Source organism: Acidovorax sp. 210-6 (assembly GCF_010020825.1).
Classification (GTDB): domain Bacteria; phylum Pseudomonadota; class Gammaproteobacteria; order Burkholderiales; family Burkholderiaceae_C; genus Simplicispira; species Simplicispira sedimenti.
Window position 1 is genome coordinate 1,863,992 of record NZ_JAACJE010000001.1, and the last position, 223,415, is coordinate 2,087,406.

Here is a 223,415-nt window from a genome sequence, read left to right on the forward strand (position 1 = left end):
GCTGGCGGGGTTGGTGCCGTGCGCGCTGCTTGGGATCAGGCAGATGTTGCGGTGCGCGTGGCCCTGGGCCGCGTGGTAGGCCTTGATGGCCAGCAGGCCGGCGTATTCGCCCTGGCTGCCTGCGTTGGGCTGCAGGCTGATGCCCGCGTAGCCCGTGGCCTGGCACAGCCAGGCGCGCAGTTGCTCGTCGAGCAGGCGGTAGCCTTCGAGCTGGTCGGCCGGCGCGAACGGGTGCACGTTGGCGAACTCGGGCCAGGTGATCGGGATCATCTCGCTCGTGGCGTTGAGCTTCATGGTGCACGAGCCCAGCGGGATCATGGTGCGGTCCAGCGCCAGGTCCTTGTCCGAGAGCTGGCGGATGTAGCGCAGCATGCCGGTCTCGGAGTGGTGCGTGTTGAACACCGGGTGCGTGAGATAGGCGCTCGTGCGGCGCAGGCTGGCCGGAATGAGGTCGGGCGCGCTGGCGGCGAGCTGCTCCACGGTCGGTTGCGCGGCCGTGGGTGCGAAGGTGCGCCAGAGCAGGGCCAGGTCGTCGCGCGTGGTGGTTTCGTCGAGCGACAGGGCCACGCACTGGCCGCGCAGCAGGCGCACATTGGCGCCGGCGTCCAGCGCGCGCTGCACCACGGCGCGGGCGGCGTCACTACTCCCCAGGTCCACGGTCAGGGTGTCGAAGGCGGTGGCGTGCAGCGGCGTGAAGCCCAGCTGCTTGAGGCCTGCCGCCAGGATGGCGGTGAAGCGCGCCACGCGCAGGGCGATGCGCTTGAGTCCTTCGGGGCCGTGGTACACGGCGTACATGCTGGCGATGACGGCGGGCAAAACCTGCGCGGTGCAGATGTTGGAGGTGGCCTTCTCGCGGCGGATGTGCTGCTCGCGCGTCTGCAGCGCCAGGCGGTAGGCCGGCTTGCCGTGCACGTCCACGCTCACGCCCACCAGGCGGCCGGGCATGGAGCGCTTGAAGTCGTCGCGGCAGGCCATGTAGGCGGCGTGCGGGCCGCCCGCGCCCATGGGCATGCCAAAGCGCTGCGTGGTGCCGACCACGATGTCGGCGCCCATCTCGCCCGGGGTCTTGAGCAGCGTGAGCGCCAGCAGGTCGGCGGCCAGGATCAGCGCGGCGCCCTTGGCGTGGATGATGTCGGCGCTCATCTGCCAGTCGGCCAGCCAGCCGCTGGAGCCGGGGTACTGGTTGATGGCGGCAAAGTAGTCGTCCTGGCCGATGGCGGCCATCCATTCGTCACCCGAGCGGATCACCTTGACCGACAGGCCCAGCGGTGCGGCGCGCGTCTGGATGACCTCGATGGTCTGCGGGTGGCAGTCGCCGCTCACGATCAGGGTATTGCCCTTGGCCTTGACCGAGCGCTTGGCCAGTGTCATGGCCTCTGCGGCGGCCGTGGCCTCGTCGAGCATGGAGGCGTTGGCGATCGGCATGCCGGTGAGGTCGCACACCATGGTCTGGAAGTTGACCAGCGCCTCCATGCGGCCTTGCGAAATTTCGGCCTGGTAGGGCGTGTAGGCCGTGTACCAGGCGGGGTTCTCCAGGATGTTGCGCAGGATCACGCCGGGCGTGTGCGTGCCGTAGTAGCCCTGGCCGATGAAGCTCTTGAGCAGCTTGTTCTTGGAGGCGATTGCCTTGAGCTCGGCCAGCGCGGCGTTCTCGGTGGCCGGGGCCGGCAGGTCCATGGCCTGGCCGCGCGCGATGGAGCGCGGCACGATGCCGTCGATGAGGGCGCGGCGCGAGGCCTCGCCGATCACCGACAGCATGTGCGCTTCGTCGGCCGCGTCGATGCCGATGTGGCGGGGCAGGAACTCGGTGGTGTTTTCGAGTGCGGACAAGGGCAGGGCGGCGGGCATCTGCATGGCGGAACCAGTCTGGAGTGCTATTGAAATAGGAGCTTCTTGCGCCCGAATTCAGGCGGATTCAAATATTTTTGTATCTGAATGTGCCTGAATGCGTGCGCTGGCTGCTATGGTTTTTGAAGCCGGTGCGCTCAGGCGCTGGCAGAGAAGCTCGAATACGCGGTCTCGTCCATCAGGCCGTCGAGCTGGGCGGGCTCGGACAGCTTGACCTTGAAGAACCAGCCCGCGCCCAGCGGGTCGGAGTTGGCCAGCGACGGGTCGGCGCGCAGTGCCTCGTTCACTTCCACCACCTCTCCCGAAACGGGCATGTACACATCGGCAGCAGCCTTCACGGACTCGACCACGCCGGCCACGTCGCCCTGGGCAAACGTGGTGCCCACGGCGGGCAAGTCCACGAACACCACGTCACCCAGGGCGTCCTGGGCGTGCAGCGTGATGCCGACCACGGCAGCGTTGGCATCAGCGGCGTTGATCCACTCGTGGTCTTTGGAATATTTGATGGTCATGGGAAAAGCTCCTGAAAGATGAAGGGAATCCGGAATGTAGCCTGCGCCAGGGGCGTTAGCCGCGGTAGTAGCGCGTGGGCACGAAGGGGGTGGCGCAGACTTCCATGGGCACGGCCTTGCCGCGCACGATGGCGTTGACGCGCGTGCCGATGGCGGCATGCTGGGCGTCCACATAGGCCAGGGCGATGGGCTTGTCGAAGCTGGGGCCGAGCAGGCCGCTGGTGACTTCGCCGATCTTCTGGCCGCCTTCGCTCTGCAGCTCGGTGTGCTCGCGCACGGGCACGCGCTCCAGGGCCACCAGGCCCACGCGCTTGCGCGCCACGCTGGCCGGGTTGTCGAGCTGGGCCAGCACCTTGTCGGCACCAGGGAAGCCGCCCGCGCGCGCGCCGCCGGTGCGGCGCACCTTCTGCATGGCCCAGTTCAGCGCGGCCTCCACGGGCGTGGTCGTGGTGTCGATGTCGTTGCCGTAGAGGCACAGGCCGGCCTCCAGGCGCAGCGAGTTGCGTGCGCCCAGGCCGATGGGCTTGACCTCGGGTTGTGCCAGCAGCGCGCGCGCCAGGGTGTCGGCCTGCGCGGCGGGCACGGAGATCTCGAAGCCGTCTTCGCCGGTGTAGCCGCTGCGCGTAACGAAGCAGTCGCAGCCCGCAATCTGGAAGTTGCCGCCGGTCATGAACACCAGCTTCTCCACGCCGGGCGCCAGGCGTGCCAGGGCCATGGCCGCCTGCGGGCCCTGCAGGGCGAGCAGGGCATGGTCGGGCAGCGGAACCACCTGGCAGCGCTGGCCGATGCGCGCCTGGATGTGGGCGATGTCGCCCACCTTGCAGGCGCCGTTGACGATGACGAACAGCTCGTCCTGCGCCACGCGGAAGAACATCAGGTCGTCGATGATGCCGCCCTCGTCGTTGAGCAGCAGGCCGTAGCGCTGCTTGCCCACGGGCAGGTCGATCACGTCCACGGGCATCAGGCTCTCGAAGGCGGCAGCAGCATCGGGGCCGACCAGGCGCAACTGGCCCATGTGCGAGACGTCGAACAGGCCGGCTTTCTCCCGCGTGTGCAGGTGCTCGGCCATCAGGCCCGCAGGGTATTGCACGGGCATGGAGTAACCGGCGAACGGCACCATGCGGGCGCCCAGTTCGATGTGCAGCGCGTTGAGGGGCGTGGTGAGCAGGGGTGCGGCGGCAGGTGCGGACATAACAACTCCAGGGCAAATGGGGGCCGTGGCACCAATGCCACGGGATTTGCCCTGCTGTCCGCTTTACCTGAGAGATTCACCGCTGCGCCCTGGCTGGCCCGCGCGGCTTGCTCCTTCGGTGGGTGGCCTGTGCGTTGCGCGCGGCCACCTCTCTCCAGCAAGGGAACGCCCGCATCCCTGCGGGCGGTTGCCAGTCCTTTTGCCTGAGCGTTCGGCGGGTGCCTGCGCCTTCGGCGGTGCTGCTCGCGGGTGGCGGAGCACTCTCTCCTGACGAAGGCGCGATTCTACCTGCAATGCCTGCTGCGCCGCAGGGATTTTTGCCTCCAGCCACCGCGGGGCAGGCTCCAAAAGCAAGCGCCCCGACTGGCGGTAACCAGCCGGGGCCTTGGTATTTCATGCGTTCCGGTAAGAGCGCCTTAATGCAGCAAAGTATGCCAGCAGGTTGGCAGACAAATTTGCTTTGTTTTCAGTCTTTGGTCCGATTTGCAGCAAAATTTGCTTCATGGCAGCGTTGTGCCAAATAATCCACCGCATGGACCGTCTCGACAAAAAAATCCTCGCCGTACTGCAGGCCAACGCCCGCGCCAGCCTGCAAGAGATTGGCCAGGCCGTGGGCCTGAGCCCCTCGCCCTGCTGGAGCCGCATCAAGAAGATGGAGGATTCCGGGGTGATCGAGGGCTACACCGTGCGCCTCAATCCCCAGGCGCTGGACCTGTCCGACACGGTGCTGGTGCAGGTCACACTCGACAGCCATTCCGACAACACGCTGGAGAAATTTGGCGAACTGCTGGCCAGCATTCCCGAGGTGATCGAGGCGCACCTGGTGTCGGGCGACTACGACTACCTGCTGCGCGTGGTGGTGAAGGACACGCGCGACTACGAGCGCCTGCTGCGTGAGAAGCTTTACAAGATCAAGGGCATCCGCCACAGCCGCTCCAGCTTTGTGCTGCGCACGCTGAAGAAGGCCGATCTGCCGCTGTCCGTGGCTTGATATCCAATAAAAAAATAGCTGCTGGCGCTTGCAGGTAAAGCGCGAGCAGCTATCGTTTTGATAGTGTGGTGGCGGGCGATCCGGTGTCAGCCCAGCAACAAGGCGTCGTCGGCCAGCTTCTCGCCGCGCACCTTTTCGAACATGTGCAGCAAGTCGGGCACGTCCAGGCGCCTGCGTTCGTCACCCGACACATCCAGCACCACCTGGCCCTGGTGCAGCATCACGGTGCGCTCGCCCACGTCGAGGGCCTGGCGCATGCTGTGCGTCACCATCATGGTGGTGAGCTTTTGCTCGGCCACGATGCGCTCGGTCAGGCGCAGCACGAAGTCGGCGGTGCGCGGGTCGAGTGCGGCGGTGTGCTCGTCGAGCAACAGGATGCGCGAGGGCTGCAGCGCCGCCATCAGCAGGCTCACGGCCTGGCGCTGGCCGCCCGAGAGCAGGCCAATGCGGTCGGTCAGGCGGTTTTCCAGCCCCAGGCCCAGCGTGGCCAGGCGCTCGCGAAAGCCTTCGCGCATGGACGCCTTGACGGCGCGGCCCAGGTTGCGGAACGTGCCGCGGCGCTGTGCCAGCGCCATGTTCTCTTCGATGGTGAGGTCTTCGCAGGTGCCGGCCATCGGGTCCTGGAAGACGCGGGCCACGCGCTCGGCACGGGCCCACACGGGCATGCGCGTGACGTCCACGCCATCGATGGCGATGCGGCCGCTGTCCACCGTCTGGTCGCCCGAGATGGCGTTGAGAAAGGTGGACTTGCCGGCGCCATTGGAGCCGATGACGGTGACGAATTGCCCGGCCGGAATGTCCAGCGACATGCCGCGCAATGCGCGGGTTTCGATCGGCGTGCCGGGGTTGAAGGTGATTTCGAGGTGTTGGGCGCTCAGCATGGGGCTCTTTCGGTGCGCGGGTTCAGGACGGCTTGCGCTTGGCGAACTTGCGCTTGAGCTGCGGAATCACCAGCGCCACGGCCACCAGCACGGCGGTGACCAGGTTCAGGTCTTGTGCCTTGAGGCCGATGAAGTCGCTGTTGAGCGCCAGGGCAATGAAGAAGCGGTAGGCGATGGCGCCAATGATCACCGCCAGCGTGGCATAAATCAGGCGGCGCGAGGGCAGGATGCTCTCGCCCACGATCACGGCAGCCAGGCCGATGACGATGGTGCCGATGCCCATGGAAATGTCCGAGCCGCCCTGCGTCTGCGCAAACAGCGCACCCGCCAGGCCCACCAGCCCGTTGGAGATGGCCATGCCCAGCAGCAGCATGGCGCCGGTGTTCACGCCCTGCGCGCGGGCCATGCGTGCGTTCGAGCCGGTGGCGCGAATGGCCAGGCCGCGTTCGGTGGCAAAGAACCAGTCCAGCAGCAGCTTGGCGGCCACCACGATGACGGCGAGGATCAGCGGGCGTGCAATGTAGTCCTGCATGCCTTCGGGCTGCAGCAGCACGAACAGCGTGGGGTCGTTGATGAGCGGCACGTTGGGCCCGCCCATGATGCGCAGGTTGATGGAGTACAGCGCAATCATCATCAATATGCTGGCCAGCAGGTCCATGATCTTGAGCTTGACGTTGAGCCAGCCGGTAATCAGCCCGGCCACGGCGCCAGCCGCCGTGGCGGCCAGTGTGGCCACCCAGGCATTGGTGCCAGTGGAAATCAGAATGGCGCAGACGGCGCCCCCCAGCGGAAAGCTGCCATCCACCGTGAGGTCAGGAAAGCGCAGCAGCCGGAACGAAATGAAAACGCCCAGGGCCACCAGGCTGAAGATCAGGCCGATTTCAACGGCGCCGAGCAGGGAAAAGAAGGACATGGGCAGCGGGGCCAGCAAGGGGAAAAACAAAGCAGGAGCCACGCGGGGCATGGCTCCTGCCGGAGGGGGCGGGCATGCGCCCAGCCCTGCAGCTCGGGGTGTTTACTGCACCACTTGCGCGGCCGACTTGACCAGCGCGTCAGACAGCTTCACGCCCTGCTTTTCGGCAGCGCCGGGGTTCACGAACAGCTCCATCTTGGTGCTGATCTCGGGCTTGATGTCGCCGGGCTTTTCACCCTTGAGGATGCGCGCCACCATGCGGCCGGTCTGCTCGCCCAGGTCGCGGTAATTGATGCCGAAGGCGGCGATGGCGCCGCGCTTGACGCTGTCGGTGTCGGATGCCACCAGCGGAATCTTGGCGTCCTGGCCCACCTTCACCAGCGCCTCGTAGGCCGACACCACGTTGTTGTCCGTGCTGGTGTAGATCACATCGACCTTGCCGATCAGGCTGCGTGCGGCGCTGCTCACGTCCACCGAGCGGGGCGCTGCGGCTTCCACCAGCGTCATGCCCAGCTTGGGCAGCAGGGTCTGCAGTTGCTTGACCACGACCACCGAGTTGGCTTCGCCGGGGTTGTAGACCACGCCCACGCGCTTGGCGTTGGGCACCACCTGCTTGACCAGCTCCATCTGCTTGTCCAGTGCCAGCAGGTCGGACACGCCGGTCACGTTGCCGCGCGATGGCTCCCAGTCTTTGACTAGCTTGGCGGCCACGGGGTCGGTCACGGCGGAGAAGACCACGGGCACCGTTTTGGTTGCAGCGATCACGGCCTGGGCCGAAGGCGTGGCAATGGCCACGATGGCGTCAGGATTGTCACCCACGAACTTGCGGGCAATTTGTGCAGCCGTGCCGGTGTTGCCCTGGGCGCTTTGGTACTGCCACTTCAGGTTTTTGCCGGACTCGAAGCCTGCTTCCTTCAGGGCTGCCTGCACGCCGTCGCGCACGGAGTCGAGGGCGGGGTGTTCCACGATGGCGGTCACTGCCACGGATTTTTGCTGGGCGCTGGCGGGGGCGATGGCGGCGACTGCCAGGGCGAGGGCACCCAGGGACATCCAGGGCAATTGCTTCATGTTCATCTTCGGGGACTTTCGGAGGGTTGGAGAAAGGGAACCACGGGCGCGGCAGGTGGCCTAGGGTTTACCCGTGAGTTTACTGCGGTGGGTTGTTACCGATGGATGAGAGCGAATCCCCGGCGCTGGGGGTCGGGTTTTGATGGGGGCCGTGCAGCGCTGCGAGATGAAAAAAGAAAAGGGCCTGCAACGCAGGCCCCTTCAGCGCGAAGCGCTATGGTTTTTGATTACATGCCCGAATAGTTGGGCCCGCCGCCCCCCTCGGGCGTGACCCACACGATGTTCTGCGTCGGGTCCTTGATGTCGCAGGTCTTGCAGTGCACGCAGTTCTGCGCGTTGATCTGCAGCCGCTTGTCGCTGCCGTCGCCCACAAACTCGTACACCCCGGCCGGGCAGTAGCGTGCCTCGGGGCCAGCGTACTTCGCCAGGTTGATCTTCACCGGCACGCTGGCGTCCTTGAGCGTCAGGTGCGCCGGTTGGTTCTCTTCGTGGTTGGTGTTGCTGATGAACACGCTGCTCAAGCGGTCGAAGGTCAGCTTGCCGTCGGGCTTGGGGTACTCGATGGGCTTGCACTCGCTGGCGGGCTTGAGGTACTGGTGGTCGGCCTTGTCACGGTGCAGCGTCCAGGGCATGTGCCCGCGCAGCACGAACTGCTCGAAGCCGTTCATCAGCGTGGCGGTGGTCAGGCCGTACTTGAACCAGTTCTTGAAGTTGCGGTCCTTGTTCAGCTCGGTGTAGAGCCAGCTTTCCTCGAAGGCCTTGGGGTAGGCGCTGAGTTCGTCGTGCTGGCGCCCTGCGGCCACGGCCTCGTAGGCGGCTTCGCCTGCGAGCATGCCGGTCTTGATGGCAGCGTGGCTGCCCTTGATGCGGCTGACATTGAGGTAGCCCGCGTCGCAGCCGATGAGCGCGCCGCCGGGGAACACGGTCTTGGGCAGGGAGTTCAGGCCGCTGGCGTTGATGGCGCGCGCGCCATAGGACAGGCGCTTGGCCGTGACTTCGCCCTGCTCGTTCTCGAAGTAGTAGCGGATGTTGGGGTGGGTCTTCCAGCGCTGGAATTCCTCGAACGGGCTCAGGTAGGGGTTGGTGTAGCCCAGGCCGGTGACGAAGCCCACGGCCACCTTGTTGCCTTCCAGGTGGTACAGGAAGGCGCCGCCGTAGGTGTCGTTCTCCATGGGCCAGCCGGCGGTGTGCATCACAAAGCCGGGCTGGTGTTTCTTGGGGTCGATTTCCCACAGTTCCTTGATGCCGATGCCAAAGCTCTGCGGGTCGCGCCCTGCGTCGAGCTGGTACTTGGCGATGACTTGTTTGCCCAGGTGGCCGCGTGCGCCTTCGGCAAAGATGGTGTATTTGCCCAGCAGTTCCATGCCGAGCTGGAAGTTGTCGGTGGGCTCGCCGTCCTTGCCGATGCCCATATTGCCGGTGGCCACGCCCTTGACGGAACCGTCATCGTTGTAGAGCACTTCGGCGGCGGTGAAGCCGGGGAAGATTTCCACGCCGAGGGCCTCGGCCTGTTCGCCCAGCCACTTGGTGACCGCGCCCAGGCTGACGATGTAGTTGCCGTGGTTGTGCGCAAACGGCGGCAGGAACATGTTGGGCACGCGAAAGGCCGAGCGCTCGCTCAAAAAGCTGTAGGCGTCGTCGGTGACGGGCTGGTTCAGGGGGGCACCCTTTTCTTTCCAGTCGGGGATGAGTTCGGTCAGCGCCTTGGGGTCCATGATGGCGCCCGAGAGAATGTGCGCGCCGGGCTCCGAGCCTTTTTCCAGCACCACGACCGAGACGTCCTGGCCGCGCTCTGCTGCCAGTTGCTTGATGCGGATCGCTGTGGACAGGCCCCCTGGGCCCCCACCAACGACCACCACGTCGTATTCCATGGCCTCGCGCGGGCCAAACTGGGCGAGGATTTCTTCGTTTGTCATGTGCTTCTCGTCGGGCGTTTGATAATGGGGCAGATTGTCTGCAAACAGGGGGCACAGCCACTGTCCGGCGGGTGACTGATTGTATGCAAGGAATACAGACAATCGAACGACCGTTCTATTTTGTTCAGTGGAGGGACTCTAAATGGCCTACAACATCGATCTGTCCGGTCGCATTGCCTTTGTCACCGGCGCGTCCAGCGGCCTGGGTGCGCAGTTTGCCCGAACCCTGGCGCGTGCCGGCGCAGGGGTGGTGCTGGCGAGCCGCCGTATCGAAAAACTCAAGGAGCTGCGCGCACGCATCGAAGGCGAGGGCGGCGACGCCCATGTGGTCGAACTGGACGTGACCGATCACGACTCCATCAAGGCCGCCGTGGCGCACGCCGAGACCGAAATGGGCTCGATCGACATCCTGGTCAACAACTCGGGCGTGAGCACCACGCAGCGCCTGCAGGATGTCGCGCCGGAGGACTACGACTACGTCTTCGACACCAACGTCAAGGGCGCATTCTTCGTCGCGCAAGAGGTGGGCAAGCGCATGCTGGCGCGCTCGCAGGGCGCGGCGCCGGGCAGCTTTACCGGTGGGCGCATCATCAACGTGGCGTCCATGGCGGGGCTCAAGGTGCTGCCGCAGATTGGGGTGTACTGCATGAGCAAGGCCGCCGTGGTGCACATGACGCGCGCCATGGCCATGGAGTGGGGGCGCTTTGGCATCAACACCAACGCCGTCTGCCCCGGCTACATCGACACCGAGATCAACCACCACCACTGGAACACCGAGCAGGGCAAGAAGCTCATGGCCATGCTGCCGCGCAAGCGTGTGGGCCAGCCGCAGGATCTGGATGCGCTCATCGTCATGCTGGCCAGCGACCAGAGCCACTTCATCAACGGCGCCATCATTGCGGCGGACGACGGATTCGCGGTATGAAGATTGCGCTACCCGAGCAGCGCAAGCTGGTGCATGACATGGTGCTGTCCATTCGCTGGGGCGACATGGACGCCATGGGGCACGTGAACAACACGGTGTATTTCCGCTACATGGAGACGGTGCGCATCGAGTGGATGCGTGCCGTGGGATGCGACCCCGACCCGCAAGGACAGGGGCCGGTCATCGTCAACGCTTTCTGCAACTTCTACCGGCAACTTGAGTATCCGGGCGATGTGCGGGTCAAGCTGTATGTCAGCGACCCTGGGCGCACCACCTTCGAGACCTGGTGCACCATGGAGCGCACCGATCAGCCCGGCGTGGTCTGCGCCGAAGGCGGGGCCACCACCATCTGGGTGGACTTTCCGCAGCAAAAAGCCGAGACCCTGCCCGACTGGATGCGGGCACTGGTGACCCCGTGATTTGAAGCATTTTTGGCTACTAGCGCCCTGAAATAGGGCGCTAGTAGCTATCAAATAAATAGCATCACTTCTGCCTGGGCACCCGGCCCATCAGGTAGAACTCGGGGTTGGGCTGCATGCCTGCAAAACTGGCCATGCGGTTGGACAGACCAAAGAAAGCCGTGATGGCGGCGATGTCCCAGATGTCCTCATCGTCCAGGCCGTGGGCGTGCAGGGCGCTGAAGTCGGCGTCCTCGATTTCGTGCGAGCGCAGGCACACCTTCATGGCGAAGTCGAGCATGGCGCGTTGGCGCGGCGTGATGTCGGCCTTGCGGTGGTTCACGGCCACCTGGTCGGCCACCATCGGCTTCTTCTCGTAGATGCGCAGGATGGCGCCATGCGCCACCACGCAGTACAGGCACTGGTTGGCGGCGCTGGTGGCGGTCACGATCATTTCGCGGTCGCCCTTGGTCAGGTGGCCTTCCTCCTTGAGCATCAGGGCATCGTGGTAGGCAAAAAAGGCGCGCCACTCCGCGGGTCGGCGGGCAAATGCCAGAAACACGTTGGGAATGAAACCCGCCTTTTCCTGCACCTCCAGGATGCGGGTGCGGATGTCTTCGGGCAGGTCGTCCAGTGCGGGGAAGGGGTAGCGTGGGCTCATGGTGGTCGTGTGCTTCAAGGTGAGGGGGAAAGAAACCATGATACGTTTCCTGCCGAATCATCCCACCCCAAAACCATAGGAACACAGCACCATGAACGCAGCACAGCAGCAGCAATACGACCAGGGCCTGACCACGCGCAAGCAGGTCATGGGCGAGGACTTTGTGGCCCGCGCCCTGGCCGGGATCACACCGTTCACCGCACCCATCCAGGAGCACATCACGCGCGCGGCTTGGGGCGACGTGTGGCAGCGCGACGGCCTGGACCGCAAGACGCGCAGCCTGGTCACTGTGGCCATGCTCACGGCCCTGGGGCGCCCGAACGAGCTCAAGGGCCATGTGCGCGGTGCGCTGAACAATGGCGCCTCGGTGCAGGAAATCCAGGAAGTGCTGCTGCACGCGGCCATATACTGCGGCGTGCCGTCTGCGGTGGATGCGTTCCGCGCCGCCGCCGAGGTGGTGGAGCCCGCTGCGCCGCGCTGAAGTTCCACAGCACAGGGCCGCAGGCGCTGCGGCGCGGTTTACGCGCCCGCCAGCAGCTTGTGCACCAGGTCGGCCGCGGTGGAGGCGCCGTACTTGCGCATGAGCCGGGCGCGGTAGATCTCCACCGTGCGGTGGCTGATGCCCAGGGCCTTGCCGATCTCCTTGGACGTAAGCCCTTCGAGCACGCGCGCCGCCACTTCGCGCTCGCGCCCCGTCAGCTCTGCCTTGACGGGGCGCTGCGAGCTCAAATCCTCGAAGCTCCAGATGCCCGAGGCGTGCGGCGCTTCACGGTTGAGGGCGCGGCCCGACACATGGCACCAGAACAGCTCGCCGCTCGCGCGTTTCATGATGCGGTTGTCCGCATACCAGCCCTTGGCGTTGAGGATGGGTGCCATGCGTGCACCCAGGCGCTCGTACTCCTCGGCGCTGGGGTAGAGCATCTGGAACGACTGGCCCAGCAGCAGCTCGCGCGAGCAGCCGAACATCTCGCACACATGGGCGTTGCAGTCCACCATGGTGCGGTTGCGCGACAGGATCAGCCCCACAGGAGCCAGTTCGAAGGCAAGGCGGTAATCCACATCCATAGTGCAAATCTTTACGGAAAACTACTTAATCAAATAAGTAGTATCGTAGCGCATCCCTACTGATGAGGAGACTCTCGTGAACAAGGTATTTCCTTCGGCGGCCGCGGCCCTTGAGGGCGTGGTGGCAGACGGCCAGTTGCTGGCCGTGGGTGGTTTCGGGCTGTGCGGCATTCCCGAGGCACTGATCGATGCGCTGCGCGATTCGGGGGTGAAGAACCTCACCGTCATCTCCAACAACGCCGGTGTCGATGGTTTCGGCCTGGGCAAACTGCTGGAGACGCGCCAGATCAAGAAGATGATCTCCAGCTACGTGGGCGAGAACAAGGAGTTCGAGCGCCAATACCTGGCGGGCGAGTTGGAGCTGGAATTCACCCCCCAGGGCACGCTGGCAGAAAAGCTGCGTGCGGGTGGCGCGGGCATCCCGGCCTTCTTCACCAAGACCGGCGTGGGCACCCTGGTGGCCGACGGCAAGGAACTGCGCGAATTCGACGGCGAAACCTATGTGATGGAGCGCGCCCTGGTGCCCGAGGTGGCGCTCATCAAGGCCGACGTGGCCGACATGTCGGGCAACCTGCGCTTTCACCTGACGGCGCGCAACTTCAACCCTGCTGCGGCCATGGCCGGCAAGATCTGCATCGTCGAGGTGGAACGCGTCGTTGCCACGGGCGACATTGCACCCGACGACGTGCACCTGCCCGGCATCTACGTGCACCGCATCGTGCACAACCCCACGCCCGAAAAGCGCATCGAAAAGCGCACCACCCGCGACCGCAAAGTGTGAGGAGAACACCATGCCCTGGACCCAAGACCAAATGGCGGCGCGTGCCGCACAGGAACTGCAGGACGGCTTCTACGTGAACCTGGGGATCGGCATCCCCACGCTGGTGGCCAACCATGTGCCTGACCACATCGAGGTGTGGCTGCAGAGCGAGAACGGCATGCTGGGTATCGGCCCCTTCCCCTACGAGGACGAGGTGGACGCCGACCTGATCAATGCCGGCAAGCAGACGGTGACCACCATCAAGGGCTCGTCGATCTTCGGCAGCCACGAGAGCTTCGCCATGATCCGTGGAGGCAAGATCAACCTGTCCATCCTGGGCGCCATGCAGGTCACCGACAAGGGCGACCTGGCCAACTGGATGATTCCCGGCAAGATGGTCAAGGGCATGGGCGGTGCCATGGATCTGGTGGCCGGCGTCAAGCGCGTGATCGTGCTCATGGAGCATGTGGCCAAGAAGAAGGACGGCACCGAAGACCTCAAGATCCTTCCGAAATGCACGCTGCCCCTCACGGGTCAGGGCGTGGTGGACCGCATCATCACCGACCTGGCGGTTATGGACGTGACCCCGCAAGGCCTCAAGGTGGTGGAGCTGGCACCGGAAGTGAGCCTGGAGTTCCTGCAGTCCAAGACGGGCGTGCCTCTGGTGCAATGAGCGCGACTTCTTGAGGTGCATCAAAAATGGCCCGCTGACGCGGGCATTTTTGTGTCAGCACCCGGCAAGGCCTGAGGCTATATTCCAACGAATGCACCCGGCGCACATCCATGACAGACACTTTGCTTGATATCGGCGACAGCGCGCACAACAGCCCCCACTACCTGCGCATCGTGACGGACATGGCCGAGCGTTGTCCTGTGGTCACCCAGGATGCCATCTACAGCGAAAGCGGCATCAAACTCGTCGACAAGGGAGCGCGAATCGACAGTCGGCTCTACGACCGACTGGTGCAACACAAGCTGCGCGAACCGCTGGACGCCCACCTTTCGGTGGAGAACGCGGTGGGTGTGGAGTATCTTCATCAAACTGCGGTGCAGATGCTGGAGTCGGATCCCCTGCCGATGCTGCTTCGTCAGGCGCTGGGTGATGGGCGCAAGTTGACGGAGCCGCTGCGCCACCTGCCGCTGACCCAACCCGTCGCCTTCAAGCTGACGGTGATGCGCGAGCAGATGCCGAATCTTTTTCTGCACAGCCTGCAGATGGCACTGGTGTCGCTGTATCTGGGGGTGCGCAGCGGTCTTGAGTCGCACCAGCTGACGTCTCTGGCGGCCGCCGCGCTCTTGCATGATCTAGGTGCACTGCACATGGATCCTTCCTGGCGTGATCCGCGCCACAAGGTGACCGGTCCGTCGCGCAAACACCTGATTGCCCATCCGATCACGGCCATGCTGATGGTGCGTGATGCCAAGGTGTACAGCCGCGCCGTGGAGGTGGCAGTGCTGGAACACCACGAACGCATGGATGGCTCTGGCTATCCCCGTGGTCTGGCCGGCAAGGACATTTCCGTCATGGGGCAGATTCTTCTGCTCGCGGAAGTGGTCACCGCCTTCTATGAAAAATACCTCGACAGCCCTGCACAGCAGCTCTCGCTGGTGCTGAGGCTCAATCATCGCAAGTTTCCGGGAGGGCTCGTGGCCCATGTCCTGGCTCTGGGGGATGATGAAAACGACGGACAAGTCCAGTCCGCCTTGCCCCAAGGGAATCAGATCGGTGCCTTGGCCAGCCAGTTGGCCAAGGCGTTTGCCCAGTGGGAGCAGCTCAAGAAGTCGCTCCCGCAGGAATTGGCGCATAGTCCCGGTGGCGGGCCTGTGGGCTATGTGGAGAACAGCCTGCTGATGCTCAAGCGGGCCCTCACTGAAGCGGGAGCACACCCCGACCACCATGGCGCGCTGCTGGAGCAGTTGCAGGGCGACGAGCAAGGCTTGTCTGAACTGGCCTATGTGGTGCGAGAGGCCATGTGGCAGCTGGAGCACATTGTCTATGGCTGCCAGCGCCGCTGGCATGCCGATTTGGAGGAACGATCCAGCCCCGCGGCGCTGGCGGCGGCGCAGTGGTGTGAATGGGTCCGTTCCTTGCAGGGCGAGTGATGCGTGCCGGTTCGCGCGCGCATCCCCCCCCCCATTGCCGCCGTGCACAACCCCCGCCGCCCTGATGTGCTGCCCATGCGGGCAGGCGTCAGCCCCAGCTGCGTGGTGCTGCCCTCCCGCGGCAGCGGCACCATGCTGGACTATCTGGCGCAGCGCATACCGGCAGTCACGCGCGAGGAGTGGGCGCAGCGCATGGAGCAGGGCGATGTTGTCGATGAGCGTGGCACCCACGTCACCCCCACGCGGGCCTTCGAGCGGGGTATCCGCCTGTACTACTACCGCTGGCTCGACCAGGAGCCTTGCATCCCCTTCGAAGAAACGGTGCTCTACCAGGACGCCCACTTGCTGGTGGCCGACAAGCCGCATTTCATGCCCGTCACTCCCACGGGCCGCTATCTGCACCACAGCCTGCTGGTGCGCCTGAAGCACCGGCTGCAGTTGCCTGAACTCTCGCCGCTGCACCGCATCGACCGCGACACCGCGGGGTTGGTGCTTTTTTCGGTGCAACGGGCCACACGGGGGCTGTACCAGGGCCTGTTCCGCGATCGCGCCATCACCAAGCACTACGAGGCGGTGGCGCCCTGGCGTGAAGGTCTGGCGTTGCCGCCCGAATACCGCAGCCGACTGGAGGAAAGCCCGCAGTTCTTCCGTATGCACGAAGTGCCTGGCGAACCCAACAGCCACACCCGCATCCAGGTGCTGGAGGTGGGGCAGGGCTGGGCACGCTACCGCCTGGAGCCCGTCACCGGCAAGCGCCACCAGTTGCGCGTGCACATGGCCGCGCTGGGCCTGCCCCTGCGCAATGATGCCTTCTACCCCGAGGTGAACGACCCGCCAGAGGGCGACTACTCCCGCCCCTTGCAACTGCTGGCCCGGTGGCTGGAATTCTCGGATCCCCTGACGGGCGAACCCCGGCGCTTCCTGAGTCAGCGGCAGTTGGAACCCTTGTGACCCGCAGCAGGCATGCCCACGTCAAGGGAGGCTAGGGCTGGAATTGCTGCGCAGCGGCGCGACCCTCGGTCGACAGGTAGGGCCACAGCTGCTTCCAGCTCAGGGGCACTTCGTCATTGCAGGCACGCATGGCGTGGAAGAAGTCGGTGTTGAACACCAGGCCCTTTGCCGAAGGGTAGGGCGCCTGCACGCTCATCAGGTCGAGCACTTCGCGGCAATCGTCGCCTTCGGCGTTGCGTGGGTGCAGTCGGGTGATCAGGCGCTTCAGGCCCGACGCAATGGGCTGGCCTGACTTGCTTGCGTGGGCAATGAGGGACTTTTCCCCGCCTTGCAGCCAGGCCCAGGTGTCCACCGCACGTCCCTTGTGCCACGACCAGGTGATGGTGGACAAGGACGAGGAGCCATGGGCGCCGCCGCAGAAGATCTCGGGCATGCTGTCTTGCAGCACGAGGTAGGCATCCGTCCACAGCACTGGCGTGAGGGTGCTGCCGATGGGCTCGTCCGAACCCATGAATCCCCGCGAGCCGCGCGCGGCGCTGCAGTCGTAGGACAGCACCGACTGGCGACGAAGCCATTGCATCGCCATGTGATTCAGCGCCTTGGCATGGGGCAGTTCGGCCGGCACCTGGAGCGTGGTGGCTTCCTCGCTGGACACGGTCTGGTAGGGGCGACCGCCGATGTCGGCAGGTTCGCGCTTCAGGCGCATCGCTGCGAGGAGCGGTTCGTAAAAGGCGGGCTCGCAGTCCCCACCCAACGGGGCCGATTCTGTGGCAGGCGTGGGTATCGCCTTGCGCAGGGAGATGGGCTGGGCCTTGCCCTTGTCCTGTGCCGTCCAGGTGCCGGTGATCTGTGTGGGCGAGGTGGCCTGCAGCATCCAGCGGCCGCTGATACGACTTTCTCCATTGGGGCCGGGCACGGTTTCATCCAGCCTGAAATCGCCCGTTTTCCATGCTTGGGCAATGGCCTGGGGGTTGTCTCTGGGATCGACAGCGCCCTGGGGCGGCATCAGTGCGATGTTCCGGCGGTGGCGCAGGTAGTAGTACTGCGCCTGGCTGTCGTCAGTCAAACAAACCATCACCGGGGCCTGGCCGATGGTTCCTTTCCAGGCGCCTGTGGGCTTATCCTGGGCATGTGCGGCGACAGCCAGCCAAGCCGCGCCAAGGACCCAAGCCAGCGCTGCGATACGTTGAGATAGAAGGCATTGGATCATCGCGACACCCAGCCTTCCCCGTCGCACTCGCCGCCAAAGGGGGAAGGGACATAGACCCCCGCAACCCCCGCAAGTTCTTTGGCCGCAGCGGCGCGGGCCAGGTAGAGCTTGGCTTCGCCGACTTCGTCGGCAAAGTCGATCAGGTAGTCGGGCTGGCCATCGCGGTCGAGGTCGCCCGCCCAGACCAGGTAGTTGGTCGATACGGTGTGCGAACACAGCCCCAGTTCGTCGAGCAACTGGCGCTTGCCCTGGGCGCGCAGTTGCAGCAGGAATCGGCCGCCTTCGGCATCGAACAGCGGCACCAGCGTGGCCTGCCCTCCGTGGGGCAAATCCACCGCCAGCTCCAGCGTGCCTTCGCTGGCGGGGCGCTTTTTTCGGAATGTGGCGGCCCCGTAGGTGGGCACCGGCCCGGCCTGCAGCCAGGGCGCAGCGGGGTCTTGTTTGAACCAGGCCAGCACCGTGCCGGGGCCGGCCGTCTGGCGGCGGAACACCAGCCGCTGGCCCTGGGTGGGCTGGTCGTCGTAGTGGCCCTGCCACTTCTCGCGGCGCACCGTGAGCTTGGCGGGCTCCAACTGGCAGTCCGTTTTGCTGCACACCAGCGCCAGCCATTGGCTGCCGCTGCGGTAGCGGTCGCCGGGCTGCCACTGGTCGGCGCCAAGCAGGAACTCGACGAGCTTGCTGCCCAGCGGCGTGGTTGCGTCACCCTGTTCGCCTGCCATGGCCGATGCGCCCATCAGCAGACCCATGGAGCCGTAGAGTACGACCGAAAATAACCGCATCACAGTCCTCCTACCGGGATCAAGAGTGCTTTGGGCTGTCCGTTGGCACCCACGACGGTGCGGCGCACGATGCGCCCCTGGTGCGCTCGCCAGTTCTCGCCCGGCCCTGCCTGCCACAGCAGGTCCCAGGCGCCTGTGGCGGGGTTGAGCCATTCCAGCCCGCTGGGCCCGCCGCCGGTGCTCAGGCCCGCGATCTCACCGCTGGCAAACAGTTCGTCCTCGATGGTGAAAAGGATGTACCGGTCGTTGATCTGCAGGCGCGAACCTTTGTGGGCCAGCGGCGCCCAGGCTGCTCCGGTGGGGTCGGAAGCTTCGAGCACAAAGCGTTGCGGCCCCGAGTCCTGCGCTGGCTGCGGGGCTGGTGCAGCCTTGATGACCCGCCCGCTGCGCATCACGATGGCGCGTCCACCAGCAGCCTTGGCGGGTGCCGAGCGGGCCCAGCGCCGTGTGGTGGGGTCAAACATCTCGTAGCGGCGCCAGGGCAGGAAGTCACCGATGCCCATGTACTCGTCCGGCTGCCCAGGCTCCAGCACCTGGGCCGAATACCGGGCGATGCGTTCGGAACGTACCGACCCGCCTGCCACGACGATGTGGCCATCGTCGAGTTCCTGGATAACCATGGCGTTGGTTGCACCGTCCCCTTCGCCGTTGCGCCGTTCGCGGGTCAGCGCGGGCCAGGCACGGCGCTCGAAGACCGGCTGGGTGCCCCGCAGGGTGAGTGTGAGCTGTTGCAGTTCGCCGCTGGGCTCAATCACCAGCAGGCTGCCGTCGCGCAACTGCGCCACGGCGGCAGACGGTGAGGGGCCTTTGCCGTCCACCTCCTGCCAGCCGGTGCCGCCGCCAGGCGCCAGCCATTCGGCCTTGAGCGGTTTGGGATCGCGCACGCCGCCATAAGGGCTGTCGGGCCCGTTGCCGCCCACCACCAGGATGCCGTTTGCGGCCCGGAAGGCCTTGGCATCCTGGCGCGCTGTCAGCAAGGATGGGAGCGTGCTCACGCGCCCCTCGCGGTCGATGGCTTCCACGGCGCTGCTGATGACGAAAGCGTTCATCCCCGCATGGCGCGATCCGCCGATCACCAGCGCCGGGGCCTTGCCCGCCGCAGGCAGAAAGGCCGCGCCATGCCGGTAGGTGACCAGGGTGCTTTCGGGTGGCGCCAGGGCAGAGGGGGCCGCGCCGCTGGGCGGCCGCAGCAGGCTCAGATCCGCATATTTCTGTTCGCCGCAGGACTTGCTCGAGTAATGCCCCTCGCTGCGGTTGACCAGCCAGGCATAGGCATTGCCATCGACGACAAAGGGGTAGAAGCCGCATCCGCCTTCTTCGCTGCCACTGGCCCATTCGCCTACGGTGCGCCAGCTCCAGTGGCGGGTGTCCAGCGATTGCACCGCGCCCGCAAGCCCTGGCACCACCAACAAGCTGCGGCCCCAGGGGGCGTCCCACCACAGATGCCTGTGCCGGGCTGTGCCGTTGGGCATGGGCGGCAGCGCCTCAAAGCGGTTGGTGGCCGGGTTCCACCGTTCTGCCGTGCGCGAGGCGCCGCTGCCCCATTCAGCCGCCTGGGTCCAGCCGCCGGTGACCAGGACGCTGCCATCGGGCAGGCTGCTGGCCGCCAGCTCCGATCGGGCCTCCAGCATGGGTGGGCCATTGCGCCAGGCCTTGGTCTTCAGGTCGAGCACATGGGTCTCGGCGCGGCAGGGTGAGCAACCGCGGTAGTTGCCGTTGGAGCCACCCAGAATCATCACCTGGTCCTGCCCGGCCACCGCGCTGGCAAAGTCGCGGTTGTACGCGACCGGCAGAACCGGCATGGCCGCGATCTCCAGCCGCCCCTTGCTGCGCTGCACGGTCAGCACCTTGATGTGGCGCGTGTCCTTTTCGCGCGTGACCAGTGCGGCCCGCTCGTCCCCCAGCGCCAGCAGCCCGGTCTGAAAAACGTCGATGGCTTCGCTGGTGTCCGCCTGCAGCACCGGGCCGCCACCGTGGGGCAGGAACACAAAGCGCCAGCGCTCCTTGCCGTCCTGGCAACCGGTTTGCGTCAGGGCCAGCAGCCCGGTGGGCAGCACCAGTTGGCTGTAAACAAATCCGCCGATGCCGGGCTTGAGCGGCACCTGTGCCGTGCGGCCGCTGGCCGGGTGCCAGCGTGCCATCACCAGCTCCCAGGCCCAGCAGCCCGTGGGCAGGCCCTTGGGGGCAGGCTCTATGGGCCGCTGCCCCAGCCAGCCCAGCTCACCGGTGGGCAGGGTGGTGATGGACTGGTTGTCTGGCAGGGGCAGTTCTGCATAGGCCGGAACCGGCGCGATCGCCGTTGCGGCGGTCCCTGGCACGGGTGCCAGGCAAGAAATCGCCAGCCCTGCCAGGGTGCCCAGGGCCGTGCCAGCGTGGCGGAGTCTTTGGAAGATGGAAGGGTGGGGCATGGGACAGGGCCGGTTTGGGGCCCCATGATAGGGGCTGTATGCGTCACCCACCGGACACGGATTTCCGGGCTGCGGCTTCTATCATTTGGCGCATGACCACCTCCCTCCGCTCCACCCTCGACTTTCTGTTGTACGACTGGCTCCAGGCCGAGTCGCTCACCGCGCGCGAGCGCTTTGCCGACCATTCGCGCGAGACCTTCGATGCCGTGATGGACACCTGCGAGCGCATCGCGCGCGAGAAGTACGCACCCTTCAACCGCACGGTGGACGTGCAGGAGCCGCATTTCGATGGCGAGAAGGTCATCCTGCCGCAGTGCACCTACGACGCCCGCCAGGCCTATGCCGACAGCGGCATGCTGAGCGCCGCGCAGGACTACGAGCTGGGCGGCATGCAACTGCCCTATGTGGTGGAGTCGGCGGCGGGCAGCTTCTTTGGCTGCGCGTCCATCAGCATTGGCTCCAACCTGCTGACCACGGGCAACGCCAATGCCATCCTGGTGCATGGCACACCCATGCAGCAGCAGGTGTTTGCCGCCAACGAATTCAACGGCCGCTGGGCGGGCACCATGTGCCTGAGCGAGCCGCAGGCCGGCTCGTCCTTGAGCGACATCACCACCCGCGCCGAGGCCGACGGCGAAGGCTTCGAGGCCGACCCGCTGGGCCCGCGCTACCGCCTGCGCGGCAACAAGATGTGGATCAGCTCGGGCGACCACGAGCTGACCGAGAACATCGTGCACCTGGTGCTGGCCAAGATTCCGGGGCCCGACGGCAAGCTGGTGCCGGGCGTGAAGGGCATCTCGCTGTTCATCGTGCCCAAGAAGCTGGTGGACACCGAAGGCAAGCTCACCGGCGAGCGCAACGATGTGGCCCTGGCTGGCCTGAACCACAAGCTGGGCTGGCGCGGCACCACCAACACGCTGCTGAACTTTGGCGAGGGCAAGTACCCGGTGCGCGCAGAGCAGGGCGGCGGCCTGGACGGCCGGGGGGCTGGCGCCATCGGCTACCTGGTGGGCAAGCCGGGCGAGGGCCTCAAGTGCATGTTCCACATGATGAACGAGGCGCGCATCGCCATCGGCATGGCCGCCACCATGCTGGGCCTGGCGGGCTACTACGCCAGCCTGGACTACGCCAAGACGCGCCTGCAGGGCCGCCCTGTTGGCGAGGGCGGCAAGGACGCCAGCAGCCCCCAGGTGCGCCTGATCGAGCACGCCGACGTCAAGCGCATGCTGCTGGCGCAAAAGAGCTACAGCGAGGGCGCGCTGGCGCTCAACCTGTACTGCGCCAAGCTGGTGGATGAGGGCCGCACGGGCAGCCCCGAGGCCGCCGCCCAGGCCAAGCTGCTGCTGGAGGTGCTCACGCCCATCGCCAAGAGCTGGCCCAGCGAGTTCTGCCTGGAGGCCAATTCGCTGGCCATCCAGATCCACGGCGGCTACGGCTACACGCGCGACTTCCCGGTGGAGCAGTACTGGCGCGACAACCGCCTGAACATGATCCACGAGGGCACGCACGGCATCCAGGCCGCCGACCTGCTGGGCCGCAAGGTCATCATGCAGGGCGGGGCAGGGCTGCAGCTGTTGGCGCGCACCATCGAAGCCACCATTGCCCAGGCCCGCCAAAGGCCCGAACTGGCGCCCTATGCCGACCAGCTCGCCCAGGCCCTGCAGGACGTGAGCGCCGCCACCCAGGCCGCCTGGTCCACCGGCAACCCCAACGAGGCGTTGGCCAATGCCGTGCCTTACATGCAGGCCTTTGGCCACATGGTGCTGGCCTGGATGTGGCTGGACGTGGCGTGCAAGGTGCTGGCGCAGGATGCTACGCTTTCGATAGCTGCTAACGCAGGAAGAATGGGCGCTGCAAGGTATTTTTACCATTACGAACTGCCCAAGATCGGTGCCTGGCTGCGTGTGGTGGGCACGCGTGACGCTACCTGCATGGCAATGGCAGAAGAGGCGTTCTGAACAACGCCCGCCATTACCACGTGCCCCGGCCCCGTGCCCGCGCCCTGGCGTTTTGCCCCGACCAATCGCTCAGGAGACAGGCGCCGCCAGGGCGGACGCGCACAATCATTCGACCAACCGGCCCTGGCAGCGCTGCTGGGCGGTCAGGGCCAATGCAATACCCAAGGAGACCACACCACCATGACCCGTACCATCCAACAACTGTTCGACCTCCAGGGCAAGACTGCGCTGGTCACCGGCGGCTCGCGCGGCCTGGGCCTGCAGATGGCCCACGCGCTGGGCGAGGCGGGCGCGCGCATCATGCTCAGCTCGCGCAAGGCCGCCGACCTGGAAGAGGCCACCGCCGAGCTGCAGGCCGCTGGCATTGATGCCCGCTGGATCGCTGCCGACTGCGCCAAGGAGGCCGACATCGAGCGCCTGGGGCGCGAGACGCTGGAGCGCATGGGCGACATCGACATCCTGGTCAACAACGCGGGTGCCACCTGGGGCGCACCGGCCGAAGACCACCCGCTCGACGCCTGGGACAAGGTCATGAACCTCAACGTGCGCGGCTACTTCCTGCTCAGCCAGTACGTGGCCAAGCACAGCATGATTGCGCGCAAGCGCGGCAGCATCCTGAACGTGGCCTCCATCGCCGGCCTGGGGGGCAACCCGGTGGGCATGCAGACCATTGCGTACAACACCTCCAAGGGCGCGGTCATCAACTTCACGCGCGCGCTGGCGGGCGAGTGGGGGCGCTACGGCATCCGCGTCAACGCCATCTGCCCGGGCTTTTTCCCCAGCAAGATGACCAAGGGCCTGCTGCAGGCGCTGGGCGAAGACAAGCTGCGCGCCCATGCACCGCTCAACCGCCTGGGCGACGACGAAGACCTCAAGGGCCTGAGCGTGCTGCTGGCGTCGGACGCGGGCAAGCACATCACCGGCCAATATGTGGCCGTGGATGGCGGCGTGAGCGCGCTGGTGGGGGGGTGATGGGGTGCACCCCCCTGTGGCGCTGCGCGCCTTCCCCCCGCTCTCGCCTCGCGTTGCGAGGCGGGCAGGGGGACGCCGCCAGTGCGGCGGGGCGGCCCTTGCACGGCGGCCCTGGTCTGGGGCGCGCCCATGTCCTGCGGCAGGGGTGGTGCGACATGTCGCGGAGATGTTGAGATGACAGACGCACTGAGCTTTGGCGTGCACATTCCGTTTGTGGAGCACCTGGGCTTCACCCTGCACCGCATGGAGGCGGGGGAGTCCGAGCTGCGCTACGCGGCGCGGCCGGAGCACCACAACTCGTTTGACGTGACCCACGGCGGTGCGCTGATGACGCTGCTGGACGTGGCCATGGCCACCGCGGCGCGCAGCCATGCGCCGGAGATGGGTGTGGTCACCGTCGAGATGAAGACCAGCTTCATGCAGCCCGCCCAGGGGCCGCTGGTGGCGCGTGGGCGCCTGCTGCACCGCACGGCCACGCTGGCCTTTACCGAGGCCACGGTGCATGACGCACAGGGCCGCCTGTGCTGCCAGGCCACGGGCACCTTCAAGGTGGTGCGCCGCCTGCCGGTGGATGGGCGCCAGGTGCATGCACTCAAGGCCGTGCCCACCGATTGATGGGTTCATAGACAAATCTGGCTGTAGCGCTTATGGATAAAACGCAAGCAGCTATCAAAATAGTAGCAAAAGGAGCCAAACCATGCCCCGCAACCAGCAAATCCTGCTTGCCAGCCGCCCCCAGGGCGAAGCCACGGTGGAGAACTTCCGCCTCGTCGCCACCGACACGCCTGCGCTGCAGGACGGCCAGGTGCTGGTGCGCCACCACTACCTCAGCCTGGACCCCTACATGCGCGGCCGCATGAACGAGAGCAAGAGCTACGCCGCCGCCCAGCCGCTGGACAGCGTGATGATCGGCGGCACGGTGGGCGAGGTGGTCGAGAGCCGCCACCCCAAGTACGCCGCGGGCGACAAGGTGGTGGGCATGGGTGGCTGGCAGGAGTACAGCGTGGTCGATGCCAACACCCCCGGCACCCTGCGCAAGGTGGACACCACCCATGTGCCCCTGTCGCACTACCTGGGCGCAGTGGGCATGCCCGGCGTCACGGCCTGGTACGGGCTGGTCAAGATCATTGCGCCCAAGGCGGGCGACACCGTGGTGGTGAGCGCCGCCACCGGCGCAGTGGGCAGCGCCTTTGCCGCGCTGGCCAAGGCCCGGGGCTGCCGTGCGGTGGGCATTGCGGGCGGCGCCGACAAATGCCGCTACGCCACCGAGGAGCTGGGCTTTGACGCCTGCATCGATTACAAGGCGCACAACGGCGACACGCGCTCGCTGGCCAAGGCGCTCAAGGACGCCTGCCCCGACGGCATCGACGGCTACTTTGAAAACGTCGGCGGCTGGATCATGGACGCCGTGATGCTGCGCATGAATGCGTTTGGCCGCATTGCCGTGTGCGGAATGATCGCGGGCTACGACGGCGCGCCCCTGGCCATGGCCAACCCGGCGCTCATCCTCATCAACCGCATGAAGGTCGAAGGCTTCATCGTGGGTGAGCACATGGAGGTCTGGCCCGAGGCGCTCAAGGAACTGGGTCAGCTCGTGGGCAGCGGCACGCTGCGCCCGCGCGAGAGCGTGGCCCAGGGCCTGGCGGCTGCGCCCGAGGCCTTCCTGGGCATGCTCAAGGGCAAGAACTTCGGCAAGCAGCTCGTCAAGCTGGTCTGAACCCATTGACCACCACCGCCGGAGGCCCCATGGACACCCTGATCCTGCACCACTACCCCGCGTCGCCCTTTGCCGAAAAGATCCGCCGCGTGCTGGCCTTCAAGCAACTGGCCTACCGCTCGGTCATCATCCCCGACGTGATGCCCAAGCCCGATGTGCTGGCCCTGACCGGCGGCTACCGGCGCACGCCCATCCTGCAGATCGGCGCCGACATCTATTGCGACACCGCGCTCATCTGCCAGGTGCTGGAGCAGCGCAGCGCCGAGCCCGCGCTGTACCCGCCGCACCTGCTGGGGGTCTCGCGCATCGTCGCGCAGTGGGCCGACAGCACCTTGTTCTGGGCCGCCATGGCCTACAACCTGCAGCCGCGTGGCGCTGCCGCCCTGTTTGCGCAGCAGCCGCCGGAGGCCGCCAAGGCCTTTGCCGCCGACCGGGGCGCCATGAGCGCTGGCATGCAGCGCCTGCGCCCGCAGGACGCCACCGCCGCCTACCGCTCCTACCTGCGGCGCATTGCCCATATGGTGGAGGAGCATGACTTCCTCTTTGGCGACCAGCCCTGCGTGGCCGACTTTGCCGCCTACCACCCGCTGTGGTTCACCCGCGTGTGTGTGCCCACCATGGCCGACATCTTCGAGCCCGTGCCCGCCGTGCTGGAGTGGATGGACCGCATCGCCGCCCTGGGCCCGGCGCGCATGGAGAAGTTCAAGGCCGAAGACGCCATCACCGTGGCCGCCAACGCCGAGCCCGCGCCGCTGCTGGATGACGTGTTCCAGGACGAGCACGGCATCCCGCTGGGCAGCCAGGTCACCGTGGCGGCAGAGAGCTTCGGCCAGGAGCCCACGCAAGGCACGCTGCTGGCCGCCACCCGCACCCGTTACACGCTGCGCCGCGAAGACCCCCGTGCGGGCGAGGTGCACGTTCATTTCCCACGCATCGGATACGTACTCAGAAAGGCAGAGCAATGATCGACAACTTTGCAGGCAAGACCGCCGTCCTCACCGGCGCGGGCTCGGGTTTTGGGCTGGAATGCGCGCGCATCGGCGCACGCCTGGGCATGAACCTGGTGCTGGTCGATGTGCAGCAGGACGCGCTGGACGCCGCCGCCGCAGAAATGCGCGCTGCGGGCAGCCAGGTGCTGGCCTGCCGCGTGGACGTGTCCAACGCCGCGCAAATGGAGCAACTCGGCGCCGACGTGCTGGCGCGCTTCGGGGCGCCGCACCTGGTGTTCAACAACGCGGGCGTGGGCTCGGGCGGCCTGATCTGGGAAAACTCGGTGCAGGACTGGGAATGGGTGCTGGGCGTCAACCTCATGGGCGTGGTGCACGGCGTGCGCGTGTTCACCCCCATGATGCTCGACGCCGCCCGCAACGACCCCGCCTGGCGCGGCCACATCGTCAACACCGCCAGCATGGCCGGCCTGCTCACGCCGCCCAACATGGGCGTGTACAACGTCAGCAAGCACGCCGTGGTGAGCCTGAGCGAGACGCTGTACCAGGACCTTTCCCTCGTGAGCGACCAGGTCGGCGCCAGCGTGCTGTGCCCGTACTTTGTGTCCACCGGCATCAACGACAGCCACCGCAACCGCCCCGGCGCCCTGGCGGCCGACAAGCCCACGCGCAGCCAGCTCATCGGCCAGGCCATGATCTCCAAGGCGGTCAGCAGCGGCAAGGTGACCGCCGCCGAAGTGGCGCAAAAGGTCTTCGACGCCGTGGCCGCCGGGCAGTTCTACATCTTCAGCCACCCCCAGGCCCTGGGCGCGGTGCGCACGCGCATGGAAGACATCGTGCAGGTGCGTAACCCCACCGACCCCTTTGCCGACAAGCCCGAGCTGGGCGTACAACTGCGCGCGCAGTTGCGCGCCGGGTAAGGCCCTTCACGCAGCGGCTGCGGACTTCATTCGTCTGGCTGGGTGGCCGCAGCCGCCACCACCGCCAGCACAAAGGCCATGCACAGGGCCCATTTCAGGGCCACGGCCGCGAAGGCGGCGCTGTACACCTGCGGCACGCCAAAGCGCGGCACCTCGGTCAGCCACCAGTGCAGCGCGTTTTCGGTGGCGTCGCTGGCGGCGGCCAGTGGCAGCAACCAAGCCACGGCGGTGCGCAGCCATGGGCGCCAATGCGCCAGCAGCCCCTGCCGCATGGCAAACAGGTAGCCAAATACGCCGTAGGCCAGCAGCAGCGCACCGTCGATGAGCAGGTGCAGGCGGTAGCGTTCCAGGTGCTCGGGCGGCCAGGTGTGCACGATGGCGCCAAACGCCTGCGGCGTGGCGGCAAATTGCAGGCTCAGGGCGCTGGGGCGCAGCGGCGCCAGGTACCACAGCAGACCCGCCAGCAGCACAACCACCAGCAGGGCGCTGCCATACAAGGCGGCGCGGGTTGTGGCGCCGTTCACGGGTAGGGGCGCACCAGCCGCACGGGCAGTGCGCTGTCCTTGTGCACCGGGGCAGAGTCGCCGCTGCCCATGTCCACCGCCCAGCCCTGGCGCGTGCCCATGCGGTTGGCCACGCCGCCGGTGCTGCCCTGCATGGCATTGCCATAGTTGTACATGTTGACGCTGCCGGTGTGGATGCGCGAGGTGCTGGACCAATGCCAGGTGCCGGGCGAGGACGGGAACAGCACCGAATCCACCCCTGGCGGCACGGCGCGGCGCTGCACCAGGTGGCGCAGCTCGGTGGCGCGCGGCAGGCGCCAGGGCACGCCCTCGGCCTGGCTGCGCTCGCGCGCCACGGCCTGGGCTTCGCTGCGGGTGAACAGGCGTGGCAGACCGGCACAGGTCTTGCCGTTCCAGCGCGTGCCTTCCAGGCAGCGCGACCAGGCGACCTTGGAGCGCGCATCGATCACCAGGGTGCCGTCCTGCGACACCTCCATGCGCACCGGGGCGGCCGCAGGGGCGGAGGCGGGGGGTTGGGCTCCGCCGTCCTCGTCCTCGTCTTGTTGTGCTTGGGCGGCGCCGCTGGCCAGGGCGGCCAGTGCCAGCACGCACGCCTGGGCCCAGCGCCATGTGCGCCCGATGGGGGCGGCAGGGCAGGGCGCGCAGGTGACGGATGGTGTCGGCCCGGCTGTGGCAAACTCGCGCGCTTCGTGTTTCAGACCTTGGTTCATGCAGAGCATCATCCGGCAATTGGCCGCAGAAATCAAAATTGGGGAATCGCAGGTCCGCGCTGCGGTGGATTTGCTGGACGGCGGGGCCACCGTGCCCTTCATCGCGCGCTACCGCAAGGAGGCGACCGGCGGGCTGGACGACATCCAGCTGCGCGAGCTCGAAGCGCGCCTGTCCTACCTGCGCGAGCTGGACGAGCGCCGCGCCGCCGTGCTCAAGGCGATTGACGAGCAGGGCAAGCTCACCGACGCCTTGCGCGCTGCCATTGCCGCCGCGCCCACCAAGCAGGAACTGGAAGACCTGTACCTGCCCTTCAAGCAAAAACGCCGCACCAAGGGCCAGATTGCACGCGAATTTGGCATCGAGCCGCTGGCCGACAAGCTGTTTGCCGACCCCACGCTGGACCCGGTGGCCGAGGCGCAGGCCTATTGCAAGCCCGCCACGCTGCTGGACGACGGCAAGCCGGGGCCGGACTTCTCCACCCCCCTGGCGGTGCTGGACGGGGTGCGCGACATCCTCTCCGAACGCTGGGCCGAAGACCCGCAGCTCGTGCAGGCACTGCGCGAATGGCTGTGGGCCGAGGGCCTGCTGCGCAGCAAGAAGGTGGAATCCAAGAACGAGGCCGACCCCGAGGTGGCCAAGTTCCGTGATTACTTCGACTACGACGAGCCCATTGGCCGCGTGCCCTCGCACCGGGCGCTGGCGGTGTTCCGGGGCCGGGCGCTGGAGATTCTGGAAGCCAAGCTGGTGCTGCCCGTCGAACCTGAGCCTGGCAAACCCAGCCTGGCCGAAGGCAAGATTGCCCTGCACCTGGGCTGGAGCCACGCAGGTCGCAAGGCCGACGACCTGATCCGCAAATGCGTGGCCTGGACCTGGCGCGTCAAGCTCAGCCTCTCGACCGAGCGCGACCTGTTCTCGCGCCTGCGCGAAGAGGCCGAGAAGGTCGCCATCAAGGTGTTTGCCGACAACCTGCGCGACCTGCTGCTGGCCGCCCCGGCGGGCACCAAGGCGGTGATGGGGCTGGACCCCGGCATCCGCACCGGCGTGAAGGTGGCCGTGGTGGACGCCACCGGCAAGCTCGTCGAAACCGCCACCATCTACCCCCACGAGCCGCGTCGCGACTGGGACGGCAGCCTGCACACGCTGGCACGCCTGGTCGAAAAGCACGGCGTGCAGCTCATCGCCATCGGCAACGGCACCGCCAGCCGCGAGACCGACAAGCTCGCCGCCGAGCTCATCAAGTTATGGCAAAAAGCGGCCCAAGGGCAAGCGGGACAAGCGCAGGCAGCTATCGAAAAGATAGTGGTCAGCGAAGCCGGCGCCTCGGTCTATTCGGCCAGCGAATACGCCAGCCAGGAAATGCCCGACGTGGACGTGAGCCTGCGCGGCGCCGCCAGCATTGCGCGGCGCCTGCAGGACCCGCTGGCCGAGCTGGTCAAGATCGACCCCAAGAGCATTGGCGTAGGCCAGTACCAGCACGACGTGAACCAGAGCGAGCTGGCGCGCACGCTGGATGCGGTGGTCGAAGACTGCGTCAACTCCGTGGGCGTGGACCTGAACACCGCCAGTGCGCCGCTGCTCTCGCGCGTGTCGGGCCTGTCGCCCAGCGTGGCCAAGGCCGTGGTGCGCTGGCGCGAGCAGAACGGCGCGTTCAAAAACCGCAAGCAGCTCATGGACGTGTCGGGCCTGGGCGCCAAGACCTTCGAGCAGGCCGCGGGCTTTCTGCGCATCCGCGGTGGCGACAACCCGCTGGACATGACCGGCGTGCACCCCGAGACCTACCCGGTGGTAGAGCAGATCATTGCCCAGACCGGCAAGCCCGTGGCCGAGCTGATGGGCCGCGCCGACATGCTCAAGACGCTCAAGCCCGAGCTGTTTGCCAACGAGAAGTTCGGCGTCATCACGGTCAAGGACATCCTGGGCGAGCTGGAAAAGCCCGGCCGCGACCCGCGCCCCGACTTCAAGGTGGCGCGCTTCAACGAAGGCGTGGAAGACATTGCCGACCTCAAGGAAGGCATGGTGCTGGAGGGCACGGTGAGCAACGTGGCCCAGTTCGGCGCCTTTGTGGACCTGGGCGTGCACCAGGACGGGCTGGTGCACGTCAGCCAGTTGGCACACAAGTTTGTGCAGGACGCGCGCGAGGTGGTCAAGACCGGCGACATCGTCAAGGTCAAGGTGCTGGAGGTGGATGTTGCACGCAAGCGCATCAGCCTGAGCATGAAGCTGGACGCCGCCCCCGCGCGCCGCGACGGGCCGCGCGACAACCGCTTTGAAAGCGCAGGCCGGGGCCAGGCACAGTCGCGCCGAAGCAACGAACCCGCGCCCCAGAGCGCCATGGCCTCGGCGTTTGCCAAGCTGCAGCAAGGAAAGGGCAGGGCAGGTACATAATCAGGCGAACCGATCCCACCGCCGTGCCCCCATGGAACTGAACGCCCTGCTGGCCACGCCCGCCATCCTGCCCAGCCTGCCCAGGGCGGTGGCCTTGCTCATGAGCGAGCTGGCGCACGAGGAACCCAACCTGCGGCGCGTGAACCAGTTGTTCGGCACCGACCCGGCCCTGGCCGCCCGCCTGCTCGAAAAAGCCAATTCCGACGCCTTCGCCGGCCCGCGCACGGTGGCGGGCATCTCCGAAGCGCTGGCCCTGCTGGGCACGGCAGACCTGCGTGAACTGGTCAGCACCGCGCCGCTGGGCACGGCATCGCGCTCGGTGCCGGGCCTGAACCTGCAACAGTTCTGGCGCTATAGCCTGGCCGCAGCCAAGTTCGCCCGCTCGCTGGCGGGCAGCGTGCACCACAGCCAGGCGGCGGCCTACACCGCAGGCTTGCTGCACGGCATTGGCGAATTGCTCATCCACCAGGCCGACCCCGAGCGCGTGCAGTCGCTCAACACCCTGGTCGCGCCGCTGGACCTGCGCCGGGCCAAGCTGGAAGGGCGCATCTTTGGCTACTGCTACAACCAGGTCAGCGCCGGCCTGGCGGAGCGCTGGCAGCTGCCCGAGGCCGTGGTCGATGCCCTCAAATACCAGCACGCCCCGTTCGAAAACCGCACCTACGAGCCACTGGCCGGTGTGGTGCACCTGGCCGTGTGGCGCGTGCGCGCCCACGAGGCGGGCATGGACGAAAAGGAAATGGTCGTCACCTTCCCCGACCAGGTGGGCCTGCCCCTGGGGCTGGACATCGACATGGTGCTGCGCCAGGACCCCATCGACTGGAACCCCAAACCCGAAGAATCCGCCGATGCCGCAGACCCCGACCTGTACCTGGTCTGACCTGATCTGCGACCCATCGGCATGAAGGCACTGCGCATCCACGCAGGCGCAAAGGCGCTGGCCCACCTGCGCCGCCACGGCCTGCATCCGCAGGACGTATGCACCATCCCCGCCGCCGCTGGCGGCCCCAAGGGCCTGGTGCTGGGCCCGCTGGACCGCTTTCTGTTCGGCACCTGGCTGCCGCGCTCCACCCAGCCCGTGCACCTGGTGGGCGCCTCCATCGGCGCCTGGCGCATGGCCACCGCCTGCCTGCCCGACCCCGTGGCTGCCCTGCAGCGGCTGGAGCACGACTACATCGCCCAGCAGTACGACCCCGAACCCGGCGCCCGCCGCCCTACGCCGCAGCAGGTCAGCGCCCGTTTCGGCCAAACGCTGCAGGCGTTTTACGGCGGGCAGATCGATTCCGTGCTGCAACACCCCCGCTACCGCCTGCACATCGTGGCGGCCCGTGGCCGCCACCTGCTGGCGCGTGAGCACCGCTGGGCCACGCCGCTGGGCTACCTGGGCGCCTTTGTGTCCAATATGGCGCAGCGCAAGGCCCTGGGCGCCTGGCTGGAACGCGTGGTGTTCTCCGCGCCCGATGGCGCACCGGGCGCCGCCTGCGCACCGCTGCCCTTTGCCACGCACGACCTGCGCACGCGCCAACTGCCGCTGACCGAAGCCAACTTCCTGGCCGCCATGCAGGCCAGTTGCTCCATCCCCTTCGTGCTGCAGGCCGTGCCGCGCATTGCAGGCGCCCCCAGCGGCGCCTACTGGGACGGCGGCATCACCGACTACCACATGCACCTGCACTACCGTTGCCCACAAAATGCTATTAAAACAATAGCTGCAAGCGCAATGGATACGGGCGCTGAAGGCCAAAAAGATTCAAACCCTGCCGGGCTCGTGCTGTACCCCCACTTCCAGCAGACCGTGGTGCCCGGCTGGCTGGACAAACACCTGCGCTGGCGCCACCATGCCACCCCCGCGCTGGACCACATGGTGCTGCTGAGCCCCCACCCCGACTGGGTGCGCAGCCTGCCCCACGCCAAGCTGCCCGACCGCAACGACTTCATCCACTACGCCCACGACCCCGCCCAACGCATGCGCCTGTGGCGCACCGCCGTATCGGCCAGCGAGCAACTGGCCCAGGAGTTCAGTGCGTGGGTGGAGCGGCCGGATGTGGGGGAGGTGGGGGCGCTGTAGGTTCTGGGTCAACTGCGGCGACAACAGAGGCCGAGATTTTTTACCGTGCTTTGTGCGACGTCTTTGTGGGGGCGATGGCTACATCGACGCGGCCAGCAGCTCCCGGTACTCCTCTGCAGTGGCCACACGCGGGTTGGTTTTGTGGCAGTGGTCGGCCAGCGCGCCTTTGATCACGTCGTCGAACAGCGCCTCGGTCACGCCCATGGCCGCCAGGCCCGTGGGTAGGCCCAGGCGCGCGTTCATGTCGCGGATGGCCTCGGGGATGTCGCCTGCGCTGCCCAGACCCATGGCATGCGCCATGCGTTCCAGGCGCCGGTCCTTGCGCACCGATTCGCATTCGGCGTTGAAGCGCACCACGGCCGGCAGGAACATGGCATTGAGCGTGCCATGGTGCAGGCGCGGGTTCACGCCGCCCAGGCTGTGGCTCAGGCTGTGCACGGCGCCCAGGCCTTTTTGGAAGGCCATGGCGCCTTGCATGCTGGCGCTCATCATGTTCAGGCGCGCTTCGCGGTCGGAGCCGTCGCGCGTGGCCTTTTCGATGGCGGCCCAGCCGCGCTCCAGGCCGTCGAGCGCGATGCCGTCGGCCGGTGGGTTGAAGGCGGCGGACATGAAGGTCTCCATGCAGTGCGCGATGGCGTCCATGCCGGTGGCAGCGGTCAGCAGCGGGGGCAGGCCCAGCGTGAGTTCGGGGTCGCAGATGGCGGTCTTGGGCACCAGGTTCCAGGAGTGGAAGCCGAGCTTGCGGTGGTCGTCCACGATGATGATGGCGCCGCGCGCCACCTCGCTGCCGGTGCCGCTGGTGGTGGGCACGGCGATCAGCGGTGCGGCGCGCTCGGTGATGCGCGGCGAGCCGCCCTCGATGGTGGCGTAGTGCGTGAGCGGGCCCTCGTGCGTGGCGGCGATGGCGATGCCCTTGGCGCAGTCGATGGCCGAGCCGCCGCCCACGGCGATGAGGCCGTCGCAGCCCTGGGCCTGGTACACCGCCACGGCGGCGCGCACGGCGGCCTCGGTGGGGTTGGAGGGCGTTTGGTCGAACACGGCCACGGGCAGGCCGGGCAGGGCGTCCAGCGCTTTTTGCAGCACGCCGGCAGCCTTCACGCCGGGGTCGGTGACCACCAGCGGGCGTGTGATGCCCACGCGTTCGCACTCCTGCTTCAGCAGCTGGATGGCGCCGTATTCGAACTGGATCTGGGTGACGTAGTAAATGAAGGCCATGGCGTGGGGGTGACAGCAACCGCTGCCCGCTTGCGTTTAGGATGGATGCAAACAACTGTAAACCCGGAGACCTGCATGACCAAGACCCGCACCCTTGTCCCCCTGGCGCTGGCCGTCGCTTTTGCGACAAACGCAAGTGCTGCCTGCCTGAGCGATGCGCAGGCCGCCGAGTTGGCGGCGCATTACCTGTCGCGCCAGCCCGCAGCCAACCCCGAGGGGCTGAGCGATGCCGATGGCGCCTGCACGCGCGCCAAGCTCAACGCGCTGCTGGCGCCGCGCCTGGGCAAGGTGGTGGGCTACAAGGCGGGCCTGACCAATCCGGCGGTGCAAAAGCGCTTCAACACCGACAAGCCGGTGTGGGGCAAGCTCTACGAGGGCATGGTGCTGGCGAACGGCGCCACGGTGGAGGCGGCCTTTGGCGCGCGCCCCTTGTACGAGGCGGACATGCTGGTGCGCGTCAAGAGCGCGGCCATCAACCAGGCGCGCACGCCCATGGAGGTGCTCGAAGCCATCGACCAGGTCATCCCCTTCATCGAGCTGCCCGACCTGGTGGTGCAGGCGCCGCCCAAGCTCAACGGCGCGGCCATCAGCGCCATCAACGTGGGCGCCCGCCTGGGCGTGGCCGGTGCGCCCCTGGCCGTGCCCGTGCTGCGCGCCGAGCGCTACGCGCTGCTCGATGCCCTGCGCGACATGCAGGTGCGCCTGCAGGACGGCAGCGGTGCAGTGCTGGGTGCTGGCAAGGGCAGCGACATTCTGGAGCACCCGCTCAACGCTGTGGTGTGGCTGGCCGGTGCCCTGGCGCAAGAGGGGCTGGCCATGCAGCCGGGCGACCTCATCAGCCTGGGCTCGTTCTCGCCGCTGCTGCCGCCCAAGCCGGGGCTGGCCGTGACGGCCACCTACCACGGCCTGCCCGGTGCTGCGCCGGTGCGTGTGCAGTTCAAGTGAGGGGCTTGCGGCAGTGGATTCCACCTTGCACACCCACGCACACCTGCACATCCACCATGGCCGCCTCACGCCGCAGATGCGCGGCGTGCTGGAGCGCATGCACCGCGCCCGGCGCCCGGCGCTGCACACCCTGACCCCTGCGCAGGCGCGTGCCGCCTACGAGGCGGGTGCGGGCGTGCTCGAAGTGCCGCGTGCCGAGCTGCCCAGGATTGAAGACCTGCGCATTCCAGCGCGCGACGGCCATGCCTTGCCCGCCCGCCTGTACGCCCCGAGCGTGGGGCAGGGCCTGCCCGTGCTGCTGTACCTGCACGGCGGCGGCTTCACGGTGGGCAGCATAGAAACGCACGATGTGTTGTGCCGCGAGCTGGCGCGCCTGTCGGGGGCCATGGTGGTGTCGCTGGACTACCGGCTTGCGCCTGAGCACCGCTTTCCCACCGCCGCGCACGACGCCTGGGACGCCCTGGCCTGGCTGGCCGCGCAGGCCGAGCGCCTGGGCGCAGACCGCACCCGCCTGGCTGTGGGCGGCGACAGTGCGGGGGGCACCCTGGCGGCAGTCTGCGCCATCGAGGCGCGCGATGCGGGCCTGCCGCTGGCGCTGCAACTGCTGATCTACCCCGGCACCACGGCGCACCAGGACACCCCCTCGCACGCCACCTTTGCGCACGGCCTGGTGCTGGAGGCGCAGGCCATTGATTGGTTCTTTGGCCACTATGTGCCCACGCGCAGCCAGCGTGAGGACTGGCGCTTTGCCCCGCTGCGCGCACCCGATGTGGAGGGCGTGGCCCCCGCCTGGGTGGGGCTGGCCGAATGTGACCCGCTGGTGGACGAGGGCATTGACTACGCCGACAAGCTGCGTGCCGCAGGGGTGGCGGTGGACTTGGAAATCTACCGCGGCGTCACGCATGAATTCATCAAGATGGGCCGCGCCATCCCGGAAGCGCGCCAGGCCCATGCCGACGCGGCGGCTGCGCTGCGCCGGGCCTTTGGTTTGGTTTTGGAGTGAACACCATGCAACGCACCGATTTCCGCTGCTTTCACCGCCTGCGCGTGCGCTGGGCCGAGGTGGACATGCAGAAAATCGTCTTCAACGCCCACTACCTGATGTACATCGACACTGCCATGATGGACTACTGGCGCGCGCTGGCCTTGCCCTACGAGGCCAGCATGGTGGCGCTGGGGGGCGACATCTACGTCAAGAAGGCCACGCTGGAATACCACGCCTCGGCGCAGTTGGAAGACCTGCTGGACATTGGCCTGCGCTGTGCGCGCGTGGGCAATTCGTCCTTGCTGTTGCAGGCGGGCATTTTCCGGGGCGAGCAGTTGCTGGTGTCGGGCGAGTTGGTGTACGTGTTTGCCGACCCGGCCACGCAGACCTCGCGCCCCGTGCCGGAAGCCTTGCGCGCCATTTTTGCGGCCTACGAGGCGGGCGATGCCATGGCCCATGCCCACTGCGGCGCCTGGGATGCCCTGGGCCCGGATGCGGCACGGGTGCGCCATGCCGTGTTCATCCAGGAGCAGGGCATTCCCGCAGACATCGAGGTCGATGAACTCGACGCCACCGCCGTGCATGTGGTGCTGCGCAACCGCCTGGGCATGCCCGTGGCCACGGGGCGCTTGCTCCAGCATGCGCCGGGGGAAGGGCGCATTGGCCGCATGGCGGTGGAGCGCGCCCTGCGCGGCGGCGGCTGGGGCCGTCAGGTGCTGCGTGCCCTGGAAGACGCCGCCCGCGCACGCGGCGACCAGCGCGCGCTGCTGCATGCGCAGGTGCAGGCGCGGGCGTTCTACGAGCGTGCGGGCTACCACATCCACGGCGAACCGTGGATGGAGGCGGGCATCCCTCACATCACCATGCAGCGGGCGCTGTGACCCGGTGCGGCTTCGGGCTGTGAGAAGTCAGGCCTTGCAAATTCAGACCTTGAGCGGCTCGAATGCGTATCCTTGCCCTGCCGCCACCATGCGGCCCAGGGCCGGGAAGGGGAAGTGAAAGCCGCCCACCAGCGACTGGCTGGTGACCGTGCGCGCCAGCATTTCGCGGCGCACCTTGCGGGCCGCTTCGGCGTCCATGTCGAAAGTGACGGCCCAGTCGGGGTTGCGGGCAAACAACGCGGGCACGTTGGTCAGGTCGGCCACGTAATGGAAATGCTGGCCCGCCGACTGCAGGTGGAACAGCGTGTGCCCCGGCGTGTGCCCGTAGGCCGCGATGGACTGGATGCCCGGTGCCACCTCGGCCCCCGGCTCGAATGGCACCAGCATGCCCTGGGGCATGGAGGCAAAGGTGCGGCGTACATTCTCGAAAGCGCCTTTCATGCCCTGCGGGGCGGCGGCCATGCGGGCGTCGTCCATCCAGAAGGCGTGCTCGGTGGTGGGCACCATGACCTTGGCCTTGGCAAACACATAGTCGCCCGCCTTGTTGCGCAGGCCGTTGATGTGGTCGCCGTGGTAGTGGCTGATGAGGACGGTGTCGATCTCGGACGGCTGCACACCGGCGGCGTGCAGGTGTTCCAGCAGCTTGCCGGTGGTGGGGCCGCCAAACTCGCCCAGGCCGGTGTCTAGCAGGATCTTGCGTCCGCCCGCCACAATGAGGAAGGGCGTGAACGGCACATCGATGTAGTCCGTGGGCAGGTTCTGGCTGGCCAGCAGGGCGCGTACCTCGGCCAGGGGGGCGTTCTTCACGAACTCCTCGCCCAAAGGGCGCCGCGCAATACCATCGATGAGGGCTATCACCTCGGCATCGCCCACCTTGGTGCGCCGCCAGCCCGGTGAAGGCAGGGTGGGTGTTCCCAAGGACGGTGCGTTTTGTGCCCAGGCGGGCACCATGGAGCCGCCGGCATAGGCGGTCATGGCCAGACTGGCTCCCAGAAAATGGCGGCGTGTCAGCATGCAGACTCCTGAGGGTGTGGTGGGTCTGCGCATGCTAAGTGGGCATGCCTGGGCGGGTGGTGTCGGCATGGCACAACCCTGTGCCTTGCTGGGTTTTGCCCCCCTGGTGGGTGGTCAGAGCTTGCGCAGCCGCGCAATGGCTTCGCGCAGCGTCTCGTCCTTCTTGGCGAAGCAAAAGCGCACCACACGCTGGTCGAACCCGTCGCCGTAGAAGGCCGACAGCGGAATGGCCGCCACGCCGATCTCGCGCGTGAGCCACTGGCAGAAGTCGGCCTCGCTCAGGTCGCTCACGGCCGAGACGTCCACGCACTGGAAGTAGCTGCCCGTGCTGGGCAGCAGGCGCAGGCGCGAGCCCTCCAGCCCCTGGCGGAACAGGTCGCGCTTGGCCTGGTAGAAGGCAGGCAGTTGCTGCCAGGGCGCGGGGTCGCGCAGGTAGGCGGCAATGCCGTGCTGCATGGGCGTGTTTACCGTGAACACGTTGAACTGGTGCACCTTGCGGAATTCGGCCATGAGCGGCGCGGGCGCGGCCACGGTGCCGACCTTCCAGCCCGTGACGTGGAAGGTCTTGCCGAAGCTCGACACGATGAAGGCGCGCGCCGCCAGCCCCGGAAAGCGCGCGGCGCTTTGGTGCGCGGCGCCGTCGAACACCATGTGCTCGTACACCTCGTCGCTGATGAGCAGCACGTCGGTGGGCGCCAGCAACTCCTGCAGGGTCTGCATGTCCTGCGCGCTCCAGACGGTGGCGCTGGGGTTGTGCGGGCTGTTGATGATCAGGGCACGGGTGCGCGGCGTGAGGGCGGCGCTGATCTTGCCAAAGTCGGGCCGGAAGCTCCCCGGCGTGAGGGGCACGCGCACGGCTTTGCCACCGGCCAGCTCGATGTTGGGCACGTAGCTGTCGTAGCAGGGGTCGAGCACGATGACCTCGTCGCCGGGGTGCACGATGGCCAGGATGGCCGTGAGGATGGCCTGGGTGGCACCGGCTGTGATGGTGATTTCGGCATCAGGGCAATACTGGTGTGCGCTGGTAGCTACTAATTTTGTAGCAACCGCCTGGCGCAGGGCAGGCACGCCGGGCATGGGCGGGTACTGGTTGTGGCCGGCGCGCATGGCCTGGTGCACCGCATCGATCAGGGCCGGGTCGCAGTCGAAGTCGGGGAAGCCCTGGCCCAGGTTGACGGCGCCGTGTTCGGCGGCCAGTGCCGACATGACGCTGAAGATGGTGGTGCCCACCTGGGGCAGGCGGCTGGCGAGGACGGGGGTGCGTTCGGTCATAACGTGTGCGCAGATCAAAGCTCGTAATCGTTCACTTGGCCGCTCATGGCGCGGGCCACCAGTTCGCGGCTCAGGCGGTCGCTCAGCAGTTCGGCAAACTTGTACACAAAATTGCGCAGGTAGGCGCCGCGCTTGAAGGCCACGCGCGCCACGCTCTGGCCAAACAAATGACCCATGGGGCGCACGGCCAGGTCGCCCAGCGGGTCGTCACGCACGGCCATTTCGGCCACGATGCCTATGCCCAGCCCCAGGCGCACGTAGGTCTTGATCACGTCGGAGTCAATGGCTTCGAGCACGATGCGCGGCTGCAGGCGGCGTGCAGCAAAGGCGGCGTCGATCTTGCCGCGCCCGGTGAACGAGGGGTGGTAGGTGATCAGCGGCTCGTGCGCAATGTCGTCGATGCCGATGCGCTCCTTTTGCGCCAGCGGGTGCCCGTGGGGCAGCACCAGCACGTGCTGCCATTCGTAGCAGGGCAGGGTGACGAGTTCGGGGTAGTCGGCCAGCGATTCGGTGGCCATGCCGATTTCGGCCACCTCGTCGATCACCATGCGCGCCACCTCGTGCGGCGTGGCCTGGTGCAGGCTGATGTTGACCTTGGGGTAGGCCTCACGCAGCTTGGCCACGGGCACGGGCAGCACGTAGCGCGCCTGCGTGTGGGTGGTAGCGATGGAGAGCGTGCCGCTGTCCTGGGCGCTGAACTGCTCGCCAATGCGCTTGAGGTTGCCCACCTCGCGCATGATGAGCTCGATGCTGCGCAGCACATGCTGGCCGGGTTCGGTGATGCGCCGCAGCCGCTTGCCGTGGCGCGCAAAAATCTCGATGCCCAACTCACCTTCCAGCTCGATGATGGCCTTGGAGACCCCTGGCTGCGAGGTGTGCAGTGCCTTGGCGGCTTCGGTGAGGTTCAGGTTGCGGCGCGCGGCTTCCTGGACGAAGCGGAATTGGTGCAGGTTCATATCCAGATGCGGCTAAAAAGTCGCATCATTATGCTGCAATCGTCTATTGCGCGGGCGGGGTGCAGGCAATGTGGGCCATGAGCGCCGTCATGCGCGGGTCTTCGCCAATGGCCGCCTGTACATGCACTTGCACGTGGGGGTGGCGGGCCCGCAGTTCGGCCACGAGCACGGGCAGATCCTCGCGGGCGTGCTTGCCGGTGCCCAGGAACATCGGAACGATGGTCACCGCCGTGGCGCCCTGGTCCACCAGGTCTTCCACGGCCTGGGGCAGGTCGGGAGTGGTCAGCTCCAGGTAGGCGCAGCGCACGGCAACGCCAGGGTGGTGGGCACGGATGTGGGCCTCGACGGCCTCGATGGGCGCGCGCCAGAGGGGGTCGCGCGAGCCGTGTGCGAACAGAACGATGCCTTGGGTGGGTGTGGTCATGGAGTTGTACAGCGGTCAGCGCCGCAGCACCAGCCAGCCAAAGGCGGCCAGGGATGCCAGCGAATAAATGATGCCCGGTGCCGCAGCCGTGAGCCAGGGCGACCAGTTCTGCAGGTTGCCGGCAAAGCCGAACAGGTTGTTGAGCAGGAAGAAGCTGATGCCTGCCATCACGCCGCCGAACACGTACCCTGCGATCGAACCAGAGCGGAAATGCAGGTAGGCAAAGGGCAGGGCCAGCACCACCATCACCAGGCAGGACAGCGGGTAGAACACCTTGCGCCAGAACTCGATCTCGTAGCGCTGCGCCGACTGGCCGTTGTCCTTGAGGTGGCTGATGTACTGGAACAGGTCGATGGTGGCCATGCGATCGGGCTTGAGCACGGCAGCGGCCACCATGTCGGAGGTGATGGTGGTGGGCCACAGGAGTTGCGCAGATTCTTCCTGGGTGATGTGGGCGTTGGGGGAGTCCTGGCTCGCAAAAACGCTGCGACGGGCTTCCAGCAGCATCCATCCGTCATCCACAAAGCGGGCGCTGGTTGCGTGGATTTGCGCTGCCATGCGTCCTTGATCGTCAAACTCGAACACGCGCACGCCCTGCATGCTGCCGTCGGCGATGATCGCGCGCACGTTGACCGCATAGGAGCGGTCACCCTGGCGCTCCTTGAGCCAGGCGCCAGTGGCACCGGTACTCAGGCGCCCCTGGGCGCGGGCCTTGATGAGCTGCGCTGCCTTGTCGCTCAAGGGGGCGAGGTAGTCGCCGACCGCAAATGTGACCAGCACAAAACCGAGACCCAGGGTCAACAAAGCGCGCAGCGCGCGGCCTGGGCCCAGGCCGCTGGTGCGCATGATGGTGAATTCCGAACTTTGTGCCAGCCGCGCCATGACAAAGATCGTCCCGATCAGCACCGTGATGGGCAGCAGTTCGTACAAATGACTGGGAATACGCAGAGCCACGGACAGCACGGCGAGCGAAATGTCGTTGCCAGGTGTCGGGCTGCGGTTGACCCAGCGCAATTCATCCACCAGGTCGAAAAAGAAGAACAGCGCCAAAAACCCGAAGGTCACGAAGGACACGGCACCGATCACCTCGCGGTGTACCAGTTTGCGGATGGTTCTCATGCCTTGGCACCCCGCTGCCAGAGCTGTGCCGGGCTCCAGTGGTTGTGGCGTACGGCAAGCACCAGCGCCGCCAGCGCGAAGGTACCGCCGTGCAGCAGGGCCATGTAGGTCGGCAGGCCCAGTTTGCCGGCGGCCACCCAGCTTTGGCCCAGTGTCATGAAGTTGTAGTACACGATGAAGGTGAACAGTGCCAGCATCAGGTTGCCGCTGCGGCTGGCCCGGGGATTCACGCTGGCCAGGCCCAGCGCCAGCAGCACCAGGTTGAAGGCTGCCAGCGCCAGTCCCAGGCGCCAGCCCAGTTCCGCCATGTACAAGGGTTGAGGGTCTTCGATCAGGCGCAGTGTGGCGCGCGACTTGGCCTGTGTCTCATCCAGGGCGCTGGGGGGCGCCTGCCCGATGTGCGTGCTGTATTCCTCGAACTGGCTGATGCGCGTGCCGGACTTGTCTGCGGGCGTATCCAGGCGCTGGCCCTGGCTGAGCACCAGCAGGCGCTCGTCGCCACGCACTTCCATGCGGGCGCTGCGCGCAGAGGTCACGGCATCGCCCTTGGCATCCGAAGTGAGGATGAATACATTGTTGGCGGACTGGGGGTCGGGGCTTTCCTTGTCGATGAAGAAGACCCGACGGCCGTTGGCCGATTCCTGGAACTCCCCCGGGGAAATGCGGTCGATATCGCTCCGCTGTTCGTACTGGAAACGCAGCTCCTGAATCTGCCGATTGGCCCATGGCCACACCCCCAGCGAGAGCACGCCCACCGCCAGCATGACCGGCCAGGAAAAGCGCAAGAGCGGGCGCAGCAGGCTGGACAACCCCCGTCCGCTGGCGAACCAGATGACCATCTCGCTCTCGCGGTACATGCGCGAGAGCGTGCCCACAATGGCGATGAAAAGACTCAGGCTCAGAATGGTGGGCAATTGGCCCAGCACCGTGAAGCCCATGACCAGCATCACATCGGAAGGGTTGACGTTGCCGCGTGCTGCCTGGCCCAGGGTGCGGATCAGCATCATGGTCATGACCACGGTGACCAGCACCACCAGGGTGGCGCCAAAGCTGCGCGCCAACTCCTTGCGGATGGATGAATCGAATAACATTGGTTCGACGTAAAAGGGTGATTATGAACTTTGAACTCAAGACCATGGACGTTGCTCAGGCAGCCTCCGAGAAGTGCGATCTGCTGGTGCTGCTGGTGCCCGACGGGTTTGCGCCCGGAAAGGATGCGCTGGGAGACCTGGTGGCACAGGCGATCAAAGCCAAGGACCTGGATACCAAGCCGGGCAAGAGCCTGCATTCGTACCAAGTCGCTGGTGTAGCCGCGCGGCGCGTGGTGCTGGCCGGCATCGGTGCGGGCGATGCGCGCGCAGTGCGCCAGGCGGTGGCTGCAGTGGCACCGGCCCTCAAGCAGGGGGCGCCCAAGCGCGCTGTGGTCTGCGTTGCAGGCGCGGCAAGTGCTGCAGCGGTCGAGGCGGTGGTGCGCGGCGTGGCGCAGGCCAGCTATGTGTACACGGCCACCAAGTCCAAGGCCGAGGCACGCAGCCTGGCCCGGGTGCTCGTGGGGGTGCACGATGCGCGCGCCATGTCGGCGCCCTTTGAGCGTGCGGTGGCCGTGTCGGTGGGGGTGGAGCTGGCCCGTGAGTGGGGCAACCGCCCGGCCAACCATGCCACGCCCAACCTTCTGGCGCAGGCCGCCAAGGGGTTGGCCAAGCACCCAGGCATCCAGTGCAAGGTGCTGGGGCCTGCCGAGGTGGCGCATCTGGGTATGGGGGCATTCATGGCCGTGGCGCGCGGGGCCGAGGAACCCCTGCGCTTCATCGAACTGCGCTACCAGGGCGCAGCCAAGACCCAGGCGCCGGTGGTGCTGGTGGGCAAGGGCATCACCTTCGATACGGGGGGTATATCCATCAAGCCCGCGCCAGAGATGGACGAAATGAAGTTCGACATGTGCGGCGCCGCCAGTGTGCTGGGCGTGTTCCGTGCACTGGCAGAGCTGCAACCAGCCATCAACGTGGTGGGTTTGATTCCCGCCTGCGAGAACATGCCCGATGGCCGTGCGGTCAAACCGGGCGATGTGGTCACCAGCATGAGCGGACAGACCATCGAGATTCTCAACACCGATGCCGAAGGGCGCCTGGTGTTGTGCGATGCGCTGACCTATGCACAGCGCTTCAAGCCCGCAGCCATGATCGATATTGCCACGCTCACGGGCGCCTGCGTGATTGCGCTGGGTGGTGTGCGCAGTGGTCTGTTTGCCAGCGATGACACGCTGGCGTCGGCCTTGCAGGCCGCTGGGGAAGCCAGCGACGACCTCTGCTGGCGCATGCCGCTGGACGACGACTACGCCGAAGGGCTCAAGACGAACTTTGCCGACGTGGCCAACGTGGCGGGGCGGCCAGCGGGTTCGGTCACTGCGGCCAAGTTCCTGCAGCGCTTTGCCGGGGAGCAGCCCTGGGCGCACTTGGACATTGCAGGCACCGCCTGGAAGGGTGGAGCCGCCAAGGGGGCCACGGGGCGCCCGGTGGGTTTGCTCGTGCATTACCTGCTGGAGCGCGCCGCGACCGCTGTACCCAGTACCGGCACATCGTCCCCGGCGCGCCGCAGAAAGGGCTCGGCAGCGCCAGCTGCCTGAATCCGGCGATGCCTGAAATTGCTTTCCATACCCAGGTGCCAGACCGGCTGGCGCATGCCTGTCGGGTGGCTCGCAAAGCCCTGCGGGCGCAACGCCATCTGGCCATTGTGGGATCTGCGGAGGTACTGGAGCGTGTGGACACCATGCTCTGGAACATGGCGCCTCAGGACTTTGTTGCGCATTGCCGGGCAGACAGCCCAGAGCATGTGCTGCAGGCATCACACATCGTCTTGGCGCTGCCGGGGCAGGCTGTTGCCAGCCGCGACATGTTGCTCAACCTGGGGGACGACGTGCCCGAGGCTTGGGGCGAATATGCCCAGGTGGTGGAGGTGGTCAGCGCCGACGATGAACACGACAAGCAACTGGCACGCCAGCGTTGGCGACGTTACCGCGAATGCGGGCACGAGCCCGTGAAACACGACCTGGGTCAGAAAACTGTCTGAAATGAAACGCCCCCATTCAAGCCGGCACGGCGCTGACCTGGTAGCCGATCTGTTGCAAGCGTCGGATGAGGCGGTTGGCGGTCTTGGAGGCGTCTTGGCGGTCGAAGTGGGCCGCGCCCAGATCGTGCCATTCGGTGCCGTCCTTGAGCATGTGCCATGCGGCTGTGAGCATGGAGGCGGCCACGGCGATGATGGCCTTCTTGGCACCTCGTCTCGCTCGGATGCGATGGAACTGCGCTTGCAGGTAGCCTCCCTTGACTCGTACGGCCGCCCAGGCGGCCTGCACCAGCGTGGCCTTGAGCCACTTGCCGCCGCGGCGCAACCGGGTGCTGCGGCGCTTGCCGGCGCTCTCGTCGTTGCGCGGGCACAGGCAGGCCCAGGACAGCAGGTGGCCAGGCGTGGCAAAGCGGCCCATGTCGATGCCGACCTCGGCGATCAGTGCGTCGGCGGCCACGGTACTGATGCCCGGCATCGTGGTCAGCAGCTTGGCCGCTGCGCGAAAGGGCTCGAGCCCTTGGCCCACCTCCTTCTCGATGTCGCCAATGGCCTTGTCCAGCGCGTCGATGTGGCCCAGGTGCAGCTTGAGCATGAAGCGGTGGTGCCTTCGGATGCGCCCACGCAAGGCTTCGAGCAGTTCCTCGGGGCTGGCCTTCACGCGGGTGGTCACGCAAGCGGCCAATTCCTCGGGCTTGCTGTGTCCATCGATGATGGCCTGCAGCACGGCGCGCCCGGCCTTGCCCAGGATGTCGCTGAGCACCACCGACAGCTTCAGGTTGGCGTCCTCCAGCACCTTCTCGATGCGCTGCACGTGCGAGGCGCGCTCGCGCACGAACTGCTTGCGCGTGCGGGTGAGCGTGCGCAGTTCCTGCACCGCAGTGGGCGGCACGAAGCTGGCGCGGATCAGGCCGTGGGCCAGCAGGTCGGCCAGCCACATGGCGTCGTTCACATCGGTCTTGCGCCCTGGCACGTTCTTGACATGAGCGGCGTTGGCCAGCATCAGCTCGAAGTGGCCCTCCAGGATGTGCCACACCGGCTTCCAGTACACGCCGGTGGCCTCCATCGCCACGTGCTCGATACCCAGCGACTCCAGCCAGTCGGCCAGGGCCAGCAGGCCCGAAGTGGTGGTCTCAAACGTTCGCACTCCCTGACTCGCCGGTCCATCACCGGCAATGCGGGCACAGGCCACCACCGTCTGCTTGTGCACGTCCAGTCCCGCGCAGCGCGGATGAATCACGTCCATGACAGCCTCCTGTTCACGGTGGCATCGGCGTGCAGTCCACGTCGTCGGAGTCTGAAATGCGTGCTCGAGGGTCAAGAACCCAGGGCCACAGTATGGGGTGCTCGTGGGACTGCGGGTCCAACTGAGATTCGGGTTCGAAGCACCAAGTACAAACCGACCTCTGTGCCAGCCACCGCGTCCAACATTGGACACCCGTTTCATGCGATGCGGGTGGCGCACAGCGCTATGGATAACTGAGATGAATACGCCTCCCTCCCGTCCGCCTGCGCGCACGCCGCCCCGTTTTGTTCCTACCCTCACCGAAGTGGTGCCCGAGGGAGCTGCGCCCCAAGCCGTGCGCCCGGCAGTGCCAGGTTCGGCGCGTGAACCTGTGGCGCACTCGTCTGCGCCGCCGGCGCCTCCTGTGGTGCAGCGCCCGCCGATCGAGCGCCCTCCTGTGGCACCGGCGGTCGCACCGCGTGCGCCTGCGGCGGCCCCAGTGCTTGCGGCGCATGCGCCAGCCGCAGCAGTGGCGCCAAGGCCCTCAACGGTTGTCGTGACGCCCGCGCAGTTGCCAGCGAAGACGACCGCAGTGGTGCACGCATCCGAGTCCATGACCACCACGCCGGGCAAGCCTTCGCAGCCGACCCTGCCGGAGGGTTTTGAAGAGATGATGGTGCACCGCGTGATGCAGCGGGTCGATGTGCTTCTGGAGAAGCGCCTGCGTGAGGCCATCGCCCATGTGGTGCAGGAACAGACCCGTTCCATCCTGCCCAGACTGCGCGAAGAAGTGGAATCCGTGGTGCGTCAATCGGTCTATGAGGCGGTTGCAGATGAGCTCGCCAGCCACCCTGGCACCGCTTGATTTGCTTGCCATGCCCAATTTTTTCTAATGGCTATCGTGTTCCCTAGTATTTGGGCTTGAAAAAATGATGTACCTTCACGCCCGTTGAGAAAAAAACAAGCATCTCAGCGTCCATTCTTTACTGGAGAATCCTATGCAATTGAAGTTGAAACTGACCGTAGTTGCCGCTATCGCGGCTGTCGCTGGTATGGCCTCTGCACAAGAGCAGGTGGTCAAGATCGGTCACGTGGCCCCGATTTCCGGTGCCCAGGCCCACTACGGCAAGGACAACGAAAACGGCGCTCGCATGGCCATTGAAGACCTCAATGCACAGGGCGTGACGATCGGTGGCAAGAAGATCAAGTTCGAACTGCAGGGCGAAGACGATGCAGCCGATCCCAAGCAAGGCACCGCTGCCGCACAGAAGCTGTGCGACTCCAAGGTCGCTGGCGTGGTGGGTCACCTGAACTCGGGCACGACCATCCCCGCGTCCAAGGTGTACAACGATTGCGGCATTCCCATGGTCACGGGCGCCGCCACCAACCCCAACCTGACCAAGCCTGGCTACAAGACCACGCACCGCATCATCGCTACCGACAACTCTCTGGGTGCGGGTCTGGCTGCCTACGCGGCTGAAACCCTGAAGCTCAAGACCGTTGCTGTGGTGGACGACCGTACCGCCTATGGCCAGGGCGTGGCTGACGTGTTCAAGAAAGTGGCTCTGGCCAAGGGCATGAAGGTGGTGGACGAGCAGTTCACGCACGACAAGGCCACCGACTTCATGGCTATCCTGACGGCCATCAAGGCCAAGAAGCCTGACGCAATCTTCTTTGGCGGCATGGACCCCCAAGCCGGCCCCATGCTGCGCCAGATGGAGCAACTGGGCATGGCCGACGTCAAGTACTTCGGTGGCGACGGCGTCTGCACCTCTGAAATCGCCAAGCTGGCTGCGGGTGCCAAGACCCTGACCAACGTGGTCTGCGCCGAAGGTGGTGCATCGCTGGCCAAGATGCCTGGCGGCGTGGAGTGGAAGAAGCGCTACGATGCCAAGTACCCCGGTCAGTTCCAGGTGTACAGCCCCTACACCTACGACGCGACCATGCTGCTCGTGGACGCCATGAAGCGCGCCAACTCGGTGGACCCCAAGGTCTATACGCCTGAAATCCGCAAGTCCAACTTCAAGGGCGTGACCGCTGCCATCGCCTTCGAAGACAACGGCGAAATGAAGAACCCCGCCATCACCCTGTACAAGTACGTGGATGGCAAGAAGACGCCTCTGAACTGATCTTCAGGCGCCTCCCGCACACCTCTTTGGGTGTGCTTCGCAGAACGGCCTCCCGTGTGGAGGCCGCTTTCTTTGGGGGGGTGGCGAGCTACTGCTCGGTGTTCAGCGGCGTACCTGTAGGGCTCCAGGGTTGACGATATTGGTCGGTGTTCCCTTGATGAAGTTCGCCACGTTGTCGAATGCCGCACCAAAGTACAACTCGTAGTTGTCCTGCTCCACATAGCCGATGTGGGGCGTGCAAATGCAGTTCTCCAGCCGCAGCAGGGCGTGGCCTTGCAGGATGGGCTCGCTCTCGAACACATCCACGGCGGCCATTCCGGGGCGGCCTCGGTTGAGAGCGGCGATCAATGCGTCAGGCTCGATGAGTTCGGCGCGCGAGGTGTTGACCAGCAAGGCTGTGGGCTTCATGGACGAAAGCCTTTCCAGGGTGACAATGCCGCGCGTGGCATCACACAGGCGCAAATGCAGTGACACCACGTCGCATTGAGCCAGGAATTCCTCACATTGGGATGCCACCTGGTAACCATCGGTCAGTGCTTTGGCACGCGAAGCCTCGCTGCCCCAGACACGCACGTTCATGCCGAATGCTTTGCCATAGCCCGCAACGATTTGGCCAATCTGGCCATAGCCCCAAATGCCCAAAGTCTTGCCACGCAGTACGTTGCCAATGCCGAAGTTGGGAGGCATGCCTGCGGCCTTGAGGCCTGATTGTTGCCAGGCCCCATGCTTGAGGTTGGAGATGTACTGCGGCAGGCGCCGCATGGAGGCCATGATGAGCGCCCATGTCAGCTCGGCAGGTGCGACCGGCGAGCCCACACCCTCGGCTACGGCGATGCCACGTTCGGTGCATGCGGCTACATCGATGTGTGAGCCCACGCGTCCGGTTTGGGCGATCAACTTGAGTCGGGGGAGCTTTTCTACCAATTGGCGGGTGATCTGGGTCCGTTCGCGGATCAGCACAATGACATCGGCATCTTTGAGGCGCACCGAAAGCTGCCCCAGTCCCTTGACAGTGTTGGTATAGACCTTGGCCGAGAAGGCGTCGAGACGGGTCGCGCAGTGCAGTTTGCGCACCGCATCCTGATAGTCGTCGAGGATCACGATGTTCATCCCGCCATTGTGCCTTGGGCGCGCCCCTGGCCTATGCAACCAGGGGTAAATGCGGCCCGCTGCAAGCAGTTCAGTTCCACCGGGCCGCGCAGTGCTAATGGCGCTGTTCGCAAGCGGCCATGCGCTCCAGCTCTGCACAGACATCGGCCATGCGCCCGGCAATGACCATCCGGCCATTGGCGCTGGTGTGGCAGCGCAGGGGCCGAGAAGGGGGCAGGGCTGCGCCATGACCCGGCATCTGCACCGGCCCCTGCCAGACGCGGGGTGCGCGGGAGGCTACGGGGTTGCGCGGAAGGGGTGGCATCGCACAAGGCCGGGCGTGCGGTGGTGGCAGGGCTGATGCGCGGTTGGGGCGATGAGCATGGCCTTTCCACCAGCGATACAGGCCGAGAAAAGGGCGGGGCAGGACGGACGTTGCCAAGAGAACAATTCCCATGTGAATACTCCAGAGGTCAGGGTTGAACACTGGCAGGATTGCAGGGACAGCACCACCTCAGGGCCGTGGGTCATCAGGGGCCACACGCGCGCCCGCCACCTGGGGCGGTGCAGGATGCAGGCTCACATGAGCATGGTGTTGCGGATCAGGCCGACGGCCAGGCCTTCGATGGCGAAGGGCTCGCCGGGGTGCACCACGATCACGGGGTAGTCGGGGTTTTCGGGCAGCAGTTCGACGCCTTGGGCGGTGCGCCGCAGGCGCTTGACGGTGACGTCATCGCCCAGGCGTGCCACGATGATCTGGCCGTTGCGCGCCTCATGGCAGGTTTTCACGGCGAGCAGGTCGCCATCCATGATGCCAACGTCGCGCATGGACATGCCGCGCACCTTGAGCAGGTAATCCGGCTTGTGCTGGAACAGGCTTTCTTCCACGCAATAGGACTGCTCCACATGTTCCTGGGCGAGAATCGGGGACCCCGCCGCCACACGCCCGACCAGGGGCAGCACCAGTTGGCTGAGGCCCGGGATGGGCAGGTTGTACTGGGTGCCACGTGCCGCGTTGAGGGAGCGAATGGCTTCACCGCGCAGACGGATGCCACGCGAGGTGCCGCTGACCAGCTCGATGACACCTTTGCGGGCCAGGGCCTGCAGGTGCTCTTCGGCTGCATTGGCAGACTTGAAGCCGAGTTCAGTGGCAATTTCGGCGCGGGTGGGCGGGGCACCGGTGCGTGCAATGGCGTTCTGGATCAGGTCCAGGATCTGTTGCTGACGGGCTGTGAGCTTGGGGCTGCTTTGCATGACGGGCTCCCGGTGGGCAAATGGCTGTTGTTTAATACAGTAACTGTATTCTTAACCAGTTTTTCGAGGGATGCAAGTGGAAACAAAAAAAATCGTGGTGCTGGGCACGGGGGGCACGATTGCCGGAAAGGCCGCTGCAGCGGGTGACAACATTGGATATGTGGCCGGGCAGGTAAGGGTGCAGGATCTGCTTGCGGGCGTGCCGGGCCTGGCGCAGGCTGCGCAGGGGCCGCTGGATTTCGAGCAGGTGGCGCAGATCGACAGCAAGAACATGGAGTTTGGCGTGTGGGCTGCGTTGGCGCAGCGCTGCCATGAACACCTGCAGGACGACAGCGTGCGAGCCGTGGTGATCACGCATGGCACGGACACGTTGGAAGAGACAGCCTGGTTTCTCCACAGCGTGCTCGATGCGCGCAAGCCTGTGCTGCTGACCTGTGCCATGCGGCCCGCGACGGCGATCGCCCCCGATGGGCCGCAGAACCTGCTGGACGCGATGGCTGTGGCGCATGCGCCGGGGGCCAGGGGGGTGCTGGTGGTGTGTGCCGGTGCCGTGCATGGTGCGCGGCAGGTTCAGAAGGTGCATCCGTACCGCGTGGATGCGTTCAGCTCGGGCGAAGGCGGGCCGTTGGGCTGGGTGGAGGAAGGGCGCGTGCGCTTGGCGCAGGATTGGCCTCAAGCGCAGGCGGGATGGGCGCAGGGCGCTCTTGAAAAAGTAGCGTCCGGTGCGTCCTGGCCGCGTGTCGAGATCGTCATGAACTACGCTGGGGCGTGTGGGGCCACGGTCGATGCGCTGGTGCGCGACGGCGTTCAGGGCCTGGTGGTGGCAGCCACGGGCAACGGTACGCTGCACCATGCGCTGCAAGCCGCGCTGGAGCGCGCGCAGCAAGCCGGCGTGGCTGTGCGCGTGACCACGCGCTGCCCCTTGGGTCAGGTGCTGTCCTTGCCCTGGGCCCACGCTGCGCTGCCACTGTCGCCGGGCCTCATTCCGGTCAAGGCCAGGGTGTCCTTGTTGCTGGAACTGCTGGGCGCATCGGCTCCCACGCTCTGAAAACGACAACGCCCCGCATGCGGGGCGTTGCAGAGGCTGCAGGCCGTGGCCCGCAAGCTTGATCTCTCAGTCTGCCAGGGCAGCGAGGGCGCGCGCGGTGATTTCCTCCACGCTGCCGGTGCCGCTGATCGCGCGGTATTTGGGTGCAGCGGCGGGGTCTTGCTTTGCCCAGCCGGAGTAGTAATCCACCAGGGGGCGCGTCTGGGCGCTGTACACCTCCAGGCGTGTCTTGACGGTTTCTTCCTTGTCGTCGTCGCGCTGGATCAGGGGTTCACCGGTCACGTCATCCTTGTCTGCCACCTTGGGCGGATTGAACTTGACGTGGTAGGTGCGGCCGCTGCCGGGGTGCGAGCGCCGACCACTCATGCGTTCGATGATGGCGTCGAAAGGCACGTCGATTTCCAGCACGTAGTCGAGCTTGACACCCGCTTCCTTCATCGCGTCCGCCTGGGGAATGGTGCGCGGGAAGCCGTCGAACAGAAAGCCATTGGCGCAGTCGGGTTCGGTGATGCGTTCCTTGACCAGGCCGATGATGATGTCGTCGCTCACCAGCGCGCCCGATTCCATGACGGCCTTGGCCTTGAGCCCCAGGGGGGTTCCGGCCTTGACGGCGGCGCGCAGCATGTCTCCGGTGGAGATTTGCGGAATGCCGTATTTCTTGCAGATGAAAGCGGCTTGCGTGCCCTTGCCGGCGCCGGGGGCGCCCAACAGAATCAGTCTCATGGGAATAGTCCTCGAAGTGTGGAAAATCTGTCGGCACTGCGGGCCACGGGACCGCTGCCCCCCGGATGCGGTGCTCTTATTAGGGGGGCAAGGATAGCATGGGCCGCTTGTACCCTCACTTACAAACCAGGGCCTGCACCGATCAGGTGCACAGGGCGCGCACGCGGGCCAGGTCTTCGGGCGTGTCCACGCCGGGGCCGGGTGCGGTAGCCGATACATGCACTGCGATGCGGTGGCCGTGCCACAGTGCGCGCAGTTGTTCCAGCGCCTCGATCACCTCGGTGGGGGCCTGCGGCAGTTCGGGAAAACGGCGCAAAAAGCCTGCGCGGTAGCTGTAGATGCCGATATGGCGCAGTGGCGCAAAGCCTGCCAGCGCCGGGTGCTTGGCGTCGCTGCTGCGCCACCAGGGCTGGCCCGCGTGGTCCCGTGCAAACGGAATGGGCGCGCGGCTGAAGTACTGGGCCATGCCGCCGGCATCGCATACCACCTTGACGACGTTCGGATTGGCCAGTTCGTCCACTGCAGCCAGCGGATGTGCGGCCGTTCCCATGCTGGCGTGCGGGTGCGTGCGCAGCAGTTGGGCCACGGCGCCGATGAGCGCCGGGTCGATCAGCGGCTCGTCCCCCTGCACGTTAACGACCACATCGTCGCCGTCCAGGCCCAGCAGGGTGCAGGCTTCGGCCAGGCGGTCGCTGCCGCTGGCGTGGTCGGTGCGGGTGAGGATGGCCTCCACCCCGTGCTGGCGGCAAGCGTCAAGGATGCGCGCATCGTCTGCCGCCACCACGGTGCGCTGGGCACCACTGGCTGCGGCGCGCTGGGCCACGCGCACCACCATGGGCAGGCCTGCAATGTCCGCCAGCGGCTTGTCGGGCAGGCGGCTGGACGCCATGCGTGCCGGAATCAGTACGGCAAAGCCGCGGGTGCTCATCGCTCCAGCTCTTCGTCGGTCAGCGGACGGGCCTCGTTTTCCAGCAGGACGGGAATGCCGTCGCGCACCGGGTAGGCCAGGCGGGCGCTGCGCGAGATGAGTTCCTGGCGCTCCCGGTCGTAGGTGAGGGGGCCTTTGGTGACGGGGCAGACCAGCAGTTCGAGCAGTTTGGTGTCCATGGCGGTGCAGTGGGGAAAGACGGGAAATCAGGAGCGCGATGATAGCGAGCCCAGCGCAGCCAACTTCGCATCCAGGGCCTCGAAAAAGCCGGGAGCAATTTCCAACCGCAGTGGCACTGCCAGTGCGTCCGGATGAAGGCGCCAGAGCTTGGCGGCATCTTTTTCAGTGCAAATCAGTGTGTAGGGCTTATCTGATGGGCGCTGCCAGCTATCATAATCATAGTGATCCGGCAGTGCCAGAGTGCGTTGGGGTTCCAGGCCGGATTGCTGCAGCAGGGCAAAAAAGTCTCTGGGCCGGGCAATGCCCGCCAGTGCGAGCAGTGGCTGAGCTTGCAATTGGTGCAGTGGCACCTGGCTGCCATCGGCACGTACTGCGGTGGGTGCCAGGCTGCGCTGCATGGCGAAGCAGGGTGCGCTGCCGCCTTTCGGGGCGGTGCCTGCGTGCACCACCAGATCCACAGGCCGAGGCCAAGGCTCGCGCAGCGGGCCTGCGGGCAGCAGCCAGCCGTTGCCTACGCCATCGTTGTTGAACACGCAGACCTCGATGTTGCGCGCCAGCGCCAGGTGCTGCAGCCCATCGTCGCACACGATGATGTCGATGTCGGGATGGCTTTGGCGCAGTGCCTGTGCGGCCTCCAGGCGCTGGCTCGCCACGAAGACCGGTACTTTGCATTGGCGGGCAATCAGCAGGGGCTCGTCGCCCGCGGCGCTGGGGGGGCTGTCGGGCAGCACTGCGCGGCAGTCGGTGCTGCTGCGACCGTAGCCGCGCGATACAACCCCAGGCCGCCAGCCACGGACCTGCAGGTGGCGCACCACAGCCATCACCACGGGTGTTTTGCCCGCGCCGCCCGCCACCACATTGCCCACCACAATGACCGGAACGCCCGGATGACCCGATGGAAGAATGCGCGCCGCATACAAGCCCCGGCGCAGGCGCACAAGCAGCCCCATGAGCAGTGACAGGGGCCAGAGCAGGCAGGCCAGCGCGCCGCGTTGCCGCCACGCGCGTTGCAGCGCGGGGCTGGCGTCGCTGACCTGGTGCATGTGAGGCTGCGGGCTGGCAGCAGTGATGGACGGCGCCTACTTGCCTGCGCCCGCGCGGGCGGAGGACTGGGTGGCAAAGGTGATTTGCGTGAGGCCCACGCGGCGCGCGGCCTCCATCACCGAGATGACCGATTGGTGCGGCGCCAGTGCGTCTGCACTGATGATGACCACCGTACCCTGGCCCGCCTTGGCGGCATCGCGCAGTGCCGCGGCGAGGTGATCCACGCTCTTGCCGTCGATGCCGCTCTTGTTGATGGCATAGCGGCCATCGGCAGCCACGGCCACCACCACTTCCTTGGGGTGGTCGCGTTGTTGCTCGGCGTCGGCCACGGGCAGGGTGAGCTGCAGCTCGGTGAACTTGCTGTAGGTGGTGGTCAGCATCAGAAAGATGAGGATCACCAGCAGCACGTCGATGAAGGGGATCAGGTTGATCTCCGGCTCTTCCTTGGCGCGGGGGCGGAAGTTCATGGGGCAGCCTTTGCCGGTACGTTCACTTCTTGTGGCGCAACAGGTGGCGCACGAACTGCTCGGACGACAGCTCCAGCGTCAGCAGGTAGGCATCCACGCGGCTGCGGAAGTAGCGCCAGAAAATCAGTGCCGGAATGGCCACCATCAGGCCAAATGCGGTGTTGTAGAGCGCCACCGATATGCCGTGCGCCAGCTGCGCCGGATTGCCGCTGCCCATGCCGCCTGTGGCACCGCCCTGGGAGCCGAAGATCTCGATCATGCCCACCACGGTGCCCAGCAGGCCCAGCAGCGGCGCCGCCGATGCGATGGTTGCCAGTGCACTGAGGTACTTTTCAAGCCGGTGCGCAACCACGCGGCCAGCGCCTTCCATGGCAGCGCGCAGATCGGCCTCGGACGTGCGGGGGTTGCTGTTGAGCGTGCGCAGGCCTGTGGCCAGCACTTCGCCCAGCGCCGAATTCTGTGCCAGCTTGCCCACCACGTCGGGGCCGGGGAGGGATTGCGAGGACACGGAAATCGCTTCATCCAGCAACTTGGGCGGGATGATGCGGTTGGATTTGAGGGAGATGAAACGCTCGAAAATCAGCGCAAGGGCCAGAACCGAGCAGGCGATCAGGGGCCAGATGGGCCAGCCTGCGGCTTGTATGATGGACAGCAATTGTCTTGTCTCCGCACGGGGTGGGCAAAAAGCGATTATGGCCCAGCTTTGTGGCCATCCCTGTGCAACAGGGGGGGCTGTGATTGCATCCGTTTGTATGTGCGTCTCACCCACAGTTTCTGTGGATAACTTTGTGGAGAAGGCTGGTGTCGATGGCCGCACAACGGCGCCACACCGTGGCTGGAACAAAATGCTGGTTTTTTGAGCAGCGAAAAAATCAATAAAATCAATAAGATGCACGAATTTCTGTGTGTTGAGGCACATGGCAATGAGCAAATGCTTACAACCATGACACTTTTGCGCTCTGTGGAATACTGCGGCGCAACAAGCCCGGAAAAGCGCATGGATGCAGGCCATGGGCATTGAAAACCCACTCACGGCGCCGCGTGTCTGGGAGGTTGGGGCGCTGTGCCGCGCCGTGGCGGACACGCTGCAGGCACGCTTCAACCCTGTGGCCGTGCGCGGCGAGATCACAGGCTTTTCACGCGCTGCCAGCGGGCATTGCTACTTTGCCCTCAAGGATGGCCAGGGCCAGATCCGCTGTGCGATGTTCCGTCGGGCTGCCGAGGCGCTGGATTTCGTGCCGCGTGACGGCGAACTCGTCGAGGTCCAGGGCCGTCTGGGCGTGTACGAGGCGCGCGGTGACCTGCAACTCGTCGTCGAGCAACTGCGCCGCGCAGGGCAGGGCGCCTTGTTCGAGCAGTTTCTGCGGCTCAAGGCCCGGCTGGACGCCGAGGGCCTGTTCGACCCGTCCCGCAAGCGTGCGCTGCCGACCCTGCCCAGGGGGATCGGGCTGGTGACGTCCACCGGTGCGGCGGCACTGCACGATGTGGTGACCGCCTTGCGCCGTCGTGCCCCGCACCTGCCCGTGGTGCTGGTGCCGGCCCAGGTGCAGGGTGCGCAGGCACCGGCCAGCCTGTGTGCGGCGCTGTCGCGCCTGTACCGCCTGGCGTTGGCGGGCGATGTGGCTATCGATGCCATCCTGCTGGTGCGGGGCGGTGGCTCCATCGAAGACCTCTGGGCTTTCAACGACGAGCAACTGGCGCGCACCATCGTGCAAAGCCCGGTGCCCGTGGTCTGCGGGGTGGGGCACGAAACGGATTTCACCATCGCCGACTTCTGCGCCGACCTGCGCGCGCCCACGCCCACCGCTGCCGCCGAGTTGGTCGCCCAGCCGCGCGCGGTGTGGCTGGGGGCGCTCGATTTACTGGGCGAGCGGCTCCAGGACGGCGTGCAGCGCCAGATCGATCTGCGCGGCCAGCGCCTGGATCACCTGACCCTGCGCCTGGGGCGCCCTTCGGGTCTGGCGGCGCGCGAGCAGCAGCGACTGTCCGTCCTGCATGGCCGTCTGCGCCACGCGGTGCTATTCAAAATGCAGCGTCTGACCCAATCCCAGCAAGCGGTGGAGGCCCGGTTGCCGCAAGCCATGCAGCGACACCTTGCGGCGCAAGAAGAGCGCCTGGCGCGCTGTGCGCTGCGCTTGGATTTGCTGGCCCCGCAGCGTGTGCTGGAGCGCGGCTACGCCATCCTTTGCGACGCGCAAGGCCACACGGTGACCAGCGTTCAACAAGCCCACACCGACGACACATTGCAGGCCCAGCTTGCCGATGGACGGCTGGAACTGCGGGTGCAGGCGCCGCACCCATCGTCGTGATCCCCACCGCCGACGCGGACAAAGCCCCAGGCCAGCAAAGATCAGGGCTTGTTCCTACAATGGCTTGTTGACCCGAACGCCACCGGCTGGTGCCGGTGCCGCATTCCCCACCACAGAAGAAAGGATCGCTCCATGGAACACACTTTGCCCGCGCTGCCCTACGCCATTGACGCCCTGGCCCCGCACTACAGCAAGGAAACGCTGGAATACCACCACGGCAAGCACCACAACGCCTACGTGGTGAACCTGAACAACCTGCAGAAGGGCACCGAGTTCGAATCGATGTCCCTCGAAGACATCGTCAAGAAGTCCAGCGGCGGCATCTATAACAACGCTGCGCAGATCTGGAATCACACCTTCTTCTGGAACTGCATGACCCCCAACGGTGGCGGTGAACCTACGGGCGCCCTGGCAGCCGCGATCAACGCCAAGTGGGGCAGCTACGCCGCTTTCAAGGAAGCCTTCGTCAAGAGCGCTGTGGGCAACTTCGGCTCCGGCTGGACCTGGCTGGTGAAGAAGGCCGACGGCAGCGTGGACATCGTCAATACCGGTGCCGCTGGCACGCCCCTGACCACCGCCGACAAGGCCCTGCTGACCGTGGACGTGTGGGAGCATGCCTACTACATCGACTACCGCAACCTGCGCCAGAAGTTCGTCGAAACCTTCCTGTCCAACCTGGTGAACTGGAAGTTTGCCGAGGCCAATTTCGCCTGAACGGACGCGGGTTCCGCCCAACATAGAAATGGCCCCGATGGGGCCATTTTTTTTTGGTCAACTATTGACTTGACGCTTATCAATAAAGCGCCAATAGCTATCGAATATATAGCATTTCAGGGTTTGCGAAACGGCCCGCCCTGCAGCTTGAACCCCGCCTGGATGCCCCGCTGCTTGAACCACCCCTGGTTCATCTCCAGCACATAGCGCACTGGTTTTGCTGAGCAGTGCGAATCCAGTGTCTGCGGCTTCATGTCGGCCAGGTTCACCACGGTGCCGTCATCAGCCACAAAAGCCGCGGTCAGGGGAAGCAGGGTGTTCTTCATCCAGAAGCACTGCTGCGCTGGCTGCTCGAACACAAACAGCATGCCCTCGTGCGTCGGCATGTCCTGGCGGTGCATCAGGCCGATGGCGCGTTGCCGGTCGGTTTGCGCCACCTGGGCGTCGATGCGGTGCATGCCTGCGGTCAGCTCCACGCGGGGCAAGTCGCGCTGGGGGCCTTCCTGCGCAAGAACGCCCGTGGCAAGTGCCAGCAGAGCGGTGCCCAGTGCGCCGGACACAAGAGAGAACAAAGGTTTCAGTGCCATGGTTGAGTGCAGACAAAACGCGCCAGGGGGGGGACGGGTTCGCCCTGGCACCACCGGCACGCGCGCTCTGCGGCATGCCACCCAGGGGGCGATTGTGCGGCAAGCGAGCGCGGTCAGGCAGCCGAGCAGGCCGAACCGTCGCTGATTGCAACATGCGAAAACGCCGTGCGCCTTGTGGTGCCGTAAGGCTTGAGTCGGGCTTTTCTCGTTAGAATCTTCGCGCAATACTCTGCTTTGCCCAACCCGCTGAATACCCTTCAGCATTCCACCGGAGACCTCCCGTCCATGACCAGCTACCAGCACATCAAGGTGCCCGCCGAAGGCCAGAAAATCACCGTCAACGCCGACATGTCCCTGAACGTGCCGGACCAGCCCATCGTTCCCTACATCGAAGGAGACGGCACGGGCTTCGACATCACGCCCGTGATGCTCAAGGTGGTCGATGCCGCCGTGGCCAAGGCCTATGGTGGCAAGCGCAAGATCCACTGGATGGAGGTCTATGCGGGCGAGAAGTCCACCAAGGTCTATGGCCCTGATGTGTGGCTGCCCGAAGAAACGCTGCAGGTGCTCAAGGACTACGTGGTTTCCATCAAGGGCCCGCTGACCACGCCCGTGGGTGGCGGCATCCGTTCGCTGAACGTGGCCTTGCGCCAGGAACTGGATCTGTACGTCTGCCTGCGCCCCGTGCAGTACTTCGACGGCGTGCCCTCGCCCGTCAAGGAACCCCACAAGACCGACATGGTGATCTTCCGCGAGAACTCCGAAGACATCTATGCCGGCATCGAATTCGAGGCCGAGTCCGACAAGGCCAAGAAGCTCATCAAGATCCTGCAGGAAGAATTCGGCGTCAAGAAGATCCGCTTCCCCGAAACCTCTGGTATCGGCGTCAAGCCTGTCTCGCGTGAGGGCACCGAGCGCCTGGTGCGCAAGGCCATCCAGTACGCCATCGACAACGACAAGCCCAGCGTGACCATCGTGCACAAGGGCAACATCATGAAGTACACCGAAGGCGGCTTCCGCGACTGGGCCTACGCCCTGGCGCAGAAGGAATTCGGCGCCGAGCTGATCGACGGCGGCCCATGGTGCAAGTTCAAGAACCCCAAGACGGGCAAAGACATTGTCATCAAGGACAGCATTGCCGACGCCTTCCTGCAGCAGATCCTGCTGCGTCCCGCAGAGTACTCCGTGATCGCCACGCTGAACCTCAACGGCGACTACATCTCCGACGCCCTGGCAGCCCAGGTGGGCGGCATCGGCATCGCCCCTGGCGCCAACCTGAGCGACTCCGTCGCCATGTTCGAAGCCACCCACGGCACGGCCCCCAAGTACGCTGGCAAGGACTATGTGAACCCCGGTTCCGAAATCCTCTCCGCCGAAATGATGCTGCGCCACATGGGCTGGAAGGAAGCCGCCGACCTCATCATCAGCTCCATGGAAAAATCCATCAAGTCCAAGAAAGTCACCTACGACTTCGCCCGCCTGATGGACGGTGCCACGCAGGTGAGCTGCTCGGGTTTCGGTCAGGTCATGATCGACAACATGTGAAGTAGTCCGCATGCATCCGCATGCGTCCAAACCAAAACCCCAGTGCCTTGAAATCACTGGGGTTTTTTGTCTTTGTGCGTCCCCATGTGTGTCCACTACCATCCGGGCCGATTTGAGCCATGATTTGAGCAACGGCACCTTCCATGGCCCGATGCGCTGGCACCGTCGGTTGTCGTTTCAGCAGTAAAGTCGCTAGGGCCTGTTCACACTATTTTTACCAGATGGCAAAAATAGTGTGAACAGGCCCTAGCCAATACTCCCCACTCTTTGACGGACGTGATCTCCAAACTTTCCCACACATCGAACTTGGCCCGCACGGATGCGAGGTACGACACGGTGGATGCCCTGCGTGGGTTTGCCATGGTCTGGATGACTGTGTTCCATTTTTGTTTCGATCTGAGCCATTTTGGTTATTGGCCTCAGGATTTCCGTCATGACGCGTTCTGGACGGTGCAGCGGACCGCGATAGTGAGTCTGTTTCTTTTTTGTGCAGGTCTGGGACAAGCCCTTGCATGGCACCAAGGGCAGGGTTGGGGCCGTTTTGGCAGGCGCTGGGGCCAGATTGCCGGGTGTGCGTTGTTGGTGTCTGTGGGCTCGTGGCTCATGTTTCCACGCAGCTACATCCACTTTGGTGTGCTGCATGGCATGGCGGTGATGTTGCTGCTCGCACGTCTCACAGCGCCCTGGGGGCGATGGTTGTGGTTGACGGGGGCGGTGGCGCTGGTGTTGCCTTGGGTCGCGCGGTGGGCGCTGTCCGAACCCTTGGCAAGCTGGGCACCCTGGTTCAATGGAAAGGGGCTGAACTGGCTGGGGTTGGTAGCACGCAAGCCCTATACCGAGGACTATGTACCGGTATTTCCCTGGCTGGGGGTGATGTGGTGGGGACTGGCCAGCGGCCAGTGGCTGTTGCGGCATCGCCGCAGCGCTTTGCAGCAGCCTTTGGGTGTTGTGCTGAGCAGGCTTGCGCTGCTGGGGCGCTGGAGCCTGAGTTATTACATGCTGCACCAACCCGTGATGATCGGTAGCCTGCTGTTTGTGGGCTGGGTGCTGGGCCGCTGAAGCCGCCAAAGCACAACGCGGCCCTGGGGGCCGCGTTGTGCTGGTGTCAAGGCAATGGATTATTCCACTTTGGCCTTGGCGCGCATTTCGTCCTGGAACTTCGTCACCTTCATTTGCTGCAGTTGCTGCGAAATCTGCGGTTTGACTTCTTCCAGCTTGGGCAACTGCGCTTCACGCACGTCGTCCAGGCGAATGATGTGCCAGCCGAATTGGCTCTTGATCGGGGCCTGGGTGGTCTTGCCCTTTTCGAGCTTGACCATGGCTTCGGTGAACTCAGGCACGTAGCTGCCAGGGTTGGCCCAATCTAGGCTGCCACCTTGGGCGCCAGATCCAGGGTCCTTGGATTGCTTCTTGGCGATGTCCTCGAACTTTCCGCCCTTCTTCAGCGAGGCGAGGATGGCCTTGGCTTCTTCTTCCTTCTCGACCAGGATGTGGCTGGCCTTGTATTCCTTGCCGCTGTTGGCGGCCACGAACTTGTCGTACTCGGCCTTGATTTCGGCGTCGGTCACCGGATCCTTCTTCTGCTGGTCGAGGAACAGTTCACGGATCAGGATGGTCTGGCGGGCCAGTTCCATCTGTGCCTTGAAGTCGGGCGAGGCTTCCAGGCCGCGCTTTTGCGCTTCCTGCATGAAGATTTCGCGGGCGATGACTTCTTCCTTGATCTGACCTTCCATCTCGGGGGTGAGCGGACGGCCGGAGCGTTGTACCTGCTGCTTGAGCTGTTCGACGCGCTCGGAAGGAACGGGTTTTCCGTTCACGATAGCAAGGTTCTGGGCATGCACGGGCAGGGCCACGGCGCCCGTCAGGGCTGCGGCCACGAGGCCGGACAGGAGCTGTTTCTTCATTCGAGTTCCGTAAAAGAAAAGGTTTTCAGGCGAGAAATGGGGCCTGTCTAGACGATTTCGATGGCAATGGCGTGTGCGCCACGGTCAATGAAATCTTGCAGCGCATCATACACAAGGCGATGCTGGCGTACCCGGGTCAAACCGGTAAACAAAGGTGACGCGATACGCACACGGAAATGGGTGCCAAAACCCGTTCCGTTGGCGCCGGGATGGCCCTCGTGCTGCCAGCTTTCGTCCAGCACCTGCACGGTGGTGGGCTGGAGTTTCTCGCGCAATGCGAGTTCCATGTCGGGAGCGGTGATGGCGTGGGTATTCATGCCAGGGGGTCCTTTGCGTTGTCGGTTTCCTTGATGTAGCGCCCCAGGAACAGGGCTTGAACCACGATGAATACCAGCATCAGCCCAAGCCCGCCGAACAATTTGAAGTTGACCCAGGTTTCAGTATCGAACTCATACGCCACCCAGAGGTTGAGTGCACCCATGGCAGCGAAGAAACCTATCCAGCTCCAGTTCATTGCGTTCCAAGCCGCCTCGGGCAGTTCCATCTGGCTGCCCATCAGGCTCTTGATCAGGTTCTTGCGCAGCACCAGTTGACCCACGAGCAGCGCGCCACCCATCAGCCAGTACAGCACGGTGGGCTTCCATTTGATGAAGGTCTCGTTCTGCGCCAACAGCGTGGCGCCACCGAAGACGACGATGACGCCCAGGCTCAGCCATTGCATGGGCTCGATCTTGCCTTGGCGCAGCCGCAGGTACGCAATCTGAGCCACCGTTGCGGCGATGGCCACGCCCGTGGCCACATAGATGCCCCAGATCTTGAAGGCGACGAAGAACAGGATGATGGGGAAAAAGTCGATCAGCAGTTTCATGGTGGGGCCTGGTGAGCCGGGTCAGGGAGCGTCGGGGGTGAAGTCCAGCGACGCCGAGTTCATGCAGTAGCGCAGGCCCGTGGGGGCCGGGCCGTCGGGAAAGACATGGCCCAGGTGCGCACCGCATTGTGCACAAACGGTTTCGGTGCGCAGCATGCCGTGGCTGCGGTCGGTGATTTCGCGGATCGCACCCGGTACGGCCTGGCTGAAGCTGGGCCAGCCGCAACCGGCGTCAAACTTGGTCGCGGCGTTGAACAGCGTCTGGCCGCAGCAGATGCAATGGTAGCTGCCATCCTGCCAGTGCGCTTCGTATTTGCCGGTGAAGGGTCGCTCGGTGGCGGCTTGGCGGGTGACCTGGAAGGCGCCGGGCTCTGCGCCCTTGTCACGCAGCAGGGCCAGCCATTCGGCGTCGGATTTCTGGATGGGGTAGGTCATGATGAGCAACTGATGGCGATGTGCCGGGCCCAGTCCGGCGGGAATCCGGCATGCGCTTCGAAGCCGGGGTGTGCGTCAAAGGGGCGTTCCAGCAGGGCTTGGAGGGTCTGTATCTCGGAAAAATTCCCTTCCTGCGCGGCGCGGATCGCCTGCTCGCCCAGGTGGTTGCGCAACACCATATGGGGATTGGATTGGAGCATCAAATCTGGCTCTGGCGCTCTACCATCAAGCGCATCAAGCTCCGAATAGGATAGCAACCAGCGATCGAAGCCCGCCCGGTCGGCGAACAGGTCGCGCACCGGTTCGAAGGCGCCGCTCGCCACCGCATGCGAAAGACGGCGCCAGAAGATGGGGTAGTCCACCGCATTGTCGGCCAGCAGGTGCAGGATGCCGTCGATGAGGGCGCTGTCGTTCTCTCGTGCGCAGCGCATGCCCAGCTTGGCACGCATGCGATCCATGAAGTGCTGGGGATACAGCGTGCGATAGGATTCCAGGGCGCCCATGGCGATCGCCGGATCGCCAATCAGCGGCTGCAACGCCTGGCCCAGGCGGTACAGGTTCCAGAGCACCACGCCCGGCTGCTGACCGAAGGCATAGCGCCCCTGGTGGTCGCTGTGGTTGCAGATGTGGCCTGGGTCGAAATGGTCGAGAAACTGGAACGGCCCGTAATCGATGGTCAGGCCCAGGATGCTCATGTTGTCGGTATTGAGCACGCCGTGGCAGAAGCCCACGGCCTGCCACTGCGCCACCAGGGCGGCGCTGCGCTCGCTCACCGCCTGCAGGAGCGCCGCGTAGCGATTGCCTGCCGGGCCGCCGCAGTCGGCGCCGTCCTGGCACTCTGGATAGAAGCGCTCGATCACGTAGTCGGCCAGTTGCCGCAGTTCATCAAACTGCCCGCGCGCCGCGAAATGCTCGAAATGCCCGAAGCGGATGAAACTGGGCGCCACGCGGGCCACCACTGCCGCCGTCTCCACCGCCTCGCGTTGCACGGGTTCGGGGGAGCCGCACAGGTACAAGGCCCGCGTGCTGGGAATGCCCAGCGCATGCATGGCCTCGCTGCACAGGTATTCGCGGATGCTCGAGCGCAGCACGGCACGCCCGTCGCCCATGCGCGAGTAGGGTGTGAGCCCGCTGCCCTTGAGCTGGATTTCCTGCGGTCCTTGCGGCGTTTGCACTTCGCCCAGCAGCAGCGCCCGGCCATCGCCCAGCTGCCCGGCCCACACGCCGAACTGGTGCCCGCTATAGACGCTGGCCAATGGGTCGCCTCCCTGGGGCAGGGCATTGCCGCTGAAGACTTGCAGGGCGTCTTCGGACTGCAGCCATGTGCTGTCCAGCCCCAGCAGGAGGGCGGTGCCGGGGCTCTGGGCGACAGGGTAGGGCGCGGGCAAGGGCCGGGGTGGCTGGCGCGTGAAAAAAGCCGGGCCCAGTGCGGCGAAGCTGTTGTTCCAGGTGAGGCCGGTGTCCACGAAGGTCTGCGCGGTGGTGGCGTGCGGGGTCATCGGGGCATTGTCCCGCAGGGCCCCAAGGCATGTGTGTGGCAGGGCTATCCGCTCACGGCAGGCGCCATGGGGGCCTGGAGGGTGGTCAGCAACTGGCTGCGGTACTGGCCTGGGGGCATGCCGAACCAGCGCTTGCAGGCTCGGAACAGGTTGCTGGTGTCGGCAAAGCCGAGCAGATCGGCAATATCGGCCAGGCTGTGGCGTTCGTTGGCGAGGTACTGGCGTGCCAGTTCGCAGCGTGTGTCGTCCAGCAGTTGCTGGTAGCACACCGATTCGGCTTGCAGGCGGCGCTGCAGTGTGCGATCGGTCAGGTGCAGTCGCGCGGCCACGTCTTCACGGCGCGGCTCACCCAGGTGCAGGATGCGTGCAATCTCGGTGCGTACCCGGGTACTGGTGAGCGTCTGGCCGAGCTGATCCAGTTCGGTTTCGACCAGGCGCTCGTGCAAGGCCCACAGGCTGGGGTTGTGGGTGGGGATGGGTGAGCGCAAATCGACATCGGCCAGCAGGAATCGGTTGGCGGGCTGGCCAAAACGTGGCAGCAGGCCGAAGGCGGCGCGGTGGGGCGTGTCGTCTGCCGGGGGCGGGGTGATGAGCTCGACGGCCAGCGGTGTCAATTCCCGGCGCGTGAGCCAGTGGCACAGCGTGAGCAGGGTGAGCACCGCGTATTCCACGCGTTGGCGCGGTATGGGCCGGGTGGCGCCTATGTGGCTGAGCACCAGCCAGTAGCCGCGCGGATCGCTCTGCAGGGCGAAGGTGGTGGCATCCGAGATGACGGCCATGTGCCGTTCCAGGTGCCGAAAGCCGGTCAGCAGATCGGGGCCAGAGGCGAGCGCATAGCCCACCAGATCCACATTGCCGTAGCGGGCCGTCAGGTTTCGATCAAGGCCCAATGCGGGATTGCCGTGGCGGGCAACAGCCAGTTCCCATAAGTGACTTACCCGGTCCACATCCACCCGGGTGTGCGGCTGCTGCAAGGCTTGCAGGTCGATGCCGGCTTGCGTGCACAGATCGGCGGCAGGCAGCCCCTGGGCCGTCAGCATGTCGGTGATGCCGCGCACCCATGCCGCAGAGCTGGTGCGCGGCGTCATGCGCGGTCTCCGGGGTTAGGGAGAACACTGGGGTGGCACTCTGAAGTCACTGTTTTGGCGCGGTTGCGATAGTGGCAAATGGGGCAGGGTTCGCACAATCGGCGGCGAGGCCGGATGCACAGCGCATGCGGTTCCTCGGCAGGGGGGCCGAGCATTCCACAAAACCCCCGAGGAGACAAACATGGCCGATTATCTTTGCAGTTGGCTCATCCGGGCTGCCATGCTGGTGGGGGTGCTGCTCGCAGGGTGCGCAGGCGTTGGTCGGCAGCCCGCCGCGCCTGAGTTGCGTGAAACCCGCTATGGGCTGGTGCGCGGGGTGAACGACAGCGCTGCCAGCGGCACCTATGTATGGAAAGGGATTCCCTTTGCCCGACCGCCCGTCGGTGATCTGCGTTGGCAACCACCCGTGGCGCCCGAGGCGTGGCAAGGTGAGCGCGATGCCACCCGCTTTGGTCAGGCCTGCCTGCAGATAGGGCGTATCTATGGGCCGGGAGCGAACAACCGTTTCGATGAAACCATTGGCCAGACGCTGAACACCCCCGTGGGCAGCGAGGACTGTCTGACGCTCAACATCTGGCGTCCGGCGAACGAACAGGGGCAACTGCCGGTGCTGCTGTTCCTGCATGGGGGCAGTGCCATCTCGGGGTACACGGCTGACCCGGTGTACGACGGTGCGGCGCTGGCCCGTGCCGCGGGTGCCGTGGTCGTCACGGCGAACTACCGGCTGGACGTGCTTGGTTTTCTGCACCTGCCCGATCTGCAGGCTGGCCACCAGCCTGCCACTGGCAACTATGCGCTGCTGGACCACCTCCAGGCGCTGCGCTTCATCCAGGACAATATCGCCCACTTTGGTGGTGATCCGCGCAATGTGACGCTGATGGGGCAGTCCGCGGGCGCCATCAACGCTCTGGCGCTGCTCACGGTGCCCGAAGCGCAGGGGCTGTTCCACAAGCTCGTGGCCGTGAGCGGTGGTATTTCACTCCCGGCCAATCTGCCGCCCGGCAGCATCCCTACGCTGAGTCCGTCTGCCAAATACGCGGCCCAGGCGGCGGGATTGCTGGCCCATCTGGCGCTGGCCGACGCTCTGGCAGGCGACCTGGGGCAAGCCAAAGCCCTGGTCGCGGGCTGGACCCCCATGCAGAAAGCCCGCTACCTGCGCGGCAAGGACGGGCGTGTGCTTTTGCAGACGGTGCTGGCGAACCGGTTGACCGGCTCGGGCCCCATCCCTGATGGCGTGCTGCTACCGGCTGACCCCATGGCCGCCATCGCCGCCGGCCGCTACCACAAGGTGCCGGTGCTGACGGGCTATACCGCCGAAGAGGGCAAGCTGTTCGCGCCTTTCCTGGCACTGCTGGGCGGTAAACCGGGCATGAAGATCGGTGACGCCGAGCGCTTTGCCATGATGCAGCGCTTCGATCCCGATGCGCCGCCGACGCTCACCGCGGGCGACATCCTCGATGCTTCTTACCTGCCGGTGTCTGCGCCGGGCACGGGTTACAACGCTCGCACCCGGCTGCTGGCCAGCCGCTTCTTCGACGTCAGCCGCGACAACCTGCTGGACACGCTGCGCGGCCAGCAGAAGGAGGTGTGGAACTACCGCTTTGACTGGGCCCAGCAGCCGGCGCCCTGGAATGAGGTGTACGGCGCGGCCCATGCCTTTGATCTGCCTTTTTTGTTTGGCAACTTCGGTCCCTCGGTTTTCTCCCGCGCCAGCAACAGCAGCGCCAACAGGGCGGGGCGCATGGCGCTCTCCCAGGCCATGGTGGACAGCGTGGCTGCGTTCATGCGCACCGGACAGCCCAACAACGCCACCGTGGCCATCGATTGGCAGCCGTGGCCGCGCAAGCTGGTGTTCGACGCCGATGCACAGGCCGTGCACCTGCGACAGGAGTAAGGCAATGGCCGTGGCCCGCAGTCAGACCAATGCAGTGGCGGCCAGGTGGGCGTTCAGCGCCTCATCGTCCACGATGGCCACACGGCCGAAATCCAGCGTCACGATGCCTGCGGCCTCCAGAGCCTGCAGCACGCGGTTGACGGTCTGGCGTGAGAGCCCGGCCAGCTGTCCCAGCTCCTCTTGGGTGAGATTCAGCCTGCGCGTGCTGCGCCAGAACAGGCGACTGAGGTACAGCGCCACACGGTGTTCGGGCGAGCGTATGCGGCCGGCCTCGATGATGGCCATGGCCTGGCCCAGGCGCAGGTTCATGTGCTGCACCAGGAACTGGTTGAACGCCAGGCTGGTGTCGCGCAGCGTGTGGAACAGCGGCAGGGGCAGGCACAGCAAGGACGTGGGGCGCAGTGCCACCACCTCGTACTTGCGTGCTTCGGCCTTGAGCGCAGAGCCCTCGCCAAACCATTCGCCGTCCGGAATACCGATGAAGGCCGAAGTGCGTGCCTTGCATGCGGGGCTGCGCAGCGTCACCAGCCCCTGGAGCACAGCGTGCCAGCCCTCGACCTGCGAGCCGACCGGCAGCATGACCTCGCCTTTGGCGCCTTCTGTTTGGTACACGCCACTGCGCACCGCTTCCTGCAGCGTTGCGGGCAGGCTGGCATACCAGGGCTGGCTGCAAATGAAGCGCTCGGCAGGGTGGGCAACGCAGAACATGCAGCCATTCTCGCAGTTTTGCGGGGGGGCGATCGGGAAAACCCTGGGCAGTTGTCTGCGTGGCGACAGGTGTTGGCAGCGCAGGGAGCGGGCGCGACACTGCGCCCCGTTGGGCCTAGCAAGGCCTGGGTGTGACTCAGGGAGACCGATGTGAACAAACGAGAGTTTCTGGGGGCGCTGGGTGTGGCCGCTGTGGCGCCCTGGGGCGCAGCGCATGCTGCTGTGGGGGTGACGGACGGCGAGATCTTGCTGGGCCAGTCTCTGGATCTGTCGGGGCCGCTGGCCGAGATGGCGCCCGACATTGTCAACGCCAGCAAGGCCTGCTTCGATGCGGTCAATGCCCAGGGTGGCATCCACGGGCGGCGCATTCGCATGCTGACCGAGGACGACGGCTACAAGCCCGAAAACACGGTCAACAACCTGCGCAAAATGCTGGGCCAGGACGGGGTGTTTGCCTTGTTCAACCTCACCGGCACGGCCAACGTGGCTGCGGCCTTGCCCCTGCTGGCCCAGGAAAGCCCTGCGGTGCCTTTGATCACGCCATTCACGGGCGCCGACCTGGTGCGCGCCCCCGGCCTGGACCATGTGTTCAACCTGCGCGCCAGCTACGGGGACGAGGTGGACAAGCTTGTGCAGCACCTGACCACCATCGGTGTGTCGCGCATTGCCGTGCTGTGGGTGAACAACGCGTTTGGCAAGGATGGCCTGGCGGGCGTGCGCAAGGCCATGGACAAGCGCGGGCAGAAGCTCCATGCCGACGCGCCCGTCCAGGCCGATTCATCCGATGTGGCCCAGGCCGTTGCCGCGCTGGTGGCTGCCGATCCCACGGCCATCATCCTGATCACTGCCGGAGCGCCCACGGTCAGCTTCATCAAGGCCTACCGCAAGCACAGCCGGGGGGCGCGGTTCTATACGCTCTCGGTCATGGGTACGCAGGCAACCCTGCGTGCGCTGGGGGATGACGGTGTGGGGGTGGTGGTCACCTCGGTGGTGCCGTTCCCGTGGAGCCAGAGCCTGCCCCTGGCGCGCGAGTACCGCACGGCACTGCAGGCGGCAGGGTTCGGTCAGCATGTGTCCTTCATCGGGCTGGAGGCCTACATGAATGCGCGCCTGGTGGTCGAGGGGCTCAAGCGCGCGGGCCGCGATCTGACCAGGCCGCGATTCCTCCAGGCGCTGGAGTCCCTGCGCCACTACGACCTGGGCGGCTTCGAACTGGACTATGGCAAAGGCGTGCGCCAGGGATCAAGGTTTGTGGATTTGACCATCATCGGCAAGGGCGAGCGGTTCACCCGTTAGGATGGTGCGTGGGTTATTGGATTGCTATACAAAGGAGTACACATGTTGGGTTTGATGCAGAGCCAGCCGTTGCTGATTTCGTCGCTGATCGAGTTTGCCGAGCGGCACCATGGCGACGGGCAGATCGTCTCGCGCCGGGTGGAGGGTGACATCCACCGCTACACCTACAAAGAGCTTGCGGCGCGCTCGCGCCAGTTGGCCAATGCCCTGGATGCGCAGGGCCTGCAGTTCAGTGACCGCGTGGCCAGCCTGGCCTGGAACGGCTACCGCCACATGGAGATGTATTTCGGCGTGAGCGGCTCGGGTCGCGTGCTGCATACCATCAACCCGCGCTTGCACCCCGAGCAGATTGCCTGGATCGTGAACCACGCCGAAGACCAGGTGCTGTGCTTTGACCTCACCTTCCTGCCGCTGGTGCAGGCGGTGCACGCCAAGTGCCCCACGGTCAAGAAATGGGTGGCGCTGTGCGATGCCGACAAGCTCCCGCAGGACAGCGGCGTTCCCGGCCTGGTCAGCTACGAGAGCTGGATCAGCGCCTATGCCAGCAGCTATGACTGGCCGTCGTTCGACGAAAACAGTGCTTCCAGCATGTGCTACACCAGCGGCACCACGGGCAACCCCAAGGCTGCGCTGTACAGCCACCGTTCTACCGTGCTGCACGCCTACGCGGCAGCGCTGCCCGATGTGATGTGCCTCTCCGCACGCGACGCCGTGCTGCCGGTGGTGCCCATGTTCCACGTCAACGCCTGGGGCATTCCCTACTCGGCAGCACTCACGGGCTGCAAGCTGGTGTTCCCTGGGCCGGCGCTGGACGGCAAGTCGGTGTACGAGCTGATGGAGGCCGAACAGGTCAGCTACGCTGCGGGCGTGCCCACTGTCTGGCAGATGCTGCTGGGTCACATCAAGCCTGCAGGGCTGAAGTTCTCGTCGCTCAAGCGCACCGTCATTGGCGGCTCGGCCTGCCCACCCGCCATGATCACGGCCTTCCAGGAAGAGTACGGTGTGGAGGTGCTGCACGCCTGGGGCATGACCGAGATGAGCCCGCTGGGCACGCTGTGCACGCTCAAGAACAAGCAGCTGGGCCTGTCCAAGGACGAGCAAATGAAGGTGCGCCAGAAGCAGGGCCGCGCCATCTTTGGCGTGGACATGAAGATCATCGACGGCGACGGCAACGAGCTGCCCTGGGATGGCAAGACCTACGGCGACCTGTTGGTGCGTGGCCCCTGGATTCTGGACACCTACTACAAGGGCGAGAGCCCGCTCGTCAAGGACGCCCAGGGCCGGGGCTGGTTCCCCACCGGGGACGTGGCCACCATCGATGCCGACGGCTTCATGCAGATCACCGACCGCAGCAAGGACGTGATCAAGTCCGGCGGCGAGTGGATCAGCTCCATCGACATCGAGAACATTGCCATGGCCCACCCGGCCATTGCCATGTCGGCCTGCGTGGGCATGCCCCATCCCAAGTGGGACGAGCGCCCCATTGTGGTGGTGGTGAAGAAGCCTGGCGCTGAAGTCACGCGCGAGGAGCTGCTGAAGTTCTACGAAGGCAAGACCGCCAAGTGGCAGATCCCGGACGACGTGGTGTTTGTCGATGCCATTCCGCTGGGCGCCACCGGCAAGATGCTCAAGACCCGGCTGCGCGAGCAGCTCAAGGATTACAGGCTCCCCGGCCTGTGATTCAGGACTGGCGCGGCCACGGGGGGCGGCCGTGCCAGTCACATGTGCGATAGGGGCTAGGGGCAATCCCTGAGCAATGCCGCAGCGCAACACTGTACGCTGCATCCATCGATTCAACCGGAGACTGAAAACATGAAATTTGCTATTAAAACCGTAGCTGCTTCCGTAATGCTGGTAAGCGCTGGCGCTGCATTTGCTCAAAAGGGCGAAACCGTCAAGATCGCCTGGATGGACCCGCTGTCGGGCCTGATGGCTGCGGTCGGCACCAACCAGCTCAAGAGTTTTCAGTTTCTCGCCGAAGAGTTCAACAAGAAGAACGCTGCGGGCGTGAAGTTCGAGATCATCGGTATCGACAACAAGCTCAGCCCGCAGGAGACCAGCAGCGCCCTGCGCTCGGCCATCGACCAGGGCGTGCGCTACGTGGTGCAGGGCAACGGCTCCGGCCCGGCCCTGGCCATCATCGACGCGCTGGAAAAGCACAACGCCCGCAACCCCGGCAAGGAGGTGCTGTACCTCAACTACGCCGCCGTGGACCCTGACCTGACCAACAGCAAGTGCAGCTACTGGCACTTCCGCCTGGATGCCGACACCTCCATGAAGATGGAAGCCCTGACGACCTACATGAAGGACATTCCTGAGGTCAAGAAGGTCTATCTGATCAACCAGAACTATGCGCACGGTCACCAGGTGTCCAAGTTCGCCAAGGAAATGCTCAAGCGCAAGCGTCCTGATGTGCAGGTGGTGGGCGACGACCTGCACCCCCTGGCGCAGGTGCGTGACTTTGCGCCCTACATCGCCAAGATCAAGGCCTCGGGCGCCGATACGGTGATCACCGGCAACTGGGGTTCCGACCTGGCGCTGCTGGTCAAGGCCGCCAACGATGCGGGTCTGAACAACGTCAACTTCTTCACCTACTACGGCTCGGTCACAGGCACGCCCACGGCCATGGGTTCTGCAGCCGCAGGCCGTGTGTACATGGTGGCCTACGCCCACATGAACCTGCCCGGCCCGCTGAACCAGATCGTGGTGGACTACAAGAAGAAGTTCAACGACGACATGTACACCGGCGCCGTGTACCACGCCTACTCCATGCTGTCGGAAGCCTTTGTCAAGGCCAAGACCACCGATCCGGTCAAGGTGGCCGCGGTGTTGGAAGGCATGAAGTTCAAGAGCTTCAACGGTGAAGTCGAGATGCGCAAGACCGACCACCAGCTCCAGCAGGGCCTGTTCATCTCCAAGTGGGAAAAGGCCGGCGGCAAGAACCCGCTCGATTCCGAAAGCACGGGCTACACCTTTGTCCCGGTCAAGTACTACGAGCCCTATGTGGCCAGCACGCCCACTTCGTGCCAGATGAAGCGTCCTTCCTGATCGCGCCCTGGGGCGGCGCTGGTCGCGTCCACGCCATCTGCGTGGAGCTTGTTCAGCGTTGCCTTGGCAAGAGGCCCGACGCCCCTCGGGCCTCTTTTTTTGACTCGGTGTAGCGGTAACTGCGATGAATCTTGAATTTTTTGTCATCTCCATGCTCAACGGCATGAGCTACGGCCTGCTGCTGTTCATGCTCAGCTCGGGCCTCACGCTGATCTTCAGCATGATGGGTGTGCTCAACTTTGCGCACACCAGCTTCTACATGCTGGGGGCCTACTTTGCCTACACGCTGTCGGGCTTGGTGGGCTTCTGGCCTGCGTTGGTGCTGGCGCCACTGGCGGTGGGTGCGCTGGGGGCACTGTTCGAGCGCTACAGCCTGCGCCGGGTGCACAAGTTCGGCCATGTGCCCGAGCTGTTGGTCACGTTCGGGCTGTCGTACCTGATTCTGGAACTGGTGCAGCTTGTCTGGGGCCGCTCGACGGTGCCTTATGGCCTGCCCGAGCAACTGCAGGGGCCGTTGTTCACGCTGTTCAACACGCAGTTTCCCAAATCGCGTTCCTTCGTCATGCTGGTGGCCTTGCTGATGCTGCTGTCCGTATGGCTGCTGCTCACGCGCACCCGCATCGGCCTGGTGATCCAGGCGGCACTCAAGCACCCCGAGATGGTGCAGGCCCTGGGCCACAACGTGCCGCGCGTTTTCATGCTGGTGTTCGGCGGTGGCTGTGCGCTGGCCGGGCTGGCCGGCGTGATCGGCGGCAACACCTACGTGACCGAGCCTGCCATGGCGGCTTCGGTGGGTTCCATCATCTTCGTGGTGGTCGTGGTCGGCGGCATGGGGTCGCTGGCAGGCGCTTTTCTGGCCTCGCTGCTCATCGGCGTGGTGCAAACCTTTGCCGTGGCCATTGACCAGTCGCTGGCCACCGGCCTGCAGGCCTTGGGCATGACGGTGACCGAAGAAACCTTTGGCTGGCCGGTGCTCAAGCTCACCGTATCGCAGGTGGCACCGATCCTGCCCTACCTGTTCCTGGTATTGATATTGATCTTCCGCCCCAAGGGCCTGCTGGGCACGCGGGAGGACTGACGCCATGACTTCCAACACTGCAACCACCACGCCCACGGCGTACTACCGCTTCAAGCCCTGGAATGTGGGCCGCATCGTCATCTGGGGGATGTTTGCGCTGCTGCTCATCGTGGCACCGCACCTGTTCACCAGCAGCCTGGCGCTGACCATGCTCTCGCAGATCGGCTACCTCATCATCATCTGCCTGAGCTACAACATGCTGCTGGGGCAGGGCGGCATGCTGAGTTTCGGCCATGCGGTCTATACCGGCCTGGGCTCGTTCATCGCCATCCACGCCATGAACCTGGCCAGCAAGGGCAGTCTGCCCATTCCGCTGGTCCTGATTCCCTTGGTCGGCGGGCTGGCAGGCATGTTCTTTGCCATCTTGCTGGGTTACGTCACCACCAAAAAGGCCAGCACCACCTTCGCCATGATCACCTTGGGCGTGGGAGAACTGGTGGCCGCCATGGCGCTGATGTTCCCCGAGTTCTTTGGCGGAGAGGGCGGCATCACCACCGACCGGGTGTACGGCCAGTCCTTCTTCGGCATCACCTTTGGTCCGGGCATCCAGGTGTACTACCTGATCGCGGTGTACTGCTTTGTATGCACGGCGGCCATGTTTGCCTTCACCGGCACGCCGCTGGGCCGCATGCTCAATGCCGTGCGCGACAACCCCGAGCGCGCTGAGTTCATCGGCTACAACACGCAAAAGGTGCGCTACCTCGCCTTCATCATCGCCGGGTTCTTTGCCGGCATTGGCGGGGGGCTTACGGCCATCAACTTCGAGATCATCACCGCCGCCGACAGCGTGAGCGTGATCCGCTCGGGTGGCTATCTGCTGTTCACCTTCCTGGGTGGGGCCACGTTCTTCTTCGGCCCCATCATCGGCGCGGTGCTGCTGGTGCTGGCCTCGGTGCTGCTGTCCGAGCTGACCAAGGCCTGGCTGTTGTACCTGGGCCTGGTGTTCCTGTTCATGGTGATGTACGCCCCTGGTGGCGTGGCCAGCCTCATCATGATGAACCTGCGCGTGGCCAAGTACGGCAAGCTGGGTCGCCTGTGGCCGTCGTACCTGGGCCTGGGCGGCACCGCCCTGGTGGCCTTGCTGGGCGCGGCCTGCATGGTCGAGATGACCTACCACCTGCAACTCAACGCGGCTTTGGGGTCAGAGATGACCTTCATGGGGGCCACCATCAATGCCAAGGGGCTGACCAGCTGGTTTGGCGCCGCCTTTGTGATGCTGACCGGGCTGGGCATGTTCGAACTGTGCCGACGCCAGTTCCGGCACCAGTGGGGGCAAATTCAGGAGCAGATTGAATATGAAATCAAGCGTGGGGAGGCGCTGTGACCATGGCGCATGACACCACTTATGCACTGGAGCTGCGCGACCTGCGCAAGTGCTTCGGCAAGACAGAAATCATCCGCGGCGCCAACCTGGCCGTGAAGGCGGGCGAGCGCGTGGCCATCATCGGCCCCAACGGTGCGGGCAAGTCCACGCTGTTCAACCTCATCAGCGGGCGCTTCGCGCCCACCAGCGGCGAGGTGCTGCTGGGCGGCCAGCGCATCGACGGCAAGAAGCCCTTCGAGATCAACCGCATGGGCCTCTCGCGCAGCTTCCAGATCACCAACATCTTCCCCAACCTCAGCGTGTTCGAGAACCTGCGCTGCGGTGTGCTCTGGAGCATGGGCTACAAGTACACCTTCCTGCGCTTCCTCTCGGGGCTGGATGACGCCAACGAGCGTGCCAAGCAGCTCATGGAGATGATCAAGCTGGAGAAAAAGCGCGACACGCTGGCGGTCAACCTCACCTACGCCGAGCAGCGCGCGCTGGAGATCGGCATCACCATCGCCGGTGGCGCCAGGGTCATCCTGCTCGACGAACCCACTGCCGGCATGAGCCGCAGCGAGACCACGCGCTTCATCCACCTCATCAAGGAGGTGACCGAAGGCCGCACGCTGCTGACCGTGGAGCACGACATGGGCGTGGTGTTTGGCCTGGCCGACAAGATCGCCGTGGTGGTGTATGGCGAGGTGATTGCCTTTGACACCCCCGAGAAGGTGCGCGCCAACCAGCGCGTGCAAGAGGCCTACCTGGGCTCCGCCGTGGCCGATGCGCAGGCGGGAGGACACTGACATGCTGCATATTGAGAATCTTCACGCCTACTATGGCAAAAGTCATGTGCTGCATGGCGTTACCTTCGATGTGCAGCCGGGCGAGATCGTTGCCCTGCTGGGCCGCAACGGCTCGGGCCGCTCCACTACTGCCAAGGCCATCATGGGCCTGGTGGACTGGGAGGGCACCCTGCAATGGAAGGGCCAGAACCTCAACGGCAAAAAAGCCTACGAAATTGCCCACCTGGGCCTGGGCTACGTGCCCGAGAGCCGCGACGTGTTTCCCAACCTCACGGTGCACCAGAACCTGCTGCTGGGCCAGAAGGGCAGCGGCAAGGGCAGCCGCTGGTCGTTCGACGACATGTACGACATGTTCCCGCGCCTCAAGGAGCGTCGCAACATCGAGGCAGGAGTCATGTCGGGCGGTGAGCAGCAGATGCTCACCCTGTGCCGCACGCTCATGGGCGACCCGGACTTCATCATCATCGACGAACCCACCGAGGGCTTGGCGCCCAAGATCGTCGAGCTGGTAGGCCAGTACCTGAAAAAAATCAAGGACCGCGGCGTGTCGGTGTTGCTGATCGAGCAGAAGCTCACCATCGCCATGGACATCTCCGACCGCACCCTGGTCATGGGCCATGGCAGCATTGTGTTCCAGGGTACCCCCGATGAACTGCGCGCCAACAGCTACGTGCGCAAGGAGTGGCTGGAGGTCTGACGAGGCCGTACAACGTCAGAAATAGCGCCGCACGCTGAGCTCCCACCGCCGTGCGGTCGGCCAGAGACCAAACTGGCTCAGAGGGGCGCCATGGTTGCGCTGCCACTGCAGCGCCACATCGAACGCCTTGCCCCGGTACCGGGCTTCCAGCCAGAAGCGGCGGCTGGCGTCCACCCGGTCCAGGTGCCACAGGCTGCTGAGGTCCAGGCCGGGCATGAGCGCGTCTTTCCAGGTGGCATGGAAGAACAGCGCCCAGCGTGTGGGGGGCTCCAGGGCCTGCAAGCTCCAGGCACGGTACTGCAGGTAGGTGGGCAGCGGCTCGCCGCGCAGGGCCTGCCAGGCGCTGCGCCCTGGGGCCGTGCCGTTGTAGTGCAGTTCTGCCGTCAGCGTGAGTTTGTGGCGGGTGGTGTGTGTGGCACCGGCTGCCAGCCGGTGGCGCCAGCGCTGGGGGCCGGGCAGGTCCAGTGCCTCGTGCCACTGCGTGCGGGCCTGGCCGGCAGCCCATTCCAGATGGGCCACGGTGGCCTGATCCACCAGTCCGGAAAGGTTCAGTCCCCATTGCGCACGGTACCCCTGGCGCAGGTGCAGCAGTCCTTGGGCGATGAGGGATTCGCCCCAGCGGGGCGCAAAGGCCAGCAGCGCGCGGTGCTGGTGGTTGGTGGCGCCCCAGTCCGGGTGCCAACCGCTCGGGGCTGGCTTGCGCTGCGCGATGCGAGGCGAATAGGCGAACTGCCATGCGCCGTCGGCCTCCAGTTGCTGCACGCGCACCATGCCGCTGCCTTGGCGGTTTTCGCGCAGGCTGGCGGGATCCATGGACACTTCCGAGCGCACCGATCCATCACGGAAAAAATCTGTCGGGTTGTAGCCCAGCGCCACCCCCTGGCGCAGCCGGATGCGCCCCGCCTCCACCAGCACCTGCGGGCTCGCTGTGTAGCCCAACACGGCGTCCTTCAGGGTGTGCACGGTGTGTTCTTGCATGGGTGCAGGGCGCGAGCGCACATCCAGCCGACCCGCAGCCCGCAGTTGCCAGGGGCCGCTGGCTGTGGGCTCCAGCCGCCAGTCCAGGCTGATGCGGGTGTCCTGCTGTGCAGCAGCACCGGTCTGCGGCCAGGCGGCCCCGGCAGCAAGTTCGGCATGGGCCTGCCAGGGGCGTGCTTCGGTGGCGGCGGCCGGGGTGTCGTCGGCCAGCTGCAGTGCGTCGGACTCTGCGTCGTCTGCCAGCGCGGGCAAGCCGCAGAGCATCGGTAGAACAATGGCGATCCAGCGCATCATTCGGGCCGGAAGCGGGGCAGGTAGTCGCGTTGCAGCCAGGCTTGCGGCACCTCGCGGCGTTCCCATTGTGAGTAACGCATCACCGTGACCCAACTGGGGTCCAGGCCGTCGATGATCACGGTTTCCGTGGGGCGCTCGGTGCCAAAGGCGTTTTCGTAGCGTCGGTAGTACGCCGTCTTGAGCAAGGCGCCCGTGTCGGCATAGAAGCGTGCCTTGACGGGCCGGTGGTTGCTGGCATCGACCCACATCTCGACGCGCGGATAGTGGGCGTCGGGGCCCTGGGCTTGCAGCTCGAGTTTCAGGCACAGGCGTGGCTTGCGGTCACCGTCCTGTGTGGTGTCTTCCACCGCATTGGTGGCACGGTAGTCGCGTGCGAAGTTGGTGGTCACCACATCGCCGTTGGACGCCTGGCCCAACAGGCGCTGCTGGGGTGACAGGCGAATGCTGCCCTGGCTGGCAGGGTCATAGAACCACAGGTCCTTGCCGTTGTAGAGAATGAGCTTGCCCACATCGCGTGCCGGGGCCAGGTAGCGCACCAGACTGCGGAATTGCCCGCCCACCGCGTCGGGCCGGGAGTACACGGCGAGCTGGCTGCTGTCGGTCTGCCGACCCTGGCGGTATTCGACCAGGGTATTGACCAACCCAAAGGAAAAATCCGGGTTGCGGATCGCATCACTGGCCGCCAGAACGGCCTGGGGATCGGGTCCGGCCCAGGCATGGGGGTGCCATGCGGTCAGTGCGGCCAGGGGGAGGGCCAAAAGTGAACGTCGTTGCATGGTATGCCTTGATTTGACGGTTTCAGGCGTGGCGTAGCGCGTCCACGATGTCCATGCGCGCTGCGCGCCGTGCGGGCCACCAGGCCGAGGTCAGGGTGACCGCCAGCATGCCCACGATGCTGCCTGCCAGCAAGGGCAGGTCTTGCCACACCCGCACCAGCACCAGATAGGCATACGAATAGCCCGGAGGCGTCCAGGTCCAGCCGCTGTGGTTGATGGCCCAGGCCACCACGGCCGTGGCCAGCAGGCCCAGCACCGTGCCCGCCGCACCCAGCAGCAGGGCTTCGCACAGGAACAGGCGGCGGATGCCGCTGCAGCGCTGGCCCATGGCTCGCAGGGTGCCAATCTCCACGGTGCGCTCCACCACCGCCGTGCCCATGGTGTTTGCAATGGTGAACAGCACGATCACCGCAATCAGCAGCGCGATGAAGCCGAACATGGAGGCCATGAACTCATCGGTCTGCCCAAACATCGGGTTCAGCATGCGAAAGTCCAGCACCTCCAGGTCTTGCGCGGCAAAGTCCTGCGCCAGCAAGGCGTGCAGCCGTGCGCGGGCCGCAGGCATCTGCGCGGTGTGCTGCAGTTGCACCACGATGGACGTGACCTCGGGTGCTTGCGTGCCGTACAGCAGGCGCTGGGCTTGCGGCAGGTGCATGGCCAGGTACATGTCGTCAATCGCCTTGATACCCAGGTTCACGGCCTTGATGGCCTGCAGGCTGGCCACATTGGGGGCACCCTTGGCGGTGGCAACCAGCATTTCGATGCGGGTGGGCGGGCGCTCGGCATCTGGGCTGCGTTCCAGGGCCGAGAGCGCGGCCACATCGTCGGGCACGGCGGGGGCTTCGGGCGCCTGCACTGCTGCAGAAGTGCGGGCGCTGGTGTAGGCATTGGTGCTGGCATTGGTGCTGGCATTGGTGCAGTGTGGCACTTGCAGCGCTGCGCACAGTTGCAGCTTGCGCGCCACGCCGGTGCCTATGACGGCGGCATGGGGCGCCGTGCCCTCCAGCGCCAGGGGCTGGGCGTAGCTGAACATGCCGTAGTCGTTCCATTGCATCAGGCGGTTGATGTCTGGTGCCACCAGCCCCTGGGCCAGCACCGAGCGCGTGTGCCCCGACTCCATGTGCCCCGCAATGCCGCCCAGTTGCAGTGTGGGCGTCACCACGCGCAGCAGGGGCGCCAGTTCGGTGTCGCCGCTGATGGCATCGATGACGCGCTGGTAGCCCGCAATGCCGTAGGCCGTGGGGTTGTCGCCCCCATCCACAAAATAGCCGCGCCGCTGCACCTGCAGGTGGCCGCTGAACTGGACAAAGCCGGTCTCCATGCCATACAGGATGTTGGAACGGTAGCCGCCAAACAGCAGGATGGCGGTAAGCCCCACCACCATGGCCAGCAGGGTGGCCAGGGAGCGGCGGCGGTTGCGCAGCAGGTTGCGCAGGGCGAGCATCCAGAGGTTCATGCGGCCACCTCCGCGCAGGTGTCCCGGTGCTCGATGGCGTCGATGCGGCCATCGCGGATGCGCACCACGTCGTCGGCCTGGGCCAGCACCATGGGGTCGTGCGACGAGAACACAAAGCTCGCCCCGCGCTCGCGCTGCAGGCGGCGCATCAGGGCAATGATCTCGGCGCCGGTCTGGCTGTCGAGGTTGGCGGTGGGCTCGTCGGCCAGCACCAAGGCCGGTTCGGTGGCCAGGGCCCGGGCAATGGCCACGCGCTGGCGCTGCCCGCCCGACAGTTGGCCGGGGCGGTTGCCTGCGCGGTCTGCCAGGCCCACGGCGTCCAGGAGCGTGCGCACTCGCTCTTTGCGTTGGGCAGCCGGTACTGCGGCCAGCACCAGCGGGTATTCCACATTCTCAAAGGCGGTCAGTACCGGCAGCAGGTTGAAGTTCTGGAACACGAACCCGATGCGCCGTGCGCGAAAGTCCGACAGCGCATCATCCGTCATGGCCTGCACGGCCTGGCCATCGACCTGGATTTCGCCTGCATCGGGCCGGTCGATGCAGCCCATCATGTTGAGCAGCGTGGTCTTGCCACTGCCCGAGGGGCCGCACAGCACGGTGAAGCGGCCCGGCCGGATATCGATGCTCACTGCGCTCAGGGCGGGAACCGTCACGGTGTCCAGCCGGTATGTTTTGCCCACGTTGCGTAAACTCACTGGATACATGAACACTCCCTTTTCAATGCATGGCGCCTATCGTAAAAACCAAGCCCCTGGGGTGTATTGAATGATTGCGACACCGCCGCACACGGCGCGCGCCCCCTATCACCACTTTCACAAAATCCCGCCCTGGCCCCGTGAGCCCGCCATGACCTACAGCGATGCGCGCTCCGAGCTGTGGCTGCCGCGCAGCGCCCTGGCGTCCTGCGTGCGCGGGGTGATGGCGCGCGATACGCTGTCGGTGGCGCTGGATGAGCCGCAGCGCTACAACCATATGCCGGTGGCCCCTACGTGCGCGCTGCTGTGGTACCTGCGGGGCGAATGCCAGGTGCTGGAACCCGGCGCGCCGCCACTGCCCCACAGCCCGCGTGCGCCCATTGCTGCGGCCACGCTGTGCGGCCCCTTCACCCGACCCACCGTCAGTTGGAACCCCGGCCCCATGCATGCCTTCATGGTGCTGCTCATGCCCGATGCGCTGGCGCACATGACGGGCCTGGACACGGCCGCGCTGCTGGACCGCATCGTCCCGGCCGAAGAAGTCTTTGATGCCGACTGGCAGGCCCTGTTTGCCCAGGTGGCGCGGGCCGACAACGACGATCAGCGCGTGGCCCTGGTCGAAGCCTTCTTGCTGCCCCGCTGGCAGCAGTCGCGGCCCGCATCGGCGCTGCACAGCCACCGGCTCACCGACTGGTCGCGCAGCGTGGCCCTGCGCGCCGCCAGCTCGGGCCTGGGCCGCAGCCTGCGCCAGGCAGAACGCCGCATCAAGCAATGGACCGGGCAAACGCAGCGCAACCTGCACGGCCTGGGCCGCTCGGAGCGCGCCTTCTTCGAAGGCGCCCAGGCGCACCAGGACGGCGCCGTGCATTGGGGCGACATCGCCCAGGCCAGCGGCTACGCCGACCAGGCCCACATGTGCCGCGAGTCCCGGCGCATCACCGGCTACGCACCGGGCGAGTTGTACCGCCTGATGCAGAGCGAGGAGAGCTTCTGGGCGTACCGGCTGTGGGCTTTTGGGGTTGGGGCCTCCTTGGAATAGGCCGTTTGCCCCTGGGCGTGTGGGCGTCGCCAGGTGGCATTTGTCCCAATAGAGACATGGCCCTCTGGTCAAAGTGCGGTCTGCCCCTACAATAAAAATCGCACGACCGTTCTTTTTCCACTTTCCAAGGAACAACAGCATGACCGCTGAATACAAAGTCCACGGCAGCGTCGCCGTGATCACGCTGGCCAATCCGCCTGTCAACGGCCTGGGTCTTTCCACCCGCCAGGGCATTGTGGACGGCCTGGACAAGGCGCAGCAGGATGCCGCCGTCAAGGCCATCGTTATCACCGGCGCCGGGGGGGCGTTCTCTGGCGGGGCGGACATCAAGGAGTTCGGCACCGACAAGGCGATGCAGGAGCCCAATCTCAATTCCGTGATTGCAGCCATTGAAAATGCCAGCAAGCCTGTGGTGGCGGCCATCCACAGCGTGGCCATGGGCGGCGGCCTGGAACTGGCCCTGGGTTGCCATTACCGTGTGGCGGCACCGGGTTGCAGCATTGCGCTGCCCGAGGTCAAGCTGGGCATCCTGCCCGGCGCGGGCGGCACGCAGCGTCTGCCCCGCGTCATTGGCGTGGAAGCGGCCCTGAACATGATCGTCAGCGGCGAAGCCATCAAGAGCGAAATGCTGGCCATGCTGCCGGGCCAAAAGCTGTTCGACAAGCTGGTGGATTCGCCCGAAGCGCTGGCCGCCGAGGCCCTGGCCTTCGCGCAGAGCGTGGCCGACGTGCGCCCGCTGCCGCTGGTGCGCAACCTGCCTTGCAAGCACCCCGAGGGTGATGCGTACTTCCAGTTCGCGCGCAACATGGTCAAGGGCATGAGCAAGAACTTCCCTGCGCCCGCCAAGTGCGTGGACGCCGTGGAGGCCGCGACCAAGAAGAAGTTTGCCGATGGCATGGCCGTTGAGCGCGAGATCTTCATCAACCTGATGTGGACGGCCGAGTCGCGCTCGCTGCGCCACCTGTTCCTGGCCGAGCGCGCCGCGAGCAAGATCCCTGACGTGCCCTCCGACACCCCCAAGCGCGACATCAAGGCCGTGGCAGTGATCGGCGCTGGCACCATGGGCGGCGGCATTGCCATGAACTTCCTGAACGCCGGCATTCCCGTCAAGATGCTGGAGATGAAGCAGGAGGCGCTGGACCGTGGCATCGCCACCATCCGCAAGAATTACGAAGCCCAGGTGGCCAAGAAGAAGCTCAAGCAGGACAAGTACGAACAGCGCATGGCCTTGCTGTCCACCACGCTGGACTACGCCGATCTGAAGGACGCCGACCTCGTCATCGAGGCCGTGTTCGAGGAACTGGGCGTGAAGGAAGCGGTGTTCAAGCAGCTCGACGCCGTGATGAAGCCCGGTGCCATCCTGGCCTCCAACACCTCCACGCTGGACGTGAACAAGATCGCCAACTTCACCCAGCGTCCGCAGGACGTGGTGGGCCTGCACTTCTTCAGCCCCGCCAACGTGATGAAGCTGCTCGAAGTGGTGCGTGGCGAAGCCACCGCCAAGGACGTGATGGCCACCGTGATGGCTGTGGCCAAGAAGATCAAGAAGGTTGCCGTGGTTTCGGGCGTGTGCGATGGCTTCATCGGCAACCGCATGATCGAGCAGTATGGGCGCCAGGGCGGTTTCCTGCTGGACGAAGGCTGCACGCCCCAGCAGGTGGACAAGGCCATGGAAAAGTTCGGCATGGCCATGGGCCCGTTCCGCATGGGTGACCTGGCGGGCAACGACATCGGCTGGGCCATCCGCAAGCGCCGCTATACCGAGAAGCCCGACATGAAGTACAGCAAGACCGCCGACCTGCTGTGCGAAAAAGGCCGCTTTGGCCAGAAGGTGGGCAAGGGCTGGTACGACTACGTGCCCGGCAAGCGCGACGCCATCCCCAACGCCGAAGTGGAGCAGATGATTGCCGACCACCGCGCAGCGCTGGGCATCACCCCGCGCAAGATTTCGGACGAAGAAATCGTGCAGCGCCTGGTGTTCGCTCTGGTCAACGAGGCCGCCCACATCCTGGAAGAGGGCATTGCCAACAAGGCCAGCGACATCGACATTGTGTACATCTACGGCTACGGCTTCCCGGTGCACCGTGGCGGCCCGCTGAACTACGCCAACGAGATCGGTCTGTTCAACGTCGTGCAAGCCATGAAGCGCTTTGCGCAGAACCCGCTGGACGATGCCGCGTTCTGGAAACCCGCTCCGCTGCTGGCCAAGCTGGCCGCCGAGGGCAAGACCTTCCAATAAGCGCGCAGCCACACCACCGAACAAGGAAACCACATGACTTCCGCAGTAATCGTATCGACCGCACGCACCCCCCTGACCAAGAGCTGGAAGGGCGCCTTCAACATGACCCACGGCGCCACCCTGGGTGGCCACGTGGTCCAGCACGCCATCCAGCGCGCAGGCATCGAGGCCGCCGAGGTGGACGACGTCATCATGGGCTGCGGCACCCCTGAGGGTGCCAGCGGCGCCAACATCGCCCGCCAGGCCGCGCTGCGCGCCGGCTGCCCCGTCACCGTGTCGGGCATGACCATCAACCGCTTCTGCTCGTCCGGCCTGCAGACCATCGCCACCGCCGCCCAGCGCATCATCGCCAATGAAGGCGACATCTACGTGGCCGGCGGCCTGGAAGTCATCTCCTGCACCGCGCAGGAAATGAACCAGCACATGCTGCAGGAAACTTGGCTCATGAAGAACAAGCCCGAGGTCTACTGGCCCATGCTGCAGACGGCCGAGCAGGTCGCCAAACGCTACAGCATCAGCCGCGAGGCCATGGACGAGTACGGCGCCGCCAGCCAGCAAAAGGCCACCGCCGCGCTGGAAAAGGGCCTGTTCACCGACGAAATCGCCCCCATCACCGTGACCATGGGCGTGGCCGACAAGGTCATGGGCCTGACCACCAAAGAGGTGACCGTGAGCGTGGACGAAGGCATCCGCGCCGGCACCACCTATGACGGCATCAAGGGCCTGCGCTCGGCACTGCCCGGCGGCCTGGTGTCGGCCGGCAACGCCAGCCAGCTGTCCGACGGCGCGGGCGCCGTGGTCGTCATGCACGAAGACCTGGCCGCCAAGAAGGGCCTCAAGCCCCTGGGCCGTTTCCTCGGCTTCGCCGTGGCCGGCTGCGAGCCTGACGAAATGGGCATCGGCCCCGTGTTCGCCATCCCCAAGGTGCTCAAGCGCCTGGGCCTGACGATGAACGACATCGACCTGTGGGAGCTGAACGAAGCCTTTGCCGTGCAGGTGATCTACTGCCGCGACAAGCTGGGCATTCCCGCTGACAAGCTCAACGTCAACGGCGGCGCCATCGCCGTGGGCCACCCCTTCGGCATGAGCGGCCAGCGCCTCACCGGCCACGCCCTCATCGAAGGCAAGCGCCGCGGCGCCAAGCGCGTGTGCGTGACTATGTGCATCGGCGGTGGCATGGGCGCTGCGGGCGTGTTTGAAGTGCTGTAAGCACCGATTCCCTGCCCGAGTGCATCAACAGAACGCCCCGTGCAGACCGATGGGTCTGCACGGGGCGTTTCATTGGGTGATCAGAAAGCAGATGGAGCGGATGGAGGGAATCGAACCCTTCAGTGTGGTGTTTCACTCTGATTGGCACTTTCAGCCAGTGGCCAAGGGGTCAGCTGCTAGGCGCAGGCATAACGGGTTACGTCAAGCCACTGCAACAACGCAGATGGGCCCTTGGCCACTGGCCCCAAGGGAGCCCCGAAAAAGCCGCCCAGCGTCGTTGCAGCCCTTGGCAAGGGCACCACCATTGCCTGCGCGCTGCGCCTAGCCAGGCAGCTTTTTCGGGGCTCTGAAAGAGCCAATCAGAGTGAAACACTACACTGGCAAGCTTGGGAAGCTGCCGCTCTACCCGTGCGCCGTGCTCCTGCTTACTTGAGTATGTCCCCCAAACACAAATACTTGATCTCGACATAGTCATCCATGCCATGGTGCGAACCCTCGCGCCCCAGGCCGGACTGCTTGACACCGCCAAAGGGCACATGCTCGGTGGCCAGAATGCCCACATTGATGCCCACCATGCCGTACTCCAGCGCCTCGCTGACGCGGAAGATGCGGCCCACATCGCGGCTGTAGAAATAGCTGGCCAGCCCGAACTCGGTGTTGTTGGCCGCAGCAATGGCCTCCTGCTCGGTCTTGAACTTGAACACCGGAGCAAACGGCCCGAAGGTCTCCTCGCGCGCGCACAGCATGTCGGGCGTGGCGTTGGCCACCACCGTGGGCTCGTAGAACTGACCCGAACCCAGACTTTGGAGGCGCTTGCCACCGGTCAGCACCTGGCCACCCTTGGCCACAGCATCGTCCACATGGCGCTGCACCTTCTCCAGCGCGGCTTCCTCGATCAGCGGCCCCTGGTTCACCCCCTCCTCAAAGCCATTGCCCACCTTGGCCGTCCGGACCTTGGCGGCGAACTTCTGCACGAACTCCTCGTACACACCCTCCTGCACATAGAAGCGGTTGGAGCACACGCAGGTCTGGCCGGCATTGCGGTACTTGCTGGCGAAGGCCCCTTCCACAGCGCTGTCGATATCGGCATCGTCAAACACGATGAAAGGCGCATTGCCGCCGAGCTCCAGCGACATCTTCTTGACCGTGGGCGCGCTCTGCGCCATGAGGATGCGGCCCACCTCCGTGCTGCCGGTGAAGCTGATGTGGCGCACCGTATCGCTGGCGCACAGCACCTTGCCGATGGCAATCGAATTGGCGCTGTCGGCCGAGAGGATGTTGAGCACGCCGGCGGGAATACCCGCGCGCACCGCCAACTCGGCAGCGGCCAGGGCCGTGAGCGGCGTCAGCTCGGCCGGCTTGATGACCACCGGGCAACCCGCGGCCAGGGCCGGGGCCACCTTGCGGGTGATCATGGCCAGCGGGAAATTCCAGGGCGTGATCGCCGCGCACACGCCGATGGGCTGCTTGAGCACCAAGAGGCGCCGGTTGTTGTCGAACTGGGGCAGGGTCTCGCCATTGACGCGCTTGGCTTCCTCGGCAAACCACTCGACGAAGCTGGCGCCATAGGCCACCTCGCCCTTGGCCTCGGGCAGGGGCTTGCCCTGCTCGGCGGTCATGATGCGGCCCAGGTCGTCCTGGTTTGCCATGAGCAGGTCATACCACTTGCGCAGCAGGATGGAGCGCTCCTTGGCGGTCTTGGCGCGCCAGGCAGGCCAGGCCGCGTTGGCGGCGGCGATGGCGGCCTGGGCATCCTGGGGGCCGAGGTTGGCCACGTCGGCCAGCAGGGCGCCGGTGGCCGGGTCGTGCACGGCGAAGCGGCTGGGGCCTGCGATCCATTGGCCGTCAATCAGCGCATCGGTCTTGAGCAGGCTGGGGTCGTTGAGCAGCGAAAGCGGGGAGCTTGGGGTGTTCATGGCAAGGCTCGGTCGTGTCGGAAAGGTGAAAAGGGTAGCGCCAAATTCAGGGTGCGGGTGTCGCAAAGGATTACTTGCGCCGCCCGCGCAGCCATTCGAGGGTCATCATCAGCGCGGTGGTGAACAGCGTCAGCAGCGTGGCCACGGCGGCGATCACGGGAGAGATGTTCTCGCGGATGCCGGTGAACATCTGGCGCGGCAGCGTGACCTGCTCGGGACCGGCGAGGAACAGCGTGACCACCACTTCGTCGAACGAGGCGGCGAAGGCGAACAGTGCGCCCGAGATCACGCCCGGCGCAATCACGGGCAGCGTGACCTTGAAGAAAGTGCGCACCGGGCCGGCGCCCAGGCTCAGGCTGGCCTTGACCAGGTTCTGGTTGAAGCCCTGCAGCGTGGCCAGCACCGTGGTCACCACGAAGGGCGCGCCCAGCGCAGCATGCACCAGCACCAGGCCGAGGTAGGTTTCGGACAAGCCGATGCGCGCGAAGAACAGGTAGGTGCTGACGGCCACCACGACGATGGGCACCACCATGGGCGAGATCAGCAGGCCGCTGATGAGCCCCTTGCCCACGAAGCGCGTGCGCGCCAGCCCCATGGCCGCGAGCGTGCCCAGGGCCGTGGCCAGCAACGTGGCCAGCGGCGCGACGATGAAGCTGTTGCGCGCGGCGCGCGCCCATTCGGCCGAGGCGAACAGTTCCAGGTACCACTGCAGCGACCAGCCCGGCAGAGGGTACGACAGGAAGGAGCCACTGGAGAACGACAGCGGCACGATGACGATGATGGGCAGCAGCAGGAACAGCAGCACGCCAACGCAGAAGGCGCGCAGCGCCAGCCAGCCGAGCTTGTCGGCCAGGCGGTAGTGCGCGGGGAAGTAGGCGGTTTTCATGGTGGGTAGTCCGCGCAGGGGTTAGCCGAGGTTGAGTTCAGCCTTGCCGAACTTGCGGTACACGGCATAGAGCACCAGGGTGGTCACCAGCAGCACCGAGCCGAGCGCGGCCGCCATGCCCCAGTTGACCTCGACGTTGGTGTACTGCGCCACGTAGTAGCTCAGCATCTGGTCCGTGGGGCCGCCCAGCAGCGCCGGGGTGACGTAGTAGCCGATGGCGGTGATGAACACCAGCAGGCCGCCCGCGGCCACGCCGGGGTAGGTTTGCGGTACATAGACGCGGAAGAACGCGGCCAGCGGCGTGCTGCCCAGCGAGATGGCGGCGCGCAGGTAGTTCGGCGGGATGGACTTCATCACGCTGTAGAGCGGCAGCACGAGGAAGGGCAGCAGGATGTGCACCATGGCGATGACCACGCCAAGCCGGTTGAACAGCAGCGGCACGGGGGTGTCGGTCAGGCCGATGGAGATCAGGAAGCGGTTGACCAGGCCGTTGCTTTGCAGCAGCACGATCCAGGCGGCGATGCGCACCAGCACCGAGGTCCAGAACGGCACCAGCACCAGGATCATCATCAGGTTGGCGCGGCGCTCGCTCAAGGTGCTGAGCCAGTAGGAGAGCGGGTAGCCGATGAGGATGGCCAGCAGCGTCACCGTGGCGCTCATCTCGAAGGTGCGCACCAGGATGTCGCGGAACGCGGCGGCTTCTGCGGGCACCTGGGTGATGCGTCCCTCGGACGTGCGCTGCAGGTCCACGGCGGCGAGCAGGTAGTCGGGCGTCCAGCGCGAGGCGTTCTTGGCAATCGCCAGCCAGTAGGGCAGTTCGGCCCAGCGCGGGTCGAGCGCCAGCATGCGCTCGCGCACTTCGGCATCTGACAGGCCCGTACCCAACGGCAGCGCGCGGTAGGTGCCCATGATGAGCGAGCGCGCGCCGCTGATTTCGCTGTTCAGGCGCCGCGCCAGGGCCCCAGCCTGCGCGGTCTCCTGCAGCGCCGAGAGGTCGCGCACCAGCGCGGCATAGGCCGCGTCGGGCGGGGCGCTCTGGCGGTCCCAATGTTGCAGCGCCGCGCCGGTGTGGCCCAGCGTATCGGCCACCTCGGGGTTTTCGATGGCGCGCACCAGCAGGCCCGCCAGCGGCACCACGAACACCACCAGCAAGAAGGCCAGCAAGGGCAGGGTAAGCGCCATGGAGCGCAGGCGGCGCCTGCGCTCGGCGGTGCGCAATTGGCGCCCCAGATCGGGGGGCGCGTCCTGGTCCTGGGGAATGGCCATGGTGGCGGTGCTCATGCGGGTGCCTTCATGCGGGTGGATGTTTGGCGGTGCATATTCCGTGTCCGAATCACGCGTGTCTAGGCGCGAAGCCGCATGCAGTGCCGAGGCACGACAAGGCTGAGCAACAACGACACGCGTGATTCAGACATGGAATCATTGGGCGGCCCAGGCGGCGAAGCGCTTTTCCAGGGCCTCGCCCTGGTCGGCCCAGAAGGCCACGTCAAAGCGCAGCGCATCCTTGCTGTTGGCGGGCGAGGTGGGCAGCAGTGCCTGCACCTTGGGATCGATCTTGGCCATGGCCTTGGTGTGGGTCGGGCCGTAGGAAATGTGGCGTGCGTATTCGGCCTGGGCATCGGGCGAGCTGGCCAGGGCGATGAACTTCATGGCCGCTTCCTTGTTGGCACCGCCCTTGGGCATGACCCAGAAGTCCAGGTCGTAGATGCCGCCGGTCCAGGTGATCTTGAGGTTCTGGCCCTCGCGCTGGGCGGCGTCGATGCGGCCGCTGAAGGCGGTGGTCATGGCCACGTCACCCGCCACGAGGAACTGCGGGGGCAGGGCGCCGGCTTCCCACCACTGGATGTGGGGCTTGAGTTCGCCCAGCTTCTTGAAGGCGCGGTCGGCGCCGTCCTTGGTGCCCAGCACCTTGTACACGTCGGCGGCCTTCACGCCGTCGGCCATGAGCGCGAATTCGAGGTTGTAGCGCGCGCCCTTGCGCATGCCGCGCTTGCCGGGGAATTTCTTCACGTCCCAGAAATCGGCCCAGCCGGTGGGGGCGTTCTTGAGCTTGTCGCCGTGGTAGGCCAATACGGTGGACCAAACGAAGGCGCCCACGCCGCATTCATGCACGGCGGCGGGCAGGTAGTCGGACTTGCTGCCCAGCTTGCTCCAGTCCAGGCGTTCGAACAGGCCTTCATCGCAGCCGCGGCTGATGTCCGGGCCCTCGACCTCGACCACGTCCCAGGTCACCTTCTTGGCCTCGACCATGGCCTTGATGCGGGCTTGTTCACCGTTGTATTCCACGGTGGTGATCTTGGTGCCAGTGGATTTTTCGTAGGCCTCGACAAAGGCCTTCTTCTGCGCCGCGCCGTTGGCGCCGCCGAAGTTCACCACGGTGATGCCCTGCTGGGCCAGGGCCGGGCCAGCCAGCACGGCGGCTGCGGCCAGCACCAGGGTGCGAAGGGGGAAATTTTGCATGGTTGTCTCCTTGGTTGGTTGTGAATGCAAAAAGGGAAATCAGAGGTACACGCGCATGTGCTGCGGGGGTGCATGCAGGTGGACGCGGTGGCCGGGGGTGGGCACGGCGCTGTGGCCCAGCGCGAGCTTGACCATGACCTCGGCCTCGCTGGGCAGCTTGCAGCGCAGGCGCAGGTGGTCGCCGAAGTAGATGATGTCCATCACCGTGCCGCTCACGGTGTTGGGCCGCGCGGCCTCGGCCAGTTCGATGCGCTCGGGACGCACGCTGCACTGCACGGCATCGCCCACGCCGGCGCGGTTGACGTTGATGCCTTGCAGCCGCTCGCCGCTGGGCAGCACCACGTCGCAGGTGTCGCCGTTGGTGGCGTGCACCTTGGCCTGCAGCACGGCGTTGTCGCCCACAAAATTGGCCACAAAGCGGTTGACCGGGGTTTCGTAAAGCCGGTCCACGCGGTCGATCTGCTGGATGCGTCCGTCGTTGAACACGGCCACGCGGTCGGACATGGTCAGCGCCTCGGCCTGGTCGTGCGTGACATAGACAAAGGTCACGCCCAGGCGGCGGTGCAGGGCCTTGAGCTCGATTTGCATGTGCTCGCGCAGTTGCTTGTCGAGCGCGCCCAGCGGCTCGTCCATCAGCACGAGCTGGGGGTCGAACACCAGTGCACGCGCCAAGGCCACGCGCTGCTGCTGCCCGCCCGACATCTGCGCCGGGTAGCGCATGCCCATGGTGTCCATCTGCACCATCTCCAGCGCCCGCTTGACCTTGGCTTCCAGTTCGGCGCGGGGGAGCTTGCGCACATGCAATGGGTAGGCGATGTTCTCGGCCACCGTCATGTGCGGGAACAGGGCGTAGTTCTGGAACACCATGCCGAAGTTGCGCTTGTGCGGTGGCGTGCGCGTGATGGGCTGGCCATTCAGGCAGATCTCGCCTGCGGTCGGGGACTCGAAACCGGCGAGCATCATCAGCGTGGTGGTCTTGCCCGAGCCCGAGGGCCCCAGCAGCGACAGGAACTCGCCGCGCTGGATGTCCAGGTTCAGGTCACGCACCACCAGGCTGGTGCCGTCGTAGGTTTTTTGCACCCCTCGAAAGGTCACGAGGGCTTCGCTAGCGGTCATGGGCAGAGGTAGGTTCGTGAAAGGGGATGGTTGCCACTGTAGGCGGACTGTCATCGCACCGACATATACAGACGCCGGTGCGGCGGTGGGGCACTGTGCAGCAAGCGAGGCCGCTACACAGAAACCCTTGGTGCCATCGCAGGCAAGAAGCCACCGGTCGATATGCTATTGATTTAATAGCTGCAAGCGCTTATGGATATTGCGCTGGAAACCATTTTTATGCCTAATTATTTAGGCCCTTGCCTGTGCCTGGCATTGCTCAGCCCGCCAGTGCCGCCTGCAGCGAGGCACCGATGATGGCCAGGCCTTCATCGATCACCGCGTCGCTGGCGGTCAGCGGCACCAGGATGCGCACCACGTTGCCGTAGGTGCCACAGGTCAGCAAAATCAGGCCGCGCTGGGCGGCATGCGCGGCCAGGGCCTTGGCCAGGGCGGCGTCGGGGCGGTGGGGGTTGCCGTCCTGGCACAGCTCCATGGCCACCATGGCGCCCAGGCCGCGCACCTGGGCCACGCAGCGGTGCTGCTGGGCCAGGGCCTGCAGGCCTTCCGTCAGGCGCTGGCCCACGTCTTCGGCGCGCTGCAGCAGGTTTTCTTTCTCGAACACGTCCATCACGGCCAGCGCGGCAGCGCAGGCCAGCGGGCTGCCCGCATAGGTGCCGCCCAGGCCGCCGGGGTTGGGGGCGTCCATCACGTCGGCGCGGCCGATGACGGCAGAGATCGGGAAGCCGCCCGCCATCGACTTGGCCAGGGTGATCATGTCGGGCGCCACGCCGCTGTGTTCCATGGCAAACCACTTGCCTGTGCGTCCCGCACCGGTCTGCACTTCATCGGCGATGAGCAGGATGCCGTGCTGGTCGCACACGGCGCGCAGGTGCTGCAGCAGGGCCGTGGGCGCCACGTTGAAGCCGCCTTCGCCCTGTACCGGCTCGATGATGATGGCGGCCACACGGCTCGGTTCCACGTCGTTCTTGAACAGCGCTTCGAGCGAGTCGATGGCGTCCTGCACGCTCACGCCATGCAGTTCGTTGGGGAAGCGTGCATGGAAGATCTCGGCCGGGAAGGGGCCAAAACCCGTCTTGTACGGAGCCACCTTGCCGGTCAGGCCCAACGTCATCATCGTGCGCCCGTGGTAACCGCCGGTAAAGGCAATCACCCCCGAGCGGCCGGTGTAGGCGCGTGCGATCTTCACGGCGTTTTCCACGGCCTCGGCGCCGGTGGTCAGGAACAGCGTCTTCTTGGCGAAGTTGCCCGGCGCCTTGGCGTTCAGGCGTTCGGCCAGTTCCACGTAGGGCTCGTACGCCAGCACCTGGAAGCAGGTGTGCGTGTAGCGGTCGAGCTGATCCTTCACGGCCTGCACCACGGCGGGGTGGCGGTGGCCGGTGTTCAGGACGGCAATGCCGCCGGCGAAATCGATGTAGCGCTGGCCTTGAACGTCCCAGATCTCGCCGTTCTCGGCGCGGTCGATGAAGATCTGGTGCGAATGGCCCACGCCGCGCGGAACAGCGGCTTCACGGCGCGCGTAGAGGGAGGCATTGCTGGGCAGGGGGTCGCGGTGCATGGATATCCTTTGGTCTGCAAATCGTGTTGCCACTGTAGGAGCCGCCCCGCGCCGCTAACATATACAGATAGCCCGCGCTCCCCTCTGCACTGTGCTGTTCAGCTTGCCTGTACAGACAAACCCTTGGTAGTACCCGTCCTGCCCGCGATCCCATGTTCTCTTTGAATCCCCAGTCCTCCACGCCGCTGGTTCTCCAGGTGGTCGAGGGTTTCCGGCAGTTGGTCGAAGACGGCAGTTTGCGCGCCGGGGCCAAGCTGCCTTCGATCCGGCAGTTTGCCCACGCCCACGGCGTGAGCGTCTATACGGTGGTGGACGCCTACGATCGACTGGTGGCCCAGGGCTACTTCGTGTCGCGCCCGCACTCGGGCTTTTTTGTGCGCCGCCGTGCCGACGCGGCCCAGGCGCCCGCGGCACAGGGCGCGCAGTTCAGCTTCGATTCCATGTGGTACATGCAGCGCATTTTCGAGAACCGCGCGCTGCGCCTCAAGCCCGGTTGCGGCTGGTTGCCGGGGGACTGGCTGTTTTCCGAAGGCGTGCGGCGCAGCCTGCGCGCGCTGGCCGCCGAGGACACCGACCTGGGCGGCTACGGCGAGCCCAAGGGCTACCTGCCGCTGCGCCAACTGGTGCGCGACCTGCTGGCCGAGCACGAGGTGGTGGCCAATGCCGAGCAGGTGCTGCTGACCCTGGGTTCCAGCCAGGCCATGGACCTGGTGGCGCGCCATCTGGTGCGCCCTGGCGACCCGGTGCTGGTGGATGAGCCGGGCTATGCCAACCTGCTGTCGTCACTGCGATTCCTGGGCGCACGTCTGGTCGGTGCGCCGCGCACGCCCCAGGGCTACGACCTCGATGCTTTGGAGGCGCGGGTGCAGGAGCACCGCCCCAAGGTCTTTTTCACCCAGCCCCGGCTGCAAAGCCCCACGGGCTCGACCGCGCAGGTAGCCCACCTGTACCGCCTGCTGCAACTGGCCGAGAAGTACGATTTCGTGGTGGTCGAGAACGACATCTACGCCGACCTGGACCCCGAGCCCCGGCCCACGCTGGCCAGCCTGGACCAGTTGCGCCGCGTGGTCTATATCAGCAGCTTTTCCAAGACCATCTCGCCCAACATCCGCGTGGGCTACCTGGCCGCGCAGCCGGATCTGCTGGAGGAGCTGGGGCGGCTGAAGATGATTTCCGGCCTCACCTCGTCCGAGTTCACCGAGCGCCTGGCCTACGGTGCCTTGCTGGATGGGCGCTGGCGCAAACACACCAAGTCGCTGCGCGACCGCCTGGCCGTGGCCCAGCAGCGCGTGGCCTCGCAGTTGCTGGACCTGGGCTTTGTCCTGTTTGCCGAGCCCAAGGCCGGCATGCTGCTGTGGGCCCGCCATCCGGCCATCGCCAATGCCACCGAACTGGCCTACAAGGCCGCCGAGCAGGACATCCTTCTGGGCCCTGGGCATTTGTTCAACGTAGAGCTCGAACCCAGCCCATGGATGCGCTTCAACGTGGCGCATTGCCAGGACGAGGCCTTGTTCGTCTTTTTACGCAGCCAGACCCTCTAAAATGCAAGGTTCGCCTGGGGTTTTGCACCCCAGGCCAGAGCGCCGCCGTTCCCCACCCAAGACCACGCCATGACAACACCGTTCACCGTTGCCGACATCCGCAAGACCTTTCTGGACTTCTTTGCCTCCAAGGGCCATACCGTGGTGGCATCCAGCCCGCTGGTGCCGGGCAACGATCCCACGCTGATGTTCACCAATTCAGGCATGGTGCAGTTCAAGGACGTGTTCCTGGGCACCGACAAGCGCAGCTATGTGCGCGCTGCCTCGGTGCAGGCCTGCCTGCGCGCAGGGGGCAAGCACAACGACTTGGAGAACGTGGGCTACACCGCACGCCACCACACCTTCTTCGAGATGTTGGGCAATTGGTCGTTTGGCGACTACTTCAAGCGCGAGTCGCTGAAGTGGGCCTGGGAACTGCTGACCGAGGTCTATAAGCTGCCGCCCGAGCGCCTGCTGGCCACTGTGTACGAAGAGGACGACGAGGCCTTCGACATCTGGACCAAGGAAATCGGCCTGCCGCCCGAGCGTGTGATCCGCATCGGCGACAACAAGGGCGGCCGCTACAAGTCCGACAACTTCTGGATGATGGCCGACACCGGCCCCTGCGGCCCGTGCTCGGAAATCTTCTACGACCACGGCGACCACATTCCCGGCGGCCCTCCGGGCAGCCCCGACGAAGACGGCGACCGCTTCATCGAGATCTGGAACAACGTGTTCATGCAGTTCGACATGAAGGAAGACGGCTCCGTGGTGCCGCTGCCCGCGCCCTGCGTGGACACCGGCATGGGCCTGGAGCGCCTCGCGGCCATCCTGCAGCATGTGCACAGCAACTACGAGATCGACATCTTCGACGCGCTGATCAAGGCCGCCGCACGCGAGACCGGTACCGCCGACCTGGCCAACCCTTCGCTCAAGGTGATTGCAGACCACATCCGCGCCACCTCGTTCCTGATCAGCGACGGCGTGATCCCCAGCAACGAAGGCCGCGGCTACGTGCAGCGCCGCATCGTGCGCCGTGCCATCCGCCATGGCTACAAGCTGGGCCAGAAGACGCCGTTCTTCCACAAGCTGGTGGCCGATCTGGCGCGCCTGATGGGCGATGCCTACCCCGCCATTCGCGAACAACAGCAGCGCATCACCGAGGTACTCAAGACCGAGGAAGAGCGCTTCTACGAGACCCTGGCCAATGGCATGGAGATTCTGGACGCAGCGCTGGACGGCGGCGCCAAGGTGCTGCCGGGCGAAGTGGCCTTCAAGCTGCACGACACCTATGGCTTCCCGCTCGACCTGACCAACGACGTGTGCCGCGAGCGTGCCGTGGCGGTGGACGAGGCCGGCTTTGCCGCCGCCATGGACAAGCAGAAGGCCCAGGCCCGCGCCGCAGGCAAGTTCAAGATGGACAAGGCGCTGGACTATGCGGGTGACGCCAACCGCTTCACCGGCTACGAGCACCTGGCTGAGACTGCAAAAATCGTAGCGCTCTACGTAGATGGGGTAAGCGTTGCGGCCCTGAAAGCCGGTCAAAACGGTGTGGTCGTGCTGGACACGACCCCGTTCTACGCCGAAAGCGGCGGCCAGGTGGGTGACGAGGGCGTCATTACCAGTGGCTCGGCCCGGTTTGCGGTGGGCGACACGCTCAAGATCAAGGCCGACGTGTTTGGCCACCACGGCACGCTCGAAGAAGGCACGCTCAACGTGGGTGACACGGTGCAGGCACAGGTCAACACGGCGGTGCGCGCCGCCACCATGCGCAACCACTCGGTCACCCACCTGATGCACAAGGCCCTGCGCGAAGTGCTGGGCAGCCACGTGCAGCAAAAGGGCAGCCTGGTCAATGCCGAGCGCACGCGCTTCGACTTTGCGCACAACGCACCCGTCACCGATGCCGAGATCCGCGAGATCGAGCGTCGCGTGAACGAGGAAATTCTGGCCAACGCGGCCACCCAGGCGCGTGTGATGGACATCGAATCGGCCCAGAGAACCGGCGCCATGATGCTGTTCGGCGAGAAGTACGGCGAGACCGTGCGCGTGCTGGACATCGGCAGCAGCCGTGAGCTGTGTGGCGGCACGCACGTGCAGCGCACGGGCGACATCGGCCTGTTCAAGGTGGTGGCCGAAGGTGGCGTGGCCGCTGGCGTGCGCCGCATCGAGGCGGTGACGGGCGCGAATGCGCTGGCCTACCTGCAAGGCCTGGAAGACACGGTGAACCAGGCCGCTGGCGCGCTCAAGGCGCCCGTGGCCGAGCTGAACGCCCGTATCACACAGGCACTGGACAACGCCCGCGCTCTCGAAAAGGAAGTCGCCGCCCTCAAGGGCAAGCTGGCCTCGGCCCAGGGCGACGAATTGCTGGCCCAGGCCGTGGACGTCAAGGGCCTGAAGGTGCTGGCCGCAGCCCTGCCCGGCGCCGATGCCAAGACCTTGCGCGAGACCATGGACAAGCTCAAGGACAAGCTGAAGACCGCCGCCATCGTGCTGGCCGCTGTGGATGGCGACAAGGTGCAACTAGCCGCTGGCGTGACCCAGGATTCCATTGCCAAGGTCAAGGCTGGGGAGCTGGTCAACTTTGTGGCCAGCCAGGTGGGCGGCAAGGGCGGTGGCAAGCCCGACATGGCCATGGCCGGCGGCACCGATGCGGCCAAGTTGCCTGCGGCGCTGGCATCCGTGGCGGGCTGGGTGGGCGAGCGGCTCTGAAGCTGGGCGGGGGGGGGCTGGCCTCAGCCCCTGACCGCACGCTTCAGAAAAGTTCCACGTCGTCGTTGCTGACCTGCTTGGTCTGCAACAGCCCAGCGGCCACCAGGTCGTCGTAGTAGCGCACCTGGTTGCGGCCGTTTTCCTTGGCAAAGTACAGGGCCTGGTCGGCGCGGCCCAGCACTTCCACGGGAGAGCCATTTTCCGCAGAGACAAAGCCCACGCTCACGGTCACCTGGCCGACCTGAGGGAAGTAGTAGTCCTCGACGTTCTTGCGGAAGCGGTTGAACACCTTGTGCGCCGTGGCCAAACTGGTGGAGCGCAGCAGCACCACGAACTCCTCGCCACCAAAGCGGAAGATGCGATCGTGGCTGCGAAACGACGAGCGCAGGATGTTGGCGACCAGGATGAGCACCTCGTCGCCATAGAGGTGACCGAAGCGGTCGTTCACCATCTTGAAGTGGTCGATGTCCACCACGGCCAGCCATTGCCTTTCTGCGCCTTCGGCCCCTGGCTCCGCGCTGTCGCGGGGCAGTTCCAGGGCCATGGGCTCGGAGGTGTCGTGCGCTGTGGCGCGCGTAAACTGCTCGTCGAAGGTCTTGCGGTTGAACAGCCCGGTCAGCGCATCGCGCTCGCTGTAGTCCAGCAGGCTTTGGTAGTTCTGGAACACCTGGAAGACGCTGTTGATCGTATCGATCTTCTGCGCAGAAAAGGGCCGCGCCTGGATCACTTCCAGGCAGGTGTGCACCTTGTCGTTCATCCAGACGGGCAGCCACAGGGCGTGGCGCCCCTTGCCCAACTTAGCCACGGCCTGCGAGGCATGGGCTTGCAGGCATTCATGCAGCGCGGGCATGTCGGCCACGCGAACACGCTGGGGGTCGGACTGGGCCTCCGTGCCCGCGCTGAGCCATTGGCCCCTGCCATCCATCCAGGTGCGCGGCCTGCAGTACTGTTCACCGTCCAGCATAAACACTTCCAGTGAACGCACCTGCACCATGCCGCTGAAGGCTTGCAGCGTGGTAAGCACCGACACTTCCAACCGTAGGTGGTCGCGGTGACCGGTCATTTCGACCAGGTTCTGCAGAATGGGTTTCATGGGAGCGGGCTCCTGCGGTTCATGCGCGGCGCTGGAATACCAGGTCCCAGACGCCGTGGCCCAGACGCAGTCCGCGGTTTTCGAACTTGGTCAGCGGGCGGTAGTCGGGCTTGTCGGCATAGCCCGCAGCGGTGTTGGTCAACAAAGGCTCGGCGCTCAGCACCTGCAGCATCTGCTCGGCGTAGGGCTGCCAGTCGGTGGCGCAGTGGATGTAGCCGCCAGGGCGCAGGCGCGCGGCGAGCTTGGCCACCAGCGCTGGCTGGATCAGGCGGCGCTTGTTGTGCTTGGTTTTGTGCCAGGGGTCGGGGAAGAACACATGCACGCCTGACAGGCTTGCGGGTGCCAGCATGTGGTCTATGACCTCGACAGCGTCGTGCTGCAGGATGCGAATGTTCTGCAGCCCTTGTTCGCCAATGCGCTTGAGCAGGGCGCCCACGCCGGGTTCGTGCACTTCGCAGCACAGGAAGTTGTCCTCTGGGCGCACGCGGGCGATATGGGCCGTGGCCTCGCCCATGCCGAAGCCGATTTCGAGGATCAGCGGTGCCTCGCGCCCAAAGGCGGCCGGCGCGTCGAGCGGCGCGGCGGCGTAGGGCAGGATGAAGCGCGGCCCGAAGTCGGCAAAGGCCTTGGCCTGGCCGGTGGTGGTGCGGCCTGCACGGCGCACAAAGCTCTTGATGGTTTTGGGGTGGAGCACGCCCTCGGGCGCGCTGCCGGGCGCTGTGGTGCCGGCCGGCGGTGGTGCGGATACGTCAGGCGCGAGCAGGGTGGGGGCGGGATGCATGGTTTCGATCACGATGCCCGATTGTAGAGAGCTGCCCAGGCCTTGACCCACTGCGCAAGCGCCTGGGCGGGCGTGGTGTTGTGGGGATGCACCAGTGGCGGCAGCCCCAGCACGGCAGCAGCCTGTCCCAGAGCGGCCACTGGGTCGTCCAGCTCCAGCGGTGCCGCGCCGTGTTGCTTGGAGAGCTTCTCGCCGTCGTAGCCGCGCACCAGGGGGGTGTGCAGGTACTGCGGCGTGGGCAGGCCCAGTGCGTGTTGCAGCAGCATCTGGCGCGGGGTGTTGTCGGCCAGGTCTTCTCCACGCACCACGTGCGTGATGGCCTGTGCGCCATCGTCCACCACCACGGCCAGTTGGTAGGCCCACAGGCCGTCGGCCCGCAGGAGCACGAAGTCACCCACGCTCTGGGCCACATCCTGTTGTTGGGCTCCCAGGCGCCGGTCCTGCCAGTGCAGTACACCATTTGCTATCAAAAAAGGAGCTGCTTGCGCTTTATCAACGGGCGCTGGAGGCCATTTTTGTATGTAGTCCGTGGTGGCAAAGCGCCAGGCACGGGGGCTGCGGCCCCGCAGGCCCTGGCGGCAGGTGCCGGGGTAGGGCAGCCCTGCGTGCCGCTCGCGCTGGTGTCCTGCGGCCAGCAATGCAGCTTCGATGTCCTTGCGGCTGCAGGCGCAGGGGTAGGCCAGCTCGGCTTGTACCAGGCGGTGCAGCGCCTGTTGATAGCTGCTGCCGCGGGTGGACTGCCAGACTGGCGCCGCGTCAGGCACCAGACCGCAGGCGGCCAGTTGTGCCAGGATGTGCTCTCCCGCGCCGGGCTGGCAGCGTGGTGTGTCCACGTCTTCGATGCGCACCAGCCAGCGGCCGCCGGGGTGGGCGCGCGCATCCAGCCAACTGGCCAGGGCGGCCACGAGCGAGCCCGCATGCAAGGGGCCGGTGGGAGAAGGAGCAAACCGGCCGGTGTAAGGTCCTCGCTCTGCCAGGCTCATGCCACGGCCAAGGCCAGTTCCAGCCCAGAGACGAAGGCGTCTTCCACGCGGTGGCCCAGGCACCAGTCACCGCACACGCCCAGTCCTGCGGGGGCATCCCACAGGTGGCTTTGGCCCAGGGGTTGCAAGGTGCGTGCGTGGCGCCAGCGTTGCAGTTCGGCATGGGCGGGCTCGGTGCGGATGCCGGTGATCTCGGCAAAGGCCTTGCGCAGCTTGGCCAGCACGCGGGCAGGGTCGTCCTCCAGGTGCTCGGCAGACCATTCGGGGCTGGCCTGCACGGTCCAGCGCTCGATCAGGCTGCGCCCCGGCTTGGACGATTCGCGCGCCACCCAGGCGATGCGGTGGTGTGTGCTGCGCGCTGCGTTCCATTGCGGGCCAAGGGTGGTGAGGCCGGGCTGCATGGCCTGGGGGTAGGCCAGCATCAAGGTCCAGCAGGGGGCCATGGCAACGCCCGAGAGGTTTTTGGCCAGCGGGCTGGCGACATCGGCCAGCAGGGTTTGTGCGGGGATCGCGGGCATGGCCAGCAGCACGGCGTCGAATCCTGCGTGCACATGGCGCGCGCCATCCTTGCTCGCGGTGGTCAGTTGCCAGGCGCCAGGGCGCAGGCGGTCAGGTTCCATGCGCACCACCTGTGCGTCGGTGTGCAGATGGCCCGCGTCCTGCAGCGGAGTCGCCCAGGCTTGCACCAGGGCATCCATGCGGGGTGCCGCCACCCAGTGCGGGTCTTTGGGCACGGGGCTTGCCGCGACAACACGGCCCGCGGCGTCGAGCACGCGCACCGTGCTGGCGCTCCAGGGGCGGCACAGGCCGGGCTGGGTTTGCAGCACGCGCTCCAGGCGCGGGTCGCGCACGGTGAAATACTGCGCCCCAGCGTCAAAGCTGCCAAAGGGGCTGTCCACGCTGCGGGTGCGCCCACCGGGCTCGGGGTGCTGCTCAAACACACTGACCTGGTGCCCGGCCTGCACCAGGGTGCGTGCGCAGGCAATGCCCGCAACCCCCGCACCCACAATGGCGATGTGGCGCGGTGCCTTGGCAGAGCCTTTGCGGCGGACGGTGGAGGGCGATGTGTGGGGGGCTTTGGGCATGGCAGGGGCTTTCTGGCAGAGGTTGCTATGGCTTGTACACCACTCTACACGCCCGGCAGCCGACGCTGCACCGTTCTGGATCAGAAATGGTGGTGATTTTCCAGGAGTGCCCGGCGTGTGGTGGGGCTGTGCAGCTGTTCCAGCCACCATTGCAAAGCCCTCCCCGGTACCGTGAAACCGGGTCCACCCCAGGCGTAATGCAGTGATACCAGCCGTTCGGGTCGGGCCACCTTGCGCTCGACCAGGCGGCCCGCCTCCAGGTAGGGGCGCACCATGGATTCGGGCAAAAAACCACCGCCCAGGCCGCGCAACTGGGCCTGTATCTTGGCCTGCATGCTGTCCACCGTGAACACGTCCTGCCCGCCGAGCAAGCCCATGGTCAGCCCGCCGCGCAGCGCCGAATCGGCAACGGCGATCGCCCGGTGCCCGCGCAGCACGGCGTCGGCGATGGGTTCGGTGGCCTGGGCCAGGGGATGGTGGGGCGCCACCACGTAGATGAAGCGCTGGCTGCCCAGCGGCATTTGCTGCAGCCCTGCCACCGCAGGCCCCAGGGCGCCCACGCCAATGGCCAGGTCGGCCCGCCCCGAGGTGAGCGCCTCGAGCGTGCCGGACATGATGCCGTCGCACAGCTTGAGGCGCGTGGGCGGGCTCATGGCATAGAACGCCTCGACGAGCTCCAGCATGGTGTGCGGAGAGATCACGCCATCGACCGAGATGGTGAGCTGCGGCTCCCAGCCCGTGGCCACGCGCCGCACACGGTGGGCCACCGCGTCGATGTCCTGCAGCAGGCGCCTGCCTTCGCGCAGCAGCTCGGCACCGGCCTCGGTGGGGCGTGCCTGGCGCGCGCTGCGGTCGAACAGCAGCACGTCCAGCGCATCCTCGATCTGTCGCACCCGGTAGGTCAGCGCGCTGGGAACCAGGCCCAGCTTGCGCGCTGCAGCGGCAAAGCTGCCTTCCTCGGCAATCACCTCCAGCATGGCGAGGTTTTCGGGGGTCAGGGCGTCGCGAATGTCTTGCATGGTCGGACTGGTTTGTTTCAACCTAGAAACCGCAGTTGGATGCGCCCGACAGTGCCGTGATCGGTGTGCCAGGCAAGGCGTGACGACGCAGCGCACTCCTGTGCGCAAGGAGGAACAACGGCGCATGGCGCGCCGAGCGCGGTGCTGGCGGGTGCATAGCGCTCTGACCCTGATGGTGAGCGCTCCCAAGTAGCACATAGTCAGATTTCATGCGGTCTTTCCAAAGGTTGCGAGCGGTCAACTGCGGTTTCTGGGTTTAAGGATTTTGAATCATCCCATCAAAGCGCTCGTCCCTATCGCTGGCGATGGCGCCCTACAGTCCTTTCAGAAGGAGCACACCATGCTGACACTGCGCAAATCCCAGGATCGAGGCTATGCCGACCACGGCTGGCTGCGGTCGTTTCACAGCTTTTCGTTTGCGGGCTACCACGACCCGCGCTTCATGGGCTATGGCAACCTGCGCGTCATCAACGAAGACCGCATTGCGCCGGGCACTGGCTTTGCCACCCATGCCCACCGGGACATGGAAATCATCAGCGTGGTGCTGTCGGGCGCATTGGCCCACCGGGACAGCATGGGCAACACGACGGTGATTCCGGCGGGTGACGTGCAGGTGATGAGCGCCGGCAGCGGCGTCACGCACAGCGAATACAACTACGCCAGCGGCGAGGAAACGCATTTCCTGCAGATCTGGATCGAGCCCTCACAGCGGGGGCTGCAACCCAGCTACGATCAGATGCCCTTTGGCTGGCAGGCCGGGCGGGGACTGCGGCGGCTGGCTTCCGGGCAAGACCAGATGGGCACCCTGCGCATCCACGCCGATGCCGCCCTGTGGGCAGGTCACCTGGCGGCAGGTGAAACGGCGGATCTGGCACTGGATGGGGCACGCAAAGCCTATGTGCACCTGGTGCGTGGCAGCCTGCGCGTCAATGGCCAAGCCCTGCAAACGGGTGATGCCGCCATGCTCGAAGGAGAGGCGCTACTGCAATTGGAGGCAGCGTCGGAGGGCGCGCTGGTGCTGGTGTTCGACCTGCGGGCGTAGGGCGTGTCGTCATTCAATTCCCCCACGCGAATTGAATGACCACACGCCCTGGCAAGCCTGCCGCACGGGTCCTCAGGCCTGTCGCACGAGCAGCGCTTCCTCGATCTTGCCAGCCAGCTGCGCGATCGCCAGCGCCGCTGGGCAGCCCGGAAGCTGCAGCAGCAGCAACTGGCGCCGCATCACGGCATCGCGCACGGCGGGGTCGGCCGGAATGTCGCCCATGTGGATGAGCCTTAGTGCGCGACCGGTGGCGGTGGTCACAAACCGTTCCAACACCTGTTGCAGCTGGCCGGTAATGGCCCGGCCGTCGCCGGGGCGGGCCGTCTGGTTGATGACCATGCGCACATGCTGGCGCTTCTGCTGCATGGCCAGCACCTTGATGGCGGCGTAGGCGTCGGTCAGTGACGTGGGTTCGGGCGTGGCCACGATCAGCACCTCGGAAGCCAGTGAGACGGAGAACAGCACCACGTCGGAGATGCCGGCGCCGGTATCGAGCAGGATCACATCGAAACGGGGCGCCAAGGTCTGGATCACGTTCAGAAACTGCGTACGGACCTCGGGCGTGAGGCGCGAGTACTCGACCATGCCCGAACCCGCCAGCAGCACGGAAAAGCCCCCTGGCGCTTCGATCACAGCGTCGTCGAGGGTGGATTTACCCGTGAACACGTCGTGCAGCGTGGTCTTGGGATACAGGTTCAGCACCACGTCCAGGTTGGCCAGGCCCAGGTCGGCATCCAGAACGAGCACGCGCTGGCCGCGGCGGGTGAGTGCGGCGGCCAGGTTGGCCGACACGAAGGTTTTGCCCACGCCCCCCTTGCCGCTGGTGATGGCAATGATGCGGGCACCCGTGGGCGCACCGGTGGGGGGGACGGTGGGGGAGGGAATGGAATTGGACGACGCTGGGCTCATGGTCTTGCCTTCAGGGGGCGTTGTCTTTGGGGATCATGGCGGCCAGGTCGCCCCAACCGGAGGGGGTGTAAAGCGGGCCGATGAGCATGCCTTTTTCATCCGCGCTGACCGTGCTGTCGGGCTGGGGTTCAATGCACACGCGGTTGCGGCCCTCGGCCTTGGCCAGGTACAGCTGGTGGTCGGCACGGTCGGTCCAGAGAATGGGAGAGGAGCGGATCCACTGCATGGCATAGGCACCGCCAATGCTGATCGTCACCTCCAACTGGGTCGATGGGTCGATCTGCACGGGTGTGGCCGCCACGGCGCGCCGGATGCGCTCGGCCACTGCCATGCCAAAAGCCGCCTGGCAGGCGGGCATGACGATCGCGAATTCCTCGCCGCCGTAGCGCGCCAGCGTGTCCATGGGCCGCACGCATTGCGCCAGGGTGCGCGCCACGGCCTGCAGCACCCGGTCGCCCGCACTGTGGCCGTAGGTGTCATTGACCTGCTTGAAACGGTCGATGTCCAGCATCAACAGCAGTGCGGCTTCACCTGAACGCGCCACGCGGTCGATCTCGCGGTCCAGCACGGCCTGGAAATGCCTGCGGTTGGCCAGGCCCGTCAGAGGGTCTTTGAGCGACAGAGTGCACAGACCGTCGATGATTTCCTGCAGCTGGCGCGCGGGCGTCTGCCCCGGCGCGGGCAGGCAGCCCGCGTCCATGCCGACGAGCGCACAGGCTGTCTCCAGGCGCAATTCGCGCAGATCGACAAGGGAATGGTCAGGTTTGGGCAGCACAGGCGTGAACAGAGCAGACGCCAAAGTGTACCTTTGCCCCGAGGCGCCATGAGTGCACAAATAGCGGGTAAAGAACCTGCTCATGCCCGCTACGATGGCGGCATGCAAGACACAAACCCATTCCCGGACCCGGCCACTGCACTGATCCACCACGCGTACCAGCCCCCGGCAGGCTTCGAGGCGCCGCAGCCTGGTGTTTTCAAGGCCTCTACCGTCATCTTCCCCAACGTGGCCGCAATGCGCGAGCGCGAGTGGAAGGACAAAAGCGGCTACACCTACGGCCTGCACGGCACGCCCACCACCTTCATTCTGGAAGAGCGCATCTGCGCGCTTGAAGGAGGCCTGCAGTGTGTGCTGGTGCCCAGCGGCCTGGCGGCGTTGGCCAATGTGGCGCTGGCCTTGCTGCGCCAGGGCGACGAGGTGCTGGTTCCCGACAACGCCTATGGGCCCAACAAGGCCATGACGGCCTCGCTGCTGGCGCAGTTTGGCGTACGCCATGCGCTGTACGACCCGCTGGACCCTGCCGACCTGGCGCAGCGCATCACCCCCGCCACGCGGCTGGTGTGGCTGGAGGCACCGGGCTCGGTGACGCTGGAGTTTCCCGACCTGCGTGCCCTGGTGGCCCTGTGCCGTGAGCGCGGTGTGACCACCGCGCTGGACAACACCTGGGGCGCGGGCCTGGCGTTTCGTCCGTTCGACCTGATGGGCGATGGCAGTGGCAGCCTGGCGGTGGATGTGTCTGCCCATGCCCTGACCAAGTACCCCAGCGGCGGGGGCGATGTGCTGATGGGCAGCATCACCACGCGTGACCCGGCACTGCACCTGCGCATCAAGCTGGCCCACATGCACCTGGGCCTGGGCGTAGGTGCCAACGATGCCGAAGCCGTGCTGCGGGCCTTGCCCAGCGTGGCGCTGCGCTACCACACCCACGACCGGGTGGCGCGGAACCTGGCCCGGTGGATGCAGCATCAGGCCCCCGTGGTGCAGGTGCTGCACCCGGCGTTGGAAGGCGCTCCGGGCCATGCGCACTGGCATGCCTTGTGTGGCCAGGCTCAGGACGGGCAGGGCGCTGCGGCAGGTTTGTTCAGCGTGGTGTTCGACCCCGCGATCCCGCAGGCGCAGGTGGACCACTTTTGCGACAGCCTGCACTTGTTCCGCCTGGGCTACAGCTGGGGTGGACCCATGAGCCTGGTGGTGCCCTACGACCTCGCCAGCATGCGGCAACGACCCAGCACCCATGTGCGACCGGGGCATGTGGTGCGGTTTTCCATCGGCCTGGAGGCGCAGGCCGACCTGCGCGCCGACCTGGCGCAGGCACTACGCAGCGCCTTTGTGCAGAGGTAGCGCTTGTCATAGCCGATCAAATCAGTCGGATTTGGTTTGATTGGCATCAAGAAGGCAGGTGGCGGCATACAGTGCATTGGACTTCATCGCGCATGCCATGACCACCACCAGCCAAACCGAATCCAGCCCATTCACGGTCAGTTTGCAGCCATTGAACTGGGGCGATCCGCTGCGTTGGCTGGCCCTGGGCTGGGCGGACCTGCGCGCGGCGCCAGGGGTGGCCGTGTTCTATGGCTGCTGCTTTTGGGGCATGGCGCTGATGCTGGGCTGGGTGTTTCGCCGTCAGCCTGAGTATGTGATGTCGCTGGCCAGCGGCTGTCTGCTCGTGGGGCCTTTTCTGGCCATGGGTCTGTATGACACCAGCCGCCGCCGCCAGGTCGGCCTGGCACCGGAACTGGGCAGTTCACTGACCTGCTGGGACCGCCATCTGGGCAGCATGGGGCTGCTGGTGCTGGTGCTGGTCATTGTTGAGTTGCTGTGGGGGCGGGCTTCTCTGGTGGTGTTCGCGGTGTTCTTCAACACCGGGCTTCCATCCACCACCGGTGTGGTGGACGCCCTGCTGAGCCCGCAGAACTGGAGCTTTGTGGGGGTGTACCTGTTGGTGGGTGGCGTTTTTGCTGCGCTGGTTTTTTCCACCACAGTGGTGTCCATTCCCATGATCCTGGACAGAGACACCGATGCGCTGACCGCCGCCATCACCAGCATGCGTGTGGTGCTGGACAACCCAGGCGTGATGGTGCTGTGGGGCAGCCTGATCACGCTGATGGTGGCGCTTTCCCTGTGGGCCTGGGGTGCGGGCCTGTTGGTGGTGGGGCCGCTTCTGGGGCATGCGAGCTGGCATGCCTACCGCACCGCTGTGCGTTCGGCAGGGCAAACCGGGCTGGCGGGGGCTTGAAGCTGCTACAGTGGCTTACCACTGCAGAAAGTACACCTTGGCAACACCCAACTACGGCTACGAAAAGCGCCAGCGCGAGCTGGCCAAAAAACAGAAAAAAGAAGACAAATTGCGTGCCCGTGCCGCCACTGCGCGCCGAGGCGCAGGGGACAACGGGGCCGAGCCGTCTCCGAGCCCGCCCGCACCGCAGGACGGGCAGACACCTAACGCAGCAAACCCTTGAGCGCGGGCCACACGTTGTCCAGCATGCGCGGATGGGCCTGCTCGTTGGGGTGAATCCGGTCCGTCTGGAACCAGCGCATGGCATCCGGCGCATTGGCCACCCCCTCCAGCAAAAAGGGCACCAGTGCGGTCTTGTACTGCTGGGACACGGTGACAAAGGTCTGGGCAAAGCGGCGCGTGTAGTCGCCGCCATAGTTGGGCGGCACCTGCATGCCCACCAGCAGCACCTGGGCACCGGCTTTTTGCGCCGCCTGCACCATGGTGGCCAGGTTGTCCTCGGTGTTCTTCAGCGGCAGTCCGCGCAGCGCATCATTCCCCCCCAGTTCGATCACCACCACAGTGGGCTGGTGCTGCGTCAGCAGCGCGGGCAGGCGGGCGCGGCCCCCAGCGGTGGTGTCGCCGCTCACGCTGGCGTTCACCACCTTGGCATTCACCTTCTGTTCTTGCAGGCGCTGCTGAAGCAGGGCCACCCAGCCCGAGCCACGCTGGATGCCGTATTCGGCGCTCATCGAATCGCCCACCACCACAATCGTGTGCGCACGCCCCTTGCCTGCCGCCAGGCCTGGCGCAGCGTAAAGCCCCACCAGAGCGCCGCTCGCGGCGCTCAGGATAAAGTGGCGACGATTCCCTTTGGTATTCACTTGCGGACACCTTTCTACGTTCATGTCTGATTCTTCCACGCCCCCCGTGACCCCGGTCATTGCCGTCGAGCATGTGTTCAAGTCGGTCAGCGACTCCACGGGCACGCTCGACATTCTGCGCGACATCGATTTCCGCCTGGCGCCCAGGGAAACCGTGGCCATTGTGGGCGCCTCGGGCTCGGGCAAGAGCACGCTGCTGTCCATCATTGCCGGGCTGGACACCCCCACGCGCGGCACGGTGCGCCTGGACGGGCAAGACCTGTTCGCGCTGGACGAGGATGCCCGCGCCGCACTGCGGGCGCAGAAAGTGGGCTTTGTGTTCCAGAGCTTTCAGCTCATGGGCAACCTGACGGCGCTGGAGAACGTCATGCTGCCGCTGGAGCTGGCGGGCCAGCGCGATGCGCGCCAGCGTGCCGCCGATATGCTGGCCCACGTGGGCCTGGGCCAGCGCCTGGGGCATTACCCCAAGCTGCTGTCGGGTGGCGAACAGCAGCGCGTGGCCTTGGCGCGGGCGTTTGTTGTGCAGCCGGCCGTGCTGCTGGCCGACGAGCCCACCGGCAGCCTGGACTACGCCACCGGCGAGACCATCATGGAGCTGATGTTCCAGCTCAACCGCGAGCAGGGCACGACCCTGGTGCTCGTCACGCACGACCGGGGCATTGCCCAGCGCTGCGAGCGGCGCATCACCATCGAGGCCGGGCGCATTGCAGATATGTAGTGTTTTTTGGCTCTAACGCAATAAATACAAGTGCAAGCAGCTATTAAAACAATAGCAAATGGCGCAGCGGATAATCATCCCCCATGTCCAGTCCCAAAGTCCTGTTCGGCTTCCATGCCGTGGGGGTGCGCCTCAAGACCGCACCGCAATCCATCATCGAGATCTATTACGAGCCCACGCGCCGTGACCAGCGCATGCGCCAATTCCTGGAGCGTGCGCGCGAAGCCGGGGTGCGCCTGATCGAGGCCGACGGCCTGCGCCTGGCCAAGCTCTCGGGCAGCCACGGCCACCAGGGCGTGGCCGCGCGGGTCAACCCCATGGCCCAGGCCAGCTCGCTGGACGACCTGCTCGACCAGCTCGAAGCCGACGGCGGGGTGCCGCTGCTGCTGGTGCTCGACGGCATCACCGACCCGCACAACCTGGGCGCCTGCCTGCGCGTGGCCGATGGGGCGGGTGCCCATGCCGTGATTGCACCCAAGGACCACGCCTGCGGTATCAACGCCACCGTGGCCAAGGTGGCCAGCGGCGCGGCCGAGACCATTCCGTATTTCATGGTGACCAACCTGGCGCGCACACTCAACGAGCTGAAGGAGCGCAACATCTGGATCATCGGCACCAGCGACGATGCGCCCCAAACCATTTACCAGGCGGATTTCAAGGGCCCCGTGGCGCTGGTGCTGGGCGCCGAAGGCGATGGCATGCGCCAGCTCACGCGCAAGACCTGCGATGCGCTGATCAGCATCCCCATGCAGGGTGCGGTCGAAAGTCTGAACGTGTCCGTGGCCAGCGGGGTGTGCCTCTACGAGGCCCTGCGCCAGCGCAGCTGAGCAAGGCATGGACAGCGCCGCGCTCGAAACGGTGCAGGCCTGGCTGCGCGAGGCGCCGCAAATTGCGGTGCTGACCGGGGCCGGTGTCAGCGCCGAATCGGGCGTGCCCACCTTCCGCGATGCGCAAACCGGCTATTGGGCGCAGTTTCGCCCCGAGGACATGGCCACCGAGGAAGGTTTTCGGGCGCAGCCCGCCCTGGTGTGGCGCTGGTACCAGCATCGGCGGCAGCTGCTGCAGGGCGTGCAACCCAACGCGGCGCACCTGGCCTTGGCGGCCTTTGCACAGCAGCACCCTGGGCGGCTGACGCTCATCACCCAGAACGTCGATGGCCTGCACCAGCGTGCGGGCAGCGCAGACGTGCTGTGCCTGCACGGCGACCTGATGGAAGATCGCTTTCTCGATCTGCCCCGGCCCTGTTGCCACCCTGATACCGTGGAAGCGGGCGACCCACCCCATTGCCCGCGCTGCGGTAACCTGCTGCGCCCTGGCGTGGTGTGGTTTGGAGAAGCCTTGCCCCTGGCCACGCTGGAGGCCGCCCAGTACGCCGCCCGCCGCTGTGCGCTGATGCTGGTGGTGGGTACCGCTGGTGCCGTGTACCCGGCGGCAGGCCTGGCCCACCTGGCGCGCGATGCCGGTGCCAGGGTGGTCATCGTCAACCCCCATGCCAGCGAGCTGGACCCCGTGGCCCATGCCGTGCTGCGGGGCACGGCGGCGCAATTGCTGCCGCTGTTGTTGGCGCCTGAGTCAATGCTCCCGCAGTCGGTAGGGGGCCCCAGCGGCGCGTGATCGCCATGGATCGCTGGGCTCGGTGGTGGCGCGCATGCCACCGGGACGGTGGTCACAGTCCTGTGGGGTGATGAGGTGCTGGTGGGGCCAAGCACCATGCAGCTGCACGTTGCGCGTGCACCCCAGCCAAGGGTTTTCACTGTGTCCGCACAGCCGCAGGCTGTCGCTGAACTGACAGGCGGGGCAGGGGGCCGGAACGTAATCTTCGGCCACCTTTTCTTGCATGGAGCCCCGCACCACCATGAGCCGCCGCGATTTTCTTCTGCATTCCACCCAGGCCCTGGCCGTCGGCACCATGCCCGCCTGGATGCGCCACAGCCACGCCGCCGAGACCGAGGGCGTCGGGCGCGTGGTCACCCTGGGCTGTTCCATGGCGCTCTCCGGCCCCCTGGGCGCGGCGGGCCTGGAACAGGTGGCCGGCATGAAAGCAGCGTTCCACGAGATCAATCGCTCCGGTGGCATCCATGGACGCGAGATCGCATTGCAGGTCATGGACGATGCCTATGTCCCCGCGCGCACCCTGAAGAACGTGACGGAGCTGATCGATGGCCAGTCGGTCTTTGCCCTCATCTCGCCCATGGGCACGGCCAACACAGCGGCCTTGTTGCCACTCATCGAGGGCAAGGGCATTCCAACGGTGGGGCCGATTACGGGCGCGCCCTCCGTCCGCAGCCCCGAGCAGCGCAACCTGTTCTTTGTGCGCCCCAGCTATGCCGATGAGGCGCGCCGCCTGGTGCGGCAGATGGTGGACATGGGTTTGCGCCGCATTGCCGTGGTGTACCTGGACAACCCCTTCGGAAAGGAGGTGCTGGGCTACCTGTCCGCCGCACTGGACGAGGCGCAGGTCGAGCGTGCCGGCGCTTTTGCCCTGGCTGTGGACGGCAAGAACGGCGAGGAGGTGGCCGAGAAGGTCTATGCCGATCGACCGGGGGCGGTGGTGCTGGCCACCACGGGCACAGCCAATACGGCTTTTGTGCTGCCATTCCGCGCGCGCGCCAAGACCGTGCCGCTGGCAGGCCTTTCGGTGACGCTCTTTGTCTCCGAGTTGCCCAAGCTCGGGGACGCTACGCGGGGAATGGCTGCGGTGCAGGTGTTTCCGGATGCCACCTCCGCCAAGTCGGTGGTGGTGCGCAAGTTCCAGACTTCGATGAAGAGCGCGGGAGCGAAGCCGGAGTACCTCACCAGCGGCAGCAGCCTGGAGGGCTGGATCAACGCCCAGGTCATGATCGAAGGTCTGCGCAACGCAGGCAAGGACCTCAGTCGCGAGCGCCTGCGCGCCGGGCTGGCGGGCATTCGCTCGCTGTCCTTTGGTGATTTCCATGTGGGCTTTGGCAACAAGGCCCCTTATGTCGGGTCGAACACGCTGTATCTGGCCATTTATGCGGAAAACGGACGCCGGGTGAGTTGAGAACCGGGGTTTCGGTTGCGTTCTACAGGGGAGTGTCAGCGCGGCGTGTGGGACCAGCAGCATCCGTCTTACCAAAATGGACTCCGTGGGGCGGCGTCACTGCAGTCCTTGTGCAATCATTTGACAGTACGCCATGGATTCCAGGTTCTCCACCGTTGTCCTGACTCCCGCTGCGCGCCCTTGGCAAACTGCCCGGGCGTGGTGGCAGCGCCATGCCCGCCATCTGGCGAGTTGGATGGTGCTGTCGCTGCTGGCCTTTGTTCCGCTGGCGGCTGGGGTGCTGTGGCTGGCGGCCAGCGAGCGGGTGCTGGTGGGTGTGGAACTGGGCTGGAGCCAGGAATCCCAGGCCGTCTGCCTGCACCCTGGGGCTGATTGCAAACGGCCGGTGGTGAGCATTCGCAGCCCTAATGGGGCGCTGGAGCTTGACGCCTGGCTTTTGAGCGACGCGGGGCATTTCCTGCCCAGCCATGAGCTGCGCGAAGCCTACAACGACCGCCACAAGGCCCTGCACGCCTTGTTGGCGAGCGACTCCGCGCGCCTGGTCATGGCCGATGGCAGCGAGCATCCGGTGACGGTGCGCGACCGGGGATTGGGCGGCATCGGCGCCATGCTCTGGTGGCATTTGTTGCTGGCTGCGCTGGCATGGACCAGTGGATGGGCCCATTATCTGCGTCAGCGCAGCCTCGGAAACGGGTTTCTGGCGTTGGCCTGCAGCGGATACGCCGTTGGCATGGCGTTGGGCGGGCTCGAGCTGGTGCATGGCCTGGCCTGGCCCCTGGGGGCTGCGGGCAGCATCAACGGCGCGGCGCGGGCTGCGGTGCAACTGGCGTTTGCGGGCTACCTGGGCTATGTGTTGACCCTTCCGCGCCGGTATGTGCCTGCGCGATGGTTGGGCGTCCTGCCCTGTTTGGCACTGGCTGTGATCGTGGTGGACTTGGCCGCCCTGGCACCCGCACCCATGTGGGGACACCAGGCCTTCATGGTGGTGTGGACGCTGGCCCTGCCGCTGGCCATGGGCTGGCAATGGCGGCGCTCGCACAGCCCCTTGCTGCGGGCCCTGATGCAGTGGTTTGCCCTGGGTGGCTTGATATTGCTTGCGCGTTTGGCGCTGATCCATGCCCTGCCGGTGCAAGACCTCGAAACACGGGCCTTTTTCGTCAGCGCCAGCTTCCTGGCGGTCAAGACTTACTCCATCGTCGTGCTCCTGGTCAGCCCGGTGCTGGGTTGGGCGCAGGGGGGGCTGCGCCGCATTCTGCTGTGGGTGCTGGCCAGCCTGCTGTTGGTGGTGTGCGACCTGATGCTGGTACTGGCCCTGAGCGTGCAGGCCGAGACCGCCCTGCTCATCAGCCTGTTGGTGGTGGGTGCGGCCTATTTGCCTTTGCGTGGCTGGATTGCACAGACCTTGCTGGGAACCCGGCCGCTGCGACTGGAGCAGCACATCGCTCCGCTGTATGACGTGGCACGTGCAGCCCAGCAATCCGACATGGCCGCATTGCAGGCTTGGCAGCAGTTTCTGCAGCAGGTGTACGAGCCCGAGAGCAGTGTGCTGGCGCAACAGGCGGGTTCGCACAGCCGCATGCAGGAAGCGGGTGGCGCCCTGTGGGCTCCACTGGCATGGACGGGGCAGGGTGTGGTACTGGTGCATGCCCATGGCGGCAGGCGCCTGTTTGGCCCGCAGGACGAACGCTTTGCCGACCACTGCGCCCACCTGGTACAGACCATGGTGGAGAAAGACCGTGCCGCCACGCAGGCGCGCCAGAGCGAGCGTGAACGCATTGCGCACGACCTGCACGATGACCTGGGGGCACGTCTCCTGCACATGGCCCATGCGGCGCCCCCTGGCGACTGGGGGCGTTATGCCCAGGACACGCTGCAGGAGATGCGTCTGATCACCCACGGCATGGCGGGCGAGGCGGTGGCATTGACCGATCTGCTCGCCGACCTGCGCGCCGAACTGGCCGCCCGCATCCGTGCAGCAGGTCTGCAACTGCAATGGCAGAGCGCGCTGCCCGGCCAGGCAGGTTCGCACAGAGTGCGCCCGCAGGCCGCACTGGCCTTGGCGCGCATCCTGTCCGAGGCCGTGCGCAACGCCATCAGCCACGGCGGAGCCAGCCGCATCGAGGTGCTGGTGCAGGTACTGGAGGAGTGCTTGCTGGTGCAGGTGCGCAACGATGGCCCTGCGACCGATCCGGCGACCTGGGGCGCAGGGCTGGGCATGCAGTCCCTGCTGCGCCGGGTGCAGCGCCTGGGTGGGCACTTGCAATGGCAGGCGCTGGGTTCCGGTGGCACGGTCATGGAAGCACGCCTGCCCCTGAACGCCCTGCAGGATCCGGGCTGAGCCATGACAATCAGGCACATGAACATTCTGCTTGTGGAAGACCAGCCCGAAGCCTGCGCACTGCTGCAGGACATCGCCCAGCAGGTGTACCCCGCAGCGCATACCACGCACTGCCCGACGGTGGCACATGCGCTCATGCGGGTGGACGAAGCATGGGATCTGGCCTTGATCGACCTGCGCCTGCTTGATGGCTCGGGGCTGGAGGTGTTGCGCCGTTTCAAGCAGTGCCACCCTGAGGTGCCCGCCGTGGTGACCACACTGTTTTCTGATGACGCCTCGGTGTTTGGCGCCCTGCAGGCAGGGGCCGATGGCTATCTGCTCAAGTCCGAACCGGTCTGCGACCTGGTGGCCGCACTGCAGCGCATCGCCCGGGGAGAGCTGCCGCTGTCTCCTGCGGTGGCCCGCAGGGTGCTGGGTTACTTTCGCAGCACCCCAGGCGCCGATCTGAGGCCCAGCGCTGACCTTGCCGAAGCGCTCACCCCCAGAGAAAGCGACGTGCTTGCCGCCATTGGTGAGGGCCTGAGCATCCACGAGACCGGAGAGCGCCTGGGCATCACCTACCACACGGCCAACGGCTACATCAAATCCATCTACCGCAAACTGGGCATCAAGAGCCGCGCCCAGGCAGCGGTTGAGGCACAGCGGCGCGGATTGCTGCAATAAGTCACGGTGTCCCCCAAGTTCTGGGGGTGGGCATGCTCTGCAACGGTTTCCACAATGGCGCCCATGTTGCATAGTCCCTGTCGCATGGACCGGGCTGCAATTTTTGGAGCCGAGGAAATCGACACATGACACGAACCAGACACATTGGGAGCACGCTGCTGTGGGGCTTGGCCTGCGGGTGGCCCCTGGGTGCCAGTGCAGCACCCTTGCCCGAACTGGCCTGTGCCGCTGGCGTGCACTGCACGGGCACTGCCAGTGCCATCGGGGCGCGTGCCCGCCTGGGTATGGATAGGAACCAGGCCGAGCTTGCCTTTGTCGAGGCCAGCAGAGACTGGCCCGACACGGTGTGGGCCTGTGCTGCCACTGCGTCGCAGTGTGGGCACCTGAGCCGCGATGAGGCGCGCATATTGATCGGGCTGCATGACGATGCCTACGGACCAGCGCAGCGTTTGCGTGGGGCTCCGCCAGCAGCGCAGTCGGCAGCCATGCAGGCGCCCCTGGTTGTCGCCGCAACAAATCCCTCCGCAAGTGGGCGAGGGCAGCGACCGGCCGGGATCGATGTCGAAGTGCCTCGTCCGGGGGCTTCGGAGGTCGTGCTTGTACCACCATCGACACCTGGGACGGATTTCCAGCCCCGGGACGGGCACTGGGTATTCCGGTTCGAAGGACAGCCCCGTGCCAGTGGTGGTTGCCTTGCGGGTGTAGCCCAGGCGGTCGCAGGGCAGATGCCGGCGCCCCAATCGGGGCAGGTCGTGTTTGCGCGGCCCTTCAGCGGTGGCCAGCTCATTCCCAGCCCGCAGGTGCAGTGGAGCCGCGTGGCGGCCAACCACTGGAAGGCCAGGCTCAAGACAGCCAGCGCTGCCATGTCCATGGAGTACGACCTGCGGGTGCTCAGCCCCGAGCGCATGGAGGGTGCCAGCATCGTGCGCGTCACCGTGCCGCAGGCCTGCACCATCCAGTCACCTTTTGTTTTCACGCGCCAGTCATGAGACAGGCGTTCACTGCAACTTTTTGGAGAGGGAACACCATGAACCATTCGCGCATGGGCCGGGCCGCCTGGTGGCTGGCCGCCGGTATGTTGCTGTCGATGGGCGCCCAGGCACAGCAAGCCCAGCGCGCCCCCAGCCCACCGCAAGGGCCGGGGCAGAGCATGCTGGTGCTCGATGCCTCGGGGTCCATGTGGGGAAAGATGGGGGGGCGGGCCAAGATCGAGATCGCACGCGATGCTGTGGCACAAATGCTCGATGGCTGGCCCGCAGGCCAGCAACTGGGCTTGATGGCCTATGGCCACCGCAGCAAAGGCGACTGCAGCGACATCGAGCTGTTGCGTGCCCCAGGTGCGCTGGACCGCAGCGCCATGGTGCAGACCGTCAATGCGCTGCAACCCAAAGGGATGACGCCCATTTCGGCATCGGTGCGCATGGCAGCAGAACAACTCAAGTTCAGCGAACGAAAGGCCACGGTCATTCTGGTCTCTGACGGCGAGGAAACCTGCCATGCCGATCCCTGTGCCGTGGGCAAGGAACTGGAGAAGCTGGGCGTGGATTTCACGGCCCACGTGATTGGCTTTGACATTTCCAAGGGCAGCAAGGCCGAGCAACAGCTCCAATGCCTGGCTTCCAGCACGGGCGGCCGGTATCTGGACGCCCGTGATGCTGGCAGCCTGAGCGATGCCCTGCGCAGCGTGGCCAAGGCTGCGCCCCCCGCGCCCAAAGTCAATGCCACCCAGGGCCGCGAATGGATGCCCAACACCATGCTGTGGTGGGAGGCGGGCACACAGATTGAGGGTGGCGGGAGCGAGCGCGATGGGGAGCTTGGCGTGAAGGACTTTGCCAAGGGCCAGACCGCCCGCGACTGCCAGGCACTGTGCATGCAGCACACGGCCTGCGGTGCCTGGGTGTACAACCCACCGGGCAGTTATTTCATCGAGCACCCACGGTGTGATCTCAAAGGCACGGGTGGTGCGCTGAGCGAAGAAAAGACCAATCCAGGTGAAGGTTGGGTCTCTGGCGTGAAACCCGGCGCCAAGGTCATGTTCCAGCCTGCTGCTGCGAATTGATGCGCAGCGCAAACCATTCTGATCACTTCAAGGACATTGCACCATGAACACTTCCCGCCTGGCTTCGACAGACCGCGCAGCGCTGTTGCAGCGTGTGCTTGATATCTTGATGCGCCCACGCGAAACCTGGCTGCAGATCAACGCAGAGGACGGCAACCCAGGCCGCATTTACCTGGGCTACCTGGTCTTTCTGGCGGCCATTCCGGCGGTGGCGGGGTTCATTGGGTACAGCCTGGTGGGGGTAGGTGCCTTTGGCATCTCGGTGCGCGTGCCCGTGGTGCAAGGTCTGGTCAGCATGGTGGTGGGCTATGTGCTGTCGCTGGCCATGGTGTACGTGCTGGCGCTGATCGCCAACATGCTGGCGCCGCGTTTTCAGGCGCAGCAAGACATGGGCAGCGCCTTCAAGCTGGTGGCCTATGCCTCCACGGCTGGCATGCTGGGTGGGGTGTTCAGCATCCTGCCGTCATTGGCCATGCTGGGCTTGTTGGCGGCCCTGTATTCGGTGTACCTGATCTACAGCGGCATCCCCGTGCTGATGAAGGCTCCCCAAGAGAAAGCGGTGGGCTACACGGCAGCCTTGGTGGTCTGCGGCATTCTGGCAGGCATTGTGGTCGGGTTGGCCACATCACTTGTGACTCCGGGGGCACGGGGTCTGGGTGCAGGCATGGCGGGCATGGGCGACACGGGCTCGGTCGCGATGAAGGTTCCCGGCACCGACATCAAGATCGACACAGGACGCCTGGAGGAAGCCAGCCGCAAAATGGAAGAGGCCCAGGCCAAGGGAGACACCCAGGCCGCAGCCAAGGCCGCCACCGAAATGATGGGGGCTGCACTGGGTGGCAAGGGTGGTGAGCCCTTTGCGCCAAAACTTCTGCGGGACACCCTGCCCGAGCGTGTGGGCGATTTGCCGCGCACAGCGATCGAGGCGCGCTCCGAAAGCGCCATGGGCATGCAGTTCACCCATGTCAGTGCGCAGTACACGCACGAGGACAAGGAGTTGGAGATCCAGATCCAGGACTTGGGCGCTGTCCCTGCGCTGCGCATGGCCATGGCGGGCTGGGCGACGACCACCGCCGAGAGCGAGAATGCCGATGAAGTGGAGCGCATCTACCGTCAGGGCGACACGACCATCAAGGAAAGCTACCGCAAGGACGGCAGCAGTTCGGATGTGGCGCTGATGCTGCCCAACGGGGTGATGGTGCAGGCCTACGGCAGGCTGCCGGTGGAGGACCTCAAGCGCCATCTGTTGCCCTTGGGCCAAAAGCTGGGGGCGCTGCGCAGGGCCTCTTGATGTGGGCCGAGGGGGCAGGGCTCTTGCGCTAGCTCAAACACCCCATGCATCGTGTGCGCAATTGCCGCGCCGTGTGTTGACGTGCAGGTCAACCGCTGCCGATACTCCCCTACAGTTCGACGCCTTCCTCCGCCGCCCGCCATGGGTGTGTGCGGCGGACGGTTCAACTGGGAGGGGCCATGGAGCGATCGCACACCACAAAGGCTGCGCTGGAGCAGGAACTGGCGCAATGGCAGCAGCGCTGCGCTGCCTTGGAGGCCGAACTGGCCGCCAAGGACAGCGCCATGCGCGAAGCCCAGGACACACTGGAGCGCAGCGCGGCCTACAACAAGCGGGTGTACCAGGATTCGCCGGTGCCCATCGTCATCATCGACCCAGCGATCGGCATCGTGGACTGCAACACCGCAGCGGTGCGTATCTACGGCTTCCAGTCTCGGGACGAGGTGCTAGGCCGCATGCCGCTGGACTTTTCTGCGCCCACGCAATACGACGGCACCGACACCCAGACCGCGGGGGAGGAAATCACCCGTTCCATCGTGGAGCACGGCATTGCCAATTTTCTGTGGCGCGCGCGTCGTGCGAATGGCGAAATCTTCGACGCCGAAGTCAATCTCATGGCCTTCGACTGCGGGGGGCGCATCCTGTTGCGCTTCACTGTGGACGATGTGTCAGAAAAGCGCCGCGCCCGCCTGGAGATCGAGCGCCAGCAGGCCGAGATCCGCAAGCTGCTGGAGGAGCAGCAGGTCATCTTCGAGAACGCTCCCAACGGTATGTGCTTCACGGCGGACGGCATCATCCTGCGGGTCAACCGCAGGTTGTGTCAGAGCCTGGGCCTGGAGCCGCCCGACCTGGTGGGCCATTCGGTGGCGCAGCGGTTGTTTCGGGACGAGGCCAGCTATCAGGCGTTCTCGGCCGTGGCGGCTCCGCTGCTCGCGTCGGGGCAGGAAGTGCACGTGGAGTGGGATTTCCGGCGCAACGATGGGGCGGTGTTCGAGGCCATGGTGTCGGGCCAGGGCATCAACATCCCTGGGTTCGAGCGCTCGGCCGTCTGGGTGTACGAGGACATTGCCGAACGCAAGCGCCTGGAGCGGGAGCGCCAGGAGAACGAGGCCCGGCTGCTCCGCATTCTCGAAAACAGCCCCGTGGGTGTGATCATCGGCACCGAGGCTGGGCAGATCGTTTTTGCCAACCGCCAGCACGCGGAAATGCTGGGTGTGCGCCCCGAGGAACTGGCCACACACCCTGCCAGCAAATCGTGGCGCAACCCGGCGGATCGCCAGACCTTTATGGAGCGCTTGCGCCGTGAAGGCGCTGTCAAAGGCTACCAGGCCGACTTCGTGCGCTCCGACGGCACGCCCGTCACGGTACTGCTCTCGTCCATCCTGCTCGACTTTTCGGATGGGCGTTACCTGGTTTCCTGGATCTACGACATCACCGAACGCCAAAAGGCCGAGCAACTGGTAGCGCGCAGCGAGGAGCGCCTGGCCCTGGCCTTGCGGGGAGCCAACCTGGGGCTGTACGACTGCACCATCAACGACCAGCATGAGATCGTCGAAGTGGCGGTCAACGACATTTGGGCGGGGATGCTCGGCTACGACAAGCAAAGCCTGTTGGCCCAGCATCCCAACCACATGGCCTGCTGGGTATCGCTGATTCACCCCGAAGACGTCCAGCGCGTGCAGGATCACTTGCGCCGCTTCCTGCTCAACGAGATACCCGACTACACCGAGGTCTTTCGCATGCGCAGCTCATCGGGCGAGTGGCGCTGGATTCTGGACATAGGCCATGCCGCGTTGCGTGGAAGCGATGGAACCCCACGCAGGTTGGTGGGCATCAACCAGGACATCACCGAGCAAAAGGTGGCCGAAGCCAGCCTGCGTGACAGCGAGGCCTACAACAAGATGTTGTTCCAGGAGTCTTCGCGCCCCATCATCATCCTGGATCCGGACTTTGGCTACATCGACTGCAACCCGGCGGCGGTGCGGATCTTTGGCGTCAACGCCAAGAGCCAGTTGCTGGGCAAAGGTCTGTTGTTCCTGTTGGCGCCCGAGCAATACGGCGACCAGGACAGTGCCAGCCTCATGCAGGACATCTTGCAGCGCGCTCTGACCCAGGGGCATGCCCGCTGCGAGTGGCGCTACCAGCGCCCGGATGGGGACACCTGGGACGCCGAAGTGCACCTGGCGGCCTTCGAGTACCGGGGGCGCCGCCTGGTGCAGTGCATGCCCGAGGACGTGACCGAAAAGCGCCGTGCGCGCCTGGAGATCGAGCTGCAGCAACGCGAGTTGCAGAACCTGCTGGACGAGCAGCAGATGATTTTCGACAACGCCCCCAACGGCATCATCTACACCGCCGATGGTGTGATCCTGCGCGTGAACCAGCGCCTGGTTGAGTACCTGGGCTACCGGGCAGACGAGCTGGTGGGCCAACCTGGCAGCATCATCCAGCAGTCTCCCGAACACTACGCACGCTTTGGTGCGCTGGTCGGGCCGGTGCTGGCTGCGGGCAAGGACGTCAACGTGGAATGGGACTTTGCCCGCAAGGACGGCGGTACCTTTGTGGCGCAGGTATCGGGGCGGGGCATCCGATCGGCTCGCCACCACCATGTGACGATCTGGGTGTTCGAGGACATCGCCGAACGCAAGGCCGCCGAGCGTGCCATGGAGCAGGCGCGCCGTGTGGCCGAGGACGCTGCCAAGGCCAAGAGCGATTTCCTGGCCAACATGAGCCACGAGATCCGCACGCCCATGAACGCCATCATCGGCATGTCCCACCTGGCGCTGCAGACATCGCTGGATGCGCGCCAGCGCAACTATGTGGAGAAGGCGCACCGCTCGGCCGTGGGGTTGCTGGGCATCATCAACGACATCCTCGATTTTTCGAAGATCGAGGCGGGCAAGATGGTGATCGAGGACACCGAGTTCTGCCTGGACGATGTCATGGAGAGCCTGTCCAACCTCATTGGCCTGCGCACCGAGGAAAAAGGCCTGGAGTTGCTGTTCTGCGTGCCGGGGCAACTGCCCACGGCGCTGGTGGGCGACCCGCTGCGCCTGGGCCAGATCCTGGTGAACCTGGGCAACAACGCCGTCAAGTTCACCGAACAGGGCGAAGTGGTCATAGGCATCGAGGAAATCGACCGCGATGCCGAGCACATCGAACTGCACTTCTGGGTGCGCGACACCGGCATCGGCATGACGCAGGCGCAATGCGCCAAGCTGTTCCAGCCCTTCAGCCAGGCCGACAGCTCCACCACACGCCGCTACGGCGGCACGGGCCTGGGGCTGGCCATCTCGCGGGCGCTGGTGGAGCAGATGGGGGGGCGCATTTGGGTTCAGAGCGAACCGGGTGTGGGTTCGGAATTCCACTTCACAGCGCGCCTGGGACGCAATGCACAGGGCAGTGCCTCGCGCCGCATGTCGCGCGAGGTGCTCCAGCACATGCGCGTGCTGGTGGTGGATGACAACAGCAGCGCCCGCGAGATCACGGCCAGCATTGCCCGTGGCCTGGGCCTGCGGGTGGACACGGCGGCCAACGGGCAGGCCGCGCTGGCCTGCGTGGCACAGGCCGAGCAGCAGGGCCAAGCTTACGACCTGGTGCTGATCGACTGGAAAATGCCCGAAATGGATGGCATTGAAACCCTGCGCCTCATGCATGCGCGCCGGCTGCCCAACGTGCCCGCCAGCATCATGGTCACCGCCTTTGGCCGCGAAGAGGCGCTGGACGAGGCGGAACGCCAGGGCGTGGCGCTCAAGTCCGTACTGACCAAGCCGGTGATGCCCAGCCAGTTGCTCGACGCCATTGGCGCCGCCATCGACCGCAAGGGCCTGGTGGAGAACCGCACCGGCATCATGGCGCACGAAAGCCGCAATGCCATGCGCCAGCTCGAAGGCGCACGGGTGCTGCTGGTGGAAGACAACGAACTCAACCAGGAGCTGGCCATGGAGCTCTTGCGCCATGCCGGGGTGCAGGTCACCCTGGCCACCAATGGGCTGGAGGCGCTGGAAACGCTTCAGGCGCGTGGTGCAGACTTTGACGGCGTCCTCATGGATTGCCAAATGCCTGTGATGGACGGCTACGAGGCCACGCGCCGCATCCGTGATAACGCTGCCTTGCGAGCGTTGCCCATCATCGCCATGACTGCCAACGCCATGGCCGGTGACCGTGAGCGCGCATTGGCCATGGGCATGAACGATTACATCGCCAAACCACTGGATGTGGGCAGCATGTTCAGTACCTTGGCGCGTTGGCTGGGCAAGTCCGCAGCGCCCGCCGCAGAGGTGCGCAAGCCCCATGCATCAGACGCCTTGTCGCCAGCTTTTGCCATGCCAACGCACAATCTGCCGCCCTTGCCGGGCATTGACGTGCATGTGGGCCTGGTGACCTCCATGCACGACGAAAGCTTGTACCGCTCGCTGTTGGGTCGCTTCCTCGCGGGGCAACGGGCGTTTGGTGCTGATTTCCGGGCGGCGCAACAGGCATCAGACCCGAGTGCCCCCGAGCGGCTGGCGCACACGCTCAAGTCGGTGGCGGGCAGTATTGGTGCGCGTGGCGTGCAGGCCGCAGCTGCCGACCTGGAGCGTGTCTGTCGTGCGCTGGCACCCCTGCCCGCGGTGGAGCAGGCATTGTCTCGGGTCGAGGCGGAGCTGGCGCCGGTCATCGAAGGCCTGGCGACTTGCCTGACTGGCGAGCACAGTCCCGCACCGACCTCCGCTGCCCCCGCCAAGGCGGCTGAAGGCAAGGCCATTGCCTTGTTCTGCGCCCAGCTCCAAGCCTTGCTGGCAGAAGGCGACAGCGCGTGCATGGAATGGGTGGGACGGCAGCCGGGGTTGCTCGCCCAGGCCTACCCGGAACACCACACTGCCATTGCGCAGGCCATCGAGGGGTTTGACTTCGAACAGGCGCTCCAACTCATCCGCTGCGGGTAGCGCGCGCTGGCCTCAGTGTCGGCGCGCGCTAGCGCGCCTTGAGCACGTGGCGGTTGCGCCCCGCGCTCTTGGCTTCGTAGAGCGCAGCGTCGGCCAGATCCACCAGCGCCTGGTGCGACTCGTCGGCTTGTGGCACCACGGTGGCCACGCCCAGGCTGATGGTGACATGCGTGTGTGTGCCGGACTGCGCGTGTTCCAGCGCCCGGGCCAGGATGCCCAGGCGGATCTGCTCGGCCAGGTTGGCTGCGCCAGCGCTGTCGGTGCTGGGCAGCACACAGGCAAACTCTTCTCCGCCACAGCGGGCGACCAGGTCGCAGGGGCGTGTCACGCAGGTGGCCAGCGTGCGTGCCACCTCGATCAGGCATTGGTCGCCACCAGGGTGTCCGTAGTGGTCGTTGTAGGCCTTGAAGTGATCGATGTCGATGGCGATCAACGAGATGGGGGCCTGCTCGCGCGCTGCGCGGCGCCATTCCATGTCCAGAAAATCATCGAACCGGCGCCGGTTGCTGATGCCGGTGAGGTGGTCCTGCGTGGTCAGGCGTTGCAGCAGGTCGCGGCTGCGTTTGAGATCCAGGTGATTGCGCACGCGTGCCTGCACGATGGAGGGCCGGATCGGCTTGACGATGTAATCGATGGCGCCCAGTGACAGGCCGCGGGCCTCGTCTTCCTCCTCGTCGCGCGAGGAGACAAACAGTACCGGAATGTTGGCTGTGGCTGCATGGCTCTTGAGATGCTTGCAGACTTCATATCCGTCCATGCCGGGCATCATCACATCCAGCAGGATGAGGTCCGGGGTTGGCTCGGCCTGTGCCAGCGCCAGGGCGCGTTCCCCATTCAGGGCGACCTTGACCTTGTACTGTCCCTTCAGAACGGCAGAGAGAACCTGTAGGTTTTCGGGCGAGTCATCCACCACCAGGATCGTTGCCTGTGCATCCATCAGCCTGTCTCCATCATTCGCCTGGGGCGCTATTTGTTGCTGAATGTGTATGCGCGCCAGCATAGAGGCGCCAAGACGCCTTGTGCACAAAAAAACGGCGTTATCTGTGCTGGATCAATACCGCAGTGCAGCAAACCTGCGTCAGCCACCAAGGCAGCAACAGACCGACAGCAGGGGAGAAAGAATGGGCCTGGAACGGCCCTCAGACCCAGCCCAACGCACCCAGCAAGGCCCCAGCAGCCAGCAGCCACAGCAGGTGCAGGCGCGTGCGCCACACCAGCACGGCCACCACCGCAGCCAGCAGCCAGAGCAGGGCATCGGTGGCTGGCTGGCCCTGGCCACGGCCCAGCACCCAGGTGGCAGCCATCAGCAGCCCGATGACCACGGGCGCCATGCCTTGCTTGAAGGCCCGCACCGAACGCCGCTGCCGGTTGCGGTGGGCCCAGCGCGTGGCCAGCCAGGTCAGTGTGGTGCTGGGCAGCATGATGCCCACCATGCAGACCAGCGACCCCCACAGCCCCAGGGCCCAAGCCCAGGGGCTGGCGCCTGCCGCGTTGAGGCCCACATGCCAACCGATGAGCGCAACAAACAGCACGTTGGGTCCTGGCGCTGCCTGGGCAATGGCAATGCTGGCGTTGAACTGCACATCGGTGAGCCACGCTTGTTGGTTGACCAGATAGCGGTGCATGTCGGGCGCTGTGGCAATGGCGCCGCCCACCGCCAGCAGCGAGATCGACAGGTAGTAGAGAAACAGGTTTAGCCAGTCTATGGCCTGCAGTGCAAAGACCTGGGTCATGGTGCCAGCCTTCGCCAGGCAAGGACGCAGGCCACACCGCCCAGCACCAGCAGCACGCCGTACAGCGGGATGTGCCACCACACCACCGCCACAAAGGTGGCCAGCGCCAGGGCGGCGCACACCCAGGGTCCCAGCACATGCGTGCGCAGCGACGCTGCCAGCTTGAGTGCCATGCCACCGATCAGACCCGCCGCCACTGCGCCCATGCCGCGTAGTGCTCCCGCCATGGCCGGGTGGGTGGCCCACTGGGCATAGAGCAGCGCGGCCGCCAGTGCCAGCACCATGGGCAGCGTGAGCATGCCTGCCAACGCCGCCAGGCCGCCGCGCAGGCCAAAGTGGCGGTCACCGATCATCAGCGACAGATTCACCACATTGGGCCCCGGCATGACCTGGGCCACGGCCCAGTCTTCCAGGAACTCCTCATTGGTCATCCAGCGCTTTTTCTCGACCAGTTCGCGCTGCACCACTGCCACCACGCCGCCAAAGCCCTGCAGCGCCAGCCAGGTGAAGGACCAGAACAGATCCGCGGGACTTTGCGGCCGGGGGCGATCCTGAGTGTGGGCACCAGGCGGGGAGGGGTTCAGCGACATTTTCAAGAAAAATTGGCCTTCAGCGCTCTATCTATAAGCGCCATCAGCTATCAATAGTATAGCAAAATGGTCGTGAAAGCATGCCGCCGTTGATGCCGGGCTATGCTTGCGGTTCAGGCCATTGGCTACAAACTCAAGAGTACTCCCATGCGACTGATCCGTTACGGCCTGCCCGGCGCCGAGCGCCCAGGCATGTTGGATGCCCAGGGCATCCTGCGCGACCTTTCCATGCTGCTGCCCGACATCGGGCCAGCGCAACTGGCGCCGCGCACCCTGGCGGCACTGGCTGCCATCGACGCCACCCGCCTGCCTGCGGTGCAAGAGCCGGTGCGCCTGGCGTGCCCCGTGGCGGGCGTGGGCAAGATCGTGTGCGTGGGCCTGAACTACCGCGACCATGCCCTGGAGGCCGGCCTGCAGCCGCCCACCGAGCCCGTGCTGTTCATGAAAGCGGTGACCGCACTCAGCGGCCCGAACGACCCTCTGCTCATTCCACACGGTGCCACCAAGACCGACTGGGAGGTGGAACTGGGCGTGGTCATTGGCACACGGGCGCAGCGCATTGCCGAGGCGCAGGCCTTGCAGCATGTGGCAGGCTATGTGCTGGCCAACGATGTGTCCGAGCGCGCCTGGCAAATGGAGCGCGGCGGCCAGTGGGACAAAGGCAAGGGCCACGACAGCTTTGCCCCCATCGGGCCCTGGCTGGTGACCACGGACGAACTGCCCGATCCGCACGCCATCGGCCTGTGGCTGGAAGTCAACGGCCAGCGCATGCAAGACGGCCACACCTCGCAGTTCATCTTTGGCGTGCCGCAGGTGCTGGCCTACATCAGCCAGTTCATGCGTCTGGAGCCTGGCGACGTTGTGTTGACCGGCACCCCGGCCGGCGTGGGCCTGGGCCGCAAGCCCCAGCCGGTGTTCCTGAAGCCCGGCGATGTGGTGCGCCTGGGAGCCGGCGGGCTGGGTGAACAGTGCCAGACCTGCGTGCAGGTCTGACGGTGGGGCGCCTCAGCCCAGCTTGCCGCGCAGCTTGTGGTTGGGGGTGCGCCAGCCCGCCTGCTCGGCGTACTTGACCTTGTGGACCTTGAGGTCGGCCTGGGTTTCGTACTTGACCCAGAGGATCTTGAAGCTGGCCTGCTGCTCGTAATCCACAAAGCACCACACCGCATCTCCCTGCGCTTGGGTGGCGTGGTTCACCTCGAACCAGCACAGGTCGGCCTGGCTTTCGTAGGCCACTTCACAGACCTTTGCATCGGCCTGGCTATCGTATTTGGTCTCCAGAATCTTGGCCATGGTCGCTTTCGATGGGAGGAGGGGCGCCTTGTAGGCCACCCGGATGGGATCTGCCTTGCGCACCGGGCAAAGGGGCGGCAGGTTTCGTGGGTAAACACCTGGAGGCCATCGACTGGCTCCAAGAGCCGCCGTCAGGCCTGCAAATGTGGCGAGTGTATTGCAGTTGGGAGCTGTGCTTGCCTTGGAGCAGGGGTAGGCAGAACAGCCGCGCACCCAGGCCCGCCATGGGCGCCCGAAGGGCCAATCGCAGCGCATCTTGTGGCTAAGATAACCGTGCCCCACGGCAGAACTCTTGCTGTTCGGTACAGTCTGCCTTCATGCCAACTCCTTTGCGGAGTTGAACGTGACCTTCCCCATCTGACATTCACACGATTCGACCAGGCCACGACCTCGATGCTGCTTACCACCCTCGTACTTGCTCCCTTTGTCGGCAGCCTTTTGGCGGCGTTGATGCCCCAGGATGCGCGAAACCGCGAGTCCTGGCTGGCGATCGGGGTCACGGTGTGCGGATTGCTCATCGGCGGCCTGCTGTTTCCCCAGGTGGCCAGTGGCGCGGTAGTGCGCACCGAGTTCGCCTGGTTGCCTGCGATGGGGCTGAACTTCGCACTGCGGGTCGATGGACTGGCGTGGATATTCAGCATGCTGGTGCTGGCGATCGGCCTGTTGGTGGTGCTGTACGCGCGCTACTACATGTCGGCAGAGGACCCGGTTCCACGCTTTTTCTCTTTTTTGCTGGCCTTCATGGGCTCCATGCTTGGTGTGGTGTTGTCGGGCAACCTGGTGCAACTGGTGGTGTTTTGGGAGCTCACCAGCCTCACGTCCTTCTTGCTGATCGGGTATTGGCATCATCGCGCCGACGCCCGGCGGGGCGCACGCATGGCTTTCACCGTGACCGCTACCGGGGGGCTGTGCCTGCTGGTGGGTGTATTGCTGGTGGGGCATATCGTTGGCAGCTATGACCTGGACGCTGTTCTTGCTGCCGGCGACACCATCCGCGCCCATGCCTTGTACCTGCCGGCACTGGTCTTGGTCGCGCTCGGCGCCCTGACCAAGAGCGCACAGTTCCCTTTCCACTTCTGGCTGCCGCACGCGATGGCGGCGCCCACGCCCGTGTCTTCGTACCTGCATTCCGCCACCATGGTCAAGGCGGGTGTGTTTTTGCTCGTGCGCCTGTGGCCCGCGTTGGCAGGCACCCCGGAGTGGACTTGGCTGATCGGTGGAGCCGGCGTGTGCACCCTGTTGATCGGTGCGTTCATCGCCATCTTTCAGCACGACCTCAAGGGCTTGCTGGCGTATTCGACCATCAGTCACCTCGGTCTGATCACGGTGCTGATTGGTATTGGCACCCCCATGGCCATCGTGGCCGCCATCTTCCACATCCTCAATCACGCCGTGTTCAAGGCCTCGCTGTTCATGGCGGTCGGCATCATCGACCACGAGTGCGGAACGCGTGACATGCGCCAGTTGCGGGGCCTGCGCCATTCCTTGCCGATCACGGCCACGCTGGCCATTGTGGCGAGTGCGGCAATGGCGGGCGTGCCCCTGCTCAACGGATTCCTGTCCAAGGAGATGTTCTTTGCCGAAACAGCCTTGGTTGGCGGGGATACGGACTGGTCCATGTCCGTGGCAGCGTTGGCCATGGGCATCTTTGGCGTCGCGTACTCGCTTCGTTTCATCTCGGTGTTCTTTGGTGCTCCGGCGCAGAATCTTCCGAAAGAACCGCACGAACCACCGCACTGGATGAGGCTGCCGGTCGAACTGCTGGTATTCACCTGTCTGGTCGTGGGTGTCATTCCAGGGCTCAGCATCGAGCCGCTGTTGAACCTTGCGGTGGTCGCAACGCTTGGGGATGCCGCACCGACCTATGACCTGGCCCTTTGGCATGGGTTCAATCTGCCCTTGGTGATGAGCGTGGCAGCACTGAGCGGCGGCGTGCTGTTGTATGCGGTGCTCCGCCGACATTTCAACCTCCAGCAACGCGAGCATGTGCCTCTGATTTATCGGTTCAACGGCGCCCAGGCGTATGAAAGCGTGATGCTGCAGATGACCCGCGGGGCGGACCGCTTGCTGCGCTATGTCGGCACTGAACGGTTGCAGGCACAGTTGCTGCTCATGATGCTCGGATTGTTGGTGGTGCCACTGTGGCTGGCGGGCCCGCCGCCCGCATGGATCGTGCTGCCCCTGCAAGATTTCGATCCGCTGTTTGCGGGCCTGTGGGTGGTGGGGGCCGGCTGCGCAGTGGCCGGGGCCTGGATGGCCAAATACCACCGCCTGGCCGCACTGGCCCTGATTGGCGGCACCGGCATCGTGACCGCAGCGACCTTCCTGTGGCTGTCTGCGCCCGATCTGGCATTGACCCAATTGATGGTGGAAACCGTGACCACGGTTCTTATCCTGCTTGGCTTGCGTTGGTTGCCCCCCAGGTTGGAGTCCGTCGCCGGTTCGGCCCAACGCTCTTGGAGCGACTGGGGGCGCCGAGCGCGTGACCTCGCTATCGCCATCAGCGGCGGGGCTGCGCTGGCAGCGTTGACTTATGCGGTGCTGGTGCATCCAGCGCCGGACACCATGGCGGACTTCTTTCTCCTGAACGCGCTGAGCGGTGGCGGCGGCAGCAACGTGGTCAATGTGCTGCTGGTGGATTTCCGCAGCTTCGACACACTCGGTGAAATCACCGTGCTGACCATCGTCGCCTTGACGGTGTACGCACTGTTGCGCCGCTTCCGTCCCGCTCCCGAAAGCGTGGCCCTGCCGCCGCAGCAAACCTTTGAGGGCGATCCGGCGAGTCGGCAAAGCCCGGCCGAGCAAGCCAATAGCGGCTACCTGCTGGTGCCTGGCATCTACATGCGTTTGCTCTTGCCAGTGATGGGCGTGATGGCGGTCTATTTCTTCATGCGTGGCCATAACCTGCCCGGCGGGGGTTTTGTTGCAGGTCTGATTTTTGCGGTCGCGCTTCTGGTTCAGTACATGCTGGCTGGTACCACCTGGGTCGAAAGCCATGTCAATCTTCGCCCCCATCGCTGGCTGGGCGCGGGCTTGTTGATCGCTTGCACCACGGGCCTGGGGGCCTGGTGGTTTGGTCACCCCTTCCTCACCACCCATACGGCGCATGTGGACTGGCCTCTGGTGGGCGAGTTGCATCTGCCCAGCGCGTTCGTGTTCGATCTGGGTGTGTTCGCTGTGGTGGTGGGCACCACCATGTTGATGCTGGTCGCGCTGGCGCACCAATCGGTGCGGAGCCATCGCCAGACGAGTGAGCTGGCCGAGGCGCATGATGAACAGACGGACGTGGGGAGGGCCTCCTGATGGAAATCACCCTTGCCATCTCCATCGGTATCGTCTTCGGCTCGGGCATCTGGCTCATCCTGCGCCCGCGCACCTTTCAGTTCATCACCGGGCTGCTTTTGATGTCCTATGCCGTGAACCTGTTCATCTTTGCGATGGGCAGGCTCTCGGTGGACAAGCCGCCCATCACACCGAGCCTCCCCATCGATCCCACCCAATTTGCCGACCCGCTGCCACAGGGGCTGGTGCTGACCGCGATCGTGATTGGCTTTGCCACCACGGCGCTGTTTCTGGTGATGATGATCGGTGCCAGGGGCCTGTCTGGCAGTGACCATGTGGACGGTGAGGAGCCTCGCCCATGAGTACGCTGCCCTGGATCCAACACCTGGTCATCGTGCCGGTTCTGCTGCCACTGATCGTCGGTGCGCTGCTGATTCCCATCAACCAGACCCGCTACGGACTGAAATTTGCTTTGGGCATCGGCAGCGGCCTGCTGTTGTGGATGGTGTCCGTGGCGCTGCTGCTGATGGCCGACGGGGAGCATTGGCCGGCAGGCATCGGTGTCTATCTGGCGTCAAACTGGGCTGCCCCCGTGGGCATTGCCCTGGTGGTGGACAGGTTGACTGCCATGATGCTGGTGCTGACCTCCACCATTGCGCTGGCCGTGCTGGTGTTTTCGGCACGTCGTTGGGATCGGGTCGGCGTCAGCTTTCATTCCCTGTTCCAGTTCATGCTGATGGGGCTGAACGGCGCATTTCTCACCCATGACCTGTTCAACCTCTTCGTGTTCTTCGAGGTGATGCTGGCGGCCTCCTATGGGCTGGTGCTGCACGGCTACAACCTGCGCCGTATCCAGGCAGGCATGCAGTACATCGCGGTCAATTTGGTGGCATCTCTGCTGTTTCTCATCGGTGTCTCGCTGATCTATGCCGCGTCGGGAACACTCAACATCGCAGATTTGGCGGGTCGCGCCCCGGCGCTTGGGGCGCAGGACACCTGGCTGTTGCAGATCGGTGCCACGGTGATGGCGCTGGCTTTCCTGACCAAGGGCGCCATGTGGCCGCTTGGGTTCTGGCTGCCCACCACCTACGCCTCGGCCTCCGCGCCCGTGGGTGCCATGCTGGTGCTGATGACCAAGGTGGGCGTATATGCCGTGTTGCGCGTCTGGCTTGCCGTGTTTGGAGCCGAGGCCGGGGGGATGAGCCACTTTGGTCTGGCCGCTCTCACTGCGGGCGGAATGGCCACCTTGCTGTTCGGAGCGATTGGCATGCTGTCGAGCCAGGACGGCGGGCGCATGGCCGGTTTTGGCGCCATCGTCTCCTCGGGCACGCTGATGGCGGTCATTGGCCATTCGGGCACCGCAGTGCTGGCAGCGGGACTGTATTACCTGCTGGGCTCCACGCTCGCGATGGCCGCGTTCATGTTGCTGATCGAGCTCACCGAGCGCATCCGGCCACCGGGATCCGCCATGCTGGCGTTGACCATGGAAGCTTTTGCCGTGGAGGACAAACCGGAAGACCCCGTCGGCGTGGGCATTCCTGGCACATTCACGTTCCTGGGCCTGAGTTTTGTCGTATGCGCACTGGTCATCTCGGGCATGCCACCGTTGGCGGGTTTTGTGGCCAAGTTCAGCCTGTTCCATGCCCTGCTTGCGGCCAGCCCAGAAGCCGTCCCATGGACCACCTGGCTGCTGATCGCGTTGATGGTCGTTGGCGGGCTGGCCGCCATCATTGCGTTGATGCGCCTGGGGGTGCGTATATTTTGGGCATCGGGAGTGGTCAAATCGCCGCCGCTGCAAGTCACTGAGGCAGCATCCATCGGCGGATTGGTGGCCCTCTGCATGGCTCTGACGGTGCAGTCCGGTGCCGTTTTTGATTTCCTGGGGCGCACCACTGAGGGGTTGTTGCGCAGCCAGGACTACCCCCAGCGCGTATTGGGTGAGCAGCCCGTGCAGCGAGTACCACAGACCGAGGTGCCACGATGAAGCGCTGGTTGCCATCCCCATTGCTGTCGGTGGGTTTGCTGCTCATGTGGCTGCTGCTGAACCAGACCCTGGAACCTGGCCACTGGCTTCTGGGCGGCTTGCTGGGGATCGTGGCACCCCTTTTGGCAAGGCCTTTGCAGCCCCATGGCTACGCCCAGCTCCGCCGCCCACTGGCGCTGCTGCGCTTGATGGGTTTTTCGATTGTCGAGATCGTGCGGTCTTGCTTCAACGTCTCCCAAATCATCATGCTGCGGCGCTCGGCCAATGTGAATTCACAGTTCATCCGCGTGCCGCTCGACCTGCGCAGTCCGCATGGTCTGGCTTTGCTCTCGTGCCTGATCAATACCACCCCCGGAACCGTGTGGGTGGATCATCTCCCAGACAAACACGAACTGCTGTTGCACGTCTTCGACCTGCACGACGAGGCATGGTGGGTGGACACGATCAAGAGCCGGTACGAGCGCCCCATCATGGAGGTTTTTGAGTCGTCCGCTACCGAAAAAGGCCACACATGACGACAGCCGCACTGCTTTCGGCAGCCTCTTTTTTCGCGATGGCCTGCGTAGTCCTGTCGATGCTGTTGTGCACATGGCGCCTGATGATCGGCCCGTCTGCCCAGGACCGTGTCCTCGCGCTCGATACCTTGTGGATGTGCACCATGTTGCTCGCGCTCCTGCTCGGTATCAGGTATGGCAGCCAGATCTATTTTGAGGCAGCGCTGATGATTGCCTTGGTCGGTTTTGTTTCAACGGTTGCGCTGGCAAAGTTCCTGATGCGCGGGGAGGTGATTGAATGAGCAGTGTGGAAGCCTTGCCTTGGTGGGCAGCCATTCCGGTTGCGCTGTTGCTGGTACTGGGGGGCTTGATCACCTTGATTGGCGCAACCGGCCTGGCGCGGTTGCAGAGTTTTTATCAGCGAATCCATGGCCCGGCGATCGCCGTCACACTTGGCGCCGGCTGCATCCTCATCGCGTCGATGGTGTATTTCACGGTAACCCAGTCGCGGCTGGTCATTCACGAGTTACTCATCAGTGTGTTTGTGCTGATGACGGCGCCCGTGGTGGCAATGTTGATCATGCGCGCCGCGTACTACAGAGATCAGCGCGAATCCAGGAATGAACCAGGAGATCAAACGATTCCATAAAGCAGCCATTTCAGCCCAACGCGCCTGAAACGTGCGGGTTTTGAGAGGTTTTTAGACGGTCTGGAGCGCTGATTTGGCCTGCCCGGAGGGACTCGAACCCCCGACCTATAGCTTAGAAGGCTATTGCTCTATCCGGTTGAGCTACGGGCAGGTGTGGCCTTTGCAAGGCCCCGGATCATAACCGGATGCTGTGCTGCCTTGATGCCTGATCAGGCCTATTCCATGTCTTCAAATACCAAGCTGGGTGTCACCATCACGCGCAACACTTCTTCGGGCAGACCGACGAGGCGCTGGCTTGCGAAGCCAAAGGGGGTGTCGGCTTCCAGCGCGGCGATGGCTACGTTGGCCATGGGCTGGTTCAGAGGGACGTAATAGCTGCCTGCCGGCACATCGATGGCGGTGCGCGCCAACGGGCTTGCCGCTGTGGTGCCGGGTGGTTGGGGTGCTTCGGCCAGTACCGCTCCCGCTTCTGCAACCCGCAGTACCTGCAAGCCATGCAGGCGCAAGCGCTCGATGGCCGGCTGTGCCGTGGGTGCGACCCAATAGCCGCAGGGGCGTGCGCGTTCCAGTGTGGGGCTCAGGCGCAGTGCGCTGTCCCATTCCACGGTGGTCGGCATGTCTGCGCCAGTGTCCGGGTTCAGCAGGGTGAGTTCGCGGCTTTCGGTGGTGTGCGCGGCCTGCACCACCACCTTGTTGCGGCAGGCCAGCGCCACGGTGTCACGTATGACGAAGGAGCGCACTTGTTCCAGGCGCGCTGCGCGCTCGGAGGCCATGCGCAGTGCGGCAGCCATGGCATTGACCTGGGTGTGTACGCGTCGCTGGATGTGGGTACGGCCCAGACCCACGCCACGGCTGGCTACGCGCAGGCTGACTGCGTGCTTGAGGCCCCACAGGTTGCGGCCACTGTCGGGCTGCACGCTGTCCATGACCATGCGGCGCTCGCCAGGCACGGCAGACGGGCTGTGCGCCCATTCCACGGCCAGGCCCAAGCCCTGCAATGCCTGTTCCAGCGGCTGTTGCATCCATTCGCGTGCGGCCTTGGTCACGAACTCGTGGACGTTGCCAGTGGTGGCGTAGCTCAGGTGGGCGTCATGCCGGTTCAGGCCGCCAAACTGCGTCAGCACGGCGCCTGCGGCAGGGAATTCGCCGCTGTCGAGCACCACCATGGGCCGGTAATCGCGCACGAGTTGGTTCAGTGCGCGGGCTTCGGGGCTGTGCAGCAGCAGATGGTCGCGTTGGAGGTCGGTGCCGTCCGCTGTTGCGGCAGTGCCTGCTTCGGCACCGTCGGGGTTGGCGCGCGGCACGATGATGACGTTGATCCGCTCCAGCAAAGGTGCCAACAAGCCCTGCGCCAGTTCCTGGGCCACCACCAAGAGGGCCTCGCTGGAGGCTGGTGCATCGCCGTGCTGCTGTCCGATGAGCAGCACCGTGGGGCGTTTGCTCTCGGCCAAGGCTTGCGGTTGCTCGTCGCGTTCCTGGGTCAGGACCAGGGCGTGTATCGGGGCTCCCCGTTGCGATGGGCCCAGTTGCAACACGGTGGCCCGGGTGGTCGGCGGTGTGGTTTGCTGGGCCAGGGCATGGAGCCACTGGCCAATTTCGGCATTGGTGGTGAAGGCGCGGCGATCGGGGTGCAGACCTGGGGTGTGGTAGAGGATGGGCGGGTCGGGGAAGCGCGCTGCCACTTCAGGCCGGTAGGGCAGGTCGGGCAGGGTGCCTGTCAGTGGAGCCAGCGAGGGACGGACCACGGGCGCCGTCGTCGCCCCATCGGCGGTGCGTGGCACCGGCGCGGGCAGCACCACACCAGGGCGGGCCATGGGCGCCGGGGCCTGTTCCTGGCGGCTGGGCGGCGGAATCTGGCGCACCGGAGGAGGGGGACGGCTGGCATTGCGATCGGGCCAGGGGGGGAGCGGGGTGCTGGCACAGCCTGCCAGCAGTGCGCTGGTCAGGGCTGCAGCCATGAGCGCGCAGGGCCGGGCGCCCGCGCGGCTGGGGGTTGGAGAGCTGGAAATTTGCGAGAGGCTCATGCGTGGACCACGGTGCCCTGGCGCCGCCACATGGGGCCGGGGTAGGGCGGCATATTACCTGCGAAGCCGCTGGGCGGTCACAGGCGCACAAGGTCTGGTGTGGTGGATGGCACGCGTCATCGGAGAGGCCCGGCTGTCGATGCTCCAATAACAAAAGCGCCAGTAGCTATCAAAACAATAGCTGCTGGCGCTGGACGGACGGGCGGTGGCTGCAAATTTTTACAAATATGCAGCTTCCAGGGCTGCGCGCTGACAGGAAGGCAGGGCGCAGCGACTGGGTTTCAGCGGCTGAAGCCGCGGGGGCCGCCGCGACGACGGCCACGGTCGGCCATGCTGTCGATGCTGGTGCGCATGGGGTCGGGTTGGCCGGAGCCTCCCATGCCACGGCGGGCCTGCAGGTTCAGGCCGCTGTGGGTACCCAGGTGTGCGTCGGGGCGTGGCGGCTGGTCTTCGAAGCGCTGCGAACTGCCCGCGCCAGGCGCCGAGCCACTGCGGTTGCGGCCACCACCGGCTTGCTGTGGTCCCTGGCGATTGCCACGGGGTGCCGGTTGCCCTTGGCGCGCCGCATGGCCCTGGCTGTGCCCCCCACCCGCGTTGCCTTGGCCGGCAGGCTTTTTGCGTTGGCCGTTGCCACCCGCTTTACCTGCACCGGCGTTGGCACCCTGGCGGTTTCCGCGCTCGCCCTGGGGGGCCTTGTTGGTGCGGATGCGCTCCATCATCTCGCTGCGGGCGGCCTTCGCGGCGGCCAGCATCACGTCGCGGCTCGGTGGCTTGCCAGCGCCGCCCCAGAGGGTCTGGCGACCCATCGCAATGGGCTCGGCCTTTTCGCCTTCGTCCGGGCCGAAGCCTTCGAGGATTTGCACGGGGATTTCCTGCTTGGTGAAGCGCTCGATCTCCATCATGAAGCCTTCTTCGTCCATGCAGACCAGGCTCACAGCCTGGCCTTCACGCCCGGCGCGGCCCGTGCGGCCAATACGGTGCACGTAGTCCTCGGGGACGTTCGGGATCTCGTAGTTGACGACATGCGGCAGGTCGTCGATGTCGATGCCGCGGGCGGCAATGTCGGTGGCCACCAGGGCGCGGATCTGACCGGTCTTGAAACCCTCCAGCGCCTGCGTGCGAGCGCTCTGGCTCTTGTTGCCGTGCAGTGCCATGGCCGTGACGCCGTTTTTCTGCAGAAAGTCGGCCACGTTGTTGGCGCCAAACTTGGTGCGCGTGAACACCAGCACCTGGCTCCAATCGTTCTCTTGGATGATGTGCAACAGCACTTGCTTTTTCTTGGCGCGGCCCACGGGGTGAATGACCTGGCTGATGCGCTGCACCGTGGTGTTGCGCGGCGTGACCTGGATGCTTTGCGGGTTGCGCAGCAAGGTGTTGGCCAGTTCGCGGATTTCGTCGCTGAAGGTGGCCGAGAACAGCAGGCTCTGCTTTTCGCGCGGCACCAGGGCAAGAATCTTCTTCACATCATGGATGAAGCCCATGTCCAGCATGCGGTCGGCTTCATCAAGCACCAGCACTTCGACGGTGGACAGGTCCAGGTGGCCCTGTTGTTGCAGGTCCAGCAGGCGGCCGGGCGTGGCCACGAGGAAATCCACACCGCGCTGGATGCGGTCGATCTGCGGGTTCATGCCGACGCCGCCGAAGATCACCGTGGAGTCCAGATCGAGGTACTTGCCGTAGGTGCGGATGGATTCTTCGACCTGGGCGGCCAGCTCGCGCGTGGGCGTCAGGATCAGCGCGCGCAAGCCTTTGCCACCGCGCTTGCCTTGCGGGGCGGGCTGCTGTGAAAGGCGGTGCAGCAAGGGCAGCGTGAAGGCGGCCGTCTTGCCCGTGCCGGTCTGTGCGCCGGCCAGCAGATCCTGGCCCTGCAGCACGGCAGGAATGGCTTGCGCCTGGATCGGGGTGGGGTTTTCATAGCCCTGCTCGCGCACGGCCTTCAGGATGGCCGGGGCCAGGTTCAGTTCGTCAAATGTCATGTAGGGAGATGCGCCTTCCGGGCGCCGGGGATCAGCCTGTCGGTACAACCGCTGTGGGCTGCCGAGCCAGTGTCAAGCCGATGGTTCTTTCGGATGGGACGGTGCAAATCGGGATTGCTGTCCCCAGCACATGTTGCTGATGCCGTGTCCACTGGAGGGCACGGCGCATGGCTATTGTCGCATGAGTCGATAATCACGGTTTGCCCACGGCACAATTGCCGCACTTTTGACAGAAACAACTCCATGGCCCAATACGTCTATTCCATGAACCGTGTCAGCAAGATCGTGCCGCCGAAGCGGCAGATCCTGAAGGACATTTCGCTCTCTTTCTTCCCTGGCGCCAAGATCGGTGTGCTCGGTCTCAACGGCTCGGGCAAGTCCACGCTGCTCAAGATCATGGCGGGCGTGGACAAGGAGATCGAGGGCGAGGCCATTCCCATGCCGGGCCTGAAGATCGGTTATCTGCCGCAGGAGCCCCAACTCAACCCCGAGCACACGGTGCGCGAGAGCGTGGAAGAGGCCATGGGTGAAGTGTTCGCCGCCAAGGCCAAGCTGGAAGAGGTGTACGCCGCCTACGCCGAAGAGGATGCCGACTTTGACGCGCTGGCCGCCGAGCAGGCGCGCCTGGAGGCCATCATCGCTACGGCCGGCACCGACTCCGAGCACCAGCTCGAAATCGCCGCCGACGCGCTGCGCCTGCCGCCCTGGGACGCCAAGGTCGGCGTGCTCTCGGGCGGTGAAAAGCGCCGCATCGCGCTGTGCCGCCTTCTGCTGTCCAAGCCCGACATGCTGCTGCTCGACGAACCCACCAACCACCTGGACGCTGAATCGGTGGACTGGCTGGAGCAGTTCCTGCAGCGTTTCCCTGGCACCGTGGTGGCCATCACCCACGACCGCTACTTCCTCGACAACGCGGCCGAGTGGATTCTCGAACTGGACCGCGGCCACGGTATTCCGTACAAGGGCAACTATTCCGACTGGCTGCTGCAGAAGCAGAACCGCCTGGAGGCCGAGCAGAAGGGTGAGGAAGCCCGCGCCAAGGCCCTGAAGAAGGAACTGGAGTGGGTGCGGCAGAACGCCAAGGGCCGCCAGGCCAAGAGCAAGGCACGTATTGCCCGCTTCGAGGAGCTGAGCGATTACGAATACCAAAAGCGCAACGAGACGCAGGAAATCTTCATTCCTGTGGCCGACCGCCTGGGCAGCCAGGTCATCGAGTTCAAGAACGTCAGCAAGTCCTTCGGCGACCGCTTGCTGATCGACAACCTGAGCTTCAACATCCCGGCGGGCGCCATCGTCGGCATCATCGGCCCGAACGGCGCTGGTAAATCGACGCTGTTCAAGCTGATCGCCGGCAAGGAGCAGCCGGACAGCGGTGAAGTGGTGATCGGCCAGACCGTGAAGATGGCATTCGTGGACCAGCACCGCGACGTGCTGGCCAATGAAAAAACCGTCTGGGAAGACGTCTCTGGCGGTCTGGACATGCTCAACATCGGCAAGTTCCAGATGGCCAGCCGCGCCTATTGCGGCCGCTTCAACTTCAACGGCGGCGACCAGCAGAAGAAGGTGGGCATGCTCTCGGGCGGCGAGCGCGGACGCCTGCACCTGGCCAAGACCCTGATCCAGGGCGGCAACGTCCTGCTGCTCGACGAACCCTCGAACGACCTCGACGTGGAAACCCTCCGCGCGCTGGAAGACGCACTGCTTGAATACGCAGGCACGGTGTTGGTCATCAGCCACGATCGCTGGTTCCTCGACCGTATCGCCACGCACATCCTGGCCGCCGAAGGTGACAGCCAATGGACCTTCTTTGACGGCAACTATCAGGAGTACGAAGCCGACAAGAAAAAACGCCTGGGTGAAGAGGGCGCTCGCCCGCACCGCATGCGCTTCAAAGCACTCAAGTAGAAGTACGATAGGAGACCCGCGAACAATCCACCCGCCTGCAACAAAATGCAACAACCAGCTCCCGGTTCACGGACGGTGTTTCGTGCCTGCGTCGTCAACGCGGTGCGCGAGGGCGAGTCGCTGATGCAGCAGTTGGTGACGGTGACGCGGGGGGCGCTGGCCACTCAGGAAAGCGAGTTGCGCGACATTGCGCGGCGCAACCTGGCCAGCGATGCGCTGCGCCTGCTCAACCAGCACGAGGCAGCGCTGCTCAAAGGCTACCCAATGGCGCTGCTGGAGGTGTTTGCGGACGGCCCGGAGCCAGCGCGCACCACCAAGGCCGATGCCACCGGGCTGGATTTTGGCGAGCTCTCCCTGGTGGATGACGACGAAGTGCAGGCGCAGGTGGAGCTTTCACGCGCCCAGCAACTGGCCGTGCATGCGACCGAGGCGGTGCTTTCCGAGCTCAACGGCCTGGTCAGTGCGGCCCAGGGGCTGCGCCGCGTGCACCCTGAACGCAATCCGCTGCGTCCAGAAAACTACATTCGCGCCCTGCAGCAGGTCATTGCCGATACCGGCGTGGCCTCACCCATTCGCGAAGCCTGGATGCAGCCCATGCGCACACAGTTGGGCAGCCTGCTGGTGGATGTTTACAAGCGCGCGGCGCAAAGCCTGCGCGACCAGGGCGTGCAGCCTGTGGGGTTTGGAGCTGCGCCGGGGGCTTCAACGGGCTACGGCCCAGCGGGACGCAGCGCCTATGGCAATGCCTACGCCGCCCCGGGCAGCCAGTGGGGAGGCGCTCCCAGTGGCCATGGCGGCAGCTATGGCGGCGGTACAGGCTATGGCCCGCCCACCGGATACGGCCGCACGGGGTGGGCCGCGGCCGATCCCGGCATGGGGGGGCTGGCTTCCGAGGCGGAGGAGGCCTTGCTTACCGTCGGCATCTTGCGCCAGATGTTGGCCGGAGGGGGCGATCCCTTTGAGTCGGTGCGCGCGCCGATGCCGATGGCTCCAGCCGGCATGACAGGGCGGCGCGGAGGTGAGGCGGCACCCTATTCCACGCAGGGCGCGCCCATCAGCGGCCATTACGCGCCCATGAATGTGTCCGCCGCCGAGGCCATGGAAGACATCGCCCAGCTGGAACGTCTGGTGGGGCGCTTGGCTGGCAGCAGCCAGCCTGGCTATGTCCCCAGCGGGCACAGTGCCCCGCGCAGTCTGTATGGGGTGAGCTATGGCGCGGCAGAAGAGGCATCTCCAGCACAGGCGGCTGAAGTCGTTGCGCGCATGGTGGAGAACATCGCTCAGGATTCTCGCCTGCTGCCGCCGGTGCAGCAGGCCGTGCAACGCATGGAGCCAGCCATTCGCCAGCTGGTGCGTTATGACGTGCGCTTTTTCAGCGACGCCAACCACCCCGCGCGCAGACTGCTGGACGAAGTGACCCAGCGCAGCCTGGCCTACACCGACGTCAACGCCTCCGGGTTTCGCAGCTACATGCGCCTAGTGCAGCAGGCAGTGGATCATCTGGCCCAAAAGGAAATTACCAGCGCCGCCCCCTTTGAGGCCGTGCTCAAGGCCCTGGAGTCGGCTTGGGCGCAGCAGGAGAAGAAGCTGCAGGCCCGACGGGAAGCCGAGCAGCAGGCACTGCTGCAGGCCGAGCAAAGGGAAATGCTGGCAGAGAAGATTGCTGCCAACATCCTGAAGCTCTCGGGTGTCGGCCACGTGCCTGCGGACATCATGGACTTTGCCACCGGCCCCTGGGCCCGCGTGGCGGCTCAGGCCCAGGTGCAGCAACCCGGTGCGGCAGATGGCGACCCTGGCGGTTACCTGGCCTTGATCCCGGAGCTGTTCTGGAGCGTGCAGCCCGCCTTGGTGGGCACCGACAAGGATCGCCTGATCGATGTCATTCCCTCCATGTTGGCCAAGCTGCGCCAGGGGCTGCAGTCCATTGACCACCCGGTGGAAGAGACCAACGCCTTGATCGAGCGGCTGGTGCTGTTGCACCAGCAGGTGCTTGATGCCGCCGAGCTGGCGTCCCAGCAGGCAGCGCTGGATGTGGATCCTTCGTCGGACACTGCCGAGGCCATTCTGGAACAGGAAGCCACATCGAGCGTGGCAGGTCTTGACGTCAACCTCGAAGACTCGGCGCCAGAGGCGAGCCCGGAGCAAGAGGTCGATGAAGACCCTTTCTACATCGGTGCCTGGGTCGATCTGGTGACCAATGGCAAGGTGGTGCGCACCCAGCTTACCTGGGCCAGCCCGCACAACACCTTGTTCCTTTTTACCGGTGCAGACGGCAGCACCCAGTCCATGACCCGACGCATGCGCGACAAGCTGGCGGCCGAAGGGTTGTTGCGCGTGCTGCCGCGCCAGCATGTGGTGGATCGTGCCATCGGCGCCATGGCCAGCGCCCGTCGCAGCAAGCGCCCAAGCAACACCCGAAAATAATCAGGCGTCGGGAACTTTCTTGCGCACCAGCTGAATGTGGTTGCGCAAGGCATACAACTCATCGGCATAGGCCAGCGGAACGCTCACCTTGAGTACCTGCGCATCCAGTGCGTCCAGTGCCTCGATGGCCGCGCTGGCAGGCATGCGCCCGGCGGCCATGTCGTCTTCCACACTGCGCAGCCGTCCATACCAGCGGAACACCCGCGAACGCACGCGGAACTGGTACAGCGGCGGCACGACGCGCGAGAGCGGCAGCATGACGGCGATCAGGATGCCCAGCACCAGCCACATGCGCTCGATCAGATTGGCCAGCCAGAATGGCAAGTAGCGCTGCAACAGCGGCACCGGCTCGTTGATGGCGCGGTCGGCCTCGGGTGCGATGGGCAGCTCGTTATTGCGTGTGCCCGGAAACTCGCGTGCCCGGTTGAACCAGCCCGCGCCCCCATGCAGACCCTGGGCGCTCTGGGCAAAGAGCTGCAATAGGGCGGGGTGGGTGCCCTCGCGCGCCAGCAGGGCGGTGGTGGACGCCACCAAGCGTACATCGGCAGGGGGCACGTTGGTCGCCAGATCCACCACGCCCCGGGGCAGGGTGACGGGCGTGAGAAACGGAAAGCGCCGTCCATAGGCCTCGTTTTGCGGAAAGTCCATCAGACGCACGCCTGGGGTCTGCAACAGCATCTGCACCATGGGCGATTCGGGGGCCGAGGCAAACACCAGCACGTCGATGTCGCCCGCCAGAAAAGCCACCGTGGCCGGTGTCTGCTCCAATCGCGACACGTTCAGCGCCTGGGTGTCAAGGTGGTTGGCTTCGAGCAGCTTGTCGATCAGCGTAGGCACGCCACTGCCTGCACTGCCCACATTCACGCGCAGGCCCTGCAATTGGGGCAAGGCGTCGAGCCGTCCGGAAGGCGACACGCGGCGCGCGGCTTTTTCACGATAGAACAGCCACAAAGGCTCGACAAACAGGCTGCCCAGCGAACGCAACTGTTCACGGTCTTCAGGCTGCAGCACGGCGGTGCCACCCTGCACAAAGGCCAGGTCGGCGTGGCCCTCGCGCAGAAGTTGCAGATTGGTCAGCGAGCCCTCGCTGGGCAGCAACTGCACCGTGATGCCTTCCACAGCCAGCGCCTGCTGGTAGCGCTTGCCAAATTCCTCGTAGGCACTCTGCGCCGGGCCGGTGGCCAACACCACGGTCTTGGGCGGTGTGGGTTGAAGCCACCAGTAGGCCAGTGCCAGCAACAGCACCGGCAGCAAAGCCAGCGGCCCGGCGGACACGATCATGTCGCGCAGCGAGAGCAACGAGTTTCGGAAGGCCTGGGACATGAGGTTGGAACGCGCTCTCAGCCAAGATCTGCCATGCACGGAAGAAGCAGCCCCTCGGGCGTGGTGATGCCGCGCGCAGCCTGCACCGCACGCAGCGTGGCGCGGGCCGTGGCCTCGGCGGCCAGCGCGCACAGCAGCAGCATGCCGGGGTTCCTGCCCGCCAGGCCCGTGCCCAGGGTGAACAGCGTGTCGCCATCGAGCTGGGTGTGGACCGGGTTGATGCTGCGCGCCAGGCCATCGTGCGCGGCAACGGCCAGACGGTGCGCCTGCGCCTTGGTGATGACCGCATCGGTCGCCACCACGCCAATGGTGGTGTTGGTGCCCGCCAGCAGCGACTGTGCCAACTCGCCGCGCAACAGCGCACGCCGGGTATCGGCCAGGCGCAATCCATCGGCGGTGCGGGCGCCCGCCACAGGTTGCGCGGTGTCGGGGTCGATCACATCGCCCACCGCGTTGCAGGCAATGAGCGCGCCCACGGTCACACCATCGACCGTGACCGAAGCGCTGCCAATGCCGCCCTTCATGGCCCGCGCCATGCCGAACATCTTGCCCACGCTGGCCCCCGTGCCCGCACCGACATTGCCCTCGGCCGGGTCGGCGCGCGAGGCGGCGGCGCAAGCGGCGTGGCCAGCCGCCGCATCGGGCCGGATGCGCATGTCGCCCACCATCAGATCGAACAGCACGGCCGAAGGCACGAGCGGAAGCCGGCCTACGCCAATGTCCAGCCCCACGCCTTGCTCTTCTAGCCAGCGCACGGCGCCCGTGGCGGCCTCCAGGCCCCAGGCGCTACCGCCCGAGAGCATCACGGCATGCACTTTTTCGACCAGGTTGCAGGGGTCGAGCAGATCGGTTTCACGGGTTCCAGGCGCTGCGCCGCGCACGTCCACCCCGGCCACGGCACCCTCACGGGCGATCACCACGCTGCAGCCCGTGGGGCGGCGCGTGTCGGTGAAATGTCCCACCTCGATCCCAGCCACGCGGGTGATGCTGCCAGGATCGGTGGCGCTGCTCATGCCTTGGCGCCCTGGTGGTAGCTGCTGAACACGCGCGTGCTGCCGTCGCGTGCCACCAGCAGCACATCGTAGGGGTCGCGCCGGTTGCCGTACACCGGGCCGTCCATGCCGGGTGATCCCACCGGCATGCCCGGCACCGCCAGGCCCAGTGCGTTGGGCTTTTGCTGCAACAGGCGGCGCACGTCTGTGGCGGGGACATGGCCCTCGATCACATAACCGCCGACCAGGGCAGTGTGGCAGGAGCCCAGCTTTTGTGGCAAGCCCAGGCGCGCGCGGGCGCCGGTGTTGCCGATGTCGTGCACCTTGAACTGGAAGCCGGCGGCTTCCATGTGGGTCACCCAGTCATGGCAGCAGCCGCAGCTGGGGTCCTTCCAAAGTTCCACAGGCGTGCCTTGGGGGGCGGCGGCCTGGCTCCAGCGGGGCAAAGTGATGGCCGCCACACCCGCCCCCAACAGGGGCAGGGCGGTGGTCAGCCACTGGCGGCGGGGCTGGGAGCGCAGGGAAGGGCGAGGTTGGGATGGCATGGCGATCCTTGGGGCGTTCAATGGAGAGGAAATCCGAAATGGCGCGCTACAGACATTGTGCGGCATCTCCCTCGATCGGAGCCGCTGCGGCGCGCAAAGGTTCCGTCCGGTGGCTCAAGTGCCGGTGTAGCGCCCAGGCCGGTGGTTCAAGGCCAGCACCAGGTTGAGCGCCACGGCGCCCACCACCGACCAGGCCACGCGCAGGGGCTCTACCGTCCACAGGGCCAGCAGCACAATGCAGCAGTCCACCGCCATTTGTACCTTGCCTGCACGCCAACCGTAGCGGTCTTGCACGTACAGCGCAGCGATGCCCACCCCGCCCAGGCTGCAACGGTGGCGAAACAGCGCCAGAAAGCCGGTGCCGGTGATCAATCCCCCGGCAATGGCGGCGTACAGCGGTTCGATGCGTGCCATCTGCAGCCACTGGTGCTGCCACTCGGTCATCAGCGACAGCAGCAGCACCGCCACAAAGGTCTTGAGCGTGAATTCGCGCCCCAGCTTGCGCAGCGCGAGCCAGTAGAACGGCAGGTTGAGCACGAAGAAGATCTTGCCGAAGCCCACGCCAGTGGCGTAGTGCAACAAAAAGGCCAGGCCCGCCGTGCCGCCGGTCAGCAAGCCTGCACTGGTGAAGAACGCCACGCCCACGGAAATCATCAGCACGCCGGTAAAGATGGCTACCACGTCTTCGGTGGCGCTGTGGGGCTCGGCGGCGGGAGGGGTGGGCGCGGTCATTGGCGGCGTGCAATAGAAAAGCGGGGGGAGAGGAATTGGAACACGGTTGCACTACCGCCCCACCGATGTCGGCAGCCTACCCCGCGTGCAATTCCCCCAGCGCCTGCCGGATCACGCTGATGCCGCCACTGATGGCCAGGCTCGCCATGATGGCTGCCACCGCCAGGTCGGGCCAGGCGGCGCCGGTGCCAAACACACCCAGCGCGGCCGCCAGCACGGCCAGGTTGCCCAGGGCGTCGTTGCGCGTACACAGCCAGACGCTGCGCATGTTGGCGTCACCCTCGCGCCAGGCGTACAGCAGCACGGCCACGCCCAGGTTGGCCGCCAGGGCCAGCAGGCCGATGGCACCCATGGTGATGGGCTCGGGCGGCACGCCCTGCAGCGCACCCCAGGTCACGCGCGCAATCACGAACACGCCAAAGGCCAGCATGCTCGCGCCCTTGAGCAATGCTGCGCGCGCGCGCCAGGCGGTGGCCATGGCCAGTACCCACAGCGACACGCCGTAGTTGGCCGCATCGCCCGCAAAGTCGATGGCGTCAGCCAACAGCGCCGCCGAGCCCGACTGCACGCCAGCCCCCAGCTCCACAACAAACATAGCAGCGTTGACGAGCAGCGCAATCCACAGAATCCGGCGGTAGCGCGGATCGGCGCTGGGGGGTGGGCTGCTGCAGCAGCCGCCATGGCAATGGGCGGACATAGGGGTTTCTCCAGAACAAGCGATCGATGGCATGATTGGAAACCCTCAAGCCACTTCAAGGTCAAGCATGTCTGCGCCAACCCCCCACCATCGTATCGGCGACGCAGCCCGCCGCTCGGGCGTGACGGCGGCCAACATCCGCTACTACGAGAAGGAAGGCCTGCTGCCCGCCGGTGTGCGCGCCGACAACAGCTACCGGCTCTACAGCGATGCCGATGTGCACCGTCTGCGCTTCATCCGCCTGTGCCGGGCCATGGACATGTCGCTGGACGAAGTGCGCTCGCTGCTGTCGCTGGACCTGCGCTCCAAGGCCGACTGCGATGCCGCCTGCACCACCATCGACGCCCACCTACAGCATGTGCGCGAACGCCTGCAGGAGCTGCAGGCGCTGGAGCGCAGTCTGCTGGATCTGCGCAACGGCTGCGACGGCACAGGCGCGCACTGCCGCATCATCGAAGCGCTGCATGCCCAGGCAGATGCCCAACCCGGTGGCGAGTCTCCACGGCCTGGTGGCCCCTTGCGGCATGTTTGATTTGCTACTATATTGATAGCTGATTGCGCTTGTTGAATAAGCGCTAGAGCCATATTTCATTCAGATATTCTGTCGCCCGCTATCATCCTCCCCATGCTGCACCGCCTTGCACCGCCAGCCCTGCATGCCCGCCTGTGGATGGCTCTGCAGCGCCGTGTGCTGGCCTGGGGGCGCATGGTGTATTTGGGAGCGGTGGTGCTGGTGCTGGCACTGTCGCCATCGACCTACGCCCACCCAGCACGGCGCAGCCTGATGCAGCGCATCTATCTGGAAACAGCCCCCATCCTGCCGGGCTTTACGGTGCTGGCCGCGCTGCTGAGCCTGGTGCTCACACGCATTGTGGTGGTCACGGCGCTGAGCTATGGGCTCACCGCCTATGCGCTGGAGATGGTCATCCGCGTGCTGGTGCTGGAGCTCATCCCGCTGACGGCGGCGCTGTTTGTTGCCTTGCGCTGCACCATTCCAAGCGGCGCGGCGCTGGCCCAATTGCGCCATGCGGGCCATCTGGACGCTCTGCGCCGCGCCGGTGCCGACCCGGTGCGCGCCGAACTGTTGCCGCGCGTGGCTGCTGGGGTGTTTGCCTGCATCACGCTGGCGGCACTGTCCTGCGTGGTGGCCCTGGTCATGGCCTACCTGGGGGTGTACGGTTTCAATCTGGCGGGCTTGCCCAGCTATACACGCATGTTCGGCCAGGTGTTTTCGCCTGCGGTGACACTGGTTTTTGGCATCAAGACGCTGCTGTCCAGCCTGGCCGTGGCGGTGATCCCTCTGGCCTCTGCCCTGTACGATGAAGGCGAAGCCCTGTCGCAGCAAAGCGAGTTGGGCGGCCTGGCGCGCATGTTTGCGGTGCTGCTGCTGATCGAAGTGGCCTCGCTCGTGGGCAACTACTACTGAGAAGGTATGAACGCCACCCCACCGACTGAGAAGGTATGAACGCCACCCCACCGTCCCCACCCCCGCCTGCGCCCGAAGCGCTGCGCCCGGTCGCACACCTCGAACTCAAGGCCGCCGCGCTGCTGCTGTTCACGCTGGCACTCATCGTCGGCTCGGTGATGTACCTGCTGTATGCGCGCGGCGCCTTTGAGCCCACCCAGACCCTGGTGCTGGTTGCCGACGACTCCGAGGGCGTGGTGGTGGGCATGGACATGACGTTTTCTGGCTTTCCCATCGGCCGGGTGCGCCGCATTGAATTGGCCGACGAAGGCAATGCACGCATCGTTATCGATGTGGCGCGCAAGGACGCGCACTGGCTGCGTGTCTCCAGCGTGTTCACCCTGGTGCGCGGCATGGTGGGGGGCACGGCCATTCGCGCGTATTCGGGCCTGCTCAACGACGACCCACTGCCCGATGGGGCCGTGCGCCCGGTGCTGCGCGGCGATGCCACGTCGGAGATCCCGCAGCTCATGGCCAGTGCACGTGAACTGCTGGGCAACCTCAATGCGCTGACCGCACAGGACGCCGCCCTGGCCAGCAGCCTGGCCCAGGTGCGCACGCTGACCGAGCGGCTCAATGCCCCTGGCGGCGCATTGCAGGTGCTCATGGGCAATGCGCAGGATGCAGGCAAGGTGCTGGCGGCGCTCGACCGCACCAACGCCTTGCTCACCCGCATCGACGGCCTGGCCGCCAAGACCGACACCCAGCTGTACGGTCCTGGGGGCCTGATGCCCCAGGTGCAGGCCAGCGTCGCGCAGCTGGGTGGCTTGCTGGCCGACACCCGCGCCACGCTGAAGAAGGTGGACGCCGTGCTGGCCGAGGCCCAGGCCGTCGGCGCCAATGTGCGCGAGGGCACGGCCGATCTGGGGGCGCTGCGTGCCGAGGTGGAGTCCAACCTGCGCAAGATCGACCAACTGGTGGGCGACATCCAGCGCAAATGGCCGTTTGCCCGCGATACGGAAATCACGCTGCCATGACTGCGAACGCCATCCCCTGGACGAGGCGCACAGCCGCCGCTGCCACCCTGTGTCTGCTGCTGGCAGCATGCTCCAGCCAGCCCCCAGCACCCGCGTGGCAAATGGATTCGCATGGCGCATCGCAGCGTGCGCTGGAGGCCTACCTCAGCGGGAACCAACGGGTGGCGACACTGGAATGGCAGCACGCCCGCCAAGCCATTGCCCGCACTGGCCAACCCTCACGCATGGCACGGTTGGAGCTGCTGCAATGTGCCGCACAAACTGCCAGCGCCATGCCCTGGGACTGCCCTCGCTTCGAGGCCCTGCGCACCGATGCTGCCGGGCCAGAGCTGGCCTACGCCGCCTATCTGGCTGGCCAGACGCTGGACCCCATGCAGGCCGCGTTGTTGCCACCCGCACAGCAGGCCCTGGCCCTTGCCACCACGGACGCTGCGGCCGCTGCCCACGTCCTGCAGCTTTCTGACCCGCTGGCGCGCCTGGTGGCGGCCGGGGTGTTGCTGCGCCGGTCCCAGGCATCGCCAGCGGTGGTGCAGGCAGCCGTGGACACCGCGTCGCAGCAGGGCTGGCGCAGGCCCTTGCTGGCCTGGCTGGGGGTGCAGCGGCAGTGGGCAGAGCAGGGCGGTCAACCCGATGTCACCGCCCGCATTCGGCGCCGCATGGATTTGGTGGAGCAGGGCGCTGCGCCCTGAAGACGGCCCTCCACACCACGCCCACACTTGCCATGGTCAGCCCTGAGCCAGCGAACGGCGCCCGCGCATCGACAGGGGCTTTTGCGCGGGCAGGGTGGTTGCGTCTGCGCTTTGCCGATGCGGCGCTGGAAGCCGACTTTCGCCGCTACCACCTGGCAGAGTTTCTGCCCCGCATGCGAAAGTCGCTGCCGGTGGCTCTGGCGCTGTTCCTGGCCTTCGCAATGCTGGATGCCTTGAGCCTGCCGCCGTTGGTGCGCGACGGCGTGCTTGGCTTGCGGCTGGGCGGCATCGTGCCGGTGCTCGCGCTGACCTGGGTTGCCTTGTACGTGCGCAGCCTGCGTGAATGGCTGCAATGGCTGGTCAGTGCTTCGGCGCTGGCGAGCGGACTGGGGATCGTGGGCATCATCTGGGTCGCTCGGGTGCACGCCTTCGGCTTGCCTTATGAAGGCATCATCCTGGCCACCTTCTTTTCCTATTTTTTGACCGGGCTGCGCTTTGTGGCTGCCTCCCTCTGCGGGTGGCTGGTGTTCCTGGCCTATGTGGCCATGGAGCTTCACGTCGGCCTGAATGGCGACACACTGTTGTACAACGCGTTTTTTCTGGCCACTGCCAACCTGATTGGATGCTTTGGAAACCATTTTCTGGAGCAAGCAGTACGTCAGAATTTTTGCTCCATGGTGCAAATGCACAAGCTCGCCGAGCGTGATTTCGTCACCGGACTGCTCAACCGCCGCGCCTTCAGTACCAGGGCAACAGGCATATGGCGCGAGGCCCTGCGGGATGGGCGCAGCATCGGCATCGCCATGGTGGATGTGGACCACTTCAAGCACTACAACGACCATTACGGCCATGCGGCCGGTGACGTGGCCTTGCAGTCGGTGGCCCATGTGATTGCCGAGCATGCCCGCAGACCGCTGGACGCTTGCGCCCGCTATGGCGGCGAGGAGTTTGTGGTGCTGTGGTACGACGTGGACGCCGACCATGCCATGGCCCTGGCCCAGCGCATGTGCCAAGCCGTGCAGGCGCTGGGTTTGCCGCATGTGGCCTCGCCCACCGCAGGGGTCGTGAGCATCAGCGTGGGTCTGGTATGCACTGCGGTGCACAACGCAGCCCAGTGGGACGCGGCCCTGCGCGCTGCGGACCAGGCCTTGTACCAGGCCAAACAGCAAGGGCGCAACCGCGTTTGCGCGGCCGACCCCCGCACCGCGGCGGGCGGATGACCGCCAGCCCTGGCTGTGGGCTGCGTCGGACAGCAGGGTTAATGCCAATGCGCAAGCGCTCGCAATATCTGGATACTTTTTCGCGCACGACCGTTCGTTTTTGACCTGCATCACCATCCCCAGGGCGCGGTTGTGCATCCCAGTGGCAGGGATGGCAGACCAATCACCACGACGAGAGGGAATCCTGATGCGTACTTTGGGCCTGAACATTTCTCGAATCCGTCCGCGCCGCTGGGCGATGGGCGCTGTGGCACTGCTGGGGGCGCTGGCCACAGGGGTATATGCCACCAACTATTCGCTCTGGATCAATGGCCGCACCGGAGGCGGCCAGCCGGGCAACCATGCCGACTTCACGTACTGGGGCCCTGCCAGCACCGAGGCGGGAGTCAACAAAAAGTCGGTCAACTGGGACGGCTACAACCGCATTGCCGACCAGAACTACCGCATCCGCGACGCCCTGGACTGCTACTGCACCGGGCAGAACTGGTGCTACATCGCCGCGCACAGTGCAGGCAACCTGCAGATCGGCTATGCGCTGTCGCTCTACGGGGGATCGGCCCGTTACAAGAAGAACGCCACGCCCAATGCCTCGGGCGTGTGCGGCAACACCGATGGCAGCACCCAAACGGGCTGGAACATCAAGTGGGTCAACGTGGCTGCCGGGGCCGCCGGGGGCAGCGAGCTGGCCAACGTAGGCAGTTGGGCGGTGTCGGACCCGCTCACGTCCGACCTCAAGACGGCCACCGCACGCGCCATGTACGACCACAACCAGACCCGCGCCAAGTGGTTCTACATGTATGCGGGCGCCAAGGGCACGCTCTACTCGGGCATCCTGCCGGGACAGGACGATGAGGCCGTGGCCTACCACTCGGCCGGCGGTGTGTCGGGCAGCGGTGGCGCTGGCTTCTGCAACCCCTCGGACTGGTTTTGCAACGATCTGACCCTGGGCACAGCGGCGAACGAGGGTGGGCGCGCGAAATGGGCTTACCACAGCGTCCAGTTCCGGGACGACAGCGAGTCCCTCGACCACTACACCCGGGGCAACTGGGGCGGGGTGGTCTCCAAGGTGCGCGCCGACATGGCCGCCAACGCCCGCTGACCCTGCGGACACCCGGTGGCATCGCGGGCATGGATTGCGGCGGGCCTGGCCGCCGCTGCCGTAGGTGGGGCATGGTGGTGGTTGGCGGCCGACGGGGCCTCGGCGGGCGGGGCAGGGGCTGCCGCCAGCGCAGCGCCCTCGTCCGCCATGGCTTCAACCCTCGCCACGCCGGGACAGGCTGATGCGTCGGGCCCGCCCACGCCCGGCGCGCAGGCTCCCCTGAGTGCTGCAGGGCAACAGGCCCAGGCCGAAAAACTGCGCTTGTGGCAAGCCCGCTACGAGCGCGCGGAGCAGGTGTATGCCAGCTACCGCGACGCCACACGCTACCCGCACGAGTCGCGTCCCCTGGCGGATCACCCCGACCAGGTGCGCCCTTTCGATCCGGTGACGGAAGAAACCCCTTTGCGCGATGCCAAGGGCGATGTCGTCAAGGGCGTGCGGCTACGCACCACCCAGGATCGGGTCTTCCTCAGCGGTACCGACGTGGCCCGTTTTTCCATCGAGGCCCTGAACGAAGAAGGCCAGCGCCTGCCGCTGATCGTGCGCGGCGCAGCAGCCCAGTCGGTCCCGGACACGCGCACGCCGGTGCCGCTGATCCAAACCGACCTGGCCTTTGCTGACAACGGCACCGGTGCCGATGCGCTGGCAGGCGACGGCGTGCATAGCGCCTTGCTCAGCCCTGCACAGCAAGGCTTTGGTCAGTACGACGGCACCATCCGCATCCTGGCCCAGGTGGCTGCGCAGGGGCGACAAGGGGTGGCGCATTTCGACGTGGTGTACGCACCCGCTGTGCCCGCCACTTGGCTCGGGGTGCGGGAGGCGGTGGAGGGCGGTTCGCTCCACTTTTACCTCAAGGCGCAGGTGCGCACGGCAGGTCGATATGTGGTCAGCGGCCGCGTGGACGATGCGCAAGGCAAGCCATTTGCCCTGGTGCAGTTCAACCAGGAGTTGGGCTCTGGTGAGCAGGAAATGCGTTTGCAGGTGTTTGGCGCACTGATACGTGACAAGGCACCCGCCTTTCCGCTGCGCTTGCGCGACGTGGAGGGCTTTCTGCTGATCCCCGACCGTTTTCCCGACCGCGCGCTGATGCCGCGCTGGGCCGGTTTGGTGCACCAGAGTGTCAGCTATCCGCTCGCGCGCTTTTCGTCCGATGAATGGAGCAGCGAAGAGCGCGATCGCTACCTGGCCGAATATGCCCGCGACGCCGAAGCGGCCCGCCGCGAGGTGGATGCGCTCACACGCCGGTCAATTGAAGCCAAATAGTGCTCTGGCGCCCGCAAATCAAGCGTCAGATGCTATTAAATAGATAGCAAATGTTTGGCTTGGCACCATGGTCAGCGCAAGCCTGCACCGGTTTCACTGTGCTGCCGCTGGATCAACTCGATCTTGTAGCCGTCCGGGTCGGTCACAAAGGCGATCACCGTGCTGCCGCCCTTGACCGGCCCCGGTTCGCGCGTGATGTTGCCCCCGGCAGCACGGATGCGCTCGCAGGCGGCATAGGCGTCGGGTACCCCAATGGCGATGTGGCCATACGCGGAGCCCATGTCATAGCTCTCTACGCCCCAGTTGTAGGTCAGCTCGATCTCTGCCTGGCCGGGGTTGCCGCCGTCAAAACCCAGGAACGCAAGCGAATATTTGTATTCAGGGTTCTCGGACTGGCGCAACAACTGCATGCCGAGCACCTGGGTGTAGAAGTCGATGGAGCGCTGGAGATTGCCAACGCGCAACATGGTGTGCAGGATTCTCATAGGCCCATTGTGCCGTGGGATGCAATGTATGGTTGGGCGCTGTGGTGATCCACGACGCAGCCTGTGCCGTTGGTCCTGGATCACTTCAATGACTAGATACGATGTATATTATGTTAAATAGTAAAAACAAGGAGATCTGGGTTTTCCGTCGTCGCCAGGCCTGATCCAACCACGCTGCCCCTCATTCCCTCGAAAAGATGGCGTGCTGCGTCTTGGTGGCACGCTCGTACTGGCGCGCAATGCTCCCACAGACCAAATCGCACAACGCGTAGACCGATTCATCAGCAATGCTGTAGTACACGCTGGTGCCACGGCTCTCACGGCGTACCAGGCCTTGCTGGGTCATCAGGGACAAATGTCGGGAGATGTTGGCTGCCGTGTAGCCGCAGAGTTGGGCCAGTTCACCGACATTGCGTTCGCCTTCACGCAAAAGGTTGAGGATGCGCAGGCGCGTGGGCTCTGCCAACGTCTGGAAGTAAGCGGCGACCTGCTGCAGGGCTTCTGGCGGGAGGTTTTTCATCGGAATATTCCTAGTGCGGGCGCTGAAAGGCACCCGCAGACATCGCTGTCACAGGGTTGCCATGATACATCGTTTGACTAATTAGCTGTTTGGCTAAATAATTCAGTCAACAAATGTTCTGCAACGCATCGCGAAGGAGATTGCAATGACTTCCTGGCAAGTGGTCCGCCTGTTGGCGGGTACCTTCATCCTGCTGTCCCTGGCCCTGGGTATTCCAGGCAGTCCGCTGTTCATGAGCCAATGGTGGCTGGCGTTCACCGCCTTTGTAGGCGCCAACCTGCTGCAAAGCGGGTTCACCAAGTGGTGCATGCTGGAAAACATCTTGCGCAAGCTGGGCATCCAGCCGGGCTGCTGATTGCCGATGGCTTCGGACATGGGTTCCGAGACCGGCACTGACGCCGCCCCCATCCTGGTGGACGTTCGTTCACCCGGAGAGTTTGCTTCTGGCCATGTCGAAGGAGCATTGAACTTGCCCCTGGATCGACTGCAGATTGACGCACCCAAGGCTTTGCCAGACCCGACTGCCGAGGTGCTGCTGTACTGCCTGTCCGGAGCCCGCTCGCAGATGGCCATGGTGTGGCTACAGCAAATGGGCTACACCGGCGCACGCAACGGAGGCTCCGTGGGCATGGTGGCCATGCAGATGGGGCGTGCCATTCAACGCAACTGATACCTCCAAAGGATAGCCATGAGCGAGAGCAACGTCCGCATCACCCTGCGTCAACAGCAGGACTACCAGTTCCAGGTCGATTTTGGTGAGGGGATTCCACCCCTGCTGGCCGACGAGCCCACGCCACTGGGCTCGGGGCAGGGCCCCTCCCCCGTGCAGCTGCTGGCGGCTGCCGTGGGCAACTGCCTGTCCGATTCGCTGCTGTTTGCCCTGCGCAAGTTCAAGCAGACGCCCGAACCATTGCACTGCACCGTGGACGCCGAGATCGGCCGCAACGAGCAAAAGCGCCTGCGCGTGCTCAAGATGACCGCCGCCCTGCACCTGGGCGTACCCGCCTCTAGCCTGGAGCACCTGGACCGCGTGCTTGACCAGTTTGAGGCCTATTGCACGGTGACCCAGAGCGTGGGCCAGGGCGTTTCCATTGAAATGCAAGTGTTTGACAGTACCGGCAAGCGCCTCAAGTGACCCTGCCAGGCAATCTCCATACTTCAACCAGAAAGGAAAACCATATGAAACACAATGCTGGATCTCTGGACCGCATCCTGCGCATCGTCGCCGGTTTGGTGCTGATCGGCCTGGCCGCCACAGGCACGGTGGGCGTTTGGGGCTGGATCGGTGTGGTGCCGCTGGCCACGGGCCTGTTCGGCTTTTGCCCGGCCTATACGTTGCTGGGCATCAACACCTGTCCGATGAAAAAGTAAAACACGTACTTCTCTTGGTAAAAATGGCTTGTAGCGCTCTATCCACGGGCGCTACAAGCTATTTTTTTTATAGCAATTCTCAGCCGCAAGTACAACCGCAGCCGCATCCCTGCGCTGCATTGGCGGCAGGCGCAGCGCCCTCCTCCTGCGTCTGGCGGCTGCGCAGGCCCAGCTTGCGCAGCAGTTGCAGGTCGGCGTTGGCGTCCGGGTTGCCGGTGACGAGCAGCTTGTCGCCGTAAAAAATCGAGTTGGCCCCGGCCAGAAAGCACAGCGCCTGCACCGCCTCGCCCAGTTGCTGGCGCCCGGCCGACAGGCGCACGCGTGCTTTGGGCATGGTGATGCGGGCCACGGCAATCATGCGCACAAAGTCCAGCGGGTCGATCGGCTCGCTCTCGGCCAGCGGTGTGCCGGGCACGCGCACCAGGTTGTTGATGGGCACCGAATCCGGGTAGGGGTTCAGGTTGGCCAGTTGCGCAATCAGCCCGGCGCGGTGCACCGGCGCCTCACCCATGCCCACAATGCCGCCGCAGCACACGCGCAGGCCGGCGTCGCGTACGTTCTGCAAGGTGTCCAGCCGCTCCTGGTATTGGCGCGTGCTGACCACGTCCTGGTAGTACTCTGGCGCGGTGTCCAGGTTGTGGTTGTAGTAGTCCAGCCCGGCGGCCTTGAGGGCCAGGGCCTGGTCCGGCTGCAACATGCCCAGCGTGGCGCAGGTTTCCAGCCCCAGACCTTTGACGGCAGAAATCAGGCCGGCCACTTTGTCGATGTCCCGGTCCTTGGGGGCGCGCCAGGCGGCGCCCATGCAAAAACGGGTGGCGCCCGCCTGCTTGGCGGCCTGCGCGGCCTGCAGCACCTCGTCCACCTCCAGCATTTTTTGGGCTTTGACGCCGGTGTCGAACTCGGCGGACTGCGGGCAATAGCCACAGTTTTCGGGGCAGCCGCCGGTCTTGACGGACAACAGCGTGGCCAGTTCGATGTCGCCCTCGGGGGGGTGATCTCACTTTCCGTGCAGCGAGCCTGGTTAGGCGCCTAGGGTTAACCCGCATTTCCTCTTCCCGTCTGGAACTTTTAGGGGCGATTCCGTAGACTTCGGCAGGCTCGCCGCTGCGCTGGCCATGGGAGGACCAGCTTGCCTAGCCATTACCTGCGTTTCGTTGGGTCCGGGACCCTACCAAGATCGCTGTCCAAGCGGGAAGTCGAGGAGTGCTTTGGGCTGAGTGCTGAGGACATTGAGGAATTGCGTCCACCCCGCTTCAGAGGGACCGCTCGCCTTGGTGCGGCGGTTCAACTCGTGATGCTCCGTGCTACGGGGCGGCATCCCGATGCTTTCTCTGGTCTCCCGCCTGTCCTGCTGCGGTGCCTGACCTCCGCGCTTGGCATGCACGCGACGGATATCGCATCAGTGACCTCCCTGTACAAGGACAGGGACACGCGCTACGCGCACCAACTCTGGGCTCGGGAACGGGTCGGCTTTGCGGTTGTAGATGACACTACCAAATCGCTTCTAGCCGATGCTCTCGGAGAGCTTTCTGCATCAGCGGTATCGGTGGATGACTTGGTTCACCAAGCAGAACATTGGCTCTTTGATCGTCGAATTGTGCTGCCTGGAGACAGGACGCTGCGCGACATGGCACGCGCAGCCTTTGCCGACCAAGAGCGCTCCGCCATCACAGCAATTCGTACTGGTGTGCCACCCAGGCAAGTGCAGTCGGCGCTTTCTCACGCGTTTTCAAAGCGATCTGGACCTGGCGGCCACACCGTGCTGGAGTGGCTGCGTATGCCTGCGGGAAAGCATGGGCAACTCACGCTGAGCGAGGTTACCAAGAAGATCGAGTGCCTCAAGTCACTGCAGGTCCACAAGTGGAAGTTGTCGGCGATCCCATTGAATCGTCTCAGAGCGTACAGCCAGGAGGTGATCAACCGCCCTCCGTCCGCGACGAAGGTGCTTTCTGAGGATGAACGCGATCTGCGCATGGTTGCCTTTTTGCATGTCGCCCTGTTGGACTACACGGACATGGCTGCGGATATGGGTGCGCGATGCCTCACAGATCTCTATCGCAAGGCATCAGGCAAGGTGCTGAAGAAGCAGGCCGAAAGTTCTGTGGATCTGCGTGCTGAGCGCGTCAGGCTAAAGGACATTCTTTACGACACGAAGTTGACCGACACGCAGATCGTTGAGGCGATGCGCGACCTAGTTCCTCAATCCGAGGACAACTTTGCCGGGACTCGGGCTCAATTCGTTCGAGAAACGCTGGTGAAAGAACAGGCGCCGCGTGTCTCGGCCCTACTCAATTCCCTCGGGATTCTGGAGGTCAAAGGTGAGGAAACGGACAAGGCGCTCAAGCAGCTGAAGACGCTGCGCGATTTGGCCAGGCGCGGCATCACCAGCCTTCCCGAAGGATTTGACGTGTCGGTTGCGGATCCGGGGTGGCATTCACTGCTGGAGGCCCCTGATCGCAAGATCGCTCTTGCAGCGCTCAAAGCTAGTGCAGCGACTTCCTTGCGCAAGGCGATCAAAGGCGGGAAGCTGTGGCTGGAACACAGCAGCCGCCATCGCAGCCGCGCCGACCAACTGATACCCAAGGAGCAATGGGCGGACAAGCACAAGTCCTTGATTCGTGCGCTGAGCCTTACCGACAATCCTGAGAAGTTCTTGAAACGCGTGTTGGAACGGGTCAACGCAGGCATCTGTCAACTTGCACAAGCCGTTGAAGAGGGCAATTTGACCATCGACAGCCAGGGGCACATTCACATTGCCCCGATCCAGGCCTTGGAAGTCGAGCCTCAGGTCACGAAGACACGCGAAAGCATGTTCAACATGATCGGCAATGCCCAGTTTGGCAACATGCTGGTCGAGATCGATGCCAAGACTGGTTTCAGCCAAGCCCTGCTCGGCCGCATGGCCAAAGATGTCGGTGAGCTGAAGGCCGTCTACGGCGCCCTATACGCACATGGAACGGAAAACAATGCGAAAGGCGTGTGCGCGATGATCCCTGGCTTGCAGGTGTCTCATATCACTATGGCGATGCGTGCGACAGAAGCCAGCGGTCGCCTGAGGGATGAACCGCCCCGGGTTTTGAGGAGGCTCCAACACTTGAGAAGATGGAGCTATGAACAAGTCACCGAAGTTCTCCCCGGAAGTGCGCGAGCGCGCCGTGCGCATGGTGCAGGAGCACCGAGCCGACTACCCGTCGCTGTGGGCAGCGATTGAATCGATTGCCCCCAAGATTGGCTGCGTGCCACAGACCTTGAACGACTGGGTCAAGAAGGCCGAGGTCGACAGCGGCCAGCGCCCCGGCACCACCACCTCGGATGCGCAGCGCATCAAGGAACTGGAGCGTGAGGTCAAAGAATTGCGCCGGGCCAACGACATCCTGAAGACGGCCAGCGCGTTTTTCGCGCAGGCGGAGCTCGACCGCCGACTCAAGTCGTGAAGGCCTACATCGACCGCCACCGTGATGACTACGGGGTCGAGCCCATCTGCCGGGCGCTGCAGATGGCCCCGTCGTGTTACTGGCGCCACGCAGCCCGGCAACGCAACGCGCAACTGCGCAGTGCACGCGCCCAGCGTGACGAGGGTTTGAAGGCCGACATTCAGCGCGTGTGGCACGCCAACTGGCAGGTCTACGGAGCCGACAAGGTCTGGCTGCAGATGAACCGCGAGGGCATCGTGGTGGCGCGCTGCACGGTCGAGCGTCTGATGCGTGCCATGGGCTTGCAAGGGGCACGCCGTGGCAGGGCGGTGCGCACCACCACGCCGGATACCTCGGCCCCGTGCCCGCTGGACCACGTCAACCGGCACTTCCATGCCAGCCGTCCCAACGAGCTATGGGTGTCGGACTTCACCTATGTCTCCACCTGGCAAGGCTGGTTGTATGTGGCCTTTGTGGTGGATGTGTACGCTCGGCGCATCGTGGGCTGGCGCGTCAGTCGCAGCATGCAGACGGACTTCGTGCTCGATGCCCTGGAGCAGGCTCTGTACGAACGCCAGCCAGCGGCCCATGTCTTGACGCACCATTCCGACAGGGGCAGTCAGTACGTCAGCATCCGCTACACCGAACGCTTGGACCAGGCGGGCATACAACCTTCGGTGGGCAGCAGGGGAGACAGCTATGACAACGCGCTGGCCGAGACCATCAACGGTCTGTACAAGGCCGAGTTGATTCACCGCCGGGGACCTTGGAAGACCAGGGAATCCGTGGAACTGGCCACCCTGCAATGGGTGCACTGGTTCAACCACGTCCGACTGCTCACGCCGATTGGGGGCATCCCTCCGGCAGAAGCTGAGGCAAACTACTGGAGGCAACTCGCCGCCAGCGACACCTCGACAAAGGTGTCAACTTAAACCAACCGGCCTCCTCGATACCCGGGGCGGTTCACAGGTGCCTCGGCAGCCAACTCATCAACCTGCTTTCGCACCGTCTGAACATTGGCTCGACGCTCCGCGCGCTCGCGACTGGAGGTCTGCGCGGCGCTTTCGCGTCGTACCCGCACCAAAGGTGGAGCATCCCGCTCGATCCGTTGGAATTTCTCGGGATTGATTCTCGTGAGCACGTCGTCATAAACGAGGCCATGCTGGATCCTTTGGATCAGGCTTCGCCCACGGGTCTTGGTCCGGTTGAAGGCGCGGCGCAGGCTGTCCAGTTCACTTTGGTCGATAAACACCGTGCGCCCATCCAGGCGCATTTCTGTTTTTTTCCCAATGGCAAGAATGTCTGCCTGCTGTACTAGTGACAGGGCCCGCCAAACCGTGTCGAGATCTTTGATAAGGCCAAGCCCGTCACCAGGCAGATCAAAGATGCTCGATGCCAGTCTCAATGCGACGTGAGCGGCCGCGTCCTGCGGGTCGCTTGGCAAATCGCTACGGGCGCCGTCTTCGTAGATAACGGTCGTGAAGCGACCATGCTTTGGCTTCAGGTAGCGCTTTGTGTGTGGATTCGCATGTATTGGATACATGATGATCCTGTTTGCCAGGATGGTCGCCAGCAAGGGCCACTCCGATTCGGGTCTTGCTTGCCATAGCTGCATGTCCCGGTCGATGGGTTGGAACGTCTTCAAATACAGCTTCTGCGCGGGCTCGCCGTTCTCGGTCGCTGCTTGCAACTTGAACTGCGCCTCCATCACGTCATTGCCACTGAGAATCTGCTGCCCCTCGGCTATCGCTCCCACCTCGGTTTCCATAGCTGTGCCCCTCCATGAATCGCTACCCAATGGTAGGCCATGAACTTCATGGTGAAATCACTCGCACCATGATTGACTCTTTGCACCTTCCAGCCCTGCGCGGCGGCCTGTTTGCACTGCTGGCAGCAGCCCTGTTCGGCATCAGCACGCCTTTGGTGCAAAAGTTGGGCGCCGGATTGGGCGCCTTCAGCACGGCGGCGCTCCTGTACGCAGGAGCGGCCCTGATCGGGGCACTGTCGCTGCGGACTGCTGCGCATGAAGCGCGCGTGCAAAGGTCCGACATTCCGCGCCTTCTGGCGATGGCTGGCTTTGGCGCGGCGCTGGGGCCGGTAGCCCTGGCCTGGGGCCTGCAGCACACGAGCGGGGCCAGCGCATCGCTCATGCTCACGTTGGAGGCGTTGTTCACCGCGACGCTGGCATGGTGGCTGTACAGCGAAACCATGGGCCGCAGCGTGTGGGTCGCCATGCTCTTGCTTCTCGCAGGAGGAATGGCTCTCGTTCTGGACCAGGGCCTGCAAGGAGGCGTGCAGCTGCTGGGGCTGCTGGCCGTGCTGCTGGCCACCGTCGCCTGGGGGGTGGACAACACCTTGTCCCGTGGGCTGGCTGAGCGCGACCCCAGCCAGGTGGTGATGGCCAAGGCCACCTTGGGAGCCACAGCGACGGCAGCATTGGCTGCTTCGACTGGGGAGCCTTTGCCTTCGTTATCCGCAGCACTTGGACTTCTCGCTGTTGGAGCCACGGGCTACGGCCTGAGCCTGCGCTTTTACCTTCTGGCCCAGCGGGCGTTTGGTGCGGCGCGCACGGGCTCGGTGTTCGCCTTCGCGCCCTTCATTGGCGCTGCCGCGGCCTTCGGCTTCGGGGAACGCTCCTCCGGATGGCTGATGCTGCTGGGTGGGACGCTCATGCTGGTCGGCGTGGCGCTGCACCTGGCGGAGAGCCATGGGCACGAGCACACGCACGAAATGCTGGAACATGAACACGCCCACCGCCACGATGACGGACACCATTTGCACACCCACGACGCGATGCCACAGGGCAGCCACAGCCATTCACACGTGCATGAGGCGATGACGCATGCCCACGCGCATGCACCCGATGTGCATCATCAGCACGTCCACTGAACCCTCTATGGCAGCGATGGCGATACGGGGTCCGATGGGCGGATTCACTTGTCAGCACCCGCGCCAAGGCTCGCATGTAGGCACCGCCACCTCAACCATACCGTCCATCTTTGTTAACAGACGGAATTCGATTGCTGGGCCGCGTCAGCGCGTGCACCGCGCAGCAGCCTCAATCCATTACCGACCACTAGGAGGCTGGCACCCATGTCGGCGAAAACCGCCATCCACATGGACGCGTTGCCGAGGATCGCGAGGACCAGGAACACGGCCTTGATGCCCAACGCCAAAGCGATGTTCTGAAGAAGAATGCTACGGGTGCGTTTGGAGAGCCGTATCACCTCCGGGATGCGGCGCAAATCGTCGTTCATGATGACGATGTCGGCGGCCTCCATGGCAGTGTCCGTCCCCGCAGCACCCATCGCAATTCCAATGTTGGCTCGGGCCAGTGCGGGAGCGTCATTGATGCCGTCGCCTGTCATAGCGGTGGGGCCGTACTGCGCTTGCATCTGCTCGATGGCTGCCAGTTTGTCCTCTGGCAGCAAATTCCCTTGGGCCTTGTCGATGCCAGCTTGGCTGGCGATGGCCTCGGCAGTGGACTTATTGTCCCCCGTCAGCATGACCGAGGCGACACCTAGCGCGTGCATCTGAGTGATGGCTTCACGGGAACTGTCCTTGATGGTGTCGGCGACGGCAAAGATGGCGAGCACTTCGCTGGTGTTGGCCAGCAGCGTGACGGTGCGGCCCTGGGCTTCTTGTGCCTTCAACTGGCCCTCAACGGCCGGAGTGCAGAGTCCCCGCTCTTCAATGAGCCGGTGGTTACCCAAAATGAGGCGTTGGCCCTCCAATTGGGCCTCCACTCCTCGGCCAGCGAGTGCCTTGAAGTCGCTTACGCTGCCTCGACCAGCCTGCAGTCCTAGCGCGATAGCTTTGGAAACAGGGTGATCAGACTGTCCCGCCAGATCTGCCGCCCAGCCCAATATCTGGGCCTCGGAAAGTGACGTGGACAGCACGTGCTGGGCCACCAGCTTGGGTTTACCCTCTGTGACCGTTCCGGTCTTGTCGAGTGCGATGGCCTTGAGCTTGTGCGCATCCTCCAGGTACACGCCGCCTTTGATAAGAATGCCACGTCGAGCCGCAGACGCCAAGCCACTGACCACGGTGACGGGCGTTGCGATCACCAATGCGCACGGGCAAGCGATGACCAGCAACACCAGTGCTTTGTAGAGCGCTTCCATCCAGGTCAAACCCATGAAAGCCGGGGTGAGCATCGCCACGAGGACGGCCATCGCGAACACGGCCGGAGTGTAGATGGCGGCAAACCGGTCCACGAACTGCTGCGTGGGTGCGCGTGAGCCCTGCGCCTGCTCCACTGAGTGGACAATACGGGCCAACGTGGTGTTGCTGGCCTCCGCCGTTACATTCACCTCCAGGGTCCCTGTTTCGTTGATGGTGCCTGCGAACACCGGGTCTCCCGGGGCCTTGTCCACTGGAATGCTCTCTCCTGTGACAGGTGCCTGGTTGACTGCGCTGGTGCCACTGGTCACGGTGCCGTCTAGCGGCATACGTTCACCGGGCTTTACTCTGACGATGGCGTTGAGCGGAACCTGTACGGCAGCCACCGTTTTCCAGCTACCGTCAGGCTGACGCACATCCGCCATCTCTGGCGTGAGATCTAACAGGCTTTTAATAGCATTGCGTGCGCGGTCTACTGCACGGCTTTCAATCAACTCTGCGATGGCATAGAGGGCCATCACCATTGCGGCCTCAGGCCACTGGCCAATGAGGAAAGCGCCGGTAACGGCCACAGTCATCAACGCATTGATGTTCAAGCGCCCCTGCAGCAATGCCGCGAATCCCTTGCGATAGGTGGAGAAACCCGCCAGCCATATGGCGGAAGCCGCCAGGGCCATCCCCAAGCCCTTGAAGACAAGCGTATTCGCAGAAAAGAACGCCACGGCCTCAGCCGTGATGGCGAAGCCCAAAGCCAACCCCATACGTCCGAGCCCTTCGGCGACGTGTTCCTGCCCAGGGACATCATTCGAGGCAGCAGTTGCCACCGACTGTGGATCAAACCCTGCTTTGCGAATGGCAGCCACGGCTTGAGGAATCACCTCATCGGGTGCGTCAATGGTCAATGTGCGAGCTCCGAGCTGAAATCCTAAGCCGCGTATGCCAGAAACGGGTTCCAGTGCGCGGCGAATCTCGCTCTCTTCGGAAGCGCAGTCCATTGCAGCAATCCGAAACATGGTGCCTTTTGAACCACGTTCAGCCGCTGGCGAAGGCACAACGGCTTCTACCGACGTTGAGGTGCAGCAAGTATCCGAGGGATGTGCATCCTCGCTGGCGCAGCAGGAACCTAGTTGGATTGCGGTGGACGCAGCTGGGCCGCAGCATTGGTCCTGGGACGCTGGGTTCGATGCGTCGTCGTAGCAGCGTTTCATAAACAATTCTCCTTGGTGAGCCGATTGGAAACCTTGAAGTTGCTTCAAAGTCAAGCCGGACTAACAGTACGGGCGGTAAGGTTTCGGGCATTTAGGGCTTCACCGCTATCTAAGGCCGCATTGACCGCTCTACTTGGGTGTGCGATTCAATTCCAGACCAATCCTCGTAACGCCCTCGCTGCTGCTGGCGGTGGGGTGGCCGCCATGCATGCGCGCGATCGCCGCCGTGATGGCCAAACCCAACCCGTGGTTCTTCTGGCTGTGGGATCGGGAAGCAGAAGCGCGAAAAAAACGATCGAAGATGCGATCCAAGACCTCAGGAGGGATGGTCTGACCGACATTGGAAACCACGACCCTCGCCCGCTCGGCAGAAACAGTCTCGACGCTGACGAGCACTACGGTATCCCGCCGCGCATACTGGGTGGCGTTGCCAATCAGGTTTGATAGAGCGCGTCTCAACAATGGCTCATCAAAGTCCCCCGATGCATCCCCTGAGATTCTGAGTTCCAACCCCGCCTCCGATAGCGCGGCTTCATGGTATTCCGCCACCTTCTGCACGACGAGAGCCAGGCTGGGCGTGTGCGTGCGCCGCGCCACAGCGCCTCGATCAGCCTGGGACAGGAACAACATGTCGTTCACAATCCCTGTCAGGCGGTGCAGTTCTTCCAAATTGGAGGACAACACTTCATGCAGATCGAAACTGGCTGGACGGCGCAGTGCCAGTTCATTGCTGGCGAGCAGTGTGGCCAGTGGCGTACAAAGCTCATGGGCCACATCTGCATTGAATCCCTCCAGTTGGGTGTAGGACTGATCGAGCCTGCCCAGCAGTCCATTGAACTGCTCCACCAGAGGAGCCAACTCAGTAGGCTGGCCCGAACTGTCCAGTCGCTGGTGAAGGTTGTTCGCCGACAGGGATTTCACTTGACTGGCCAGTCGGCGCACGGGCGCAAGCCCGATGTGGACGATAGACAGACCGCCTAAGGAAACGACAATGGCCCCCACGATTGCGGCCACCGCCAAGGTCAGCGCGAGGCGCCGAAGATGCTGGAGATCATCGGTCACATCCATCGACAACGTGACTTGCAGTGCATCGTCTCCCTCGGCCTGAGGAGCCACTTCAAACACCCTTGAAACCAGCCTAGCGGATTCCGTGGCTGGCCCGGCCACAGGGAACACTTGTTGTCCGTTCTTGATGCGAACGATCAGCCGAAAGTTCTCGTGGCCAATAAGGAAGTCGCTCAGCGAATGCTCTTCGGACGCATCTTGCTTGTGCTGCCCGCTGCCCAGCATGTGCCGGACGATAGTTTCCTTCTGCGCCAGTGTCTCGTGTTGGCGCTCGGACAGATTCATGGCTGTCACCATATAGACCACCAGACAAACGGCTCCGAGGCCGGCAAGGCTTTGCGCAGCCAGCCACCACGAAAGGCGCTGTCGCAACGACCAGGGCCGTTGGGCGCTCATTCGCTTCGCGCTTCCAGGATGTAGCCCATACCCCTGACGGTATGCAACAATGTTCGTTCAAAGGGGGCATCCATCTTGCTTCGCAAGCGCCGGACTGCGACTTCCACGACGTTGGTCTCGCCATCGAAGTTCATGTCCCAGACCTGCTCGGCGATCTCTGTGCGCGAAAGCACTTCGCCCTTTCTTCGCAGAAACAATGTCAGGAGCAGAAACTCCTTGGCCGTGAGATCAATCCTCTGTTCCGCCCGCGTCGCCGTGCGCCGCACCAAGTCCAATTCGAGGTCTGCAATCCCCAGCAAGGTCGGCTCTCCGGCATCTTTGGCGCCGTGCGTTCGTCGCAGCAGCACCTGGATGCGGGCAAGGAGTTCAGAGAACGCGAACGGTTTGACCAGGTAATCGTCGGCCCCTGTCTGCAGCCCGAGCACCCGGTCTTCCACGCTAACCCGGGCCGTCAGCATCAACACCGGCGTTTGCTTGGTCTTTCGCAATGCCGTCAGCACAGTGAAACCATCGATTCCGGGAAGCATGGCGTCTAGGATCACCAGATCGTGCGATCCTTCAAGCGCCATGTGCAGGCCATCGACACCGTTGTGAACAACATCAACGCTGTAGCCTGCTTCACCCAGGCCCTTGCGCAGGTACGCCGAGAGCTTGACCTCGTCCTCAATGAGCAGGATCTTCACAAAGGTGCTTTCGAAGGCTCAGACGGGTTGATGGATTGCAAATTCTGCATTTCCTTGCCTATGGATATCGAGAAAGGGTGGATCGGCGAGCGACTTAAGGTTCGCCCTCTCAGGCTTGAGATAGCGAGCCAGCGGCCCCGGCTTCAATCACGACCACGCGTCTCCGAACTGCGCGGGGGCTTGGATTTCAAGCGCGCTGCCTGCCGCTCGCGTAACCGCCTGCTCAGACGCCGTGTGTACTTCGTCCCCTTGTCCAGAGGTTGGTGGTGCCTGAGCCAAACCTGCCGCAGCTTCCAAAAAACGAAGATGCACAACAGCAAACCGACCCATATCCAGGTCAGCTTTGCAGACAGATCTCCTGCAGGGATGCGCTGAGACATGGGCCGTTCCTGTAGCTATGGCTCCCAATCACGTCGGGAAGCTGGCAAGTGCCCAGCCATCACCGCTGCCTGACAACCGCCAAGCGACCATGGTTAATGACTAGGGACACTGGCGCTTGGTGTTACTTCAATACGAAACGCACGGAAGCTACGGCTTTGCCGGCCTTGGACACCGCAACAACAGCTTTGGTCCCTGTGCCGACCTTGAAGCTGCCTGTTGCCTCCAGCTTTCCATCGACCGGTTGAAGCTGAACATCCTGCTTGTCGCCACCCGACAGCAGCGTCACCTTGGCGGACATGCCGGCGAGATCCAGCGGTTTGCCGTGATCGCGCATGTAAAGCTGCAGCTTGTCGGGCTTAGTCACCAGTTCGTAGTCGATGTCCTTGGCTTCGGTGACGGCACCACCGTGCATTGGCTTGATTTCGTGGCCATCGGCGTGCTTGTCTGCAGCGAAGGCGGCGCCCGAAACAGAAAGCGCCAGGGCAATCAAGAGCTGAGAGATTTTCATGAGACGTCCTTGGTTAAGAGGTTGATGCAGGAGATTCGCAGGTCCATGGTCGTACGCCAGGACCTGCGGCGTTCACACCGATGAGGGCGCATTCGGGTGAGAGGGCTCGGCGGAGACATCCTCGGCTTGCTCGTCCGGCTTGTGTGCCAAACGATAGAGGATGGGCAACACCAGCAGGGTGAGCAGTGTTGAAGAAAGAATCCCGCCAATCACCACCGTGGCCAGAGGGCGCTGCACTTCAGCACCAGTACCTGTGGCGATGGCCATTGGAATAAAGCCCAAAGAGGCCACCAGCGCGGTCATGAGCACGGGGCGCAGGCGCGTCAAGGCACCTTCCCGAATGGCCGTGTCCAAAGAAACACCGTCTTCCCGCAGGGTGCGGATGTAGGAGATCATCACCAGCCCATTGAGTACCGCGACACCAGAAAGCGCAATGAAACCGACGGCTGCCGAGATGGACATGGGAATGTCACGCAACCACAGCGCCAAGATGCCGCCAGTCAGCGCAAACGGAATGCCGGTGAAGACCAACAGGCCATCTTTGACATTGCCGAACATGGCAAACAGCAGCACGAAAACCAGCAGAAGAGACGCGGGAACGACGACCTGCAGACGCTGGGTTGCAGACTGCAGGTTCTCGAACGTACCACCCCAACTGGTCCAGTACCCGGTGGGGATCTTGATCTGGGCCAGTCCTTGCTCAGCATCCGAGACAAAAGAGCCGACATCGCGTCCTCGTACGTTGGCGCTCACCACAATGCGGCGTTTTCCGTTCTCGCGGCTCACCTGGTTCGGGCCTGGAGCCAGTTCGAAGCTCGCAACTTCGCCCAAGGGGATGAAGTGCGTCCTGGCTTCCGTGCCACCCGCAGAACGTGGCAGAGGGATGGGCAAACGCTTCATTCCCTCCAGGTCATTGCGCAGGGACTCCGGAAGGCGGACCAGGATGTCGAAGCGACGATCGCCCTCGAACAAGGTGCCAGCCTCCCGCCCACCAATGGCCGTGGCCACTGTATCCTGGACATCCGCCACATTCAGTCCATACCGCGCCGCCTTTTGCCGATCGATGTTCACAGTGAGCATAGGCAATCCCGTCGTCTGCTCGACTTTTACCTCCGAGGCGCCCTGGATCTTTTGCAGCATGGCCGAAATCTCCTCAGCCGTTTTGTTTAGCACGTCCATGTCGTCGCCAAAGATCTTGACCGCTACATCACTGCGCACGCCCGAGATCAACTCATTGAAGCGCAGCTGAATGGGCTGAGAAAACTCGTAGTTGTTGCCCGGAATCTTCCCGATCACGCCCTGAATAGCTGCCAGCAACTCATCCCGAGTCTTACGAGGCGCGGGCCATTCGCTCATGGGCTTGAGCATGATGTAGCCGTCAGAGATGTTCGGTGGCATGGGGTCCGAAGCAATTTCCGCCGTACCTGTCCGTGCAAAGATCCGCTCGATCTCAGGGAAATTGGCCTTAAGTGTGGTTTCGATCTGCCGTTGCATCGCCACGGATTGCGACAAGCTGGTGCCCGGAATCCGAAGCGCCTGGATCGCAAAGTCCCCCTCGTTCAGATTGGGGACGAACTCGCTGCCCATGCGCGTGGCGATCAGGCCGCACAAGATGACGGCGACAGCGGCTGCGCTCAGCACCACGGCCTTGGCGTTCATCACCCGATCAAGCAGCGGGGCATATAGTCGCTTTGCCTGGCCCAGCAGAAAGTTCTCTTTCTCGCTGACCTTGTTTCCGATGAACAGGGCTACGGCCGCAGGGATGAAGGTCACCGACAAGATCATGGCCCCCACCAGGGCTGCGACCACCGTGAACGCCATAGGATGGAACATCTTGCCTTCGACGCCCGTGAGCGCAAAGATGGGCAAGTAAACCACCATGATGATGAGTTGCCCGAACAGCAATGCGCGACGCGACTCCTTGGATGCCAGGAACACCTCATGGAAGCGTTCAGCACGTGTCAGCGGGCGGCCATAGTGTGCCTGGGCGTGGGCTAGGCGACGGACACAGTTCTCGACGATCACCACGGCTCCATCGATGATGATCCCGAAATCGAGTGCCCCGAGGCTCATCAGGTTGGCACTGACCTTGTAGGAAACCATGCCCGTGAAGGTGAACAGCATCGACAAGGGGATGACCGTGGCCGTGATCACTGCCGCCCGAATGTTGCCCAGGAACAAGAACAGGATCACGATCACCAGGATCGCTCCCTCCAGAAGATTCTTCTTGACCGTGCTGATGGCCTTGTCCACCAAAACCGTGCGGTCGTAGACTGTGACCGCGCGCACGCCGTCCGGCAGGCTGCGGTTGACCTCCACCATTTGCTTGTCCACGGCTTGTGACACGGTGCGGCTGTTCTGGCCGATCAGCATGAACACCGTGCCCAATACGACCTCCCGGCCGTTGTCGGTGGCAGCACCGGTACGCAGTTCGCGGCCCAGGCCCACATCGGCGACATCACGGACACGCACCGGCACGCCGTTGGCGCTGCTCAGAATGACGTTGCCAATATCCTCCAGCGTCTTGACTTGGCCAGGCGCGCGGATAAGGTACTGCTCGCCACGCTTTTCAATATACCCGGCACCTACGTTGCCGTTGTTGCGATCGATGGCCGTGACGATGTCCTGCAGCGTCACCCCCAGCGAAGCCAGACGCTCAGGGCTCGGAGCAATCTGATACTCCTTGGCAAAGCCTCCGATCGAGTTGATTTCGGTCACTCCAGGCACGTTGCGCAATTGCGGCTTGATGATCCAGTCCTGGATCTCGCGCAGATCGGTGGCGGTGTAAGGTGTGCCATCGGGCTTCTTGGCGCCGTCCTCGGTCTCCACCGTCCAGAGGTAGATTTCGCCCAGCCCCGTAGAAATCGGCCCCATGGCTGGCGTGATGCCCGCTGGAAGCTTGTCCCTTGCCTCCTGGATGCGTTCGTTGACAAGTTGACGGGCAAAGTAGATGTCGGTGCCATCCTTGAAGATCACCGTCACTTGCGACAAACCGTAGCGCGACAAGGAGCGGGTCTGCTCCAGGTTGGGTAAGCCCGCCATGACTGTCTCGATGGGATAGGTTACCCGTTGCTCTGTCTCCAACGGAGAGTAGCCTGGCGCCTGCGTATTGATCTGGACCTGGACATTCGTGATGTCCGGCACGGCATCGATCGGCAGTTTTTGATAGTTGAGCACGCCCAGCGCCGCCATGGCCAGCACGGCAAGGAGCACCAGCCATCGTTGCTCGATCGAGAATCGAATCAGCTTTTCAAACATGTAGGAGCTCCAGCATCAGTGCGTGTGTTCGGCGGAACCCTTGCCGAGTTCTGACTTCACAACAAAACTGCCGGAGGCCGCGTAGGGCATGCCGGCCTTGAGACCCTGGAGAACCTCGATCCGCTTTCCATCGCTCCGACCCAGCCGCACTGGCTGCGCGATGAAGCCACCGTTGACCTTGAGGAATACCACGGGCTTTTCTCCAACGCTTTGAACTGCATCGGCGGAAATCGTCACAGGCACGGAGGCCTCATCAGACACGACTTCCACATTCACGAACAGACCGGGGCGCCATGCACCCTTGGGGTTCTCCAGGACCACACGGGCTTTGGCGGTGCGCGTCTGCTCGCCGATGAGCGTGCCGACGAAGGCCACCGTACCGGTGGCGGAAGCATCAAATGCGGTGGCCTTGATAGTCACCTTTTCACCAACTCGCACCTGTGGCAGGTCCTTGGCTGGAACATTGATCTCAGCCCACACCTTGGAGAGGTCCGAGATGGTGAAGACCGCAGCGTCTTCCTTGACGGCTTCACCGAGGCTGATGTGCTTTTCGATGACCACGCCATCAAAGGGTGCTCGCAGCTCCAGTCGATTGAGCCCGGACGCAGACGATCCCGACAGGCCGAGTGCGCTCAGTTTCTGCTGGGCATTGGTGACAGCGACTTCCGCTTCGCTCAGGGCCTGCTTGGCCTGAAGATAGTCCTGCTCTGCAGATACCTTTTGTTCCCAGAGCTTCTTTTCCCGTTCATAGGTGGTCTTAGCCAGCGCCAAGCGCTTTTGCGCAGTGTGCATATCGCTGCGCTGCTCGGAGGCGGTGGGACTGGCAATCGTGGCCAGAACCTGTCCCTTTTTGACGACCTGACCTAGGTTTGCGCTGACACTCTCAACGACCCCACCCAAGCGCGGCACCACGTGGGAGGTGCGATCTTCATTGAGTCGGATTTCGCCTGGCAATTGAAGTGCCGTGTTGATGCTGGCTGGAGACGCAGTGTCCACGCTGATCGAAGCTGCTTTGATCTGAGCATCCGTCAGCTCTACCTTACCTTCCTCCTTGCTCATGACGAACATGAAGGGCTCGGTGGCCGTCTGCGCGATGATCTCAATCTCGAAAGAGTGAGGTTCGGCGACGACCTCACGGCTCACCCAGCTTTCCTTCTCTGGGATGAAGGTGAGTTTCTGCATCTCGTTCGTCAGCCGTGTGATGGTTGCGGTCACCGTGGCGGCACTCATGGACAGCGGCTTATCCTTGTCGGACAGCCACACACGCAGCCGAGGCTCGCCCCCGTCTTCTACAAGCAAGGCCTCCAGGCTGAAATCACCTTCTTTGAAAAGGCTTCCGCCATGAGTACCCTTGGCCTCGGTTTGCTCGTGGTGCTCGCCATCCGCATGGTCCTTGTCATGGCCGTGACCGTCGCCTCCGCCTTTTCCGTGATGCTCGCCGTCGCCATGGGCCTTTGCCTCGGTGTGTGCTCCGTGTCCATGGCCATCATCGCCCGCGCTCTTAGGCTTGCCGCCTTGCAGGATGAATGCTCCCGCGCCAACACCCAAGGCGATGATGACGGCAATGGTGGCGAGATGCTTTTTACTGATAGTGTTTTTGCTGTTGCTCATGATGTTTCTTCGTACTGGATCACGCTCTAGTCGGAAGAGATGGGGCCGCCTAGCAGACGCTCCATCTCGGCTCCTGCACGGAGGGCCTCGGCGATTGCTTTGAGATACTGGGACTTGGCGGAGAAGTAGGTGCGCTGGGCATCCAACACCTCCAGAAAGTTGAACTTCCCGTTCTCGAAGCCGATGGAAGCTGCGTCATAGGCCGACTTGGCGCCTGGAAGCACCTCTTGCTCCAGCGACTGGATCTCGGCTGCGATGGAGACAAATCGCTCCTGGGTCTGCGCTACTTCGCTGTGAAGACGGACTGTGGCGGCCTGCAGATCTTCACGGGCCTTGTCCTCCAGCTTCAAAGCTTCGAGCAAATTGCCCTGGTTTCGATCAAATACAGGGAGCGGTATCGACAGTCCGATGAGGGCAACATTGCGCTGTGTCTCGCTGGCGCGCTTTACGCCAAAGCTCACCGTGACATCTGGCACTCTTTTGCTTTGCTCCACCTCGGTCAAAGCGCGTCGGCGATCCACTTCCAAGCGGGCCCGCGCAATGGAAGGGGACGAAGAGACCAGCGATTGCAAATCTGCCCTACTGGGAAGCACTGGGAGAACGTCTGCCTTGCGATCCAGTGAAGGGGATGCCATCTCGGTCTTTCCGAGCAAAGCCGACAAACGGGTCATGGCGTTGCGTTCCTCGCTCATGGCCTGTGCCAGTTCGACCCTCACGCCCGCTTCAGCCACCTTGGCCTTGGTTTCCTCGACGGGGGACACTTTGCCTGCCGCGACCCGCTTGCCAACGGTATCTGTGGATGACCGGGCAAGCGCAACGCTGTCCTTGGCAAGGTTCAGCCGTTCCTGTGCCGTCAGTGCGTCAAAGTAGGCAGAGATGACATTGGCTCGTACCGTGGCCTTCAGCTCGGCGAGTTCCGCCTGCGCTTGTTCGCGGGCTTTCTCTGCGGCTTTCGTTCGTGCAGCCCGCTTACCACCCAGTTCGATGGGCAGGTTAATCTGCCAGCTCTGCGTGCGTGTCTGAGAGCGAGTGTCTTCCAACGAATAAGCCAATTCGGGGTTGGGGCGTGCCCGCCCCTGCAGTACCTGTCCTTCAGTCGCCTCGTACTGCCTCATGGCTGCTGCCACCTCGGGGTTACCCTCCAAGGCCAAGGCAATTGCCTTGGACAACGATAGTGATGCCGAAGGCGCTATGGCAGCGTTTTGTGGCGAGACTGTCTGGCCAGTACCGGGCATATGTACTGTGGCTTGGGCAAATACCCCACTGCATGCGGTCAGCAGCACGAGGGCCGCACAGGCCGCACGGCCTGTTTTCTCTGGGCCGCACCAAGCGCCCGGCCTTGTTTGATCGTAGATACCCTTGAACATCCAATTCTCCAGTGATTTCAAACACGAGGGAATCGGCGGGGCGGAGCCTGGAGGGCCAGGCTACCGGTCAATCATTGGTGGCAAACGCAACCGAGCCTGCTCTTTGCGAGCGGGCATGAGTGACTGAAGCTAGATAAGAAGCCCCCGCCGATCAGGCGAGGGAGCGCCACTGAGGGCGTTCGGGCGGACTTTGTGCGATACCCGAAAGAGGCAAGGCAGACTGAATCACCACGCTGGCGGGGGCCGTAGGGGCCTTCATGGAAACGAAAAAATGGGTCACGCCAATACCCAAGCCATGGCAAAGGCAGCAGTCCACATCAAAAGCATCTGACGCCTGCAGACCGTGCCCGTCTTTATCAGGCAAGCTGGACGCCTCATGCTTGTGCTCATGGTGCCCCACATGCTGCACCTGGGCCGAGGCGCGCTCATGCATGCAATAGCTCGCTACCGCAGCCCAGCTGAACTGGAACGGTAGCAAAACAAGCATCAATACAGCCAACAAGCGGTGCATTTTGTTAGTCTAGCATGTGGGCACAAATCTTCCGTGGGAGGCATGGCTCTAGTTGCAAACCATAAAGCACAAACCTAGTTGCCTACGCCGTACAACTCCGTCACTCGCTGTTTTTCAGCGGCAGACATGGTCAAGTATTCCTGCTGAACCTGCTCGCGGGTCTTGGAGGGGCTGACTGCCTTTGAAGGAAGAACCCCACCTCGTTGGAGGATTGCCAGAGTCCCGTTTTTGCGGGCTTCGAGTACCGATCCATTGACGTCTGCACGCGACAAGGAACTGTTGATGTGGTCGGGATGCATGGTCGCTCCTATCTCGCCCCCCACATCATGGAAAAAGGACGAGGCAGAAGCCATTCCAGGAGCGGCAATCACCAGCGCGATCAGTGAGAGAAGAAGGGTTTTGCGAGTGGTCATGGTTTTCCTTAAGTTGCGGTGAGCCTTTGGCGGCCTGCCTCGGCTATGCCTTGCGACATGGAATGAACTGTAAAAAGCAGCCCGCGACATTGCACCAACAGCCAAATGACAAATTCGTAATTTGCTGCGTATCCCGGTCCACTTGAATACTCCGTCTGGCTACGCGAGCAGCTTGACTGTTGATCATGAATGGCCGTGAGTGGCCATCTGTGGCTATGTGATCCAGTCAGTCGAGTGATCCCGCGCCAGGCGACGAAAACCTCTGAAAGGACCGTTCCGGTTCCGTGTCGAGGGCATTCTGAAATCAATCGCGCCAAGTCTTTTATCGGGAATTTTCCAGAACCCGATAATTCGTGCCCAGGTGCGAACGTCCCATCAGGGTCCAGAAGATGGGGGACCTAGCTTGAGCTGTATGTACCTCGACCCCTGACCGAATCCGTTTATTGTTTCGACAACTAAATGAGACTAGTTGGTCGTGGTCTTTTTGGTCTCTCTGGGCGGAAATCGGGGCAATGTCTCGAAAGAATGTTCCGCCCCAAGCCGACTTTGGACGTGCGCTGCAGACGCTGCGCGCAGCCCGGGGTGCGACCCAGGAGGACATGCTCTTGGCGACCAGCCGGCGGCACATGAGCCGCATCGAGCAAGGCCATCAAATGCCGAGCATTCGCACCATTGAGAGCCTGGCAGCGGGCTTGCAGATACATCCTCTGACCCTCATCGTGGCGGCGTATTGCCCGGGCTTAGATACAGCCTCGGTCAATGAGCTCCTCACGGCGGTGACAGCCGACTTCGAGGAACTGAACGCCGACTAGGCTTTTCATGGCCGTCGCTTGGCCAGCAGAACCAGCTCCTTGAGGCCTTGCATCAGCTCTGGACCAATGGCGTCATCCGGGCGCACAAGCATCCGATTCACGATCTCGCGATCCACGGTGACGCTGAGCAGGGTCATGGCTTCATGCAAGGTCACCATCTCAATTTCCAAGCCCTTGGCTTGGCGCGTAAAGCCGGCCTTGCACAGTAACAACAAGCTCATGGGCAATGCCGCACTTCCTGGCCCCTGCGTGGTATCCCATCCCTGACCAGACAGCAGATCCCGGAGTTGACCAGACACCAACAGGAGCTGCTGGTCATCCAAGGCATCGGGAAGAACCGATCGCCACCCCAGCGAGTTGATCAGATCCGCCAGTTCTGGCTCTCCGAATTTTCCGAGAGTCGCTTTGTCCACACGCAGCATGATTTGCCATCCAAGTTAATATGAGACCAGTTGGTCCCGTTGGCCATGGGTGCAAAGATAGCTGAACATGGCAGGCGATTACGTGCCTTATGTCTCCCAGCCCACCAATGGAAAGCTTCAGGTTGCCCAAAGCTCTTGGCATGGGCAACCGAGCCGTTGCCCTCTCTGATTCGTCTGACGTCATTTGAAGAACCGACTAGACCTCACCCGCTTGGCCGAGCTTGATCGGCAGTTTTGCGAGTTCGCAAAACTGCAGCATGACGCTACGCCCAGATGTGGCTGGACAAAGACCGTCCGACTGGCTTTAGGCATGAGTTCCAAGGCCCTTGGCGGTCGTCTGGGTATGACTGCACAAGGAGTGCGCAAGTTGGAGCAAGGTGAGGCGGATGGAACTATTTCGCTCAACACCCTTACCCGGCTGGCACATGGTTTGGATTGCGAGGTGCAATACATGTTCGTGCCTCGGACCAGCTTGGTGGAACAGGTACTTCGGCGAACGCACGAGTTGACTGGCAACCCGGTTCCGATGCCCCCCAAGGTCAGGGAGCTTCTCAGCGAAACGGAAGCGCTGGGGGCACTGTCCACTCTGCTTGCCCAGGTGAATAAGCGGGGACTCTGGTAACGGACGCACATACTCGCCGACAAACTAAGGACGGGACTTCACCTGCGAGAGGGTTCATGCGCCGGAATGTCGCTCCGAAAATATCCAAGGGTTAACCCTTGGTTCTTGGCAGGGTGATTTGCACCAAAAGTGAGATCACCCCTCGGGCCAGTGCTGGCGGTGCACAGATTGGGCTTCGAACACCAGATCGAGCAAGGGGCGATCGAGCAGTGCCTGCACAGCGGCCACTGGCCAGCGCTGATGCACAGCGGCCTGCGCTGGTGGGACTGGAACATGCAACTGCACCGGTTGGGTGCCAAGGTTCTGGGTCATGCAATACCTCCTACGTGCGTGATCCTGCCTGGTGCAGCCCAGGGCAGTTCAGGTAACAAATTGCGCCATGCTTTTCATCATGGCCAAGCGCAGCGGAGGATTTTGTCCCATAAATTCATGGGTATTGCGGCTACATGGCTCACATATTGCGCCATTTTTTTGACACAAGAAAACACCCTATCTGAACGTATTTTTGTGTGCAGATAGGGCGTTTTGGCAGCCACAGGGCGCTGTTTGCTGCAACGGCATTCATTGGCGCCGATCTGGTGCCCCAATGCATGTTTCAGGCATGAACCAGGCGTCCCGCCATCGGGCTGCGGCGAATGACAAACTTCTCCAGCTCGGCCACGATAAACACCAGCAACCCGGCCCCCAGCACCTTGGCCCATTCCAGCACGCTCAGGTCCGCCGACCCAAAAATTTCTTGCATGAGCGGTGTGTGCGTGAACGCCCATTGCAGCGGAATGCAGGCGGCCAGCGCCCACAGCACCATGCGGTTGCCAGTGAGTCCCTGGCGGCTGAGCACCGGGGCCAGGATGAAGCGGCTGTTGACGAGGTAGAACATTTCGGCCACCACCACGGCGTTGACGGCCATGGTGCGTGCCACCTCGATGCTGCTGCCTGCCTGCAGCTCCCACAGGAACAGGCCCAGCGCGCCCGTCATCATCAGGGCCGACACCATCAGCACCCGCCAGACAAAAAAGCCCGACAGCAAGGCCTCGCCGGGAGGCCGGGGCGCCCGCGACATCAGGCCACGCTCGGCAGGCTCGAAAGCCAGGGCCAGGCCCAGCGTGCTGGAGGTGACCATGTTGATCCACAGCACCTGCGCGGGCGTGAGCGGCAGCGTCAGTTCAAACAGGATGGCGGCAATGACCACCATCGCTTCACCACCGTTGGTAGGCAGCATGAACAGTACGAACTTCTTGAGGTTGTCGTACACCGCCCTGCCCTCGCGCACCGCTGCGGCAATGGTGGCAAAGTTGTCGTCGGCCAGCACCATGTCGGACGCCTCCTTGGCCGCCTCGGTGCCTTTCTTGCCCATGGCCACGCCCACATCTGCACGCTTGAGGGCCGGGGCGTCGTTCACACCGTCACCGGTCATGGCCACCACCTGCTGGTTTTCCTGCAGGGCCTGCACCAGGCGCAGCTTGTGCTCAGGGCTGGCGCGGGCGAAAACGTCCACCTCCATGGCCACGCTGCGCAGTGCGGCGTCGTCCATCAGCGCCACCTCGGCGCCCGTGATGGCGGGCTTGCCTGCACCTATGCCCAGTTGCGCACCGATGGCGCGGGCGGTTTCGGCATGGTCGCCTGTGATCATCTTCACGCGGATGCCCGCGTGGTGGCACTCGCGCACGGCCTGCATGGCTTCTTCGCGCGGCGGGTCGATGATGCCCACCAGGGCCAGCAGCATGAAGCCATGCTCCATGTCGGCCATGTCCAACTGCGCCTTGCCAGCGTCGGCGCGCTTGCACGCCAGGGCCAGCAGGCGCAGGCCCTGCGCGGCGGTGTCGGTGGCCATGCGGCGCCAGTGGTCCACGTCCAGGGGCTTTTCGCCGTCATGTGCCAGTTGCGAGCCACACATGTCCAGAATCCGCTCGGGCGCGCCCTTGGCAAAAATCCAGGCGTCGCCATCGCCGTCCTGGTGCAGCGTGGCCATAAAGCGGTGCTGCGACTCGAACGGGATGGAGTCACGCCGGGGCCAGGCCTGCGCGCCCTGCTCCTGGGTGAAGCCCGTCTTGCCACCCAGCACCAGCAAGGCCCCCTCGGTCGGGTCGCCCACCACGCTCCAGACGCCTGTGTCCTCGTTCAGGCGGGCATCGTTGCACAGCACACCGGCGCGCACCGCCATGCCCAGTGCGGGGTAGCGGGCCACGTCGATGGTGCGACCGTCAATGCTGCAATCACCCACCGGGGCATACCCCACGCCACCCACGTCGAACACATGGCCGGCGCAGACCACGCGTTGCACAGTCATCTCGTTGCGCGTGAGCGTGCCGGTCTTGTCCGAGCAGATGACGGTGACCGAACCCAGGGCCTCCACCGCAGGCAGGCGGCGGATGATGGCGTGGCGCCTGGCCATGCGCTGCACGCCCAGCGCCAGGGTCACGGTCATGATTGCGGGCAGCCCCTCGGGGATGGCCGATGCGGCCAGTGCGACGACCATCATGAACATCTCGGACGCATCGTGCCCGCGCAGCCAGGTACCCAAGGCAAAGGTCAGCGCCGAGATGCCGAGGATGACCACCGCCAGCACGCGCCCAAAATGGTCCACCTGGCGCAGCAGCGGTGTGGTCAGGCTCTGGATGCCCGCGAGCATCTGGTTGACCTTGCCCAACTCGGTGGCAATGCCCGTGGCCACGACCACGCCCTTGGCCTGGCCGTACACCACCAGCGTGCCGGAATAGGCCATGCACCGACGGTCACCCACCGGCGCATCGGGCGACACGGTGGAAATGTCTTTTTCGGCCGGCAGAGATTCTCCCGTCAGCGCTGATTCGTCCACGCGCAACTCCTTGTGCGTGACCAGGCGCAGATCGGCGGGCACCCGATCGCCGGAGGCCAGCAACACCAGGTCGCCGGGCACCAGCGCTGCGGCGTCGATTTCACGCTGAACCCCGTCGCGCAGCACCATGGCGTGGGGCGAGAGCATGGCCCGGATGGCGTTGAGCGCCGACTCGGCCTTGCCCTCCTGCACAAAGCCAATGAATGCGTTGACCACTACCGCCATGAGCAGAACCCCAGTGTCCACCCAATGACCCAGCAGCGCCGTGATGAGCGCCGATCCCAGCATCACGTACAGCAGGATGTTGTGGAACTGGAGCACAAAGCGCAGCAGCGGCCCACGCTGGCGCGGTGGCGCCAGGCGGTTGGGGCCGTGGGTGGCCAAACGCTCCCTGGCCTCGGTCTCGCTCAGCCCCTGGGGGCCGGTGCGCAGGGCTTCTTCGGTCTGATCGGTACCCAAGGTGTGCCAGAGTGGTTTGGCAGGGACCTTGGCGTGCTTGCTCGAACGGTTGGGCGGTGTCATGGGCAATGCAACGGTGATAGGCGGGATGGTTTGGCAAGCTGTGCTCCACTGATGGGAGACAATGCCAGGGCAATGGTTCAGCCTGCGCTGCCAGTATGGCCCAACCCCCAACGAGGACCGCGATGACAGCCTTCCAACGCATTCTGGTTGCTACCGACCTTTCCGCCCCTGCCCGGCGCGCAGCGGAGCGCGGCGCCATGCTCAGCCGCCAGACCCAGGCTGCGCTGGACCTGCTGCATGTGGCCGATCTATCGCCGCTGGACCATCTGCGCCAGTGGCTGCCCGGTCAGGCGCAAGACATGCCCCAGCGCGTGCTGGAGGCTGTCCAGGCCCAGGTGCAGGCCCTGGCCGACCTGCTGCGGCAACGCCATGGCGTGGCAGCGAACACCCATGTCCGCACCGGGGCAGTGACGAACGAACTGGTGCGCATCGTGAAGGAGCTGCAGGCGGACCTGCTGGTCTGCGGTGCACGGGGGGAAAGTGTGGTGCGCCACCTGCTGCTGGGCACCACGGCGCAGCGCATTCTCAGGACCACGCCCTGCCCGGTGCTGGTGGTCAAGCAGTCGCCGCACGAAGGCTACCGGCGCGTGCTGGTGCCCGTGGATTTTTCTGACGCCTCACTGGGCACGCTGGCACTGGCGCGCCGCATCGCACCTGGTGCCGAGCTGGTGCTGCTGCACGCTTTCGAGGTGCCGTTTGAAGGCCACCTGCGCTATGCCCGCGTCGAGGAAGACATCCTCACCCAATACCGCACCGTGGCGCGCCAGGTGGCCACCGAAAAACTGGAGGCCCTGCGTGTGCAAGCGGGCCTGGCCAGTGAGGAATGCCACTGCATCGTTCAGTACGGCGACCCGGCCCTGCGCACCGTGGAGCAGGAGCAAGACCAGGACTGCGACCTGATCGTCATGGGCAAGCACGGCGAAGGCCCCGTGGCCGACCTGCTGCTGGGCAGCGTCACCAAGCACGTGCTGGCCGAGTCGCAGTGCGACGTGCTGGTGTCCGTGTAGGCGGGTCAGCCCAGCGCGGCGATCACCTCGGGCGGTGCCTGCACCAGTTCGATCAGCACGCCCTCACCGGCCACGGGAAACTCCTCGTTGCTCTTGGGGTGCAAAAAGCAGATGTCATAGCCCGCAGCCCCCTTGCGGATGCCGCCGGGCGCAAAACGCACGCCCTGGGCCGTGAGCCACTCCATGGCCGCGGCCAGGTCGTCGATCCACAGGCCGATGTGGTTGAGCGGCGTGGTGTGCACGGCGGGCTTTTTGTCGATATCGAGCGGCTGCATGATGTCCACCTCGACCTTGAAGGCGCCCCGCCCCATGGCCAGGATGTCCTCGTCAACGTTCTCGCGCTCGCTCTGGAAGGTACCGGTCTGCTCCAGGCCCAGCATGTCCACCCACAGCTTTTTCATGCGGCCCTTGTCGGTACCGCCAATGGCGACCTGCTGGATGCCCAGCACTTTGAAGGGGCGGATTGCGTTGCTCATTGATGTACTCCTGATTTGATAGCTGCTCGCGCAATAAATACGGGCGCTAAAGCTTAAAAACACTATGAAAAAGGGGCGCGAGGCCCCTTTTCACGGAATGGCGCTGGATCACTGGAATTCCAGAATCACCTGGTCCACCGCGAGCGACTCGCCCTTGCCCGCGACGATCTTGCCCACCACGCCGTCCTGCGCGGCAAAGAGGATGTTTTCCATCTTCATGGCCTCGATCACGGCCAGCTTTTCGCCCGCCTGCACCTTCTGGCCGGGCTGAACCGCCACATCGACCAGCAGGCCGGGCATGGGCGAGAGCAGGAACTTGGACAGATCCGGCGGCGCCTTGAAGGGCATGAGCTGATGCAGCCGCGCCCCCAGGGGCGAGAACACCATGGCCTCGACCTGCGTGCCGTTGTGTGCGATGCGCAGCGCCAGCGGGTTCTTGCCTACACCGCGCTCGACCTGGGCGGTAAAGCCTTGGCCGTTGCAACTGCCCTGCACACGGATCTGGCCCAGCGTTGCAGTGCTACTGATTTGATAGCTATTTCCGCCCACCAGCACAGCGCTGGAGCCCGATTTGTCTTCAAAGTCGGACACCGTGACCTCGTGGTGCTGGTTCTTGCCCTCGGCCCCCAAGGTGACGACGACAAACTGCTCGCCTACCCGCACCTCATGCCCGGCCAACTGGCCGCTGATGCCCGAGGCACGCGCACGGTAGCGGCGGTGCATGAAGGCGGCCAGCGCCACCAGGAACTGCGGGTCGTCGTGCGGCACGTCCTCGGCCGCAAAGCCCTTGCCGTAGTGCTCGGCAATGAAGCCGGTGTTGAAGTGCCCCGACACAAACTTGGGGTGTGCCAGCAGCGCGGCCTGGAACGGGATGTTGCTGCTGATGCCGCGGATGACAAAGCCGTTGAGCGCGGCACGCATCTTGGCGATGGCGTCGTTGCGGTCCGTGCCGTGCACGATGAGCTTGGCGATCATCGAGTCGTAGTACATCGGGATCTCGCCGCCCTCGTACACGCCCGTGTCCACCCGCACGCCCAGCTTCTTGCTGGTGTCGGACTGGAACATGCTCTCCTCGGGCGGCTGGAAGCGCACCAGGCGGCCGGTGGAGGGCAAAAAATTGCGGAACGGATCTTCAGCGTTGATGCGGCACTCGATGGCCCAGCCGTCGCGCTTCACATCGGCCTGCGTCAGCGGCAGCTTTTCGCCCGCCGCCACGCGGATCATGAGTTCCACCAGGTCCAGGCCGGTGATGCACTCCGTCACCGGGTGCTCCACCTGCAGGCGGGTGTTCATTTCGAGGAAGTAGAAGTCCTGGTCCTTGCCGACCACGAACTCCACCGTGCCCGCGCTCTGGTACTTCACCGCCTTGGCCAGCGCCACGGCTTGCTCGCCCATGGCCTTGCGTGTGGCATCGCTGATGAAGGGCGATGGAGCCTCTTCGATCACCTTCTGGTGGCGGCGCTGAATGGAGCATTCGCGCTCGTTCAGATAGATCACGTTGCCAAAGCTGTCGCCCAGCACCTGGATCTCGATGTGGCGCGGCTCCTGCACGTATTTTTCGATGAACACGCGGTCGTCGCCAAAGCTGTTGCGAGCCTCGTTCTGGCACGACGCAAAGCCTTCAAACGCCTCCTTGTCGTTGAAAGCCACGCGCAGGCCCTTGCCACCGCCGCCCGCGCTGGCTTTGATCATCACGGGGTAGCCAATGCCCTTGGCAATCTCCACCGCCTGCTCGGGGCCGGAAATGGCGTCGTTGTAGCCGGGGATGGTGTTGACCTTGGCCTCATTGGCCAGCTTCTTGGACGCGATCTTGTCGCCCATGGCGGCAATCGAATGCGCCTTGGGACCGATGAAGGCAATGCCTTCGTCCTCGCAGCGCTTGGCAAAGGCCTCGTTCTCGCTCAGGAAGCCGTAGCCGGGGTGCACGGCCTGCGCGCCGGTCTGCTTGCAGGCCTCGATGATCTTGTCGGCCAGCAGGTAGGACTCGCGCGAGGGCGCTGCGCCAATGCGCACAGCCTCGTCGGCCAGCTTGACGTGGCGGGCTTCCTTGTCGGCGTCGGAATAGACGGCCACGGTTTGGATGCCCATCTTCTTGGCCGTTGCAATCACTCGGCACGCAATTTCGCCACGGTTGGCGATCAGGATTTTGGTGAACATGTTTGATCTCCTGGTTTCTTGTTCTTCTTACAGCGGAATGTTCCCGTGCTTGCGCCAGGGGTTCTCAAGCTTCTTGTCGCGCAACATGACCAGCGAGCGGCAGATGCGCTTGCGCGTCTCGTGCGGCAGGATCACATCGTCGATGAAGCCACGCGCACCGGCCACGAAGGGGTTGGCGAAGCGGGCCTTGTATTCGGCTTCCTTGGCGGCGAGCTTTTCGGGGTCGCCCTTGTCTTCGCGGAAGATGATTTCCACCGCGCCCTTGGCACCCATCACGGCGATTTCGGCGTTGGGCCAGGCAAAGTTCACGTCGCCGCGCAGGTGCTTGGAAGCCATCACGTCGTACGCGCCGCCGTAGGCCTTGCGGGTGATGACGGTGATCTTGGGCACGGTGCACTCGGCATAGGCGTACAGCAGCTTGGCGCCGTGCTTGATGATGCCGCCGTATTCTTGAGAAGTGCCGGGCATGAAGCCGGGCACATCGACAAAGGTGACCACGGGGATGTTGAACGCATCGCAGAAGCGCACAAAGCGCGCGGCCTTGATGGAGCTCTTGATGTCCAGGCAGCCCGCCAGCACCAGCGGCTGGTTGGCCACGATGCCCACCACCTGGCCTTCCATGCGGGCAAAGCCGATGAGGATGTTCTTGGCGTATTCGGGCTGCAGCTCGAAGAAGTCGCCGTCGTCCACCGTCTTGACGATCAGCTCCTTCATGTCGTAGGGCTTGTTGGGGTTGTCGGGCACCAGGGTGTCCAGGCTGCGGTCTGCGCGGTCGGCCGGGTCGTTGCTGGGGCGCACGGGCGGCTTTTCGCGGTTGTTCAGCGGCAGGTAGTTGTACAGGCGGCGCAGCATCATCAGCGCCTCCACGTCGTTCTCGAAGGCCATGTCGGCCACGCCGCTCTTGGTGGTGTGCGTCACGGCGCCGCCCAGTTCCTCGGCGGTCACTTCCTCGTGCGTCACGGTCTTGACCACTTCGGGGCCGGTCACGAACATGTAGCTGCTGTCCTTGACCATGAAGATGAAGTCCGTCATGGCGGGCGAATAGACCGCGCCACCCGCGCAGGGGCCCATGATCATGCTGATCTGCGGAATCACGCCGCTGGCCATCACGTTCTTCTGGAACACGTCGGCATAACCACCGAGCGAAGCCACGCCTTCCTGGATGCGCGCGCCGCCCGAGTCGTTGAGGCCGATCACGGGGGCGCCCACCTTCATCGCCTGGTCCATGATCTTGCAGATTTTCTCGGCATGCGCCTCAGACAATGCGCCGCCGAAGACGGTGAAGTCCTGGCTGAACACGAACACCAGGCGGCCGTTGATCATGCCGTAGCCCGTCACCACGCCGTCGCCAGGGATCTTGTTGCCTTCCATGCCAAAGTCGGTGCAGCGGTGCTCGACGAACATGTCCCATTCCTCGAACGTGCCGTCGTCCAGCAGCAGCTCGATGCGCTCGCGCGCGGTGAGCTTGCCTTTCTTGTGCTGGGCGTCGATGCGCTTTTGACCGCCGCCAAGGCGGGCCAGCTCGCGCTTTTTCTCCAGTTGGTCCAGGATGTCTTGCATGGTTCGTCCTTTTGAGTGAACTTGGGTGGTGTTGTTTATGCTACTGAATTGATAGCTGCTTGCGCTTGTCCGTATTGCGCTGCAAGCAGATTTCTTGCCGCAGTGGAGGGTGCGATGCGCCCCGCCGTCACGTCCTGCTGCATGCGGGGCAGCAGCGCGCGCACCTGCGGGTGCTGGTGGAATGCGTGCTTGAGCCCGGCCTCGATGCGCTCCCACATCCAGGCCAAGGCCTGCTTTTCGCGGCGCGCGGCCAGGCGGCCGTTGGCGGTCTGCAGGTCGCGGTACTGCTGCACGGCAACCCAGAAGGCGGCTATGCCCTGCCCTTGCAGCGCGCTGATCTGCACCACCTGGGGGTGCCACTGCGTCTGGTCATGGTGGGCGTGCTCGGGGTTGCCGTGCTGGCTCAGCAGGCGCAGGCTGGAGGTGATCTGGGCCTGGGCACGCATGGCGGCGTTGGCGTCGATGTCGGCCTTGTTGATGGCCACCAGGTCGGCGATTTCCATCACGCCCTTCTTGATGGCCTGCAGATCGTCGCCCGCATTGGGCAGCTGCAGCAGCACGAACATGTCGGTCATGTTGGCCACGGCGGTTTCGCTCTGGCCCACGCCCACGGTTTCGACGATGACCACGTCATAGCCTGCCGCTTCGCACACCAGCATGGACTCGCGGGTTTTTTCGGCCACGCCGCCCAGCGTGCCGCCGCTGGGGCTGGGGCGGATGTAGGCGCTCTCGTTCATCGAGAGGTGCTCCATGCGCGTCTTGTCGCCCAGGATGGAGCCGCCCGAGACGCTGCTGGACGGATCCACCGCCAGCACCGCCACGCGCAGGCCCTGGGCGATCAGGTACAGCCCCAGCGCCTCGATGAAAGTCGATTTGCCCACGCCCGGCACGCCGCTGATGCCCAGCCGGAACGCCTTGCCCGTGTGCGGCAGCAGCTGCGTGAGCAGCGCGTCACCCTGCGCGCGGTGGTCGGCGCGGGTCGATTCCAGCAGCGTGATGGCCTTGGCCATGGCGCGGCGCTGCACGGCGGCGCTGCCACGGACGATGCCATCAAACAGGGCGTCAGGCGTCACACGCGGGCCTTGCGGATTTGCTCCAGCACATCCTTGGCGCTGGCGGGAATCGGCGTGCCGGGGCCGTAGATGCCCTTGACGCCCGCTTCGTACAGGTGGTCATAGTCCTGCACCGGGATCACACCGCCCACAAAGACCACGATGTCGTCAGCGCCCTGGTCCTTGAGCGCCTGGATGATGGCGGGCACCAGCGTCTTGTGGCCTGCGGCCAGGGTGGAAACGCCCACGGCGTGCACATCGTTCTCGATGGCCTGGCGCGCGCATTCTTCGGGGGTCTGGAACAGTGGGCCGATGTCCACGTCAAAGCCCAGATCGGCAAACGCGGTGGACACCACCTTGGCGCCACGGTCGTGGCCGTCCTGGCCCAATTTTGCAATCATCACACGCGGGCGTCGGCCCTCTTGCTCGGCGAAAGCGGAGATCTCGGCCTTGAGCTTGTCCCAGCCCTCGGCGGAATCGTAGGCAGCAGCGTACACACCAGTCACCTTTTGCGTTTCGGCGCGGTGGCGCCCATAGACCTTTTCCAGCGCATCGGACACCTCGCCCACCGTGGCGCGCAGACGCACGGCCTGGATCGACAGATCCAGCAGGTTGCCCTGGCCCGATTCGGCCGCCGCCGTGAGCGCATCCAGCGCGGCCTGCACCTTGGCGGTATCGCGCGTGGCGCGGATCTGCTGCAGGCGGGCGATCTGGCCGTCACGCACCTTCATGTTGTCGATCTGGAGGATATCGACCGGGTCTTCCTTGGCCAGCTTGTATTTGTTGACGCCCACGATCACGTCCTTGCCCGAGTCGATGCGCGCCTGCTTCTGCGCTGCGGCCGCCTCGATCTTGAGCTTGGCCCAGCCGCTGTCCACGGCCTGGGTCATGCCACCCATGGCCTCGACCTCTTCGATGATCGTCCAGGCGGCGTCGGCCATGTCCTGGGTGAGCTTTTCCATCATGTAGGAGCCCGCCCAGGGGTCGATCACGTTGGTGATGTGGGTCTCTTCCTGGATGATGAGCTGCGTATTGCGCGCAATGCGGGCCGAGAACTCGGTGGGCAGCGCGATGGCTTCATCGAGCGCGTTGGTGTGCAGGCTCTGCGTGCCGCCAAACACGGCCGCCATGGCCTCGATGGTGGTGCGCACCACGTTGTTGTACGGGTCCTGCTCGGTCAGGCTCCAGCCCGAGGTCTGGCAGTGCGTGCGCAGCATCAGGCTCTTGGGGTTCTTGGCGTTGAAGCCCTTCATGATGCGGCACCACAAGAGGCGCGCGGCACGCATCTTGGCCACTTCGAGGTAGAAGTTCATGCCGATGGCCCAGAAGAAGGAGAGGCGCCCGGCGAACTCGTCCACGTCCATGCCTTTGGCGATGGCGGTCTTCACATACTCCTTGCCGTCGGCCAGGGTGAAGGCCAGCTCCAGCGCCTGATTGGCGCCAGCCTCCTGCATGTGGTAGCCCGAAATCGAGATCGAGTTGAACTTCGGCATGTTCTTGGCCGTGTACTCGATGATGTCGCCGATGATCTTCATCGACGGCTTGGGCGGGTAGATGTAGGTGTTGCGCACCATGAACTCTTTCAGAATATCGTTCTGAATGGTTCCCGAGAGCTTGTCCTGGCTCACGCCCTGCTCTTCCGCCGCCACCACGTAGCCGGCCAGCACGGGCAGCACGGCGCCGTTCATGGTCATGGAGACGCTGACCTTGTCCAGCGGGATCTGGTCGAACAGGATTTTCATGTCCTCGACCGAGTCGATGGCCACGCCGGCCTTGCCCACGTCGCCGGTCACGCGGGGGTGGTCGCTGTCGTAGCCGCGGTGCGTGGCCAGGTCGAAGGCCACCGAAACGCCCTGCCCGCCCGCAGCCAGCGCCTTGCGGTAGAAGGCGTTGGATTCCTCGGCGGTAGAGAAGCCCGCGTACTGGCGGATGGTCCAGGGGCGCACCGCGTACATGGTGGCCTGCGGGCCGCGCAGGTAGGGCTCAAAGCCCGGCAGCGTGTTGGCGTGCGGCAGGCTGGCCGTATCTTCGGCGGTGTAGAGGGGTTTCACCGTGATGCCGTCGGGCGTCACCCAATTCAACGCCTGGATATCGCCGCCTGGTGCCGACTTGGCGGCTGCCTTGGCCCAGTCGGCCAGTGAGGCGGTCGCAAAACTGGGCGCGGTGGTGGGTTTGGATTCACTCATGGCGGGCATTCTCCGGCGGTTGCGTTGCTCTGTGTCAGGGCTTCAGGGGATTCCCTGTGTAACGACGAGTTTACATCATTCATAATTATTCATTCAAAATATTGTTTGCAGCTTACAATCGCACCCATGTCTGCCGTCACCCTCACCCCCCGCGCCCTATATGAAGATGTGGCCGAACTGCTGCGCCAACGCATCTTTCGGCGCGAGCTGGAGCCCGGCAGCTGGATTGACGAGCTGAAAATTGCCGAGGAGCTGGGCATCAGCCGCACCCCACTGCGCGAAGCCCTCAAGGTGCTGGCCGCCGAGGGCCTGGTCACCATGAAGGTGCGCCGAGGGGCCTACGTCACGGAGATGTCGGAAAAAGACCTGCGCGACGTGTACCACCTGCTCAGCTTGCTGGAGAGTGACGCCGCCGCCGTGGTGGCAGCCAAGGGCAATACGGCAGACCTCCAATCCCTGCAAGCCCTGCATGAAGAACTGGAAGCCGCCGCAGGTGAGCGCGATCGGTTCTTTGCCATCAACGAGCGCTTCCACATGCGCCTGCTGGAACTGGCCGACAACCGCTGGCGCAGCCAGATGGTGGCCGACCTGCGCAAGGTCATGAAGCTCAACCGCCACAACTCCTTGCTCAAGCAGGGGCGCATTGAGGATTCGCTGCAGGAGCACCGCCGGCTGATGCAGGCCTTGTGCACGCACGACGCCCAGGCCACACGCCAGGCCATGCAGGATCACTTCCACCAAGGGCTGGAAGCGGCCACCTAGCGCGTCGAAAGGCCTTCCGAGGCTGGGCCATGGCGGCTGAGGCGCTATAGTTTCAGGGTTTACCCTGAATTGCGGTGCACCTGTTCGCCCCGCCCCTTCGCCCCATGACCACCCTTCCCCAAGACCTCGCAGCGGTGCAGACACTGCCCGAGTTGCTGGCCTATCGCGCCGCCCGCACCCCGAACGCTCCGGCCTACCAGGCTTTTGATCCTTCACTTCAGAGTTGGCAGACCCTGAGCTGGGCCCAGGCCGCGCAGCGCGTGCAGCAGTGGAGCCAGGCGCTGGCCGCCATGGCACTGCCCCCCGGCGCGCGCGTTGCCATCCTGCAGCCCAATGGGCTGGACGCCATGAGCATCGACCAGGCCACGCTGGCCTGCGGCCATGTGCCAGTGCCGCTGCACGCCATCGACAACCCCGGCAGCATTGCCTACATCCTGTCGGACTGCGAGGCTTCGGTGCTGGTGCTGGAGCGCGAGGAGCAGTGGGAGCGCATCCGTGCCGTGGGCACCGATCTGCCCCAATTGCGCTGCGTGCTCGTCACCCAGCCCACACAGTCCAGCGACCTGCAGGCCCCGGTACCGCGCTGGACGCTTGCCGACTGGCTGGCGCAAGGCGCCACCCGCCAGCACCAGATCATGCCCCCGCAGGCTGACGACCTGGCTGCCATCGTCTATACCTCGGGCACCACCGGCAAACCCAAGGGGGTGATGCTGACGCACGGCAACGTCATGGCCGACGTCAAGGCGGTGCTGCAGCGCGTGACCCCCACGGTGGACGATGTGTTTCTGTCGTTTCTGCCGCTGTCGCACACCTTCGAGCGCACGGCGGGCTACTACCTGCCCATGGCGGCAGGTTGCTGCGTGGCCTACGCGCGCTCGGTGGCGCAGTTGTCCGAAGATCTGCGCACGGTGCGCCCCACGGTGCTGGTGTCGGTGCCGCGCATTTACGAGCGGGTGCACGCCAAAGTGCTGGAGTCGCTGGCCCCCTCGCGCCTGCGCACCCAGTTGTTCGAGGCCGCCGTGGCCGTCGGCTGGCGGCGCTTTTGTGCTGCCCAAGGGCTCCCTACCCCTGGCGCCGATGACGCCCGGGCCGCAGGCCTGTGGGCCGCCCTGCCCTGGCCGCTCTTGCAGCGTCTGGTGGCCAGGCCGCTGCTGGAACAGTTCGGCGGGCGTGTGCGCGTGGCCATCAGTGGCGGCGCGCCGCTGTCGGCCAGCATTGCGCGCTGTTTTCTGGGCCTGGGCCTGCCCGTGTTGCAGGGTTACGGCATGACCGAAACGGCGCCCGTGGTGGCCGTCAATGGGCTGGACGACAACCACCCGGCCAGCGTGGGTCGGGCGCTGCCGGGCATCGAGGTGCGCATTGGCGACAACCGCGAGCTGCAGGTGCGCGGCCCCATCGTGATGCAAGGCTACTGGAAACGGCCCGAGGACACGGCCCGCATCCTCTCGCCCGAGGGCTGGCTGGGCACGGGCGATCAGGCCGAGATTGTGGATGGGCGCATCTACATCCGCGGCCGCATCAAGGAAATCATCGTCACCTCTACCGGCGAGAAAGTGCCCCCGGCCGACCTGGAACTGGCCGTGACCTCCGACCCGCTGTTTGAACAGGCCTTTGTGGTGGGCGAGAACCTGCCCTTCATTGCCTGCGTGGCGGTCGTCCACCCTGAAGAGTGGCAGCGTGTGGCGCGGGGCCTGGGGCTGGACCCGAAGGATGCCGCCAGCCTGGCCCACCCTGCCGTACTGCAGGAGGCATTGGCACGCATTGCCCGCCAAACAGCCGGTTTTGCGCGCTATGCCGTGCCCCGAGCGGTGCACCTGGTCACCGAGCCCTGGAGCATCGAGAACGGCATGATGACCCCCACCCTCAAGCTCAAGCGCGCCAACCTCTTGGCGCGCCATGCCGCCGCCATCGAGGCCATGTACCAACGCCCAGGGGCACGTTGACAGCCTGTTGCGTTGCGTGCAGCACGCTGCGGGCCTGAAAACAATCGGAAACATCTGGCCGGATGGCTGTACCTGCCCTATGCTACGGACAGGTCAGCCATCCAACGCAGCAGCATGAAAACCGCAGAAAACCCCGTCGTGTACGGCATCGAAGACATTCTCACCAGCCTGTGCAACTCGGTCACCCGGGTGCTCAACAAGGCCACGCAGAGCGAAATCCACTACTCCGGCATGGTGCAGCGCATCACGCGCACCTGCCTCAAGCCGGACATCGGCTGCTTTGTGCTGTTCGACGGCGGGTTCTCGGGTTTGGTCATCATCAACTTCTCGGCCCAGGCAGCCATGGAGCTGTATTCCAAGTACATGCTGCACATGGGCATGGCGCGTGAAGACCTGGCGGGCTCGTTCACCGCCGACGAGGTGGGCAACGTCATGGGCGAACTGATGAACCAGGTCCTGGGCGACTTCACCAGCAAGGTGCACCGCGAGCTGCAAACCCACATCACCCAAAGCCAGCCCAAGATGATGGCGCTGAACAAGCAGGTGTTGCTGAGCGTGGATGCCAACCTGGACCAGCCCGAAGCCCGGCGTGTGACGTTCTACACCGCGTCCAACCACCTTTTCTACCTGGAAATGGCGATTGACCGCACCGAGTTCATCAAGCTCTACGACTTTGCCCCCCAGGAAGCGCCCGATCCCGATGCCCTGATTGCGCAGGCGCACGAATTGGGTGCCCAAGCCGCGCCTGCCGCGCCTGCTTCACCAGCAGCGCCCAGCGACACGGACGACCTGCTCAGGTCACTGGGCATGTAGCTCACACCGCGCAGGCCTCTGCGCAGGTTTCGGGCTGCGTGGCGTACACGCTGCCAAAACGGTTGGCCAGAAAATCGGTCAGCGCCACCTGTTCCTGCCCCACAAAGCCCTGCTGCGGCAGCTTGCCCTGGGCCACCAGATCCAGTGCGGCGCAAATGCCCGCAGCCGTGGTGCGCTGGATCGCGCTGAGGCGGTGCCCATCGACCTCGCAGCCCAGAATGCGCGAGGAATGCGATTCCTGCACCAGGCGGCCACCCTGCACTCCGGTGCTGCTGGCAAACACCACGATCACGTCCTGCTCGGTGGTGGGAATGGCGGCCTCGAAAATCTCTTTCAGCAGATCGCGCCGCTCGCGCAGGCGCAGGTCGTTGAGCAGGAGCTTCAGGATGGCGCAATGCCCTGGGTAGCGAATGGACTTGTAGTCCACCTGGCGCGCACGGCCCGCCAGGGTTTCGGTCAGCGTGCCCAGGCCGCCCGAGGTGTTGAAGGCCTCGTACTCCACGCCGTCCAGCGCAAAGGTTTCCAGCCCGTCGAGCGCGGCCACCGTGGTCTTCGCGCCGTCCACAATCGCCTCGCAAGGGTTGCAGTATTCGTTGATCAGACCCTCGGTGCTCCACGTCAGGTTGTAGCGCAGCGCACCCTGGGGGTAGCGTGGCAGCGCGCCCACGCGCATGCGCAGGCTGTGCAGCTCGTCGAAACGGCGCGCCAGGTCATTGCCCACAATGCCGATGAAGCCCGGCGCCAGGCCGCACTGCGGCATCAGCACGCTGCGTGCACCTTGGGCCAGGGCGCGAATGGCCTGGGTGCTGGGCACATCCTCGGTCAGGTCAAAGTAATGCACCCCGGCGCGCGCGCACAGGGTGGCCACACCCACGGCGCAGTGGAATGGCAATGCGTTGAGCACGGCAAAGCGCCCTTCGATGGCGCGCTGCAGTTCGGCATCGTCGCCCGTGGTGCAGGTGGCTACGCCCAGCGCCGCCACAGCGTGCAAGCGCAGCGGATCGCGATCGGCGACCAGTACCTCGTAGTCGCCGCTGCGCGACAGCAGCAGGGCCATGGCAAAGCCGATATGGCCTGCGCCCAGGATGGTGATGGAACGGCGGGGGGTGGTCATGGTGTGTCTCCTCGTTTTGTTGGATGGCGGCCGTCGTGCGGCCTTGGGAGATGCTAGACCCTGGCACTGTCAATGTGTAGCGTGCAATTCAGCGAATACGGATTTATTATTCGTCATTCCGACGAAATTGCCCGACACACCATGCACCCTACCCTGGATGAGACCGATCGCCAGCTTCTGAGCCTGCTGCAGACCAACGCCCGTGAGAGCACCGCCACCCTGGCAAGGCAATTGGGGCTGGCGCGCACCACCGTGGTGTCGCGCATCGCGCGGCTGGAGCGCGAAGGCGTGGTGGCGGGCTACGGTGTGCGCCTGGGCACGCGCATGGACCAGGCCACCGTGCGCGCCTGGTGCAGCCTCAGCGTACTGCCGCAATCGGCCCCCCAGGTGCTGCGCGCCCTGGCCGCCATGCCCGAGGTGGAGGAGGTGTCGGCCGTGAGCGGGCCGTTTGACTACCTGGCCTTTTTGCGCTGCCCCAGCCACGAGCGACTCGACGCCCTGCTCGATCAGATCGGTCAAACCGATGGCGTGCACCGCACACAAACCAGCATCGTGCTCAGCCGCAAGATTGACCGCCGCGGGATTGGGTAACACCCCCCTGTGGCGCCGCGCGCCTTCTCCCTGCTCTCGCAGCGCTGCGCGCTGCGGGCAGGGGGACGCCCCCAGCGTGGCGGGGCGGCCCTGGCGCGGGGGCTGTTGCGCAGGCAAGCGCCTATGCAGACGTTGTGTAACGCCCGGTAAACGCTCTATTTTTTATAGCTACTGACGCTTACTCAATAAGCGCTGGAGGCCAATTTCATTCAACATCAAATTGGTCTGCATTCTTGCCCTGGATGGGGGCATAGAACGCTTTGATGCGGGCCATGTCGGCCTCTACGTCGCCCGTGGGCTCAAACAACGGCCCCAGGCCGCCCACCTTGCGGCCATAGTCCACAAATGCCAGCACGATGGGAACGCCTGCCTGCTGGGCGATGAAGTAAAAGCCCGTTTTCCAATGGCGCGTCTTCCCGCGCGTGCCTTCGGGCGGAATGATGAGCTGCATGGGCCCTTCGGCCTCGCGCATGGCCTGGGCCGAGCTGGCAACCAGGTTGCTGTTCTGGCTGCGGTTGACCGGAATGCCCCCCAGCCAGCGCATCAGCCCCCCGAACGGCGCGCGAAAGATGCTCTGCTTGCCCATCCAGTACACACGCAGATTCAGCACAAAGGCCAGCATCAGGGTGTAGGGCAGGTCCCAGTTGCTGGTGTGTGGTGCGGCAATCAGCACGCTCTTGGCCGCCTGCGGGGGCAGGCTGCCCTCCACCTTCCAGCCGCCGAGCCGTAGCAAGGCCATCGACAGGCTGCGCAGCAAGGTGTTGACAACAGGGGTATCAAAAATGGTGCGGTGGCGCATGGAAACAAGGGCTGTGCATGCACCAAGGGCGATCTTGATACTTCTTGCAACAAACGGGCGCGAGTGTATCAGTGCCACCCCGCCTCGCCCTGACATAGGCCAACAATGCCGCCCCCGTGCGTCTCAGCGTTAACCCTTACGAAGATATTTTAAATATTCTGCTAATATATTTAACAACGATCGACGATCCACCGTTTCACCCACCCACAGGAGTTCCATCCATGAGCACGACCCGCTGGCAAGGCATCTTCCCCGCCGTCACCACCAAGTTCCACCCCGATGAGCGCATCGACGCCGAAGGCACGGCCCGCCACATCGACTTCCAGATCCGCAACGGCATCCATGGTGTCGTCACCTGCGGCTCGCTGGGCGAGGCCAGCACGTTGACGCTGGAAGAGAAACTCGAAGTGGCCCGCATCGCCATCGAAGCCAGCGGCGGCCGCATCCCGGTGCTGGCCAACGTGTCGGAAACCAGCACCCGCGAAGCGCTGCGTTACATCGATGGCGCCAACAAGCTCGGCGTGGATGGCTACATGGTCATGCCCTCGGTCATCTACGTGGCCGACGCACGTGAAGCCATGGCCAACGTGCGCGCCATGGCCAAGGCCGCGCAGAAGCCGCTGATGGTCTACAACAACCCCGTCGCCTACCGCGTGGACCTCAAGCCAGAGCACATGCTGGAGCTGGCCGACTGCGAGCAGGTGGTTGCCGTCAAGGAGAGCACGGGCGACATCCGCCGCGTGACCGACCTGCGCAACACCGTGGGCGACCGCTACCAGATCTTCTGCGGCGTGGATGACCTGGCCTATGAAGCCCTGGCCCTGGGCTGCGACGGCCTGGTGGCCGGCGTGGGCTGCGCCTTCCCGCGCGAAACCGTGGCGCTGTACGAGCTGATGAAGGCCGGCAAGTTCGCCGAGGCCCTGGCGCTGTACCAGTGGATGACGCCCATGCTGCACCTCGACGTGTCGAACAAGCTGGTGCAGAACCTCAAGCTCATCGACGCGCTGGTCGGCGTGGGCACCGAGCATGTGCGCCTGCCGCGCATGCCGCTGGTGGGTGCCGAACGCGAGTTCGTCACCGCCGTGGTGCAGAAGGCCCTGGCCAACCGCCCCGCCCAGTACCGTTCGGTCGCCTGACACCGCCACGGAGCCCAGCCATGCCCTCCTCCAGCCCCACCCCGGACAGCACGCCCGGCCATGGCTGGGCCCGCGGGATCCAGCGCGCCTCGGCCGCGATCCTGCGGGCCGAGCGCCTGGCCCTGATGGCACTCATGGGCCTGCTCGCGCTGATGATCCTGCTCAACGTCGCCACGCGCTATTCCGGCGTACCGATCTACTGGGTGGACGAAGCAGCGGTCTACCTCGTGGTGTGGCTGTGCTTCGTCGGCGCCTCCACGATGACGCGGCTGCGGCTGGATTTCGCCGTCACGCTGCTGACCGACGCCGTGGGCGAGCGCCATGCGCGCCGCCTCAAGGCGCTGTCCACCGCCTGCGTGTTCCTCTTTGGCTGCGCGCTGATCGCCATGTGCTGGGTGTGGATGGACCCCGTGGGCATCGCGCGCCACGGCTTCGACGCCCGCGAGTACGCGGCCGAAAGCTTCAACTTCCTCTACACCGAACGCACCCAGACCCTGAACTGGCCCACCTGGGTGGTGCAGCTCGTGCTGCCGCTGTTCGCGCTGTGCTTCACCCTCCATGCGGCGGCCAACCTCGTCGAGGACCTGGGCCTGCGGCCCCGCGCCGCCATCGCCGGCTTCGACCTCGGCAACGCCGAGGAAACCGTCAACTGAACCCGCACGGACCGACACCATGACCACTGGCCTGTTCTTCCTCGCCGTCATGCTGCTGGGCGTGCCCATCGGCGTGTGCCTGTGCCTCGCGGGCATCGTCTATATCTTCGCCACCGACGCCACGGTGTTGTTCCAGTCCTTTCCCTCGCAGATGTTCGGCGGCGTGGACAGCTACGGCCTGATCGCCATCCCGCTCTTCATCCTGATCGGCGAGATCATGGGCAGCGGCGGCATCACGCGCCGCCTGGTCGATCTGGCCATGGGCTTCGTCGGCGCCGTGCGCGGCGGCCTGGCCTATGTGAACGTGCTGGCCAACATGATGCTGGCCTCCATCATCGGATCGGCCACGGCACAGGTGGCCATCATGTCCAAGATCATGGTGCCCGAGATGGAGAAGCAGGGCTACGACAAGACCTTCGCCGCCGGCGTCACGGTCTACGGGGGCATGCTCGGCCCCATCATCCCGCCCTCGGTGATGTTCGTGGTCTACAGCGTGCTGGCCCAGGTGGCCGTGGGCGACATGCTCATGGCGGGCATCCTGCCCGGCATCCTGCTGACGCTGCTGTTCTTCATCGTCATCGCCTGCATGGGGCTCGTCTACAACTACCCGCGCAGCGAGAAGAAGACACTGCGCGAACGCGCCCGCACCATCGCGCTGGCCTCGCCCACGCTGCTCATTCCCATCGTCATCGTCGGCTCCATCCTCGCGGGCATCGCCAACCCGACCGAATCGGCCGCCGTGGGCGCCGTGGTCTCGGCGCTGGTGGGCCGGTTCGTGACGCGCGAACTGCGCTTTTCCATGCTGCCGCAGATCCTGCTGCGCTCCGCCGTGTACTCGGCCATCGTGCTGTTCCTGGTCGCGGCGGCCGCCGTGTTCTCCTGGCTGCTGATCTACGGCAAGGTGCCGCAGGCCGCCGCCGCCTGGATCCAGACCGTGGCCAAGGACCCGGTGAGCTTCCTGCTCATCACCAACGTGATCCTGCTGGTGATCGGCACCGTGATCGACGGCATCCCGGGCCTGATCATGACCGTGCCCATCCTGCTGCCCATCGCCACCGACATCTACCACATCGACCCGCGCCACTTCGGCGTGGTGGTGGTGGTGAACCTGGTGCTGGGCCTGATGTCGCCCCCCGTCGGCCTGAGCTTCTTCGTGGCGGCCGCCGTGACGGGCGCCAAGCCCGGGAAGATGTTCCTCGTCACCCTGCCCTTCTTCCTGATCTGCTGCGCCGCGCTGGTGCTGCTGTCGCTGTTCCCCAGTCTCTCCCTCGGCCTCCTTGATTGATCCTCCCACCCACGAAAGGCATTGCACCATGAACCTGTCCCGCCGCCACTTCGTCCAGGCCAGCGCCGCGCTGGCTGCCCCCGCCTTCATCGGCCAGGCCCGCGCCCAGGCCAAGGAATTCCGCCTCGGGCTCATCACGCCCGCGGGCCATTCGTGGAACCGCGCCGCGCTGGCCTTCGGCGAGTCGCTCAAGAAGGAAACCGGCGGCCGCCTCTCGGCCACGGTGTTCCACTCGGGTCAGCTTGGCAACGAGGCCGCGATGATGCAGCAGCTGCAGACCGGTGCGCTGGACATGGGCTGGATCCAGGCCGCCGAGCTGGGCTCGCGCGTGGCCAGCATCGCCTCGATCAACGCGCCCTACCTGGTGCGCTCTACCACCGACGTGGCCCGGCTGGTGCGCCACGAGGCCTCGCTCAAGCTGCTCGACGTGCTGCCGCGCGAGACCGGCACCATCGGCCTGGGCTGGGGCATCACCGGCATGCGCGTGGTGTTCTCCACCCGCGAGATCGGCGGCACCAAGGACATCAAGGGCATGAAGCTGCGCATCAACCCCACGCCGGTGTACCGCGACTTCTACCAGCAGCTGGGCGCCGCGCCCACGCCCATCCCCACGCCGCAGGTGTTCGACGCCATGGCCAATGGCCAGGTGGACGGACTGGAGGCCGACATCGAGTTTTCGTGGAACCAGCGCTTCGACAAGGTGGCCAAGTCCATGCTGCAGATGAACGCGCTGTTCATGCTCTTCGCGCCGCTGGTCTCGGGCCGCGTCTGGCAGGGCCTGAGCGCCCCGGACCGCGAACTGATCCGGGGCCTGGTGCGCCAGTCGCTCGACGCGCAGATCCGCGACATCGTGACCACCGAGCTGGGCCTGATCGAGAAATTCAAGGCAGTTCCCTTCCCGATCAAGACCGAGCCCACCCTGGACGTGGCCGAGCTGGCGCGCGAGTTCGACAAGATCTGGTTGCCCAAGGCGCCGCAGATCGCCGAGTTGCGCAAGGTCGGCGCCGCCCTGTAACCACGCTCCCGTGGTCCGGGCACCGCCCGGGCCACGCCCCACCTTCCTACCGCATCGCCATGGACACCCGTACCTCTCCGCTCTCGCTGCTCAACGACCCTTCGCTCCTGAAAACCGATGGCCTCATCAACGGCCAGTGGATCAGCGGAGCCAGCCGCTTCGCCGTGCACGACCCGGCCACCGGCTTGAAGCTGGCCGACGTGGCCAACCTCGGCCCCCAGGATGCCCAGGCCGCCATCGCCGCCGCCAACGCGGCCTGGCCCGCCTGGCGCTCCAAGACCGCCAAGGAGCGCTCCATCCTGCTACGCAAGTGGTATGACCTGCTCATGCAGCACCAGGACGACATCGGCCGCATCATGACCGCCGAGCAGGGCAAGCCCCTGCCCGAGGCCAAGGGTGAGGTCGCCTATGGCGCCAGCTTTGTCGAGTGGTTTGCCGAAGAGGCCAAGCGCGTCAATGGCGAGACCCTGCCGCAGTTCGACAACAACCGGCGCCTCTTGGTGCTCAAGCAGCCCATCGGCGTGTGCGCGGCGATCACGCCCTGGAATTTCCCCCTGGCCATGATCACCCGCAAGGTGGCCCCGGCCCTGGCCGCGGGTTGCCCGGTGGTCATCAAGCCGGCCGAGCTGACGCCGCTCACGGCCCTGGCCGCTGCCGAGTTGGCGGTGCGCGCGGGTATTCCCGCCGGCGTGCTCAACATCCTCTCGGCCGACAGCGCCAATTCGATTGCCATCGGCAAGGTGCTGTGCGCCAGCGATACGGTGCGCCACATCAGCTTCACCGGCAGCACGGAGGTGGGCCGCATCCTCATGGCGCAGAGCGCGCCCACGGTCAAGAAGATGTCGCTCGAACTCGGCGGCAACGCGCCCTTCATCGTGTTTGACGATGCCGATATCGACAGCGCTGTGGAAGGGGCTTTTGCCAGCAAGTACCGCAATGCCGGCCAGACCTGCGTGTGCTCCAACCGCTTCTATGTGCAGGAGGGTGTGTACGAGGAGTTCGTGCAGAAGTTCGCCGCCAAGGTCCGGACGGCCAAGGTGGGCAATGGCTTTGAGGAGGGGGTGAACCAGGGGCCGCTGATCGAGGAAGCCGCGCTGGAGAAGGTGCAGCGCCATGTGGACGATGCGGTGGCCAAGGGTGGCCAGGTGCTCACCGGCGGCCAGCGCCTGTCCTCCCTGGGCTCGGGCCAGTTCTACGAGCCCACGGTGGTGGCCAATGCCACGCCCGACATGCTCTGCGCGCGCGAGGAGACCTTCGGGCCGTTTGCCCCGGTGTTCAAGTTCAAGACCGAGCAGGAGGCCATTGCTGCGGCCAACAACACCGAGTTCGGGTTGGCCAGCTATTTCTACAGCCGCGATGTGGGCCGCATCTTCCGGGTCAGCGAGGCGCTGGAGTACGGCATGGTGGGCATCAACGTGGGCATCCTGGCCACCGAGCATGTGCCCTTTGGCGGTGTCAAGCAGTCCGGCCTGGGGCGCGAGGGTTCGCACCATGGCATGGATGACTATGTCGAGATCAAGTATTTGTGTTTGGGGGACATACTCAAGTGAGCCATCGGGGAGCCAGGATTGCTATGAATTAAGGAGCTACAGACGCGTTCCATGAAAGGGCTAGAGGCTTATTTAGCCTTGTGCCCACTTGGCAGGCCTCAGTGGAAACCCTGGTGCGTGTTTTCAGATATTTTATTAATATATTTAACTGGTTCATGACAGTGCTGAACTCTTGCAGACTCTCGGCCGCGGTGCGAACCGCATCCGTCTGTATCCAGACACTGTCGCCCATGGGACCAGGACCATCCGCCTGAGCCCCAGGGCATCCTTTCCGCAACCCTTACCGGAATTCACCATGCAATTTCCCTCCCTGAAAAACACCCTCGTGGCCGCCGCCGCCATTGCCTGCGCGGCCTCGGCGTTCGCGCAGGAGCAGATCGTCAAGATCGGCCACAGCGGCCCCTTGTCCGGCCCCAACACCTTCGCCGGCCGTGACAACGACAACGGCGTGCGCCTGGCGGTCGAAGAGCTCAATGCCCGCAAGATCAACGTGGGCGGCAAGACCCTGAAGTTCGAGGTCATCTCCGAGGACGACCAGTGCGACGCCAAGACCGGCGTGGCCGTGGCGCAAAAGCTCGTGGACTCCGGCGTGAAGTACGTCATGGGCCCCTACTGCTCGGGCGTGGCCATCCCCGCTTCGCGCGTGTACGACGGCGGCGGCGCCATGGTCTCGACCGTGGGCACCAACCCCAAGGTCACCCAAGGCGGCTACAAGAACCTGTTCCGCATCATCGCCAGCGACTCGCAGATCGGTGGCAACATGGCCGCCTACGCCGCCAATGTCATGAAGGTGAAGAAGGTCGGCGTGGTCGATGACCGCACCGCCTTCGGTCAGGGCGTGGCCGAGGAGTTCGCCAAGGAAGCGCAGAAGCTGGGCCTGACCATCGTCGGCCGCGAGTTCACCAACGACAAGGCCACCGACTTCATGGCCATCCTGACCAGCCTCAAGGGCAAGCAGCCTGAGGCCATCTTCTACGGCGGCTACGCGCCCCAGGCCGCCCCCATGGCACGCCAGATGAAGCAGCTGGGCATCAGCGCCAAGCTGCTGGGTGGCGACACGCTGTGCAGCCCCGAGGTGGCCAAGCTTGCGGGCGACGCGGTCAACGACTTTGTGTACTGCGCCTACGCCGGCATGCTGATGGACGCCAACGACACCACCAAGGCCTTCCAGGACAAGTTCAAGAAGCGCTTTGGCCAAAACCCGGACGTGTATGGCCCGGCCTACTACGACCAGGTCATGTTCATCGGCGAAGCCATGCAAAAGAGCGGCTCCATCGATCCCGCCAAGGTCGGCGACTGGATGCGCAAGAACCCCTACAAGGGCGTGCTGGGTGAATACGGCTACGACGACAAGGGTAACCGCCTGAAGGCCCCCACGGTGGTCAACACCTTCAAGGGCGGCAAGCCCACCCCGGTGGCCAGCCACTAAACGATTCGCCCATGGCCCACGGCGGGGCCATGGGCACGCCACCGATATCGGGCACCCATCTCTGAGGGACTCCCCATGAAACGCATCCAGATCCTCGACTCCCACACCGGCGGCGAACCCACGCGGCTGGTGATTGACGGCTTTCCCGACCTCGGCACGGGCAGCATGATGGAACGCCGCGCCCTGCTGGCGCAGCAGCACGACGCCTGGCGCGCCGCCACGGTGCTGGAGCCGCGCGGCAACGACGTGATCGTCGGCGCCCTGCTCTGCGCGCCGCAGGACCCGGCGAACACCGCCGGCGTGATCTTCTTCAACAACACCGGGTATCTCGGCATGTGCGGCCACGGCACCATCGGCCTGGTGGCCTCGCTGGCCTACCTGGGCCGCATCCAGCCCGGCACGCACGGCATCGAAACCCCCGTGGGCACCGTCACCACCACCCTGCACGAGGACGGCTCGGTCAGCGTGCGCAACGTGCCCGCCTACCGCCTGCACCACCGCCTGCAGGTGCAGGTGCCCGGACATGGCACCGTGACCGGTGACGTCGCCTGGGGCGGCAACTGGTTCTTCCTCGTCACCGAACACCAGCAGCGCGTGGAGAGCTGCAACATCGAGGCCCTGACCGACTTCGCCTGGGCCATCCGCCAGGCGCTTGAAGCCCAGGGCGTGCGCGGCGACGACGGCGGCATCATCGACCATGTGGAGCTCTTCGCCGACGACGCGCACTTCGACAGCCGCAACTTCGTGCTCTGCCCCGGCCGCGCCTACGACCGCTCGCCCTGCGGCACCGGCACCAGCGCCAAGCTCGCCTGCCTTGCCGCCGACGGCAAGCTGCAGCCCGGCCAGGTGTGGCGCCAGGCCAGCATCATCGGCAGCCATTTCGACGCCAGCTACCAACTCGTGGACGGAAAGGTCATCCCCACGCTGCGCGGCCGCGCCCACATGAGCGCCGAGGCCACGCTGCTGATCGAAGCGGACGACCCGTTCGGATGGGGCATTCGTCTGTGACCCCTGCCGACGTCATCGTCATCGGCGCCGGCATCGTGGGCGCCGCCTGCGCCCACGAGCTGGCCGCCGCCGGCCTCTCGGTGCATGTGATCGACGCGCGCAAGGGCGGCGCCACCAACGCGGGCATGGGCCACCTCGTGGTGATGGACGACAACCCCGCCGAACTGGCGCTGAGCCAGTCGTCCCTGGACCTCTGGCACCAGTGGGGCCCGCGCATGACGGCCGACCAGCCCGCCTGCCAGTTCACGAACTGCGGCACGCTGTGGGTGGCAGCCAACGCCGAGGAAATGGCCGCCGCCGAGGAAAAGCAGCAGCGCCTGCGCGCGCACGGCATTGCCTGCGAGCTGCTCGGCCCCGCCGCACTGGCCGCCGCCGAGCCGCTGCTGCGCCCCGGCCTGGCGGGCGCGCTCAAGGTCACGGGCGACAGCGTGGTCTACGCTCCCAACGCCGCCGAATGGCTGCTGGCGCACGCGCCGCGCCCCATCCGCGTCGAGCAGGCCGAGGTCACGCGCATCGCGGGCCGCACCGTGCACCTGGCCGATGGCGGCACCCGCAGCGCGGGCGCCGTACTGCTGGCCGCCGGCATCGAGGCCCCGCGCCTGTGCCCCGGCCTGCCCATCCGCCCCAAGAAGGGGCATCTGGCCATCACCGAACGCCACCCCGGCCTGCTGCGCCACCAGCTCGTGGAGCTGGGCTACATCACCAGCGCGCACCACAGCGACGGCACCTCGGTGGCCTTCAACCTGCAGCCCCGGCCCACGGGGCAACTGCTGCTCGGCTCGTCGCGCCAGTTCGACACCACCGACCCGGCCGTGGAGAACGCCATCCTCGCGCGCATGCTGCGCCGCGCGCTCGACTATGCGCCCGGCCTGGCCGATCATTCCATCATCCGCACCTGGACGGGCTTTCGCGCCGCCACGCCCGACAGCCTGCCGCTCATCGGCGCGCACCCCGGCCAGGAGGGTCTGTGGCTGGCCGTGGGCCACGAAGGCTTGGGCGTGACCACCGCCCCGGCCACGGCCCGGCTCATCGCCGCGCAGATCACGGGCGCCACGCCGCCCTTCAACCCCGCACCCTACGCCGCCACGCGCTTCGGCCTGTGACCATGACTTCCTCCGTGCACATCCACATCGACGGCCTGGCGCTGGCCGTGCCCACGGGCAGCAGCGTGGCCGCCGCGCTGGCCGCCACGCCCACGGGCTGCTCACGCCTGTCCGTCAGCGGCGAGCCGCGCGCGCCGTTCTGCGGCATGGGCATCTGCCATGAATGCCGCGTCACCATCGACGGCCGCCGCCAACTCGCCTGCCAGACGGTCTGCCGCGAAGGCATGCGCATCGACACCGCCACGCAACGCCCATGAACAGCGCACCGCAATCCCCCGCCGCGCCCATCCAGCGCTGCGACATCCTCATCATCGGCGCCGGTCCAGCCGGCATGGCGGCGGCGCTGGCCGCCGCGCCCAGCGGCGCCGCCATCGTGCTGGTGGACGACAACCCCGCCCCCGGCGGCCAGATCTGGCGCGACGGCCCCGGCGCCCACCTGCCGCCGCTGGCGCGCACGCACCGCGAGCGCCTCGCCGCAGCCCCCAACGTGCGCGTGCTCACCGGCACGCGCGTGGTGGGCCTGGGCGGCGGCGCACAGCCGGGCGACGCGCCCGCGCTGCTGCTGGAAGACGGCGAGCGGGGCTGGACCCAGCACTGCGGCCGCCTCATCCTGTGCACCGGCGCGCGCGAGCTGCTGCTGCCCTTCCCCGGCTGGACGCTGCCCGGCGTCACCGGCGCGGGCGGCCTGCAGGCGCTCATCAAGGCCGGGCTACCCGTGCGCGGCCAGCGCATCGTCATCGCGGGCACCGGCCCGCTGCTGCTGGCCGCCGCGCACACGGCGCGCGAAGCCGGCGCCCAGGTGCTGCGCATCGCCGAGCAAGCGCCGTGGAGCCAGCTTGTGGGCTTTGGCCTGCAGCTGCCGCGCTGGCCCGCCAAGGCCGTGCAGGCCCTGCCGCTGCTGCACCCGGCCCTGCGCGCCGCCAGCCATGTGCTGGAGGCCACGGGCACGCAGCAGGTGCAGTCGGTGCGGCTGCAACGCGGCGCGGGCGAGGAGGTGCTGGCATGCGACCGCCTGGCCTGTGGCTTTGGCCTGGTGCCCCACACCCACCTGGGCCAGATGCTGGGCTGCGAACTCAATGACCGGCTGGGCCTGGCCGTGGACGCAGTGCAGGCCACCGCCGTGCCCGGCGTATTCGCCGCTGGCGAATGCACGGGCTTTGGCGGCAGCGAGAAGGCGCTCGTCGAAGGCGCCATGGCGGGCCACGCCGCCGTGGGCGACACCACCGCCGCGCTGGCCCTGGCCCCACAGCGGGCACGCTGGCAGGGCTTTGCCGATGCGCTGCACCACCACTTCGCCCTCTCGCCCCGGCTGCGCAGCCTGCCCCGCCCCGACACTCTGGTCTGCCGCTGCGAGGATGTGCGCCACGCCGACCTGAGCGAACGCGGCAGCTGGATCGACGCCAAGCTCCACACGCGCTGCGGCATGGGCCCCTGCCAGGGCCGCGTGTGCGGCGCTGCCACACAATTCCTTTTCGGCTGGACGCCCGCACCCGCGCGCCACCTGCTGGCCCCCGCGCGCGTCGCCACATTGGCCAGCTGCAGCAACGACGAAAGCACCCCATGAGCAACGCCCCCGCCACCGACACGGTTCGTATTCCCCTGCCAGAGCTGCACGACCTCGCCTGCCGCGTGCTGCGGCGCCAGGGCCTGTCGCAACCGCATGCCGAGGCCATGGCCCGCACCATCGTGGCCGGGCAGCGCGACGACTGCCAGTCGCACGGCGTCTACCGCCTCGTCACCTGCGCGCACACCATCCGCGCGGGCAAGGTGGACCTGCAGGCCGAGCCCGTGCTCGCGCCCGCCAGCGGCGCCGTGGTGCGCGTGGACGCGCGCTACGCCTTCTCGCCGCTGGCCTTCGAGCGCGGGCTGCCCGCCCTGGTGGAAGCCGCGCGCACGCACGGCCTGGGGGCACTGGTCATCCAGCACTGCTTCCATTTCTCGGCGCTGTGGCCCGAGATCGAGGCCATCACCGCGCACGGCCTGGCCGCGCTGGCGCTCACGCCCAGCCACGCCTGGGTGGCGCCCGCAGGCGGCCACCAGCCGGTGTTTGGCACCAACCCCATCGCCTTCGGCTGGCCGCGCCCGGGGCCCACGCCCTTCGTCTTCGACTTTGCCACCAGCGCCATCGCGCGTGGCGACCTGGAGCTGCACCGGCGCGCCGGCAAGCCGCTGCCGCCGGGCTGCGGCGTCGATGCCCAGGGCAAGCCCAGCACCGACCCCGTGGCCATCGCCCAGGGCGCCATGCTGGCCTTTGGCGGCCACAAGGGCTCTGCCCTGTCGGCCATGGTGGAGCTGATGGCCGGCGCCCTGATCGGCGACTGGATGAGCCGCGAGTCGCTGGCCTTCGACGCGGGCGACGGCGCCGCGCCCTGCCATGGCGAGCTGATCCTGGCCTTCGACCCGGCCCGCCTGAGCGGCGGCGACCCGGCTGAACACCAGCAGCGCGCCGAGGAAATGTTCGCCGCCATCACCGGCCAGGGCGCGCGCCTGCCCTCGCAGCGCCGCTACGAGGCCCGCGCACGCAGCCTGGCCGAAGGCGTGGCCGTGCCGCGCGCGCTGTACGCCGAAATCCTGGCCTTGGCCGAATGAGCCATGGTGTGCATTCCAGGGTGCCAATGCACCAGGCACTAAGATGCGCGTCACCACAAGGCCCCACGCCATGCCCCCCGATCTGACCACCGAAACGCCCCGCCCCGCCGCCGCGCCCAAGCGGCGCGCGGCCGACATCGCCTACGACGCCATCGAGACGCTGATCTCCACGCTGGAGATGCGCCCCGGCAGCCCCGTGGTCGAGGCCGAGATTGTGGAGCGCACCGGCCTGGGCCGCACGCCCGTGCGCGAGGCGCTCTTGCGCATGGTCTCCATCGGCCTGATCGTGCAGCAGCCGCGCCGGGGCCTGCTGGTCTCCACCATCGACCTGGCCGACCACCTCGACGTGATCCAGACCCGGCGCGTGCTCGAATGCCTGATCGCCGCCTGCTCGGCCCGCCGCGCCACCGCACCCCAGCGCGCCGACATCCTGCGCTGTGCCGAGCACATGGTGGAGACCGCGCACAGCGGCGACCTCGACGCATACATGCGCGCCGACCACGAGCTAGACCTTGTGAACCACCTGGCCAGCCAGAACCATTCCGCCGTCAAGTGCGTGGTGCCGCTCATCGTGCAATGCCGCCGCTTCTGGTACGCCTACCAGCACGAGGGCGAGATTGCCGAGGGCGCGCGCGCCCACATGGCACTGGCCCAGGGCATCGCCACGGGCAACGAGGCCGCCGCCGTAGCGGGCGCGAACCAGCTCATGGATTATCTGGAGCGCTTTGCCCGGCGCGTGATTGACAGGTAGCCCCGCCATACGCGCAAAACAAAGCGCCGCAGGGCCAATCCATGCGGCGCTGGAGCGGCAATTGCCGCCGCTGTGGCGCCCAGAGCGCCTGGGGACTCAAGCCCCTGCGAGCACCACTTCGACGCGGCGGGCTTCGGCGTTGCTGCCGGTGCCTTGGGTGGCTTCGGGCTTCTTGAGTTCGATGCGGTCTTCGGCCACGCCCAGGGCCTGCAAGGCGTCGCGCACGGCCAGGGCGCGGTTCTTGGCCAGCTCGGCGTTCTGCGCGGCGTCGCCCGTGGCGTCATGGAAGCCCGATACCACGGCCTTCTGGCCTGCGGCCACGCCCTTGACGATGTCGGCCAGGGCCTCGTTGGCGCCCGCCGCCAGATCGGCCTTGCCGGTGGCGAAGTAGAACTTGACCACACCGTTTTCCACGCGCACGCTGGCGCCGTCGTCTGCCACAGCAGCGGCAGGGGCTGCCGCCACGGCGGGCGCCTTGGCGCCGCCCAGGCCGCGCTTGACCACCACCGTGCCCACCACGCCGGCCACGACCAGGGCGATCAAGGCAAACAAAAAGCCCAGGGCAAAGCGCTGCTGGCTGTCATCGTCGGAACTGCTGAACGACATCTTGGATACTCCATGGAAAAATGAGGTCACCGCGCATTGTAGAACCGCACTATGACCGCCTTCTCCCCCTCCACCCGCGACCCCGCGCCCTTGCTGGAGCACACCCTGCGCACCTGGAGGGGGCGGGGCGACCTGTGGGTGTTTGGCTATGCCTCGCTCATCTGGCGGCCCGACTTTGACTACGCCGAACGCCGCCCGGCCAGGGTGCATGGCTGGCACCGCGCACTCAAGATGTGGAGCCACGTCAACCGGGGCACGCCGCAATGCCCCGGCCTGGTGTTCGGCATGCTGCCCGGCGGCAGCTGCCACGGGGTGGTGTTTCGCGTGCGCGAAGCCCAGGGTGAACCGGTGCTGCGCACCCTGTGGCAGCGCGAAATGCCCGTGGCCGTGTACGACCCGCGCTGGCTCCCCTGCCACACCCCGCAGGGGCCGGTACAGGCGCTGGCGTTCACGCTCTCGCGCCGCAGCCCACACTACACGGGCACGCTGCCGATGGAACAGTACCGCCGCATCTTCGCCCAGGCCCAGGGCCGCTACGGCAGCACGCAGGACTACGCCTTGGACACCTACGAAGGCCTGCGCGCCGTAGGCATCCACGACCGCGCGCTCCGGCGCCTGATCGAAAGCGCCCAAGACTCCCAGGGCGACACACCCACGGCACAATCGGGGGCATGAGCAGCCCCACCCCCTCCATCGCCGACCTGCGCAAAAGCTACGAGCGCGCCGAACTCAACGAAGACGCCTCGCACGCCGACCCCATGCAGCAGTTCGACCAGTGGCTCAAGGAAGCCCTGGCCGCCCAGATCCCCGAACCCAACGCCATGACCCTGGCCACTGTGGGCAGCGACCTGCGGCCCAGCACGCGCGTCGTGCTCATCAAGGGCTTTGATGCGCGCGGCATCGTCTGGTACACCAACTACGACAGCCGCAAGGGCCGCCAGTTGGCGGGCAACCCGTATGCGGCGTTGCAGTTCCATTGGGTGGAGTTGGAGCGCGTGGTGCGCATCGAAGGCACCGTCGAGAAAGTGAGCGACGCCGAGAGCGACGAATACTTCCACAGCCGCCCGCTGGACTCGCGCATCGGCGCCTGGGCCAGCCCGCAAAGCCAGGTCATTTCGGGCCGCAGCGTGCTGGTGGCCAATGCCGCCAAATACGGCGCCCAGTTCATGCTCAAGCCGCCGCGCCCGCCGCACTGGGGGGGCTACCGCCTGGTGCCCGATCAGTGGGAGTTCTGGCAAGGTCGCAAGAGCCGCCTGCACGACCGCCTGCACTACCGCCAGGAAGCCGGCGCCTGGGTGCGCGAGCGGCTGGCACCCTGAGGCACGGCATTGCCCATGATGGCACTGCTGATTCTTGCTGCGCTGATCGTTCTGGTGAATGTGCTGACCTACAGGCGTTTGCCGGGGCGCAACGCCATGGCCGTTTCTGTGCTGCTACCGCCTATGCTGTTCCAGGTCGGCAACTGGCTGCATTTGGGCTATCTCGATCCGTTCTGGCCCATCGCGGCACTGGTCAGCCTGGTGGCATCGGCCCTGGGAACCATCGTACTGAGACTGCTCTTGGACAGTTTGGTGGATCGGCATCGCGATGGACGTATGCGCTGAAGGCCTGCCAGGCCCTGCGCATCACACCGCCCAGCGCGTCACCACCCACAGCACCACCGGTACGGTGGCCATGCCCAGTGCGGTGGACACGGTGACGCCAGCGGTCATTTCGTCCTGTCCCACCTCGTAGCGCTGGGCAAACAGGAACACGTTGGCGCCCACCGGCAGTGCAGCAGCCGTCACCATCACCGCCAGCGGCAGGCCCGACAGCCCCAGCGCCCATCCCAGCGTGCCCACGGCCAGGGGCAGTGCGGCGTTCTTGACCAGGGCAATGCGCAGCGCCGCGCGGAAATGCGGCCCCACGGTGGAGAACGCCAAGGTCACCCCCACCAACAGCAGCGCCAATGGTCCCAGGGCCTGACCCAGCAGTTGCAGGGGCTTGTCGATGAGGGGAGGAATGGGCCAGCCGGTTTGCGCGTACAGCAGGCCCGCGATGATGGGCAACGGCACCGGGTGCACCAGGCCACTCCACAAGGCCTGCAGCACCATGCGCCACAGGGCCGGTGGCACATGGGCCTGGCCATCGGCGCCGCCGGGCTGGTTGCGCGCCAGGGCCAGTTCCAGCACCACCGTCGCCACGGTGAGCAAGATGAGCGCGTGCACCGAGATCAGCGTGAACAGCGTGACCAGCCCCGCCTGCCCAAACACCAGCCCCACCAGAGGTACCCCCACCATCACGTTGTTGCTGAAGGTGTGGCCCAGCGCGCGCACCGCGCCCAGGGTGCTGAACCCCGCCCAGGCCAGCGTGGCGCCAAACACCAGCGCCACCCCGCCAAAGTACACCGCAATCGGCCCGAAATCCAGCTCCTGCACATGCACCCCGGCCATGGTACGAAACAGCAGTGCGGGCGCCAGCACCATGAACACGAGGTTGGACAAATCCTTGACGGCCTGTGCTCGAATCCAGCCCTGGCGGCCCGAGAGGTAGCCCAGCGCAATGAACAGCACCACGGGCACGAACGAAGAAAGAACAGGGGAGTTCAAGAGACAGGCCGTACAGGGAAATGCGCATGCCCGGCTTTGGCGCAGTGGCCTCAGACCTCATGCGCTATCAAAATAATAGCTGGTAGCGCTTGCTGCAAAAGCGCCAGGGTCGTATTTTGCTTGTAAAACCAATTCCCCGGCATGCCCGGGGTCTGCGCTGCATCAAGGCTGTGGCGGAAGCGGAAAGCGTACCCTGCCACGCCGTGGGTCAAAGGTGCCGCCCTCTGGCAGTATGTGCATGCGGATGTCGCTGGCCTTGGCCAGGAGGTCGTTGGTGTCATCGATGATGCGGGCCTGCCGCGCATCGAACAGCTTGACGTAGTGCGTGCCCAGCACCTCCCAGACGCCGTCCGGCCGCACCAGCAAAGCGGTTTCCTCATCGATGCCCACACCGATGAGCTGCGGATGGTCGAGCACCGCACTGAGCAGGCGGTTGTAGCGGGCCCGGTGCATGAAGTGCTGGTCCACGATGGCGCCCTTGAAGAAGCCAAACCCCGGAGCCAGCTCCTTCATGCCGCGTGCAATGTTGATCTGCTCCTGCTCTTCGGCATTGTTCGGGGTGCGCCAGTTGCCGGTGAGCATGAGGCTGCTCATCACCGACGCACCGGCCGACGTGCCGCCCACCACAGCACCGTTCTGGTAGCGCGTTTCAATCACCTGCAGCGCCCGGCTGCCCACCAGCAGCGACGACAGGCGCGTCTGGTCGCCGCCCGAGAACCAGTAGCCGGTGAAGGCCTCCAGCCTTGCCACGGTGCTGTCCGCATCGGCGTCCTGCGGCCCGATGTCCACCACCTGCGCACTGACGCCCAGCCGCTGGAAGTCGGCCACCATCTCCTGGGCTTCTTCGTCCCCCTGGGCGCTGGCCATGGGCAGCACGGCGATGCGGGCCTTCTCCGCGCCACCGGCCAGCGCCACAAAGCGCTGCACCACCTGCAGCGGCGTATCGCCGCCCCCCACAATGAGCAGGCTTCCCTTGGGTTGTCTGAAAAAGCTCGGCATCTGCCCCCACGCTGGCAAGGCCCACAGCGCCACCAGGCACACCAGCCAACCCACAACCACCGAGACCCGCCGCACATGCAGCAACGGGCGCACACTGCGCACGACCACCATGAATGACACCGTGAACTGGTTTAAAGCGTCAGGGCCGCTCGCAGGAGCCGTCCAGCCCCACCGTGCCCGCCAGCTTTTGCAGGCGCGAGCGGTTTTCCAGGCAAGCCTTGTGCTCGGCCTCGGCCGCCTTCTGCTGCGCCTGGCGCACCGCCTGGGCGCGCTCGGCCTGTAGTTTGGCCACGCGCTCGCGCAGTTGCGGCATCACAGCCAGGGCGGCTTTTTCGCCCTCAACAATCGCGCTGGCGCGCTGGGTGAAGTCTGCCGGGCCCATGTCCAGCACCTGCGGGCGGATGGTGATGTCGGCCCGCGCCAGCTCGGCCTGCCCCAGCTTCTGGCCCATGATGGCGATGGACTGGTTCAGCGCCCCCAGCAGGTGGCTGGGCGTCTGGCCGCGCGCCTTGTTGGAAATATCCACCGCCACCACCACGTCGGCGCCCAGTTGGCGTGCCGCGTCCACCGGCACCGGGCTCACGATGCCGCCATCCACATAGTGGTACTTGCCAATGGTGACCGGCTGGAACACGCCCGGCACGCTGCTTGAAGCCCGCACCGCCTGCCCCGTGTTGCCGCGCGCAAACACGGTGCGCTCGCCATCCTCCAGCCTTGTCGCCACCGCCACAAAGGGCTTGGCCAACTGCTCCAGCGGCTTGCGGCGCACCTGCTCGTTGACGTAGTCCTCCAGCTTCTGGCCCAGCACGAGCCCGCCGGACGATAGCTGCAGGTCGCGGATCCTGGCCTCGTCCAGCGCCACGGCCTTTTCCTGCAGCTCAAACGCATTCATGCCGCTGGCATACAAGGCCCCCACCACGCTGCCCGCGCTGGTGCCCGCCACCACGGAGGGTGCAAAGCCATTGGCCTCCAGCATCTTGATGACGCCAATGTGCGCAAACCCCTTGGCCGCACCGCCGCCCAGGGCGATGCCGATCCTGATCGGGGGAGCGGAAGTCATGGTGCCCGTGGCGTCGGGGACGACCGGGGCCGGGCTGGGCGGCCTGCTGCCGCAGGCGGCCAGGGTGGCAAGCAGAAGGCACGCCAGGGCGCGCGGAAAGGAGCCGGGGCGCATGCCGAAGGATGGAACTGTCATGGGGGCCTGAAGTGTAGCGGCGGGTGGCGGCCGGTGGGTGTAGGCGGATGGCGCAAGGTTCTACCGCCTGCGGCCGCTGCCGCAGCTCACACCGCGCTCGGCCCCAGCCACACGCCGCTGCGCAGGCCCTCGGGGCGCTCGCGCGACCACACCTGCGCGCTGGCCTCCCAGGTTTCCTGCTGCACATGCAGCCCGGCAAACACGCCATAACCTGGGCCTGCGCAGATCTCGCCGCCCGCGCACAGGCTTTCGCCCGCCTTGATGGCGCCCTGGGCATGGATGCACTCACCCGCCTTGATGCCCCAGCCCGCCTCCAGGTGCGCCCCGCCGGTGATGGCACCGCCCACCACGATGCCCTGCCCCGCCCGCAGGCCCGCTTCGCCGGTCAGATGGCCGCCCACGCGCAGGCCCTTGCCACACTCCACCGGGCCGTGGGCGATGAGGTCCTGCCCCACAAAGGCGCCGCCCTGGAGCTGCAGCTTGCCATGGCACACCACATCCCAGGCGGCCCGCAGGTCGCCCGCGCAGACGATGTCGCCCCCCGCTTCCACGCCCCAATCGGCGCGCACATCGCCACCCGCCTGCAGCAAGCCCTGGCTGACGATGCCACCCGCCGCGCGAATGTCCTCCCCCGCCACGATGGACTGCCCGGCCCGCACCCCGCCACCCGCCCGGATGGAGCGGCCCGCCTGGATGACGGTGGTCACATCGATGCTGCCGCGCACTACCACCGTGCCCGCAAACACGATGGCATCGGCCTCCAGCCGGTCCACCGACAGCACGGCGGAGGTGGGACCAAACTGCGACAACAGCCAGCAGGCGTCGCCCACCCGCCCGGCGCTGACCAGCGTGTCCAGCGCCTCCTGATAGCCGCTGCCGTCCTCCACATGGCGGCTGAACCACCGAAAACCGTCGGCACAAGGGCTCTTGGCCCGCAGAAACTTTTTGGTGAACTCCATCGCGCTCACCCCCGGCGCAGCTGCGTGGATGGAGGATGAACGGGGTGTGACCAGATGGGCGTGGGCCCACACGCAAGAACGGTGTGCATGAAACATCTCCTGAGGAAGCGGCCCGGGCCGATGAACCGATCAAGGTGTCAACAACGCAGCAGGCCGCCATCGCGCTGAGCGGGTGCCCGGCGATGGATGTGTTGCGCAAAAGGGGAAAGGGTTATCGCCGGGCGGAGGAATGTGCGACCGGCTTGTAAGGCCAGATCTCACGCACCACGGCGCCGCCCCCGCCCACGCACAGGCAGCCGCGCAGCGGGGCTGGGTGGGGCAAAGCCGGGGGCTGGAAACGCATGGACGCTATGGTAGCAGCGCAGCGGTATCGCACTCCAGCGGGTGGACTTGCGCCGCACAAGGCCTGCACCACATGCATTTTTAAAACTTTCAATAATATTAAATTCAAATCAAATAAATTTTGAGTTATAATTTGCTCCGTTGCACCCAACGCAACGCCTGCCCAGCGGCGCAAGCCCCTCCCCGCAGGCTGCCTTTTGCGACCTTTGTCGCCCCGTGGGTCTGTAGAGCTGCAGCCCACCGCGTCCCTTGATGCTCACGCCGGCCATTTCGAGCCTGCGATCCTGAATGTTCCCCATTTCACAAACCGCCATTTCCATGGGCAAGTACGTCGTTTCGCCCACGACCCACCCGACCGCCTGCGGGCGCTTTCGCGCCTCTTTCTCGGTCCATCGCTCCCAGGGCAACGGCAGCTACTGCCGCGTGTTCCGTTTTGACAAAGCCTTTGCCTCGCGCGAAGCCGCCCGGCTCTTTGCCGTTACCCAGGGCTGGCTGCAAACGAGCATGCAGCACCCGCCCGTGTGCTGACCCGGTCAGCCAGGCCCGTATTCAACCCATACCCTTGCTGCGGACTCCCCACCCGCGCATCCCAACCCCAACGGTGCGCCCTTCATTGCGCACCATCTTTCAGAAAGGCTCTTGCATGAGCAGCAAAATCTACGTGGGCAACCTGCCCTACTCCGTGACCAACGCCAGCCTGGAAAGCAACTTCGCCGAGTTTGGTGGCGTTGCCTCCGCCAAGGTCATGATGGACCGCGACACCGGCCGCTCCAAAGGCTTCGGCTTTGTGGAAATGGCCAGCGCTGAAGAAGCCCAGGCCGCCATCTCTGCCCTGAACGGCGTGTCGGTCGATGGCCGCGCCATTGTGGTCAACCTCGCCCGCCCCCGTGAAGACAACCGTGGTTCGGGTGGCTACAGCGCCAACGGCTACGGCGGCAACAAACGCTCCGACGTGGGCTACGGCTCCGGCGGCTTCGGCGGCGGCCGTTACTGATTCCAGTAAGCCCCCATGAAGAACCGGCTCTGAGGAGCCGGTTTTTTTTCGCCCCGCATCCATGGGGTGGCAAAGCCCAATTGCTATCAATACGATAGCTGGTTGCGCTTGATGGCAAAGCGCTGGAGGCCAAAAATAGTCTCAAAATCCACCTGTGAGGGCGCCACCAACGTCCGCAGCCCGTGCCGCATGCTTGCCCGCATCACCAGCACAATGTGCATGCAAATATTGAGCATTTGTGATATATTCTTTCCGAGGAAACACAGGAGCCCTTCATGCAACCCCATGTGGCCACCGCCCCGGACAAAGCCATGGTGCTGGGCAAGGCAACCATCCGTGCCGCCCAGGAACTGCACCTCTCCAACGCCGCCCTGGCGCGCGTGATTGGACTGAGCGAGCCCACCATCAGCCGCATTGCCGGCGGTGCGCGCGGCATCGCGCCAGAATCCAAGGAAGGCCAACTGGCCCTGCTCGTGGTGCGCCTGTTTCGCTCGCTCGACCCGCTGGTCGGCTCCGACGCGCAAAAGCGCCACGACTGGCTGCGCAGCCACAACAAGGCGCTCAACGGCACACCCGCCGCGCTCATCGAAAACCCCACCGGCCTGGTCAACGCCCTGGCCTACCTGGACGGCATGCGGGCTGCCGCCTGATGGCCGCCACGGTGTGGAACCCCGGCTGGGTGCAAGAGCACACCCAGCCTCTGGCCATGCACGCATTTCGCATGGTCGAAACACAGCACATCGCGGCCACCATGCGCCTGGTGGACACCGCCGCCGAGCAAGACCTGCTGGAGCAAATGCTGGACGCCAGCAAGCCGCCCCTGCCGCTCGAGGCGCAGGGTATCCACTACCTGCTGGCGGCGCCCTTCCGCTACCTGCCGCCCACGGGCTCGCGCTTTCGCAGCGCGCACATGCCCGGCATCTGGTACGGCGCGGACGGCCCCTACTGCGCCTGCGCCGAAATCGCCTACTGGCGCCAGCGCTTTCTGCTTGACAGCGCGGGCCTCATCACCCAGCACCTGCTCACCGACCACTCCCTGTACGAAGCCGCCGTGCAGGGCCGTGCCATCGACCTGCAATCACCCCCCTGGTCCCAGGCCGAAACGCACTGGAAGCACCCCAGCGACTACACCGAAACCCAGAAGCTCGGCGCCCTGGTGCGCGAAGCGGGTAACGTGGCGTGGATCCACTACGCCTCGGTCCGCGCCCCAGGGCATGCGTGCGCCGCCGTGTTCAACCCACACAGCCTGACCATGCGGACCCCCGAGGGCCGGTACGAGCGCTGGCACTGCCACACCACGCGCGACCGGGTCACGCTGTCGAACGGGCGGGAGCGGTTCGATTTTTGATGGGTGAGATTCAGACAACCGCCCTTTGGGCACGCGCGGAGCCAGCAAACGGGGCCTGACCATGCCGACCCCAAGGGCCGGTAGCAACAACCAAGACTCAACGATCCTTGTCAGAGTCGAGGACGAACACCATGCCCAAAAAACCGACCGAGACGGTCTTGTCTTGGACTCTGGTGTAGGACGCCACCCCCAGCGAGTGGTAGTTGCTGACAAACGCAGTCAATGCCCCAACCCCCAAAAGGCCCGCCAATGGACTGCGCTCCGCAATGGATTCCTTGATTTGGCTGCGATGCCGTTCTGCAGAGGGATTGAGGGCGATGGCTGCGACAAAGATGGCGCTCGTAATCACGGCCGCTTTTACTGCTGGTGTCATGAAAGCTCCCAAAGCCTGGGTTTCAAAAAGGCCTGGCGAACCGGCGATGGCGATGGAGCCACCCCGGGAACCGTGCAGGCCGGTGGGTCGGGGCTGCGCTGCTTACTGAAACACGCACACCCCCAATGACTGGCTTTTGGCCCGGTACATGGCGTTGTCTGCCTCGCGCAGGTAGTCGTCCACCGTTGCCAGCCTGGATGCGCTGCTGACCAATCCGATACTCGCGCCACTGCGCACGGTATGTTCGCCGATCACGTAAGGCGCGGCGAGGGCGGCGGCAATCTGCTGGGCGCGCTGGATGGCTTCAGCGGGGTCAATGGACTCCAGCAGCACATTGAACTCGTCGCCACTCATGCGGGCGACCAGATCCACCGCCCGCACGCAGGATTCGAGCCGCCGCGCCACCTGCTGCAACAGCTGGTCGCCCACATGGTGCCCGTAGGTGTCATTGACGGCCTTGAAACGGTTGAGATCCAGCAGCAGCACCGCGAACATCGTGGCGCCATCGCGTGCCGGCACGCCATCGTCGCTCGCCGCCTCGTTCTGCTGCAACGCGATGAGATGCGCGAGGCGATCGCGGAACAAGGGCCGGCCGGGCAAGTTGGTCAGCGCATCGTAGGAACTGCCACGCTCGGCCAGATCGCTGAGCGACCCCGCCATGCGCACCGCAACGCCGTCTTCAAACTCGGCGAGCCCGCGCCAGTTGACCCACACCAGCCGCCCAGACCCGTGGTACGCGCGGAAATCCACCGAAAAGTTCGGGCTGTTCCCCGCTAGGTGCCTGCGGCAGGCCGCCTGCACGCGAGCGCGATCCTCGGGGTCGATGAGCTGCTCCAGAAAGCGCCAGCCACCATCGTGCACATGATCGCCGCCAGCCAGCCCGACGATCTGGTGAAAGCGCCCGGACACATGCAGGGCGTCCGTGCGCAAGTCCCAATACCAGATGCCGTCATTGGACCCGCGGGTCGCCAGCGAATAGCGGTTTTCGGAGCGCACCAACTCCAGTTCGGTGTTCTTCTGCTGGGTCACGTCGATCATCAGGCCGATCATGCGGTTCGGCCGCCCCTGCTCGACCACCGCGCGGCACAGGTCACGCACCCACACCACCTTGCCGGACTTGGCAATCAGCCGGTAACTCATCTCGTAGGCATAGCTGTGCGTGGCGTTGTAGGCGGCATCGTCGATAACCAGGGCCTGCTCCAGATCATCGGGATGCACATGCGCCCGCCAAAAGCCCGGGTCAGCCCGCCATTCCTCCACGGAGTAACCGAACAAGCGCTCCACCTGCGGGCTCAGGAAGGTGTTGCCCACGCCGATTTCAGCCTCCCACACCACGCCATCAATGGTTTCCAGCAAGCGCAGAAAGCGCTGGCGAATCTCCACCAGCACCTGCTCGGTGACCTCGGTGATCTCGATCAGGACCCCCTGGCGGCTGATCACCCGCTCCGCCGCATCCGTCTCCGGGTGGAGCTGCAGACGCACCCAGCGGTAATCCGCGCCGGCGAATCGCATCCGGAACACCGGCATGCCCGAGCGCATGGTGCCGATGTCGTCGGGATGCACGAATTCCAGCAGAGACCTGCCGAGCGCCGCCTCCACCGAATGGCCGGTGAGCTTGTGCCACGCCGGATTCAGATAAGTGATCTCCCACAGCGCATCGGTTTGCACCACCGCCTCGGGCAGCAGTTGCAGCAGCTTTGCGGACGGCGCGGGAGTGGTGGGCATGCAGGGCTGTCGCGAAAAGGGGGGCGAATACATCCAACGGATAGAAAAATCAACCGCGTTGGATCAAGTATGGCATGGGTTTATGGCACCGGTGCCCCCTTGGTTTCGGTGGTTTGGGGCAGCGAAAGTGTGCAAGCCAGCAACGCCGTCCCCGGCCGCTGTGAATTGTCCCAGTCCCCTTCTCCACTTGCGACGGGTTTGATCGACCCTCATGGCCCATCGGGTTCCTCCCATACCGCACTATGCCGATAACTCTTCCGGCAGCTTGCCTGCCGCTTGCAACGTGTGGCGACGTGGTAACGCAGATTCCATGTCGGCACGGACCACCACAGAGTTCACAACAGATGCCGGATATGCGACTGCAGGTTCTTTACCCCTTGATCCCCAATCGGTCAGGCTCTTGCTGTTGTGGGGGAGGCCATATAGAAGAGTTAGGCTGGCAGCTACGCAGCGCGGTGGTGGAACCGCGGACAGCCGATGCCGAAGGCATGGGCGCTGGTGGTGAATTTGAGCCTTGCATGGCGGCGTGGTGGCCTTTCCTACTTGGCGGGCCGAGTCGTTAGGCTTTGCGCCTATCTGTCTTGGCGGCGTAGCCATAGGCCCATAACGCCACAAGAACGCTGATGACAAAGCAAGCCGCAGCCGCTGATGAAGCACCCCAAAGACAGATCGCAATGCCAAGGAATAAGGTTGCTTGGCCTGGCCAAAACGACCAAGTACTTACGATGGAATTTCGGGGGTTGTTCTCAACCGCGCTGTTTAGCTGAATTAGCGCGAAAAGCAAATGTGCTGGAACCGAGACCGAGAAAAGGCAGAGCGCAATGAGCTGTGACGTTGAGGTTTTTTCCACCACCGACAGGGCAAATAGACCGCCGATCGCGATAGCAGCGGCTCCGGCGCCGATTGCTGCTCTTTGTTCGCAGGTGTTCATGAATTGTTCCAAGAAGCCTAACGAGGTAACCGGCGCTGCGCGGCTTTATCGCGCAGCGTCCGTGTTGACCGAAAGGTTATGCATCGATGCCACCGCTGCTCTATCAATCACCCGTTGGCGAAATGCGGAAGGCACGAACGGTCTCCAGTTGGCGCAGAGAAACAGCAAGCGCCGAGAGGTTTTCCGGGTTGATGGTGCGAATGACCATTCGGTACTCAAACGAAAGTCGATCATCTGAAACCCGGTAGCTCATGTTGGCAACCGTGAAGCCGTTTTGCTCCAAGAACGCTCTTAGCTCGGGTTCTGGCATGACGTTACTTCGATCAAAGCGAACGAAGTGATGGGCATAGTAATGGGATGGTAGTTTCGCTTCGATCCAGCGGAAGAACGAAAGAGTTCCGATGGTAAAAGCTGTAGCAAGGACGGCTGGTGCATAGAACCCAATGCCAAGCAAAATTCCGATGGCTGCGGTAATCCAAATCGAGGCAGCCGTTGTTAAGCCGCGAACCGAAAGCCCTTCCTTGAAAATCACGCCCGCGCCCAGAAAGCCGATACCGGTCATGATCCCCTGGGCCATGCGCGTTGGGTCCGTTCGTACAGTGTCGAGTGGAACGCCCGGCAGCCACTGCCACTGATAGAGCGTGACCAGCATTAGCAGGCTGGAAGCAAGACACACAAGCGTATGAGTGCGAAAACCAGCCGGCCGACCGTGAAAGCTTCTCTCAAGCCCAATAATTCCTCCAGCCAGGAGTGCTGCTGTGAGGTGGACAAAGATTTTGAGAAAGTCGGTATCCATCGCTTGCCTCCGAGTTTAGCTGAGCACCGTCTTCGATGCATAATAGCCAAGGTAAGCCGCCCGCCGTAGGCGGGTCGGCTTGAACGCAGAGTTAGCAAAAAAATGACGCTCAGAAAACATCACTAAATTTTGCCATAATATCATTATGGAATCTGGAGTCTTCGGCGTATTTTATTATCCATGGAACGTACGGATGTTTACATCCGGCATATTTAGAGAGCAATTTTGTAGCTGGCTCTCCCAAGTTAATTAGCAATGCACTTATGAAATCGATGTAGAGGAAAAAGCCTGTGACAGTTTTATCATCATAGTCGTCTTGGCAATACTCACTTGGATCATCTAGTCGCGAAACCGCCTCAACAAGTATATCGACATCACGCTCGTCAACCTTTGCAACGATACTGCGCAAAAAGTCCTTCGATATTTGTGATGAAACAAACTGATCGAAAGCGTCTTTCAACTCTTCAGAAAGATTCACCAATATTCTCCTTTTTTGCTAACGCTCGCGTCAGGGGCAAAACGGAGTGGAGGTAAATTGTGGTAATTCTTGCGCAGCAAACCACAATTTTCCGGAGCGTAGTTTTGTCCCTTGCACGCGCTTGTTATACCCATTTACTCGCAACTTTAAGTATAAAGCCAACAAGCTCATTCAAACTATCAAACTGCTCTGAATATGATTCCTTGGTGCCATCTAGGCCTTCAAAAACCAGCCCTGTAATTGTCAATCTTTTGAATTTTGATTCAGTATCAATATTATCGTCAATCTCAGATATATCTCTTAGACCGAGGAGAGCCTCCAAATTCAGTTGCATGCTGCGAGGAACTTCAATATTCGATTTTAAAATATTGGTTTCGAGCTTTTTCCTACCCAGTCTCACTACCAACTCGCAGACGAGATAATCTTTTGGAAGAGGAGAGAACTCTTCAAGCATCTCAAATACATTCTCGTGCAAAGCTGATCCCTGCTTTTCGTCGATCATGTACGCGACATGAAAAAGTATATCGGATAGGAGCGAATCTTGTTTTTCAGTGCTCACTTCATGCAATTCGATAGTAGACTTTAGGCTGTCTACTAGTCCTAATAGATCATTCTTTTCAAATTTCATTGCACACTTGTTCCCACTGGAAAAGGTATAACGCCCTGAGTTCAGCCGCCGCCGTAGGCGGTCGGCTGCGACGAATAGTTAGAATCTTAATCTTGAATTGTTACGAGAATGCCGTTATTAAAATAGAGATACCAAAGTGGCATTCCATTGACGTTTGTAAAAACCCATTGCTCCCTTGTGCCTCCAACTGTTTTGGTGGCATTTATTTTGTAATAGCCGCACCATTTGAATGCTCTTGTGGAACGACATTCTTCAGATTTGATAACACGCCGTATTTCATCTGCCGACATCCCGATTTTTGGCTCCCAATTTCTTAACGCAGTTTGCTGCGCAGCCTTCTGAGCCTCTAGCTGCATTCTTTGTTCATAGTCAGGGCATGCTTGCTCTGTCCAATTGCCTGATTTGTCTTTGCACTTGTATGTATGGGCATTCGAGGAAGCAACAAAAAATACCAAAAATAAGCAAAAAATTAGCCGCATGGGTTTCCTACTTTTCTAACTTATGGTTTATCTGACCAAACACCGGATACCCACAGCCGTGGTCGTTAAACAAAGTCGCACGGCACCCCCAAAAAGTGTTTGAAATCAATCCTTTAAAGCATCATACTGGATGTATGAACAGGTATAACAGATCTGACAAACCTGACTGGGTCCCTCCCCGATCCATCAAGCTGCTCGATCAGGTGCGCGAACGGGTTCGCTACCTGCATTACAGCCTATAGACCGAGAAGGCTTATGTCTACTGTGCCAATGCGTTTGTGTTGTGGACGGCCCGCAGCCATGGTGGGTTTCGACATCCGCGCGAAATGGGGCAAGCTGAAGTCGAGGGTTTTCTGACCATTCGGATTCCGGTGGTGCTGACGGTGCAGGAGGTTCAGACGCTGCTTTCGCACATGGCGGTCACCGAGGCGCTGTTGCGAAGCCAGCAGCACCCTCCCCCGCCGCTGGCTCGTTCACATCACGACGGCATCCCCCGTCAGAACGCCACCCTCACCCCCACCGTCACATTGCGCCCCATCAAAGGCGCGGCGTTCTTGATGAAGGAGGTGTGGGCGTAGGCCAGCCGGTCCGTCAGGTTGTTTCCCTTCAGGTACACCTGCCAGGGCGTGCCATTCGTCTGGCCGCTATAGCTCACGCCCAGGTTCAGCATGCCGTAGCCGGGCGTGGGCTGCTCGAAGGCGGCCACGCGGTTTTGGCGGGCCACTTGCAGCCATTCCACCTGGCCTTGCCAGGCGTTCCAGGTGGCGTCCAGGCGCAGGCCGGCGCGGGCCGGGGGGATGCGGGGGAGCAGGCTGCCGTCCGCCAGGCGGGCGCGCACGGCGTCGCCGAACAGGGTGAGGCCCACGTGGCGGTTCAGGCGCTGGCGCACCTGGGCTTCGATGCCGGTGAAGGTGGCGTTGTGCTGGGCGTACTGCAGCAGTTGCAGGCCGTCCAGCTCGTCGAGCGTGGTGCCGTGGATGTAGCCGTTGATGCGGTTGCGGAACACGCTCACGCCAAAGGTGGTGTCGCCGCTGGTCTTGCGCAGGCTCAGGTCGATGTTGTTCGAGGTTTCTGCGCGCAGGCTGGCGTCGCCGCGCTCGTAGGTGGCGGTGGCCATGTGCAGGCCGCGGGCGTACAGCTCTTCGGGCGTGGGGGCGCGGCTGGCGCGGGTCAGGCTGGCGCCCAGCTGGTAGCCGGGGCGGAACTTCCACACCGCACCCAGCGATGCCGAGGTGCCGTTGTGGCTGCGTTCAATGCCGCTGGTTTCGGCCTGGGCCGTCTGGCGGTCGTGGCGCAGGGCGGCTTCAAAGCGCCAGTCGCCCCAGCGGTATTCCTCCAGCGCGAACAGGCCGGCGCGGCGCGTGGTCGTGGGCTGGATGTAGGCCTCGTCGCCCTCGGCGGCAAAGCGGCGTTGCGATGCCTGCACGCCGAGCATGCCGCGCCAGCCGGCCAGGGGTTCGTGCTGCAATTCCACGCGGGCGCTGTGAGCCTTGTTCTTGAAGGTGGTGACGGGGGTGCCGTCCTCCACCTCGTCATGCTGGTAGTCGGTGATGCCGGCGCGTAGGCGCAAGGCGGTGAAGCCTGCAAAGGGGTTGCGCAGCTCGCCCCGGATGTCCAGGCGCTCGCTGCGCAAGTCCACCACGGGCACGTCGCCGTGTTCGCCCTCGCCGCCGTGGTCGTGGCCGTCGTCCTCGCCGTGGCTGCCGCAGTGCAGGTGGTTGCCGTGGGTGTGGCAGCCTTCAAAGCCGTGGTTGTGGCCGGGCAGGCCGTATTTGGCGGTCTGGCGGGTGTAGGCGGCACCCAGGTAGCCGCGCTCGCCCACCCACGAGATGCCCACGCTGCCGGTGTCAGTGCGGTTGAAGCTGCCGGGCACCTTGCGGTCCACATGGTCTTCGTGCACCCAGTTGGGGCCTACGCGGTAGTCGGCGGCGTCGCGTGCCACGCCTTCGACGTGCACGGCCAGGTTACCCGTGCCGCCGGTGAGCGAGAACACGCCCGCCTTCTCGCGGGCGCCGCTGTTGGCGCGCAGCTCCAGGCTGCCTTCGTAGCCCTTGGCGGGCACGGCGGTGGGCACCTTGCCGTCGAGCACGTTGACCACGCCGCCCACGGCGCCGTCGCCATGCACCAGGGCCGAGGGGCCGCGCAGCACTTCGATCTGGGTGGCAAGCAGGGGCTCGGCAACCACGGCGTGGTCGGGGCTCATGGTGGAGGCGTCGTGCAGCTCGGCGCCGTCGCTCAGCACCTTGACGCGCGGGCCGTCCATGCCCCGGATGATGGGGCGGCTGGCCCCGGCGCCAAGGTGGCTGCTGGTGATGCCAGGTTCGCTGTTCAGCGTTTCGCCCAGCGTGGCCTCGCGGCGGCGCACGAGTTCGTCGCCTTCGAGCACGGTCACGGGCGTGGTCATGTCGCTGGCGCCCAGTTGCAGACCGCTGGCAGAGACGGTCACATCGGGCAGGCTGGGCGCAGCGTCTTGCGCCGCCGCAGCGACGCTCCAGGACAGGGCCACCGCCAGCGCCACAGGGCGCAGGCGCGGCAGGCATGGGATGGGGGCAATGGTTTGCATGGGGGGGGATCCAAATCACGGGCGCGACCGCCCCTGCACGCAAGTGGACGCGCACGGCCTGGGGTGGCCGCAAAAATCTCAATAAAAATGGCCTGAAGCGCCCTGTTTACGGGCGCAAGCAGCTATCAATTCAATAGCATTCAGCCAAGATGCACCAGGGACTGCACCACCCCTGGCGGGCCACGGGCGTGGTACTGAGCAGCGTGCGCCGTGGCAGGCGCCGTGCGTGCCGCCTGCACCGGCAGGGCCGGGAGCGGCGGGCTGGCCGTGGCGCCCGCTGCGCAGGGGGCGGCATCGGCCAGGGCCAGGTGGTCGAACAACTGGCAGTCGGCGCTGCTGGGGTGTTCGGCCAGGAGGTGGGCCAGGGTGTGGGCAGCAGGTTCACCCGGCGCACGTTT

At 64.9% G+C, this 223,415-nt stretch carries 209 protein-coding genes, 1 tRNA gene, 3 pseudogenes, 2 riboswitches and 1 other annotated feature (2 of these 216 running past the window's edge); of the genes and pseudogenes, 106 read left to right on the forward strand and 107 right to left on the reverse strand.

What is annotated here, in order from left to right:
* From gcvP to gcvT, 3 genes are all read right to left on the reverse strand, one after another.
* A protein-coding gene (gene gcvP / locus GWK50_RS08590; protein WP_162016115.1) for an aminomethyl-transferring glycine dehydrogenase crosses the window boundary here: on the reverse strand, positions 1–1,854 show its 5' portion. 1,041 nt of this gene lie to the left of the window's left edge; 1,854 of the gene's 2,895 nt are visible here — the first part of the coding sequence; its start codon is at positions 1,852–1,854; its stop codon lies beyond the left edge, outside the window.
* Between the two features lie 131 nt (positions 1,855–1,985).
* Positions 1,986–2,360 (reverse strand): glycine cleavage system protein GcvH, encoded by a 375-nt coding sequence (gene gcvH, locus GWK50_RS08595; RefSeq protein WP_162016116.1) that lies wholly within the window; start codon positions 2,358–2,360, stop codon positions 1,986–1,988.
* Between the two features lie 55 nt (positions 2,361–2,415).
* Positions 2,416–3,552, reverse strand: coding sequence for a glycine cleavage system aminomethyltransferase GcvT (gene gcvT / locus GWK50_RS08600; RefSeq protein ID WP_162016117.1), 1,137 nt, complete (start codon positions 3,550–3,552; stop codon positions 2,416–2,418).
* A gap of 44 nt (positions 3,553–3,596) precedes the next feature.
* A riboswitch (glycine riboswitch) is annotated at positions 3,597–3,720 on the reverse strand.
* A gap of 17 nt (positions 3,721–3,737) precedes the next feature.
* Positions 3,738–3,832, reverse strand: a riboswitch (glycine riboswitch).
* Between the two features lie 252 nt (positions 3,833–4,084).
* Between gcvT and GWK50_RS08605 the strand changes: the two genes are divergently transcribed.
* Positions 4,085–4,543, forward strand: coding sequence for an Lrp/AsnC family transcriptional regulator (locus tag GWK50_RS08605; protein WP_162016118.1), 459 nt, complete (start codon positions 4,085–4,087; stop codon positions 4,541–4,543).
* 86 nt (positions 4,544–4,629) lie between these two features.
* On the opposite strand, the gene GWK50_RS08610 is transcribed toward GWK50_RS08605, so the two are convergent.
* The 4 genes from GWK50_RS08610 to GWK50_RS08625 all read right to left on the reverse strand — a co-directional run bounded on the left by GWK50_RS08610 (position 4,630) and on the right by GWK50_RS08625 (position 9,321).
* Complete coding sequence (locus GWK50_RS08610) at positions 4,630–5,424, reverse strand: ABC transporter ATP-binding protein (RefSeq protein ID WP_162016119.1); 795 nt, start codon at positions 5,422–5,424, stop codon at positions 4,630–4,632.
* A gap of 22 nt (positions 5,425–5,446) precedes the next feature.
* Complete coding sequence (locus GWK50_RS08615; protein WP_142084410.1) at positions 5,447–6,337, reverse strand: ABC transporter permease; 891 nt, start codon at positions 6,335–6,337, stop codon at positions 5,447–5,449.
* Between the two features lie 102 nt (positions 6,338–6,439).
* A complete protein-coding gene (locus tag GWK50_RS08620; protein WP_162016120.1) occupies positions 6,440–7,405 on the reverse strand; it encodes an ABC transporter substrate-binding protein in 966 nt (321 codons plus the stop codon).
* 227 nt (positions 7,406–7,632) lie between these two features.
* A complete protein-coding gene (locus GWK50_RS08625) occupies positions 7,633–9,321 on the reverse strand; it encodes an electron transfer flavoprotein-ubiquinone oxidoreductase (protein ID WP_162016121.1) in 1,689 nt (562 codons plus the stop codon).
* Positions 9,322–9,463: 142 nt separating this feature from the next.
* On the opposite strand from GWK50_RS08625, the gene GWK50_RS08630 reads away from it, so the two are divergent.
* Both GWK50_RS08630 and GWK50_RS08635 read left to right on the forward strand, forming a co-directional pair.
* Positions 9,464–10,246, forward strand: coding sequence for an SDR family oxidoreductase (locus GWK50_RS08630; protein ID WP_162016122.1), 783 nt, complete (start codon positions 9,464–9,466; stop codon positions 10,244–10,246).
* The gene (locus tag GWK50_RS08635; RefSeq protein WP_162016123.1) at positions 10,243–10,665 is read left to right on the forward strand and encodes an acyl-CoA thioesterase; all 423 of its coding nucleotides are present in this window, start codon (positions 10,243–10,245) and stop codon (positions 10,663–10,665) included. Before GWK50_RS08630 ends, GWK50_RS08635 begins: the two co-directional genes overlap by 4 nt.
* Before the next feature lie 64 nt (positions 10,666–10,729).
* On the opposite strand, the gene GWK50_RS08640 is transcribed toward GWK50_RS08635, so the two are convergent.
* Positions 10,730–11,305: a peroxidase-related enzyme gene (locus GWK50_RS08640; protein ID WP_162018061.1), complete on the reverse strand. Its 576-nt coding sequence runs from the start codon at positions 11,303–11,305 to the stop codon at positions 10,730–10,732.
* Between the two features lie 91 nt (positions 11,306–11,396).
* Here GWK50_RS08640 and pcaC point away from each other — a divergent pair, with 91 nt between their 5' ends.
* On the forward strand, positions 11,397–11,786 hold the full coding sequence (gene pcaC, locus GWK50_RS08645; RefSeq protein ID WP_162016124.1) for a 4-carboxymuconolactone decarboxylase: 390 nt from the start codon (positions 11,397–11,399) through the stop codon (positions 11,784–11,786).
* Positions 11,787–11,824: 38 nt separating this feature from the next.
* Here pcaC and GWK50_RS08650 read toward each other — a convergent pair whose 3' ends face one another.
* Positions 11,825–12,370, reverse strand: a complete 546-nt coding sequence (locus GWK50_RS08650; protein WP_162016125.1) for a PAS and helix-turn-helix domain-containing protein — start codon at positions 12,368–12,370, stop codon at positions 11,825–11,827.
* A 76-nt stretch (positions 12,371–12,446) separates the two neighbouring features.
* Here GWK50_RS08650 and GWK50_RS08655 point away from each other — a divergent pair, with 76 nt between their 5' ends.
* The 4 genes from GWK50_RS08655 to GWK50_RS08670 all read left to right on the forward strand — a co-directional run bounded on the left by GWK50_RS08655 (position 12,447) and on the right by GWK50_RS08670 (position 16,184).
* Entirely contained in the window at positions 12,447–13,151 is a 705-nt protein-coding gene (locus GWK50_RS08655) for a CoA transferase subunit A (RefSeq protein WP_162016126.1), read from the forward strand.
* A 10-nt stretch (positions 13,152–13,161) separates the two neighbouring features.
* Positions 13,162–13,803 carry a 3-oxoacid CoA-transferase subunit B gene (locus tag GWK50_RS08660; protein ID WP_162016127.1) on the forward strand — a complete coding sequence of 214 codons (642 nt, stop codon included), beginning with the start codon at positions 13,162–13,164 and terminating at the stop codon, positions 13,801–13,803.
* Between the two features lie 110 nt (positions 13,804–13,913).
* On the forward strand, positions 13,914–15,233 hold the full coding sequence (locus tag GWK50_RS08665) for an HD domain-containing phosphohydrolase (RefSeq protein ID WP_242455333.1): 1,320 nt from the start codon (positions 13,914–13,916) through the stop codon (positions 15,231–15,233).
* Positions 15,234–15,275: 42 nt separating this feature from the next.
* Entirely contained in the window at positions 15,276–16,184 is a 909-nt protein-coding gene (locus tag GWK50_RS08670) for a pseudouridine synthase (protein ID WP_162016128.1), read from the forward strand.
* 31 nt (positions 16,185–16,215) lie between these two features.
* Here the strand turns inward: GWK50_RS08670 and GWK50_RS08675 are convergent, their stop codons facing one another.
* The 3 genes from GWK50_RS08675 to GWK50_RS08685 all read right to left on the reverse strand — a co-directional run bounded on the left by GWK50_RS08675 (position 16,216) and on the right by GWK50_RS08685 (position 20,581).
* On the reverse strand, positions 16,216–17,259 hold the full coding sequence (locus GWK50_RS08675; protein ID WP_162016129.1) for a hypothetical protein: 1,044 nt from the start codon (positions 17,257–17,259) through the stop codon (positions 16,216–16,218).
* Positions 17,260–17,390: 131 nt separating this feature from the next.
* Positions 17,391–18,173, reverse strand: coding sequence for a hypothetical protein (locus GWK50_RS08680; RefSeq protein WP_162016130.1), 783 nt, complete (start codon positions 18,171–18,173; stop codon positions 17,391–17,393).
* Positions 18,173–20,581, reverse strand: a complete 2,409-nt coding sequence (locus GWK50_RS08685) for a kelch repeat-containing protein (protein WP_162016131.1) — start codon at positions 20,579–20,581, stop codon at positions 18,173–18,175. The genes GWK50_RS08680 and GWK50_RS08685 overlap by 1 nt, the downstream gene beginning before the upstream one ends.
* A gap of 92 nt (positions 20,582–20,673) precedes the next feature.
* Between GWK50_RS08685 and GWK50_RS08690 the strand changes: the two genes are divergently transcribed.
* The 6 genes from GWK50_RS08690 to GWK50_RS08715 all read left to right on the forward strand — a co-directional run bounded on the left by GWK50_RS08690 (position 20,674) and on the right by GWK50_RS08715 (position 27,095).
* Positions 20,674–22,539, forward strand: a complete 1,866-nt coding sequence (locus GWK50_RS08690; RefSeq protein ID WP_162016132.1) for an acyl-CoA dehydrogenase — start codon at positions 20,674–20,676, stop codon at positions 22,537–22,539.
* Positions 22,540–22,719: 180 nt separating this feature from the next.
* On the forward strand, positions 22,720–23,511 hold the full coding sequence (locus GWK50_RS08695) for an SDR family oxidoreductase (RefSeq protein WP_162016133.1): 792 nt from the start codon (positions 22,720–22,722) through the stop codon (positions 23,509–23,511).
* Positions 23,512–23,685: 174 nt separating this feature from the next.
* Positions 23,686–24,126, forward strand: coding sequence for a PaaI family thioesterase (locus tag GWK50_RS08700; protein WP_162016134.1), 441 nt, complete (start codon positions 23,686–23,688; stop codon positions 24,124–24,126).
* A gap of 82 nt (positions 24,127–24,208) precedes the next feature.
* Positions 24,209–25,228: an NADP-dependent oxidoreductase gene (locus GWK50_RS08705; RefSeq protein ID WP_162016135.1), complete on the forward strand. Its 1,020-nt coding sequence runs from the start codon at positions 24,209–24,211 to the stop codon at positions 25,226–25,228.
* A 29-nt stretch (positions 25,229–25,257) separates the two neighbouring features.
* A complete protein-coding gene (locus GWK50_RS08710; protein ID WP_162016136.1) occupies positions 25,258–26,193 on the forward strand; it encodes a glutathione S-transferase family protein in 936 nt (311 codons plus the stop codon).
* Entirely contained in the window at positions 26,190–27,095 is a 906-nt protein-coding gene (locus tag GWK50_RS08715; RefSeq protein WP_162016137.1) for an SDR family oxidoreductase, read from the forward strand. Before GWK50_RS08710 ends, GWK50_RS08715 begins: the two co-directional genes overlap by 4 nt.
* 26 nt (positions 27,096–27,121) lie before the next feature.
* On the opposite strand, the gene GWK50_RS08720 is transcribed toward GWK50_RS08715, so the two are convergent.
* Together GWK50_RS08720 and GWK50_RS08725 are read right to left on the reverse strand one after the other, a co-directional pair.
* Positions 27,122–27,619, reverse strand: a complete 498-nt coding sequence (locus tag GWK50_RS08720) for a hypothetical protein (protein WP_162016138.1) — start codon at positions 27,617–27,619, stop codon at positions 27,122–27,124.
* Positions 27,616–28,329, reverse strand: coding sequence for a DUF1566 domain-containing protein (locus tag GWK50_RS08725; RefSeq protein WP_162016139.1), 714 nt, complete (start codon positions 28,327–28,329; stop codon positions 27,616–27,618). Before GWK50_RS08725 ends, GWK50_RS08720 begins: the two co-directional genes overlap by 4 nt.
* On the opposite strand from GWK50_RS08725, the gene GWK50_RS08730 reads away from it, so the two are divergent.
* The 3 genes from GWK50_RS08730 to GWK50_RS08740 are packed head-to-tail and all read left to right on the forward strand — an operon-like array spanning position 28,328 to position 32,780.
* Complete coding sequence (locus GWK50_RS08730) at positions 28,328–30,715, forward strand: Tex family protein (protein WP_162016140.1); 2,388 nt, start codon at positions 28,328–28,330, stop codon at positions 30,713–30,715. The genes GWK50_RS08725 and GWK50_RS08730 overlap by 2 nt on opposite strands.
* A gap of 31 nt (positions 30,716–30,746) precedes the next feature.
* A complete protein-coding gene (locus GWK50_RS08735; RefSeq protein ID WP_162016141.1) occupies positions 30,747–31,595 on the forward strand; it encodes an HDOD domain-containing protein in 849 nt (282 codons plus the stop codon).
* Positions 31,596–31,616: 21 nt separating this feature from the next.
* A complete protein-coding gene (locus GWK50_RS08740; protein WP_162016142.1) occupies positions 31,617–32,780 on the forward strand; it encodes a patatin-like phospholipase family protein in 1,164 nt (387 codons plus the stop codon).
* A 78-nt stretch (positions 32,781–32,858) separates the two neighbouring features.
* On the opposite strand, the gene GWK50_RS08745 is transcribed toward GWK50_RS08740, so the two are convergent.
* Positions 32,859–33,995 carry an iron-containing alcohol dehydrogenase gene (locus GWK50_RS08745; protein ID WP_162016143.1) on the reverse strand — a complete coding sequence of 379 codons (1,137 nt, stop codon included), beginning with the start codon at positions 33,993–33,995 and terminating at the stop codon, positions 32,859–32,861.
* A 75-nt stretch (positions 33,996–34,070) separates the two neighbouring features.
* Between GWK50_RS08745 and GWK50_RS08750 the strand changes: the two genes are divergently transcribed.
* The 3 genes from GWK50_RS08750 to GWK50_RS08760 all read left to right on the forward strand — a co-directional run bounded on the left by GWK50_RS08750 (position 34,071) and on the right by GWK50_RS08760 (position 36,806).
* Positions 34,071–34,940, forward strand: coding sequence for a fumarylacetoacetate hydrolase (locus GWK50_RS08750; protein WP_162016144.1), 870 nt, complete (start codon positions 34,071–34,073; stop codon positions 34,938–34,940).
* 76 nt (positions 34,941–35,016) lie between these two features.
* On the forward strand, positions 35,017–35,943 hold the full coding sequence (locus GWK50_RS08755) for an alpha/beta hydrolase (RefSeq protein ID WP_162018063.1): 927 nt from the start codon (positions 35,017–35,019) through the stop codon (positions 35,941–35,943).
* 5 nt (positions 35,944–35,948) lie between these two features.
* Positions 35,949–36,806 (forward strand): YbgC/FadM family acyl-CoA thioesterase, encoded by an 858-nt coding sequence (locus GWK50_RS08760; protein WP_162016145.1) that lies wholly within the window; start codon positions 35,949–35,951, stop codon positions 36,804–36,806.
* 42 nt (positions 36,807–36,848) lie between these two features.
* On the opposite strand, the gene GWK50_RS08765 is transcribed toward GWK50_RS08760, so the two are convergent.
* The 6 genes from GWK50_RS08765 to lptF all read right to left on the reverse strand — a co-directional run bounded on the left by GWK50_RS08765 (position 36,849) and on the right by lptF (position 42,682).
* The gene (locus tag GWK50_RS08765; RefSeq protein ID WP_162016146.1) at positions 36,849–37,820 is read right to left on the reverse strand and encodes an MBL fold metallo-hydrolase; all 972 of its coding nucleotides are present in this window, start codon (positions 37,818–37,820) and stop codon (positions 36,849–36,851) included.
* A 114-nt stretch (positions 37,821–37,934) separates the two neighbouring features.
* On the reverse strand, positions 37,935–39,092 hold the full coding sequence (locus GWK50_RS08770; protein ID WP_162016147.1) for a pyridoxal phosphate-dependent aminotransferase: 1,158 nt from the start codon (positions 39,090–39,092) through the stop codon (positions 37,935–37,937).
* A gap of 14 nt (positions 39,093–39,106) precedes the next feature.
* Complete coding sequence (locus GWK50_RS08775; protein ID WP_162016148.1) at positions 39,107–40,048, reverse strand: CysB family HTH-type transcriptional regulator; 942 nt, start codon at positions 40,046–40,048, stop codon at positions 39,107–39,109.
* Between the two features lie 43 nt (positions 40,049–40,091).
* A complete protein-coding gene (locus GWK50_RS08780; protein WP_162016149.1) occupies positions 40,092–40,472 on the reverse strand; it encodes a CbiX/SirB N-terminal domain-containing protein in 381 nt (126 codons plus the stop codon).
* 15 nt (positions 40,473–40,487) lie between these two features.
* On the reverse strand, positions 40,488–41,591 hold the full coding sequence (gene lptG, locus GWK50_RS08785) for an LPS export ABC transporter permease LptG (protein ID WP_162016150.1): 1,104 nt from the start codon (positions 41,589–41,591) through the stop codon (positions 40,488–40,490).
* On the reverse strand, positions 41,588–42,682 hold the full coding sequence (lptF, locus tag GWK50_RS08790; protein WP_162016151.1) for an LPS export ABC transporter permease LptF: 1,095 nt from the start codon (positions 42,680–42,682) through the stop codon (positions 41,588–41,590). Before lptF ends, lptG begins: the two co-directional genes overlap by 4 nt.
* 23 nt (positions 42,683–42,705) lie before the next feature.
* On the opposite strand from lptF, the gene GWK50_RS08795 reads away from it, so the two are divergent.
* Positions 42,706–44,214, forward strand: a complete 1,509-nt coding sequence (locus GWK50_RS08795) for a leucyl aminopeptidase (RefSeq protein ID WP_162016152.1) — start codon at positions 42,706–42,708, stop codon at positions 44,212–44,214.
* Positions 44,215–44,222: 8 nt separating this feature from the next.
* A complete protein-coding gene (locus GWK50_RS08800; protein WP_162016153.1) occupies positions 44,223–44,657 on the forward strand; it encodes a DNA polymerase III subunit chi in 435 nt (144 codons plus the stop codon).
* A gap of 16 nt (positions 44,658–44,673) precedes the next feature.
* Here GWK50_RS08800 and GWK50_RS08805 read toward each other — a convergent pair whose 3' ends face one another.
* Positions 44,674–45,897, reverse strand: coding sequence for an IS110 family transposase (locus tag GWK50_RS08805; RefSeq protein WP_162014914.1), 1,224 nt, complete (start codon positions 45,895–45,897; stop codon positions 44,674–44,676).
* Between the two features lie 571 nt (positions 45,898–46,468).
* Between GWK50_RS08805 and GWK50_RS19850 the strand changes: the two genes are divergently transcribed.
* Complete coding sequence (locus GWK50_RS19850) at positions 46,469–46,741, forward strand: hypothetical protein (protein WP_242455334.1); 273 nt, start codon at positions 46,469–46,471, stop codon at positions 46,739–46,741.
* Positions 46,742–46,874: 133 nt separating this feature from the next.
* Positions 46,875–48,005: a branched-chain amino acid ABC transporter substrate-binding protein gene (locus GWK50_RS08815; protein ID WP_162016155.1), complete on the forward strand. Its 1,131-nt coding sequence runs from the start codon at positions 46,875–46,877 to the stop codon at positions 48,003–48,005.
* 102 nt (positions 48,006–48,107) lie between these two features.
* Here GWK50_RS08815 and GWK50_RS08820 read toward each other — a convergent pair whose 3' ends face one another.
* The 3 genes from GWK50_RS08820 to lexA all read right to left on the reverse strand — a co-directional run bounded on the left by GWK50_RS08820 (position 48,108) and on the right by lexA (position 50,348).
* Positions 48,108–49,115 (reverse strand): D-2-hydroxyacid dehydrogenase family protein, encoded by a 1,008-nt coding sequence (locus GWK50_RS08820; RefSeq protein ID WP_162016156.1) that lies wholly within the window; start codon positions 49,113–49,115, stop codon positions 48,108–48,110.
* Between the two features lie 94 nt (positions 49,116–49,209).
* Positions 49,210–49,419, reverse strand: a complete 210-nt coding sequence (locus tag GWK50_RS08825; protein WP_162016157.1) for a hypothetical protein — start codon at positions 49,417–49,419, stop codon at positions 49,210–49,212.
* Between the two features lie 254 nt (positions 49,420–49,673).
* Complete coding sequence (lexA, locus tag GWK50_RS08830) at positions 49,674–50,348, reverse strand: transcriptional repressor LexA (protein ID WP_162016158.1); 675 nt, start codon at positions 50,346–50,348, stop codon at positions 49,674–49,676.
* A 70-nt stretch (positions 50,349–50,418) separates the two neighbouring features.
* Here lexA and GWK50_RS08835 point away from each other — a divergent pair, with 70 nt between their 5' ends.
* Positions 50,419–51,396 (forward strand): asparaginase, encoded by a 978-nt coding sequence (locus GWK50_RS08835; RefSeq protein WP_162016159.1) that lies wholly within the window; start codon positions 50,419–50,421, stop codon positions 51,394–51,396.
* Between the two features lie 66 nt (positions 51,397–51,462).
* Here GWK50_RS08835 and adk read toward each other — a convergent pair whose 3' ends face one another.
* The 6 genes from adk to GWK50_RS08865 form a co-directional block, all read right to left on the reverse strand.
* Positions 51,463–52,119: an adenylate kinase gene (adk, locus tag GWK50_RS08840; protein WP_162016160.1), complete on the reverse strand. Its 657-nt coding sequence runs from the start codon at positions 52,117–52,119 to the stop codon at positions 51,463–51,465.
* Between the two features lie 142 nt (positions 52,120–52,261).
* Positions 52,262–53,047 (reverse strand): 3-deoxy-manno-octulosonate cytidylyltransferase, encoded by a 786-nt coding sequence (gene kdsB / locus GWK50_RS08845; RefSeq protein ID WP_162016161.1) that lies wholly within the window; start codon positions 53,045–53,047, stop codon positions 52,262–52,264.
* Positions 53,044–53,226 (reverse strand): Trm112 family protein, encoded by a 183-nt coding sequence (locus GWK50_RS08850; protein WP_162016162.1) that lies wholly within the window; start codon positions 53,224–53,226, stop codon positions 53,044–53,046. The genes kdsB and GWK50_RS08850 overlap by 4 nt, the downstream gene beginning before the upstream one ends.
* 27 nt (positions 53,227–53,253) lie before the next feature.
* Positions 53,254–54,270 carry a tetraacyldisaccharide 4'-kinase gene (lpxK, locus tag GWK50_RS08855; RefSeq protein WP_162016163.1) on the reverse strand — a complete coding sequence of 339 codons (1,017 nt, stop codon included), beginning with the start codon at positions 54,268–54,270 and terminating at the stop codon, positions 53,254–53,256.
* 36 nt (positions 54,271–54,306) lie between these two features.
* Entirely contained in the window at positions 54,307–54,738 is a 432-nt protein-coding gene (locus GWK50_RS08860; protein ID WP_162016164.1) for a biopolymer transporter ExbD, read from the reverse strand.
* A 22-nt stretch (positions 54,739–54,760) separates the two neighbouring features.
* Positions 54,761–55,393: a MotA/TolQ/ExbB proton channel family protein gene (locus GWK50_RS08865; RefSeq protein ID WP_162016165.1), complete on the reverse strand. Its 633-nt coding sequence runs from the start codon at positions 55,391–55,393 to the stop codon at positions 54,761–54,763.
* A 355-nt stretch (positions 55,394–55,748) separates the two neighbouring features.
* On the opposite strand from GWK50_RS08865, the gene xseA reads away from it, so the two are divergent.
* Together xseA and GWK50_RS08875 are read left to right on the forward strand one after the other, a co-directional pair.
* A complete protein-coding gene (gene xseA, locus GWK50_RS08870) occupies positions 55,749–57,047 on the forward strand; it encodes an exodeoxyribonuclease VII large subunit (protein WP_162016166.1) in 1,299 nt (432 codons plus the stop codon).
* A 132-nt stretch (positions 57,048–57,179) separates the two neighbouring features.
* Positions 57,180–57,761 carry a Fe-Mn family superoxide dismutase gene (locus tag GWK50_RS08875; protein ID WP_162016167.1) on the forward strand — a complete coding sequence of 194 codons (582 nt, stop codon included), beginning with the start codon at positions 57,180–57,182 and terminating at the stop codon, positions 57,759–57,761.
* 116 nt (positions 57,762–57,877) lie between these two features.
* On the opposite strand, the gene GWK50_RS08880 is transcribed toward GWK50_RS08875, so the two are convergent.
* The gene (locus GWK50_RS08880) at positions 57,878–58,348 is read right to left on the reverse strand and encodes a DUF192 domain-containing protein (protein ID WP_162016168.1); all 471 of its coding nucleotides are present in this window, start codon (positions 58,346–58,348) and stop codon (positions 57,878–57,880) included.
* A 285-nt stretch (positions 58,349–58,633) separates the two neighbouring features.
* On the opposite strand from GWK50_RS08880, the gene icd reads away from it, so the two are divergent.
* Both icd and GWK50_RS08890 read left to right on the forward strand, forming a co-directional pair.
* The gene (gene icd / locus GWK50_RS08885; RefSeq protein ID WP_162016169.1) at positions 58,634–59,893 is read left to right on the forward strand and encodes an NADP-dependent isocitrate dehydrogenase; all 1,260 of its coding nucleotides are present in this window, start codon (positions 58,634–58,636) and stop codon (positions 59,891–59,893) included.
* A 279-nt stretch (positions 59,894–60,172) separates the two neighbouring features.
* On the forward strand, positions 60,173–60,952 hold the full coding sequence (locus GWK50_RS08890) for a heparan-alpha-glucosaminide N-acetyltransferase (RefSeq protein ID WP_162018064.1): 780 nt from the start codon (positions 60,173–60,175) through the stop codon (positions 60,950–60,952).
* A 59-nt stretch (positions 60,953–61,011) separates the two neighbouring features.
* Here the strand turns inward: GWK50_RS08890 and GWK50_RS08895 are convergent, their stop codons facing one another.
* The 6 genes from GWK50_RS08895 to GWK50_RS08920 are packed head-to-tail and all read right to left on the reverse strand — an operon-like array spanning position 61,012 to position 65,687.
* Positions 61,012–61,797: a peptidylprolyl isomerase gene (locus tag GWK50_RS08895; protein ID WP_162016170.1), complete on the reverse strand. Its 786-nt coding sequence runs from the start codon at positions 61,795–61,797 to the stop codon at positions 61,012–61,014.
* Positions 61,798–61,844: 47 nt separating this feature from the next.
* Positions 61,845–62,114: a BolA family protein gene (locus tag GWK50_RS08900; protein ID WP_162016171.1), complete on the reverse strand. Its 270-nt coding sequence runs from the start codon at positions 62,112–62,114 to the stop codon at positions 61,845–61,847.
* A complete protein-coding gene (locus GWK50_RS08905) occupies positions 62,111–62,665 on the reverse strand; it encodes a septation protein A (RefSeq protein ID WP_162016172.1) in 555 nt (184 codons plus the stop codon). Before GWK50_RS08905 ends, GWK50_RS08900 begins: the two co-directional genes overlap by 4 nt.
* A 21-nt stretch (positions 62,666–62,686) precedes the next feature.
* Complete coding sequence (gene msrB, locus GWK50_RS08910; protein ID WP_162016173.1) at positions 62,687–63,100, reverse strand: peptide-methionine (R)-S-oxide reductase MsrB; 414 nt, start codon at positions 63,098–63,100, stop codon at positions 62,687–62,689.
* Positions 63,097–64,599 carry a protein adenylyltransferase SelO gene (locus tag GWK50_RS08915; protein ID WP_162016174.1) on the reverse strand — a complete coding sequence of 501 codons (1,503 nt, stop codon included), beginning with the start codon at positions 64,597–64,599 and terminating at the stop codon, positions 63,097–63,099. Before GWK50_RS08915 ends, msrB begins: the two co-directional genes overlap by 4 nt.
* 44 nt (positions 64,600–64,643) lie before the next feature.
* Entirely contained in the window at positions 64,644–65,687 is a 1,044-nt protein-coding gene (locus GWK50_RS08920; protein ID WP_162016175.1) for an AraC family transcriptional regulator, read from the reverse strand.
* A 220-nt stretch (positions 65,688–65,907) separates the two neighbouring features.
* Between GWK50_RS08920 and GWK50_RS08925 the strand changes: the two genes are divergently transcribed.
* Positions 65,908–67,581 carry a carboxylesterase family protein gene (locus tag GWK50_RS08925; RefSeq protein ID WP_162018065.1) on the forward strand — a complete coding sequence of 558 codons (1,674 nt, stop codon included), beginning with the start codon at positions 65,908–65,910 and terminating at the stop codon, positions 67,579–67,581.
* Between the two features lie 21 nt (positions 67,582–67,602).
* Here GWK50_RS08925 and GWK50_RS08930 read toward each other — a convergent pair whose 3' ends face one another.
* Positions 67,603–68,289: a Crp/Fnr family transcriptional regulator gene (locus GWK50_RS08930; RefSeq protein WP_162016176.1), complete on the reverse strand. Its 687-nt coding sequence runs from the start codon at positions 68,287–68,289 to the stop codon at positions 67,603–67,605.
* A 150-nt stretch (positions 68,290–68,439) separates the two neighbouring features.
* On the opposite strand from GWK50_RS08930, the gene GWK50_RS08935 reads away from it, so the two are divergent.
* From GWK50_RS08935 to GWK50_RS08965, 7 genes are all read left to right on the forward strand, one after another.
* Positions 68,440–69,585 carry an ABC transporter substrate-binding protein gene (locus GWK50_RS08935; RefSeq protein ID WP_162016177.1) on the forward strand — a complete coding sequence of 382 codons (1,146 nt, stop codon included), beginning with the start codon at positions 68,440–68,442 and terminating at the stop codon, positions 69,583–69,585.
* 42 nt (positions 69,586–69,627) lie between these two features.
* A complete protein-coding gene (locus GWK50_RS08940) occupies positions 69,628–71,265 on the forward strand; it encodes a 3-(methylthio)propionyl-CoA ligase (protein WP_162016178.1) in 1,638 nt (545 codons plus the stop codon).
* A gap of 132 nt (positions 71,266–71,397) precedes the next feature.
* Positions 71,398–72,633: a branched-chain amino acid ABC transporter substrate-binding protein gene (locus tag GWK50_RS08945; RefSeq protein WP_162016179.1), complete on the forward strand. Its 1,236-nt coding sequence runs from the start codon at positions 71,398–71,400 to the stop codon at positions 72,631–72,633.
* 124 nt (positions 72,634–72,757) lie between these two features.
* The gene (locus GWK50_RS08950; RefSeq protein WP_162016180.1) at positions 72,758–73,711 is read left to right on the forward strand and encodes a branched-chain amino acid ABC transporter permease; all 954 of its coding nucleotides are present in this window, start codon (positions 72,758–72,760) and stop codon (positions 73,709–73,711) included.
* Positions 73,712–73,715: 4 nt separating this feature from the next.
* On the forward strand, positions 73,716–75,035 hold the full coding sequence (locus tag GWK50_RS08955; RefSeq protein WP_162016181.1) for a branched-chain amino acid ABC transporter permease: 1,320 nt from the start codon (positions 73,716–73,718) through the stop codon (positions 75,033–75,035).
* A 2-nt stretch (positions 75,036–75,037) separates the two neighbouring features.
* On the forward strand, positions 75,038–75,820 hold the full coding sequence (locus tag GWK50_RS08960; protein ID WP_162016182.1) for an ABC transporter ATP-binding protein: 783 nt from the start codon (positions 75,038–75,040) through the stop codon (positions 75,818–75,820).
* A gap of 1 nt (position 75,821) precedes the next feature.
* Complete coding sequence (locus GWK50_RS08965; protein ID WP_162016183.1) at positions 75,822–76,517, forward strand: ABC transporter ATP-binding protein; 696 nt, start codon at positions 75,822–75,824, stop codon at positions 76,515–76,517.
* A gap of 15 nt (positions 76,518–76,532) precedes the next feature.
* Here GWK50_RS08965 and GWK50_RS08970 read toward each other — a convergent pair whose 3' ends face one another.
* The 4 genes from GWK50_RS08970 to GWK50_RS08985 are packed head-to-tail and all read right to left on the reverse strand — an operon-like array spanning position 76,533 to position 80,725.
* Positions 76,533–77,789 carry a hypothetical protein gene (locus GWK50_RS08970; protein WP_162016184.1) on the reverse strand — a complete coding sequence of 419 codons (1,257 nt, stop codon included), beginning with the start codon at positions 77,787–77,789 and terminating at the stop codon, positions 76,533–76,535.
* The gene (locus GWK50_RS08975) at positions 77,786–78,565 is read right to left on the reverse strand and encodes an outer membrane lipoprotein-sorting protein (RefSeq protein WP_162016185.1); all 780 of its coding nucleotides are present in this window, start codon (positions 78,563–78,565) and stop codon (positions 77,786–77,788) included. Before GWK50_RS08975 ends, GWK50_RS08970 begins: the two co-directional genes overlap by 4 nt.
* 22 nt (positions 78,566–78,587) lie before the next feature.
* Positions 78,588–80,021, reverse strand: a complete 1,434-nt coding sequence (locus tag GWK50_RS08980; protein ID WP_162016186.1) for an FtsX-like permease family protein — start codon at positions 80,019–80,021, stop codon at positions 78,588–78,590.
* Positions 80,018–80,725, reverse strand: a complete 708-nt coding sequence (locus tag GWK50_RS08985; RefSeq protein ID WP_162016187.1) for an ABC transporter ATP-binding protein — start codon at positions 80,723–80,725, stop codon at positions 80,018–80,020. The genes GWK50_RS08980 and GWK50_RS08985 overlap by 4 nt, the downstream gene beginning before the upstream one ends.
* Before the next feature lie 142 nt (positions 80,726–80,867).
* Here GWK50_RS08985 and GWK50_RS08990 point away from each other — a divergent pair, with 142 nt between their 5' ends.
* From GWK50_RS08990 to GWK50_RS09000, 3 genes are all read left to right on the forward strand, one after another.
* On the forward strand, positions 80,868–81,755 hold the full coding sequence (locus GWK50_RS08990; protein WP_162016188.1) for a helix-turn-helix transcriptional regulator: 888 nt from the start codon (positions 80,868–80,870) through the stop codon (positions 81,753–81,755).
* 139 nt (positions 81,756–81,894) lie between these two features.
* A complete protein-coding gene (locus GWK50_RS08995) occupies positions 81,895–83,994 on the forward strand; it encodes a 3-hydroxyacyl-CoA dehydrogenase NAD-binding domain-containing protein (RefSeq protein ID WP_162016189.1) in 2,100 nt (699 codons plus the stop codon).
* A gap of 33 nt (positions 83,995–84,027) precedes the next feature.
* Positions 84,028–85,203 carry an acetyl-CoA C-acyltransferase gene (locus tag GWK50_RS09000; protein ID WP_162016190.1) on the forward strand — a complete coding sequence of 392 codons (1,176 nt, stop codon included), beginning with the start codon at positions 84,028–84,030 and terminating at the stop codon, positions 85,201–85,203.
* Positions 85,204–85,628: 425 nt separating this feature from the next.
* On the opposite strand, the gene GWK50_RS09005 is transcribed toward GWK50_RS09000, so the two are convergent.
* The 6 genes from GWK50_RS09005 to gabT form a co-directional block, all read right to left on the reverse strand.
* Positions 85,629–87,119, reverse strand: coding sequence for an NAD-dependent succinate-semialdehyde dehydrogenase (locus tag GWK50_RS09005; protein WP_162016191.1), 1,491 nt, complete (start codon positions 87,117–87,119; stop codon positions 85,629–85,631).
* 70 nt (positions 87,120–87,189) lie between these two features.
* Positions 87,190–88,005: an ABC transporter permease gene (locus GWK50_RS09010; RefSeq protein WP_162016192.1), complete on the reverse strand. Its 816-nt coding sequence runs from the start codon at positions 88,003–88,005 to the stop codon at positions 87,190–87,192.
* Between the two features lie 21 nt (positions 88,006–88,026).
* Positions 88,027–89,286 carry an ABC transporter permease gene (locus tag GWK50_RS09015; protein WP_162016193.1) on the reverse strand — a complete coding sequence of 420 codons (1,260 nt, stop codon included), beginning with the start codon at positions 89,284–89,286 and terminating at the stop codon, positions 88,027–88,029.
* 138 nt (positions 89,287–89,424) lie between these two features.
* Positions 89,425–90,465 (reverse strand): ABC transporter substrate-binding protein, encoded by a 1,041-nt coding sequence (locus tag GWK50_RS09020; RefSeq protein ID WP_162016194.1) that lies wholly within the window; start codon positions 90,463–90,465, stop codon positions 89,425–89,427.
* 39 nt (positions 90,466–90,504) lie between these two features.
* On the reverse strand, positions 90,505–91,581 hold the full coding sequence (locus GWK50_RS09025; protein ID WP_162016195.1) for an ABC transporter ATP-binding protein: 1,077 nt from the start codon (positions 91,579–91,581) through the stop codon (positions 90,505–90,507).
* Positions 91,582–91,840: 259 nt separating this feature from the next.
* Complete coding sequence (gene gabT / locus GWK50_RS09030) at positions 91,841–93,139, reverse strand: 4-aminobutyrate--2-oxoglutarate transaminase (RefSeq protein WP_162016196.1); 1,299 nt, start codon at positions 93,137–93,139, stop codon at positions 91,841–91,843.
* 152 nt (positions 93,140–93,291) lie between these two features.
* On the opposite strand from gabT, the gene GWK50_RS09035 reads away from it, so the two are divergent.
* Positions 93,292–94,680, forward strand: coding sequence for a PLP-dependent aminotransferase family protein (locus GWK50_RS09035; RefSeq protein ID WP_162016197.1), 1,389 nt, complete (start codon positions 93,292–93,294; stop codon positions 94,678–94,680).
* Positions 94,681–94,749: 69 nt separating this feature from the next.
* Positions 94,750–97,371, forward strand: a complete 2,622-nt coding sequence (gene alaS, locus GWK50_RS09040) for an alanine--tRNA ligase (RefSeq protein WP_162016198.1) — start codon at positions 94,750–94,752, stop codon at positions 97,369–97,371.
* 43 nt (positions 97,372–97,414) lie between these two features.
* Here alaS and GWK50_RS09045 read toward each other — a convergent pair whose 3' ends face one another.
* From GWK50_RS09045 to GWK50_RS09065, 5 genes are all read right to left on the reverse strand, one after another.
* Positions 97,415–98,464, reverse strand: a complete 1,050-nt coding sequence (locus GWK50_RS09045) for a GGDEF domain-containing protein (protein WP_162016199.1) — start codon at positions 98,462–98,464, stop codon at positions 97,415–97,417.
* A gap of 19 nt (positions 98,465–98,483) precedes the next feature.
* Positions 98,484–99,245 (reverse strand): tRNA (guanosine(46)-N7)-methyltransferase TrmB, encoded by a 762-nt coding sequence (gene trmB, locus GWK50_RS09050; RefSeq protein ID WP_162016200.1) that lies wholly within the window; start codon positions 99,243–99,245, stop codon positions 98,484–98,486.
* A gap of 8 nt (positions 99,246–99,253) precedes the next feature.
* The gene (gluQRS, locus tag GWK50_RS09055; RefSeq protein ID WP_162016201.1) at positions 99,254–100,228 is read right to left on the reverse strand and encodes a tRNA glutamyl-Q(34) synthetase GluQRS; all 975 of its coding nucleotides are present in this window, start codon (positions 100,226–100,228) and stop codon (positions 99,254–99,256) included.
* Entirely contained in the window at positions 100,225–101,313 is a 1,089-nt protein-coding gene (locus tag GWK50_RS09060; RefSeq protein WP_162016202.1) for an FAD-dependent oxidoreductase, read from the reverse strand. The genes gluQRS and GWK50_RS09060 overlap by 4 nt, the downstream gene beginning before the upstream one ends.
* 80 nt (positions 101,314–101,393) lie before the next feature.
* Positions 101,394–102,332 carry a LysR family transcriptional regulator gene (locus tag GWK50_RS09065; RefSeq protein ID WP_162016203.1) on the reverse strand — a complete coding sequence of 313 codons (939 nt, stop codon included), beginning with the start codon at positions 102,330–102,332 and terminating at the stop codon, positions 101,394–101,396.
* Positions 102,333–102,672: 340 nt separating this feature from the next.
* On the opposite strand from GWK50_RS09065, the gene GWK50_RS09070 reads away from it, so the two are divergent.
* The gene (locus GWK50_RS09070) at positions 102,673–103,374 is read left to right on the forward strand and encodes a pirin family protein (RefSeq protein WP_162016204.1); all 702 of its coding nucleotides are present in this window, start codon (positions 102,673–102,675) and stop codon (positions 103,372–103,374) included.
* A gap of 72 nt (positions 103,375–103,446) precedes the next feature.
* Here the strand turns inward: GWK50_RS09070 and GWK50_RS09075 are convergent, their stop codons facing one another.
* Together GWK50_RS09075 and GWK50_RS09080 are read right to left on the reverse strand one after the other, a co-directional pair.
* Positions 103,447–104,283 carry a MinD/ParA family protein gene (locus tag GWK50_RS09075; RefSeq protein ID WP_162016205.1) on the reverse strand — a complete coding sequence of 279 codons (837 nt, stop codon included), beginning with the start codon at positions 104,281–104,283 and terminating at the stop codon, positions 103,447–103,449.
* Between the two features lie 10 nt (positions 104,284–104,293).
* Complete coding sequence (locus tag GWK50_RS09080; protein ID WP_242455467.1) at positions 104,294–104,983, reverse strand: GGDEF domain-containing protein; 690 nt, start codon at positions 104,981–104,983, stop codon at positions 104,294–104,296.
* Between the two features lie 177 nt (positions 104,984–105,160).
* Between GWK50_RS09080 and GWK50_RS09085 the strand changes: the two genes are divergently transcribed.
* The 3 genes from GWK50_RS09085 (at position 105,161) to GWK50_RS19855 (ending at position 107,520) form a co-directional block, all read left to right on the forward strand.
* Positions 105,161–106,402, forward strand: a complete 1,242-nt coding sequence (locus GWK50_RS09085; RefSeq protein ID WP_162016207.1) for a PLP-dependent transferase — start codon at positions 105,161–105,163, stop codon at positions 106,400–106,402.
* A 97-nt stretch (positions 106,403–106,499) separates the two neighbouring features.
* Positions 106,500–107,297 (forward strand): DUF2189 domain-containing protein, encoded by a 798-nt coding sequence (locus GWK50_RS09090; RefSeq protein WP_162016208.1) that lies wholly within the window; start codon positions 106,500–106,502, stop codon positions 107,295–107,297.
* Between the two features lie 37 nt (positions 107,298–107,334).
* Positions 107,335–107,520 (forward strand): hypothetical protein, encoded by a 186-nt coding sequence (locus GWK50_RS19855; protein ID WP_242455335.1) that lies wholly within the window; start codon positions 107,335–107,337, stop codon positions 107,518–107,520.
* Here GWK50_RS19855 and GWK50_RS09095 read toward each other — a convergent pair.
* Positions 107,501–108,160 carry an arylesterase gene (locus GWK50_RS09095; RefSeq protein WP_277950294.1) on the reverse strand — a complete coding sequence of 220 codons (660 nt, stop codon included), beginning with the start codon at positions 108,158–108,160 and terminating at the stop codon, positions 107,501–107,503. The two genes, GWK50_RS19855 and GWK50_RS09095, sit on opposite strands and share 20 nt — an antisense overlap.
* A gap of 22 nt (positions 108,161–108,182) precedes the next feature.
* On the opposite strand from GWK50_RS09095, the gene GWK50_RS09100 reads away from it, so the two are divergent.
* The 10 genes from GWK50_RS09100 to GWK50_RS09145 all read left to right on the forward strand — a co-directional run bounded on the left by GWK50_RS09100 (position 108,183) and on the right by GWK50_RS09145 (position 123,176).
* Positions 108,183–108,878, forward strand: a complete 696-nt coding sequence (locus GWK50_RS09100; RefSeq protein ID WP_162016210.1) for an ABC transporter ATP-binding protein — start codon at positions 108,183–108,185, stop codon at positions 108,876–108,878.
* 83 nt (positions 108,879–108,961) lie between these two features.
* Positions 108,962–109,705, forward strand: a complete 744-nt coding sequence (gene rlmB / locus GWK50_RS09105; RefSeq protein WP_162016211.1) for a 23S rRNA (guanosine(2251)-2'-O)-methyltransferase RlmB — start codon at positions 108,962–108,964, stop codon at positions 109,703–109,705.
* A 7-nt stretch (positions 109,706–109,712) separates the two neighbouring features.
* Positions 109,713–110,492: an NAD-dependent deacylase gene (locus tag GWK50_RS09110; protein WP_162016212.1), complete on the forward strand. Its 780-nt coding sequence runs from the start codon at positions 109,713–109,715 to the stop codon at positions 110,490–110,492.
* A gap of 241 nt (positions 110,493–110,733) precedes the next feature.
* Entirely contained in the window at positions 110,734–111,900 is a 1,167-nt protein-coding gene (locus GWK50_RS09115; protein WP_162016213.1) for an ABC transporter substrate-binding protein, read from the forward strand.
* Between the two features lie 235 nt (positions 111,901–112,135).
* Positions 112,136–114,238, forward strand: coding sequence for an ATP-binding protein (locus GWK50_RS09120; protein WP_162016214.1), 2,103 nt, complete (start codon positions 112,136–112,138; stop codon positions 114,236–114,238).
* A gap of 18 nt (positions 114,239–114,256) precedes the next feature.
* Positions 114,257–114,901 carry a response regulator transcription factor gene (locus GWK50_RS09125; RefSeq protein ID WP_162016215.1) on the forward strand — a complete coding sequence of 215 codons (645 nt, stop codon included), beginning with the start codon at positions 114,257–114,259 and terminating at the stop codon, positions 114,899–114,901.
* Positions 114,902–115,026: 125 nt separating this feature from the next.
* The gene (locus GWK50_RS09130) at positions 115,027–115,890 is read left to right on the forward strand and encodes a hypothetical protein (protein ID WP_162016216.1); all 864 of its coding nucleotides are present in this window, start codon (positions 115,027–115,029) and stop codon (positions 115,888–115,890) included.
* A 38-nt stretch (positions 115,891–115,928) separates the two neighbouring features.
* A complete protein-coding gene (locus GWK50_RS09135; protein WP_162016217.1) occupies positions 115,929–116,960 on the forward strand; it encodes a VWA domain-containing protein in 1,032 nt (343 codons plus the stop codon).
* A gap of 43 nt (positions 116,961–117,003) precedes the next feature.
* The gene (locus tag GWK50_RS09140; protein WP_162016218.1) at positions 117,004–118,251 is read left to right on the forward strand and encodes a Yip1 family protein; all 1,248 of its coding nucleotides are present in this window, start codon (positions 117,004–117,006) and stop codon (positions 118,249–118,251) included.
* Positions 118,252–118,430: 179 nt separating this feature from the next.
* On the forward strand, positions 118,431–123,176 hold the full coding sequence (locus GWK50_RS09145) for a PAS domain S-box protein (RefSeq protein ID WP_162016219.1): 4,746 nt from the start codon (positions 118,431–118,433) through the stop codon (positions 123,174–123,176).
* 28 nt (positions 123,177–123,204) lie between these two features.
* Here GWK50_RS09145 and GWK50_RS09150 read toward each other — a convergent pair whose 3' ends face one another.
* The 3 genes from GWK50_RS09150 to GWK50_RS09160 form a co-directional block, all read right to left on the reverse strand.
* The gene (locus tag GWK50_RS09150; protein ID WP_162016220.1) at positions 123,205–124,113 is read right to left on the reverse strand and encodes a diguanylate cyclase; all 909 of its coding nucleotides are present in this window, start codon (positions 124,111–124,113) and stop codon (positions 123,205–123,207) included.
* Between the two features lie 202 nt (positions 124,114–124,315).
* On the reverse strand, positions 124,316–124,909 hold the full coding sequence (locus tag GWK50_RS09155; RefSeq protein ID WP_162016221.1) for a chromate transporter: 594 nt from the start codon (positions 124,907–124,909) through the stop codon (positions 124,316–124,318).
* Positions 124,906–125,499 (reverse strand): chromate transporter, encoded by a 594-nt coding sequence (locus GWK50_RS09160; RefSeq protein ID WP_162016222.1) that lies wholly within the window; start codon positions 125,497–125,499, stop codon positions 124,906–124,908. The genes GWK50_RS09155 and GWK50_RS09160 overlap by 4 nt, the downstream gene beginning before the upstream one ends.
* Positions 125,500–125,646: 147 nt before the next feature.
* Between GWK50_RS09160 and GWK50_RS09165 the strand changes: the two genes are divergently transcribed.
* Positions 125,647–126,492 (forward strand): fumarylacetoacetate hydrolase family protein, encoded by an 846-nt coding sequence (locus tag GWK50_RS09165; RefSeq protein WP_162016223.1) that lies wholly within the window; start codon positions 125,647–125,649, stop codon positions 126,490–126,492.
* A gap of 12 nt (positions 126,493–126,504) precedes the next feature.
* On the opposite strand, the gene GWK50_RS09170 is transcribed toward GWK50_RS09165, so the two are convergent.
* Positions 126,505–126,789, reverse strand: a complete 285-nt coding sequence (locus GWK50_RS09170; protein WP_162016224.1) for a DUF6150 family protein — start codon at positions 126,787–126,789, stop codon at positions 126,505–126,507.
* Positions 126,790–127,182: 393 nt separating this feature from the next.
* Here GWK50_RS09170 and GWK50_RS09175 point away from each other — a divergent pair, with 393 nt between their 5' ends.
* Genes GWK50_RS09175 through mnhG form a run of 6 tightly spaced genes read left to right on the forward strand, consistent with a single transcriptional unit; the run spans position 127,183 to position 133,198 of the window.
* Complete coding sequence (locus GWK50_RS09175) at positions 127,183–130,092, forward strand: monovalent cation/H+ antiporter subunit A (protein ID WP_162016225.1); 2,910 nt, start codon at positions 127,183–127,185, stop codon at positions 130,090–130,092.
* A complete protein-coding gene (locus GWK50_RS09180; RefSeq protein WP_162016226.1) occupies positions 130,092–130,433 on the forward strand; it encodes a Na+/H+ antiporter subunit C in 342 nt (113 codons plus the stop codon). The genes GWK50_RS09175 and GWK50_RS09180 overlap by 1 nt, the downstream gene beginning before the upstream one ends.
* On the forward strand, positions 130,430–132,055 hold the full coding sequence (locus tag GWK50_RS09185) for a monovalent cation/H+ antiporter subunit D (protein ID WP_162016227.1): 1,626 nt from the start codon (positions 130,430–130,432) through the stop codon (positions 132,053–132,055). Before GWK50_RS09180 ends, GWK50_RS09185 begins: the two co-directional genes overlap by 4 nt.
* Entirely contained in the window at positions 132,052–132,570 is a 519-nt protein-coding gene (locus GWK50_RS09190) for a Na+/H+ antiporter subunit E (protein ID WP_162016228.1), read from the forward strand. The genes GWK50_RS09185 and GWK50_RS09190 overlap by 4 nt, the downstream gene beginning before the upstream one ends.
* Positions 132,567–132,851: a K+/H+ antiporter subunit F gene (locus GWK50_RS09195; RefSeq protein ID WP_162016229.1), complete on the forward strand. Its 285-nt coding sequence runs from the start codon at positions 132,567–132,569 to the stop codon at positions 132,849–132,851. Before GWK50_RS09190 ends, GWK50_RS09195 begins: the two co-directional genes overlap by 4 nt.
* Positions 132,848–133,198: a monovalent cation/H(+) antiporter subunit G gene (gene mnhG / locus GWK50_RS09200; protein WP_162016230.1), complete on the forward strand. Its 351-nt coding sequence runs from the start codon at positions 132,848–132,850 to the stop codon at positions 133,196–133,198. Before GWK50_RS09195 ends, mnhG begins: the two co-directional genes overlap by 4 nt.
* A 74-nt stretch (positions 133,199–133,272) precedes the next feature.
* On the opposite strand, the gene GWK50_RS09205 is transcribed toward mnhG, so the two are convergent.
* The 3 genes from GWK50_RS09205 to GWK50_RS09215 form a co-directional block, all read right to left on the reverse strand.
* A tRNA-Arg gene (locus GWK50_RS09205) sits at positions 133,273–133,349 on the reverse strand.
* A gap of 64 nt (positions 133,350–133,413) precedes the next feature.
* Complete coding sequence (locus GWK50_RS09210) at positions 133,414–135,222, reverse strand: M14 family zinc carboxypeptidase (RefSeq protein WP_162016231.1); 1,809 nt, start codon at positions 135,220–135,222, stop codon at positions 133,414–133,416.
* A gap of 281 nt (positions 135,223–135,503) precedes the next feature.
* On the reverse strand, positions 135,504–137,198 hold the full coding sequence (locus tag GWK50_RS09215) for a DEAD/DEAH box helicase (RefSeq protein ID WP_162016232.1): 1,695 nt from the start codon (positions 137,196–137,198) through the stop codon (positions 135,504–135,506).
* Between the two features lie 243 nt (positions 137,199–137,441).
* On the opposite strand from GWK50_RS09215, the gene ettA reads away from it, so the two are divergent.
* Together ettA and GWK50_RS09225 are read left to right on the forward strand one after the other, a co-directional pair.
* Positions 137,442–139,103, forward strand: a complete 1,662-nt coding sequence (ettA, locus tag GWK50_RS09220) for an energy-dependent translational throttle protein EttA (RefSeq protein ID WP_162016233.1) — start codon at positions 137,442–137,444, stop codon at positions 139,101–139,103.
* 45 nt (positions 139,104–139,148) lie between these two features.
* Positions 139,149–141,527, forward strand: coding sequence for a DUF1631 family protein (locus GWK50_RS09225; protein ID WP_162016234.1), 2,379 nt, complete (start codon positions 139,149–139,151; stop codon positions 141,525–141,527).
* Here the strand turns inward: GWK50_RS09225 and GWK50_RS09230 are convergent, their stop codons facing one another.
* The 5 genes from GWK50_RS09230 to GWK50_RS09250 all read right to left on the reverse strand — a co-directional run bounded on the left by GWK50_RS09230 (position 141,528) and on the right by GWK50_RS09250 (position 145,816).
* Positions 141,528–142,850, reverse strand: a complete 1,323-nt coding sequence (locus GWK50_RS09230; RefSeq protein ID WP_162016235.1) for a TAXI family TRAP transporter solute-binding subunit — start codon at positions 142,848–142,850, stop codon at positions 141,528–141,530.
* Positions 142,851–142,867: 17 nt separating this feature from the next.
* The gene (locus GWK50_RS09235) at positions 142,868–143,863 is read right to left on the reverse strand and encodes a P1 family peptidase (RefSeq protein ID WP_162016236.1); all 996 of its coding nucleotides are present in this window, start codon (positions 143,861–143,863) and stop codon (positions 142,868–142,870) included.
* Positions 143,860–144,387 carry a DUF411 domain-containing protein gene (locus tag GWK50_RS09240; protein WP_162016237.1) on the reverse strand — a complete coding sequence of 176 codons (528 nt, stop codon included), beginning with the start codon at positions 144,385–144,387 and terminating at the stop codon, positions 143,860–143,862. Before GWK50_RS09240 ends, GWK50_RS09235 begins: the two co-directional genes overlap by 4 nt.
* 114 nt (positions 144,388–144,501) lie before the next feature.
* The gene (locus tag GWK50_RS09245) at positions 144,502–145,119 is read right to left on the reverse strand and encodes a YitT family protein (protein WP_162016238.1); all 618 of its coding nucleotides are present in this window, start codon (positions 145,117–145,119) and stop codon (positions 144,502–144,504) included.
* Positions 145,120–145,195: 76 nt separating this feature from the next.
* Positions 145,196–145,816, reverse strand: a complete 621-nt coding sequence (locus GWK50_RS09250) for a cation transporter (RefSeq protein ID WP_162016239.1) — start codon at positions 145,814–145,816, stop codon at positions 145,196–145,198.
* A gap of 67 nt (positions 145,817–145,883) precedes the next feature.
* Between GWK50_RS09250 and GWK50_RS09255 the strand changes: the two genes are divergently transcribed.
* The 7 genes from GWK50_RS09255 to GWK50_RS09285 all read left to right on the forward strand — a co-directional run bounded on the left by GWK50_RS09255 (position 145,884) and on the right by GWK50_RS09285 (position 152,529).
* Positions 145,884–146,348, forward strand: coding sequence for a Cd(II)/Pb(II)-responsive transcriptional regulator (locus GWK50_RS09255; RefSeq protein ID WP_162016240.1), 465 nt, complete (start codon positions 145,884–145,886; stop codon positions 146,346–146,348).
* Positions 146,349–146,441: 93 nt separating this feature from the next.
* Positions 146,442–147,242: an ABC transporter permease gene (locus tag GWK50_RS09260; RefSeq protein ID WP_162016241.1), complete on the forward strand. Its 801-nt coding sequence runs from the start codon at positions 146,442–146,444 to the stop codon at positions 147,240–147,242.
* A gap of 35 nt (positions 147,243–147,277) precedes the next feature.
* The gene (locus tag GWK50_RS09265; protein WP_162016242.1) at positions 147,278–148,258 is read left to right on the forward strand and encodes an MlaD family protein; all 981 of its coding nucleotides are present in this window, start codon (positions 147,278–147,280) and stop codon (positions 148,256–148,258) included.
* Positions 148,255–148,947 carry a hypothetical protein gene (locus GWK50_RS09270; RefSeq protein ID WP_162016243.1) on the forward strand — a complete coding sequence of 231 codons (693 nt, stop codon included), beginning with the start codon at positions 148,255–148,257 and terminating at the stop codon, positions 148,945–148,947. Before GWK50_RS09265 ends, GWK50_RS09270 begins: the two co-directional genes overlap by 4 nt.
* A 32-nt stretch (positions 148,948–148,979) precedes the next feature.
* Complete coding sequence (locus tag GWK50_RS09275; protein ID WP_162016244.1) at positions 148,980–150,167, forward strand: GGDEF domain-containing protein; 1,188 nt, start codon at positions 148,980–148,982, stop codon at positions 150,165–150,167.
* Between the two features lie 187 nt (positions 150,168–150,354).
* Positions 150,355–151,266 (forward strand): hypothetical protein, encoded by a 912-nt coding sequence (locus tag GWK50_RS09280; protein ID WP_242455336.1) that lies wholly within the window; start codon positions 150,355–150,357, stop codon positions 151,264–151,266.
* Positions 151,267–151,281: 15 nt separating this feature from the next.
* Positions 151,282–152,529 carry a hypothetical protein gene (locus GWK50_RS09285; protein ID WP_162016245.1) on the forward strand — a complete coding sequence of 416 codons (1,248 nt, stop codon included), beginning with the start codon at positions 151,282–151,284 and terminating at the stop codon, positions 152,527–152,529.
* A 71-nt stretch (positions 152,530–152,600) separates the two neighbouring features.
* On the opposite strand, the gene gloA is transcribed toward GWK50_RS09285, so the two are convergent.
* Complete coding sequence (gene gloA / locus GWK50_RS09290) at positions 152,601–153,014, reverse strand: lactoylglutathione lyase (RefSeq protein ID WP_162016246.1); 414 nt, start codon at positions 153,012–153,014, stop codon at positions 152,601–152,603.
* A gap of 181 nt (positions 153,015–153,195) precedes the next feature.
* Entirely contained in the window at positions 153,196–153,534 is a 339-nt protein-coding gene (locus GWK50_RS09295) for a metalloregulator ArsR/SmtB family transcription factor (RefSeq protein WP_162016247.1), read from the reverse strand.
* 145 nt (positions 153,535–153,679) lie between these two features.
* On the opposite strand from GWK50_RS09295, the gene GWK50_RS09300 reads away from it, so the two are divergent.
* Genes GWK50_RS09300 through GWK50_RS09315 form a run of 4 tightly spaced genes read left to right on the forward strand, consistent with a single transcriptional unit; the run spans position 153,680 to position 154,905 of the window.
* Positions 153,680–153,889: a DUF2892 domain-containing protein gene (locus GWK50_RS09300; RefSeq protein ID WP_162016248.1), complete on the forward strand. Its 210-nt coding sequence runs from the start codon at positions 153,680–153,682 to the stop codon at positions 153,887–153,889.
* 18 nt (positions 153,890–153,907) lie between these two features.
* Positions 153,908–154,204 carry a rhodanese-like domain-containing protein gene (locus GWK50_RS09305; protein ID WP_162016249.1) on the forward strand — a complete coding sequence of 99 codons (297 nt, stop codon included), beginning with the start codon at positions 153,908–153,910 and terminating at the stop codon, positions 154,202–154,204.
* 18 nt (positions 154,205–154,222) lie between these two features.
* The gene (locus tag GWK50_RS09310; protein ID WP_162016250.1) at positions 154,223–154,669 is read left to right on the forward strand and encodes an OsmC family protein; all 447 of its coding nucleotides are present in this window, start codon (positions 154,223–154,225) and stop codon (positions 154,667–154,669) included.
* A gap of 44 nt (positions 154,670–154,713) precedes the next feature.
* Entirely contained in the window at positions 154,714–154,905 is a 192-nt protein-coding gene (locus tag GWK50_RS09315) for a DUF2892 domain-containing protein (protein WP_162016251.1), read from the forward strand.
* A 79-nt stretch (positions 154,906–154,984) separates the two neighbouring features.
* Here GWK50_RS09315 and bioB read toward each other — a convergent pair.
* Positions 154,985–155,893, reverse strand: a pseudogene (gene bioB, locus GWK50_RS09320) (biotin synthase BioB); the annotation flags it as partial.
* Positions 155,894–156,034: 141 nt separating this feature from the next.
* Here bioB and GWK50_RS09325 point away from each other — a divergent pair.
* Complete coding sequence (locus GWK50_RS09325; protein ID WP_162016252.1) at positions 156,035–158,116, forward strand: DUF4158 domain-containing protein; 2,082 nt, start codon at positions 156,035–156,037, stop codon at positions 158,114–158,116.
* A protein-coding gene (locus GWK50_RS09330; protein ID WP_162014894.1) for an IS3 family transposase occupies positions 158,016–159,250 on the forward strand; the annotation gives its coding sequence in 2 pieces (ribosomal slippage) (positions 158,016–158,304 and positions 158,304–159,250; 1,236 coding nt in all). Before GWK50_RS09325 ends, GWK50_RS09330 begins: the two co-directional genes overlap by 101 nt.
* Positions 158,294–158,410, forward strand: a sequence feature (AL1L pseudoknot). Its footprint overlaps the gene before it by 117 nt.
* On the opposite strand, the gene GWK50_RS09335 is transcribed toward GWK50_RS09330, so the two are convergent.
* Positions 159,247–160,086 (reverse strand): hypothetical protein, encoded by an 840-nt coding sequence (locus tag GWK50_RS09335; protein ID WP_162016253.1) that lies wholly within the window; start codon positions 160,084–160,086, stop codon positions 159,247–159,249. The two genes, GWK50_RS09330 and GWK50_RS09335, sit on opposite strands and share 4 nt — an antisense overlap.
* 68 nt (positions 160,087–160,154) lie before the next feature.
* Here GWK50_RS09335 and GWK50_RS09340 point away from each other — a divergent pair, with 68 nt between their 5' ends.
* Positions 160,155–161,207 (forward strand): DMT family transporter, encoded by a 1,053-nt coding sequence (locus GWK50_RS09340; RefSeq protein WP_162016254.1) that lies wholly within the window; start codon positions 160,155–160,157, stop codon positions 161,205–161,207.
* Between the two features lie 113 nt (positions 161,208–161,320).
* On the opposite strand, the gene GWK50_RS09345 is transcribed toward GWK50_RS09340, so the two are convergent.
* The 9 genes from GWK50_RS09345 to GWK50_RS09385 all read right to left on the reverse strand — a co-directional run bounded on the left by GWK50_RS09345 (position 161,321) and on the right by GWK50_RS09385 (position 173,841).
* Positions 161,321–163,573 carry a cation-translocating P-type ATPase gene (locus GWK50_RS09345; RefSeq protein WP_242455469.1) on the reverse strand — a complete coding sequence of 751 codons (2,253 nt, stop codon included), beginning with the start codon at positions 163,571–163,573 and terminating at the stop codon, positions 161,321–161,323.
* A gap of 204 nt (positions 163,574–163,777) precedes the next feature.
* A complete protein-coding gene (locus tag GWK50_RS09350; protein WP_162016256.1) occupies positions 163,778–165,109 on the reverse strand; it encodes a heavy metal sensor histidine kinase in 1,332 nt (443 codons plus the stop codon).
* Positions 165,106–165,792 carry a heavy metal response regulator transcription factor gene (locus GWK50_RS09355; protein WP_162016257.1) on the reverse strand — a complete coding sequence of 229 codons (687 nt, stop codon included), beginning with the start codon at positions 165,790–165,792 and terminating at the stop codon, positions 165,106–165,108. Before GWK50_RS09355 ends, GWK50_RS09350 begins: the two co-directional genes overlap by 4 nt.
* Positions 165,793–166,294: 502 nt before the next feature.
* Complete coding sequence (locus GWK50_RS09360; RefSeq protein ID WP_162016258.1) at positions 166,295–166,681, reverse strand: hypothetical protein; 387 nt, start codon at positions 166,679–166,681, stop codon at positions 166,295–166,297.
* Positions 166,682–166,753: 72 nt separating this feature from the next.
* Positions 166,754–169,939, reverse strand: coding sequence for a CusA/CzcA family heavy metal efflux RND transporter (locus GWK50_RS09365; RefSeq protein ID WP_162016259.1), 3,186 nt, complete (start codon positions 169,937–169,939; stop codon positions 166,754–166,756).
* A gap of 15 nt (positions 169,940–169,954) precedes the next feature.
* The gene (locus tag GWK50_RS09370) at positions 169,955–171,550 is read right to left on the reverse strand and encodes an efflux RND transporter periplasmic adaptor subunit (protein ID WP_162016260.1); all 1,596 of its coding nucleotides are present in this window, start codon (positions 171,548–171,550) and stop codon (positions 169,955–169,957) included.
* A 26-nt stretch (positions 171,551–171,576) separates the two neighbouring features.
* Complete coding sequence (locus tag GWK50_RS09375) at positions 171,577–172,917, reverse strand: TolC family protein (protein WP_162016261.1); 1,341 nt, start codon at positions 172,915–172,917, stop codon at positions 171,577–171,579.
* A 151-nt stretch (positions 172,918–173,068) separates the two neighbouring features.
* The gene (locus GWK50_RS09380) at positions 173,069–173,428 is read right to left on the reverse strand and encodes a hypothetical protein (protein ID WP_162016262.1); all 360 of its coding nucleotides are present in this window, start codon (positions 173,426–173,428) and stop codon (positions 173,069–173,071) included.
* A gap of 74 nt (positions 173,429–173,502) precedes the next feature.
* On the reverse strand, positions 173,503–173,841 hold the full coding sequence (locus tag GWK50_RS09385) for a DUF4148 domain-containing protein (protein ID WP_162016263.1): 339 nt from the start codon (positions 173,839–173,841) through the stop codon (positions 173,503–173,505).
* Between the two features lie 512 nt (positions 173,842–174,353).
* On the opposite strand from GWK50_RS09385, the gene GWK50_RS09390 reads away from it, so the two are divergent.
* The gene (locus GWK50_RS09390; protein ID WP_162016264.1) at positions 174,354–174,653 is read left to right on the forward strand and encodes a helix-turn-helix transcriptional regulator; all 300 of its coding nucleotides are present in this window, start codon (positions 174,354–174,356) and stop codon (positions 174,651–174,653) included.
* Positions 174,654–174,658: 5 nt separating this feature from the next.
* Here GWK50_RS09390 and GWK50_RS09395 read toward each other — a convergent pair whose 3' ends face one another.
* Positions 174,659–175,075, reverse strand: a complete 417-nt coding sequence (locus tag GWK50_RS09395) for a hypothetical protein (protein ID WP_162016265.1) — start codon at positions 175,073–175,075, stop codon at positions 174,659–174,661.
* A gap of 211 nt (positions 175,076–175,286) precedes the next feature.
* Between GWK50_RS09395 and GWK50_RS09400 the strand changes: the two genes are divergently transcribed.
* Positions 175,287–175,697, forward strand: coding sequence for a helix-turn-helix domain-containing protein (locus GWK50_RS09400; protein WP_277950295.1), 411 nt, complete (start codon positions 175,287–175,289; stop codon positions 175,695–175,697).
* Positions 175,698–175,835: 138 nt separating this feature from the next.
* Here the strand turns inward: GWK50_RS09400 and GWK50_RS09405 are convergent.
* A pseudogene (locus GWK50_RS09405) lies at positions 175,836–176,009 on the reverse strand (biotin synthase BioB); the annotation flags it as partial.
* A gap of 283 nt (positions 176,010–176,292) precedes the next feature.
* Positions 176,293–179,034 (reverse strand): cation-transporting P-type ATPase, encoded by a 2,742-nt coding sequence (locus GWK50_RS09410; RefSeq protein ID WP_162016267.1) that lies wholly within the window; start codon positions 179,032–179,034, stop codon positions 176,293–176,295.
* Between the two features lie 122 nt (positions 179,035–179,156).
* On the opposite strand from GWK50_RS09410, the gene GWK50_RS09415 reads away from it, so the two are divergent.
* Positions 179,157–180,041 carry a universal stress protein gene (locus tag GWK50_RS09415; RefSeq protein ID WP_162016268.1) on the forward strand — a complete coding sequence of 295 codons (885 nt, stop codon included), beginning with the start codon at positions 179,157–179,159 and terminating at the stop codon, positions 180,039–180,041.
* Positions 180,042–180,046: 5 nt separating this feature from the next.
* On the opposite strand, the gene GWK50_RS09420 is transcribed toward GWK50_RS09415, so the two are convergent.
* The 5 genes from GWK50_RS09420 to scpA all read right to left on the reverse strand — a co-directional run bounded on the left by GWK50_RS09420 (position 180,047) and on the right by scpA (position 187,472).
* Positions 180,047–180,517, reverse strand: a complete 471-nt coding sequence (locus GWK50_RS09420) for a VOC family protein (protein WP_162016269.1) — start codon at positions 180,515–180,517, stop codon at positions 180,047–180,049.
* Between the two features lie 108 nt (positions 180,518–180,625).
* Positions 180,626–182,674, reverse strand: a complete 2,049-nt coding sequence (locus GWK50_RS09425) for an acetyl/propionyl/methylcrotonyl-CoA carboxylase subunit alpha (protein WP_162016270.1) — start codon at positions 182,672–182,674, stop codon at positions 180,626–180,628.
* A gap of 27 nt (positions 182,675–182,701) precedes the next feature.
* The gene (locus GWK50_RS09430; RefSeq protein WP_162016271.1) at positions 182,702–184,234 is read right to left on the reverse strand and encodes an acyl-CoA carboxylase subunit beta; all 1,533 of its coding nucleotides are present in this window, start codon (positions 184,232–184,234) and stop codon (positions 182,702–182,704) included.
* Positions 184,235–184,269: 35 nt separating this feature from the next.
* Entirely contained in the window at positions 184,270–185,307 is a 1,038-nt protein-coding gene (gene meaB / locus GWK50_RS09435) for a methylmalonyl Co-A mutase-associated GTPase MeaB (RefSeq protein ID WP_162016272.1), read from the reverse strand.
* The gene (gene scpA, locus GWK50_RS09440; protein WP_162016273.1) at positions 185,304–187,472 is read right to left on the reverse strand and encodes a methylmalonyl-CoA mutase; all 2,169 of its coding nucleotides are present in this window, start codon (positions 187,470–187,472) and stop codon (positions 185,304–185,306) included. Before scpA ends, meaB begins: the two co-directional genes overlap by 4 nt.
* 126 nt (positions 187,473–187,598) lie before the next feature.
* Here scpA and GWK50_RS09445 point away from each other — a divergent pair, with 126 nt between their 5' ends.
* The 3 genes from GWK50_RS09445 (at position 187,599) to GWK50_RS09455 (ending at position 190,990) form a co-directional block, all read left to right on the forward strand.
* Positions 187,599–188,234: a GntR family transcriptional regulator gene (locus tag GWK50_RS09445; protein ID WP_162016274.1), complete on the forward strand. Its 636-nt coding sequence runs from the start codon at positions 187,599–187,601 to the stop codon at positions 188,232–188,234.
* Between the two features lie 104 nt (positions 188,235–188,338).
* The gene (locus GWK50_RS09450) at positions 188,339–190,177 is read left to right on the forward strand and encodes a long-chain fatty acid--CoA ligase (protein WP_162016275.1); all 1,839 of its coding nucleotides are present in this window, start codon (positions 188,339–188,341) and stop codon (positions 190,175–190,177) included.
* A 114-nt stretch (positions 190,178–190,291) separates the two neighbouring features.
* A complete protein-coding gene (locus tag GWK50_RS09455; RefSeq protein ID WP_162016276.1) occupies positions 190,292–190,990 on the forward strand; it encodes a DUF3334 family protein in 699 nt (232 codons plus the stop codon).
* Position 190,991: 1 nt separating this feature from the next.
* Here GWK50_RS09455 and GWK50_RS09460 read toward each other — a convergent pair whose 3' ends face one another.
* The gene (locus GWK50_RS09460) at positions 190,992–192,104 is read right to left on the reverse strand and encodes a saccharopine dehydrogenase C-terminal domain-containing protein (protein WP_162016277.1); all 1,113 of its coding nucleotides are present in this window, start codon (positions 192,102–192,104) and stop codon (positions 190,992–190,994) included.
* 141 nt (positions 192,105–192,245) lie between these two features.
* Between GWK50_RS09460 and GWK50_RS09465 the strand changes: the two genes are divergently transcribed.
* Positions 192,246–192,695 (forward strand): Lrp/AsnC family transcriptional regulator, encoded by a 450-nt coding sequence (locus tag GWK50_RS09465; protein ID WP_162016278.1) that lies wholly within the window; start codon positions 192,246–192,248, stop codon positions 192,693–192,695.
* 205 nt (positions 192,696–192,900) lie between these two features.
* Here GWK50_RS09465 and GWK50_RS09470 read toward each other — a convergent pair whose 3' ends face one another.
* Complete coding sequence (locus GWK50_RS09470; RefSeq protein WP_162016279.1) at positions 192,901–193,494, reverse strand: lysophospholipid acyltransferase family protein; 594 nt, start codon at positions 193,492–193,494, stop codon at positions 192,901–192,903.
* Positions 193,495–193,715: 221 nt separating this feature from the next.
* Here GWK50_RS09470 and GWK50_RS09475 point away from each other — a divergent pair, with 221 nt between their 5' ends.
* From GWK50_RS09475 to GWK50_RS09530, 12 genes are all read left to right on the forward strand, one after another.
* A complete protein-coding gene (locus tag GWK50_RS09475) occupies positions 193,716–194,630 on the forward strand; it encodes a dihydrodipicolinate synthase family protein (RefSeq protein WP_162016280.1) in 915 nt (304 codons plus the stop codon).
* A 20-nt stretch (positions 194,631–194,650) separates the two neighbouring features.
* A complete protein-coding gene (locus GWK50_RS09480; protein ID WP_162016281.1) occupies positions 194,651–195,283 on the forward strand; it encodes a TRAP transporter small permease in 633 nt (210 codons plus the stop codon).
* Between the two features lie 19 nt (positions 195,284–195,302).
* Positions 195,303–196,568 carry a TRAP transporter large permease gene (locus GWK50_RS09485; protein WP_162016282.1) on the forward strand — a complete coding sequence of 422 codons (1,266 nt, stop codon included), beginning with the start codon at positions 195,303–195,305 and terminating at the stop codon, positions 196,566–196,568.
* A 28-nt stretch (positions 196,569–196,596) separates the two neighbouring features.
* The gene (locus GWK50_RS09490; RefSeq protein WP_162016283.1) at positions 196,597–197,583 is read left to right on the forward strand and encodes a TRAP transporter substrate-binding protein; all 987 of its coding nucleotides are present in this window, start codon (positions 196,597–196,599) and stop codon (positions 197,581–197,583) included.
* A 59-nt stretch (positions 197,584–197,642) separates the two neighbouring features.
* On the forward strand, positions 197,643–199,133 hold the full coding sequence (locus GWK50_RS09495) for an NAD-dependent succinate-semialdehyde dehydrogenase (RefSeq protein ID WP_162016284.1): 1,491 nt from the start codon (positions 197,643–197,645) through the stop codon (positions 199,131–199,133).
* 295 nt (positions 199,134–199,428) lie between these two features.
* Positions 199,429–200,562, forward strand: coding sequence for a branched-chain amino acid ABC transporter substrate-binding protein (locus tag GWK50_RS09500; protein WP_162016285.1), 1,134 nt, complete (start codon positions 199,429–199,431; stop codon positions 200,560–200,562).
* Positions 200,563–200,637: 75 nt separating this feature from the next.
* The gene (locus GWK50_RS09505; RefSeq protein ID WP_162016286.1) at positions 200,638–201,570 is read left to right on the forward strand and encodes a 4-hydroxyproline epimerase; all 933 of its coding nucleotides are present in this window, start codon (positions 200,638–200,640) and stop codon (positions 201,568–201,570) included.
* Positions 201,567–202,673 (forward strand): FAD-binding oxidoreductase, encoded by a 1,107-nt coding sequence (locus GWK50_RS09510; RefSeq protein ID WP_242455338.1) that lies wholly within the window; start codon positions 201,567–201,569, stop codon positions 202,671–202,673. Before GWK50_RS09505 ends, GWK50_RS09510 begins: the two co-directional genes overlap by 4 nt.
* A gap of 14 nt (positions 202,674–202,687) precedes the next feature.
* Entirely contained in the window at positions 202,688–202,930 is a 243-nt protein-coding gene (locus GWK50_RS09515) for a (2Fe-2S)-binding protein (protein WP_197905057.1), read from the forward strand.
* On the forward strand, positions 202,927–204,237 hold the full coding sequence (locus tag GWK50_RS09520; protein ID WP_162016289.1) for an FAD/NAD(P)-binding oxidoreductase: 1,311 nt from the start codon (positions 202,927–202,929) through the stop codon (positions 204,235–204,237). The genes GWK50_RS09515 and GWK50_RS09520 overlap by 4 nt, the downstream gene beginning before the upstream one ends.
* Positions 204,234–205,262 carry an Ldh family oxidoreductase gene (locus tag GWK50_RS09525; RefSeq protein WP_162016290.1) on the forward strand — a complete coding sequence of 343 codons (1,029 nt, stop codon included), beginning with the start codon at positions 204,234–204,236 and terminating at the stop codon, positions 205,260–205,262. Before GWK50_RS09520 ends, GWK50_RS09525 begins: the two co-directional genes overlap by 4 nt.
* A 70-nt stretch (positions 205,263–205,332) precedes the next feature.
* A complete protein-coding gene (locus tag GWK50_RS09530; RefSeq protein ID WP_162016291.1) occupies positions 205,333–206,013 on the forward strand; it encodes a GntR family transcriptional regulator in 681 nt (226 codons plus the stop codon).
* A gap of 96 nt (positions 206,014–206,109) precedes the next feature.
* On the opposite strand, the gene GWK50_RS09535 is transcribed toward GWK50_RS09530, so the two are convergent.
* On the reverse strand, positions 206,110–206,619 hold the full coding sequence (locus GWK50_RS09535) for an OmpA family protein (protein ID WP_162016292.1): 510 nt from the start codon (positions 206,617–206,619) through the stop codon (positions 206,110–206,112).
* A 51-nt stretch (positions 206,620–206,670) separates the two neighbouring features.
* Between GWK50_RS09535 and GWK50_RS09540 the strand changes: the two genes are divergently transcribed.
* From GWK50_RS09540 to GWK50_RS09550, 3 genes are read left to right on the forward strand one after another with little or no spacing between them, the layout of a single operon-like run.
* The gene (locus tag GWK50_RS09540; protein WP_162016293.1) at positions 206,671–207,294 is read left to right on the forward strand and encodes a gamma-glutamylcyclotransferase; all 624 of its coding nucleotides are present in this window, start codon (positions 206,671–206,673) and stop codon (positions 207,292–207,294) included.
* Entirely contained in the window at positions 207,291–207,938 is a 648-nt protein-coding gene (pdxH, locus tag GWK50_RS09545; protein ID WP_162016294.1) for a pyridoxamine 5'-phosphate oxidase, read from the forward strand. The genes GWK50_RS09540 and pdxH overlap by 4 nt, the downstream gene beginning before the upstream one ends.
* A gap of 15 nt (positions 207,939–207,953) precedes the next feature.
* Positions 207,954–208,223, forward strand: a complete 270-nt coding sequence (locus GWK50_RS09550) for a hypothetical protein (protein ID WP_162016295.1) — start codon at positions 207,954–207,956, stop codon at positions 208,221–208,223.
* Positions 208,224–208,244: 21 nt separating this feature from the next.
* On the opposite strand, the gene GWK50_RS09555 is transcribed toward GWK50_RS09550, so the two are convergent.
* From GWK50_RS09555 to GWK50_RS09570, 4 genes are all read right to left on the reverse strand, one after another.
* Positions 208,245–209,207, reverse strand: a complete 963-nt coding sequence (locus tag GWK50_RS09555) for an AEC family transporter (RefSeq protein ID WP_162016296.1) — start codon at positions 209,205–209,207, stop codon at positions 208,245–208,247.
* A 162-nt stretch (positions 209,208–209,369) separates the two neighbouring features.
* The gene (locus GWK50_RS09560) at positions 209,370–210,317 is read right to left on the reverse strand and encodes a cyanophycinase (protein ID WP_162016297.1); all 948 of its coding nucleotides are present in this window, start codon (positions 210,315–210,317) and stop codon (positions 209,370–209,372) included.
* Positions 210,318–210,345: 28 nt separating this feature from the next.
* A complete protein-coding gene (locus GWK50_RS09565; protein WP_162018068.1) occupies positions 210,346–211,380 on the reverse strand; it encodes a patatin-like phospholipase family protein in 1,035 nt (344 codons plus the stop codon).
* 107 nt (positions 211,381–211,487) lie between these two features.
* Positions 211,488–212,360 (reverse strand): FapA family protein, encoded by an 873-nt coding sequence (locus tag GWK50_RS09570; RefSeq protein ID WP_162016298.1) that lies wholly within the window; start codon positions 212,358–212,360, stop codon positions 211,488–211,490.
* A 660-nt stretch (positions 212,361–213,020) separates the two neighbouring features.
* Here GWK50_RS09570 and GWK50_RS09575 point away from each other — a divergent pair.
* Entirely contained in the window at positions 213,021–213,230 is a 210-nt protein-coding gene (locus GWK50_RS09575) for a hypothetical protein (protein WP_162016299.1), read from the forward strand.
* Between the two features lie 115 nt (positions 213,231–213,345).
* Entirely contained in the window at positions 213,346–213,696 is a 351-nt protein-coding gene (locus GWK50_RS09580) for an RNA-binding protein (protein ID WP_162016300.1), read from the forward strand.
* Between the two features lie 86 nt (positions 213,697–213,782).
* On the opposite strand, the gene GWK50_RS20030 is transcribed toward GWK50_RS09580, so the two are convergent.
* Entirely contained in the window at positions 213,783–213,917 is a 135-nt protein-coding gene (locus GWK50_RS20030) for a hypothetical protein (protein WP_277950296.1), read from the reverse strand.
* 54 nt (positions 213,918–213,971) lie between these two features.
* Between GWK50_RS20030 and GWK50_RS09585 the strand changes: the two genes are divergently transcribed.
* Positions 213,972–214,346: an antitoxin Xre-like helix-turn-helix domain-containing protein gene (locus GWK50_RS09585; RefSeq protein WP_162016301.1), complete on the forward strand. Its 375-nt coding sequence runs from the start codon at positions 213,972–213,974 to the stop codon at positions 214,344–214,346.
* On the forward strand, positions 214,346–215,044 hold the full coding sequence (locus tag GWK50_RS09590) for an RES family NAD+ phosphorylase (protein ID WP_242455339.1): 699 nt from the start codon (positions 214,346–214,348) through the stop codon (positions 215,042–215,044). Before GWK50_RS09585 ends, GWK50_RS09590 begins: the two co-directional genes overlap by 1 nt.
* 97 nt (positions 215,045–215,141) lie before the next feature.
* Here GWK50_RS09590 and GWK50_RS09595 read toward each other — a convergent pair whose 3' ends face one another.
* The 7 genes from GWK50_RS09595 to GWK50_RS09625 form a co-directional block, all read right to left on the reverse strand.
* Positions 215,142–215,417 carry a hypothetical protein gene (locus GWK50_RS09595; RefSeq protein ID WP_162016302.1) on the reverse strand — a complete coding sequence of 92 codons (276 nt, stop codon included), beginning with the start codon at positions 215,415–215,417 and terminating at the stop codon, positions 215,142–215,144.
* Positions 215,418–215,519: 102 nt separating this feature from the next.
* Positions 215,520–217,142 (reverse strand): sensor domain-containing diguanylate cyclase, encoded by a 1,623-nt coding sequence (locus tag GWK50_RS09600; protein ID WP_162016303.1) that lies wholly within the window; start codon positions 217,140–217,142, stop codon positions 215,520–215,522.
* A 559-nt stretch (positions 217,143–217,701) separates the two neighbouring features.
* Entirely contained in the window at positions 217,702–218,073 is a 372-nt protein-coding gene (locus GWK50_RS09605; RefSeq protein ID WP_162016304.1) for a hypothetical protein, read from the reverse strand.
* Between the two features lie 103 nt (positions 218,074–218,176).
* Positions 218,177–218,869, reverse strand: a complete 693-nt coding sequence (locus tag GWK50_RS09610; protein WP_162016305.1) for an MgtC/SapB family protein — start codon at positions 218,867–218,869, stop codon at positions 218,177–218,179.
* Between the two features lie 109 nt (positions 218,870–218,978).
* Positions 218,979–219,347 carry a hypothetical protein gene (locus GWK50_RS09615; protein WP_162016306.1) on the reverse strand — a complete coding sequence of 123 codons (369 nt, stop codon included), beginning with the start codon at positions 219,345–219,347 and terminating at the stop codon, positions 218,979–218,981.
* 124 nt (positions 219,348–219,471) lie between these two features.
* Entirely contained in the window at positions 219,472–219,975 is a 504-nt protein-coding gene (locus tag GWK50_RS09620; protein WP_162016307.1) for a hypothetical protein, read from the reverse strand.
* A gap of 86 nt (positions 219,976–220,061) precedes the next feature.
* On the reverse strand, positions 220,062–220,454 hold the full coding sequence (locus GWK50_RS09625; protein ID WP_162016308.1) for a DUF4124 domain-containing protein: 393 nt from the start codon (positions 220,452–220,454) through the stop codon (positions 220,062–220,064).
* 134 nt (positions 220,455–220,588) lie between these two features.
* On the opposite strand from GWK50_RS09625, the pseudogene GWK50_RS19860 reads away from it, so the two are divergent.
* Positions 220,589–220,813, forward strand: a pseudogene (locus GWK50_RS19860) (phage integrase N-terminal SAM-like domain-containing protein); the annotation flags it as partial.
* A 137-nt stretch (positions 220,814–220,950) separates the two neighbouring features.
* Here GWK50_RS19860 and GWK50_RS09630 read toward each other — a convergent pair.
* Positions 220,951–223,017 (reverse strand): TonB-dependent receptor, encoded by a 2,067-nt coding sequence (locus GWK50_RS09630; RefSeq protein WP_162016309.1) that lies wholly within the window; start codon positions 223,015–223,017, stop codon positions 220,951–220,953.
* 140 nt (positions 223,018–223,157) lie between these two features.
* Positions 223,158–223,415, reverse strand: partial view of a hypothetical protein gene (locus GWK50_RS09635; RefSeq protein ID WP_162016310.1) — the 3' portion only. 213 nt of this gene lie beyond the right edge of the window; only the last 258 of its 471 coding nucleotides appear in the window; its start codon lies beyond the right edge, outside the window; it ends in the stop codon at positions 223,158–223,160.

Excerpts from the sequence above, each read along its gene's own strand:
- GWK50_RS09150 (WP_162016220.1), bottom strand. The coding sequence starts at position 124,113 with ATGGATGCACAGGCAACGATCCTGGTGGTGGATGACTCGCCCGAAAAC.
- GWK50_RS09210 (WP_162016231.1), bottom strand. The coding sequence starts at position 135,222 with ATGAGCCTCTCGCAAATTTCCAGCTCTCCAACCCCCAGCCGCGCGGGC.
- GWK50_RS09465 (WP_162016278.1), top strand. The coding sequence starts at position 192,246 with ATGCACCCTACCCTGGATGAGACCGATCGCCAGCTTCTGAGCCTGCTG.
- GWK50_RS09045 (WP_162016199.1), bottom strand. The coding sequence starts at position 98,464 with ATGAAACCCATTCTGCAGAACCTGGTCGAAATGACCGGTCACCGCGAC.
- GWK50_RS09060 (WP_162016202.1), bottom strand. The coding sequence starts at position 101,313 with ATGCCCAAAGCCCCCCACACATCGCCCTCCACCGTCCGCCGCAAAGGC.
- lptF (WP_162016151.1), bottom strand. The coding sequence starts at position 42,682 with ATGTTATTCGATTCATCCATCCGCAAGGAGTTGGCGCGCAGCTTTGGC.
- GWK50_RS09455 (WP_162016276.1), top strand. The coding sequence starts at position 190,292 with ATGAAAACCGCAGAAAACCCCGTCGTGTACGGCATCGAAGACATTCTC.
- GWK50_RS09185 (WP_162016227.1), top strand. The coding sequence starts at position 130,430 with ATGAGTACGCTGCCCTGGATCCAACACCTGGTCATCGTGCCGGTTCTG.
- GWK50_RS09540 (WP_162016293.1), top strand. The coding sequence starts at position 206,671 with ATGACCGCCTTCTCCCCCTCCACCCGCGACCCCGCGCCCTTGCTGGAG.
- GWK50_RS09610 (WP_162016305.1), bottom strand. The coding sequence starts at position 218,869 with ATGGATACCGACTTTCTCAAAATCTTTGTCCACCTCACAGCAGCACTC.
- GWK50_RS09130 (WP_162016216.1), top strand. The coding sequence starts at position 115,027 with ATGACACGAACCAGACACATTGGGAGCACGCTGCTGTGGGGCTTGGCC.
- GWK50_RS09280 (WP_242455336.1), top strand. The coding sequence starts at position 150,355 with ATGCGTACTTTGGGCCTGAACATTTCTCGAATCCGTCCGCGCCGCTGG.
- GWK50_RS08750 (WP_162016144.1), top strand. The coding sequence starts at position 34,071 with ATGACCAAGACCCGCACCCTTGTCCCCCTGGCGCTGGCCGTCGCTTTT.
- GWK50_RS09270 (WP_162016243.1), top strand. The coding sequence starts at position 148,255 with ATGACTGCGAACGCCATCCCCTGGACGAGGCGCACAGCCGCCGCTGCC.
- GWK50_RS08780 (WP_162016149.1), bottom strand. The coding sequence starts at position 40,472 with ATGACCACACCCACCCAAGGCATCGTTCTGTTCGCACACGGCTCGCGC.
- GWK50_RS08950 (WP_162016180.1), top strand. The coding sequence starts at position 72,758 with ATGAATCTTGAATTTTTTGTCATCTCCATGCTCAACGGCATGAGCTAC.
- GWK50_RS08805 (WP_162014914.1), bottom strand. The coding sequence starts at position 45,897 with ATGGACGTGATTCATCCGCGCTGCGCGGGACTGGACGTGCACAAGCAG.
- GWK50_RS08700 (WP_162016134.1), top strand. The coding sequence starts at position 23,686 with ATGACAGACGCACTGAGCTTTGGCGTGCACATTCCGTTTGTGGAGCAC.
- GWK50_RS09415 (WP_162016268.1), top strand. The coding sequence starts at position 179,157 with ATGACAGCCTTCCAACGCATTCTGGTTGCTACCGACCTTTCCGCCCCT.
- GWK50_RS08715 (WP_162016137.1), top strand. The coding sequence starts at position 26,190 with ATGATCGACAACTTTGCAGGCAAGACCGCCGTCCTCACCGGCGCGGGC.
- GWK50_RS09085 (WP_162016207.1), top strand. The coding sequence starts at position 105,161 with ATGCAAGACACAAACCCATTCCCGGACCCGGCCACTGCACTGATCCAC.
- GWK50_RS09100 (WP_162016210.1), top strand. The coding sequence starts at position 108,183 with ATGTCTGATTCTTCCACGCCCCCCGTGACCCCGGTCATTGCCGTCGAG.
- GWK50_RS09275 (WP_162016244.1), top strand. The coding sequence starts at position 148,980 with ATGGTCAGCCCTGAGCCAGCGAACGGCGCCCGCGCATCGACAGGGGCT.
- GWK50_RS08940 (WP_162016178.1), top strand. The coding sequence starts at position 69,628 with ATGTTGGGTTTGATGCAGAGCCAGCCGTTGCTGATTTCGTCGCTGATC.
- GWK50_RS09575 (WP_162016299.1), top strand. The coding sequence starts at position 213,021 with ATGGGCAAGTACGTCGTTTCGCCCACGACCCACCCGACCGCCTGCGGG.
- GWK50_RS09470 (WP_162016279.1), bottom strand. The coding sequence starts at position 193,494 with ATGCGCCACCGCACCATTTTTGATACCCCTGTTGTCAACACCTTGCTG.
- GWK50_RS08975 (WP_162016185.1), bottom strand. The coding sequence starts at position 78,565 with ATGCAACGACGTTCACTTTTGGCCCTCCCCCTGGCCGCACTGACCGCA.
- mnhG (WP_162016230.1), top strand. The coding sequence starts at position 132,848 with ATGAGCAGTGTGGAAGCCTTGCCTTGGTGGGCAGCCATTCCGGTTGCG.
- GWK50_RS08775 (WP_162016148.1), bottom strand. The coding sequence starts at position 40,048 with ATGAACCTGCACCAATTCCGCTTCGTCCAGGAAGCCGCGCGCCGCAAC.
- GWK50_RS09015 (WP_162016193.1), bottom strand. The coding sequence starts at position 89,286 with ATGAGCACCGCCACCATGGCCATTCCCCAGGACCAGGACGCGCCCCCC.
- GWK50_RS09365 (WP_162016259.1), bottom strand. The coding sequence starts at position 169,939 with ATGTTTGAAAAGCTGATTCGATTCTCGATCGAGCAACGATGGCTGGTG.
- GWK50_RS09495 (WP_162016284.1), top strand. The coding sequence starts at position 197,643 with ATGGACACCCGTACCTCTCCGCTCTCGCTGCTCAACGACCCTTCGCTC.
- GWK50_RS08760 (WP_162016145.1), top strand. The coding sequence starts at position 35,949 with ATGCAACGCACCGATTTCCGCTGCTTTCACCGCCTGCGCGTGCGCTGG.
- lpxK (WP_162016163.1), bottom strand. The coding sequence starts at position 54,270 with ATGCACCAGGTCAGCGACGCCAGCCCCGCGCTGCAACGCGCGTGGCGG.
- GWK50_RS08730 (WP_162016140.1), top strand. The coding sequence starts at position 28,328 with ATGCAGAGCATCATCCGGCAATTGGCCGCAGAAATCAAAATTGGGGAA.
- GWK50_RS08745 (WP_162016143.1), bottom strand. The coding sequence starts at position 33,995 with ATGGCCTTCATTTACTACGTCACCCAGATCCAGTTCGAATACGGCGCC.
- GWK50_RS09190 (WP_162016228.1), top strand. The coding sequence starts at position 132,052 with ATGAAGCGCTGGTTGCCATCCCCATTGCTGTCGGTGGGTTTGCTGCTC.
- GWK50_RS08900 (WP_162016171.1), bottom strand. The coding sequence starts at position 62,114 with ATGAATACCCACGCCATCACCGCTCCCGACATGGAACTCGCATTGCGC.
- GWK50_RS08955 (WP_162016181.1), top strand. The coding sequence starts at position 73,716 with ATGACTTCCAACACTGCAACCACCACGCCCACGGCGTACTACCGCTTC.
- GWK50_RS09420 (WP_162016269.1), bottom strand. The coding sequence starts at position 180,517 with ATGAGCAACGCAATCCGCCCCTTCAAAGTGCTGGGCATCCAGCAGGTC.
- GWK50_RS08835 (WP_162016159.1), top strand. The coding sequence starts at position 50,419 with ATGCAAGTGGAAACAAAAAAAATCGTGGTGCTGGGCACGGGGGGCACG.
- GWK50_RS09250 (WP_162016239.1), bottom strand. The coding sequence starts at position 145,816 with ATGTCCGCCCATTGCCATGGCGGCTGCTGCAGCAGCCCACCCCCCAGC.
- GWK50_RS09140 (WP_162016218.1), top strand. The coding sequence starts at position 117,004 with ATGAACACTTCCCGCCTGGCTTCGACAGACCGCGCAGCGCTGTTGCAG.
- GWK50_RS09570 (WP_162016298.1), bottom strand. The coding sequence starts at position 212,360 with ATGGAGTTCACCAAAAAGTTTCTGCGGGCCAAGAGCCCTTGTGCCGAC.
- trmB (WP_162016200.1), bottom strand. The coding sequence starts at position 99,245 with ATGCATCCCGCCCCCACCCTGCTCGCGCCTGACGTATCCGCACCACCG.
- GWK50_RS08710 (WP_162016136.1), top strand. The coding sequence starts at position 25,258 with ATGGACACCCTGATCCTGCACCACTACCCCGCGTCGCCCTTTGCCGAA.
- GWK50_RS08635 (WP_162016123.1), top strand. The coding sequence starts at position 10,243 with ATGAAGATTGCGCTACCCGAGCAGCGCAAGCTGGTGCATGACATGGTG.
- GWK50_RS09310 (WP_162016250.1), top strand. The coding sequence starts at position 154,223 with ATGAGCGAGAGCAACGTCCGCATCACCCTGCGTCAACAGCAGGACTAC.
- GWK50_RS09025 (WP_162016195.1), bottom strand. The coding sequence starts at position 91,581 with ATGACCGCTAGCGAAGCCCTCGTGACCTTTCGAGGGGTGCAAAAAACC.
- GWK50_RS09370 (WP_162016260.1), bottom strand. The coding sequence starts at position 171,550 with ATGAGCAACAGCAAAAACACTATCAGTAAAAAGCATCTCGCCACCATT.
- GWK50_RS09595 (WP_162016302.1), bottom strand. The coding sequence starts at position 215,417 with ATGACACCAGCAGTAAAAGCGGCCGTGATTACGAGCGCCATCTTTGTC.
- GWK50_RS09110 (WP_162016212.1), top strand. The coding sequence starts at position 109,713 with ATGGACAGCGCCGCGCTCGAAACGGTGCAGGCCTGGCTGCGCGAGGCG.
- GWK50_RS09260 (WP_162016241.1), top strand. The coding sequence starts at position 146,442 with ATGCTGCACCGCCTTGCACCGCCAGCCCTGCATGCCCGCCTGTGGATG.
- adk (WP_162016160.1), bottom strand. The coding sequence starts at position 52,119 with ATGAGACTGATTCTGTTGGGCGCCCCCGGCGCCGGCAAGGGCACGCAA.
- GWK50_RS08860 (WP_162016164.1), bottom strand. The coding sequence starts at position 54,738 with ATGAACTTCCGCCCCCGCGCCAAGGAAGAGCCGGAGATCAACCTGATC.
- GWK50_RS09430 (WP_162016271.1), bottom strand. The coding sequence starts at position 184,234 with ATGCAAGACATCCTGGACCAACTGGAGAAAAAGCGCGAGCTGGCCCGC.
- GWK50_RS09305 (WP_162016249.1), top strand. The coding sequence starts at position 153,908 with ATGGGTTCCGAGACCGGCACTGACGCCGCCCCCATCCTGGTGGACGTT.
- GWK50_RS09490 (WP_162016283.1), top strand. The coding sequence starts at position 196,597 with ATGAACCTGTCCCGCCGCCACTTCGTCCAGGCCAGCGCCGCGCTGGCT.
- GWK50_RS09480 (WP_162016281.1), top strand. The coding sequence starts at position 194,651 with ATGCCCTCCTCCAGCCCCACCCCGGACAGCACGCCCGGCCATGGCTGG.
- GWK50_RS09075 (WP_162016205.1), bottom strand. The coding sequence starts at position 104,283 with ATGAGCCCAGCGTCGTCCAATTCCATTCCCTCCCCCACCGTCCCCCCC.
- GWK50_RS09195 (WP_162016229.1), top strand. The coding sequence starts at position 132,567 with ATGACGACAGCCGCACTGCTTTCGGCAGCCTCTTTTTTCGCGATGGCC.
- icd (WP_162016169.1), top strand. The coding sequence starts at position 58,634 with ATGACCAGCTACCAGCACATCAAGGTGCCCGCCGAAGGCCAGAAAATC.
- GWK50_RS08755 (WP_162018063.1), top strand. The coding sequence starts at position 35,017 with ATGCGCGGCGTGCTGGAGCGCATGCACCGCGCCCGGCGCCCGGCGCTG.
- GWK50_RS09315 (WP_162016251.1), top strand. The coding sequence starts at position 154,714 with ATGAAACACAATGCTGGATCTCTGGACCGCATCCTGCGCATCGTCGCC.
- GWK50_RS09550 (WP_162016295.1), top strand. The coding sequence starts at position 207,954 with ATGATGGCACTGCTGATTCTTGCTGCGCTGATCGTTCTGGTGAATGTG.
- GWK50_RS08960 (WP_162016182.1), top strand. The coding sequence starts at position 75,038 with ATGGCGCATGACACCACTTATGCACTGGAGCTGCGCGACCTGCGCAAG.
- GWK50_RS09565 (WP_162018068.1), bottom strand. The coding sequence starts at position 211,380 with ATGCGCCCCGGCTCCTTTCCGCGCGCCCTGGCGTGCCTTCTGCTTGCC.
- GWK50_RS09395 (WP_162016265.1), bottom strand. The coding sequence starts at position 175,075 with ATGCTGCGTGTGGACAAAGCGACTCTCGGAAAATTCGGAGAGCCAGAA.
- GWK50_RS09525 (WP_162016290.1), top strand. The coding sequence starts at position 204,234 with ATGAGCAACGCCCCCGCCACCGACACGGTTCGTATTCCCCTGCCAGAG.
- GWK50_RS09475 (WP_162016280.1), top strand. The coding sequence starts at position 193,716 with ATGAGCACGACCCGCTGGCAAGGCATCTTCCCCGCCGTCACCACCAAG.
- GWK50_RS09445 (WP_162016274.1), top strand. The coding sequence starts at position 187,599 with ATGTCTGCCGTCACCCTCACCCCCCGCGCCCTATATGAAGATGTGGCC.
- GWK50_RS09225 (WP_162016234.1), top strand. The coding sequence starts at position 139,149 with ATGCAACAACCAGCTCCCGGTTCACGGACGGTGTTTCGTGCCTGCGTC.
- GWK50_RS09245 (WP_162016238.1), bottom strand. The coding sequence starts at position 145,119 with ATGACCGCGCCCACCCCTCCCGCCGCCGAGCCCCACAGCGCCACCGAA.
- GWK50_RS08920 (WP_162016175.1), bottom strand. The coding sequence starts at position 65,687 with ATGACGCCGCGCACCAGCTCTGCGGCATGGGTGCGCGGCATCACCGAC.
- GWK50_RS09160 (WP_162016222.1), bottom strand. The coding sequence starts at position 125,499 with ATGTCGCTGAACCCCTCCCCGCCTGGTGCCCACACTCAGGATCGCCCC.
- GWK50_RS09300 (WP_162016248.1), top strand. The coding sequence starts at position 153,680 with ATGACTTCCTGGCAAGTGGTCCGCCTGTTGGCGGGTACCTTCATCCTG.
- GWK50_RS09070 (WP_162016204.1), top strand. The coding sequence starts at position 102,673 with ATGCTGACACTGCGCAAATCCCAGGATCGAGGCTATGCCGACCACGGC.
- GWK50_RS09235 (WP_162016236.1), bottom strand. The coding sequence starts at position 143,863 with ATGAGCAGCGCCACCGATCCTGGCAGCATCACCCGCGTGGCTGGGATC.
- GWK50_RS09125 (WP_162016215.1), top strand. The coding sequence starts at position 114,257 with ATGAACATTCTGCTTGTGGAAGACCAGCCCGAAGCCTGCGCACTGCTG.
- gcvH (WP_162016116.1), bottom strand. The coding sequence starts at position 2,360 with ATGACCATCAAATATTCCAAAGACCACGAGTGGATCAACGCCGCTGAT.
- GWK50_RS09380 (WP_162016262.1), bottom strand. The coding sequence starts at position 173,428 with ATGCACCGCTTGTTGGCTGTATTGATGCTTGTTTTGCTACCGTTCCAG.
- GWK50_RS09020 (WP_162016194.1), bottom strand. The coding sequence starts at position 90,465 with ATGCAAAATTTCCCCCTTCGCACCCTGGTGCTGGCCGCAGCCGCCGTG.
- GWK50_RS08615 (WP_142084410.1), bottom strand. The coding sequence starts at position 6,337 with ATGTCCTTCTTTTCCCTGCTCGGCGCCGTTGAAATCGGCCTGATCTTC.
- pdxH (WP_162016294.1), top strand. The coding sequence starts at position 207,291 with ATGAGCAGCCCCACCCCCTCCATCGCCGACCTGCGCAAAAGCTACGAG.
- GWK50_RS08815 (WP_162016155.1), top strand. The coding sequence starts at position 46,875 with ATGCAATTGAAGTTGAAACTGACCGTAGTTGCCGCTATCGCGGCTGTC.
- xseA (WP_162016166.1), top strand. The coding sequence starts at position 55,749 with ATGGGCATTGAAAACCCACTCACGGCGCCGCGTGTCTGGGAGGTTGGG.
- GWK50_RS09385 (WP_162016263.1), bottom strand. The coding sequence starts at position 173,841 with ATGACCACTCGCAAAACCCTTCTTCTCTCACTGATCGCGCTGGTGATT.
- GWK50_RS08675 (WP_162016129.1), bottom strand. The coding sequence starts at position 17,259 with ATGGTTTGTTTGACTGACGACAGCCAGGCGCAGTACTACTACCTGCGC.
- ettA (WP_162016233.1), top strand. The coding sequence starts at position 137,442 with ATGGCCCAATACGTCTATTCCATGAACCGTGTCAGCAAGATCGTGCCG.
- gloA (WP_162016246.1), bottom strand. The coding sequence starts at position 153,014 with ATGAGAATCCTGCACACCATGTTGCGCGTTGGCAATCTCCAGCGCTCC.
- GWK50_RS09485 (WP_162016282.1), top strand. The coding sequence starts at position 195,303 with ATGACCACTGGCCTGTTCTTCCTCGCCGTCATGCTGCTGGGCGTGCCC.
- GWK50_RS09460 (WP_162016277.1), bottom strand. The coding sequence starts at position 192,104 with ATGACCACCCCCCGCCGTTCCATCACCATCCTGGGCGCAGGCCATATC.
- GWK50_RS08705 (WP_162016135.1), top strand. The coding sequence starts at position 24,209 with ATGCCCCGCAACCAGCAAATCCTGCTTGCCAGCCGCCCCCAGGGCGAA.
- GWK50_RS08850 (WP_162016162.1), bottom strand. The coding sequence starts at position 53,226 with ATGGACACCAAACTGCTCGAACTGCTGGTCTGCCCCGTCACCAAAGGC.
- GWK50_RS09255 (WP_162016240.1), top strand. The coding sequence starts at position 145,884 with ATGTCTGCGCCAACCCCCCACCATCGTATCGGCGACGCAGCCCGCCGC.
- GWK50_RS08970 (WP_162016184.1), bottom strand. The coding sequence starts at position 77,789 with ATGATGCGCTGGATCGCCATTGTTCTACCGATGCTCTGCGGCTTGCCC.
- GWK50_RS09175 (WP_162016225.1), top strand. The coding sequence starts at position 127,183 with ATGCTGCTTACCACCCTCGTACTTGCTCCCTTTGTCGGCAGCCTTTTG.
- kdsB (WP_162016161.1), bottom strand. The coding sequence starts at position 53,047 with ATGAGCACCCGCGGCTTTGCCGTACTGATTCCGGCACGCATGGCGTCC.
- GWK50_RS08800 (WP_162016153.1), top strand. The coding sequence starts at position 44,223 with ATGCCTGAAATTGCTTTCCATACCCAGGTGCCAGACCGGCTGGCGCAT.
- gabT (WP_162016196.1), bottom strand. The coding sequence starts at position 93,139 with ATGCACCGCGACCCCCTGCCCAGCAATGCCTCCCTCTACGCGCGCCGT.
- GWK50_RS09505 (WP_162016286.1), top strand. The coding sequence starts at position 200,638 with ATGAAACGCATCCAGATCCTCGACTCCCACACCGGCGGCGAACCCACG.
- GWK50_RS08685 (WP_162016131.1), bottom strand. The coding sequence starts at position 20,581 with ATGCCCCACCCTTCCATCTTCCAAAGACTCCGCCACGCTGGCACGGCC.
- GWK50_RS08930 (WP_162016176.1), bottom strand. The coding sequence starts at position 68,289 with ATGTTCTGCGTTGCCCACCCTGCCGAGCGCTTCATTTGCAGCCAGCCC.
- GWK50_RS09010 (WP_162016192.1), bottom strand. The coding sequence starts at position 88,005 with ATGAAAACCGCCTACTTCCCCGCGCACTACCGCCTGGCCGACAAGCTC.
- GWK50_RS08620 (WP_162016120.1), bottom strand. The coding sequence starts at position 7,405 with ATGAAGCAATTGCCCTGGATGTCCCTGGGTGCCCTCGCCCTGGCAGTC.
- GWK50_RS08740 (WP_162016142.1), top strand. The coding sequence starts at position 31,617 with ATGAAGGCACTGCGCATCCACGCAGGCGCAAAGGCGCTGGCCCACCTG.
- GWK50_RS08995 (WP_162016189.1), top strand. The coding sequence starts at position 81,895 with ATGACCGCTGAATACAAAGTCCACGGCAGCGTCGCCGTGATCACGCTG.
- GWK50_RS09390 (WP_162016264.1), top strand. The coding sequence starts at position 174,354 with ATGTCTCGAAAGAATGTTCCGCCCCAAGCCGACTTTGGACGTGCGCTG.
- pcaC (WP_162016124.1), top strand. The coding sequence starts at position 11,397 with ATGAACGCAGCACAGCAGCAGCAATACGACCAGGGCCTGACCACGCGC.
- GWK50_RS09500 (WP_162016285.1), top strand. The coding sequence starts at position 199,429 with ATGCAATTTCCCTCCCTGAAAAACACCCTCGTGGCCGCCGCCGCCATT.
- GWK50_RS09265 (WP_162016242.1), top strand. The coding sequence starts at position 147,278 with ATGAACGCCACCCCACCGTCCCCACCCCCGCCTGCGCCCGAAGCGCTG.
- GWK50_RS08610 (WP_162016119.1), bottom strand. The coding sequence starts at position 5,424 with ATGCTGAGCGCCCAACACCTCGAAATCACCTTCAACCCCGGCACGCCG.
- GWK50_RS09425 (WP_162016270.1), bottom strand. The coding sequence starts at position 182,674 with ATGTTCACCAAAATCCTGATCGCCAACCGTGGCGAAATTGCGTGCCGA.
- GWK50_RS08990 (WP_162016188.1), top strand. The coding sequence starts at position 80,868 with ATGACCTACAGCGATGCGCGCTCCGAGCTGTGGCTGCCGCGCAGCGCC.
- GWK50_RS09580 (WP_162016300.1), top strand. The coding sequence starts at position 213,346 with ATGAGCAGCAAAATCTACGTGGGCAACCTGCCCTACTCCGTGACCAAC.
- GWK50_RS09375 (WP_162016261.1), bottom strand. The coding sequence starts at position 172,917 with ATGTTCAAGGGTATCTACGATCAAACAAGGCCGGGCGCTTGGTGCGGC.
- GWK50_RS08650 (WP_162016125.1), bottom strand. The coding sequence starts at position 12,370 with ATGGATGTGGATTACCGCCTTGCCTTCGAACTGGCTCCTGTGGGGCTG.
- GWK50_RS08660 (WP_162016127.1), top strand. The coding sequence starts at position 13,162 with ATGCCCTGGACCCAAGACCAAATGGCGGCGCGTGCCGCACAGGAACTG.
- GWK50_RS08985 (WP_162016187.1), bottom strand. The coding sequence starts at position 80,725 with ATGTATCCAGTGAGTTTACGCAACGTGGGCAAAACATACCGGCTGGAC.
- GWK50_RS09625 (WP_162016308.1), bottom strand. The coding sequence starts at position 220,454 with ATGCGGCTAATTTTTTGCTTATTTTTGGTATTTTTTGTTGCTTCCTCG.
- GWK50_RS08905 (WP_162016172.1), bottom strand. The coding sequence starts at position 62,665 with ATGAAACTGCTGATCGACTTTTTCCCCATCATCCTGTTCTTCGTCGCC.
- GWK50_RS09535 (WP_162016292.1), bottom strand. The coding sequence starts at position 206,619 with ATGTCGTTCAGCAGTTCCGACGATGACAGCCAGCAGCGCTTTGCCCTG.
- GWK50_RS08725 (WP_162016139.1), bottom strand. The coding sequence starts at position 28,329 with ATGAACCAAGGTCTGAAACACGAAGCGCGCGAGTTTGCCACAGCCGGG.
- GWK50_RS09600 (WP_162016303.1), bottom strand. The coding sequence starts at position 217,142 with ATGCCCACCACTCCCGCGCCGTCCGCAAAGCTGCTGCAACTGCTGCCC.
- GWK50_RS08625 (WP_162016121.1), bottom strand. The coding sequence starts at position 9,321 with ATGACAAACGAAGAAATCCTCGCCCAGTTTGGCCCGCGCGAGGCCATG.
- GWK50_RS08690 (WP_162016132.1), top strand. The coding sequence starts at position 20,674 with ATGACCACCTCCCTCCGCTCCACCCTCGACTTTCTGTTGTACGACTGG.
- GWK50_RS09065 (WP_162016203.1), bottom strand. The coding sequence starts at position 102,332 with ATGCAAGACATTCGCGACGCCCTGACCCCCGAAAACCTCGCCATGCTG.
- GWK50_RS08765 (WP_162016146.1), bottom strand. The coding sequence starts at position 37,820 with ATGCTGACACGCCGCCATTTTCTGGGAGCCAGTCTGGCCATGACCGCC.
- msrB (WP_162016173.1), bottom strand. The coding sequence starts at position 63,100 with ATGACCTACCCCATCCAGAAATCCGACGCCGAATGGCTGGCCCTGCTG.
- GWK50_RS08665 (WP_242455333.1), top strand. The coding sequence starts at position 13,914 with ATGACAGACACTTTGCTTGATATCGGCGACAGCGCGCACAACAGCCCC.
- lptG (WP_162016150.1), bottom strand. The coding sequence starts at position 41,591 with ATGAGAACCATCCGCAAACTGGTACACCGCGAGGTGATCGGTGCCGTG.
- GWK50_RS09035 (WP_162016197.1), top strand. The coding sequence starts at position 93,292 with ATGTTCTCTTTGAATCCCCAGTCCTCCACGCCGCTGGTTCTCCAGGTG.
- GWK50_RS08735 (WP_162016141.1), top strand. The coding sequence starts at position 30,747 with ATGGAACTGAACGCCCTGCTGGCCACGCCCGCCATCCTGCCCAGCCTG.
- GWK50_RS09170 (WP_162016224.1), bottom strand. The coding sequence starts at position 126,789 with ATGGCCAAGATTCTGGAGACCAAATACGATAGCCAGGCCGATGCAAAG.
- GWK50_RS09335 (WP_162016253.1), bottom strand. The coding sequence starts at position 160,086 with ATGGAAACCGAGGTGGGAGCGATAGCCGAGGGGCAGCAGATTCTCAGT.
- GWK50_RS09605 (WP_162016304.1), bottom strand. The coding sequence starts at position 218,073 with ATGAACACCTGCGAACAAAGAGCAGCAATCGGCGCCGGAGCCGCTGCT.
- GWK50_RS09620 (WP_162016307.1), bottom strand. The coding sequence starts at position 219,975 with ATGAAATTTGAAAAGAATGATCTATTAGGACTAGTAGACAGCCTAAAG.
- GWK50_RS09410 (WP_162016267.1), bottom strand. The coding sequence starts at position 179,034 with ATGACACCGCCCAACCGTTCGAGCAAGCACGCCAAGGTCCCTGCCAAA.
- GWK50_RS20030 (WP_277950296.1), bottom strand. The coding sequence starts at position 213,917 with ATGCACATTGTGCTGGTGATGCGGGCAAGCATGCGGCACGGGCTGCGG.
- gcvT (WP_162016117.1), bottom strand. The coding sequence starts at position 3,552 with ATGTCCGCACCTGCCGCCGCACCCCTGCTCACCACGCCCCTCAACGCG.
- GWK50_RS08880 (WP_162016168.1), bottom strand. The coding sequence starts at position 58,348 with ATGGCACTGAAACCTTTGTTCTCTCTTGTGTCCGGCGCACTGGGCACC.
- GWK50_RS09450 (WP_162016275.1), top strand. The coding sequence starts at position 188,339 with ATGACCACCCTTCCCCAAGACCTCGCAGCGGTGCAGACACTGCCCGAG.
- GWK50_RS08820 (WP_162016156.1), bottom strand. The coding sequence starts at position 49,115 with ATGAACATCGTGATCCTCGACGACTATCAGGATGCGGTGCGCAAACTG.
- GWK50_RS09155 (WP_162016221.1), bottom strand. The coding sequence starts at position 124,909 with ATGACCCAGGTCTTTGCACTGCAGGCCATAGACTGGCTAAACCTGTTT.
- GWK50_RS09180 (WP_162016226.1), top strand. The coding sequence starts at position 130,092 with ATGGAAATCACCCTTGCCATCTCCATCGGTATCGTCTTCGGCTCGGGC.
- GWK50_RS09080 (WP_242455467.1), bottom strand. The coding sequence starts at position 104,983 with ATGGACGCGGGCTGCCTGCCCGCGCCGGGGCAGACGCCCGCGCGCCAG.
- alaS (WP_162016198.1), top strand. The coding sequence starts at position 94,750 with ATGACAACACCGTTCACCGTTGCCGACATCCGCAAGACCTTTCTGGAC.
- GWK50_RS09090 (WP_162016208.1), top strand. The coding sequence starts at position 106,500 with ATGACCACCACCAGCCAAACCGAATCCAGCCCATTCACGGTCAGTTTG.
- GWK50_RS09295 (WP_162016247.1), bottom strand. The coding sequence starts at position 153,534 with ATGAAAAACCTCCCGCCAGAAGCCCTGCAGCAGGTCGCCGCTTACTTC.
- GWK50_RS09230 (WP_162016235.1), bottom strand. The coding sequence starts at position 142,850 with ATGTCCCAGGCCTTCCGAAACTCGTTGCTCTCGCTGCGCGACATGATC.
- GWK50_RS08680 (WP_162016130.1), bottom strand. The coding sequence starts at position 18,173 with ATGCGGTTATTTTCGGTCGTACTCTACGGCTCCATGGGTCTGCTGATG.
- GWK50_RS09350 (WP_162016256.1), bottom strand. The coding sequence starts at position 165,109 with ATGAGCGCCCAACGGCCCTGGTCGTTGCGACAGCGCCTTTCGTGGTGG.
- GWK50_RS09145 (WP_162016219.1), top strand. The coding sequence starts at position 118,431 with ATGGAGCGATCGCACACCACAAAGGCTGCGCTGGAGCAGGAACTGGCG.
- GWK50_RS08945 (WP_162016179.1), top strand. The coding sequence starts at position 71,398 with ATGAAATTTGCTATTAAAACCGTAGCTGCTTCCGTAATGCTGGTAAGC.
- GWK50_RS08770 (WP_162016147.1), bottom strand. The coding sequence starts at position 39,092 with ATGACCGAACGCACCCCCGTCCTCGCCAGCCGCCTGCCCCAGGTGGGC.
- GWK50_RS08965 (WP_162016183.1), top strand. The coding sequence starts at position 75,822 with ATGCTGCATATTGAGAATCTTCACGCCTACTATGGCAAAAGTCATGTG.
- GWK50_RS09005 (WP_162016191.1), bottom strand. The coding sequence starts at position 87,119 with ATGAACACCCCAAGCTCCCCGCTTTCGCTGCTCAACGACCCCAGCCTG.
- GWK50_RS08875 (WP_162016167.1), top strand. The coding sequence starts at position 57,180 with ATGGAACACACTTTGCCCGCGCTGCCCTACGCCATTGACGCCCTGGCC.
- GWK50_RS08915 (WP_162016174.1), bottom strand. The coding sequence starts at position 64,599 with ATGACCCCGCACGCCACCACCGCGCAGACCTTCGTGGACACCGGCCTC.
- GWK50_RS08630 (WP_162016122.1), top strand. The coding sequence starts at position 9,464 with ATGGCCTACAACATCGATCTGTCCGGTCGCATTGCCTTTGTCACCGGC.
- scpA (WP_162016273.1), bottom strand. The coding sequence starts at position 187,472 with ATGAGTGAATCCAAACCCACCACCGCGCCCAGTTTTGCGACCGCCTCA.
- lexA (WP_162016158.1), bottom strand. The coding sequence starts at position 50,348 with ATGCAAAGCAGCCCCAAGCTCACAGCCCGTCAGCAACAGATCCTGGAC.
- GWK50_RS09520 (WP_162016289.1), top strand. The coding sequence starts at position 202,927 with ATGAACAGCGCACCGCAATCCCCCGCCGCGCCCATCCAGCGCTGCGAC.
- GWK50_RS09340 (WP_162016254.1), top strand. The coding sequence starts at position 160,155 with ATGATTGACTCTTTGCACCTTCCAGCCCTGCGCGGCGGCCTGTTTGCA.
- GWK50_RS08795 (WP_162016152.1), top strand. The coding sequence starts at position 42,706 with ATGAACTTTGAACTCAAGACCATGGACGTTGCTCAGGCAGCCTCCGAG.
- GWK50_RS09115 (WP_162016213.1), top strand. The coding sequence starts at position 110,734 with ATGAGCCGCCGCGATTTTCTTCTGCATTCCACCCAGGCCCTGGCCGTC.
- GWK50_RS09240 (WP_162016237.1), bottom strand. The coding sequence starts at position 144,387 with ATGCCATCCCAACCTCGCCCTTCCCTGCGCTCCCAGCCCCGCCGCCAG.
- GWK50_RS09530 (WP_162016291.1), top strand. The coding sequence starts at position 205,333 with ATGCCCCCCGATCTGACCACCGAAACGCCCCGCCCCGCCGCCGCGCCC.
- GWK50_RS09590 (WP_242455339.1), top strand. The coding sequence starts at position 214,346 with ATGGCCGCCACGGTGTGGAACCCCGGCTGGGTGCAAGAGCACACCCAG.
- GWK50_RS09165 (WP_162016223.1), top strand. The coding sequence starts at position 125,647 with ATGCGACTGATCCGTTACGGCCTGCCCGGCGCCGAGCGCCCAGGCATG.
- GWK50_RS09135 (WP_162016217.1), top strand. The coding sequence starts at position 115,929 with ATGAACCATTCGCGCATGGGCCGGGCCGCCTGGTGGCTGGCCGCCGGT.
- GWK50_RS08925 (WP_162018065.1), top strand. The coding sequence starts at position 65,908 with ATGCTGGTGGGGGTGCTGCTCGCAGGGTGCGCAGGCGTTGGTCGGCAG.
- GWK50_RS09120 (WP_162016214.1), top strand. The coding sequence starts at position 112,136 with ATGGTGCTGTCGCTGCTGGCCTTTGTTCCGCTGGCGGCTGGGGTGCTG.
- GWK50_RS08980 (WP_162016186.1), bottom strand. The coding sequence starts at position 80,021 with ATGAACCTCTGGATGCTCGCCCTGCGCAACCTGCTGCGCAACCGCCGC.
- gluQRS (WP_162016201.1), bottom strand. The coding sequence starts at position 100,228 with ATGAGCCTGGCAGAGCGAGGACCTTACACCGGCCGGTTTGCTCCTTCT.
- GWK50_RS08895 (WP_162016170.1), bottom strand. The coding sequence starts at position 61,797 with ATGAAGAAACAGCTCCTGTCCGGCCTCGTGGCCGCAGCCCTGACGGGC.
- rlmB (WP_162016211.1), top strand. The coding sequence starts at position 108,962 with ATGTCCAGTCCCAAAGTCCTGTTCGGCTTCCATGCCGTGGGGGTGCGC.
- GWK50_RS09360 (WP_162016258.1), bottom strand. The coding sequence starts at position 166,681 with ATGAAAATCTCTCAGCTCTTGATTGCCCTGGCGCTTTCTGTTTCGGGC.
- GWK50_RS09585 (WP_162016301.1), top strand. The coding sequence starts at position 213,972 with ATGCAACCCCATGTGGCCACCGCCCCGGACAAAGCCATGGTGCTGGGC.
- GWK50_RS08605 (WP_162016118.1), top strand. The coding sequence starts at position 4,085 with ATGGACCGTCTCGACAAAAAAATCCTCGCCGTACTGCAGGCCAACGCC.
- GWK50_RS08695 (WP_162016133.1), top strand. The coding sequence starts at position 22,720 with ATGACCCGTACCATCCAACAACTGTTCGACCTCCAGGGCAAGACTGCG.
- GWK50_RS08640 (WP_162018061.1), bottom strand. The coding sequence starts at position 11,305 with ATGAGCCCACGCTACCCCTTCCCCGCACTGGACGACCTGCCCGAAGAC.
- GWK50_RS09000 (WP_162016190.1), top strand. The coding sequence starts at position 84,028 with ATGACTTCCGCAGTAATCGTATCGACCGCACGCACCCCCCTGACCAAG.
- GWK50_RS08825 (WP_162016157.1), bottom strand. The coding sequence starts at position 49,419 with ATGCCACCCCTTCCGCGCAACCCCGTAGCCTCCCGCGCACCCCGCGTC.
- GWK50_RS09560 (WP_162016297.1), bottom strand. The coding sequence starts at position 210,317 with ATGGTGGTCGTGCGCAGTGTGCGCCCGTTGCTGCATGTGCGGCGGGTC.
- GWK50_RS09630 (WP_162016309.1), bottom strand. The coding sequence starts at position 223,017 with ATGCAAACCATTGCCCCCATCCCATGCCTGCCGCGCCTGCGCCCTGTG.
- GWK50_RS09215 (WP_162016232.1), bottom strand. The coding sequence starts at position 137,198 with ATGACATTTGACGAACTGAACCTGGCCCCGGCCATCCTGAAGGCCGTG.